This window comes from Psychrobacillus sp. FSL K6-4615, from assembly GCF_038008225.1.
Lineage (GTDB): Bacteria > Bacillota > Bacilli > Bacillales_A > Planococcaceae > Psychrobacillus > Psychrobacillus psychrotolerans.
In genome coordinates this window covers 115,343-346,028 of the sequence record NZ_JBBOYQ010000001.1, presented here as the reverse complement: position 1 = coordinate 346,028, position 230,686 = coordinate 115,343, and the positions used below count along the sequence as shown (strand labels likewise).

Below are 230,686 nucleotides of genomic sequence, written 5' to 3'. Positions count from 1 at the left end.
CATATAAGACGCCATTACTTCACTTGCACCATTCGGTCCACCAGAAGTCATCACATAGATTAGATCAAAGTATTTTAACGATCCAACTATTGCTAATACGACAGTTACACTTACGACTTCCTTGATCAAAGGCAACTTAATTTTCGTAGCAATTTGGAATGCAGAAGCACCATCGATTCTTGCAGCTTCGATTAATGACTCTGGAATATTCTTTAATGCAGCATAGTAAATCAAAATATAAAAGCCCGCATATTGCCACAAAATTGGAATGAAAATTGCAAATAAAACTAAGGATGGATCTGCTAACCAAGCAGGAGGATTTTCCACTCCTATTTGTTTCAGAAATACATTTAAAATACCATTCGACGGGTTATACACTTTAATCCATAGCTGTGCAATCGCAACGGATGACAGTAACATCGGTATTAAGTATATCTTTCTCAGTAGATCTGACCCTTTTATCTTGGATGCTAATATAAAGGATATTACCAAATAAATACCTAAGCTCAGTGTCGAGAATATAGCCAGTAAAAACGAATGATAGGCACTACTCCAAAACTTCATATCCTGAAGCCCATTTATATAATTCTCTAATCCAATGAATGTTTTATCTCCTATTCCATCCCACTCCATTAAGCCATAATAGCCTGATAGAATTAGTGGTATGAATACTAATACTAGAACTAGTAACAGCGCAGGTGAAATATATAAGGCTATTAGTAGTTTGTTAGACATTACCTTGTTCATAACATTCAACACCTTCCTTACCAGGTAGAGAAGGGCTATCCAACTGAGCAGGATAACCCTCTGTTTTTCATTACATTTCTTCTATTTAAGCCCAATTTCATAAAGAAGCTAATACAGTAAAATTCGAACAAAGTTGATTTTCGCTCCAGGCGGATGCTTTCCGCGGGCACGTATTAAATCACTGAAGTATTCATGTTTAATCTAAAAAAAGCATTTATTAAATTGATTAATGTTACTCCTATTTTGAAAGAGCTTCCTCATGCGCTTTTGCAAATTCTTCTGGAGTCATTTCTTTTCCAAAAAGAGCCTGAATTGAATCTAAGTGCACTTGTGCTACATCTGGACTCATTTGAACGTCAGCAAATAATGTAATATTACTTGCTTCATTTAATTCATTTAAAATATCAATATACATTTCTGGAAGATCTAATGAATCAGCATCCACTTTAGTAGCAGGTATTACGCCGGCTTGAGTAACCGCTTTTTCCCCCCACTGTTTCACAAAGTATGCAGCAAAATCTTTCGCTTCTTCTTTTACTTTAGAATTCTCTGCTACGAATAGTCCAACTCCAGGACCTCCAACAAAGCTATTCATATCGCCGTTTCCATCAACCGTTGGGAATTTTAAGTATTCTACAGAATCTCTAAATTCCTGTGGTACAGTTTCATTTGTTGTGTAGTTCGGTAAATCCCAAGTTGCGATTAAATACATCGGCACTTGCTCACTCATGAACATACTCTTTGCTTCTTCATCTGCTAATCCATTAAATCCGTTTACAAAAGCACCCATATCAACAAGGTCTTGAACCTTTTGCGCCGCCTCTACTAATGCAGGATCTTCAAATGTTCCTGAACGATCGATTGCTTTATTTAGAACATCCGCGCCACCCAAACGGTCTGCTAAATACATATACCAAAGTGATCCCGTCCAAGCATCTTTGTTTCCTAAAGCGATCGGATCAATTCCATCTTCTTTAAAAGCTTTTACAACACTTTCTAATTCCTCAAAAGTCTTTGGTGCTTCTAAACCTTGTTCATCAAACATTGCTTTATTATAGTAAAGTGTCACAATGTTAAGCTCTAATGGTAACCCGTATGTCTTACCATCTAGTGCATAAGCTTCTGCAGTTCCTGATACAAAGCTATCACTAAGTTCTTCTTCAATAACATCGTCTAATGGAGCGAACATGTTACCACCAACATAAGGCTCTAAAAACCCTGCTGCCCAAGTCATACCTACATCTGGAAGTTCTTTAGATGTTGATAAAACTCTTAGTTTGTCTTTATATTGTTCATTACTCAACACTTCCAAATCTACTTTAACTCCATCATGTTCTTTTTCGTAATCAGCAATAATTTCATTTACAACATCATAATGCTGTTTGGAGCTTCCTTCTGGCCATAAATGCATAAACTTAATTTCTTTGTCACCGCTTGAACTTGATGACGAGTCACCTGAATCTGAACACCCTGCCAACAAATAAAATACAGAAGCAAATAGTAGAATTTTAATCATTTTGTTGATTTTCATTCTTATTTCCCCCACCCCAATTATTTTACAACAATATTCTGAATATTGTATGCGTTTTCATTGTAGCAAACAAAACTAAGTTAGTCTAGTGGATGAACAAAGTTTTTTTATTCATGTTTTATATGTTAGAATGATGAAAAAGAGAGAAAGAGCTGAAGAAGGATGAAAATGAGTACCCATCAAACATGGAATCACCATGTTGTAAAAAAAGGCAATAAATCATTAGTTCTCGATAAAATAAAATACAACTCCCCTATCTCCCGAGCTTCAGTCGCAAGCCAAGTAGGATTAAACAAAGGAACTGTCTCCTCTTTAGTAAATGATCTACTAGAGGAACATCTCATCTATGAATCTGGACCGGGTGAATCTAGTGGTGGAAGAAGACCAGTTATGTTACTGTTCAATGAAAAAGCTGGCTACTCCATTGGAATAGATCTAGGCGTAAACTATTTACTCGGAGTACTAACGGACCTTAACGGAAATATTCACACTGAGAAGCAAATAACATTTAAAAATTTAAATTATGAAGAGATTGAGATTAAGTTATTTGAGACAATAGAATATCTTCTGAAGTCCACTCCTGAATCTCCACATGGTGTAATAGGAATTGGTGTTGGAGTACCCGGTATCGTCGATAAGGATGATAATATTCTGTTAGCACCGAACCTAAACTGGAGAAATATAAACCTAAAAGAAGTTCTGGAAGAAAGGTATAATCTTCCAATCATTATAGAAAACGAAGCTAATGCTGGTGCATATGGTGAAAAAAACTTTGGTGCAGGAAAAGATTTTGAAAATGTTATTTACGTGAGTGCAGGTATTGGCATTGGTGTTGGATTGATACTTAATGACTCTCTTTATAAAGGTTCTAATGGATTTTCTGGAGAACTAGGTCATATGACGATACAAGCAGGAGGCGCTAAATGTCGTTGTGGAAACGAAGGTTGTTGGGAGTTATATGCGTCAGAGCAAGCGCTTGTTAGGCAGGCTGAAAAGCTAGATATCCCTTCTGATATGCAAGATTTAGAAGGTCTTGTGACACTCGCAGAGAGTGGAAATGATGAAATCATTGCATTATTTGAACAAACTGGAGACTATTTAGGCATCGGGATTAATAACATCATAAATATATTTAATCCGCAACAAGTTATTATCGGTAACAGATTAGCTTACTCTGAAAAATGGTTAAAGGATTCGTTAAACAAAAGAATTTCAAATCAAGCTCTTTGGTTCCAACAAAATGATCTTCAAATCGATTTTTCCGAATTATCAACAAGATCTACAGCATTAGGTGTTGCTGCTTTTTCCATCGAAAACTTTTTGTCCGTCAGTATACAGCAAGATACTGCAATGGAATAGAATATACGAAATTATCTAAAAATTATAACTTGCCATTTTATTTAATCTAGTGTTATATGTATTAACATATTGAAAAAAATTCTATTTTAGGAATTATTAGGAGCATTAATAATACTGTGAAATCTATTATTTAACTTGTATTGTTAGCAACTACATAACTTAAAATGGGCAAAAACTAGATGCAAAGGATGATGACAATTGACGATTATACGAAATCCAATATTACCTGGCTTTAACCCCGATCCGAGTATTTGCAGAGTTGGGGAAGACTATTATATTGCCGTTTCCACTTTTGAATGGTTCCCCGGTGTTGGTATTTATCATTCAAAGGATTTAAAAAACTGGAGGTTAGTTTCTCGCCCACTTAATCGTATTAGTCAATTGAACATGATGGGAAATCCTAACTCAGGTGGGGTTTGGGCACCTGCCTTGTCCTACAGTGAAGGACAGTTTTGGTTAATATTCACCGATGTAAAGGTTACTGAGGGGCAGTGGAAGGATTGCCATAATTACCTAGTCACTTGCGATACCATTGATGGGGAATGGTCAGAGCCTATCTATTTAAACAGCTCTGGTTTTGACCCATCCTTGTATCATGATGAATCGGGTAAGAAGTATTTAGTGAATATGATGTGGGATCCTCGTCTCCACCATCATAATTTTTATGGTATTGCACTTCAGGAATATGATGTGGAACAGCAGAAACTAGTTGGGGACTCTACTATTATCTTTAAAGGTACAGATATTAAATTAGTGGAAGCTCCCCATCTATATAAAATAAATGACTATTACTATTTGCTAACTGCTGAAGGTGGCACAAAATACGACCACGCTGCTACTATTGCACGCTCCAGAAACTTAGAGGGCCCTTACGAGGTACATCCGGATAATCCGTTAATCACGTCTTTTCCCTATCCGAGAAACCCTTTACAAAAGGCAGGTCATGCTTCTATCGTCCAAACACATACAAATGAATGGTTTTTAGTTCATTTAACTGGTCGTCCACTACCTAAAGACAACCAAGCGTTATTGGATCCACGAGGATATTGTCCACTTGGACGAGAGACTGCTATCCAAAGAGTCGAATGGGAAAATGACTGGCCATATGTTGTAAACGGGAATGGCCCATCACTTGAAATCGAAGGACCTTCTATGGAGGAAGTTGTTTGGGAAAAGGATTTTGAAGAGAAGGATGATTTTAATGAAGAACGATTAAACAATCATTTCCAATCATTGCGTATACCTCTTGGTGAACAGATTGTTTCGCTAAAAGACAAGCCTGGTCATTTACGACTATATGGGAAAGAATCGCTTACTTCTAAGTTTACTCAAGCATTTATAGCAAGACGGTGGCAGCATTTCAACTTTACTGCAGAAACAAAAGTAGCTTTTAATCCAAATACCTTTCAGCAATCTGCTGGCCTGGTCAACTATTATAATACCGAAAACTGGACGGCACTTCAGATTTCCTGGCATGAGGAAAAAGGAAAAATTCTTGAGTTAAGCACATGTGATAACTTCACCTTTGACCAACCACTTAAAGGCAGTGAAATCGTAATTCCAGCTGAGCAGGAATATGTTTATCTTAGAGTAGATGTCCAAACATCTATTTATGAATATTCCTATTCATTTGATGGTGAAAATTGGACACTAATTCCTATTAAACTCGCATCACATAAATTATCAGATGATTATATTCAGGGCGGTGGTTTCTTCACGGGGGCATTCGTCGGCATGCAATGTCAGGATACTTCTGGTCAAAGTATCCCTGCTGATTTTGATTACTTTATATATAAAGAATCAGAATAACTTTATTCATATCGTAAAAATTGTATTTTCCCCGTATTTCAAACCATATTAAGTAGGCATCAAAAAACGTTGAGAGGGGTTTTCTTATGAGAAATGGTACTCATCTAGGGGCTAATAAAAGAGGTTCTATGGCGAGACGACCTGCAACTAGTAAGAAAGAAGAGATTTCTCTAGAGTTGGCTGAACTTGGTTATTTAACACCAAAGCAAGGTTCAATGTCTCCAAATCGACGTGATATGAGTGAGAGGGATAGATCTTACTAATTGAAGGATGCCAAAAAGGGACACAACGTTTAGTTGTGTCCCTTTTTCCACTAAATATACTTTAATTTATTTTAAAATGACTTACTTCATTTTGTAATATTTCTGCTAAGTTTGCTAATGATTGTGCACTAGAAGAAATCTCTTGGTTTGCAGCCAGTTGTTCTTCTGTTGCAGCGCTCGTATCATTTGCACCGTCAGCAGTTTGTTGTGCTAGAAGTTGTATTTCTTTTGAAGCTACTGTCACTGCTTCAGACACAGTTTGTATTTCTTTTATCGCAGTTGAGACAGATTCAATCTTAGATCCCACTACTCCAACTGCAGTTTCAATTTCTACAAATACTTGACGAGATTGATTGGATGCATTTAGTCCTTCTTTTACTTTTTCTCCACCTATATCAATCGATTTAACTGCTTTTCCCGCTGCCAATTGTATAACACCAACCATTGATTCAATTTCCGAGGCTGAATTTTTAGATTGCTCCGCAAGTTTTCTCACTTCCTCAGCAACTACTGCAAAGCCCTTACCGTATTCCCCAGCTCTAGCTGCTTCAATCGCTGCATTTAGCGCAAGTAAATTAGTTTGCTCTGAAATTTCGGTGATTAATGCGGTAACTTTCTGTATTTCATTCGAGTGCTGTTCCATTTCTTTAATAATATCAGATGACTCTTTAATAGTTGCATCAATGGTATTCATTTGATCAGATACTTTGGATACTACCTCTGATCCATCTGCAACCAATTCTATAACTGTATTTGCAGCATGTTCCATTTCATCATTACTCACAGAAATTCGGTCAACAATGTGACTCATATCTGACAGTGAATCATTGTTTTTATCTACGATGCTTAGTTGTTGTTCGCTACCCATCATTTGTTGTTCAGCAGCTGTTGCTACCATTTGAGAAGATGCTAGGCTCTCTTCTGAGCTTGCTGAAAGTTGCTCAGCACTCGATGCAAGTTCTACGGATGAATCTCTCATTCGTGCAACCATTCCTTTTAGGTCTTCTAACATCTTGTTGAACGTACTAGCTAAGATACCAATTTCATCATTATTTTTAATGATGACGTGATCAATTTGTAAGTTTCCTTCTGAAATTTCTTTCATCGAAGCTGTCATTTTACTAACCGGTTTAGCTATACCTTGACTTATGACAGAGGAAATAATAATTCCTACCACAATTGCTACTACTATTAGAGCTAGTATCAAAGTAAGTGTTAGTTTTGCTAACTCTTCAAGTTCTATGGTTGTTTTTTCTACTGATTCCATCATATATTCTTTCATGTCTGCAATAGCAGCCATTAACTCTTCTACTACACTTTTACTATCAAGCTTTGCAATCTCTGCGTCATCGCTAGGTATTGCATCTCTAGTAATAGCTTTGTTTAATGAGGCATAATGATTCTCTAATTCTATTATTCTGTCTAGCAGGACTTGGCCATCCGACGCTAATTCCATGTCATTAATTCTACTAGCAGTTTCTTGGAATCCTTTGTCGAATTGATCCGTTAAACCTTCTACTTTAGTATCACCCAAAGCTAAAGCTAGACTTACCGTTGTCATATCCTTTTGAAAACCAGTAAGTTCATCGAGTAATAGTATTGGTTCCACTCGATCCTCTATTAATGATTTATATTCCCCACTTATCCGATTTACTGAGTATAAGCTTATTAACCCCACAACAATTAATAGAATAAGAACAGATCCAAATCCTGTCCACATTTTCTTTTTGATAGATACTTTCACCTAGTTTATTCCCCTTCCAAAATAAATAAAAAGACACACTAAAATAACTTTATTACTTCTAAGGAACTAGGTCAATAGAAATTTTATTGTTTTTAGAAATAAAGTACTAATATATGAGTCATAATAACTTATTAACTCTTATATATATTTGAGCAATATATCACTTTTCTTTTCAAACAATAAATAATTGAATACAAAAAAAGACACCTATTCTGATGATGCCCGTTTTTTCAAATTTTCAATTAGAGAATTACTTTTTCATTTTGACTTACCCACTGTTGCAGAGGTTCTTGAAAGCGTGATATCATCCACCCCAATATTTTTCCGATAAAATAAGCGGCAACTATGGTACCGATACCAATTGCTCCAAAGGACTGTATAAAAACTAGACCCATTAGAGCTGCGACAAAAACATTTACTAAATCACCCGTAATCTTTGCTTTACTAAACTTGATTTTAAACTGTTCGCTAATAACATACGTTAACGCATCGTAGGGCATTAGAGGGAGTTTTGCGGTGAAATATCCGATTAATCCTGCTGATACGACAAATAAACTAATAATCAAATATACACAACGCAATACTATAGATTCAGGTGTAGGCAGTAGTTGTACGAGGAATAATGTAGCATCCATAAAGAAACCAAATACAACCGAAATAATTAATTGAAGCATTAAATCTTTTATATCCATACGTTTGCTTAAAATGATTTGAACAAGTATAAATAATATATTTGCAAGGACTGTGGTAATACCGATTGATAAGCCTGACGTTAAGACAAGTGCATATGCCAGAGAAGAAACAGGTGATACACCAAGTCCTGCTTGAATCGATAAACTAACACCAAGTGTCAAAAAAAATAAGCCACCTATATATAAAGTAAGGCGCTTCATCGTAACATTCTTATGATTCATAAGTAATTTCGCTTCCTTTTTTAATCTCCTATCCATCATATCATCCAATTCAAGATACTAAAAATATATATATATGATAAACTATTCATATTAAAATACATATAATGAGGTGTACGGATGGATATTCGACAATTACATTACTTTAGAGAAATCGTAAAGCATTCCAGTATTTCTAAAGCTGCAGAAGCCCTACATATAGCACAGCCACCACTCAGTCAACTTTTAAAGAAACTAGAAAATGAACTTAGCACAACTTTAATCCATCGATATCGAAAAAAATGGGAACTGACTGAAACAGGAGAAATATTGTATCAATATGCGGAGCAAACACTAATGCAAAGACAGGATGTTGAGCGACGAATTCAAGAAGTAGAGCAAGGAAAAGCCGGAACGATCCGTATCGGTGTTTCTTCCGCATGCTCGAATATGATGATTGATTACATAAGAACATTTAGAACACAATCTCCTAACGTTAAAATTAGTATTGTTAACGGTAACTCCGATGAATTATTAAAACGACTCGAACAAAGAGAAATAGACTTGGCATTTCTTTTACGTCTGAGCACCAGTGAACAATATGAGATAAAAATATTAAAAAAACAACCTTATGTTGTAATTGTCCCAACTAACTGGTCGACATCATTTTTAGATTCACATATAACTTTTAATCAGATAGCTAAATTACCTTTTATCATGTTGGGTGCAATAGAAGGACATTCTTTTCATGGAGAAATACATAGAGCGTTTGAAGAACATCATGTAGAACCAAATATTATAATTGAGTGTAAAGATATTGCTATGGTAGCCTCACTTGTTAGTAAAGGTTTAGGAGTATCGATTATTCCAAATATGGATTATGCATCTACCTTTCTAGAAAATCTCACCCTTTTCGAATTGAAACAGTTTAACCATAGTGTGGAACCTATCATCTTAAAACTAAAAAATGCACCTACCTCAAAAGTGGCCGCTCAATTTTGGGATATAGTAGATTAAAAAAACATTGGTAAAGAAAAATAGACCCGGAAATACTTTTCCGAGCCTACTTTTTTATACAAGCTAACTATTAAGATCAGCATAAATTTTATAATTTATTTTGATCCAATTTCCTTTGACGAATTTTTCCATCCATATAATTCATTTTCTTTAATGTACTTATAGCAACTTGTAGGCAAGAGGTATTTTGCTTCTCCCCCAATTGCAAATTCATCACGAATATAAGTAGAGCTAATTTCCATGGCAATACCCTTATCGATTAAGTGGAAAGTGCTCCCATCGTCGTTATTTCGCAGCAAAGGAGAACCACTTATCGCTTTCAGCATATCAATACCATCTCTAGCCATGACAATAAATTTATTTTCACTCACTAGTTTATCTGCACTTCCCCACTTACCATCTCCGATATCCACTAATAAGTCTGCTCCCATAATGAAATATAAATCATCCTCTGGGTATACTGTCTTTAAGTGCTTCATTGTGTCATAGGTGGAGATTTTCCAGGCATCTTGCTTCATTTCAAAATTATCTAAAGTGAATTTTTCATCCGATTTAATCGCCATTTCTAGCATATTCCAGCGATGTTCGTCTTCTGTATTCATCGTTTTATCTTTTCTTTTGTTGGAGCAAGGTAAAAAGATGACCTTATCTAACTTGCAACGATTTGCTATTGTACTTGCTGTAAAAAGATGGACATTGGTAATGGGATCAAAAGACGAACCATAAATTCCTATCTTAGCCATTAGATTACCTCCACATATTCAATAGTAGTTAAACTGTCTTAACATAATTTTATTTAGCGTGCCTCTACTTTTTCTTTCACCTGTTGAATATTAACCATTTTGTTATCCCAACATTTTTGACTTAAGTCAACGGGGTATTCTTCGGGATTCATAAGTCTTTTATATTCATCCCATAGGAACAACAAGTTTTCTTTCACATCTTGTTGGATTTCTAATATTCCTGGTAATTCGTATACCTGTTTACCATCCACAAATATGTCATGATGAAGTTCTTTAGCCTCGTAATTTGTTACGAACTTACTGATATACGTATGAACCGGATGGAACATTTTCAACTTTTCTTGTTGTTCTGGTTTTTCATCATCCATTGCGATGTAATCACCTTCTGACTTATTACTCGTCAGGTTAATAATACGGTAGACTTTTTTAAGTCCAGGTGTAGTAACCTTCTCTGGGTTTCCAGAAATCTTAATGGTATCTACCATATTTCCATGATCATCTTCAATAGATACCAATTTGTAAACTGCTCCTAATGCCGCTTGGTCATAAGCAGTAATTAGCTTAGTGCCGATTCCCCAAGCATCAATTTTAGCTCCTTGATGTTTTAATTGAGAAATAGTATATTCATCCAAATCATTAGATGCAACAATTTTCGTCTGTTTGAAACCGGCTTTGTCTAGCATCTTTCTCGCTTCTTTGGATAGATAAGCTAAATCACCACTGTCCAAGCGAATGGCTTTGAAGTTAATCTTATCGCCTAGCTCTTTTGCTACTTTGATAGCAGTAGGAACGCCAGACTTTAAAGTGTCATACGTATCTACTAAGAAAGTACAATCTTTATGTCTTTTCGCATACTTATGAAATGCGGTATACTCGTCACGATACGCTTGAACCATAGAATGGGCGTGCGTACCAGATACAGGTATACCAAATAATTTCCCAGCTCGCACATTACTAGTTGCTTCAAATCCTCCGATAAAAGCTGCTCTTGTTCCCCAAATAGCTGCATCCATTTCTTGTGCGCGCCTCGTACCAAATTCCATAGCGGTTTGATCACCAATTACTTGTTTCATTCTAGAAGCTTTTGTCGCTATTAACGTTTGATAATTGACGATATTCAGTATAGCCGTCTCTATCAATTGTCCTTCCGCTAAAGGAGCTTCAATACGTAACATAGGTTCGTTATGGAAGACCAATTCTCCTTCTTTCATCGAACGAATTGTTCCAGTGAATCTCAGCGTTTGAAGATATGCTAAAAAGTCTTCTTCGTAACCTAGTTCGTTTTGAAGATATTCTATATCACTCTTTGTGAATTGAAAGTTAGAAATATATTCAACAATTCTTTCTAACCCGGCATACACTGCATACCCATTACCGAATGGTAACTTTCGAAAATATACTTCAAAAACAGCTTTACGGTTGTGTATATTATCTTCCCAGTATGTTTCTGCCATATTGATTTGGTAAAGATCTGTGTGTAACGCAAAACCATCGTCTTTGTAATTTGTTTTCATGCGTACCCCTCCGTCTCATTTTAATACCCACTTACTAATTTATAGATGGTTTTATCGGACTTCTGCACCTATGCTGTTTTGGAAATGACCTAGAGCCCATTCATGACCTAGTTGGTTGAAGCTCGCGACAGCATCCTTATAAACGACTACTTTAAAGCCCTTGTTATACGCGTCCACTGCTGTATGAAGTACGCAAATATCGGTACATACACCGACTAAGTGAACTTCTGTAATTTGTCTTTCTCTTAGCTTTAACTCTAAGTCTGTACCGGCAAACGCCGAATACCTAGTTTTGTTCATCCAATAGACTTGTTCACTATTCTTATTATTTTCATATACATCTTTGAGTTTTCCAAACAAGTCTCTTCCTTCGGTTCCCTCTATATTGTGAGGGGGAAATAGCTTAGATTCAGGGTGGTACTGGTCATCCTTTTGATGAGTATCAATCGCAAAAACGACCAAGTCGCCAGCAGCTATAAATTCTTCCGTTACATTTAAAATGGCTCCCTCGATATCCTGTCCTGGTTTACCACATGTTAATGCTCCATTGTCCGCCACAAAATCTACCGTGTAATCAATATTCAACAATGCTTTGTTCATCATTCATCCGCTCCTTTATATTAAATAAATCATCAATTGTTAAATTGTTAATTAATACATAGAAAAAAATTAATAATTTGCATTATAGATAGAAACAAAAGGCTCGTAATCGGTAAATCTATATAATTGTGCTTTGTTTTTAGACCATCTATTAGATTTTTTTAACTCCCCTTCATCCATTACTTTTTCAATGAATGGCAAGGATGGTGCTTTTCTAAAAAACTGTGAATCAAGTTTAATCCAGGAATCATCCAATACGGTTAATAGTACGCCTTGTAATTCTGACAATACGAATTCTTTCGGTAAAAAGTTTTTTGCTAATGTAGTAAGAGCCATATCTTTCTTTATAATCCAAATGGCATCTGAAATTATTTGTTGGTGGTCGAAAGCGAGCTCTAACTGACTGATTTCTTCTAAGTTGAATAGCTGTACATCCGAAGCATCATCAGCTGCTTTGCGTTTGACTAACTGGTTTTCTGGCACAATCGCATAATGGGCGTTGGAGATAATCCAAGCACGTTTGTCACGTCCAGGTTTATCGTAAGTGCCAAAGTGTTTCATCTTGAGATTGGTTACCCCTGTCTCCTCTTCAAGTTCTCTCGAAGCTGCTTCAAATGCTGTTTCATCTGGCTGAACAAAACCACCTGGCAATGCCCATTTACTACCTTCTACATTTGGCTCGCCCTCTGCATCCTTCGCTGCTCGTTGTATCAACATCAACTTCAATTCTTTTACAGGTGGTTTATGCTTTTCTACCTCAGTTGAAATGATCGTAAATACGGCAATATCACTTGTATATCCGTCGGGCGTTTTATATTTATTTGCATCGTAATTCTCTAACATTTCTTCTTCCGACTTATATTTCCCCATCATAGTACCTGCCTTTCTATTATAGTACTCGCTCTTTATTTTAATTAACAGTTTGTTATTTGTTAATTGTATTTTATGCTATAACATTTATTTTTGCAAGGCATATGTCATGAAAAAGACAAAATAAAAAGAAATTTCCTTTTGTGTGACGGAGTATTTATTGACCACCATTTTAAATTGGTCTATTTAACACCCACATCTTCAAGGAAATTTCAGATGGGACTTAATATTAAGCTTCTAATTTATGATGGAAAGGACACTTTCCTTGAATGGGTTCAATATCATCCCCAATAAAGGATTGCTTCCATTCATTATGTGTTGGATCTCCGAAGTGGCCGATATCTGGATGCTTAGGAAGTTGGTCCCAAACCTCTACTCGTTTACGAACCTTTTCACGCGACATAATACCACCCTTTTCAGTTCCTTCTAGTCCTTCGAAGATTTTGCGAGGCTGAAATCCAAGAACCATTGCATTCCCTAAGTGACGTGTCTTTCTCTTCTTATATGCAGGAGCATTTCCAAACACGAAGATTGGCTCTCCATTGAATCGAAAATCCCATAAATGATGATCAGGGTCGCGTGGACTGTCTTCTGGCCATTCAACTTCATCCATTTCATGTAAGTATTGAAGGATATCCCAAAATTGCTTACGATAATCCTCGATAGAACCCTCTTGCTCAAAAGGCTCTACAAATACAAAGAGACCATGTCTTTTGTAATTTGGTAATTTAAACAGATCTAGAAAGCCTTCCACTGCAGAAGGTAGATTACTCCAGTCTTCTTGGCTAATATATGCATAACGAAGCTCGCCTTTCAATTCTCCACTCATTCCAAAAAAACAAGGAAACGTCTTATCCGTTACTGTGTTGTGGAAAGTTTCATATTCCTTATACAGCCAATTTGGTAAGTCGGTTCTAGTATGAAAATCTTCTTTTGTCAATAATGCCTGTTCCTTTGTAATCATACAATCGCCTCCACAATCATTATTCATACATCTCTTAGTCTTGTCTTTACCCAATCTTAAATTCCCTAAAACAATGATATTAAAATTCAAATAAACTTCACTGAAAAAGGTTATACAATGAAAAATATAGGGAATAGAAAAGAAGAATGAATTAAAAAAAGTGGAGGATTCCTTATGGTAAAAATAATTCAAGATCAATCTCAAATACATTGTCAAAGTGAATATGAAACACTAAAAAAAGTCGTCTTATGCGAACCTCAATATATGGAAATTAAAGAAGTAATTAATGATGTTCAGAAACAATATGTAAATGATAATATTGACCGTTCACTTGCTATTTCACAACATCAACAATTTGAAAAAGCCTTAGAGAATGCCGGTGTGGAAGTAATTAAATTAACACCAAGCAAAGACCATCCCGAACAAGTTTTCACAAGAGATATAGGCTTTACCTTGGGCAATCATTTGTTTATTTCCGAAATGGCAAATCCGATTCGTCAGGGTGAAGAGAAAGTGTTAGCTGATTGGATGAATGAACATGACATTTTTTACAAAAAGCTTTCTGAACACTCCATAGAAGGTGGCGATGTTATTGTCGATGGCCATCGAGTGTTTATCGGGATTAGCCACCGTACATCTATGGACGCTATTAAAGTTTTACAAAAAGAGCTAACAGATTTCGATATTCTACCTATTGTTTTTAACCCAAAATACTTGCACCTTGACTGTGTATTCAATATTCTTTCTGCAAAAGATGCATTGATTTTTCCTGATGCGCTCGACAAAAATATGGTGGAGCTGTTATCGAGTATGTATAATTTAATCGAAGTGAGCGAAAGTGAGCAGTTCTCAATGGGAACCAATGTATTATCTATTGGTCAAAATCGGGTAATCAGTTTACCAATTAATCATGATGTTAATCTTCAAATGAGGCAGCATGGCTATCAAGTGATAGAGGTCGATTTCTCTGAAATCATAAAATCAGGTGGTTCCTTCCGCTGTTGCTCTATGCCAATAGAACGACGCTAATACAGTTACACACAAAAGACCCATTCCTCTAGGAATGGGTCTTTTTAAAGTGCCTTATTTAGAAAGGATTTGTTGCTAATAAGCTAGCTGTTTTCACATAAATTCTCGGATCTAATTTTAATTGTGACACAATGAATTCAGCTATATCTTCTGGTTGCATAAATTGGTCGATTTTATCTTTATCCACTAAGGAAGAATTGGTAGCCAGCTCTGTTACGACTGTACTCGGAGTTAATGCAGTCACGCGTATATTATTACGGCGAACTTCTTGAGCTAATGATTCTGTCAGCCCAATAACCCCAAATTTAGATGCACTATATGCACTTGAACCAGGCGCACCATTTAAGCCATTTGTTGAAGAGATGTTAATAATATCTCCTCCATTTTTTTCAATCAGTTGTGGAAGTACTGTATGTGTTACATAATAAGTACCCATTAAGTTAACATCAATAATCTTTTTCCACTCTACAGGATCTGTGTCTACTAGTTTCTCAAAGCCACCAATTCCTGCATTATTTATTAATATATCGGCAGTTCCTAATTCACTAGTTAGTTTTTCTATTGCTTGTTTCACTTCTTCTAATGAAGAAACGTCTGCTGGCGCATAAGCTACTTTAACATTTAAGGTACCAATTTCTTCAGCTACACTCTTTAATGCTTCCTCTGTTCTTGCAAGTAATCCAACGTTTACTCCTTCTTTTGCTAAAGCAATAGCTATCGCTTCGCCAATACCTCTTCCTGCTCCCGTTACAAATGCCACTTTTCCTTTTAATGATTGTCCCATTTTTAGCAACTCCTTTTTCATGATAATCTACTCTAATCATAGTCCTGTAAAATGAAAAACTCCATTTAAACACCTTCACTATGTGAAATCCATCATGATATACAGAGGAAAGAAGCCGAGAGAAGTGTTTAATCACTTTTCACGGCTCTTTTTCATCCTCACTAGGTAACTATAACACCTATCATTCGGACCCTAAATATGGTGCACATTACCAATTTGAATTACGAGAAATGATCCTTATTTGTAATTTAGGGAGTACATTAAGTGATTATCACTTTTCTCGACTCTTTTAATCTTCTACTGGTAACCAACCTTTTACATTTACTAGTCTATCCCATAATGGATCAGGGATAACTAACTCTTCTTGCGCTTGTCTCGAAAGAGTTTTACGTATTTGATCTTCCTGGCCAGCTTGAACTTTATCCATCCACTTTGGTTCCATTAATAGTTCTCGACCCAATGCAATGAAAGGCACTCCCGTTTCTAACGCTTCGACTACCTCATCTGGTGTATGCAATGAACCTACTCCAACTACCGGAGTCCGATCCCCTATTTTTTCATGTATCTTAATAATTCTTGACTCTGTTTTATCTTCTTCACGGAAGGAACCATTCCAGAAATGATTCACAGACACATGTAGATAATCTAAGCCCTGATCAGCTAGCTTATCTACGAATTGAAGAGTATCCTCCAATTGAATCCCAGGGTTACTGCCCTCTTCTGGAGAAATTCGGTAACCAACAATAAATGGTGTTTTTGCATGTTCCCTTACTGCTTGTTTAACAGAATCTACGATTGCCATGGGAAACTTCATACGATTCTCAAGGGAACCTCCCCATTGATCTTCTCTTCTATTTGAATGCGGCGAGAAGAACTGCTGTAACAGGTAAGTGTTAGCTCCGTGGATTTCTACTCCATCAAAGCCTGCATCTATTGCTCTTCTTGTAGCATCTCCAAAAGCCTGGATTGTCTGCTTAATTTCATCCTCTGTCATCTCTCGCGGAACTATTGCACCTTCACGTTCCGCAGCAACAGCACTTGCTGAAACGGGTTGCTGATCTGGTAATAACTGGGCCGGCGACTGTCTGCCCCCATGATAAATTTGAATAATAGCTTTTGTTCCATTCGATTGAATGCTCTGAGCTAGTTTTTTCAATCCTGGAAGGAATTTATCATCATCTATGCTAAATTGTCCTGGAAATCCTTTACCACCCTTGATCACATATGCACAAGCAGTGATAAATGTACCGACACCACCAGAGCGTTCCTTATAATAGGCTAACTCTCTTTCCGATACTTCCCCACTTTCTTCCGAGGAATAGTGAGTCATTGGAGCGACCATAATTCGATTTTTTACTTTTACACCTGATGAAAACGTAAACTCTTGAAAAATCTTTTCGTATTTTTGTTTCATTTTATTAACCCCTTTACTAGTCTTCCAAAGAAGGACAATGTATCTTCTTTGTTAATACTACAGAAGTTAACGTTAATGTTCCAACAATCTGCCACATACTATCTAAAATGGTATGTTATAGGGAGGGTGATAAATCAAAGCTAAAAAAGACTACAACCACATACCACGGAAGTAGACTCTCACTCTAGGTAATGCACTTTTACTTGGATTATTTAAACGCTGGTTTGTTCTACTTTTACATGAAGTTAATACCTTTCTAAATAACAACTAAATGACCAAATAGACTAATTAATGTTAAGCTAACAATCCCAACAGATATCGCTGCAATAAGCCCGATATAGAATGGTTTCAATCCCATCCCTTTGAATGATTTAAAACTAGTTGATAACCCTACTCCCGCCATTGCTATTCCAAGCATATAAGTAGTACCAAAAGAACTTCCATAACTATAAAAGGCTTTCCAAGATGCCAAATCCAAGAAACCTAAAGCTAATCCGTTGTTTGCCAAGGTCATGTCACCAATTGTTCTTATGAATGCAAGTAGCAAAAACCCGATTACAAACATTGGTACAAGTTTATACCACTTCGGAATTCTTTCTCCTACTGTATCCTGTCTATCATCCATGCCTTTAAAAAATAAAGAGGAAATGAGTGGTATTACCACTATTATGAACAAATTTCTCGTCAGCTTTGTCACCATTGCCACATCCACAGCTTTTTCAATGTCATACATCTGATTGTATATAAGCGCAGCCCCTGTCACTTGTGCCGTATCATGAATAGATGTTCCTAAAAAAAGCCCTGCTTTGATTGGGTCATCACCAAAGAAAGTATTGGCAAGTAAAGGGTAGAACAGCATACTAACTAGACCAAAGATAGTAATATTTGCGATAGCATATGAAATCTCATTGTCTTTAGCCTTAATTACGGGAGAAATTGCCATAATAGCTGTCACACCACAAATACCAGTACCCCCTGCAATTAATGTCCCTAGTCGCTTGGACTGCTTCATTTTACTGGTAAAATATAAAGTTACTATAATACCTGAGGAGATGCAGGCGATAATTAACGGAATACCCCACGCTCCAAGTTTAAGTGCTTCTATTAAACTTAACCTTAGTCCCAACAAGATAATCCCTAGTCTTAATGCATATTTAACAGCCAAGGCGATTCCAGGAAGGAAAAATGGATGTATACTAACTACATTCCTAATGAAAATACCAAGTATAATAGCAACAAAAATACCAGACACAGGACTTGAACTGCCTTCAGGTAAAATTTGAAGTTTCACTATTAAAACCCCAATAAGATTAGCAAAATAAACCCCTGCAATCATCACAACAAAACAGAGAACAATGCCAGGAAAATTAATACTAAAGAAATTACGATTAGGGGTAACTGCAATTTTGTCCATGTAGTTTTTCATCTTTTTCCCCATAAGCGTGCTCCTCACTATTTAAATTTATCTATAAATATTAAACATTCATAACCTCCCATACTTTCAACAAATAAAGTAATTAATAGAGATTATGAATGTTTAGTTAGATTACATCTGAGATGTAATTATATATTTATTGATCTTTCCAAGAATGATAATCTAAATGCTTATATTTCTCCAAGTAACGGGTAGGCATTTCTAATGCATCTTTTCTAAATGGTGGCGCAAGCATAGTTCCATCAACATGAATATCAATGATAGCTGGCTTTTTCGCTTTCAAAGCTTCCTCAATAGCTGGACCAATATCCTCTGCCTTCTTCACTGTAAAACCTAGCGCTCCCATCGATCGAGCTACATCTGCAAAATCGGGTGCTTCTATATTTGATCCTATAAAGCGATTATTATAATAATCCACTTGATTCTTTTTCTCTGCAGCCCATGATTCATTATTGAATACACAAGCAATTACAGGTAGACTCTGTTCAACCGCAGTGCTAATTTCATGTAAACTCATCCCCCAAGCTCCATCACCTACGATTGCACATGTTGGTGAATTTGGTTCCGCAATTTGTGCACCCATTGCAGCGGGATAAGCAAATCCACAATTTCCAAAGGTCAATGCCGCAATATGCCGTCTACTTTGGTTAAAGTGTAAATAAGCATTGGCTGTAGAAGAAACGTTTCCTATATCTGTTGAAATAATAGTGTTATCAGGTAATGCTTTTCTTACCTCCAGCAATGCCCGTCTCGGATTAATACGGTTTCCTTCAACCATCGCTAAGTCAACAAGCTCTTTTTCCCATTCCTCTTTAAGGTTGTTTATTTCAACTAAACGAGAGGATACCACTTCTCTTTCGTCACTATTTAATTGTTTAAGAATTTCTTCACTTGAACTTTTTGCGTCCCCAATGATACCTACCTCAACCGGATGTGTCCTAGCAATATTCCTTGGGTTAATATCAATTTGAATTATAGCTGCATTTTTCGGAAAGTATTCAATGTCATAAGCTGGTAATGTACCAAATACGGATAATCTAGTTCCAATTGCAAGCAATACGTCTGCTTTCTTTAGAGAATTCATAGCAGCTTTTGAACCCATATATCCAATGGGTCCAACCGCTAATGGGTGATCAGCCGGAAATGCATCATTATGCATATATGAAACAGCGACCGGTGCAGTTAAATATTCTGCAATTTTTCCTACAACATCTATTCCATTCGCATCAACTACTCCACGCCCTGAGATAATTACCGGATTTTCTGCATTTTTCAAAAGCTCTACAGCCTTTTTAATGGAAGCTGGATCACCGCTACCTCGAGCGTCTACCCGATATTGATGGGGAGATAAAATCTGCTCCTCAAGTTCACCATAAAAGTAATCCCTTGGGATATCATACAAAACTGGTCCTCTTTCTGCATATGCTATACGGAAAGCTGTTCTTAACGTTTCTGCCACTCGGTTTCGATGTGTAACACGAACAGTTTCCTTTGTTATAGATTTAAAGACTGAAACCTGATCACATTCCTGGAAACCATCCCAACCAATGGTAGGAGTACCAGCAGATGGTGAAATGATGACCATTGGAGTGTGTGCTTGGTTTGCAGCTGCAACCGAGGTTACCATATTAGTAATACCAGGACCATTTTGACCAATTACAACTCCAGCTACACCAGTAACACGCGTATATGCATCCGCCATATGTGCGGAACTTTGTTCATGTCGAACTGGAACAAAATTAATGCCGGCCGTTGGGAGTAAATCGAGCATATCCATGAATGCTGATCCAAGTATTCCATAAATATCTTTTACACCTTCCGCAACTAATGTTTCTACAATGGCCTCACTTGGTGTCATCTTCACTTTTTTATTTACCATTTCCTTCATTATTTCTTTTGTGTTTGTCATTGTTTTTCCTCCTATATAATAAGTTTTATAAACTTTATTGCAAAAATGAATAATTAGTAGAGTGACATTTTCATCACGACGTCCGTACCAGATTTAAGATAAACTACCGCTTATTTATTAAAACAACTTACGAGGTTATCAATTCATTATTTCCTGCTTTCTTTAATTTCTGCATTAACATGTGAAGTATGTCTTCTATGTCTTTATGACTTGGCACAATTTTATTCGTTAAAATACCATTGCCACTTAGTGCATCTTCAACTAAAACATTTATATTATCTTTCAGATCTTCAACATTGATGTATTTCACTCCTGCTTGCCAAATTCCAAAATGGTCATTCATTCTATCGATACATTTGACAGTAGATACTGCCATTTTTTTAGCGTCCTTATCTTTTTCTACTCCTAAAGCAATACCAATATCGACATATCTATCAATAGTTACATCTATTCCATAATCCAAAACAAAAGGAAGTATCAATGAAACACTTAAGCCATGAGGAATATTAAATCTTGCCCCTAGTGCCCTGCCTATAGCATGAGCAAGATTCGTTGAAGCGTTTGAAAATGCAATACCTGCATATGAACTTGCTAGCAACATTTCTTCTCTTGCATCTAGATCTTCTCCTTGGATATATGCGCGTGGTAACGACTTTCCAATCATTTTTATAGCTGTCAGAGCAAAATTGTCTGTTATTGGAGTAGCTTTTGTAGATATATAAGCTTCAATCGCATGGGTTAATGCATCCATACCTGTGTATGCAGTAAAATGTGGTGGTAAGCTCTCTGTCAATACTGGGTCCAAAATTGCAATGTCTGGAATAAGATCCTTATGTCCAGGATTCATTTTTTGATGTGTTTCTACATTTGTTATAACCATAACTTTGGTAGCCTCCGAACCCGTACCCGCCGTGGTGGGTATTGCTATCAATGGGAGCCTATTTAACTTTAGAGTCCCTGCAATTTCTTCCCACTTTACGGTTGGATTAGCCCCAAATAAGGATGTTGCCTTTCCAATGTCAATTGCACTCCCACCCCCAATTGCCACAACACAATCGGACTGTTCCTGATTTAGCTTTAATAACGCATCGTTAACATGATTAGTTGTAGGTTCTCCTTGATATTCAGAGAAAAAAGTTACATTTATATTCTTAGACCCTACGATTTCCTTGATTTTTTTATCATAATTTAGTTGAGAAATTAGGAATGCATCAATAATAACAAATAGGTTAGTCACTTCCATTTGCTGTGCAATTTCACCTAACTTGCTTAAACTATCTCTCCCAATCTCTATCTGTCTCGGAAAATATGTTGAAGTCATAATTTATCCTCCTTGTATATAATTCTTACTCACACACCTATTCAAGGAAACCAACTAACCATAAGCTGATCATTGGAATATAAGTAATCAAGCCTAATAAAACCAACATCGTTATAAGTAATGGAACTATCCCTTTTACCACTTGTTCAATTTCCAACTTTGCTATTCCAGCCGCTACAAACAAGTTGACACCTACTGGTGGAGTAATGAATCCTATCGCAAGATTGAAAACCATAATTAAACCGAAATGTATTGGATCTACTCCTAATTCGACAGCTATTGGTAATAGGATTGGTGTTAATATAACAATGGCTGCTAACGCTTCCATTACAAGACCGACAAGAAGTAAAAGTATATTCAGTAACAACAGTATGATGATTTTATTTTCACTTATCGTCAAGACAAAATGTGCAACTGTTTCAGCGACACCTTCCAATGTAATCAATCGACCAAAAATGCTGGCCATTACTATCAACAAGATAATAATAGAAGAAGTAACTCCCGCATCCGCTAAGTTTTCGTACATTTTCTTAAAGGTTAAATCCTTATAGACAAAGAATCCTATTATCAAACCATATGCTGCAGCAACCGCAGCGGCTTCTGTCGGAGTCATAAACCCGCCATATATACCACCTAAAATAATTACTGGTACTAGAAGAGCTAGTTTTGCATCCCAAGCTGCTTTCAGTGTTGAGTTCAAATTAAAGCTTGTTTTATCTCCTTGCCAACCATTCTTTTTAGAGACGATATAAGTAACAAGCATCAATGCCAGACCTGTCAGTATCCCTGGCAGAATGCCCGACATGAATAGCTTTGAAATTGATTGTTGCCCAACTATACCGTATATAACCAGAGGGTTACTCGGCGGTATAATCACACCAAGAGATCCAGCAGTCGCAACTACCGCTGTTGCAAACCCAGCATTATAGCCTTGATTGATCATAGCGGGTATTAGCAATGTTCCAATTGCCGCAACAGTTGCTGGTCCCGATCCGCTGATTGCAGCAAAAAACATACAAGTTACTATAGCAACTAGCGCTAAACCACCTGGTAGAAATCCCAATAATTCATCAGATAGTCGTAAGAGTCTTTTGATAATATTTCCACCGCCCATAATTATGCCCGCTGCTATAAAAAACGGAACTGCCATAATAGGAAAGTTATCAATACTTGTAAAAGCTGTTTGTGGCAGGAAGTCAATAGGAATGGCATCAGTTGCAAGAACAGTTGCCAACGTACTAATTCCTAACGTAAAAGCAATTGGCATCCCTATCATGATGAACAAAATGAAATACCCAAAGAGAACTACAGCAATTGCTGTCTTTGCAGATAACGCCATGGGTAAAATAATAACGATTGCCATCAAGATACCCAAAACTCCATCTTTTATCTCAAGTCTTTTTAAATCCAAGTTAAAATTCTGAATTAATCTTATAATTACTAGTGAAAACCCTATAGGCACTACACTATACGGAATAGCCATTTGTAATCCCAGGGCTGGTGATGTTTGCCCTGTTGACAACTGAAATGAAATTAACTCAAAACCATAACGAATCATAATGTAACTAAAATAAAGCATGAAAATTGTATTTGCCAAATTTATTGACTTTTGAATACTCACTGGGAATCTTTTGACAAGCGCATTTACCTGGATGGATTCTCTTTTCTTTATAGCTAAACTTGCTCCAAGAAAGGAAACTGCAATAAAAATATATCGGGAAATTTCTTCAGTCCAGGTAGTAATATTTGCAATTTCCACAAATGGCAATAGGTATCTGTTAATTACCTGAAAGTTTATAAGTATTATAAAAATGATAAACCCTGCGACAATCAACATTTCTTCAAATCTTTGATCGATAAATCTAACAACTTTTTTTATCCCATTGGTATTACTTAGAGGATTAGGGATATTACCTTGCATTTCAGATATAGATTCTTGTTTCAAAATCATTCACCCCCTGGTTTCATAATTTTTCACTTGAAAATGTCTTCTTTCCTTTTACCAAGTGTTTCAAGAATAACATCAACATATTCCGGTTCTGCTAGTCCTTTCTTCACAAAGTTATCCCATACAGGTTCCGTTGCCTTTTTCCATTCTTTCATTTCTTCTGTATTAGGTTCAAAAACCTCTATCCCATAATCTAAAAATTGTTGCTTTGCTTCTGCCTCTCTCTCATTTGCTCGTCTTCTTTGCCACTCCATGGCCTCTGCTCCAGAATCCATAATTATCTGCCTATTTTCTACTGAAAGAGCTTCAAATATTTCTCTGTTCATAACTAATACATCTGAACTGTAGTTGTAATTTACCTCAGTTGCATACTTCAAAACTTCCTGATGTTTTGTATCCCACAACAAGGAGTAACTATTTCCCTCTCCATCAACCGTCCCTTGTTGTAAACCCGTGAATACTTCTGACCAGGCCATTGGTGTTGGATTTGCACCATATGAATTAAAATCTGCCTGTTCAATCTTAGAGTTCGTCGTTCTAATTTTAAGACCTTTCAGATCTGAAGGTTTTTCTATAGGCTTAATATTATTTACTATTTGACGAAATCCATAGTCTGGAAAAAATACAATAACAAAACCCGATTCTAGCATTTCTTTCCGGATAATATCACCCGGCTCTCCATCAAGTGCTTTATAAACTTCCTCCTTGTTTTCGAATATATATGGAAGATCCCAAGCGGTAAAATAATTAGTGAAACTAGTCATATTTGGTGTAGATGAACTCGCAAAATCGATGCTTCCTCTCTGTGCACTTTCTATTACTTCTCTGTCATCCCCTATTAATCCATCATGATATGTTTCTATCACCATTTTCCCATCTGATTTTTCTTTAACAAGTTCCGCAAATTTATCTATTCCTTGTGAGACTGGGTGATTCCCAGCTTTTGACTGTGCGGCACGAAAAGTTATAACTTCATTTCCAAGTGATCCTGAACTTTTCCCCATAGCATAGTTACCTCCAACAATCATCCCGAATAAAGTCAAGATAACTAAACTTGCGATAATCAATGACTTAGAATTCTTCATATTCTCCTCCCTCCTCGAAATGATAACGCTTACATTTTATTGTTTTAAAATTAACTACTCTCTCTTTTGTTTTTAATCCTAAAAACATACATATCTGATCGATAAAGTCCTTTATAATACTCAACTGGATTTCCAGATTCATCATATATTATCCTCTCAACACTTAAAACACTGGTGTTTGGAGGTACATTTAACAATTGAGCTATTCGATCGTCCACAATTTCAGTGCTGATAGATTGTTCTGCTTCAACTAATTTAATACCTAGTTCATTCTCTAGTAACTCAAAAATGGTTGCATGGTCCAAATCATATTCAGCTAAACTTAATCCAAGGTCAACGGAGTAGAAATGACGTTCAATTGCAACTGGTTTTTGATCTACATAACGCAGTCGTTCAATTGTATACATATCACTCTCAAATATTTCAATTAAGGAATCCTTTTCAGTAATTATGCCAGATGATAAAAGTTTACTTCCTGGTTCCATCCCTTCGTTTTTAACCCTTTCCGTAAAACTATTTAATGTAGAAAGCCACTCATTAATAGGGGCTTTTTCCTTAATGAAAGTTCCCTTCCCGTGTACTTTTTTTAATACTCCATTATTGACTAACCTTAATACCGCCTCCCTAATAGTAGTTCTACTAACCGAATACTGATCCATTAATTCCCGCTCACTCGGAATTTTTTCTGTATATACTCCTTCCTTTATTTTTTCTTCAAGTACTAAACTTATTTGAATATGAAGTGGAATATGTAATTCGTTGTTTATCATAAATTTCACCCTTCTATCTCAACATGACGTCCCTACCAGTTTAATTAAAAAAATAAATTCCTAACGTCTGTATTTAATAATTAATTTAATTAAAACAAAATATTCTGAATATGTCAAATAGTTTTTCATATTAACCTTTGAATATTTTAAACTTTCTTTTTTTATTAACCCATAATATATATATTCTTCTTTGTAATAAATATGATTTTTCTAACTTTTTTTTTGGAATTAATTTTGCCACATGAAACCCCTATGCTGCACACTATGTAAAATAGTATACGTCATAGGGGTTTGTTTATTGCTCAACTCTAATTTTTTCTATTTCTTTCACCCAAGTGGTAATGTTTTGATGTATACGTTCATACTCTTGATCATTCCAGCATGTCCATACACATTAAGAGAGAATTCTTTTACTATATTCAGAGAGTATTGTACAAATCTGTTGCTAAATTATTCTCAAATTTATAGAGCCGACGTATTTTTGTAGTCAGATCATATACATATTTACACAAAAAAACTCCTGACCGCAAATTAAATTCCGGTCAAGAGTTCTTTTATAGAATAACTAGTTGTCATTTATGCTTTAACTAGTAATCCGCCTTCTTTTAAATATTTTTGAATGCCTTCAGCAGCACGATAAGAAAGTGCACCCAGTGTTCCAGTTGGATTAAAGCAACTATTATGTGGGAATGCAGATGCACCTAAAACAAACACGTTTTCAGCTTCCCACATTTGTAGGTAAGTATTTAGCGCTGATTTCTCAGGGTCTGTCCCCATAATTACTCCACCTGTATTATGAGTATTTGAATCTTTATTTACGTTAAATGGACCTTGCTCTTCATTTGTGTCAATAATATCTGCACCAATTTCTTCTGCAAATTTACGCGTAATCTTAGACATGTATTTCCCCAACGCGCGGTCATTGTCTGTATATTCATATGTCATGCGTAATAATGGATATCCAAATTCGTCTTTAAATTCTGGGTCAAGGTCTAGATAATTTTCTTTATGTGGTAAAGAAGCACCTTGCGTTTTAACTGGGAAGTTTGAATTCGCATATTTAATAGATTTCTCTTTGAACTCAGCACCCCAGTTTGGCGTTCCTGCAGGTACACGGTTTACTGCAATCGGACGGTCACCATATTGTGTTGAACGAATACCAGCACCATGTATGAAATCTACTTCCGCATGGTCAAAGTTATCCCCCATGTATTCAGCAATCTCAATACCTAATGCTCCAGCGCCACCATATAGGTTAAACTCTTTGTCCTCGAAGAATAGCTGAGAACCTCCAGCTGTTACCTGATAACAGTAGTTTTTACCGATTGTCCCTTTACCTGTTTTTGGATCATAAGGGGTACCAATACCAGAGTTTAGAAGTAAACGTGAATTATTGAATACATAACTCGCAACTACAACTACATCTGCAGGTTGCTCAAATTTTTCTCCAGTTAGCATATCTACGTAAATAACCCCGTTTGCTTTACCACCACTTTTAGTTAATTCCACTACATTAGAATGTGTACGAAGATCTAGCTTACCTGTTTGTTTTGCAACCGGAATTACCGTTACTGCTGGGTCACCTTTCGCTCCATATTCACAACCAAAGTTTTCACAATACGCACAGTATTGACATGCTCCACGAGAGATGCCGTCAGGGTTTGTATATGCTTCAGAAAGGTTAGCTGCAGGAATAACGAAAGGTTTGTATCCAAAGCTTGTTGCCGCTTTTTCGAATTCTTTCATTAATGGTGTTTTCACTAAAGGAGGCGTTGGATATGGATTCGTACGTTTCCCCCAAAGTTCTACTGTTTCCCCTGAAATACCAGCCATTTTTTCGAATGTATCATAGTATGGTTCCATCTCATCATAGGTTATACCCCAGTCTTCAAGACCTTCCATCCAAGCAGGGATTTTTTCGATTCCGTAACGCTCAATTGTTTTTGTACGTATTTCGAAGTCATAAGGTAAGAAACGATAAGTTTGTCCATTCCAGTGACTACCTGCACCACCTACTCCGTCACCTACTATGAATGTACCGTAGTGACGCATTGGTAAAGCCTTACCGGATAATGTATTTCTATAAGTAATAGTTTCCTTCGAAAGATCTTGCATTAATTCTTGACGATGTTGATAACGAAGCTCATCATGTCCCATTGTATAGTCAGCTGTTGTCCGGTCTTTACCTCGTTCTAACCCAACAACACTTATGCCTGCTTTTGTTAGTTCAGCTGAAACGATTCCACCAGCCCAACCCATTCCTACTACTACAACAGGTACTTTAGGTAATTTTGTAACCATTTATATGTCAGTCCTCTCTATTATTAATGTCCCATATGAGAATTTAAACTTTGTGGTTCCAGTTGGATAAATTTCTCATCTTGTATTTCAGCTGCATATTGCATACGAGATCCTGGATACTTACGCATACTCCAACCTAACATTTCATTGTTACCACCATACATTGGGTCTGCATATACACCTTCAATAGTTAATGTGCGTAGTAAATTGAAAAATTGAGAAGAAGAAATTTTTCCATATAATTCAACTTTTCCTTCACTAAAAGAAAGTAGAACTTCATCTTGTTTAGCAGCTTCTAACTCTTTAAAATCAACTTCATATTGTTCGTTACTATACTTGTCTAAACTAACTAAACCAGCTAGAAACAAATCTTTTCTAAGTATTTTCGTTTGTGGACCTTGGTTTTCTTCTGCTTTATAAAATGCACCTAAACGGTAGTCTTTAACGTTAGAACCCCATGGACCAGCCAACTGATGATCAATATAAATAGCTGCATTAAGTTCTTTTGCACCAGGGCCATTTGCATCTTCTGGGAAAATACGTTCCACTGCCGCTTGAGTAACTTGATATTGGTTTGGTGTGAAGAACATTAAAGCTACATTCGGGTTAGCCTTAGGTGTTGCCGCGTGATTTTGAGTTTTAGTAGTGGTCGCTGATTTGTCATCTTTTATTAGAAGACTTCCTAAAGCTCCCCCTAAAACAACTCCCCCTACTGTCAAACCAGAATTTTTGATAAACGTCCGTCTAGACGATCGTTTGTCTAAAACAGTGTTATTCTTTTCTTGTTCTGACATAATAAAACCTCCTATAAATTTAATAGTTTTCTATTTAATCGCTTAATAAATATTCTTCATTTTTTCTTTTAATGCACAATAGAGCTCCAATTGTAAACAATCGTATGCAGAACTGAAAAAGCAAGCAATGAAGCTATAAAAATAGTGTGTTTTCTTCCTGTCCAACAAAGAACAATGATAGCTAAACCAAACCCAGAACCTAATAGGGCAAACCAAGGGAATGGACTATTATAAAAAAAGAGTAAAAGTGCAAAATCAGCTACGATGAAAAGGGCCAGTAGCACTTGATTGAGCATCCTCAGTTCTTCTAAATTGTATTGCGTCATACTTATTCTCCTTTTTATGCAATAGTAAAAACACGTTTCAAAAGATGATTTTATTTTGTATACAAAATATATGTTTTTGTATACAAAAATAACATTATCTATTCTACTATATTCTTTTGTTGTTTGTACACCTTAAAAATTTTAGGAAATAATCATGAACAAGAACTTTTCACTCAGTTTGATATAACTTATTAAGTTAGTGAAAAGAGGATAAGTTTTCTTTATGACAAGACAATATTAGACCTTAGAAGATGGTACTTCCCAAGTATGAACTGTAGCTTTTACATGATAGTGCGACTATTTTTAACAAATCTTAGAATGAAATTAGATATATTTATAGTGAAGTTTAGAAAAGGGGCAAAGGTTATAAACGAGGACTATGTAGAAAAGTATTCCAAATAAAAAAACACCCAAAAAAGGTGCAATGGAGGACTATAATGATTTAGGCTGTTCGCGGTGAGTTTTTGGCACTAATTCATACGCTAACTAGATAAATTAGTGCTCTGTATATGAGGTAAATTTTAACATCTTACTTCAGATAGGTTTGAATGCAATTTAATAATCACTTTTGGTGACTAAACAATAAATAATTTAAAACTGTCCATTCCTTCCGATAAGCTCCAGAGTAAAATTCATGTCTTTATATAAATTTTCTGCTATGAGTTCTCCTGCAAGTTGTTCATCCTTGCTCTTAATGGCTTTGTAAATTTCTTCATGCTCATCTATTATATTTGGACGACTATATATATCAAGCCTTAGACTAAACAAATAGAAAATTGTCTGAGCTTGTGCTAATCTTTCAATCATTATTGGATTTTGACATTCATTTATAATTAAATCATGAAAACGTTGGTTTGCATTATATGTATTTTTGGACTGTCCTTCCATAAGCGAATTACGAGATACCTGTATGGTATTCTCAAGTTCTTTAACCTTCTCCGCTGTCATATTTTTCGCTGCTCTTTTCGCTGCAAAGCTTTCTAGTACTATGCGCATCTCATATATGTATATCAAATCCTGTGCTGTCGGATTATAAATATGCTTGTTCTTAATTAACCCCTCTTGCTCTAACCTTTTAATTGCTTCACGAATTGGTGTACGACTAACACCAATCTCATCTGCAAGACGCTCCTCTACTAACTTCATTCCGCCTTTGTAAGTTCCATCAAGCATAGATTCCCTAATGTATTCATAAGCCAATTTTTGTGCGTTCATCTTGTTTGAAACCATATCTTAACCCCCCGGAATTATTTTAAGTAAATACTTCCTTATTATACTTTACAAAGTATTATTTTAAAGAATAAAACATCCTCTTTAAAGGTAGAGGTTTATTTAAAATACACATAAAAATGGAGCTAGGATATGTTCTCCCAACCCATTTTATTTTGGTATTCTTTTTTTACTAAATTACCTGTTGGTCTCATCAAGCAATTAATGTTATGTGCTTTTCTTATATTTTATAAAAGGAAACAGAACTATCAAGAAAACAAGCAAAAACAGAGATACAATGATTTTGTTTCCTTTATCTGGCTCCCCAAACAAATAAACTAGTATGTTTGCAAATGACGGCATACCAAGCCATTCTAAAATTGGAACCACAAGAAACATGCCAATTAAAAAATATAAAGTAAAAAATTTTTTACTCATATAGTTTTGCCGCTCCCTCATACCGTTAGATGAATTCCTCATATATTCAAGTACTTCGACATTCTTCCAGTAATACCTGCTTATTGAACTGACTCGTGATTTTAGTTCAATAAAAAAAGCTTTACTCCTTCTTGAAGTAAAGCACGTTAGAAGAAAATTAGAAGTAATGCTCCTACGATGAAACAATAATATGTAAAATAAACCAGCTTCCCATTTTTCATAATTCCCATAAACCACTTCATCGCAAAATAGGTCATTAATAGTGTTGCTATAAAAGCAGCTAAATACGGAATTGCTAAGTCTGCTTTATTCGGTTCATTCAGAAAATCAGAAAGACCTAGTATGACTCCTCCGAGGCTAACGGGAATATACAACATAAATGAAAATCGAAGTGCCGTATCTTGTTTCATTCCAACAGCAACTGCGGAAATAATAGTTGCACCTGAACGACTAATCCCAGGCGTTAATGCGACAGCCTGCCCTAACCCCACAATAAAAGCATCCTTAATTGTAATATCACTTTCGTCTTTTTTACCTTTCAGATTGCGAATTACCCACAAGGCAATCCCTGTTACGAAAAGCATCACCGCAATCGTTGTCATGCTAACACTTTCTGCTATATAGTCACTTAACAATATTCCGAGAACACCCGCTGGAATAGAGCCAATGATGATAAAGAAAACAAAATGAAAGTCACTCTTATAACGACGATTTTTCGTTTTTAAATAAAGAAATGAATTTACTGCAAGCCTTGCGATATCTTTTCTATAAATATAAAGTATCGCAAATAGTGAAGCTGTGTTTGTTAATATAGCAAATGTAAATCCTTGTTCACCTAGCCCCAAGATTTCACTAGCAATCATTACGTGTCCACTAGATGACACTGGAATTGGTTCTGTAAAGCCTTGCACTAGCCCAATAATAATCATTTTTATTATTAAGATAACATCTAATTCTCCCATTTTACCTCCCAATGAATTCTCGTTTTAAGGAACAATGATTTTTACGGACCAAAACTATATTGATCCTCATCAATCTCTTTTAACCTTATCGTCGCTATTTTTTCTTTTAGGTTGAACAAGCCAAATTACGAATAGAAAAAACAATGCAAAGCACACTCTAAATAACGTATTTAGAACTCTGACGTCATATAAATCTGTTAATAAAATAAAACTTAAAGCATATCCAATTATAAAAACAAGGAACAAGCGAAATTTCATTTCTGCACCCCCATTAAATCACCAGTTGCAATAGTGATGCTTTTTTGATTGTTGATTCAAGGGTAATCTCCATATAAATAAGAGGACGATACTACAACTAAAAAAGATACAACCTAGTAAATCATCTCTTCCACATTAAACACTACCATACTTCTTACATTTTACTATTTCCAGTTGATAATTAGACTTTTTTTAGTCATTTCTTTAAGAAAATAGGAAACTTGGCGTATCTCCCCCCCACGGTTCGAACGTTTCTAAGTTTGAATTAAAAAGGATATATGAACTAATAAGAGCAAGAGGGATATCCCCTCTTACTCTTATTTGTACTAAAATAACGGCGTGTTAACCTTATTGCAAGGTTAACACGTAACGTATATATTTATTTAAACATGGTATTACTGACACTTGAAATCAAGGTGAGTCTGATAAGAGGAAATCAACTAACATAAAAAAAGAAACACTTAGAAAAAGCAACCTCTCAAAACAAACATTTTTCATCACTCTTCCAAACTTTACGGTAGATTGTGATTGTTTTCCTCCCCTGTTTACTTTAACCTGATACTGTAAAAAGATATTCATAAAAAAATTGTTAATTCGCTTCTAATTATCTATATTTATAGTAGATAAGTCACCTAAACTAATGACACGGGAGAAGTAATGCAATATATTTTTATTATGTGTTACAACAACTATTGTTTTTCCATTATTATTTAAGTGCTTCAAATACTCCCATATTATTCTTTCGTTTTCAGAATCTAAGCTGGCGGTGGGTTCATCTGCAAGTATCAAATCACTTTCTTGTAAGATAAGTCTTATCATTGCTATTCGTTGTTGCTCCCCACCACTCAATTGGTAAACAATTTTATCTTTCAAATAATATAAACCAAATTCTTTGAGAAGTGTACTAATTTTTTCTATTTTTGTCTTTTTATTAATTTTTTTATACGCAAGTGCTAAATTCAAATTCCAATTTACTGTTTCATCATCAACCAACCCATAGTTTTGAAATAAATAACCAATTCTCTCTCTCCTTAACATCATGGCTGATTTGGAATGGATAGAAGGATTCTTTTGACCATATAAAAATAAATCACCTTTATTTTTTGTAGTAATTAACCCCATGATGTTTAGCAACGTTGTTTTGCCCTTACCACTTTCGCCAGTAATTGCTACCATTTCTCCTTCTTCAATAACTACATTGATATTTGAGAGAATTTCTTCTTTTCCATATTGTTTGGTTACATTTATAAGTTCTAATACAGCCATATTTATCTATCCACCTTTAACAATCTTGTTAATATTTTTTTTAATAATTATCTTATATAACAACAACAACATAATAAAATCTATAATTAACATTAATATATAGAACATAGTATTGAACTCTATGAATAGATTAACAAAAATAGCACTAAGTAATACAATATAAACAATAATATGAGATTTGAATGTTTTGAACAAATCATATCCATATATAGTTTGGATTGCGTATCTTTTGCTATTCGATGTTACATCCACATAATTAGAAATATAAATTACAAATATCAATGTGAATAAAAAGAGTAGTGTAAAAACTAATGTATTATACATTAAAAATTCAGCACTATAAATAACGGTCATAAAAGGTGTTAAAAGAGTTCCAACATTAACAATTTTAGTTAAGTTAAACTCCCCCAATATTTTGGAAAATTCATTTCTCTCCTCTAGATGAAAAATAATGCCACCATTATTTAACTGATCAAAATAATATAAACTCCCAAAATCACCTTGATCTAATATTACAATCGTATCTTTAAGCCTAATGCTTGAGCCCTCTTCATTAATATTTTTACCTAGTAATTCAAATTCTTGTTTATCATTGATATAGATAATACTAAGATTATCTATCTTGGTTGATTCAGAGTTAGTTAATCCATAATAATCATTATAAATTAATAGGTCATTATACAATTCTGTGTATATTTTTTTTATTTCAAGTTCTCGTGGTTTATATTTAACTGGTACCAGAATGGTGGGATTTCCCGTATTAAAATCTGTAATTTCTTTTCCTTTTTCATTATTGATTACCATAAAATCTCTTAAATATCTCTCATTGACAACAATATAGTTATTTTCAATATCAGCATATATATCCTCTTTTTTTAACCCCCTACGTTCTAGACCAAATACTGATAATGACTGTATAACGCGTGAAACATCGTGAACATATACCTGATTACTCTCATTAAAATAGTCGTAAACTTTCTTTACAGAATCCCCGTATTCTTCTAATAACTTTGGGTTATTATTGGCTTTTGTATATTCATCAGCGTTATATCCATTTGATGTAAAGTAGTTTTCTAATTTTTTGTACTCTTCTAAGTTATTTAACTTATCGGTATAACCTTTATAGTTTGAAATTAGTAGAGACGTCGAAACCGTTATTGTCAAAATTAAAAGTATTTTTATGGTATATAAACCGTAGTTTAACCTCTTAGAATATACTTTGTTTTTAATCATTAAATTGATATCGATAAATTTCAAACTAATTTGAGTAAATAACAACATAATAATATTTGTTAAAATAACAATAATAAGAAACACTAACAATAGATAAAAGTATCGTGGCACAACATGATCAAGGTTCAGATAGTATATATAATGCATACTTAGTGTAATAGCTAGAATGATACTTTCCATATATATAAAGTCTTTCATTGAAGCACCAATCATTTTTAATTCGGAATAACCTAGTACTTTTTTTACAGTGTTTATTTTTATTCTTGTAAATGAATAGATAAATAAAATCAATTGAGAGATTATTAGGAGAATAAAAAAGTTAATAGCATTATATTTTATAATTTGAGAATATTCAATCGCATCATTATAACTTTCGATCGCAATACCCAAATCATCTGTAATGTTAGCCAATGTATCAAGTGGTATATTAGAGTAAAAAATTCCGCTACCGTCCACAAAATCTTCTTTTGTTAATTGATGATATTTAAATGATTTATTTGAAGCAATTGACTTAGGTTTATTTATACTTTCCACCTGGCTATGATAAATGTCATAAGTGAAATGATTATGTTCAGATATAGGTGTTTTAATTAACTGTAAATCACATTCTTTATCTACTAAGCAAGTATCCCTAATTTGATTATATAAATTATTTAAATTAGTTCCTGAAGGATCTACGGTTTTGTAAGGGTTTAGTGAAGAATCTCCTAAACTATTCAATTCATATATCTGGTAAACCGATTGATTAAACATGTATGATAATAGCAAAAGTTGCCCTATTAAAAATATTAATAATAACTTTTTCATGATACCTCCTGCACAATATTATGTATAAGTTAAATAACTAGCATTGCATAAAAACTACTGGAAAACCAATTATTAGAGAGTTTTTCACCATTTAACCTATAATAGAATTAAAAATTTATTGTTAATTTTTATGCGTGTTAGATATGCTTATGGAATAAATAAGGAAAAAGGGCAGGAGCTTTTTTAATTTTTTGTTTCTAAAACTATTTTAAGGTCTTGATTGATAATCATAGCTCGCTGTTTCATTGCACCAAAAAGATCTTGGTTCTGATACATAGTCAGAATCATTGAAGAATCCACCATTAGTTTTAACATTTCCGCATACTGTTACAATAGCTTTAACCTTCCATTTTTGACTATTTGAAGTGTTAGTATCGTAAATAGAAGAGTATACATAAGTTCCTGTTTGACCACCATCAAAATATAAATCAGTACCGGGTACTGCCGCTGCTTGAACAATTCCAGCAGATAATGCGAACGTTAAAACTGCAAAAAATGCTAAAAAAGGTTTTTTCATTTTTTTCATTTTAGTTTCCTCCTAGTATCCTTGCCCTTCTTCCGTATTTATTCCATAACACGAAAGTTGTATTCCAAGTATTCTTTTGTAAATGTTCTATGACTTCTTAAGCAATGCCAAGTGCTATTTAATTCTTGTGCAACTCTAATAAACGACAAAAACACATTCCTTCTTTTCAATTAGTTATTTTGGGAATTAGTGTTTTCCACCTATTAACTCATCTTCTAATATTCTAATGTTCATTTTAGAAGGGTTAGAATTTGTTATGTCCGTACTAAAGTTATAAGAGAGATTAATAAAAACCCCAAATACTAAAAGAAATTTAGTTATAATTTTCGAATATTTCTTCATTGTTTCCTCCTAAATATATGTCTTTAGTAGTAATATAAGTTATTATATAATTATAAGATATAGGATGTTATGCAAAATTGTGACAAATGAGGTGAATAAATTGGAGGATTTAGGTAGAAAAGTGTCATTTTTTAGAAAGGAAAAAGGTCTTTCTATTAGTAAATTAGCAGAGAATTTATGTGATGAATCTACTATATACAGGCTAGAACGTGGAAAACAACTCCCGAGACTAGAAATATTAAATGATATATGTTTGAAACTAGAGATTCCATTTAAAGCTCTGTTTCCCTTAAACGAAGAAGTTGAAAATTTAAAGAAACTTTGTAGGGAGTTGACATATATAGAAGACTATTTAGCATTAGAACTAGCAATAGAAAAGTGCGAAGAAGTTTTAGTGGAACTACACTCCCCTTATTTTAAAAGAGAGTTTGGAAAGTATATCCAATGGCATAGAGCTATACTACTTCATAAGAAAGAAAATAAAAATCTAGAAGCTTTGGAAATTCTAAATAATCTTGTAACCCTTAAAAATTGTGGTTCTGAACTTGATTTTTCCATAATGAATTCTACAGCTTTAATATATCTCTCCATGAAGGACATAGATTCTGCACATAAAATATACAAAGTAATTTACCCAAAAATTAAAAGGCAAAAAACTGTAGAGGATCTGACGCTTAATCCTAGAGTCGGTTATAACTACGCATATTCAATGTATCAATTAAATGAATATGAGGACGCATTAAAAATAGCATTAGATGTTCTTTTTTACTTAGAAACACATCATCTAATGTATACACTAGGTGAGGTTTATCACATGATAGGTATACTTTCAAAAAAAAATGGATATTTAAAAGAAGCTGAAGAGGGCTTTAAGAATGCAATTTTATTATTTTCCTTCACTAAAGATAAAATTAATTTTGCAAGAGCTGAAAAAGATTTAACGAGTCTTCACAAAAGTATGTCTCTACTTAGTTAAAGGATAACGCCTAATACTATATATAAAAAAACCAGCTCCTAATACAAATCAAAATTTGTATAGAAACTGGCGCTTATAGTTATTATTTACTTGAATTATAAGCCTCTAAGAATTCTTTCACTTTCGCTGGATCTGCAACTACTTCATTTCCAGTATCCACAAGTGGACTTACAGTAGAAACTGCTTTGTTTTTATTTCCTTGATAATAATTTAAAATTTCATCTTGGTTAATCGAATACAGAATAGCTTTTCTTAGATCTTCGCTATCTGATACTGCACGGTTTTTGGTATTGAACAATAGATAAGACACAGCGTTACTGTCACTTTTTTGAAGTGTTAACTTGCTATCCCCTTCTACTAAGTCATATTTTGTTTCTGGCACTCCGTTGAATATGTGAATTTCTCCATTACGTAATGCTGAAAGTGTGCTATCTGGATCTTGTATAAAACGTACAGTTACATTAGAGATTTTAGCTTCATTTTCCGTTCCTGTCATATATGCAGGGTTTTTCAAGAATATAGCTTCATAATCATTTTTGTGTGACAAAATATAAGGTCCGCTTGCATATAACGTATTGTTATATTTGGCACCTTCTGTAACGGTGTTTTGGTCCCCATAAGGGATATCTTTGTTAACATCGAATGATTCTACATCGTATGTGTTAATGCTTTCTACTTGTTTCTTAGACACGATACCTGCAGATTGGTGAGCTAAATAATTTAGTACTTGTGGGAATGGATTTACTGTTGTAATTTTCACTACCTGATATTTACCAGCTGCATTATCAGCAGCATTTTTGTCTTCTACTAATTCTGATATTTTGGCATCTAGGTCCTCTTCAAGTGCTTCTTTTACAGTAACTTCGCTACCAGACTGGTTTACATCAAGCTCTGCCAGATCCGTTACTACTTCTATTTCTTCCATACTTTCATGTAAGCTGTATGTGCGGTGATCTGGTACAGATTTTTCATCTTTAGCTCGGTTTAATGAGAATACTACATCGTCTGCTCCAACACGTTCCCCAGTATCCACTGCTTTTTCATCTGTAACTGCAGCAAAGTTGATATCATCACGAAGAAGGAAATAATAAGATTGGTTTCCTTCCGCAATGACATGGTTAAGTGATAAAGAACCTTCTGAGACTACTTTATCGTCATCTGTTAAATTTACAAGTCTTACATACATATTTGTATTTAACGTATTTATAGAACCGTCATTTCCTTTAATCGGGTCTAAAGATGTTAGTGCTCCGATTGGTTGTTGCATTATTAATGGTTGTGTCGCTCTTTTCGAAGTATCTACAAAGTCGATAGATTCCCATGCAATTGCACGTGATTTCGCAAGTCTTACTGTATCTGCATTTACAATTTCTTTGTTTACACCTTGTGCTTTGAACGAATTATATAAAGGGGCAATATATGCTTTATCAAGCACAAGACGTTGTTCTAATTGCTTATAAGTCTTCGTAAATTCTTCTTCCGTTTCTGTACTTGCTTGCTCTATTAACTTATCTACTTCTTCATCAGACATAATACTGTTATCACCATCTGATTTGAATAGTGAACGTACCGCATAATCAGGATTTCCAGTAACTGTTGTCCAGCTAGATAGTGCTAAGTCATAGTTTCCTGCATCTTTTTGTGCTGTAAAGCTACCGTAATCTGGTTGGATATTCAACTTCACATCAAAACCATTTTTAATCAGTTGGTCACGTACGATATTCATGTCCGCTTCCCCAGTACTCATACCTAACAGTTCAATAGCTACTGCACTATCATCTGTTTTTACATCTTTGTTATCATTTCCTTTATCCGCAACGTCGGACTTCGTATTTACACATCCTGCTAATATCACTACCAGAGTGATCAGGATTGCCAATAAACTTTTTTTCATATTCATTTCCTCCTAAATAATTGTTTAATCCATTCTTGGATCAAAAGCATCTCTTAACCCATCTCCTAAGAAATTGAAAGATAATACAAGACCTATAATTGCTAGCCCCGGTATAATCGCTAGATAGGAATGCGATTCAAGATAAGTACTACCTATTTTTAAAATATTTCCCCACTCCGGAATATGTGGTTCAACCCCTAGTCCAAGAAAACTTAAACTACTCGTTGCAATTACAGCTCCTCCAATTGTTAAAGTGGCTTTTACAATCATCGGAGCGAGTGAGTTAGGTACAATCTGTTTAAAAATAATCGAGAAGTCAGAAGCACCTAAAGCTCGTGCAGAATCGACATACTCATAGTTCGATACCATGAGTACGTTTGCTCTCATCGTTCGCGCATAGCTTGGAATTGCACCAACACTAAGTGCTAATATCAGGTTCATCGTGTTAGCTCCGAACGCAGCTATAATAGCAATCGCAAGCAAAATTCCAGGAATTGCATACAGGATATCAAGCAATCGCATAATAATATTATCCGCACGTTTTGTATAATATCCTGCTATTGCTCCAAGAACCCCCCCTATTATTAGAGGAATAATTGTAGAAGCAAACCCTACTAGTAGAGATATTCTTGCTCCAAAGATAATTCTAGAAAATAGATCCCTTCCAAAATCGTCTGTTCCAAAGGGATGCTCTAGGCTAGGTTGTTGAAGCAAGCTTCCATAATCATTTTCCACCGCCATATCATAATCGAATGTATACTTGCTACAAACTGATAGAGAAAGCATAAGTATGATGAAGAACATTCCTAATATCGCAGTGGAATTGCGAGTGATTTTACCCCAAATCGTGTTCCACTTTATAATTCTTGAACGATCGTGGCTCCGTATCTTTACTATTAAACTTATACCAAGTAACAGGTTAAACAAATTACCAGTTACAGATGAAGCAATCAATACAATAGCAATGACCAAAAACCAAGATGGTGCAGATTCATCCTGTACATATTTTGATACAAGAACTAAAGTTACTACTTGAAAAACCAGTATTCCCACCAGAATTCCCATTGCGGGTAAAAAAGTATCTGTCACATACGGCTTAAACATATTTAAAGCAGAGATTGCAATTACGAAAAGCTGTGTAAATAACATGTATACAGCAAATGTGTAATCTGGTGTTTTTTTGTTTTTTATCAAGTTAAAAGCAAATGATGCCGTAAAAACATTTGCACTCAATATACTTAAGAGTTGAATATATCCTAGCTTTCTTGTAATTGGCTGTATGGCACCAAATTTCAAAAGATCTTTTTTAATTTTCCATGTTAGGAAAAATTGATACAAAGTGAATAATGCATAAACTAAAAATATCGTAAAAACAAGAGACTTTATCGTTCCTTCTTTATAGTTAAAACTATTTATAAGGAAAACTAGGCTGACTACAATAGAAAGAACCAATGCAAAGTTTGCTTGCGTATACTCTCGAGACAATTTCAAAGCATGTTTTTTAAACGAGTTCACCCTCTACACCTACTTCTATATTACAGTTGCTTCATCTTAGATCGAATGCGAGGGTCAAAAAACGCATACAAAATATCGATGAGCACGTTTACTAATGAAATTGTTATAGCAATATATATGACCCCACCCATGATGGCAGGAATGTCGGGGATAAACTGTTTATCTACTATATAACTACCTATACCGCTAATATTGAATACTTTCTCTGTAACAGCTGCTCCCCCGAGCATATCTCCAAACAACAATCCAATTACTGTAATAATGGGAATCATTGCGTTACCAATAGCATGCTTCCATAGAACTTGACGTTCGTTTAGCCCCTTAGCCTTTGCCGTAATAATATAATCCTCATTTATTATTTCTAGCATAGAGGAGCGAGTCATTCTTGCAACAGAAGCTGTAAGCCCTGTGCCTAAAACTATTACTGGCATAATAATCGACAACATATTCTGAGGGTTATAAGTGGCAGGTAACCACTGCAGTTTAATAGAGAAATTTAATATAAATATTAAGCCCTGCCAAAAATTCGGAATAGATAATCCAATTAATGCGATAAACATAAAGGAATAATCTAGAAATGTATTTTGTCTAGTAGCTGATATGATTCCAACTGGAATGGCAATAATAATAGCCATTACTAGTGAGAAAATCGCAATTGTTAAAGTAATCGGGAACTTACTAGCAATACTAGCTGCTACGTCTTCATTTCCAGTAAAGGAAGCACCTAAGTCAAATGTGAAAATCCCTTTAACGGCATTCCATAATTGCATCAAGTAAGGCAGATCCAGACCATACGTATGATTAAAAGAAGCAATTTGCTCTTTCGTTGCAGATTCACCTAAAAGATTTGCAGCAGGATCAAAAGGCGACAAATATAAAATAGTAAATACTAGCACTGAGACACCTGCAATGACAAAAACACTCATAATAAGGCGTTCGAAGATAAATTTGATAAAGAAATTACTAAACAACAACAGCAATATATACATCAGTACTCCAGGTATAAAAGAAACAATTAAAAAGAGCGGATTTTTTAATAAACGTTGAAAATAGGAGATATAATTTAGCTTTGTTAAACCCTGACGTTCATACTCGTCATTTATTTTTTCTGCGAGTATTTTCGAGTAGCGTTCCTCTGTTAGCCTATCTACTTCCCGATTCATTTGCTGTTCATCCACTTTTTCCTGAAAGAAAGCATGTTTTCGAACGTATTGTTCCTTGAAATCACTTAATAACTTTTCTTTAAGCCCTACTGTTTGTAATGACTCATTTATTATTTTATGAATAGTAAAATATGTATCACTTTTTCTTTTAGATTGGTAAAAGAAAAAAATAATAAGATGTAAGGGTAATCCTAATACTAACAACAAATATTTGTAGGACAGTCGTTTCATCATTTTCTCAAAAACATATGAAAGATGATCAGAAAAACCAAAATTGAGCGATGGTTCTTTGTGTAATTCCATCGACTATTTACCTCCTTTCTGATATTGTATAATTCCTAGTGGTATTGTAAAGTATAGATAGGAAATTTTATTTAGTCAATGATATTTGTTTAATATTATATATAGGAATAGGTAGGTGTTTTACGTTGGAGACGGTTCTAAAGGTTAAAGATTTACATATCTCGTTTCTGACCAGCGACAAAGAATTTGAAGCTGTGCGAGGTGTCAGTTTTGAAGTGAAAAAAGGAGAAACTATTGGGATTGTTGGAGAATCAGGTAGCGGCAAGAGTGTTACCGCTCGTTCAATTATGAGATTACTCCCTTCCCCTCCTTCATTGTTAAAAAACGGCGAGATTGAATTTCTCGGAGAAAATCTTATAAATAAGTCAGAAAAAGAGATGGAAAGTATCCGAGGGCAAGATATTAGTATGATCTTCCAAGACCCTATGAGCTCCCTTAATCCTACTATTCGAATTGGCAAACAAATAACTGAAAGTTTGATCAAACACCAAAAGTTATCCAAAAAGGAAGCAAAAAAACAAGCGCTTGACCTACTCAAGTTAGTAGGAATTAAAAATAGCGAAGAACGCTTCAATCAGTATCCGCATGAGTTTTCTGGTGGAATGCGTCAAAGAGTCATGATTGCAATAGCATTGGCTTGTCGTCCTACTCTTCTGATTGCAGATGAACCTACAACTGCACTTGATGTTACCATTCAAGCGCAAATATTAAACCTCATGAAAGACATGCAAGCACGTTTTGGAACATCTATTATTTTAATCACCCATGATTTAGGTGTAGTGGCCGGAATGTGTGACCGAGTAGCAGTCATGAAGGATGGAGAAATTGTCGAAACTGGGACAACGGAAGAAATCTTTGAAAATCCTCAACATGACTATACAAAAAAACTACTTAACGCTCTTCCAAGATTAGATCAGAAAAAAAAAGCTAAACGTCCTTCTCTCCATTCCATTGGGACAGAAGACGGAAAACCTCTACTAGATGTACGTTCCCTTAAAATGAATTTCGATGTTGGAAAAGGCAATGTACTAAAAGCAGTTGACGATATTAGCTTTTTCATAAAACCTGGAGAAACATTAGGGTTAGTCGGAGAATCTGGTTCAGGTAAGTCTACAACTGGTAGAGCAATACTTCGACTTCATGAACCAACAGACGGAGATGTATTATATCAAGGTTTAGCGATAAATAGACTTAGTAAAGATGAAATGAAAACAATGCGTCGACATATGCAAATGATCTTTCAAGATCCCTACTCTTCATTAAATCCACGCTTTAAAGTATTGGATATAATCGGGCAAGCATTAGATATACACCGTTTAAGTAAAAACAACGAGGAAAGAAAACAGCGCGTGGAAGAATTACTCCTAATGGTGGGACTAAAACCTGAACACGCCATGCGGTACCCACATGAGTTTTCTGGTGGGCAACGCCAAAGAATCGGAATCGCTCGGGCACTTGCTGTTGAGCCTGACTTTATCGTTTGCGATGAACCCTTATCCGCTTTAGATGTCTCTATACAATCTCAGATTGTCGACTTGCTAGAGGATCTCCAACATCGTCTAGGGCTTACCTATTTGTTTATTGCGCATGACTTATCAATGGTCAAGCATATTAGTGATAGAGTGGCAGTTATGTACGCTGGGAAAATTGTAGAACTTGCAGAAAGCGAGGAGCTCTATTCTAAACCTCAGCACCCTTATACAAAATCATTACTAGCCGCAATTCCAATTCCCGATCCTAAAGTAGAGGCCAAGAAAAAACGGTCTCTAATGGAAGACAACTTAGAAATAGATAAATACCAATTGAGTCAATCCGAGTTAATAGAGGTATCCCCGGAGCATTGGGTAGCTATTCCTAAACAACATGCTCTAATCTAGCAACGCATATTAACGCATGCAAAAAGCCACCTAAATAGGTGGCTTTTTGCATTAGATATTTTTTTTAGTTTCTGTTTCTTTTTCTTCTATTCTAAATTCTTCTGCAACATCGTCTACTATATCTTTAGTTGAGTTTTTGAATTCTTTTAACGTCTCTCCAACTGCTCTACCCAATTGAGGTAACTTTTTCGGACCGAAAACGATTAAAGCAATGATTAATATAATGATTAAACCCGGTATTCCGATATTTGGCATTATAATCTCTCCTATACTTTTTCTATATAATTTTCACGTGGTTTTTGCAATAGTTGTTTATCTGACAAAAAATATTGGTTGTTTTGTATCAATTACACATTATACTCCTACGTTTAAATTTGTAAATACCTAGGTACTCAAAATGAATTGTGTGAGCTTGAAATGTCTCCTTAATACAAAATCTACTTTTTTCACTTCGCTAACTTTCTTGAGCTTTGTTTATGCAACTAGTTCTTTAGCTTTTTTCACCTTCAAAACACTAGTTACTTTATACCAATAACAAAGGCGTTTTTACTATAAATTTGCAATATTTTTGCGAATTTAATGTTTTTTCAGAATAAAACTATATTTTATAATCCGAAATAAATATGTAGTATTGAAGAAATAAAAGGAGTAGACTGGTAAACGGTTGTTTTGTTATGTATAAAAATTACATTTTCATAGTTTTGTGAACTATGTTAAAGGAGAATAAAAGTGACGCAATATAACTTAGAAGAATTAAAACTGTTGAATCAAGTAATTTTTGCTTTATTTATAGTAGCAGATTTAGCACTTGGTCTCTTTTACTATAATAATGAGTTCCCTTGGTTCGCGTTAATAGGTTCAAGTATTGGACTAGCTATTATTGTTCTTTGCTGGACTGGAAAAAAATATATATACTTTATCTCATTTTTATTGGTTTATACTATCCTATTCTCATTAGTTTATAACTGGCATGCATTTTTTCATTAATTAGATTATTTTTTTATTTCATTGTTTACTTGAATAAACAATTTAAGCTACTTTTCTACTAATTTACGTTGGAGGTTATATTATGTCAGAACAGGAAAAAAAGGCTCCATACTTAGATAAACGTTCATCTAGACGTACATTTATCAAAAATTCCGGATTAACAGTTGGTGGAGTTGTATTAGGTGGAGCACTCGGTTCTTTACTAGGTAAAGACTCAACATCTAAAACTCACGAAACTAGCGTTCACTCAACATCTGCTGCGGTGAATTACAACCAAGCACTAATGTATTTTGACAAAGCACAATTCGATACGATAGATGCGGCAACAGAACAAATTTTCCCTAAAACAGAAGTAGGACCCGGTGCGAAAGAATTACTTGTTGCATATTATATCGATCATCAACTTGCAGGAAGCTTCGGCCTTAACTCAAGAGAATATATGACTGGTCCTTTCTTCCCTGCAGAAGCAGTTCCACAACAAGGGTACCAAACCCATTTAAATCGTCAGCAAGTTTTTAACCTTGGAATTACAGCTTTAAATACAGAGGCTGCGAAGAAATTCGATGAGAAACCTAAATTTGCTGATTTAACAGAAGAACAACAAATCGAGATCTTAAAAGATTTCGAAGCTGATAAAGTTAAATTAAGCGGAGCTGTTAGTTCATCCTTTTTCTTTACTTTGCTTAGAAAAGTAACGATTGAAGGAGTATATGCTGATCCAATGTATGGCGGTAATAAAGATATGGCAGGTTGGAAAATGAAAAATTTCCCTGGACATCAAACGAATTATATGAACGTATTAGAAAAAGATGAATTCGTGAAAATCGCTCCTATGAGCTTAAACTCGCAGCATCAACATTAATATCTACCAATAGAAAGGGTGAAAAACTTTGGCAACTAAATTACCAAAAACAGATATAGTTTTAGTAGGGGTAGGTTGGGTAGGCGGTATTATTGCAGCTGAACTGACAAAAAAAGGATATAAAGTGGTAGGTATTGAACGTGGTAAAGAACGTTCTACTGAAGATTATTTTATGGCTCACGACGAATTACGATACGCAGATCGTAAAGAAATGATGCAGGATCTTTCAAAAGAAACACTTACATTCCGTCATAATACGACACAACGAGCATTACCTTATCGTGAATGGGGTAGCTTCTTAATTGGAGAGGGAACAGGTGGTTCAGGAGAGCATTGGAATGGACAAACTTTCCGCTTCTTACCATACGATTTCGAGATCTATTCAGAAACTGTTAAACGTTACGGAAAAGGTAAAATCCCTAAAGGGATGATGCTTCAAGACTGGGGTATAACTTACAAAGAGTTAGAACCTTACTTTGATAAATTCGATGCTATGACTGGTATTGGCGGCGAACCGAATCCATTGCCTGGTTCTCCACAAGTTAAATATCCTAACCCACCAATGTTGGAAACACCTGTTACAGCATTATTCAAAAGTGCAACTAAAGATCTTGGATATCATCCATACCATATGCCATCTAACAATTTAACACAACCATATACAAATCCAGATGGTATTGCTCGTAGTGCTTGCCAATATTGTGGTTTCTGTGAACGTTTTGGTTGTGAATATGGAGCGAAAGCATCACCAGTAGTTACAGTATTACCTGTAGCTAAGGAAACAGGGAACTTCGAAGTTCGGCCTCATTGTGTAGTACGTAAAGTTCTACACACGAACGGAAAAGCTACAGGTGTACTTTATGTAGACACACGTACTGGTGAAGAGTTTATTCAAGAGGCAGATGTAGTTGTAGTTTCAGCCTATCAAATGAATAATATTAAACTTCTATTAAATTCTCAACTTGGCCGCCCATATGATCCAGTTACTGGTACAGGAGTTATTGGTAGAAACTATGCATATCAAACATATCTGGGGACTGCTGTAGGTTTCTTCGATAAAGATTTTAATATGTATGCTGGAGCAGGTGCTCTAGGAGCTCAAATTGATGACTTCAATGGAGACTTCTTTGATCACACTGACTTAGATTTCTTACATGGTGCTACAATTCATATTACACAACTAGGGGATCGCCCTATTGCGAATAATCACGTACCACCAAACGTTCCAAGTTGGGGCAAAGAGTTTAAAGACGCTTCTGTCCAAAACGCAAACCGAGCTCTTATCATTAAAGCACAAGGAGCTTCCCTTCCTTGGCAAGATAATTACATCGATCAAGATCCAACGTATAAAGATGCATTCGGTGACCCATTACTTAGAATGACGTTCAATTGGAAAGACCAAGACCGTCAACTAATGAAATTTATGGGCGAAAAATGTGCTGAGATCATGAAGCAAATGGGTGCAAAAGAAGTTAAAATGACTGGTGATGAAATCGGCGATTACGATATTCGTAACTATCAGTCTACTCATAATACTGGTGGAGTAATTATGGGTGCTGACCCAGAAACAAGTGCTTTAAACAGTTACTTACAAATGTGGGATTGTGAAAACGTATTCGTACCAGGTGCAAGTGCCTTTGCACAAAACTCAGGATACAACCCAACGAACACTGTTGGCGCATTAGCATATCGTGCTGCTGAAGGTATTGAAAAATACTTAAAAACTGGCGGATCTTTAGTTTAAAAACGAGACGCTTCTAAATGAACAAATAATATTTGCTTAACTATAACGATAATTTCTACTCATAGAATTAGCCAACAACTTAAAAACTGCTACCTTCTTTCCATCAAAGAAGGTAGCCGTTTTTTAATATATGGATTCATCCTCAAACTTCCAACTACTCTTTTGGTTTCTAAGAAACTTACACAGTCTTTATAAATACTTCTAATATCTTTGTGTAAATTTCAGGCTGTTCATCATGAACCAAATGCCCTGCAAACGGTACAATTGCAATACGTACATTTGAATTTATCTCAGGATAAATGGATGCACCGATAGTTTCATTCCGCTTTTTCTCCCCTACGATGAATAGTACTGGGAATTCAAATTTTGTTACTGCCTTTACATCTTCAAATGGATACCAGTTTTCGTTTTTTCCAAAATGAATGAACTGTCGCCAATCAGATTCATGTAGGTGATCAAAGTAATTAGCGAATTCTTTGTTTTGTAATAAATTATTTTGCCCACTAACATCTTCCTTATGAATTTCCAACCAGTTGTCCGGCTTTACTGGTGTAACTCCTGAAATAGCTAACGTAATAACCCTTTCTGGAAACATGTGTGCAAATTTAATCGCTACAAGTGCACCCAACGAACACCCTACGAGATGAACAGCAGAAACTTTTAAATAATCCAGCGTTTCCAATAAATCCTTTGCAGAATCCTCAAAGAAATTTTGTATATTTTCTGTTTTAGATCCACCATGACCTCTCAAGTCTGGAGAAATCACTTGGTAATTATGGCTAAAATACTCTCTTTGAAACTCAAAATCTAATAATCCAGTTTGCAAACCTGTATGTACAAAAACGATAGGTTTCCCATTACCCATAACATTTGTATGCAATATCAATCTATCTCACCTTTTAAATGTTCCTGTTTATTTAGAAACCTAATAATCCTTGCCTTCTCTTTTATTTCTAATAGATGGAGTCCGGTATCACTTGTCGCAAACCCAAATTCACTTTCATTAGGCTGCTTTAAAAATGCTTTGATGAATTGAGAGATAAACCCACCATGAGAGACAATTGCCACCCGATTATATCCCTGATAATCTTGCATGATTTTGTGAAAAATTCTTTCTGCACGAAAGCGAAACTCTAATTCTGATTCACCCTGTTCAATAGGAATATGTAATGGTCTTCCTGCTAGAGGTAGTGGATACTTCACCCGAGCTACCTCCTTAGAAAGTCCCGCTAGCACACCATTATTAAATTCCATTAAATCAGTTTCAATGAGCAAGTTGCAGCCGACGAATTTTTGTAGTATTTCGGCAGTGCCCATTGCTCTTAATAAAGGACTTGCTAAGATAATATCAGGTGGTAGATGTTCTGCTACGTATGCCCCCATTGTATTTGCTTGCAGCTCCCCTAATTTAGTCAAGGTGAAGTCTGCTCTTCCTTCATGCACTCCCAGTAAATCTGCCTCCGATTGTCCATGTCGTATAATAAGTAACTCCACCTGCACATCTCCCTTTTAACGCATTACATATTCCGCTAATACACTTTGTACCTTATATATATTTAGGGTTTTATTGAATTTCTTTTGTATAGGAACTGAGCTTCCGGATAACCAAATTTTTAGTTCCGCGTCCAGATCAAAGGTGCCAGCAGTTTCAATTGAAAAATGCACGATACTTCTATATGGAATAGAATGATACTCTACCTTTTTTCCACTCATACCTTGTTTATCAATAAGCAATAACCGCTTGTTTGTAAAAACGATTAAATCCCGGATAAGTTTATACGCATGTTCTACCTTTTCAGAAGAGGCTAGTAAATCCTTTAACTCACTTTCAACCTGGCTATTTTCTATCTCCGACACATTCCCCATTAGCCCATCTAAAAATCCCATCTCTATTCCCCCTAATACATTTTAGTAACTATTCCATAGTTGTATCCCAATCTCCTGCTAGGATATGAAAAAAGCCTACTCCTAATTACAATATATTGATATCGCATAGTAACATTTTTATTATCTGAATATTTTTTTATTTAATTTTCGCAAATATTATCTAGAAACCAAGATAAAAATAGGATACACTGAGTACGATTTGTTTTGTATTATTACTCTTTAATAATTAGTATAAATTAAATTTACTAAACAAATAGTATAAGTCAAAGGAGAAATAAAGTGACGCAATATAATTTGGAAGAATTAAAAATTTTGAATCAAGTATTATTGGCATTATTTATAGTAGCTGATTTTGCTCTAGCTCTTTTCTTCTATAATAGTGCATTCCCATGGTTTGCTTTAATAGGCTCGGGTCTTGGTCTAGCCATTATCGTTCTTTGTTGGACAGGAAAACAGCATTTGTACTTTATAAGCTCTTTAATTGTATTTACTGTACTGTTTTCTATCGTCTATAACTGGCATTCCATTATCCATTAGTTTTTTTTGCATAAATATTTACCTAGTTAAAATTCTCAACTACTTATAATAGGAGGTTATATTATGACTGAACAGAAAAAAAATACACCTGTTTTAGACAAACGTTCATCGAGACGTACTTTCATCAAAAACTCAGGTTTAACAGTTGGTGGAGTCGTTTTAGGAGGAGCCCTAGGGAGTCTTCTCGTAAAGGATGGAAAGACTACAACGAATGAAACAAATGTGCACTCAAGTACTGCTCCTTCTAATCCAAATGTTGCTTTAATGTACTTTACACCCGAACAATATCGTATAACGGAAGCTGCTTCTGAGAGAATTTTCCCGAAAGATGAAAACGGTCCTGGTGCAAAAGAATTACTTGTTGCCTACTATATTGACCATCAACTTTCAGGTGCTTGGGGCATGGGATCAAAAGAATATACATCTGGACCATTCTTCCCTGGAGAAGATACCCAAGGTTATCAAGGCCGCCAAAATCGTCAACAAATCTTTGAAATTGGTTTAAAAGGAATCCAAGATCAAAGCTTAAAAACATATGATAAATCTTTCATAGAACTTTCGGAAGATGAACAAGACGCAGTATTAACCGAGTTCGCTGATGGAAATGTGGAGCTTAAAGGTGTATCCTCTGCTCATTTCTTTGGTGTCCTAAGAACAGCAACAATTGAAGGCGCTTACGCTGATCCTCTATATGGTGGTAATGCAAATATGGAAGGCTGGAAGATGAAGAATTTCCCAGGACATCAGATGAGCTTCCTGGATATTATTGAAAAAGAATTTACGAAGATTGAACCGATGGCGTTAAATTCTCAGCACAAACATTAATAGAATCATAGCTATATAGAAATTGACGATTGAGGAGGAAATAATAATGGTAACAAAATTACCTAAAGTAGATGTTGTCACAATAGGTGTTGGTTGGTCCGCTGGTATCATCGCGGCTGAGCTGACAAAACAAGGTAAAAAGGTTGTTGGATTAGAGCGCGGTAAAGAGAGAAAAACAGAAGATTATTTTATGGCCCATGATGAGCTTAGATATGCAGTTCGACATGAAATGATGCAAGATCTTTCAAAAGAAACAATTACTTTTCGTAATAACGACAAAATGCGCTCTCTTCCTATGAGATCTTATGGTTCATTTTTACTCGGTGTTGGTGTTGGTGGTTCTGGTGCCCACTGGAACGGTCAAAACTTCCGTTTCCTTCCATATGATTTTGAACTGCGTAGTAAAACAATTGAAAAATATGGTTTAGATAAAATACCTGCTGATATGACTATCCAAGACTGGGGTATTACATATGATGAGATTGAACCTTATTATGATCAATACGAAAAAATGGCAGGTATTTCTGGCGAAGACAATCCACTAGGTGGAAGACGCTCTAACCCATTCCCTACTCCGGCGATGAAAAAAACAGAGGCAATGCGCTTATTTGATGAGGCTACAAAAAAAATGGGTTATCATCCGTATGTGCAACCTTCTGCCAATCTATCTGAAAATTATACAAACCCAGATGGAATTTCTCGAGTAGCTTGCCAATATTGTGGATTTTGTGAGCGTTTTGGCTGTGAATATGGTGCAAAAGCAGAGCCTGGTGTAACTGTATTGCCAGTTGCAAAAGCTACTGGGAACTTTGAAGTTCGTCCACATTCTGAAGTACGTCGTATTTTATACTCAAACGGAAAAGCTACCGGAGTTCTTTACACAGATTTAACTACTGGGGAAGAATTTGAACAATCAGCTGATGTTGTCGTATTATCAGGATATGTATTTACAAACGTTCGTCTTCTATTACTTTCTGGAATTGGAAGACCTTATGACCCAACTACTGGTACTGGCGTTATTGGGAAAAACTATGCCTACCAAATTCGTAAAGGTAGAGCAACTGGATTCTTCGATGATCATAAATTCAACAACTTTGCTGGTGCCGGCGGTTTAGGTATGATTATTGATGATTTTAACGGAGATAACTTTGATCACACTGATTTAGATTTTATTCACGGTGGGATGATTATCCTTGGTCAAACAGGACAAAGACCTATCGCTAACAACCAAGTTCCATCTGGCACAAAATCTTGGGGTAAAGATTTTAAAGATGCTTCCCTAAAATATACAAATGCTTCCTTAACGGTAAGTGGTGAGGGTGCTTCGATGGCTTATAAGCAACATTTCCTAGACTTAGACCCTACTTATAATGATGCATTTGGAGATCCATTAGTTCGAATCACTTTTGATTTCGAAGAACAAGACCGTCAATTGACGAAGTACTTGGCTGAAAAGTGTGAAGGAATTCTGAAAGAAATGGGTGCGAATCATGTGGATGTTAGTGGAGATCTTGGGCCTTACAATGTAGCTGAATATCAATCCACTCATAATACTGGTGGTGTAATTATGGGTGCAGATCCTGAGACATCTGCAGTCAACAACTACTCACAAATGTGGGATGTTGAAAATCTATTTGTTGTAGGGGCTTCTTCATTCCCGCAAAATGCTGGATACAACCCAACTGGTACTGTAGGTGCATTATCTTACCGTGCGGCTGAAGGTATTCTTAAGTATATGGAAAAAGGCGGATCGTTAATTTAGTAGTAATTTCATAGAATTAGTCAACAACAAAAAGCTACTCACTTCTTTCTATTAAAGAAGTGAGTAGCTTTTCTCTTACTAACCCCCAATCTTAGGAGGGTATTTAAAAAATCACGGAGAAACTATTTCGTTTCTCCGTGATTTAGTTCATGCAAGCCTATTTACTGTTATTCAGTCACATTATCCACTACTACATCCGTTTCAATCTGGTTTGCTCTATTATTTTTTGCTTTAATAAAGAACATGATTGTCAAAATAATTGTTAATACTATTCCAATATAGAAGGATAGTTCCAAGTCTAACCTAAATCCAATCTTTGCGTTTAAGATATAGACAAATACCATATAAGTGATAAACAGTGCCGGGATTAGCGACACAATGTAGTTCTTTCCTTTAATGAACAAATACATTGTCGCAATCCATAAGGCGATTGCCGCTGTTGCTTGGTTTGCCCAAGAGAAATATCTCCACAAGATGTTGAAATCAATTTGCGTTAACATCGCCGATATAGCAAACAATGGAACAGCAATCATCAAACGTTTCGCCACTTTTTTCTGATCAATTTTCAAATAATCTGCAATGATTGAACGTGCAGCACGGAACGCTGTGTCACCTGATGTAATTGGTAGTACAACAGCACCCAGTACCGCAATTGTTCCACCAATAGCTCCTAATAAAGTCATGGATACTTCATTAACTACTGCAGAAGGTGTCCCTGTTGCGATAAATTCACTTAATGTTTGCCCGTCTAGCATACTCATTGCTGCTGCAGCCCAGATCATCGCTATGACTGCTTCCGTAATCATCATGCCATAGAATACATAACGACCTTGTGATTCTTTTTCGACAGTTCTCGAAATAATTGGTGATTGTGTCGCATGAAAGCCAGAAAGTGCACCACATGTAATCGTAAAGAATAGAATCGGGAAAATTGGTACATTATCTGGGTGCATGTTTGTTAACGACAATTCTGGAATTGTATAATCAGAGACTAGTAAAGCAACTCCAACCCCCACGGTACCAATCAGTAGTACTGCGCCAAAGTATGGGTACAGTCTCCCGATAATTTTATCAATTGGAAGAATTGTAGATAAGAAATAATAAATAAAAATAACTAAAATTAATATCCATAACGCTACTTTACCATCCATTAATAACGCTAATAAAGAGGCAGGTGTCGTTACAAATACTGTCCCGACTAATAAAAGAAGCAGTAATGCGAAAACGTTTACAATATGTTTCGAAACGTTACCTAAGAACTTTCCAGCTAACTCTGGAATATGTGCACCTTTGTTGCGAATGGAGATCATACCCGTTAAATAGTCGTGTACAGCCCCTGCAAAGATGGCTCCTAAAACAATCCATAAGAAAGCGACTGGTCCGAATAACGCACCCATAATTGGTCCAAAGATTGGACCAGTTCCTGCTATATTTAGCAGCTGGATGAGCGCATTTTTTTGTTTATTCATCGGTACGAAGTCAACGCCGTCTGCATTTGCATATGCAGGTGTTTTTCGAGCATCTGTAGGATCAAAAATCTTTTCAATGAATTTCCCATAAGTAAAATACGCGACAATTAATAGCGCAATTGCACAAAAAAATGTAATCATTTGAGCCCTCCTATTTCCTTCTATTTCTGAATTTAGTTTTTCTTGCGATAAGGTATATTTAGTTTATGGCAAATTTTCAAAAATAGGAGTATTTCGGTTCAACATGCAAGTTTAAGAGTTTAACATGCAAATAGTGGGAGATAACATGTTATTACAGTTCTAAACGCTGGCGTAATTCTTTAACGTAATTTCTACTGACAGAAAGCTTCTGTTCTAATCCTTCCAACTCTAGCTGATACGCACCATTAAACCATGGTGTTAAGCGGCTGACGTATTTCAAATTAACGAGATATCCCTTATGAATTCGAAAAAATGAAAATGGTACTAAACGACTTTCAAGCTCTTTCAAAGTTGTCCGCACATCATATCCATCGGTTTGCGTAATAATTTTCGTTACTTTGTCATCTCGATAGATATACAAAATATTCTGCGGTAGAATATAATCGATTTCACCGCCAGTTTCTATCGCCAATTTCCCAAGCTTCTCCATACTGTCAGCCGTTGGTGCGGGATATAACGTCTTTTCTATTCGCTCTATCGTTTGCTCTAGTAGTCTTTCATCGTACGGTTTCAATAAATAATCGACGGCATTAATCCGAAAGGCCTCTGCCGCAAATTGTGGATAAGCCGTTGCAAAAATGATGAGTGGCACTTTTTTAAACCCCGACAAGGTTTTAGCTACTTCTATTCCATTCATTTTAGGCATCTCGACATCTAGAAAAACAACATCCGGATGGATCTGTAATGCCTTTAAAATTGCAGCCTCTCCACTCTCTGCCTCCCCTACCACTTGAACTCTTGGAAACTTACCTAGTAAATACGTTAATTCCTCTCGTGCATAGCGTTCATCATCTACAACCAATATAGTAATAGATCCCATCAGGCATCCCCCCCCAATTTAGGAATTCTAAAGGAAATAGCTGTTCCTTCATTCTCTTTACTTACAATCTTTAAACCCGCCTGGTCTCCAAACGTCATTAGTAGTCTACTATTAATATTGAATAATCCTACTCCAGTTCCTGATTCGGACTCGAGCGGCATTGTGCCCAGAACAGCAAGTCGTTCAGGTAATATTCCTTTCCCATTATCTTTCACCATAATCTCAATTTCTGCATCAAAGTCACGTACCGTCATCTTAACCACACTATTATTTTCCATATCCTTAATGCCGTGGTGAATAGCATTTTCAACAATGGGCTGTAATGTGAAAGGAGGAATCTTTTCATTTAGCAAATGTTCATCCACGTCATATAAAATGGTCAGTCGATCTATAAATCTAGCTTCAGTTATTTCCAAATAAGCTTTAACATGCAATAGCTCTTGCTCAAGTGTTATTTGAGACGCAGTTGTCCCTGTGACATTTTGTCGCAAAAAATAGGATAATGACGTCAGTAGTTTCCTTGCCCGATCAGGATCTGTACGAATCAACGACACAATAATATTCATAGAATTAAATAAAAAGTGGGGATTGATTTGCGCCTGTAACGCTTTGATTTCAGCCTCTTTTGCCAACTGATAAGCATGATCAGTTTCAGCAATTTCTAGCTGGTTACTTAATAGGGAGCTCAATCCGACAATTAGTTCAATATTATCTTCAGTTATGACTTTTTCAGATGGATAGTATAGTTTCAGTGTGCCAATGGTTTCTCCACGCTGTATAAGTGGGACAATGACTGCTGCTCCTAATTGACAGCCTGGATAATTGCAGTGAATGGTGCCATCATTGACAACAACTACCTCTCCATGTTGTATGACGTTTCTGGTTTCATCTGTCCGAATCGGACTACCCCCCTTATGATGATCACTGGCAATTCCAACATGCGCAAGAATGTCCGTTTGGTTGGTCATAGCAACAGCACTTGGTTGTAATTCACGGAATAGAATATTACAAACGGCTTGTGCAGTGACAGTGTTCATGCCGGTGCGTAGGTAGCTTAGTGTTTGATTTGCAATACGCAGCATTTTCTGTGCTTGCAATGCCAATACTTTCTCTTGTTGGCTGATCACATTATAGACAATCAGTATAAATAGTGCAGTTCCTACACCATTAGCTAAAATCATCGGTATACCAATGATCTTAACCAATGTAAGTGATTGCTCAAATGGTTTTGATATCAATAAAATCATAGACATTTGCATCGCTTCAGTAAATGCCCCTATAGCAAAGACAGTAAGCGGTTTAAGTGCCCTTTCTTTTCGATAAAAAATTCCTGCAACAGCTCCCGCTATGATAGTTGATAGACCACAAGACACAGCTGTAAATCCACCTAATGTCATACGATGAATACCTGCAATCAGTCCCGCACCAATCCCCACACGGTAGCCGCCTAACAGACCTGCAACGACCACACCGATAACACGTGAATTTGCAATAGCTTCCTCTGAACTCAAAACTGTTGCGACACTATTAAAATGCAGTGAATTCGTATCGAGTGCAACTCCAAAATACGTTCCCACAATACCAAAAAAGCCAAAAAATAAGATCGCCGCAATCTCCTGCTTGCGATTCAATTTATCACGATACACTAAGTTTTTAAAAAACTGAAAACGAGTCAAAATAAAGGCAACAGCAACTATCATGCCAACCCTCTCAAGCATTATAGCAAGCAAGTCCAACAACAGAATCCCACCTTACAAAACAAACAGATTATTTAAATTATACTGTATAAACAAGACGATACATATCTTATTTCGGAAGAAGTGCACCAGACTCTTACAGTTTGGAATTATCAAATTGGCTAAATCCATTTCATAATTTCATATTTTGGCTGACCTTTTTGTGTTTGTCTCTTTAAAGGTGTTGCGTTTGCTCGGGATAGCCCTCGGCCTAGAAATTTATTCACATGCAAATACTTTGCTTTTTTTAAAGAAAAATAGACACCTCTATTTGGGTAGGGTATCTATTTTTTATAGTAGGTATATCAACGAAGTGGAAAATTACTTTAGAGGGATTTCCACTATGGCAGTTGTTTTTAAATCGGATGATGATTCAATAGAAATATTTCCGTTGTAACCAGTTACAACTTCCTTCACAATAAACAAGCCCTGCCCCCTTATTTTTCCTTGTTCTTCTTTTTTGGTAGAATGCCCTTGTTTAAAGATTAGTTCTTTATCGCAAATTTCAGTTCCTGTATTAGTGACTATAAATACATAATGAGTATTATTGGATGAACACTCTATGAGTATGCTACGTTCTCCCTCAGGTAGCTCCATTGTTGCATCCATCGCATTATCGATTAAATTAGACAAAATAATAATTAAATCAGTTGTTTTTATACAGTCAAAGGAAACAGGAGAAATGACAATATCCATTTTAATACGATTATTTTGAGCAGCAATTTTCTTCGTTTGCAACAAAATGGAAAGCCCAGGATGAGCTATATCTATTTTTATAGATTCTATTGCTTCTACTTCCTTAAAAAGAGAGGAAGCATATTGTAATGCCTTATCCGACTGCCCTATTTTTAAGAGTCCATGCAAAACTAAAATATGATTTGAAAAATCATGTTGTAACGAAGAAACAGAGGTTATTAGCGTTTTCATCTCTGTTTGATATGTATCCTCTGTATACCCAACTTCCTTAGCAACCTCTCTTCTGTACCATCTTTGCATAAACAAAAAGGAGACAATCACGATAAAAACAAAGAGTCCGTTGAATATTAAGGCTAGTATATTCCTTTCTAGTGCAGCACCTTTAATCTGGTTAATGGTATCTGCACTAGTATCGATACCTAAATACCCCAGTATCTTTCCTTCTTCGTTCTTAATAGGGGCACCAACAGATAAATAATCTCCATAACCTGGATCCTTCAGCACACTGGTTATATAAGTTTGTCCTTCATAAGCTTTTTTAACTTGCTCTTTTGGTACCGTACATGCATAACCAATCGGATAATCATCTAAGCTCTCAATCTCACCAGAATGACCTAATATCATTGTTTTAGAAACCTTAGGATTATCGACCTCTAATGTGTAAACATATAAGGAGCCCAACTTTTCTCGAGCATCACTTAAATAGATTTGAATTTCTCGAAAGTGTTCATTTTTCTCTGGCTTATCCAAAAATTTCTGATACGTTTCTACATCTATTGAGGAAGCTATGGATTTGGCAGCCTCTAAACTTTGGTTTGCAACTGATTCTTCGATTGTATGTTTCATCCTCACATATGAGGTATACACATTTAAAGCAGAAAAAAAGAGTAATAATACAACAGACAAGAAGAAAATTACTTTTACTTTATGACTTTTCATATATTTAGTACTTCCTTAGTTTATTTCTATTAAAAACAAGATTATTCGACAAATATATTGTAAATAATGTAATTATACTATAAATCACCAACAATAACCTTGAATGTACACATATCCCATTTTTGCATTACCACTTTTAGAGTGTATACTACATTTGTATTGTTTTTTTAAGCACCATTTCAAGGAGGAATTATGATGCACAACATGGAAAACATTTTAGAAACTAGAGATTATATTAGGAGTAAGACAGATCATCGTCCTGTAATCGGAATGATCCTTGGCTCAGGCTTAGGTTCGCTTGCCGATGAAATTAAGAACCCCACCAAAATTCCATATAGCGAAATCCCCCATTTTGCGAAATCTGAAGCAATTGGACATGCGAACGAACTAGTTATCGGAGAATTAAACGGAAAAATAGTTGCTGCTATGAAAGGACGCTTTCACTACTATGAAGGCTACACGTTAGATGAAGTAACCTTCCCAGTACGTGTTATGAAAGCACTTGGTATAGAAAAAGTAATTATTACCAATGCATGTGGTGCAGTAAATACTAGCTTTAACCCAGGTGACTTAATGTTAATTACAGACCACATTAACTTAGTAGGGGCCAATCCTTTAATGGGACCAAACAATGACGAATTAGGCACCCGTTTCCCGGATTTATCAGAAGTATATAACAAAGAGCTACGTAGTATTGCAGCTAAAGTAGCAAATGATCAAAATATTCATTTGCAAGAAGGTGTATATGCTTGGTGGAGTGGACCAACTTATGAAACTCCTGCAGAAATTCGTATGTTCCGTACTCTAGGAGCTGACGCAGCTGGTATGTCTACCGTTCCAGAAGCAATTGTAGCTACTCACAGCAGTATGAAAGTACTTGGTATTTCTTGCATTACGAATATGGCAAGTGGAATATTAGATCAGCCACTAAATCATGAGGAAGTAATTGACGTTGCTGGAAAAGTAAGAGTTAAATTCGTTGGATTAGTTAAAGGAATTTTGGAAGAGCTTTAAGTTAGAAAGATTAAACTCAATTTAATACAAAAAGAGTGGTCTCGAAGGACCACTCTTTTTGTGCTGTCATAGCTGCTCGGAGGGGAAGAAAGGAAGTTTCAAATCCTACGGCACCTGTTATCCGAGATTTTATAGATTTTTTATCGCTAAATATTGAGCGTTAGAATATAAGAGCGTTGATGGTTAACCTTTTAGCTTTAAGGGTTGAGCTTTAAGCTTTATAGCTTTCGTGAATACTATAGTTGGGAGCAGGGATTTACCCAGACCCTGCAAACGGGGAAGCTTTCTTCTTTTTCGCTATAACAGCAAATTCTAAGTTTACTTATTGTTTAATAGTGATTAGTGTGCGAGCATTAATTTCACTTAGCGCTACATCTACGTCATCTTCAAAGGATTCAATATCTAAAGCCATCTTAGTGGTGATTTCTTTTATGTGGATCGGGTCAATTAGTTTTGTTTCCTCAGATTCCCAAAACAACTTTTTGTAGCCTTCCACCGCTGTTAAATCTGTTTTACCATCTTTAGAAATCATATTATTTAACTGTGTGTCTAATCGATCTTGGGCAAGTTCATTATTCACTTCTACTTTTTCCTGAGACTGAGCATAATCGTTATTCATCTTACGAAGGAGATTTTTTTCAATTTCAATAAAGTTTTTACGCTCAATTGCATCAGCCACCGTCATTTTGACTCCGGAAACCTCTACTAAAGTTGTAGCGTTAGATTCTACAATGGATTTTTTGATTTGTTTTCTGCGATCCATCAAATCTTTTATGGATTGTATACTTTCTTTCGCTTCCTTTTCAAACTCCTCAACAGTCTTAAATCCACGAATATTCTCTTTCGGTTTTTTAGAGGCTGCGAAAGTTGTCTCATTAATCTTTTTTAAAATACGCGCATCCAATGTTTTTAACTCACGTAAAGCTTTTGTTATAGAAATCTCCATCGGCATTTCTCTCCTCAGTTGTCAATTATGGTAATTATTAGTCTACTGGAGATTACTAGGGTATTCAAGTAATTACCTTGTTACAACCATATCATTTGTAAATGTCTATATTCGTAATTTGATAATAACCCGAACTATTGATTACTACCGTGTATACTTTATTCCGATTGTAATACGTGTATTCATCAGCCGCATTTATAAAATCAAATTCCTCGTTAGTAGAAACTAGTGCATAATCATCATACATCTCTACACCAGTAACAGTATTATTAGTGAAGTCAAAGGTCATCCTCTACATAATCTGTAAAATCATAAATAGCCTTCCAAGTCTATTGGAAGGCTAAATTATAATATTTTAATTTTTATATAATCATTCAGAAAGAAGACGTTTTTCCTTCATTACATAAACCCGACTCAAAATAAGCGCTCCGATTGTCTGAATAACGGTTTTCACGATAATTTGCCCTACAATAGCGGCTGGCACGGCTTCCCATGGAAGAATATTTGCTCCCAGAGGACTCAAGCCTATTATGACAAAAATGACTGAATCCAGGAATCCACCAACAATCCCACTATAAAATACACGCCAAGCCATTGGTAGTTTCAATCTTGTATATATCTCTGTATCTGCTGTTTCAGCAACAACAAATGAAATTGCCGATGCAAATACAATTAATAATGTATCTCCCAACATAAATGACACTAATGCTGATAATGCTAAAGCTATGAAAATGAATAAGTACGTCTTTGCTCTACCATATTTGTTTTGTACAAGATCTCTAAAAATGAAGGTAGCACCCACGAACAATGTTCCCATAGGGACGATAAACATCCCGAACTGTAAAGGTGCAAAAGCTGCTGTTACGACATTAGCAATCACAATCGATACTAAATAAAATAAAATTCTCATAATGTTACTCCTTCAATAGATTTAGAAGTTAAATAATCTTCTAATCCTTTATTTCTCAGCTTACATGCTGGGCATTCCCCACAGCCTTCTGCTATTACACCGTTATAACAAGTCAACGTTTTCTCTCGAACGAATTCGAGCGCTCCAAGCTGATCTGCAAGTTCCCATGTTTGCGCCTTGTTCAACCACATGAGTGGAGTATCGATCACAAAAGTAGTATCCATAGAAAGATTTAATGTGACGTTTAGGGACTTCACGAAAATATCACGACAATCCGGATAGCCACTAAAATCAGTTTCACACACGCCAGTTACGATATGCTTTGCACCTACCTGGCTCGCTAAGACCCCAGCAAAAGATAAAAAGAGCAGATTTCGACCAGGTACAAAAGTCGACGGCAATCCCCCATCTTCCCCGTCCTCTACCTTTATGTCATCTCGTGTCAAAGCATTCGGTGCCAACTGATTTAAAAGCGACATATCCAGAATGTGATGCTTTACACCAAGCTCCTTAGCTATTTCCTTTGCACATTCGATTTCAAGACTATGCCTTTGTCCATAATCAAAAGTCACTGCCTCAATCTCTTTAAAACGTTCTTTTGCCCAAAACAGACAGGTCGTGCTATCCTGTCCTCCACTAAACACAATAATTGCCTTTTCCTGCTTCACCCGTTTAAACTCCCTTATATCACAAAACAGCACCATAAGGAAGAATGCTGTCATCTTCTGAATTTTTTAGATTGTCTATCTCTAGCGCCTAGCCCCTAGTTTAAGGATTTTAGCACTTCTGCCTTACATATGATTATTCCATTAACGATTATCAATTTTCTCTGGATATAAATCATGGTTCATCAAACGAAAATCTGCTATTTCTACATATTTCGTTCCAGGTCTTCCATAATTACACCAAGGATCAATAGAAATACCTCCACGTGGAGTGAATTTACCCCATACTTCGATATATCTTGGATCTAGCAATTCGATTAAATCGTTCATGATGATGTTCACACAGTCCTCATGGAAATCCCCGTGATTCCTGAAACTAAATAAATATAATTTTAACGATTTACTTTCTACAATTTTTTTATCCGGTATATACGAGATGTACATCGTTGCAAAATCCGGCTGATTGGTAATTGGGCACAAACTTGTGAATTCTGGGCAGTTAAACTTCACAAAATAATCCCGAGTAGAATGTAAATTATCTACCGACTCCAATACCTCAGGTGCATAATCAAATGAATATTTTGTACCTTGGTTCCCTAACAGTGTTAAATCCTTCAAACCTTCATCATGAGTTCTTCCAGACATAATAAAAAAACCTCCTATAAAAAATGTTTCCCAACACTTCAAAAGAGGCTTCACAGACCAATCTATACAAACAAAAGGATAAAAACAAAAAAGCCACGTCCAAATTATATGGACATGGCGAATAGTCATGTATCCATAGTTTTTTATAGAGGGTATAAGCTATGAACCTCTCCCGGTCAAGTACGGGTATGCAATCATAATATAGAATATTGACCAAGACGTCAAATAGGCATTCTAGTCAAATGAATTTCCAAATCTCCATTTAAGAGATTCAAAACTTTTTTATAATATCATGCATAAATTTGAACTAGATTGCCTATATTGATAATAGAATACGAGATTAAAGGAGGAATAGAGATGAAACATCCATTAAGCTTACCCGAACAATTACCCGAAACAACAGAAGAGCTATTAAAGCTTATATTACAAACTATCTTAGCCTAGGAGAGATTTAGATTATCAAAGAGACTCAGAAACATAGAAAAGTAGATACCTCTACTATGTGGAGTATCTACTTTTTGTTATACGTACTCCCTACCCCGGCTTATCCAATAAGTTCCTCATTGCCTTCACTGTATATCTCTCCGTACTATATCTACTTAACATTTTCTCCAATCAGCTTTAAATACCACCCCATTCATTTCATAAATGTTCCCCCTCTATTAATACCCATATAGAAACCACAGTTAGATATATAACAATCAGTAAATTCCAATCATTTAAAGTTTCTTGCTGATCATTACTTTAAAATCAGCTATGATATAGGTATAAACTGAAATTAGGGTGATACATAATGAAAAAATTAGTCCATGTAGTTGGGGCAGTTATTGAAAATGAGAAAAGCGAAATATTTTGTGCGTTAAGAAGTCCCATTATGTCACTTCCCGATCTTTGGGAGTTCCCGGGTGGTAAAATTGAAGCTGAAGAAACACCCGAGCAGGCTTTACAACGAGAAATTACAGAGGAATTTAATTGTACAATTGTGGTTGGTCAAAAAGTAGAAGATACGACTTATGAATATGAAAAATTTATCGTCAGACTCGAAACTTATAAAGCGAAATTATTAAATGGTACTCCAATTGCAACGGAGCATGCCGACACAAGATGGGTTACTCGGGAAAATTTACATACACTGAACTTTGCTGCTGCTGATATTCCAGCAGTTGAAAAAATAGCGAATGAAAGTATGTAATTTGGAAAATTTGAATGAAAAGAAGTGGTCAAGTTGGATCAACTAATTCGCAAAATGAAAAATTCCTTACATAAAGGCTTTATTGATAAAAGTAATCCCGTTTCAGGACAGTTTAAGCCTAAGCTGCTATCAAATAAAGCACATGAAAATGTTTTATCCACACTTCTTCAAGAGATGAAAACGTGCCAAACCTTCACTTTTTCCGTAGCTTTTATTACTGAGGGTGGTTTAGCAACTTTAAAAACTATGCTATTAGACTTGCAGCTAAAAGGGATCAAAGGCCGCATTATGACATCTACTTTTTTAAATTTCAATCAACCTAAAATGTTTAAAGAATTATTAAAACTAGACAATGTCGAAGTCCGTCTGACTGGCGTGAAAGGCTTCCACTCTAAAGGTTATATATTCGAACATAAAGACTATTATTCTTTAATAGTAGGAAGCTCAAATCTAACGGATAGCGCTTTAAAAGCTAACTATGAATGGAATATCTATTTAACTTCTTTGGAAGATGGAGAAATCATCCACCACTTTAAAAATCAGTTTGAAGAAGCATGGAATGAAGCCATCCCTCTAACTGTAGATTGGATTAACAGCTACAATCTGAATTATGAACAACAGCCCTTCGTTAATCAGGCAACCTCCAACGTATTTGAAGTGAACGCAGAATATCTCACAAACCAATTGGCCGATAGTCTTGCTATTCAACCAAATAAAATGCAAAATGATGCGCTGAAACAATTAAAAACTCTTCGTGAAACCGGTGCTAAAAAAGGATTAATTATCTCAGCGACTGGGACAGGAAAAACATATCTATCTGCTTTTGATGTTCGTCACTTTGCCCCTAAAAAGATGCTCTTCGTTGTTCATAGAGAACAAATTTTAAAGAAGGCACTTCAAGACTACCGAAAAATATTAGGGGGTCATGAAGATGATTTCGGAATACTTTCAGGTAATTCAAAAGATACAAGCGCAAAATACTTATTTGCAACAGTTCAAACACTCTCTTCAGAACGGCATTTACAGCAGTTCGAAAAAGATGAATTCGACTATATACTAATAGACGAAGTACATCGTGCGGGTGCAGATTCCTACCTGAATATTATTAATTATTTTGAGCCTAATTTCTTACTTGGAATGACAGCGACTCCTGAACGTACGGACAGCTTTAACATCTTTGAGCTCTTTGATTACAATATAGCTTATGAAATTCGGCTACAGGCCGCTCTTGAAGAGGAAATGCTTTGTCCATTTCATTACTTTGGTGTGATAGATTATGAGAGGAATGGAGAAATAATTGATGACACATCTACCTTGCAACAACTTGTATCGCAAGAGCGTGTTCATCATATTCTCGAAAAAGTTAACTACTATGGCTATTCAGGAAAGCGGGTACGAGGATTAATTTTCTGTAGCTCTAAGCAAGAATCACATGCCCTTTCAGAAGTGTTAAATGCCCAAGGCTTAAAAACTATTGCCCTTACAGGTGATAATTCACAACCTGAAAGAGAAGATGCAATTCGTAAATTAGAACAATACCAACTAGATTATATTTTAACCGTAGATATCTTTAATGAGGGTATTGATATTCCGTTTTTAAACCAAATCATCATGCTACGCCAAACACAGTCAAGTATAATTTTTATTCAACAACTGGGACGTGGACTACGCAAGCATAATGAAAAAGAGTATGTAACTATTATTGATTTCATCGGCAACTATAAAAATAACTATTTAATCCCTATTGCTCTTTCAGGTGACCAATCCATGAATAAGGATAATGTCCGCCGTAGAACGGTTAATACTGACTATATCCAAGGTGTTTCAACAATAAACTTTGAAGAGATTGCTAAGAAACGCATTTTTGATGCAATCGATAATAAAAAGTTAAAATTGTACAATATGGAGTTTCTCACTACTCCGTACAAAGAGTTAAAAATTCGATTGGGAAGAATACCTCTCCTGATTGATTTCATTAAAAATAATTCGATTGATCCTGAAGTAATCTTTGTAAAAAAGAAAAACTACTTTGACTTTTTAGTAAGTATGAATGAACCTGTTGCAAATATAAATGATTATGAACAAGCGATAATAACCATGTTTTCTCAAGAGCTTATAAACGGCAAAAGAATTCACGAAGTATTACTAGTACAAAATCTAATTTACAATAGTGAATTAGCTCAAACCGATTATATAAAACTACTAAGTGATTATGGAACTTATAGTAATAAAGAAACCATTTATTCTGTAGAAAATTTATTATCTTTAAAATTTTTCGTTACAACTGCTCAGAAAAATTATGGGTCAGAACCAATTGTAATTTTAGATAACGGAAAATATAAGCTAAATAGTAAGCTACAGAAAAGTTTAGAAAACGAGGAGTTCAGGAAATTATTACAGGATATAATTATATGTAGTTTTGAAAAAAATAAAAAATATAATAAACAGACGCCTTTAACAATATATGAGAAGTATTCAAGAAAAGACGTATGTAGACTTTTAAATTGGAGTAGTAATGAAGAAGGTACCTTAAACGGTGGAAGAGTGAAAATGAACACCTGTCCTATCTTTGTAAACTATCATAAGACTGACGAAGATAATTTAGAAGTAAAATATATGGATGAGTTCTTATCAACAGACATTTTCAAATGGTGTTCAACAAAAAACAGAAAAGTTACAGCTAAAGATATTGCTCCTATTGTAAACTCTTCTGCAGCAGATATAACTGTTCATTTGTTTGTAAAAAAACATAATGGTGAGGGAAAAGATTTCTATTACCTTGGTGAAGTTACTGTAGATTCAAATAGCGCAGAAAACGATACACTAATAGACCAAGGTAAAATCTACAATGTAGCTACTATGAACATGATTCTTGAACAACCAGTACAATACGATATTTATCATTATTTAGTGGAAGAATAATAAGAATGTAAAAGAGTATCTTCAATGAAGTTTTTACTGTAAAAATACTTTTTTCATTAAGTAAGAAAAGTTTTAGGCGTAATTCGTAATATTTCCCGGGAAATCGACAATTTCCATGTAAATAAACAGCATAAGAAAGCAATTCAAGAGAAGAATAATTTTAAGGGAATGAAAACTTTCCTTATACAGTTAATGTAGAGCATATAAAATCTCTAACATCTCTTCTACGAATTGTATTTTCCCTGCACGTTACTGGATCATCATATAAACTTTATGTATTTTTCTCCATGCCGCTCCATGTAAAATGAATGAATGAATAACAAAAAACGCCCAATGGGCGTTTTTTATCTAACATTGTTCAAGTAAGAAGATTGCACAACTTTTTAGTCTAACGATTATTTTTATTACCTGTTAAATTCTTTGCAGCATTTTTAGTTGCATCAACAGTGTTCATTGCAACATTTTCTGTAGCCTCTAAAGCATTATGCGCTGTTTCAAATGCAGATCCTGCTGTGTTTTTGATGCTCTTTGCGACACTTTTGTTATTTCTTTGATCTTGATTATTTTCTTGATTAGTCATAATTTCACCTCCTAAACACAGGGTTAGGATGTGTATTATTTGGTAAATTATTCGGACTACATCTCACTTAGAAACCAAAGTACACCATTTCTATATACCTTCTCGAACCAGTTCTTGCTGATTTTTAATCGTTTAATTGGTCTAATAACCCAATTAAACCATTGATAATTAGTCGCTAGTGTCTTTTGGGATAATGTTTGATAATGTATTGTTGTTTAATATTCCGAATGTCTACACCATACTTTTTTCTAGATGAACTAACACTCAACCTCTGAATGCCATTAACGGCTTGTGTTCCATCTGACAACATAATCCATTCCACGGTGAGAGAGATACTTCAACACCTCTTGAAAGCCAATTCCATCCAATTCTAACGCTTCTTCATCGACTTTAGCTTCATTACCCATTGTTTATCACCATGAACTTTGTCAATCTCGTTTAGTTTGTAAGCCATTCCATATCTTAACTATCCTTGCCATGTAGAATGTCATCTCGCCTATTTATCTATATTTTCACAAACACAGTACTAAAACAGAATTCCTCGATGTACTACCTTCATGAGCTATGAATTTCATACAATCTTTTTTTAGTTGTCCAATGCATAAATTTCTCAAAAAAAGCACTCGTTGTCATTAGTAGACAATTAAGTGCTTTAATCAATGTTTTACTTCCTGTGTAGTTTAGTCGTAACTTAAGATTTCCATAAATAAAATCTATATAGAGTCTTTAAAAACATCTAGATTGTTTTCGTTTAATACCGCTTTTATTTTATTACCTTCAAAAACAACCATATATTCATTTGGTAAAGCAAGAACTTGTATGATCTCTGGTTTAATTTTTAGTAGTTGATAAGCATATAGAGCATACAACTCTGTAGTATTATCCTCCTCTACAGGACCTATATACCAACCTGAATCTCCTTTTTCAACATTTCCATTTCTTTGCAAATATATTTTCTCAAGTTCTAGTACACCTTTACAAAGTATGATTTTATCACTAAATTTTATTGATAAACCATCGACATTTATCTTTCTCAAAAAATGACCTTGTTCTAGTTGTACCCACAATGCTAAAGTTAAATCTTCTGTTATATCTTCAAATGGATTTCTAGAGTAATCAGGAGAGGTCAATATAAAATTCCCGGTTTCTCTCTCATGTAAATAATAGACGGACCAACCAACTTGTATAGAAAATCCATGAATTAAATTATTGCGGTCTACCTGTTCTAATATGACAAACAAACTTTCTATTTGAGGTTCTAATTCTTTTTCGGCAGTTACTATAATGTTTTTGCCCATAATAGTCTTTTCAAATTCCTTCATTTCTTCAACCTCTCTTCTATAGCTGCTTTTAGGATTTCCCTAGCTCGTTTCTCTTTTTCTAGCATTTCTATTCTAACATTAACAGGTACCTCTCCCATCTTAGAATGTCCTTTCCAATCAGCCCAGCTATGAGCCCTCTTAGACGCATTCGAAGATTTTCCAAGACCAACAAAATTATCTTTTAGATTTAGAGTTTCTATTTGTTGTTCTCTAGTTAACCTATTAAATCCATCCATTTCAGTTATTTCTTTCATTGAAACAATATGGTCTGCTTCAAACTTATCAACTTCATACCCGTACACTGGGTCTACTTTAGGACCATCTGGATTAACCATTTTTCTTATATCATTACTTGGTGTCTTTTTCCTCAAATTTTTATATTCGTCTTTTGTAATACCGTTATCTGCTCCCTTAACCCCACTCTCCACCCTAGCCATAGAAATCAGCTGATCCTTCAATTCGCTCCCATTCACTACGTTATAAGGAACTTGGCCTGCGCTCGCAAACTGTGTACGGGGTCCGTAGGGTAATAGATTAGCTAATGAGTCCGAGGCATTGTTGGCAGCCCCGACTACTTTTGGAGCAACTGCCTTTGTGACCGTGACCCCCGATTTGGTAAGTGCACCGACACCTTTTGTTCCAACTACTGAAGTGGCAACCGTGCCTAATGCATAGGTTACCCAGTGAGCACGGGAATTGGCATCTCCGTTGACCATATCACGTTCGTAGGAAGTAGTAATGGCCGACTTTATCGTGTTATATGTCTCTATCGGATTAGTAACTGCCTCTAACGTAGCATCCAGTGTGGCTTTCGGGTCCTGGACTATATCTACAATTCCAGTAACAAAATCTTTCCCTACATCAAATAAACCACTTAAAATTCCGTCTACTACTTCTAAACCAGTATCTACAAAAGACTTTTCTTCCTCTTCTTCACGTAGGCACATTTCTCCTTCAATCGTTGGCGTGGAAATGGTTAATGGGGGACTACATGCCACCAGTTCCGCCCATCGATCTGTTTGGAAGTGAATATCTGTTAGATTACTTGTGAACATCTCTTCCATGTTACGGATCCACGTATCCATTGCCTGCATATCTTGCTCGAAAGGTAGTAAGGCTGCTGTCTGCGTTGCATCAAATTCTTGAAGCCTGCTTACTGTATCGTCTCGTTTTCTTTTTGCATCTAGAACGCCTTCTTGTACACCACTATCATCCAGATGCGGGAGGGCTACTATATCACTGACCTGGTCCATAATACTGTTTGACTCATTCGTTAGATTTTCAGTCAGTTGTGCGATTGTAGTAAGTCCCTGCTCTACCTCCCCTTCTAGAAATTGCTCCACAATATGACCAGACGTATCTGGTTCTAATGCATATAATGCATTTTCCATTTGTTGAAGCACTTGCTTATAACCCGCAGCAGAAACAAGGAATTGTTGGAGTAATGGCAGATGGCATTCCGCATAGAAAGCACGAATGGCACTGCCTCCTTGTCCTTTTAGTTCGTCTTCCATCGCTACTAATCCTTCTACAGCACGACGAATTGCCTCTACTTCACTTTCAAGCCTGTCCAACATTACAATATTTCGTCTTAAACCATCTTGAAATAAATCTACGTCTAGTATTTTCATAGACACACCTTGGATTCTTTTTTCCTATTGAAAGAATGTAAGAGGCAACTGTTGACTCTAAAAAAAGATATCTTCCTTTCCTGAAACATTAAACTCCCCCTCTACCCTATTAGTTATAATATTCCATTTTTTAGTTGGATGGTAAAGGAAGAGTTTAATAATACTGGGAAAATGATTCATAGGGATGGTAAACACCACAGTCATAATGCAACTAAGGGTTTAATCAAATTTCTAAAAGTGTTTATAAATACCTATAAAGAAATTTTAAGCTTTAAAAAGCTTACCGTTGTTTTTTTAATGAGTAACCTAGTAAAAAGCGTTGGTAAATTGCCAAAAATTCTTGAGAACAAGTCCAACTTGCTTTAGGGTGTTCCATTTACTTTGTGAAGTGCTATTTTAATAGAGATGACTTCTACACAATAAGCACTAATGTATTTAAATTCACCAATGAAATGAAAGGCACCAGTTCTAATACAATACAGAATTGTTTTAGTAACTGGTGCCCTACACTCGTAATGGTGGAATTATTGCATTGGATAGCTTTGGTTGATGAAATGATTTGGATAGTATTGCTGATTATCTGTTGTAGTTTTGTTGCAGTTTTTTGGTGGACCAATATAGGTAGACGGCATAACTGGAGCTATCGCTTTTTTCCACTCGTTTTCGTTCATACAATAGGTATGCGCCATAATATTCGATGGTGTCAATTTTAAGATATCGGAACCTAGAATTACTTCAGGCGTGGAAGCATTAAAAATAGCTAATATATGCGTTCGATCTTCAGTAGCCATTTGGTAATGCCACCAACCTTGTGGGATATTTGCCACTTGACCTGGTGTAATCGTGTAGTGTTTATATTGCTTAGTAAATGGATTGAGTATAGAAACAACGATTTCTCCTGAAATACAGTATACTAACTCTGCTGCATTCGGATGGTAATGTGGCTCTATGTTATTGTTGGCACTAAGAAAAATATCGAGCAAAGATATATTATCCAGTGTATTTAATTGTTGAACACCTAAAATATTCATAAAGTTATAACTATCTTTTTTAAAGAAGGGGCTTTTATTTACATCGAAAGCGAACTGTGTGGACGGTGCTGTGTAATCAATAGAAGAATCCATAACTTGACCTGCCTTTTTAGCATTTGTAATGTGTTTACAAAGCACATTCCTTCCATGATATGTAATTAGCCTATTTATTGTGCAATAGGCAGACAGCACAGATTGGATAGAATAATGTACTTTCTTGTATTTTAAAGACAGGTACTATGCATTTATTCAATCATTTCCAAACGCTTCGGTAAATTCATTAACATATTCACTCATTTGCTTATATTGAGTCCAGTGCAGATAATGATGCCCTTCTAAAGGAACAAGTTTATGTAATGGCGAATTTCCTATTTCCGATTGATAAAAGGTTATATTCGATTTGCCTTCCTCATTCTCTTCTTTTTCGTTTGTCGTGAAAATCATCACAGGCATATCTGGAGGAAACGACAAATTACGTGTTTTTCCAATGTTATTATTTATTTCATTTGCTTCATTTACTATATTTTTGTTATACCCCCTCTGAGCAGAAAGGATTTTGGTCATTTTTAAATTTTTTTCTGAATAAATACCTTCGTCTGCCAAAGGGAGGTAGTCCTCTGAACTTAAATATAATGCCAATCTCGCAATTCCCGTAGGGGCTATGTAACTCATATATTTTGGCATTGTAGGAACAGATTCATCAAAATACTCTATGGCATTAGGTAATGTGGGATCGATTCCTATAATAGCTTTAATTTCCTCTGGATATTTACTTGAATAATACATACTATAAATTCCAGAAATAGAATGGGGCATCAATATATATGGCCCTTCTATATTCGATTTTATTAAAGCCGTTCGTAGTTCCTCAACTAAATTCTCTACCGTTCGATCCTCATCCGTTAGGTCGCTCCAGCCATAACCGAAAGGCTCTACCACAACAACTTTATTACTTTTTGACAGCTCGTTAATTAAAGGTTCAAAATCCAACACTGGCGCTGTCGTACCTAAACCACTCAACAAAATAATTGTATTTGGCCCCTCACCTTTTGTATACACATGCATATTCTTTCCATCCACTTCAACTAATTCACCTAATGCTGGATACTTCTTTTGTTCATATGCAACCATAACCTGATGGTAAGCAATCCAGACAAGGAATAGTGCAGCTAACGCTAAAATTAAGTTTCTAATTATTACCCGAAATTTAAACCTCTTTTTTTTCACTTTCTCCACTGCTTTCTGATATAAAGTTGTACTCGATAATGGAATGTCAAAATCTTTCTATCTTTATATTACGATAAATAACTTTTTTAGTTTCAATAACGCTTTTTACATAAAAAAACGAGGGATTTCCCCTCGCTTACACTTTATAAAATTAAGAACGTAGAGCTTTGTCTATTTTCCTAATTGTCTCTTTTTACCTAATTTTCTTTCCGAGCTTTTACAATCATAAAGTGAGCATTTTTCATAAGATTTTTATACTTCTCTGGTTTTTTCTCTTCAAAAGCTTTTGTAGGTTGTGGTTCGATTAACTTTTCCAATGTAAAATATGCTGCCGTTACATTTACTATTTCATTTAGTGGACGACGATAAAACGGAACCTCTATCAGCTTTCCTTCTCTCTTCCATTGATCGATAATAAGCTCTTTGGAAAAATAGTCACCATTCACGGACAATTTTATATCCATAAATGGGTGGTGTACGGAATAAAGTAATTTCCCATTAGGTTTCAATATTCTTTGGAATTCGCTAAAAGTTTTGCTCCAATCCTTTATATAATGAAGAACTAAAGAGCTTATAATCACATCGAATGTTTCATCTTCAAAAGGTAGTTTTTCTCCTAAATCCAAACATAATACCTTTGCGTTTTCTCCGACTCTTCTTTTAGTAGCCTCTACCATTTTTGGACTAATATCAGTCGCTGTAACTTCAGCACCAAAATTCACTAATTGCTCTGTATACCAACCTGCTGCACAACCAGCGTCCAAAATCTGCTTGTTTTTTAAATCAGTTGGCAATAACTTCATCATTGCTGGTCGTTCATATTCTGTATTAAATAGACTTCCTTTATCTACATTATGCTCGTAATCATTGGCAAGTTGGTTATAAGTTTCTATCACCCTGTTATTCATGTCCCACCTCAAAGGTTAGTATTATATATCCTCCTGTATTCAACAAATAATTTCGAATACCTCCTTGTAACAAACCACAATATTTAACCCCTGCATTAAGAAAAAAAACACAGGGTTAGGGATACTTTATCAAAAATACCTATAAATCGTCTGAATATTCTTTTAAGGATATTGTATATTCTGCATTCTTTAGTTACTATTAATTTATAAAAATTATTAGAAGAGGTATATATTGGGAGTTATAACAATACACTTTTTATTTAATCTGACCTTATTAACGATTCTATTTTTTGCTTTCTTTCTATTAAGTAAGAGAGTCGGTAGTATCCATATACACAAACGAACAGGCTTATTATACTTTGTTCTTTCATTAATACTTTGTTCTCTATTTTCTTATCCCATACAAAGTGAGTATGTTCTAGATTTGAGGATAATTCCTTTTTTATTGGGTGGTCTTTATTTGAGGCTCAGTCCTATACTAGGATTTTTGGTTATTTTCTTTCGTGCATTCCATGGAATAGACCTTGGATTCTTTATAGCAATTGCATTTTATAGCGTGTTTAGTTTCTTTATATGGCGTATTTCTCCTTGGTTTTTAAAACTCACTTCTACTACACGAATACTGTTTTCCACCGGTATTACTTTACTATTAAGTGTAGGTATCCTACTCACCATAGCATTAAACACAGTATCTGCTGACCAATTGCTAGACATAATCATTGCTTATGTAGTAGTCCCACCACTTGGAGTTGCCCTGCTTTCTTCTCTCATTGAAATAAGAGAAAAAAATCAGCAGTTGCAGCAACAGTTAATAATTGAAGAAAAGTTGGCTGCAGTCGAACAAATGGGTGCTGCAATATCTCACGAAATACGAAATCCATTAACTACAGCAATTGGATTTATCGATCTCCTCGATCAAGTTTATCTTGATAATAATAGAAGAACAAAATATCTCTCCATTATAAAAAATGAGTTAGATTCTGCAGAAGGTATCATACAAGATTACTTAACCTTTTCTAAACCAGTTGTTGAATCAGTAGAGGAACTGGATATTCAAGAAGAACTAACGCATATTTTAAAATTACTACACCCTCTTGCTAATTATCATTCAGTGAAGGTTTCAACTGACTTTTCTACCTATGGAACAATCCAAGGAGACAAGTCGAAATTCCACCAATGTTTTATAAATATTATGAGAAATTCGATTGAATCTATGTCTTATGGCGGTGCATTATTGATCAAAACGGTGGCTACTCAGAACAAGATAATTATTTCTATACAAGATACAGGAACAGGGTTGAGTAAAGAACAAATTCAACGTATAGGAGAACCACATTATTCTACGAAGGGACCCCAGGGAACTGGTCTCAGCATGATGGTTGCTTACAGTATATTACGTGCTATGAGAGCGAGAATTGAAGTTCAAAGTGAGATTGGCAAAGGCACCACTTTTCAATTTCATTTTAAGATTAACAAAACTTAGATGAAGTGAAGATATAGATGAATCCTTTTAGGAATAAATAGTATTGGAGGAATAATACCTTGGAGTTAACAGTATACTTCTTTTTCAACTTATCCTTGTTAATCGTATTACTACTTTCAGGTTTTTTATGTGGAGAGAAGCTGAGAAGGTATTGGTCTTATCAAGCTATTTGCAACATCTATTTAATAATTAGTTTAGTAATCTGTTTTATTTTTACTTATGAAATTGAAGGTATTGAGGTTGTTTTTGATTTACGGAAAGTTCCGTTCATTATCGGTGGTTTGTATATGGGAATAGGACCTTTTTTGGCTACATTCATTGTATTCGTAAGAGGTCTTTTGGGAATTGATTATGGATTTTGGATGACTGTCCTTTATTATGGAGGACTAGCCATTCTTTTTTGGCGAATTGCCTCCTGGTTTTTAAAACGCTCTCCCATGCAGCGAATTCTTTTTACTGGATGCGTAACTTTTCTGTTCAGTTTTGCCCAAACTTTTACGATGGGAATTTGGCACTTACCTCACAGTAGTGCTGAAGTTTTGTTTGCTTACTTAGTCATCCAACCATTAGGAGCCGTAATTATTTCTTATATTATGGAAGAAATTATTATGACTATTCAATTGCGCCAACGCACTATAAAATCCAAAAGGATAGAGGCTGTTGAACGAATGGGTGCAGCTATTAGTCATGAAATTCGTAACCCATTGACAGCAGCAATTGGTTTTGTTCAACTTTTGCAAAGTAATGCTATTTCAAAAGAGAACCATACCCACTACATCTCCATTATTAAAAACGAACTGAAATCTGCTGAAAGAGTCATTCAAGATTATTTGAATTTCTCTAATCCTGAAATTAAATCGATGGAACCCCTACTTCTTCAGGAAGAGCTAGAACAAGTAGTTCAATTGCTACAACCATTGGCAAAGCGAAATTCGGTTAAAATAGTTTCTATTTTTTCACCGGGAGAGGGGATTGAAGGAGACAAACAAAAATTTCATCAATGCTTTGTAAATATTATGAAAAATGCAATAGAATCAATGCCTGAGGGAGGAATATTAACGGTTGAAACGGAGCGTACAACAACTGTAAGCATTCTCATTAAAGATACTGGTTCAGGTATGACACTTGAACAAATGACCCGTCTAGGTGAACCTTATTATTCAACCAAAGGAAGCAAGGGAACAGGTCTCGGTATTATGGTAGTGTATAGTATCGTACGTGCTATGAATGGTACAATTCATGTAGAAAGTGAAATTGGAAAAGGAACGACATTTAAAATTACATTTCCTTCCTTATTATCTAATTCGTTAGAAACAAAGAAAACTGAGAAAGAACTTGTTATGAGTTGATAAGTGCTAAGAAATTATACTAAAAATAGACTTGTCTCATTTTCAATCACAAGTCTATTTTTATTGGGTCTTAACTATTTTCATCTCATTTAGATTATTTGCTTTTCTGTTCCTTCTTTTTACAAGGATTAATCCGATTTGCAAACAAATATTTAACGCCGAGAACTATTTTCTTTTTTGATCCTTGAAATTTTATAAATTTGATTGCTTACAGGCATCGCTTTAAAACGATTATAAAACATAGGAAGAACGAGTCCCACATAATCATCTAAAAACTTGTTTTCCATTCTTTCTTCTATGAGAACTCTATACTTCACCAAAGCGCTTACGATCAGTTTTTCATTTGGTTTCGACATATTAATCGTCTCTATATGTTGAATCGACCGAGTCTTGGACTGCAAAATCTTTTCTACTTTTTTTTCATAATCTTTCGTATTTTTTACTTCTACCAACATATTTACTACCGTTATTACTTCAATCATTTGAAATCCTCCATGCGTGAATAGCTGTTACTCTTTACTAATGACAGCAATTATATCATTTGTAAAACATATAGAGAATACTTCATAACTTTAGCAAACACTTAACTAATTTATAACTGAAGTCTTCACTAGTAATGAGCTTTAATACGGCCCCTTCGATTTCGTCCCATTCTAATCCACCTTATCTATGAATCCCATAAAGCATTCCATGTCTGTTACTTGTTTTTAACAGCATATATATTATTTCCTTTTATCGCTTCCAGGTAGTCAACTTCCAACTTCCGATAGAGGATTATAAATAATTAGATAGGTAAATCATAATTGGAAATCTCCGTTCTTCCTCAAAAAGTTCATCTTATAGTCACTTCTCGAATGCTCATTTTATTCGCGAAGCCTCGAAGAAAGTGAAGTGCAATTTTTTCTGATACAATGGTTAATACCTCATTACACTTATGACAAAAATGAGTAGCAAACTTGATACCAACAATAATATATACAATGAGGTGAAATAGATGAATTACATTTATAACCAGCTTTTAGAATTTAATATGGATATAACCTGGGCCGGTTATCTTTCACTAATTATTATGGTGCTATTTATACTGTTTGTCTGTATAATCGCTAATTTTATCAGTAAAAAAGTAGTTATCAGGGTCATCACTAAAATCGTACAAAACACAAAATTCCGATGGGATGATATGCTTTTGGAACGAAAGGTTTTTCATAAGCTATCGCATATTGTTCCAGCGATTATTATTTATTTCTTTGCTTTCGCGTTCCCTGAATCCTTTCAAAATTTGATCCAAAAAGTTTCCATAGCATATTTAATAATTATGGGGTTAGTAATTATCAATAGTGCTTTAAATGCAATGAATGATATTTATCAAACCTATGAAGTATCAAGGACCAAGCCTATTAAAGGGTATATTCAAGTTGTTAAAATTATTATCATAACGCTTGGGATCATTATGGTGATAGCTAACCTGATTGGAAAGAGCCCACTTCTTCTTCTGAGTGGTATTGGTGCTCTATCCGCCGTATTCATGTTGGTTTTTAGAGATTCATTATTAGGTCTCGTTGCTGGAATTCAGTTGTCCACTAATGATATGGTCCAGGTTGGTGACTGGATTGAAATGCCGAAATACGGGGCAGATGGAGACATTATTGATATCTCCCTAAATACTGTAAAGGTACAAAACTTTGATAAAACGATTACGATGATTCCAAGCTATGCGCTAATATCCGATTCTTTTATAAATTGGCGAGGGATGCAAACCTCTGGAGGACGACGGATTAAGCGTTCATTATTTATTGATAAGAACAGTATTTCATTTTGTACGGAAGAGATGATTAATAACTTTAAAAATATCCACTATCTTTCAGACTATGTGACCCTTAGGGAAAGTGAAATTGCTGAGTACAATACAAGAAATAAAATTAATCACAGTAATCGAGTGAATGGAAGAGCTCTTACGAATATTGGTGTGTTTAGAGCATATATAAGCAACTATCTTCGACATCATCCTGGAATCAATCAGGATATGACCTTAATGGTTAGACAGTTAGCTCCAACCGAGAACGGATTACCGCTAGAAATATATGCATTTACTAACGACACACAGTGGGCTGTCTATGAAACGGTTCAAGCAGATATATTCGATCACCTTTTTGCCGTAGCCGCGGAATTTGGAATACAATTATTCCAGAACCCAACCGGGAATGATTTTAAAAAAATTGTTGATGTATGAGTTAATTAAGTTTATCAATTGAAAAAGGTATGGAAACTTTTACGTTTCTATACCTTTTTTGTTCTCCTGAAGTTTGGTAAAAGACCTTGGAATCCCAGTAAATGTTATATTCTTGATTACCAACGGAGTTTACTTTTTAATGAAGAGAAAAAATGAAGCGAGAAAGGAAGATTCAAATGAAATTTTTAACACCAATTTCCACCACTGCCCTTACCATAATTTTACTTAGTGCCTGTTCCACTAGCGATGATGTAAATAAAATGACGAATAATAGCAAAGAACAGATTTCGGAAGTACCGTCGGACAAAAACCTTCCACAGAAAGATGAAACCAATCAAACTGAACAAACTATGACACAAGCAGAAGTATTAGATGCAGTAAAAACTGACTTGAAAACTGATCTATCTAAAATGCTGCCAAGTGAACTACCATTAGAAGAAGGAAAATATTTAACCGCAATGACGAAATCAGATACAAATAATTATGAAGTTTTTTTTTATGAAAGCGATGAGCCCATTGCTGTTAATCATGAAATGTTAGCAGATAATGATCAAATTATTGCTCGTCTTAAAGCACAAAAATATGAGAGCATACAGGAAGCAAATGAACAAGTAGGATTTGAAAACTTTAGTGAGTTTGGAGGACAACCAATTGATCTTGGGTTTGGCATTACCGGCTATCAGGATGCTGGCGCTGGCTCCATGTGGACAAGTTGGAATGAAGGCCGTTGGGCAATCTCTGCACACACACATACTTCAGAAGGTGAAAAAGGAGAAAAACTTGCAAAAGAAGCCACTGAGTTTTTAGAAACTCATACATTACCTATTCCGAAACCGAACGGATTTGCTCATATTGACGTGTATCAATCAGATAATCGCATTATTTGGCAAAAGGAAAGTACAGTTTATATGATAGACGAAGTAAAGGATCCAATAATTGCTTTGGAGATTGCAACTCATATTGAAGAAAAAGAGTAAAGGAGTAAAAGGTAGCAGGCTCTATTCCAATTCAGAACTGTTATAGAACCTGGTACTCCTTTTACTTAACTATCGATAAGAACTGTCTCGTTCTTTCCTCTTTTGGTTTCAGGAAGATTTCTTCTGATGTTCCTTGTTCCACTATTACTCCTTTATCCATAAAAATAACTCGATCTGCGACGTCTTTTGCAAAGCTCATTTCATGTGTCACGATAATCATTGTCATTCCTTCTCGTGCTAAATCTTTAATTACCTGTAGAACTTCTTTTACAAGCTCAGGATCTAGTGCAGAAGTAGGCTCATCATAGAGCATTACCATAGGATTTAAGGCTAATGACCTTGCAATTGCTACCCTTTGCTGCTGTCCACCTGACAATTGAGCTGGGTAGTAATCACATCTATCTCCAAGACCGACTTTTGTAAGAAGTGCCTTCGCTAATATTCTAGCTTCTTCTACTTTGGTTCCATGTATTATGATTGGCCCTTCCATCACATTTTCAATGGCCGTTTTATGGGGAAATAGATTGAACGATTGAAATACAAACCCGGTTCTCTTCCTTAGTTCTCTTATTTCTTTTTTTCGTTTACTATTTGCTTTGCCACCTGTAACTACTTGGAATTCACCAATACGAATAATACCCTCCGTTGGCTCTTCTAAGAAATTTAGACAGCGTAATAGGGTTGATTTCCCTGAACCGCTCGGTCCCATAATTACAACCACTTCACTTTTAGCAATTGTTAAATCTATTCCTTTTAGTACCTCATTCGTTCCGAAGCTTTTTCTCAAATTATTAACTTGAATGATACTCATGAACATCTCCTATCATTCGTATTTAAAATGCTGCACGTACTTAGCGAACCAAGTATTTTGATGTACGAACTTCTAGTTTATCTAAAATGGTTGTGAAGAAAGTTATTAATATCCAATAAATAGCCGCAGCTAGTAAATAGATCGTGAGTGGTTCAAATGTTTTTGCGATGATTAAACTCGACATTTGTAGTAGTTCAGTTACCGTTATAACGGAGACTAGAGAGGTATCTTTGATGAGCACAATAAATGTGTTAGATAAGGTAGGAATAGCTATTCGAAGGCTTTGCGGAAGAATAATTCTCCTTAATGCTTGCGAATACGTCATTCCCATTGATAATGATGCTTCCATTTGACCATTGTCCACAGCAAGAATTGCTGCCCTAAAGGACTCTGAAAGGTAAGCACCAGCATTTAAGCTTAATGCCACTACTCCTGAAGATATTGGGTCTAGCGAAATACCAATCTGCGGCAACCCATAGTAAATGACAAAAATTTGAACAAGTAGAGGAGTTCCACGAATAATCGAAACATATGCTGTGGCAATTCCGTTTAATATTCTTACTTTTAGGATTCTTACAATTGCAGCAAAAAATCCAAGAACGAGTGCTATTATGATGGATATCGCTGCCAGTAAAATAGTCATTAAAGTTGCCTTAAGCAAAGATGGCAATGAATCAATAATTATCGTAACATCCATACATCAACCTCCTTTCCGACGAATTACAAGGTTGATAATCACTTAGAGTAAAATGTCTTCTTTAAAATCTATTTGAATTCCAAGATTGTTTAGCTCCTCCATAAATGGTTGGAACCTTTCTCTAACGATTAAGCTCTCTATTGGTACAACACCTGTCTCTATGATTTTTTTACAAGCAATCCATTTCGCCATGATCGCTGCAGGGATTGCCGTAGTTTTAGCCATAGAGGTAATCTTTCGTTCATGATCGTATAAGTCGACCATTTCCCATGTAAGTTTAGTTGGTTTTCCATCCTTAACTCCACTAACTTCCACTCGGAGCACTGTCACATCTTCATGAGAGGCACCTAGCATTTTAGGTGCCAAGATTCGCTCTGCAAATGCCCGTGGCGTGATTGTAACTCCTGCTACTGTAATAGGAATATTATCAAGAAATCCTAGTTCTCCTAATACATTCATCTTGTCCCAGTGCCCAGGGTATCTAACTGTTTTTTCATATAGGTTTTTCACTTTATCCTTAAGAATATAAGCAGTGCTATGCGCATCCGTAATAACAGCTTCACAGTCACCTACGGGTTGAGGGAATGTCATCTTTTCTAATCCTGATAAAGGAGATAGTTCTACAAGTTGTCCGTTTTCCACTGCAATAGCCGGTTTTGTATAAAGGCCTAGGACACTCTCTAATCGAAAAACAACCTGGTACCATAATGGGGGAACTGGATGTCTCGGAATCCCTCCACAAATCATAAGCGCTTCCTCTGCTTCCTCTAGCATCTCAATTCCTTGAGCTGCCAAAAAGTTCGTAATTCCAGGAGCTACTCCACAGCCTGGAACGATAATTACCCCTGCATCCATTGCTGCCTCATGTAATTCTATTTTTTCATTGAACATAGATCCTACTAAATCTACTAAATGACATTTCGATTCTATTGCTGCTTTTATAGCTACAAGACTCAAAGAATGAGGAAGACATGCAACTGCCACATCTGCATCCTTTAAAACCTCAGCTATGTCTTCTTTTGTTTCTAATGAAGCAACTTTTCCCACAACTTTATGACTATTTGAGATTTCTAAGCATTTATCTATACTCTCTTGCCTAACATCAACAGCAGTAATTAGATCTATATCAGTAAAATTGGCAAGTTCACTTACGACCGTTGTCCCGATCATCCCTGTTCCTAAAACTACGATATGCAAGGTTTTCTTTCCTCCTTATCATGTTTGTACTTTTGTTATTTATTGTTCAACAGGATCTGAACCAAACCACTTTTTATATATTTCCTTATACGTCCCATCCTCTTTCATCTCACTTAGAGCCTCATTCACCTTCTCAACAAAATCTTCATTACCTTTATTGACTGCCATCCCAACTTCGTCCACTTTGAGAATATCGCTCGCAACTTTGATCGGCAGATTATTTTCTTTAATGTTATAGCTCACTAGCAGTTGGTCATTAATAATGACATCTAATCTTTCATTTTTAAGATCCTCTAAATAATCGCTAAACGCTTTATATAGCTTGACGTCTGCACCTTCTACACTATTTGCAATTTCTTCAAACGTAGTTCCCCCACCTACACCAACTTTTTTACCTTTAATATCTTCTAGTTTACTAATATCGTTTGTTTCTTCACGGGTGATTAACACCGAGCCTGTTATAACATATGGATCAGTAAAATCTACACTTTTTTTCCTTTCCTCTGTTACAGTCATCTGCCCAATGATAATATCGAACTTATCTGCCTTTAGACCACCTATTAAGCCTTCCCATTTTGAAGTTACAAAGTTAGCTTTCACGCCTAATCTTTTCGCAATTTCATTTGAAATGTCTACATCAAAACCTGTTAGTTCGCCATCGTCATCTAAATAGTTAAATGGTGGATACGTACCCTCAAATGCCACATTCAGCACTTCGTCTTTTTCCATTCGATCTAGTACCTTTCCTCCCCCAAACCCACACCCCGCAACAATACTCATGACTATTAAAGTAATGATGCTCAAAATTAGTTTCTTCTTCAATGCTTGTCCCCCTTTATAATGTAAAACATTGTGAAATCGTCCAAATTCATTTTGGAAAACCAACTCCCTTTCAAACAATGTATTCTTTAGGACTGGCTTTTATAATCAGATAATCTAATAAATCAACATCGCTCAAAAAACAAAATCCCGTAGGAACAAGTATTACTCGTTCCTACGGGATTTTATGTGTTTGAATTGTATTTAGAAAAATAGTTTAGAGTCTTACTCGAATGTGGTTGACTCCCAATACAGATAAACAGCCATAGACTCCTGTCGTCCATGACTGTTTTACTTTTATATGTGTAAATTTATTAGTCTATTACTAACTAAATAGATTAATAATATAACCAATGATAATACCTACTACACCGAAATCAGAATCACCAAACGTTGTGCCTTCAAATCCTAGCGAACCAAGGACTGGTAATAACATTGCTGGTAGGAAACTGATTAAGATCCCTTGTACAAAAGCACCAATTATAGCACCTCTACGTCCACCTACTGCATTACCGAATACTCCAGCGGCTGCTCCACAGAAAAAGTGAGGAACAAGTCCTGGTACGATTACTGCCAATCCAGCGAGTGGAAGTAAAAACATACTTAGTAATCCAGCTACGAAACTTGATAAGAACCCAATAATAACTGCATTAGGTGCAAATGGGAACACGATTGGTACATCTAGTGCAGGTTTTGCATTTGGAACAATTTTGTCTGCAATCCCTTTAAATGCGGGAACAATTTCAGCGATCAACATACGAACACCAGCTAAGATGATGAACACCCCAGCAGCAAAAGTAATGGCCTGAAGTAATGAGAATACTAAGAAGTTTGTACCATCACTAAGGTTTTCCTCTATGTAAGTCGGCCCAACAAATAATGAAACTACAAGGAACATAATAGTCATTGTTAACGCTAATGCTACGGATGAATCACGTAAGAAACCAAGTGATTTTGGCACTTTAACCTCTTCTGTTGACTTCGTTTTATCTCCTGTCAGTTTAGCAACTTTAGCAGCAACGAAATAACCGAAAGAACCAAAATGTCCTACAGCAATATCATCTGAGCCCGTAATTTCTCTTACCGTAGGTTGTAGCATTGCAGGTAGTAGAACCATCAATCCACCTAAAATTAGAGACCCAAGAATTACAAGAGGAACACTCCCCATCCCTGATGTGGAAAGCACAGCAGCAAGTAAACAAGCCATGAACATAGTGTGATGTCCTGTTAAAAAGATATATTTGAACTTTGTGTATCGTGCTAAGACGATATTCACTATCATACCTATTAACATAATCATAGCGGTCTCCGTACCAAAAGCATTTTGGGATAACGCCACAATTGCTTCATTGTTTGGAATAACGCCTTCAATATTAAATGCTTTTTCGAACATTTCTCCGAAGATAGTAAGAGAACCCGTTAATACTGTCGCACCTGCATTAAGAATAATGAAGCCCATAATCGTTTTTAATGTACCGGAAACAACATCGGTAATGGCTTTCTTCTGCAAAAGTAAGCCAAACAAAGCGAACAACCCTACCAATATAGCTGGAGTACCTAGAATATCCTTCATGATAAAATCAAACATACTATTTTTCCCCCACGATATGAGTAGTTAACGCTTTCTGAATTTCATCTGCACTGACCATATTGACAATACTAATCGTTTTTTTGTTGCCATCTTGCAATTGCTCCATAATTTCAGGAGTACCAATATAGTAATCAGCTACTTCTGTCTTTGCACTAGCCAAATCCATATTCTTGCATTCACCGTCTATATTCAATACTTTTAGTGCCTTATTTACATTCATCGACAATATAAAACTCGTACCTAAACCGTTTCCACATACTGCTAAAATTTTCATTTTTACTTCCTCCTATTAATAGTTAGTTTCGATTGTATTTTTCATTTTTGTAAGCTTATAGTTCAGAAAACTCTACAACTAAGTTTAGAATATCTTCTTTTTTCTCAGCCTTCTTTAAAAGTTCTAATTTTTCGGGATCACTCAACAAGGTAGTTAATTGAGCTAATGCTTTTAAATGTGTTTGGTTATCAATAGCAGCTAAACAAATGAATATTTCTACTTTGTTTTGCTCTTCCCCTAACAAGTAAGTAGGTTCTGATAATTTCAACAAGCTCATGCCTAATTTCTTCACACCGAATTCTGGGCGTGCATGCGGTATCGCCACTTGTTCACCGATAATAATATACGGTCCCATTGTCACTACGTTCTCAATCATGACATCTACATACTGGTTTGTAATGGAATCATTTAATAACAGAGGTTCCGCTACGGCCTTGATTGCATCTTTCCAATCGCTTATTTCATCTATAAATTGGATATTCTCTTCGATTAATAAATCCTTTAACACTGGTTGTTTCCTCCCTATATTCAAGTAATCATTTTTAAACAAAGCCTGTTGTAATGCGATTTTTAGCAGCTCAGGTTGTTTAATATCCGCGTACTGACGAATAATCTTTATTAATTCATCTGAGGTTGGATTATGGTATGACTGTTGGAGCGTGAGTCCTTCTACTGTTTGTATTAGTTCCTTCTTTTCCATTTCACTCATAATTGGTCTAATGATAAATAATGGCTTTTTTGTTTCAAGTACCACAGTAGAAAATACAAGATCGTACTCCGTATCTGCAAGATGTTGAAAATCATAGGATGAAAACGATGAAGTCCATTTAAACTGTGGAAAAAGTGACTTTAATTGATTTTCCAACATTAAACTTGAACTAATACCATTTGGACAAACGATTAAAGCTCTAAACAACTTTAGCGAGCTGTCACTATCCTTTTTAAGCAATCCACCAAAATGAAGGGTTAGAAATCCTACCTCATCTTCTGGTACCTTAATGTTTAACATTTGCTCAATTGGCTTGAGTACTTCTTTTACGACGATAAACAAGTCTCGATGCTCTTCCTTAATATCATTAAGTAATACATTTGTAATTGGTATTTTAAAGAGCATCCGGTAGTAGGCAGGCTTAAAATGTAAATACAATGTTTCCATTGCTTTGTTTCTATCTAATAATTGGATACATGCATAACGTTCAAAATTAACAATAATTTGTTCTGTAATCGCAAATAGTGCATCCGTTCTAACAGGGCTAACCTCCCCTTGGCATATGCCAAGCAGTTGAATTGTCAAAAAGGCAACTTCTTCCCGATTAGTTGTATATCCCAAGCGTTGCTGTATCAATGTAGATACTAGAAAAGCTTGTTGATTTTCCAAAAAACTCACTGTATCTGGATAGATTTGCACCCGTTTATGTTGTTGTTGACGAATATGAACCATTTGAAGTAAGTAGATAAATTCATCCAATCTATCTTCCGTGAATGCAAATGAATACTGCTGTTCAAAATCCTTCAATACTTGCTGGTAGTTATCGTACTGATTCTGTAATTGTTGCTGCTGAAATATAAATGTGAACTTTTCATGAGCATATGATTTAATCTTCAATGTAGAAATTGCTTTGAGCATTAAGTTTCGCTTATCTTCTTCTGTCCCTTTTAAATGGTATCCATGTACACGCGAATAGCGGACTTCTACACGGAAATCGGCACAAAAATTATTAACTCGCTTCACATCTGAACTGACGGTATTTTTACTAACGCCAAACAAGTGTTGAAAGTGAAAATTGGAGAGAGGCTCATGTCGGATAAAGGTATATAACAAGAATATGATTACACGCTCTTCTTGCTCAAAAGAAAATTGATTTGCTACAAAGCCTGCTCCATTTTCCTTCCAGTAATCGATTACTTCTTGCCCTATTATGATTCGGTCACCCGAAATGTTAATGGGCGTTACCCCTACTTTATATAAGAAGCTATTAACTTTTTCTACATCATATTGAAACTGATGTTCAGTTAGGTTTATCTTGTCCATAAAAGAGTTTAGTTGCGTCGGTTGCAATTTCATCAATTGATAAAAAGTATTCAGACTTCGTTTTTCCAACATCCCTAGCTCCCCCTTAATATAAATTATAACGGAAATCGCTTTCACTTCAGATGACATTTGGTCACAAAAGTTACTTTCAATTCCTTACCTCATTGGTATGTACATTTTAGCTCAATTAAACTCATTATCATAAATGCGGGCCTGAAGGTTCAAAAAAAGACAAAACCCCAATGTTAAAAAAGATATATATATTTAATCCTAAATATTTTGCCCACTACTATTGCCTTATCATATAGAGAACATAAAGATTCACTAAAGGTAAATCCCTAAGCGTATAATCATTATTCTTTTGAAGATAGAAATAAAAAGAAAAATCTCCTCAGAATATCTACTCTGAGGAGATTTGTTTCGTTTCTAGTTATTTTTTTAAGTCTTCAATAGATGTGATGTCCATATATGCTGGTACAACTAATCCAATTTTCACACCTGTCATGCTTGTACCAAGATCTTCGAATTTGCCATCGAATTTCTCAGCATACGTAGCATGTGTTAATGGTAACCAACCTGCAAGCGATGCATCTGCACTACCGTCTGCAACAGCAGTCCACATTGGACCAGCTTCCACTTGAAGCATTGTTACGTCATAGCCCAAACTTGTTAATACGATGCTCATAACGTTCGTGCTGGCAATTTCACTATCCCATGCAACATATGCAAGTTTAATCTTGTCACCATCCACTTTTTCAATACCTTCTGTCCATTCTGCAACTTTCTCAGGATTTGTATCAATCCATGTTTGTGCAGCTACTTCAGGTTTTTCACCGTCTTTGATAGCAATCATTACTTCACCCATTTCATCCTCCGTCCAGTTGAAATTAGAAAGGACTTGGTGAGCTTCTGGCATATCTTCTTGTAATCCAGTACGACCAATTGTGTGAATTTCTTCTTCTCCACCATATGAACCTTTTGGATCTTCAAGGTATTTTAAATCATATTCAGCAAATTTCCAGTGAGGAGTCCAACCAGTTACCACAATTGGCTCTTCCGCATCATATGCTTTTTTTAGAGAGGCTGTCATTGCAGCACTTGAACCACTTACAAGGTCCCACTCATCTAGTTCATAGTCTGTAATAGCTCGTTCTGTTGCTTCCATAATTCCAGCTCCAGGATCGATACCCGTAATTTTGTAGTTAAGGGACTCTCCTACTGCGGAGTCTTTAGATGTTGAATCATTTTTCTCATCTGCATCACCACATGCTGCTAACCCAAGTGAAAGTAATGCAATTGCACCAATACCTGTTATTTTTTTTGCTAATGTCATAATGAATGTCCCCCTAATTTTTTCTTTCTATTTCCAGCGTATTGCGTGACTCTATCTAAAATAATCGCTACGATTACAATGGATAATCCCGTTTCTACACCAACTCCTGTTTTCAATTGCGTAACAGAGCGGTATACCTCTTCCCCTAAGCCTGGCGCACCTACCATTGATGCGATTACTACCATCGATAGTGCTAACATAATACTTTGGTTTACCCCTGCCATAATTGTAGGTTTCGCTAGAGGAATTTGGATTTTAAATAAACGCTGCCATGTTGTTGAACCAAATGCTTCTGTTGCCTCTATTAAATCTTTTGGAACTTGCTGAATGCCTAACATCGTTAAACGTATTGTAGGAGGCATTGCGAAAATTACCGATGCTACAACTCCCGGAACTACCCCAATGTTGAAAAAGAAAATCGCTGGTATTAAATATACGAATGCAGGCATTGTTTGCATTAAATCTAATATTGGATTTACTACCTTTCGCACACCTGCTTTTTGTGAACCAAGAATCCCCACAGGAATACCGATTACTAATGCAAAAATAACGGAAGTAAGTACTAGCGTTAACATTTGAAGCATAGGGAACCAATATCCTAAGTAATCAATGAATAAGAGTCCAATCAATGAAAAGAAGGCAATCTTTCTTGTAGATATAATTCCAGCTATCAAAGCAAAGATAAAAGCTAGTAATATAGAAGGAACTAAATCCAATATATCTACTGAACCTTCTACTACCCCTTCTAATACATCGGCAAATCCGTCCAGACCAGTCCCGAATGTATCTACTAACCAGTCAACACCAGTATCAATCCAATCAGCAAAAGGTAAACGAGGTAATAATTTATCCATCTTACTTCACCTCCGTAATAGTTTGCTCTTCGGAATCCACTGTTCCATCTTTGTTTATAAAATCATTATCCCCAGATAATGCACCTATAAGAGCACCACGAATGATAATCCCTTGCAGCTTTTGTTCCTCATTGATAACAGCAACAGGAATGCTCGCGGTTGACACTACATCAAATAGTTCCGTTAGCACTGTATCAGGTGAAATCATCGGAAGGTCAGAAATAAGGACATCATTCAAAGACTTCTCCGATTCAATAGCTTCTAGAGTATCTTGCGCAGTTACAGCACCTAGTAAGCGATTCGCATTATCCACTACATATATAGAAGAAATTCCTAGTTGTTTCATCAGTCGAAGTGCTACACGCGGACCACGATCAACTTTTACTGTGTCGGCTTTTTTCATGATGTGACCAGCAGTTAGTACTTTAGACAAATCGACGTCTTCCACAAACCTTTCGACATATTCATTGGATGGACTCATCAAGATTTCTTCAGGTGATCCAATCTGAACTATTTCTCCGTCTTTCATCAGTGCTATACGATCACCGATACGAAGTGCTTCATCTAAATCATGTGTAATGAAAATAATTGTTTTTTGCATATCGTGATGAAGCTGAAGCAACTCATTTTGCATATCTTTCCGTATCAGTGGATCTAATGCACTAAACGCTTCATCCATAAGCAAAATGTCGGGGTTATTTGCCAGTGCTCTAGCAAGTCCGACACGCTGTTGCATACCCCCACTTAGTTGTTTCGGGTATTGGTCTTCATATCCCGCCAAACCAACAAGTCTTAATGACTCTGTTGCTTTTTCGTTCCGTTCTTTTTTAGATATCCCTTGGATTTCTAGACCATATTCTGTATTTTCAACAATTGTTTTATGTGGGAAGAGCGCAAAGTTTTGGAAAACCATACCAATTTTCTTCCGTCTTACATTACGAAGCTGCTCTTTATTCATCTGTACAATATCTTTACCGTCCAGTAATATTTGCCCCATCGTAGGATCTATTAATCTATTAAGTAGTCTTACTAATGTTGATTTACCACTTCCGGATAGACCCATTATGACGAAAATTTCACCTTCATTTACATCAAAGGATACTTGTTTTACCCCCATAGTTGCCCCCGTGGCTTTTAATATTTCACTTTTTGTTTTGCCATCTTTCAGCATCTGTATAGCACGGCCACTACTTTTACCAAATATCTTAGTAGCGTCTTTTACCACTATTTTTTTATTTATGTATTCCTCAGTCATATCTTCACTCCTTACCGTCCGAAAAATCCGAACCCAATTCATTATAGTGGTTTTTTCGTATAATTTCAACAGTATTAACTATATTAATTGTTTGTACAGTTAAAACTGTACGTAAAATATTTAAAAAAATTGCTTTTTGGGTAAGGATATAATACATTTAAATTTAGTTAGCAGATGATTTGAATGAAGCTAATTTCAGTGGAGGGAACGTATATGGAGGACCATGAAAAAATAGATAAAGCACGGGAAAGAATTATAGAAGCAATTGCCCAAAATATACATTTATACGGCTTGGTGCCTTCTGCAGGTAGACAATTCGGCACAATGTTTTTTCAAAATGAACCTTTAACATTAGATGATATGACAGAAAAATTAGGCATGAGTAAAACAAGTATGAGTACTTCTGTCCGGGCACTGTCTGAACTAAAATTAGTTGAGCGTGCATGGAAAAAAGGAGTTCGAAAAGATTTATATAAAGTAACCGATGATTGGCATCAAAGCTTCATCGATTTATTTTCTATTAAATGGCAGAGATCGGTTACACTTCATTCAGCAGCTATTAAAAAGTCACTAGCAGAGTATGAGGAGTTATTGCAAAATCCAACACTTAGTGATGAATTGCGTGAAGTGGTTGAAATAGATATTAGTAAGCTTAAGTATATGAAAGATTACTACAACTGGCTTGAACGCCTCATAGATGCATTTGAGGACCAACGAATTTTCGATTTGGTTCCTAAGTTCGAGAGAGACTCTAAAAATTAGAGATTTCAAGATAACCCCCAAATAATCAGCACTTTTCATAGTGCCAATTATTTGGGGTTTTTGTAACTCTACCCAAGACATCTCCAATTATTTTACCCTTAGCTCGCTTAAAAAAATCCAATTACTGGAATAATATTATCTTATATAAATTGTTTCAAGTGCTTTAAACCCTTATTTTATAAGCAACTGGCAGTTTTTTTAATTTTTTGTTTTGAACTTTATCCTATCTAAAAATGAAGTTGCTTTTGTTTAATTTAAAACATTGCTGGGTATTTTATTAAACATGCACGATATTAATATCTAATTTTTTAGGAGGAGATTAATAATGGCAAACAAAAAATATATTGGATCTTTTAGAACAGAACAGGAAGTAATCGATAAGATTAACGAGTTAAAACTTGAAGGCTATGTGGAAGAAGATATATATGTAGTGTCTAACGATAAAGAGTCGCTCTCTATTGTTCGCGGTCAGACGGATGTAGATCTATCTACAGTAGAAGGTAACTGGCTAGATAAGTTTATGGCTTTTATGAGTGGAGATGAACCAGTTCGAGCAGCGTTTCTAAATATGGGTTTCACTGATGAAGAGTCCGATCGGTATTATAATGAAATTAAAAGCGGTAGCATCCTTCTCTATGTAGATAAAGAGTACGGAACTATTTATGATGAGAACGATAAAGATCTAGGCACTACGCAAACAGGTACAAATTTCTCTACAACAGACAACTTCATTGATGGTCATACACAAGAAGAACGGATGCGCCTTCATGAGGAAAGACTTTCCATTGATAAGGAACAACAACTAGCTGGTGAAGTAAACGTTGAGAAACACGTTGTAGAAACGCAAGAAAGAGTTGAAGTTCCAGTAGAGCACGAAGAAGTTTATATTGAAAGACGTGCAGTAGTTGATGAAAACGCCACTGGAGAAATTGTAGATGATGGTGAAAAAATACATATTCCAGTTATGGAAGAGAGAGTAGAAGTAACCAAACGTCCTGTCGTAAGTGAAGAAATTGTTGTAGGCAAGAGAAAAGTAACGGACACCGAGTTTGTAAACGAGACAGTTCGTCGCGAAGAAGCAGATATCCATCGTACAGATGATATCGAAGCTAAGGCTCTAGATAATGATCCATTGGAAGAAAACCGTTTGTACAATGATCCTTTGAATAAACGTGATAGATTATAACCACAAAATTCCACTAGAACTAATACCCCCAACCAATATTAATGGTTGGGGGTATTAGTTTACCTATTTATACTTCAACTATTATTTATTCATCCTGGAAAGAAAGTCACCAAGCAAATCATCCAAGCTTTCCATCTCGGTACTTTCCTCTGAATCTTCTTCAGTTATGGCATGCTCTTGTTTTGCTTGCTCCCAGTCAAAGTTCATTAAATCATCTTCGATTTCATCATCGGGTAATTCTGGGGGATTATTCTCTCGTTCCGTCAAAATGCTAGTATTAGTACTAATATCTAATTCACCTTCTACTTCTTCAGTAAGCTCAGCTTGTAAGTATAAGGCTTGGTCAATATCTAAGGCATTACTGTTAAGGGAAGCAAGAATAGACATTGCACGAACTGGATCAGACAACAAATGATAGACAATATTTCCTAGCATAGCTTCGGAATGTGCATGCTTGAGCCAGTTACGCTGTTCCTTACTTAACTGCTTAGGCATCGGGATAGTTATAGTTTCTCTATCCTTAGATAAGGAGGTACTTACTCCCTCCAAAACAAACTCTGCTATTTTACTTGAAAAGTTTCTTCTCTCCGTCTCTTTTAACTTTTGCATTTGCTTTAAAATGTGATCAGGAGTGTCAGAAGGCAGACGAAAAGTAATTGCTTGTCCCCTTTGAATACCAGAGTTCCTCGCTTTTTCCATGAAATCACCTTATTTTTCTACTTTTTGTTTCACTACTTCATTACTTTTTATATCTTTCTTATTCTTTCTCACAAAATCAGAGATTAATTTATGATAGGCATTTGCCATCATCCAAATGCTCTCTTTTTCATCTTCAAAGAATTCGATGTTATATCCATTTAGATTGTTGTTTAGTGTTTTGATATACTCTTTTAATACAATTGCTCCACCACCAACAAAGTAGCATATCTCTGTTTGCGAATTTTTTTGCCAAACATTACGTAAGTGACGATATTCTTTTTTCGCCAAGTCTAGCAGAATTCGGTCAGTAATATCATGAACGCTTGTACGGCTACCATTCACCATAATATGATTTCGATCATTTTTTCTAGTGATAATATCTACCACATCTCTACGGCTATCCAGTTCTACACCATGTTTTAATCTAATCTCTTCTCGAATAGACTCTAGAGCTTCAGAAACACCTAAATTGAACCCCTGCGCTTTATCATCATCTACATTACGATTTTTAATAACTGCTACATCCGTTGATAGTCCACCAATATCTTGAATCAGGATACTTTTGTCTACCAAATCTCTATTAATAATGTTTAGATCATTATCCATTATTAAGTTTATATATGCAGCAAATCCTTCAGGATAGATTTTAACTTCTTCAAACTTAATATTCACTTTTAATCCTTGATATTTAGGTGTCACTAAAAATTCCACTTGATGAACAGATCCTAAAAGTTGTGAACGATAACCTACATCCTTACCTTCTTTTACTTCACGTAAAGGTAAACCTGTACCCAATGTGTAGTTAGCATCTATTATATTATTATTCTTTTTGAATAGTTCTGAGTTTTCTTCTCTCACTGCATCTAAAGCTAAAGTAGCAAATAACATTACTAATGTTTGATCTTCTTCTGATTTGTTGCTACCAGGGTCTAATTCAGTTGCATTATCACTTTTTGTTGCTAAACTACCCACTCGGTAAATTATATTATTATCATTTAGGGCAGGGGAGTGAACTCTAATATGAATTCCTTCAATTGGATCCTTATCATTCAATTCCTCTATCCCTATAACAGGTCTGTCTTCTGTGGATACGGCTATTACGTTAGGAATATTGAGTTCATAATCTAACTTACCAAATAAAGCTTTAACTGAGTCATTTCCTACATCGATTGCACAAATTCTTGAAGTATTCATCAAATCATCCCTTCATCTATATGTTCTACCAATTTAAGGTTATCTTATAGAGTAAACACGGTCAATCCAACAAAAGATGTATTCAAATTGTAAACATTTAATCTCTCTTTGTATACAACTCTACTCATTACGTATACTTGTATACACAATTGCACACATATTGTTAAATCAACATGTACACCTCTTTGTGTACATGTTTACCATTATGTATACAATTTGTTTTCTTTTTGTATACTTGTATACATTTATGAATACATCACTAAAATTCAATTTGGGGGGGGATTTTCAATACTTTCTTTGGTACTTTTACTACAATAAAGTAATAAAAGAAAGAATAACTTTTAGCCTATTTGTAGTTCACTATTTAGAATTTAAATTATCCTATTCCGTTAATTAAGCACTTATCGGCCATTTAAGGCGTTTAATCTATTTAATAAACTTTCCTATTAGGAATCAAAAACAAGGTGCTAAAAACGATTATATAGAGCGCCATTTTCTGAATAAGAGCAAATATAAAAACCAAGTAAAGCTTTTATGCTTCACTTGGACTATTCTTTAAAAACTCCCTATTCAATCATTAAAATCTCTTTAATATCCTGTTCTGTCATTGCAGACAAAGTATCCTCCCCTGAGTGAATGACCTCATCAATGAGGCCTTGTTTTTTATGTTGTAACTGAGTAATTTTTTCCTCTATCGTACCCTTAGCTATTAAACGTATGACATGAACTTCGTTTTCTTGACCCATTCGATGAGCACGATCAGCGGCCTGCTGCTCCACTGCTGGATTCCACCAGAGGTCATACAGAATAACTGTATCAGCTCCAGTTAAATTTAACCCAGTGCCTCCTGCTTTTAACGAAATGAGAAATAGATTCCCTTCTCCGTTGTTAAAGCGATCACATAATTCTATTCGTTCTTCAGATGGGGTTTGTCCATCTAAATAGAAGTAAGGAGTCCCCTCTCGTATAAGTCTCCCTCTAATAATTCCTAGCAACTGTGTAAACTGCGAAAAAATGAGCACTCTTCTCCCCGATATTCTGCACTCTTCTAGAAGCTCCATCAATTGTTCAAATTTAGCTGAACTTCCCTTGTAACCATCTACAAATAGAGCTGGATGACAACAAAGCTGTCGAAGTCTTGTTAAACCCGCTAATATTCTAATGCGATTCCTTTGAAGATCCCCTTTTTTTAAATGCTTCAGTGCATCCTGTTTAAGTTCAGCCAAATAAGCGGCATATAATGTCTTTTGTTCGACTTGTAATTCAGAGTAGAGCATTGTTTCTGTTTTCTTTGGTAATTCCTTCAATACATCTTGTTTCATCCGACGCAAAATAAATGGTCGGACCCGTTTTGCAATATTTTCACGACTTAATTCACTAAAGGCTCTTCTTCCAGGTAATAGTTCGGGAAATACAACATGGAATATAGACCAGAGCTCGTCTAATGTATTCTCGATTGGTGTTCCTGTTAGGGCAAATCGGAAATCTGCTTTGATCATTTTTACTGCTTTCGCTGTTTTGGTTACCGGATTTTTGAAGGCTTGGGCCTCATCTAAGAACAATGTATGAAAAAATCGTTCCCGGTACAGATCTGTATCCGATCGTAGCGTTGGATAAGAAGTAATTATTACATCAGTATGTAAAGTATGTCTCCACAAATCACTTCTTTTTGTCTTATTACCATCTATCACCTGCACCTGGATATGTGGAGTAAACTTTTTTAGCTCGTTCCTCCAATTGTATAAGAGCGATGCAGGGCACACGATTAACACCGGTAAATTTCTCGCACGAATATCTGGAAGAACAGATTCAATAAAGGCAATACTTTGAAGGGTTTTTCCAAGTCCCATATCATCGGCGAGTATACCACCAAATTTGTATTTTGCCAGTAGCTGAAACCAACGAAAACCTACTTTTTGATAGTCTCTAAGTATCGTTTCCAGAGGTATAACGCCATCCAATTCTGAGTTTTCAGGGTCATGTAAGTTTTTCATGAGCTTTGCAAATTTCTCACCAGGTTCTAATAGATCACTTTGATCTAAAGCATCAATCATTTGCATCCCTTTTATTAACGGTATATGGATTTCATCGTCAAATGAATCCGTCGTGATTCCCATATCAATAATAAAGCTTGATAATGCTTGATATTCAGGGGTTTCAAGTGAAACTAAGTTACCTCCTGGAATACGGTAAAATTTCCGTTTTTCTTCGATGGAGGTCATCAATCGCTGAATTTCCTTCTCTGAAATATCTTTTAAATCGAATTTAAACTCTAACCAATCTGTTCGCTCTTTTACTTCTACTTTAATCCTCGGACCAATATATCCTCTTTGTACACGCAATTTAACTGCTGTCGAGGCATATATTTGGACCCACTTTTCCATACCAGATAGCACATGATATAAAAAGTGATACTCTGCCTCTTCATCAAACAAGTAGAATCCCCCCGAGGTTTGAGAAAATCCACTTTCCATTAGCACATCGATAATCTTTTGTTCTTTATCCAACTGCCTTCTAATACCCGGATAATGCATAACATCTGACTCTATCTCCTCACAAGGATTTATAACCAGGTGTCCATAATGAAATTCAAGTCCTGCAAGTATTCGATGCTTGACTCGGTCTAAAAACAGTTTTACCCGGAGTGGAGTTTCTCCCATTCTTTTAGAAATAGATTCTGCAATATGTACATACCCCAGCTTCATAAGCCCTGGTATGGTTTTCTCCATAAAATAATCGATTTGAATCTCTGATATGACTAATTCATGTTTTCCAGACTGATCAAGCATCTCTTTTAGTTCGGCAAGTCTTATACATTCTTCTGGAAGAAGCTTATACAAAATCCCTTGTGAGAATGCATATCCATAGCCTTTCAACACAACAATTTGATCAAGTCCCTCCACATTCAGTTGGTAATTGGTCCTCTTCGTTTCATCAAAAGCAAAACGGAGTGGAAGATCTCTTCCAAACTTCACTCCACTATATTTTCTTTCCCCGTGAACGAATCGAACTAATGGCGCTTCTGTTAACAACGGGACTAACTGATCCCAATCGGATGCTGAGATGAGTAAGGTATCTGCTTGGAGGGATTGCTCATGCTGCCCTTTTAATAACAGCTGAAGCACGGCATCTGATTCTTTTGGAAAACTATATATCTCGGGAGCATAGTATTGTTCTGAGGCATATTCAAATGGCTCTTGTCTCTCCAAATTATGAAGAAAATCTTTCATGTTAGAAATACTATATAAACTATTTGTACCTACCTTTACCTGAATGCCAATTCCGTTATCCCAGCCATCAACTAGTGGTAATAGATGACATATAAATTCAATATGTAATGTTTGTCTTTTATCAAAATGTAGCTGTTTTGCTGTAGGGTGCACAGATCTGTTTTCAAACAAATCAAGCATTCTTGATGCCAGACGCTCTTCTGTTTCCTTTTCCTCTACTACAAAGAGCACTGCTGCAATATGCTGACAATATGTTTTAACAAATCCTATAGGCGGACAAGTACAAGTACCTCCAACCTTCCCCTCAACATCTGCTACTACCATAACTTCCACATCATCGACTGCATGCACAGTCGCATTTATGATAGAATCATCTGGTTGAAAAGAATGCACATGTACTTTTCCAGCTTGATAATAAGATTTACCCTTTTTAAAAGCGGTAACCCCACATAATTGCTTTATCTTTGCTTCATTCATCGAAAAATTCATTGTGTATCCTTTCTCGATCTTCCCTAAATTATTTCTGTTGATCGGATAGTTGTTGGCTTTTTACTTTATATTAACATATCTCTCCTGCCTACTCTGAAAATCGACTAGTAAAGTGCTATATAAAAAAACCTTCTAGATTTGAGCTCTAGAAGGTTCAATATTATTCACTTTCATAGTATTAAGAAGGTATTTTTATCGCTTCAATAAAATGTATTTGATGACCATCTTTTTCGTAAATAGAGAATTTATAGCCATTATACTCAACCTGTTTATCCATTAACAGGTCCATATTTTGCGTGTAATACCAACCACCAAATGTATCAACATCTGGATTTTCTAACTCAATTTTCAAAAGTTTCGCTACATCGTCTAGTAGTACTTTTGAGTGTATTAGATAATGATCATCTTTTAGTTTGCGAATGTCCGCTATTTCATCTTCATCAAATTCATCACGAATCTCTCCAACTATTTCTTCAAGAATATCTTCTACTGTGACAAGACCAGAAGTACCACCATACTCATCTAAAAGAATAGCAATATGAGTACGCTCTTTCTGCATTTTCAATAATAGGGAATTTATCGGTATAGTATCCATTGTATTTATGACAGGGTTTGTAAACCTTTCCATCGTAAACGTCTCCGCAGTAACCCGATTACTCATTCCCTGCGTCAAAAAGTCTTTAATATTTATAAAGCCGATTATATTATCATGGTCTCCATCATAAACAGGATAACGGGTGTAGCGCTCTTCGGAAATTAATGTAAGTACTTCATGAAATGTTGCATTCTTTTCAAAACCAATAATTTCAGTACGTGGCACCATAATCTCGCGAGCAATTCGATCATCAAATTCAAAGACATTATTCACATATTTCAATTCATTTTGGTTTATCTCTCCATTTTTAAAGCTCTCTGCTAACAATAATCGCAGTTCCTCTTCGGTATGAGATAATTCATGTTCAGAAGCTGGCTTCATACCAAATAGACCTACTAAAATACGGGCGGAACCATTTAAGAACCAAATAAACGGGTATAAAATTCTATAGAAAATCATAATGGGCTTGGCAAAAAGAAGGGATACAGCTTCCGCCTTTTGAATTGCAACCGTTTTGGGAGCTAACTCCCCAACTACTACGTGTAAAAATGTTGCAATGGCAAACGCACCACCGATTGTAAAGTAATGAATATATTCAGTACTAATACCGATACCATTAAACAAAGGATGTAGGATGAATTCAAATGTCGATTCACCCACCATCCCAATACCAAGTGCTGTAACAGTAATTCCTAACTGACAGGCCGATAAGTATTCATCTAGATGTGTGGTAACATGTTTTGCTGCAAGCGATCCTTTACGGCCCTCAGCCACAAGCTGATCTATTCTCGAATGCCTTACCTTAACGATTGCAAACTCTGTTGCAACAAAAAATCCTGTTAATGCTAATAAAATAATGAATATAGTTAAGTTTAATACGGTCAATAAGTTGTCTTACTATAGTAGTAAGACTTCACCTCCTAAGTGATAAGTAAAAGTAAAGATTGCATTAGCGCAACGCTTTCTGATGAGACTTTTTGTTTTATATTGTGTTGAGTAGCTTTTTCCTCTGAATTAATCTGTTCTATTAAATGAGTAACTTCTTTTTCTAAATATTGCATTTGTAAACGTAACTCCTGAATATCAACCTCTTCAACTTGAACCTCTTCAAATTGTTTTTTGATAGCTTCCAAAGACATTCCAGCAGCTTTTTTCTCCTCAATTATTCGTAGTTTCTCGATCATTTCTATAGAGTAATAACGATAATTAGAAGCGGAACGTTCAGCTTGTAGTAAGCCAAGCGTTGTATAATAATCTATTGTCCGTCTAGTTATACCTGTTTTTTCTGCTAATTCACCAATTCTTAGTTTTTCGATCCCAATTAGATCACTCCAAACCATCACGTTATAGTTTAAGTATAATAGTAGTTAAGTATATAAGCAATTATTTAGTGTAGAAAATTACACAACCTATGTGTTCTTAAAAGAAAATATATATTTCTACCCTTTAAACTTTGAAGAGAAATGTCTTTGTTTATGACAGGCTCTAATGGGTAAATTAATAGCAATACTAAAAAATATGGAGGTCTTTTAAAATGGCAGATAAAAAATTTGTGGGATCATTTCTAACAGAACAGGAAGTATTAGACAAAATCAATGAACTAAAATTAGAAGGATATGTGGATGACGATATTTATGTCGTAACAGATGACAAGGAATCACTTTCAATCGTGCGAGGACAAACAGCTGTAGAGTTAGAATCTGTAGAAGGTAACTGGTTAGATAAATTCAAAGCATTTTTGATGGGTGATGAGCCAGTTCGTGCAGCCTTTAGTCAAATGGGATTTACTGATGAAGAGTCTGAACGTTATTATAGTGAAGTGAAAAATGGAGGAATTCTCCTGTATGTAGACAAGAACTATGGTACTGTTTATGATAACTATATTAAAAATCAATCGGACTCTTCTTATGATGGAGATGAATTAGAAGGTCCTGGAGAACCCATCCGTGCAAAAGATGTAGAGAACCGTTTAAACCAATACCCGCTAAGTGACCGAGGAGAACGTTAATTTTTATATCGCGTTAGAAACTATCTGTTCTATCCCTAAACTTTACATACTCGTTTAGGGATTTTTTGTATAGTATACGAACAAAATCTTCTTGTATCATATGCTCGTTTTTATATCTGTTTAATGATAAAATTAGTAGTAATAAATGCAGTATTACAAAGGGGATTCGTATGAATATTAATGTAAATTATTCGGGGGATTATTCACAATTGGTTACACCTGAAGTGAAGAATCGACTAAATGCAATACATGAAGGAATACATACAAAATCAGCTGCTGGAGCTGACTTTTTAGGATGGGTTGATTGGCCAGGCAATATGAGTAATGAATTTCTTCAAGATATTCAAAATACAGCTGAACAAGTTCGTTCTACGTCGGATGTCCTTGTCGTTATCGGAATTGGCGGATCTTATCTAGGTTCTAAAGCGGTAATTGAAGCACTTTCGACACCATTTGAAACAAAAGAAGGTCTGGAAGTAATTTTTGCCGGTCACATGGTCAGTGGAGAGTATCTGAAACAATTGATGTCGTACTTAGATGGAAAAGAAGTGTCTTTAAATGTAATATCCAAGTCTGGTAAAACGACCGAACCAGCATTAGCATTCCGTTTTTTACAGCAATACATGGAAAAACGCTACGGTGAACAGGCAACATCTCGTATTATCGTCACTACAGATGAAGAAAAAGGTGCCCTTTTATCACTTGCAATTGAAAAGGGATATAAACGTTATGTCGTGCCAAATGATATTGGAGGTAGATATTCGGTATTTACGGCAGTTGGCTTACTTCCAATTGCGGCCGCAGGATATGATATTGCAAAACTAATGGGCGGTGCTACAAAAGCACAAGAGGAATTCAATCTTGTTGATCCAACAACAAACAGTGCTATTCAGTATGCTATTATTCGTAAGCATTTGTATGATGCTGGTTATCCGGTCGAAATTATGGCAACCTTTGATGAAAAACTTCGCTATATTCAAGAATGGTGGAAGCAACTGTTTGGGGAAAGTGAAGGTAAAGAAGGTAAAGGTATCTTCCCTGCTTCCGTTGTCTATTCAACAGACCTGCACTCATTAGGCCAATACATTCAAGATGGAAAACGCATGTTATTTGAAACGTTTTTGACAGTTGAAAAAGCTAATGATGATTTAACTGTATTCGAGGCAGAAAATGATGGCGATGAACTAAACTATTTAAGTGGATTAACGCTTCATGAATTCAACCATGCTTGCCACGAAGCAACTGCTAGCGCTCACTTAGATGGCGGTGTACCACAAGTTTCCTTAACCATTGAGCAAATTGACGAGGAACATATCGGACATTTGTTGTATTTCTATATGATTTCATGTGCTTATAGCGCATACTTACTAGATATTAATCCCTTTGACCAACCTGGTGTGGAAGACTATAAGAATAATATCTTTAAAATTCTAAAAAAACCAGGTTACTAAGATACGAGAGTTAGACACCCTCTGAGGGAGCTTTGAATGGTTAATCTATATTCCAGCAAGGCATTAAGAGGCGATTAGTGGGTTATGTTACTAATCGCCTCTTCATTTTTCTTTTATTTGGATAACTACCTTACAACGAAAACGTCTTGCCCGCATTGGACAAGACGTTTCTTTATAATTGATAAATTCTTGCTTCATAAGGAGACAGTTGTAATATAGTTGCCTCTGCATGAACTCCTACTTCTAGGTTAGCTAACAGTAGATTCTCATGCTTGTACGTAATACCTTCTACAGCTGTCACTGTTACTGCTTCATCCGATAAGTTAGATAGGACTATTACCTTTTGCTGCCCCATTGTACGAGTGTAAGCATACAACGTTGGATGACTTTCTAACACTAAATCGTATATACCGTAAGTGAAAATACTTTCTTTTTTGCGTAATTGTATCATTTGTTTGTAGAAGTTTAAAATTGACTTAGGATCTTGCTCTTGAGCCTCTACATTAATTACTTTATAGTTTGGATTTAGACCAAGCCATGGTGTTCCACTGGAGAACCCTGCAGATTCGTCCGAGGACCACTGCATTGGTGTTCTTGAATTATCACGACTTGTAGCTCGAATAATTCCCATCACTTGTTCATGTGATTCACCTTGACCAGTTCGGTAGTTGTATAAATTCTTGGTTGCAACGTCATTATAATCTGTGATAGAAGAGAAATCGACATTGGTCATTCCCAACTCCTGACCTTGATAAATAAATGGAGTCCCTTGCATAAAAAAGTACATTGCCGCTAATGCTGTTGCACTTTCTCTCCAAAATTCTGTGTCGCTCCCCCAAGTGGAAACAGATCGCGCCTTATCATGATTTTCTATGAATAGAGCGTTCCAGCCGCTTCCCTCTAAAGCCTTTTGCCACCTAGTTAATACCTGTTTAAGACCCGGGATATCTAACTTAGTTGTTTCAGCATCCCATAGACTTAAATGTTCGAATTGGAAAATCATATTAAACTTTCCTTCTGATTCGTCTACCCATTCGGATATCTCATCAATTCCTACACCATTTGCTTCACCGACTGTCATAATATCGTATTTAGCGAAAGTTTCCTTCTTCAACTCATCCAAGAACGGCATAATTCCCGGCACATTCATATACTTTTCCCATGCTGGAACATATGGAATATCTGATACAGGGGCCATATCACTAAATGTTATGTCTTTTTTAATATGACTGATTGCATCTACACGGAAGCCGTCAATACCCTTATCTAACCACCAGTTGACCATTGAATACAAGGCATTGCGAACGTCACTGTTTTCCCAGTTCAAGTCTGGTTGCTTCTTGGAAAACAAATGCAAATAATATTGTTGGGTCTCTTCATCAAGCTCCCAAGCAGGTCCATTGAATATACTAGCCCAATTGTTTGGTTCTTTTCCCTCTACACCGTCGCGCCAAATATACCAGTCTCTTTTTTCACTCCATTTTGAAGAACGGGATTCGATAAACCAAGGGTGTTCATCACTCGTATGATTGATCACTAAATCCATGATTAATTTCATGCCACGTCTATGAACTTCCTCTAACAAGGCATCAAAGTCTTCCATTGTTCCAAATTCAGCCATGATTGCTTGATAATCGCTTATATCATAACCATTATCATCATTGGGTGATTGATACATTGGACAAATCCAAATAACATCAATTCCTAAATCTTGTAGATAATCGAGCCTAGACATTATTCCCTGTAAGTCCCCTACTCCATCACCATTTGAATCTTGAAAGCTACGTGGATATATCTGATACGCCACAGCTTCTTTCCACCAATTTTCTTTCATAATCTACCTCTTTTATTTTAATTGGTCTAGCCAATATTTTTACATGATTCTCGTTCAATCAAATTTGTTTCTACTAGATGGTGCACGACAGGGGCTTCTGTATTCTGAACTTTTTCCAATAAAAATTTTGTTGCTTCAAAACCAAGATCAAATATTGAAATATCGAGTGAAGTTAATGGAGGACTCACATAAGCAGACAAGGCATGGTTATTAAAGCTAACTATAGAAATATCCGCTGGAACTTGTATGGATAATTCTTCTAAATAACGAACAATTTCATATGCAACTAGGTCATCATGTGCCACAATAGCCGTAGGTGGTGCTGCTAACTGCATTAACTCATGAATACTTTTATTTCCTTTTTTTTTAAAAGCCTGATCCTGTATAAAATAATCATCTGAGTTGGGTAAATCAGCATCGATTAACGCCTGTCGATATCCCTCTAGACGGTCGGTGGATACGACAAAGTTAAGATTTCCTCCGATAAATGCAATTTGACGATGCCCGCGTTGATACAAATAATCTACCATATCGTGAGCAATTTTTTTATTGTCATTATCTACATATGTAATTTCAGCATCAAATTGATAAGGACGTCCCACCATCGTGAATGGGAATCTCGTTTCCTTTAAATAATTCATTGTTCGATCATTTACACGGGAATAGAGAAGGATAATTCCATCCACTTTTCTTCCTTGTACCATCGAGACAACTTCCTCGAATATTTCATCCTCCGTGCCACCAGTGGACAGATAGATTCCATACATACTGGCATGAGCTCTAGAGCAAATCCCTCGAATAACTTCAGGAAAGAAAGGATTTTGAAACGCAAGCGTAGTCGAATGGGCCATAATCACTCCAATAGTTTTTGTACTTTTAGAAGCTAGGTTTCTCGCTTGAAAGTTAGGGTGATATTCTAGTCTTTCCATCACTTCTCTAACTCTTCGTTTCGTTTGTTCGCTGATTCGTGGATTGTCTGCAATTACACGGGAAACTGTAGATGGAGACACATTTGCCTCTCTTGCTACATCGATAATTGTAACAGTCATATGGAACTCCCTCCTTTCCTAAATTATTTTATAGCACCATCAGATACACCTTTTATAATTTCGCGTTGTGCAAAGAAATATGCAATGATTACTGGAATAATTGCTAATGTCAGTCCTGCTAAAGCAAGATGCCATTGTTTTGTATATTCTCCAAAGAAAAAGAACATTTTAAGCGGAATTGTTTCTTTCCCTTCCTGGTTAATAACCAATGAAGGAAGTAAGTAGTCATTCCAAATCCAAATGGTATTTAGAATTCCAACTGTTACTGTTATCGGTTTTAACAACGGTAGTATTATATGCCAAAAAACTTGGAATTTATTTGCACCATCTATTGTAGCTGCTTCGTCCAATGATCGAGGAATAGAATTTAGGGCTCCGTGATAAAGGAATATCGATAAACTTGCACCAAAACCTATATACATGAATATTAAACCAGCACGATTCAGCATTTCAAACTTCCCGAAAATCGTTACAAGTGGAATCATAACTGATTGGAACGGGATTAGCATAGCTGCTACGAATACGAAAAAGATTATCGTACTAAATCTACTTTTTGCACGTGAAAGAGCATATGCTGCCATTGCAGAAAAGACAATGATAAGTGCAACACTAACTACTGTGATTAATAGGGAATTCCCAAATGTTCTAAGAAAGTCTAATTCATTAAATGCTTGCACGTAGTTATCAAATGTAGCTGAACTAGGTGGTTTTAGCGTATCTTCAAAAATTTCACGTTTCGTTTTTAACGAGTTTACGATCATTAGATAAAACGGAGCTAACCAGATAAGGGCTAAGAAAATCCCTAATACTTCAAGGGGAATTAAATACTTTTTACGCATTACATTTCCACCTCACGTTTCTTGCTAATATACACTTGCAATAAAGCAATTGCTGCCACAATCAAGAAAAATATAACTGCTTTCGATTGTGCGTAGGCCATTTCATAGCGCCCAAAAGCTGTATTAAAAATTTCCATCGCAACCATTTGCGTTGAGTTATATGGACCGCCACCTGTTAACGACAAGTTTTGATCGTATAGCTTGAATGTATTGGAAAGTGTTAAAAACATACTAACTGTAAAAGCCGGAGCTACTAATGGGAATACAACTAGACGGAAACGTTGGAAAGGACTTGCTCCATCTATTTCAGCTGCCTCTAGCAGTTCATTTGAAATGCCTTCTAAGTAAGCAATATATATAACCATGATATACCCTGACATTTGCCAGCTCATTAAAATAACTAACGCCCAAAAACCAGTGGTAGATGTTGATAACCACCCTTGTAAACTTTCTATTCCTAACAGGGAACCGAATCCATCAAATGCCTTAGTAAATATAAACTGCCAGATAAATCCTAAGATTAATCCGCCGATTAAGTTTGGCATAAAGAAAATCGTTCTCAATAATTTATTAGATTTTAAATTGGCAGTCACAAGCAGCGCCAATGACAACCCAATCGCGTTAATAAGGAATATAGATACGACCGAAAACTTAACCGTGAACCATAGAGAATCTAGAAAACGTTCATCCTGGAACAAAGCAATATAGTTATCAAACCCGACAAAATTGTTTGTCTGAATTCCATTCCAATCAGTGAAAGAATAATATACCCCTAAAAATAATGGAGCAACTACTACTATCGTTAATGCTACTAAAACCGGCAATAAAAACAACCAATACGCTAAGTCTTTTGTGCGCATGCGCTCACCTCCAAAGTTACAACGATGCTCTTCCTCTAAAAAAGTTGAAAGAAGCACCATTTTTTATCCTTTTGACAAAACAAAGTAGCACAAGTGCTACTTTGTTTAAACCAATTATTTATTATTTACGTGAAGATTCCCACGATGCTTTAGTTGCTTCTATAACTTCTTCCCAGCTTGCTTCGTCGCTAAGGTACTTCTGAATTTGTACGCCCAACTCATCTTGACCCCATCCAGTTGGATAACCCATGAATGTCCAACCAATTGTTTTTCCTTGCTCCGCATATTCATACACAGCTTTTGAAAGCGGATCAGAGATTTTAGATGAATCGTACCCTTCATATGCAGGTATAAATTTAAAGTCATTTAATACTGTTTCTTTTCCAGCATCAGACGTGTATAACCAGTCTATGAATTTTTTTGATTCTTCCACTACTGCTTCGTCTGCATTGCTATTTACGCCCCAGTACATTGGAATTCCTACTGGAATACTATCTCCTTCATATCCTTCAACAGGAATAGGAAGAAGTCCGATATCGTTTGCTGCGAAGTCTTCATCAATTCCTGCTATTGATCCATATACCCAGTTACCTTGCTGAATCATAGCTACTTTTTGTAGAGAGAATAATTCCTCAACTTGTTTAGAGTAATCTAAACTAACAGTTGGTTGTGCAGAGTAATCGTTTTGAAGGTCAAGAATTTTTTTGAATGCGTCGCCATATTTATAATCGATTGTTTTCGATTCATATGCTGTTAACACATTATTATCAAATTCTGGTGCAATGAAAGTGTTAGATAAATGTAAACCAGTTACCCAAGTTTCTTTCCCTGGTAATGCAAAAACAGATTCTAAGCCTAGGTCTGCTTTTTGGCTATCAAGCTCTTTTACTGCAGCTTCTAAAGAAGCAAAGTCTATGATAGAAGCAGGGTCAATACCCGCTTTTTCAAATACATTTTTGTTATAAATAAAGCCATATCCCTCTTGGTTAAATGGTAGTCCTAAAACCTTCCCATCCACAGAAACTCCATCTAAAGAACCCTTTTGAGCTGCGTCTGCTGCTGCAGTGCCTGATAGATCAGCTAATTTGTCTGACCAATCTGATACGTCCTGGGGTCCTCCGATATTATAAATAGCTGGTTCGTTTCCTGAGGCAAATTTCGAACGAAGAGCAGCACCGTAGTCCTCTCCACCACCGACAGTAGTAATATTAATGTCGACTCCTTCATTTTCTTTTTCATATGCTTCTGCTACCGCTTCAAATTGATCTTTAAATTCCACTTTAAATTGGAAAATGTCTATTTTTACATCTTTACTAGAATCACCACTTGAAGAATTTTCCCCATCCGAACTACATCCTGCTAATACCCCTGCAATACCTAATGAAGCTGCTAGAAAACCTGCACGCCATTTATTCTTCATACTTTCTCCCACCCTTTTTTGTATTTGCGAAAACGTTTGCACAAAAGATTAAAAATAATAACAAAGCTTGCGAAAGCGTTTGCACAAGTTGTCTAAACAATCCTACCATATTCATAATAAGATGACAATAGTGATTTAAATATGAATTCTGTCTTTTATTTCACATGAATATTGTCACCCTATTATCTAGGCGGTATTGTTTGAATACTTATTACTTCTACTAGTTTAGAAAGCTCTTCTATTGATAGAACATTTTTTTCATGTTTACAAAGTTGACCAGAAAAAGTTGAGTACGACTATGACAGATTCAGCCACTCAAAAAGGGTCTGGCCCAAATTGGACAAGACCTTTTTTGAATTTAAATTATACAAAAATGTTTGTATATCTTTAGATTACTTGTTTGAATCTATTACAAGCATAGCTGCTCCCAACATTCCCGCTTCATTGCCGAAAGTTGCTCTTTTCACTTGAACTGGCTTCAGTTTTAAAGGTTCTACTTTTGCTAGAAGTTCTTCCCACCAGAAATCAGCAGAGTCAGATACTCCGCCCCCTATAACAACACAGTCCATATCTAGCACGGCTTGAAGACTAGAGATAACGATGGCAAAGTCAGATAGGAAGCGATCACGAACTGCTATTGCACCCGCATGACCATTCGCAGCTAAACGGAATACATCATGAGGTTTCGCCAATTCGTTCGTTTCTGCATTGATCACATTCTGCTCCTGGATAAGTCTCTTAATAGCTGTTCCGGATACATACTCTTCACTACAGCCAGGTCTTCCACATCCACATACTATACCGTTTGGATATAAGATTAAGTGACCAACCTCACCACCGCCGCCATTTATCCCGTTCATCACTTTACCGTTAAGTACAATGCCCCCACCCAACTTTGTTCCCACTGTTAGGCAAACGACCTGTTTGTACTCTGCTGCTGCACCCAGTCTCGCTTCAGCTAGCGCAGCACAATTGGCATCATTGTTGACCTCTACAGGAAGTCCTGTTGCTGCTTCTAGTAATGCTTTGACAGGGGTGCCTTGCCAGCCTGGCATTTCTGTTTCAAATGTAATGACACCAGTTTCTGCATCTACCATCCCTCTTGTTCCAATGCCTATACCCGATATATCAGGCACATCGCTCATTATCGCAAGAATTTGCTCTTCTAGATAGGGATATAGCGGCAATATAGTTGGTATCGTCTTATCTATCAGAACTTCACCCTGTTCGTTGACAACACCCATCCGGATTTTCGTTCCACCAATATCTACTCCCAGAACCTTCTTCAATTCCCTATCCCCTTTTCAAATGCGACCACAAATGCTTCATATGGACGGATTTCTACTATTTTTTCAGTTGTTTGAACCGTATTATAGTTTGATATTATAAGTCTATGTGATTTTGATGGCAGGTCACAAGTTTCCCACTCTAGCCGCTCCATTTGATCGGAGAAATTTGCTACTATGAGCCATTCTTCATCCGCCGACATCCGTTTATAAACAAATAAGTTAGGATGATTAGCAAGTGCTAGCTGGAAGCTTCCATCTGTTATAATATTATGCTGTTTTCTAAGTTGGATTAGCTTTTGATACGTATAAAAAATAGAATTGGAATCATTTATAGCTTGTTCCACGTTTATTTCCTCCGTATTAGGATTCATTTGAATCCAAGGAATACCTGTAGTGAAACCACCATCTGATGTCCATTGCATAGGTGTTCTTGCATTGTCTCGACCTTTAGCATAAATACCCCTCATAATGTCTTTATGTGAAGTCCCCTGCTCTATTTTTTCTTTATACATATTCAACGTCTCAATATCTCGGTAATCCCCCAGGCTCTGGAATTCTACATTCGTCATTCCAAGCTCTTCCCCTTGGTAAATATAAGGGGTGCCTTGTAGCATATGCAGACAGATGGCTAACATTTTAGCAGATAGCTCTCGGTATTCTCCATCGTTACCAAAACGGGATACTACCCGTGGTTGATCATGGTTGTTCCAATATAAGCTATTCCAACCCACATTATGAAGTCCATGTTGCCATTTTTCGAAATTTCTCTTCAGATCAATTAGCTTCAATGGCTGTACATCCCACTTTCCACTAGGCCCACTATCTAAGTCCATATGTTCAAATGTAAATACCATATTCACTTCGTTATTGTCGGGGTTCGTGTAAAGACGGGCATCATCGGTTGTCGCCCCAGGCATTTCTCCTACTGTAACTACGTCATATTTACTCAACACTTTGTCATTCATCTCTTTCAAGTGTGAGTGAATTTTAGGGCCATTCATAAAATAAGGGCTTCCATCTCCATATAACTTATTTGGTTGTACTTCACCATCCGGTAAGTTCATATCCTTCGAGATAAAGTTAATGACATCCATTCGGAAGCCACCAATCCCTTTTTCCAACCAATAAGTCATTAGCTGGTACACGTCCTCTCTTAGAGGCTCATGCTCCCAATTTAAATCTGGTTGTTTCTTGGAGAACAGATGTAAATAATATGAATTGGTAAGTTCATCTTTTTCCCAAGCAGACCCTGAAAATACAGACTCCCAGTTATTAGGGGGACGTCCATCCTTCCCGTCTCTCCAAATATAGTAGTCTCGATACTTAGAATCTTTTGAGGCTCTCGACTCCACAAACCATTCGTGCTCATCTGAACTATGATTAACAACTAAATCCATCACAATACGAATACCACGTTTTTTTGCTTCCTCTATAAGCTTTTCCATATCTTCCATTGTTCCAAACTCCTGCATTATGGTGCGATAGTTTCTAATATCGTAGCCATTGTCATCATTTGGAGAATCATAGACAGGACTTAACCAAAGAACATCAATCCCTAATTTTTGAATATAGTCTAGCTTGGAAATAATCCCTTGGATATCTCCAACACCATCCCCATTTGAATCCATAAAACTTCTTGGATATATTTGATATACAACACTTTTTTTCCACCAAGAATCCACTTTTTGCCCCATTTTTTTCACCATCCCAAATGTAACTTAATAGAGTTATTCTAATCTTCTAGCATCTATTATGCAAGCGCTTGCACTAATAATTTCTTAAAGTACACCTACTCTAATACTGATTCCTCAAAGTAAATAGGGAAGTCAATATATGTATCTCCACCCCCGGAAGAATTTCCATTTTCATTTCTTTCAGGATATGTCGACTTATCTGAGCTATCATATGTATTCCAACCAAAATAATACGATGGAATTATTGGAGAATCATTAAATGATTGGAGTACTGGTATCCACTCCTGAGATAGTTTTATACTTCCATAAAGATTCTCTGACAACCTAATCGTTTGCTCAAGCTGCACAGCTGGTTTGTAGTGCTCTTCATAGTCACTAACCTGAGCCCCTCTTTCATGAACTAAATAGAGTTTCATATAGGACACCTTATCCTGAGGTGGATAGTTCCAAACCACTCGAAAAGTTGTAGGATCCTTACTATCTATCTTCCAAACTCGTACATCATCATTTGTTGAAACGAAAACCTCATTCCATTTGCGATTATTCCACTTCCATAAACTAAATCCATACATTTCATCCTCTGCTTTAAAGGGGACAAATACATGACGATCATCTAAAAAAACTGTATCCTGAATTTCACTGTTAGAAAGTATCGAAAAGCTATTTGTAATCTCTTCCACTAGCTGTTCATCGGCTGGAAACGAATTTGGTCCAGAAGTGAAATACCAAAAACTTGTGACAAGGAAAGTTATACCGATTAATATGAAGGTCATTAAAAAAGGCTTTTTCACTGGTTCTCCCCCTCTAACAAGGAAAGGTCAGTTTGAAAATAAAATTGCTTCTCCTGTGTAGTTATTAATATCCCCTTTCCGTTTTTCTCTAGATAAATACTAGTACGAAGCCCACTTCCCCATTTTGGAAAAGTATTTGCTAGCATATAAGGAAAGCGTTCGGCAGTTTCATCTGAATCTGCACCCAAGAGTGTCTCGTTATACCAACTTAGGCTGGAGTAATCTTGTTGTTTAGCAGTAAGTATTGAGGCTATTAAATTCCCTTTAGAAAGTGAGCTTTCGTTTGCTGTTGGATGGGTATTAATAATATAGGCATCCTCCACATTAGATATATATGTACTAATATTATATGCTGGATAAAGCAGATGATTTATGAGGTACCCAATAAAAAGGAATATCAACAATATATAATTAGCTACAAAGCCTAACCAAGCAAATGGTCTGTATTTTCGCCAGGTAGGTTCATCTTTTCTTAAAAACCAGTATAATACCCACACTCCCAGAGGAAGGATAGGAATCTGTATACCTCGGTCAAACACTTGCAAATGAAAAGAAAACGTAAAGAAGCCTATGAGAATAACTACAATTAATTTCCATAGGATAGGTTTATCCGATTGTGACTTATAAAGACGAGAGGCAATTATGGAAATTACTACCCATCCTACAATAAGCATTACATTCTCAATAATTGAACCATTCAACCAAATAATTACTCCCTCGTTTCTTAAACTATATATCCTTTAATTCAACAAAGCTTCCAATATTTCCTTCTAAGAGTTATCTACTAATATTTTGCATGATACCTCTATAATAGTTTGAACTTTATATTTTTCAGTCTTCTATGGAGTACATTAAAATCATCTCTATTAAAACACTGCAACCAAATATAATAGCCAACTTACCTTTTGCTGCTGCAAATAATGCAGTTATAGCAAGTACAAATACGATTATTTGAAGTAGTAATGAACAGGAATAGTTACTGGGAAAGTAGCTTTTGGAGCGATAGTTTAGCCACTAAATAAGCTTTCCATTAATAAAAACGCACTCCCTATCAAAACACCTCCAACCATTTTAAAATAGTTGAAGGTGCTTATTATTTTATATGCATTGTGAATGAATTATGCCCTAGATCCCTATTGCTCTTTTTAGTTTGTCTTTAATAGTTGGAATATCTTGTGCATTAATAGTCAATCGAATGAATTTCTCGTCCATTTCAAAAGCCTCTGCAAGTAGTCCCCCAAAACCTCTTGCTCTTCGGTCAACCTGCATTAAAATTTCAGCTGATTGTGCGGACTGAGACAAAAATAGGATTTCTAGTTCATCAAGTTTCGCTTTATAGGAGCTGCTAACCGGCACAAATTCAAATTCTTGTACAAACGGATATCGACTACCTAATTTATGAGAGGCTTTCTCACATTCAACTTTTCTTATTTTAAATCCTAGCTGTTCAATTGCCTCTAAAATATTAGCCGCTATTCTCGTTGGTCGTACGTTAATATAATCTTTATCTGTAGGATCTATACTATTTTTGATATCTAACCCTGTGCTAATCCATATACGCGTGCTTCCATAAGTGACTGGCGCATCTTCAGGAAGTGTTAGTGAAAAGGGAATTGCTTTCTTTTCATTTGCCCCAATTGTAAAAGGTTCAGTGACTTTATATTTTTGAAAAGCTGCTACGTCCGTGTATTTTCGATCATTCGATTCACGAATGTATGTTGTATTTACCGTTAAGTAGATCGCATCAATCTGTTGTTCTAAGTTTCCGCCAACCACTTCTACTACACCTTGCATAATTTCACCAGCAGTAAACTCTGACTTTTCTAGTTTAGTATCTACCTTAGCTCCACCAACCCCAACACTTGCCAATACTTTATTGAAAAATGACATATACATTTCTCCTTTGATTTTAATAACATTTTTACGCTTTTACATCGCAATAGGTTTCACTTTTTTAGAAAAATACTCTGCTTCTTACTCGTCAGCTGTCCACCAACATTCAAGGCTAGTATAAGCGCATAAGCTTTTCTTATTAGCGATAAGGAATATGCGATAGTTTAATAGGAACAGTTGGGTATCCTACATTTTTCAAATAATAATTAATACTTCTTGCCGTAAATTCATTTGTTCCCGAAGGTCCTATAATGATTTGATTGACTGGCAGTCTATTGTCGTTTTGAAGTACTTTGTTATGTGTTTCTAACTCAATATATGGAAGAATAATATTATCGCGCGCGCGGAATTTCAGCTCATGCTGATATGACATGCTCCTAGAGTTGGTCACAATAATCCGCCATTCCTTTTCTTCTGAAAAAGTAGCATGTTTAAAAAGTGGTAGAAAGTATCCAATCGTTCTTGCTACTTCCTTAGGAGAGAACTGTGGCTTTACTTCACTTAGCTCTAAACTAATGAGTGAAACGTTTATAATCCTACGAATAATTCTCTCTTGCAACTTATGATCGTATATCACCTTCCGTGGAAAGAAGTTTTCTTCACTTAGATGAAAAGAAACATCAAATAACGATGAAAAGTCAAAACCAATAGAAATCCCATGCTGACTTCGACTATATCCTCTCCATTGACTTAATAGGTCTCCACTCTCACAAAAGGACACGACAAAAATATCTGTGTCTTGTTCCTCTAAAATCGTAAAAACCTCTTCCAAATATGCTCTTCTGGGATTTTCTAGAGGTAACTCTTGAATAAGCTTTTGGACGATACTTTCGCATACCTCTAACCCATGACTATATTCTTTGGAATCATTCATAAATTTAATATGCGAGGCCCAAAAGGTTTTATCGCTAATAATTCCTTGCGCCCCTTCTAAATTTGTATAGTGATATAACGCCTTAATATTTTTTGTGAAGTATTTTTTAAATTCTTTACTTATTAAAGGAATAAGAGCCTTCATATCAATATTTAAAAGGTTTTTCTCTACCTCAGATTTAGACATCCCATAGCACCTCCTATACTTTTATAGTATTACTTCCCTCTTTTTATGTCCAAAAGCTATTGATTTTTAAGACAAAAAACCAGAGCTAGAAAGAAATTATCCTTCCGCTCTGGCTTGATACCACCTAACAAGATCATGGGGGGTCATCGGTTTTGCAAAATAAAATCCTTGAAAAATTGGGTTTTTACTTGTGTCCTTTAAGAAATCCACCTGCTCTTTTGTTTCTACTCCTTCTATGACAACATTTAAGTCTAATGATTCTCCTAAAGCAATAATAGCGGTAATTATAGATGAATCTTTAGAGGACTTCGGTACATCATCTATAAAAGACTTATCAATTTTCAAGGTTGATATTGGCATTTCTTTTAAATAAGATAGCGACGATACCCCAGTACCAAAGTCATCCAATGCAACAGAGAAACCTTCTTCTCTAAATTTACTTACCGCCCTCATAGCTTCTTCCACATTTTTCACAAAACTATTCTCAGTTATTTCTAATTCTATTTGCGACGGCTCCAACCCATATTCGCTTAACTTTTCTGTGAATACTCCTAATAACAAAGGGGAAGTTATATAATCGCCTGGAATATTAATAGCTACTTGTTTGAATGAAATATCCTCCAATTTCCAATATGCTATTTGTTTACAAACCCCATCTATTATCCAGTCAGTCACTTTAACCATACGGTCATATTCCTCTAAAATTGGAACAAAAACAGCAGGTGATAGATTACCGTATTTAGGATGATTCCATCTTAATAATGTCTCGAGCCCATCAATACACTGCGAGTACGAACTAAATTTCGGTTGATAAACAAGATATAACTCGTTTTCTTTCATAGCTCGATTTACATCTTCAGCTATTTCAAGATTAAATGTATACCTATGAATACTAGAATCATAGTAAATAATATCATGATCATACATAATAGAAGGATAGTTTAAAACGGCAAGTACATTTCTATAGATATCAGTGTCCTTCTCACCGTAATCGGCTTGAGATATAGCACATACTCCAAACAGCATTACTTCTCTATCTTGTACACGAATAGGCTCACGAAGTGACTCTGCTAGCTTCTTCAACACCTCTTTTAACTGCTTTGCACTATCCACATCCCTAGTTAGCAAAGCAATACGATTCCCTCCTATCCGATAAAGCTCTGTTTTGGAAGGTGATATAGATTTGAACATATGTACTAGTTCTCGAATCACTTCATCACCGAAAGCATAATTGAACTCTCTGTTTATATGCTCTAAATCATGTATATGCCAAATAGCTAAAACTTTAGGTGACTGAATTTTCTTTTCAAACAACCGTCGATTAGGTAATTGTGTTAATGCATCGTAGTAATTCCCACGATACTCAATATACCGGTCTAACAAACTTGAAAGTAATAATACTCCCAAAAGTATAGCCATTCCTAAACCTACAATAACTGCTAATCCATACATTTCGGTCATATGAGAAGCCTCATGATTCAATTCATACCCCTTGGGAATATAAAAGTTCATAGCTGCCATACCGGTGTAATGCATACTAGAAATAGCCAACCCCATGATTAAAGAGATTAAAATCAGAAGTATATTTTTCGACTGATAGGTATGAACCGTCGCAAGAATGTAAACTGCTATAATAGAAACAAAAATTGAAATACAAATAGAAACTAAAAAAAGTAGAGGGTCATAAGTGTAAATAACGTCCATTTCCATCGAATACATTCCTATATAATGCATGGAGGAAATTCCTATCCCCATCGCTATCCCCGCGAATACATACGACCAATAGTTTCGTCTTGGAAGGTCTGCCAAATAGAAAGCTATAAATGAAGCTAACATAGCAGGAATAATTGATATAAGCGTAATAGTTTTGTTGTAGCTCATATTTACTGGCAATGAAAATGCACCCATTCCTATAAAATGCATAGACCATATACCAAACCCTAAGCATAGCGAGGCAAGCAGTAACCAGAAGCTTTTATGAAAAAAACTATTTTCTTTTGCTCTTCTTTTCAAGGAAATTGCCGTGTAAGATGCTACAATCGCTATAATAATTGAAAATACCACTATTGTCATAGAGTATTCACCGCTAATTTCCAAATATGCATCTTTTGAAGGACTATTATTATTAAAATTAAATATATTCTCCACCTCACTATACCAATTAGACTATAACATACTTAATTCAAAGTAATAAATAAGTAAAAATTAAAAGTACTATTAATTTTATAGTAACACTATATAGTGAGGATAAAATTTCAGGAAAAGAATATTTGTTACTAAAAAAAAACACAGAAACTAATTATAGTTTCTGTGTCTCTTTTTGTTCGTCCATGCTCTCGCTGATTAAGCTTGCTAATACATGAACCCTTAGTATGATTCCTTTAATCATTAGCTCTTCATCCGTAACGACGATGGGGTATTTTGAATCTAATACATACGGAATAATATCTTGTACATATTCATCCGCCTTTACTGTTTTCACTTCTGTAGACATTACTTCTTGTAAGGTCTTTTTCTCTTTGAGACCATTAATCGCTTGGTCAATAGTAACTATTCCTTGTAGCTGGCGCTTACGATCCGTAACGAATGCACTAGAAATACCATTTTCTCTCATTACTTGAATAGCGACATTCAGCCCATCTTTTAAGGAAACTAACCCATATGGCTTAGACATAATATGTTCCGCCTGCAAAATTTTAGAACGATCAATATCTCGGATAAACTCTGAAATGTAATTGCTTGCCGGTTTTTCAAGAATTTCTTCTGGAGTACCGATTTGTTCAACTTTGCCATCCTTCATCACCGCTACACGGTCACCAATTTTAAAAGCTTCGTTAACATCATGTGTGATGAAAATAATAGTCTTTTGTAGTTTATTTTGTATATCTAGTAATTCTAATTGCATTTCACGTCGGATCAACGGATCAAGCGCACTAAATGGTTCATCCATAAGTAAAATGTCCGGATCATTCGCAAGTGCTCTGGCAATTCCTACACGCTGGCGCATCCCTCCAGATAATTCATCCGGAAATTGGTTTTCGTATCCTTTTAGCCCTACTGTTTCTAAATGTTTCCCGGCAATCTCCCGACGCTCTGCTTTAGACATCCCTCGTATTTCTAGGCCATATTCAATATTTTCTAGTACCGTTCTATGGCTGAATAAACCAAAATGTTGAAACACCATTGCAATTTTTTTCTGACGGAAATACTTTAGCTGATTTTTGTTATATCCAACTACATTTTCGCCATCGACGTAAATTGCCCCAGAGGTAGGCTTGTTCAATAAATTTAAGCAACGAATGAGCGTAGATTTTCCACTACCAGATAGTCCCATAATGACAAATGTCTCGCCTTCCATAATTTCCATAGATGCATTATATACACCTACCGTATGGCCCGTTTTCGCAAGAATTTCATCTTTTGGAACACCTTTTTCAACCATTGAAATGACCTTTTTAGGTCTTGGTCCAAATATTTTAGATACATTTTCTACCTTAAGTTTAACTGTCATGCTACATCCCTCCTATGTTTCTGAAGGCGATTTGCAATTCCTCCGGTAATTCGGTCAATTATTATTGCTAAGAATACAATACTAATCCCCGCTTCAAAACCAAGTGAAATATCAATACGATTTATCGCATACAGTACGCGCTCTCCAAGTCCTTGAGCACCTACCATCGATCCAACAACTGCCATTGATAGCGCCATCATTGTTGTTTGGTTAACACCCGCCATAATAGTTGGCAATGCTTGAGGTAATTGTACTTTCATAAGCATTTGAGAAGTGGAAGAACCAAATGATTGTGCTGATTCTACTACTTCCTTATCTACATTACGAATTCCTAGCTCAGTCAGTCGGATAACTGGGGGCAGTGCATAAATAATAGTAGCAATAACGGCTGGAACATTCCCTAATGGGAAGAAAAATATTACAGGTATTAAATAAACAAAGCTTGGCATAGTTTGCATGGCATCTAAAACTGGTCTCATAATAGTAGACAATGATTTACTAAATGCCGTCGCAACACCTAGTGGAATCCCGATTAATAAAGACAATATAACAGAGATTAATACTATTGAAATAGTAGTCATTGTTTCTGGCCATAAATCGAATGTACCTATCAGAAATATAAAGAAACCAAAAAGAAGTCCACCATACAAATTAGTAAAATACCATCCTAGTAAAAAAATAATAATAATAAAAATCCACCAAGGGATTGCAAGAAGACCCGCTTCTAGACCCTTGATCATGGAAGAAGAAATAACAAAAATAAAATCAAAGAATGCATCAAAATTCATCGCCAAAAAATCAATGAAATTTTCTACTACATCCCCTATTGGTATTCGTACATCTGGAAACTCTGTCATAGACTATGGACTGTTTCAAAGAACAGTCGCATTCACCTCATTTTTTATAGGATAGATTACTTTTTATGATGAATTATTAGTTCAAAGCTGCTTTTACTTTTTCTGCAACTTCTTCAGACACCCACGTCGTCCAAATATCTTCATGCTCTTTCATCCACCACTGTGCGGCTTCATCTGGTTCCACTTCATTTTCGTTCATATAATCTAACGCTTCTTCTGTTAAAGCATTACTAGTTTCATATTTACTCAGGAATTCCGTAACATCCTTTGCCTGTGTTGGTAAATCTTTATGAACAGCAATTACAACATCATTTGGTGGGAATTCAGTTCCTTTGGATTCTTCCCAAGTTGCTGCGTCATATGGAACATCTTCAAGTAATGTTAAGTCATAACTAGCTGTTACCCATGTTGGTGACCAGTAATACCCTACCCAAGGTTCACCTTTTTTATATGCTCCCGCTAGATCTGCAACGATTGCAGAGTCTGATCCTGGTGCTAAATAGTTGAATTTTGCATCTAGACCATATGTTTCAAGTTTCGACTCCAAGTGTTCACTTACCGCCCAACTAGATGGCGCTCCAATTATTCTTCCTTTAGTGCTATCTTCAGGATCTTGGAAAAGCTCTGGATACTTCTCTAGGTCTTGTACAGTTTTCAAGTCAGGTGCAACCGCTTCAATCCCTTTTTCCGCATCTCCTTCTATAACATAGGTTGGAACATATAGTCCTTGCGAATTATCATTGAAATTAGTTGCTAGTTTCACAATACTTCCACTTTCAATTGCTTTTTCATAAACTTCTTTTGTATTATCCGTCCATATTTCCATATAGACATTTATGTCACCTTTTTCTAATGATTGCAAAGTAGCTGCCGTGGTCCCGCTTGTAACCTCAGTGTCATAGCCGTAACCTTCTTCCACAATCAATTGAGCTATACTATTATGTACACGGATACTATCCCATCCTGCATCTGCAAATTTAATCACTTCAATACTGTCTGTGCTCGTTTCACTACTACATGCACCAAGTACTAAAAGTGCACACAAAGAAGTAAACAACATCATTTTTCTCATAATTTATCCCCGTTTCTCTATTTATTAAATTAGACACTTAGTCCTACCCTCCTATTACATACCCTATTTTCTAAAGTTTAATCGTGCTATTTTTTTATGTACCCAAAATTATCAAAAATTTGATGCTCTTTTCTAAGAGTTTTCATGTTAGTAGAGTTTAAAGCGAGAGGGAAATAGATGGAGGTAAACAGAGGTATATTAACAGAAGATAGCTAGTTTGACTTATTTGATTAAATACAAAATTTAAGGAGGAATTTTTGGCGGATTACTATAATCTAAGAGTTACCTCTTTGAAGAGCATGCCTACGATCATTGTTTCCTTGATGAGAAATCACAAAAAAAGATTTACTAATTTTTTTCATTGCGATGTCGAATAGCTTCCCTAATTTAGTTCTCAGATCTCCAGGGAAGCATTTGACACCGGTCTACAAGCGACTTCATTAGAACTTGAACTAAACTTATTTCAGTTTTGTCACTTCTACTAACTCGTTAATCGGTAATTGTAATGCTCGGTTACCAAGATTCTGTTTTATTTGTTCATTGTATAAGTATTCTTCAGGTGTAAATGAGTCTTCACGGCCTTTTTTCAAAAGTTCATAAAAAATAGGAGGTAAGAAGTTCTCCTTTAATACCACCTCTACTGCTTCTCCGGTTTCACGTGTAAAAGTATACGCATAGGATGTTGGACGATATGGATCGTATTGAGCTTTTGGATAAGTTGTATCGACTATATATGTACCTCTTGATTGAGCACGGGTAACAAATTCGAAAACATCGCGAAAACCAGGACCTCCATGACCAGATAGGATGGAAATATCTTTACGATTTGGAACGTCCTCACCATATAAAGCTTCAAAAGCGGCTTGAATAACTCGGAAGCCTACACCTATCGCCATATAAGCAAGTGTCCCATGATATTTGTAAATGTCCTCAAAGCTAATTTCTATTAAATCATTACGATCATAGATCTTGATTGTTTGCATGCGTTTTATCCCCTAATTTTTTTTTGAGCTTTACCCTTTTTCTGAGCCTGCGCGCCTTATGAGAAAAACAAATTCTCCAGAAACTATATCGAGGCAATATCTATAGCTTTCCTTCCACCAGCCACGGTAAAAAGCCTCTTAAAAATCGTTCCGTTGCAGGCATGAAATAGGAACCGTAGTGGAAATCCGGATCCAGTGTTGTATTTAACCAAGTACCCTTTGTGCTTACTTTATCTATATAAAGAACTGCCCCACCGTCATCTGTTGAAACGAGCACTTCACAGTTATCTGGCGGCCAATACACGCCGTGTTGGTGCCATGTTGCATCAGAAAGAGTTAAGTAATTTTTAAATAAATCATGCTCAGGAGCAGATAATACTAGACCACTTTTCGGATCTTTATCTAGCCACCACCAAAAGTTCGTAGGACGGAATTCCCATTTGTGACTAGGTAACCAATCAAATCCCTGTGAACCTAACGTAACGACTGTTCCCCCACCATTTGCAAACGCATAAATCTTCTCTACATTTTTCTTAAGTAATCCCAAATGTGTTTGAGAAGGAACAAGCAATACATCGACCCCTTCTAAAGAAGCAGTTTCTAATTCGCGTATGGGAATAAGTCGATTAATGTACTTGGCAAACTCAGATGTTTTATATGTACGATGATGGTGTGAGCTACCACCATAAACAACTGCTATTTTTTTCATCATGTAGTCACCTCTTCTTGTAGCATCGCAATCTCTTCATGTACCCATTTTACTAACTGTGGACCAATTCGGTCGGTTGTTTTGTTGATCTCAGGCTTCATATAACCAAACAAGTCTGAACCCGCATGGACTAAAATGGTTCCTTTTGTGCTCACACGGTCAATATACGTTATTGGAGTATCCCCTGGTAAAGTTAAGAGAACTTCGGCGCCCTCTGGAGTAGGATGATGCCCTCGTGCAAAAAATCCAGAAACCCCTTTGTTATAGGTCATATCGTCGTCCAATACACCTTCAAATATTGGATGCTGTTTATGAATCGACACCTCATAGTCTTTATGACTATTAATCTCTTTTGGCACAAATAACTGACCACCAGGCAACCAATCTGTTACTAAGTTACCTGAAAATACGAGTATTTTTCTCGCATTCACAAAATCTAGAATGATTTGACGTTGTTCATATAAAAAGTCTTGATCGGCAAATCCACTTATAACTAAACAGTTATAAGCTGTTAAATCGATGTTGGATAGGTTATAAATATCGACATTCGTAAAATTTTCTCTTGTTTTATTTTTACCACGTTGTGCAAAAATTGCTCCTGGATTTAGTTCTATAAAGTTAGCTTTCATTATTGATCTCCTTTATGATTTTCTAATACGAGCAATGCCTCTATGAGTGATTTTGTATAAGGATGTTGCGGATTTTGAATAATATCATTTGTTTTACCTTCCTCTACAATTTCACCTTGTTGTAACACGATTAATCGATCGCAAAACCCTTTTGTCAAAGCAATATCATGTGTAACAAATAAGTAAGAGACTTGATTGTATTCATTCATTTTTTTCATTAATTCCAGTAGTTCTAAACGTAGTGAAGTATCTAACATGGACGTTGGTTCATCTGCAATAATAAGCTTCGGTTCACATACGAAAGCACGCGCAAGACCAACCCGTTGTCGCTCTCCTCCAGATAATTCATGTGGATAACGATTTATATATTTATCAGGATCTAATGACACACTATTTAACGCATATCGTACCTTTTCTAAACGTTTTTCTTTGTTTCCTTTATCAATTCCCTGAATCACAAGTGGCTCTGCTACAAGCTGACCAATTTTCATACGTGATGAGAGGGCTTCGTATGGATCTTGAAACACCACTTGAATATACTTAGCAAGGGAACGACGTTTTTTTCCAGTAAGAGATAAAACTTCTTGGCCTTCGAAAAAAACCTTTCCTCCGTTCGACGTCTCGAGACCAGCAATTATACGACCAATCGTACTCTTCCCTGCGCCACTGGCCCCGATTAGCCCGATAATTTCACCGTGTTTTAATGAAAATGAAACAGATTTCAGCACATTTACTTGTACCTCTTTTGTGCGACCAAATGTTTTTTGTAATTCCTTTACCTCTACTAAAGATGTCATGAAATCAGCACCGTCTCTCTCCCTTTTTTCGGTTTCAATAACGGGATTGAATCGACTAAACGTCTCGTATATGGATGACTTGAGTTTTCAGCGACTTCAATCGACTCACCTCTATCTACGATATGACCATATTTCATAATAATTATCTGATCCGTAACCGATAGTACAGCTGGTAAATCATGCGATATAAAAATCATTGAAATATTTAACTCACGTTGCAATTTTCGTAGTAACTGAACAATTTCAACTTGAACAATTACATCAAGTCCGGTTGTCGGCTCATCAGCTATAATAAGTTTCGGTCGATTTATTAAGGCCATCGCAATAATTACGCGCTGACGCATACCACCAGATAATTCATGAGAGAAAGAAAATCTCCATTTAGTATCGAGTCCGACTTGTGTCATTACTTCTATTACACGTTGGTCCATACTAGATTCGTCTAATTTTTTATGTACTTTGATTGCTTCTTTTAACTGTTTTTCAATAGTAATAACAGGATTAAGCGCATTCATCGCAGCTTGTGCAATATATCCAATGTCCCGCCCGCGAAGTTGACGTATTTGCTCATCATCCAATGTTTCTAGTGATTGTCCTTCAAAATAAATTGAGCCTTTGCTTCTTCCCGGTAACTTCAGCTGTTGGATAATACTCGCAGCTACTGTTGATTTACCGCTTCCTGACTCTCCCACAATTCCTAGCACATCCCCTCGTTGTATTTCGAAAGAAACATTAGATACTACTTCTTGATAACAGCCCTTTTTAGGGTATTCCACAGTCAAATTTTGAACAGACAGCATAATATCTCGCTCAACTAGCGTTAAATCCTCTACTTTCTCCTGTTGTTGACGTTTCGGTGTGACCGCGTATGAACTTAGTCTTGGATTCACTTTTTCTTCTAAAAAATAGCCCATTAAAGAAAAGGCTAAGACCACTAGGACAATACAAATACCAGGAGGAATAATCCACCAAACCCATGCTTCTGTTAAAAATGCACTTCGACTATTGGCGTAATATAATATACTTCCCCAGCTCTTAACTAATGGATTTCCCATCCCTAAAAAACTAAGAGAAGATTCCAATAAGATGGCTGTATTTACAGCTCCAACAAATTGTGGGATGAATAGGGGAAAAACGCTCGGAAAAATATGTTTATTGAAAATATACCAATGGTTTGCTCCCATCGTCCTAGCTGCTAGCACTGGTCCTGTTGTTTTAATGGATAAAGTTTGTGCGCGAATTTGCCTTGCCTTTCCAGCCCACATAACTAAAGTAATAACAAATACTTGTGTAAATATTCCTGGTCCCATATATACGGCAATAACAATCATCAGAGGTAGAAATGGCAGTGTTAATACGACATCAATAACACGCATCACAATTACCTCAAACCAACCTCCGATATAACCCGCTAGAATACCAACACTACCTCCAATGAGTGTGGCAAATAGAGCTGTCAAGATTCCAATCGTTAATGAAGTTCGTGCCCCCTCCGCAAGCTCTGCTAAAATATCCTGTCCCATATCATTCGTTCCAAGAAAGTGGTCACTATTAGGAGCCAGAAAGGAAGGGCCAGATTGCTTATATGCGTCATATGGGATGATAAAAGGTCCAAGTACAGCAAAGAGTACAACAGCAATAAATAAAATGAATCCTACAGTACCGATGACTTTTGTTGATTTACGCATGATTCATATCCGCTCCCTTTGTCTTTTTAAGCGTACGTGCACGAGGATCAATAAGTGGATACGTTAAATCAGCAAATAAGTTTGCTCCAATCACACCAAGTGTAATAATTAAAAATATGCCTTGCATCATTGGAAAGTCTCTTGCAATAACACTTTCATATAACAATCGACCAATTCCTGGATAAGAAAAGACAGATTCCACTACCACTGCTCCACCCACTAAAGTGCCTAATGTCATCGTAAAATGCGTATAAATGGGTAGCAAAGCATTGCGTAAGGCATGATTAAAAATTAACCCTTTTTTATGTACACCTTTTGCCTCTGCCATCGTGATATAATCTTGCCCAAGAGATTCAAGCATTGAAGAACGTGTTAGCAAATAGTTCGATCCTACTGTTGCTAATGTGATCGTAGTAAGCGGCAGGATCGCATGCACTGCAACGTCCTTTATATACCCCCAAGTTGTTCCATCTTGCATCATTGAAAAAGCCCCGTATGTAGGAAACCAACCTAATTGGACCGCTAAAACAGCTAAAAATAATAGTCCTACCCAAAAACCTGGAACAGCTTGTAAGGTCAGCATTCCTATTAATAGTGAGACATCACGACCTTTCCCACGATTCCAAGCAGAATAAGCGCCCAATATAACGCCAATTACAGCACTTAATAACATAGCTGGCCCCACTAATAACAATGTCCATGGCAATCTATCGCCTATTATTGTCATCACAGGCTCTGCATATTTAATTGACACCCCAAAATCAAATGTCACAATCCCTTGTAAATATACAATATACTGTTCCCATAAAGACCCATCGAGACCTATCGATTCAAGAGCCTGCTGCTTTTGTACTTCTGTTAGTTCATTTATCGTATCGCCGAAAAAATATAACAGCGGATCACCTGGGGCTAATCGGGGCAAAGCGAAATTAATCGTCAATGCTACGAGGAACACCAGTCCATATTGAATTAGCTTTTTTCCAATTGACGATAGAGTCCTATTCATTTCTTACAACTCTCCTTATTCCACAAATTTTGGAGCTGTTGCCGAAACAGCTTGACGCGTTTCTTCTGGTAAGAATGAATATTTGTGCACAATCCCGTAACCTAAAGACTCTACATATTGGTCATACACCGTAGCGTTATAAGCGAAAACTTCCTCCGGATAATAAAGGGCAATTGCAGTAGGTTGGTTATTGTATAACTCCTGCATATCAAATGAAATTGCTTTACGATCTTCAATTGTGGATGCCGCCATCCAATCTTCAATCAATGTATCCATAGCAGGATAGGCTATATCTTTCGTCCATAGATATGATGCACGATGAGACATAATGAATTGATCTGGATCTGCTACACCATGCGGACCTATTAAACTAACATACGTATCAAAATTATCCTCTGAATTGGCAGCTGCATAAGTCGTAGCATCCATTGCTTCTACTTCAAACTGTAACCCTATCTCTTTTAATTGCTCCTTCAGCATTTCTGCTACACGCACATAAACAGGTTCACTTGCAGAAACAATTATATTCATCCGTAACGTTTCACCTGCTGGTGTTTCACGAAAACCATCATTATTTGTATCTTTGTAGCCAAGTGAGTCTAGAATTTCTGTTGCTTTCGCTATATCATATGGTGTCGATAAATCTGGATTGGTCCACGGAGAATCCGGGTGAGGATATCCAGTAAACCCAGCACGTCCTTGACCTAATAACACAGTATCAACAATGCTTTGACGATCTATCGCTAGAGATACCGCTCGGCGTACCTCTTCTGTATTAAATGGCTTTCGTTCATAATTTAAACCGAATTGGACAATAGATAATGGAGATACTTTTGCTAACTTCATCGCATCAGTATTTTTAAATGAATCTTGTAATTCAGCTGGTACTGTACGCGTAGATGCATCAATCTCACCTGCACGTAATGCGTTAAACATAGCTGTTGCATCCTTTATAATCGGCATATTTATGGAAGCAACTGTTGGTTCACCCATGAAGTATTCATTATTCGCTTTAAATTTGTAATACTGGTCTGCTTCATATTCTTTTAAAACAAAAGGACCTGTTCCTACAGCTAACTTATTATATTGACGTGGATTTTCAACATCTTTCCAAATGTGCTCTGGTAAAATCGGCAAATCAGCAAAGGTAATACTCGCTAGTGATGGACAAGCATAGGCGCACTCAAAACGAACCGTTTTTCCATCCTCTTCAACTTTAATTTCATCAATTTTCGGTACTTCGCTAACATGATGTGTATGGCGGTTGGCTGAACCATCGCGGAAGTATTCATATGTAAATTTGACATCTTCTGCTGTAAAATCTTCCCCGTCATGCCACTTTATACCATCACGTACCTTTACAATCCAAGTTGTATCATCAAGTTGCTCTGCAGACTCTGCTAACCATGGAATTGGTTCATCTACATATGGCGATGGTGAAAATAATTTGTCATATACTAAATCAGTTAACCAGTCGACGTTTCCGGTATATATATTTAATGGACCAACATCTGATGGAATCCCTACTTTTAACTCTGCTACTTGTTCCGTTACTGCTCCTTCACCTTCTAAATTTGTTTCATCAGCTTGTCCTTTAGCTTCATTTGATGAACAACCTGCTACTAAAAACATTAATAGTATAAGCGGTAAGCCCCATAATTTTTTAATCCCTTTATACACTATGCTTTCTCCTTTTTATTAAATAATTGATTTTTTATTCCTGCCTTCGTACTTTAACACCAACGATAATGATTCTCAATATCATTTATAATTCACATATTGACTTTTCACCTAGCTCCATGGAAGTAAGCGCTATCAATAAAATAAATAAATACTATTATTCATTTTATTAATAGTTGCAAACTAGATTTCAAAATATAGAAAAACCCAAGCTATAAGAAGCTTGGGTTAGTTCATTCTATTGGCACTCGACAAAGGCTTTCCATAGTGTATAAATTGATTTTTGACGTATTTGCAGAAATTTAACTCTCTTTGGGTTAGCATTTTTTGTGGATTAGATACAATTGCATTTTGACGTTTAATACAAAGTCCATGAATCGACTTCGCCATAATCTTGTTCTGACCTAAAAGAGGCTCTATTATTTTTAAGGGCAAAAAAGAAATACCCATACCAGACAAGACAGCTTGTTTTATAATTTCAAAATTCGTCATCTGCATATATTGGACTTGTGCATTCTTTTGATCGATTTTATCTTTGATTAGTTGTTGCAAATACAAGTTTTCTGGTAGTAAGAGTGTTTGGTTTTTTAAATCTCGTGCGTAAATCACTTTTCTTCCTGCCAGCGGATGACTGCAATGCATTATTAAAAATAATTCCTCTTCAAATAATAAGTCCACTTTATATGCTTGTTGAAATTCTGAGTCATTCTCATAGATTGGCATAATTGCAAAACTTGTTTTCTCAAGAAGTAACTTTTCCTTAAGGCTTTCATAACAATTGCTTTTAATGGAGAATGATTGCTGTTCAAATTCATCTATATGGAGAGGTAAAATAGTCGCAAAATATTTTTCAGCTATGTAATGACTTATGTGTACGGAAAGTGGAGAATTTACTTGGTGCAATTCTTGTTCCATTTGCTTATCTAGTAATAATATTTTCCTAGCATATTGTAAAAAAACTTCCCCTTGCTCTGTTAATTCAATTTGTCTATTTTTACGTTGAATTAATATGGTCTTATATTTTTCTTCTAGCTGTTGAATTTGATGACTAATTGTTGGTTGAGAACAAAACATTCTACGAGCCGTCTCTGTAAATGAACGACATTCAGCTAGAACGATAAACATTTGCATTTTATCTAGCATGCAACTGACTCCCTTTTATATGAATATCACTACTGATAATGATAATCGTTTTCATTATAGTTTATCATTTGCACTTACTGATGTCGATCATCATTTCAAGTAAACAAAAAGAGTGGCCCTGTATGAGGACCACTACTTAAGTATTAGAGAATTCTATTTTGAGGTTCTCTATTTTCTAACACTGCTTCTATATCTTTTGCATTCATTTGCATCATCGCTTGGCGAGTGCGGATACTGGCACTACCGATATGGGGAGACACCGTTACATTAGACAATGTTAGTAAAGGATGATCCACCGGTACAGGCTCTTGCTCAAATACATCTAGTCCTGCAGCCCATATCTTTTTCGACGCCAGTGCTTCATAAAGAGCTTGTTCATCTACTATGCCACCTCGTGCGACATTAATAATTGCTGCAGTTTCTTTCATCATATTAAGTTCACGCTCCCCTATAAGTCCCTTTGTTTCAGGTGTAAGTGGAGTTAATAGAATGACAAAATCAGATTGCTTAAGTAATTCGTCTAATTCCGCGTAAGTAAAGCCGTACGTTTCTTCTGCATCTAGTTTTCTAGAACGATTATGATATAACACATTCATATCAAAGCCTTTCGCGCGTCTAGCAACCGCTTCCCCTATACGTCCCATTCCTACAATACCGAGCGTTGCACCGAAAACGTCCATTCCTGTATATTGCATTGGTGACCAGGAATCCCAGTTACCCGAACGAATTTCTTGTTCTACTTCTGTTATTCTTCGAGCAGTTGCTAATAGTAAAGCAAATGCTAAGTCTGCCGTTGTCTCTGTTAATACTCCCGGAGTATTTGTTACGACAATACTACGGTCTTTTGCCGCCTCTATGTCTATATTGTTATAGCCAACTGCAAAATTACTAATTACTTTTAAATTTGGAAGGCTTTCAATTAGTGTACGATCGATATTATCGGATAACATCGTCCATAGAGCGTGCGCGTCTTTAGCATTTGTTAATATTTCTTCATTTGTCATTCCAATAGTTTCGCTATGCCACATTTGTACATCAAACTTTTTTCTTAAAGGCTCAATGATTTCTTCGGGTAGTTTACGAGTTATGTATATTTTCTTCAAAACTTTATCCTCCCTCGAGTTATGTATTTTTGTGTTTCTCTGGTGCTTTCGGGTGATTCTTTGTTCTATTGCGGTGATTCTCTTTTACATTCGGGTGATTATTCTCAACATTGCGGTGTTTCTCCAAATATCCATTATGATTCACCCAGCCCACAAACAATCGGGTTAGATAAAGCATGGACGAAAGTAGGAAATTTTGCAAACATATTTACAACTTCAAATAGCTACGTTATACTTTGGGCATATTAAAAACTACATACCGTTTTGCGCACTAGGGGTGCCCACTTTGGCTGAGATGCGAGCATTTTGCTCCGATCCCTTAAAACTCGATCAGGATAATACCTGCGTGAGGAAGTGCGGTGACTTCCCTAATATTTTTGTATTGGATAAGTGGCTGCATCTTCACGGATGTGGTCTTTTTTTATGAAAAAATACAGGGAGGTTTTTTAAATGGAGTGTGGATTGAGCCCAATTATCGGATTTCGTTTTTCGTTACATCCGATGACAAATGATTTTATCAAAGTGATTAAAGGTGCTTTGAAGGAGACGGATGCGACGAATGTGTGGATGCACACAGATGATGTGTCGACGGTTATTCGTGGCAAACAAGTACATGTATTTAATGTGGCAAAAGCAATTACATTGCATGCTGCTAAAACAGGAGAACATATTGCACTGTCCGGTACTTTTTCCGCTGGTTGCCCCGGTGATTCTGCAGGAGATGTCTATCTAGACAAAGGCGATATAATTGCCAACACAGATATAACAAAACAATATGTATCTTCTCAATTTGCTCTATACCCGATGAATAACCCGAGTTATATGGACATTATTTATCGTGAAGTGGATCGTGCTAAAGCACAAGGTGTGTTTAATGATTCCATGCATTATGCAAGTGGTATTCATGGAGATATTCATGATGTGTTTGCGTTTTATGAAGAAGCATTCATGAATGCCCGCTCAGATGAGCATAAGCATTTGGTTATGACCGTTTCTATGAGTATTAACAGCCCCTCTCATGGAGGTCGTTAACATGCTGAAATCATGGAAGCTAAAAGAAATCGTGTTAATGTCTTTACTTGCCGTTGTATTTGGCATTGTGTATTTATTGTTCTTGCATGTCGGTAATATTTGGGCTGGATTTATAGGTCCGATTGCATATGAATGGATTTTTGGCATTTGGTTTATCGTGTCTATTATTAGTATGTATATTATTCGAAAGCCAGGTGCTGCAGTTATTTCAGAAACAATCGCCGCTGCCATTGAGGTGTTGTTAGGAAATGCCGTTGGACCCCGACTAATTCTATCAGGTGTTATTCAGGGCTTAGGGGCAGAAGCAGTATTTGCTGCAACTAGATACAAACGCTTTGATATTTGGATTCTAATCCTAGCGGGTGTGGGATCTTCGGTATTTAGTTTTGCCTACGGGTATTTGTTAGGTGGCTTTACGGTATTCAGTACTGGTTATGTTGCGCTGATGCTTGGCATTCGCATATTGAGTGGAGCTCTCCTTGCTGGTGTTGGAGGTAAAGCGGTTGCCGATGGCTTACTAGCAACAGGCTCTCTTCGAGGATACGCTATTTCACGACCGAAAAAAGGTGATGCTCGTGCATGACGTCATTTCGTTTGAGAAGGTCAGCTTTCGATATCCAGATGAGGAAAAATGGACTTTGAATGACTTTTCATTTGCAGTACAAAAAGGTTCCAGGGTTGTATTAACTGGTCCTAGCGGCTGTGGAAAAACGACACTACTTTACTTGTGCAATCGATTATATCCCGATAATTGCGATGGTATTTTAACGGGCAATATTGAGCTATTTGGGAAGGATAGTCGGACATTCATTGCCGGGGAAATAAATCATCGAATTGCTACCGTTTTTCAGGATCCAGATGCGCAATTTTGTATGCAAACAGTGGAAGAGGAGCTTGCTTTTACGCTAGAAAATTTGCAGGTGAAACGTGAAGAGATGGAGAATCGAATAAAAGAGGTACTTGCTCTCACAAATTTAACTGACTTTCGATATTCTATTATTCAACAGCTTTCAGGTGGGCAGAAGCAACAAATCGCTACTGCGTGTGCACTTATTATGGAGCCAGAGATTTTGTTGTTAGACGAACCAATCGCTCATTTGGACCCTTATACCGCTAAACGATATATAGAATGGTTGGATCAGCTACAGCAAAATCGGCAAATGACAATTGTTGCAATTGAACATCGCTTGGACTTATGGGGAGATTTTTTTGACAGGATCATTCCTTTGAGCGAAAGCGATGAACCATCCATACTTCCAAAAAGAATGACTTCTATAAAACCAAAGATTTCCATTCAAGCAACAGAAATAGAGACAAAAACTTTTTTGAAGCCCGCCTCATTTTCTTTACAACGAGGAGAAATTACCATTCTTGCTGGACCTAACGGTAGTGGTAAATCGACTTTATTAAAGGCCTTATGTCATTTGATTCCTAGAAATGGATTAGTAGAACCGACTTTTTTAGGCTATGTTCCGCAATCACCTGAGTTTTTGTTTCTTACTAAGACTGTTCAAGATGAAGTGGCATATGGCGGTGGATATGGTGTGGATAACATGTTGCAGCGATTAAAACTAATGGACATTGCTGCTTCACATCCTTTTTCTATTAGTCATGGTCAAAAACGAAGGGTAGCCATTGCCGCAATGCTTTGTGATGGGAGAGAAGTAATTTTAATGGATGAACCTACCTCAGGTCAGGATGCTGCCGCATTGTCAGAGTTATACCAACTAATAGATGAGCGTGCTCATGATGGCACTACATTTTTAATCGTTACGCACGATATGGAGTTCGCCTATTGTCTAGCAGATTCTATTATATTGATGGAGGATGGTAGTTTAACTGGGAAGTTTCCTGCGTTAGCCGTTTGGGAGAACGAAAAGTTATTACTGGAGCATCATTTACTCCCACCGAAAGGACTGATGCAATGTGAGAAGTCTTTTGCATAGAATGAATCCTTCTGTGAAGTTTGTTTTAATCACTGTGTGCATGTTCACGATGGCTTTTTTCTTTGATCCAGTGACCCCCCTTCTATTTTGGGCTGGTGTACTTTTAATGCAAATATTGTTCAGTCAAACTGATTGGAAGAAGTGGCTATTCTTTATGATTCCATTTTTTATAATGGCTTTTGGTTATTTTTGGACGACACTTGTATTTTCTAAGGAAACGGTCGGTCCTATCATTTGGTCAATCGGGTCTGTTCATGTGACAGAACTCCAGCTACACCATGCACTTTCTTTGAGCTTCCGTGTTTTAGCTTTTTCGAGTTTGTCTCTATTGTTTGCTTTAACAACTAATCCCGTTACGTTCATATTAAGTTTAATGCAACAATTAAAACTATCCCCTAAAATAGCTTATGGCATTTTAGTAGGCTTTCAGTTTTTACCTGTTATAAAAGACGAATTTATACAAATTCAGCAGGCACAACGGTTGAGAGGAATTGTTCAGAAAAAAAATGCCTTACAGCGTTTGTTGGATACTCGCCTAGTCCTTATTCCCTTGCTTGCGGGTGCTGTCCGTAAAGCCGAGCGATCAGCATTTGCCATGGAAGCAAGGGGCTTTACAGGAGAACGGAGAGGTGGTTTCTTTCATGAGGTCTTAGTTGATAAAGTAGATGCTTTTTTAGGAGTACTATTTTTATTTGTATTAGTTTTAAGCTGTACGAACTCCTTCTGGCTTGGTTAAAATAGAAGTAGAATTTCTTAAAACAGTTGGGAGTGTTGTTGGATGCCATCAGTAATATTGCTACGAGGGATCAATCTCGGTGCTAAAAATAAGGTAGATATGAAATCCTTAAAATCTCTTTTTGAAGAGATGAGTTATGAAAATGTACAAACCTATATTCAGACTGGAAACGTAATAGTGGAACAGTCTGTTATTGATGGCCCCTCTTTAGAGGTTGCTCTTCTAGAAGCTTATGGATTTGAAATACCTGTAACAATCCGTTCAAAAGAAGAGTTGGAAGAGATTCAGCATCATCCTATCTTTTACAAAGACCAAGTGTATGTGATGTTTTTAACACAGGAAATTTCGAAGGAGCAACAAGAAATGCTTGTAGGTTTAATAGATGATGAATTTGTTGTTTTGAAAAACCGAAACGTGATTATTAGTCTTTCTAAAACCTATCATCAAACAAAGTTTACGAATGCTTTTTTTGAGCGTAAACTCGGGATTCCCTCCACAGCTCGCAATAAAAATACGGTTAACAAAATAATAGCAAAAATGTCATAAGTATTCTTTATGTATAATGATGAATTTTATAAATTATTCTTATAACCATCTTTCCCATACAATGAAAGTATAAGGAGGGATTAACGATGTCATTTGTATTTCAATCAATCGATCACGTTCAATTAGCAGCTCCAAAGGATTCTGAATCTATCGCAAGAAAATTTTACGGGGAAATTTTAGGTTTTACGGAAGTAGAAAAACCAGCACTTCTAAAAAAACGAGGTGGCGTTTGGTTTGCTTTCAGCTCTTATCAAATCCATATCGGTATTGAAGAGCCATTTGCACCAGCTAAAAAAGCCCACCCTGCTTTTCAAGTAGAAAATTTAGATGCTTTAAAGGTACATTTAACTGAATATGATGTGGATTTTATAGTCGATGTAGACTTACCCGCAGCCAATCGGATATATATACACGATCCATTTGGTAATCGTATCGAAATATTAGAGTGGATTTCCTGATTTAATATAATAATAGCCCATATTTCTTAATGAAGTATGGGCTATTTGTAATTCATTTATAAAGTCAAATAAACATCTTTATAAAAAAGCTCAGAATAAGTTTATTGTTGCGAAATAAGGGGATTTTATCTATATATTATTAAGGAGGAATTTCTCATGACAAATACACCAGAAACTTTAGATGCACTAAAATCAATTATCAAAAGTGCCAAGGTCGCGATGCTTGTAACACACAGTCCGGAAAACCGCTTAGTAGCACGTCCGATGCAATTACAAGAGGTAGAATTTGACGGTGATTTATGGTTTTTAACACGTACGGATACCGATAAATATGAAGAAATCAAAACAAATGATGACGTCAACGTTATCATTTCGGAAAAATCGTATGCGTCGATTAGTGGAACAGCTGAAATTGTCGATGACCTTAATAAGAAAAAAGAGTTTTGGAATAAAGCCTATGAAGTGATGTTTGATATGGATTATACCGACCCTCGACTGATACTGATTAAAGTAAAATCTGAAACAGCCGAATATTGGGAGACAGGATCAATGATCAAGTCTGCATATAATTTCATGAAAAAAGTAGTAGGCAAAGAAGAGCCTGTTGAACCTGGTAAGAGTACAAATGAAACTTTAAAACTTTAAATTTTCTAGGCCGCTATGTTAACGGTCTATCTCACGATTTATAGCAATTGCTTTATTGAACGTATGTAATAGTTCAATAAAGCAATTTTTTGTTATCCGTATTTTAACCCATTAATAGTTTCCAATATTATATTAAAGATCATCAAATCCATTATCAATAGCATTTACTTTTACATATTGACGGGATTTTTGTTCAAAGAAATCTGTTTTTGTTCCATCAATATTATCTGCATAGGCACGTATCCATTTCATTGGGTTTTCTACATATTCAGGATATATTTCCTCCAAACCGATTAAACGTAACATTTTGTTAGCACGGTATTTAATATACCCATGCATTTCTTCTAATTCAATTCCCTCGATATCAGCCAATACATACTCCGACCATTCTATTTCTAACTCTACAGATTCTTTAAATTGTTCGTATACCCATTCAATTAGCTCTTCGTTATTCAGTTCAGGGTTTTCAGAAAGAGTCGCTCTAAACAGTTCCGATATAAATCGTCCGTGCTCTAGCTCGTCTCGGTTTATATAGCTAATCATTGTAGAAGTCCCAACCATCTTGTTATAGCGAGCAAGATTATAGAAATAGGCAAAGCCTGAATAGAAAAACAGTCCTTCTAATAAGGTAGTGTATGTTAACGTTTTTAATATATTTTCTGTCGTCGGGTTTTCTACAAAGTCATTATAATACTTCGCGATGTTTTTATTTCGCTTGAGTAAAATTTCATCTGTTCTCCCAAATTCAAATGCCTTATTTTGCTGATCAAGCGATACGATAGAAGATAATACATACGAATAACTTTCATTATGCACCGCTTCTTGCTGTGCAATTACCGCCATGATTGATTGGACTGACGGGTCAGTTGCGTAAAGCGATAATAACAGTGCTGTACGTGTTTGAGGTGCATCCAATGTCGCAAGCAAGCCAATAATTTTCAAATAGGCATCCTGCTCCGACTGACTAAGGCTTGCAAACTGCTTTATATCATTGGACATATTGATCTCATCTGCCTGCCAGTAATTACCTAGCAAGCGCTTGTACATCTTATGCCAGTGTGGATACGCAATATCGTTCCAATTTAATATTCCACTTGACTGGCCGTTGAAAATTCCTGTCGATTTGTTCGGATTTCTAGGTTCTAATGTTTTTGCCTTCTGCATGTTCCAAAACTCCTTCTAACCATTTACTTACCAGCCTCTCCTGGCTACCTCTCGGTGATTGCTCAATTTTCAAACCCGGATAATCACTGTTATAGAAACGAGCTAATTTGTTTACAGCATTACAAAACAAATCATCTCCACCAAACTGTGTGTCCCCAGTCCCAAAGATATAGACATTGTTAGGCTTGTCACCAACTTCTCTTGCAAAGTCCTTCATTTCCTCGGGGGTGCTTCCCTTATCCCAAGTAAAAGTTCCGAGAAAAATAAGGTTATATTCAAACAAATTTGGTACTGCTCCATAGCCAATACTATACATATCTATTTCATAGTTGCCGGCTTCCAATTGCTTCTTCAATAGATCCGCTACTTCCTCGGTATTACCGCTATAGCTTAAATAGCAAATGATCGCTTTCATTAGCTTGAACAAGAGTCACAATCTACTAATTCAACTGAAGTGGAACGCACATAATAAGTTGTTTTCAACCCGCTATTCCATGCATCTAGATGTAAATCTAATAATTCTTTTGCTTTGATTGTGTTTTGCACATATAGGTTTAATGAAACTCCTTGGTCGATATGACGCCCGCGTGCAGCGTTTTGTTTAAGCGTCCAATGCTGATCGATGAAATACGCTGATTTGTAATACCATGTAGTCTCAGAATTCAAATCTGGTACAGTGACCGGAATTTTATAATCCTTCTTCTCTTCCGAGTATGACTTCTGGAATATAGGATCTATGCTTGCAGTACTTCCAGCTATGATCGATGTTGAAGAGTTCGGAGCAACTGCCATTAAATATCCGTTCCGTATCCCACTTTCCCCTACAATATCCCGTAATTCATTCCAATCTTTACTATCGTATTGACGATTTTCAAAATAGACGCCGGTTTGCCAATCTGACCCTTCAAATAATGGATATGCCCCTTTTTCCTTCGCAAGCTCCGCAGAAGCTTTAATCGTTAAGTATGCAATTTTTTCGTATAGTGTATCCGCAAGCTCTACTGCTTCATCCGATTCCCAACGAATACTCTTTAGTGCAAGTAAATGATGCCATCCAAATGTCCCAAGCCCAATCCCTCTGTACCTAGAATTTGTACGTTCCGCCTGAGGAACTGGAATCATATTAAGATCAATCACATTGTCGAGCATCCGAACCTGAATTTTTATAAGCTTTTCTAATACATCTGCCGGAACTGCATTCCCTAAGTTTATAGACGACAGATTACATACGACAAAATCCCCTGGTTTACGACGAGTGACAATGATATCGTCTTCAATTTGAATCGACTCAAATGTAGTTGCACTTTGGTTTTGGAAAATTTCCGTACAAAGATTACTACTATAAATCATCCCTGCATGCTTGTTAGGGTTGCTGCGATTGACTTCATCGCGGTAAAACATAAACGGTACTCCTGTCTCTAGCTGAGAACGCATAATTCGCTTCATCAAGTCGATAGCGGGAACAGTTTCACGAGACAAGCGATGATCGCTAACGCATTCCTCGTACTTTTGGCGGAATGATCCATCGCCACGTTTTTCATCATAATAATCTTCTAGCGAGTAGCCTTTAAGCTGACGAACTTCATGCGGGTCAAATAAATGCCATTCCTCTCTAGCATCGACTTTTTCCATGAATAAATCGGGCAAACATACACCAGTAAAAATATCGTGCGCTCGTAGTCTTTCATCACCGTTATTTAAACGTAAATCTAAAAATGTAAATATATCTTTATGCCAAACATCTAAATACACAGCTACTGCCCCTTGGCGTTGCCCAAGCTGATCAACACTTACTGCTGTATTATTAAGTTGTTTAATCCAAGGAAGCACACCACTAGAAGCACCAACAAAACCTCTAATAGAAGATCCACGGCTACGCACTTTGCCCATATACACACCAATACCCCCACCGAATTTGGATAGGGTTGCAACGTCCGTATTGCTATCGTAGATTCCTTGAAGGCTATCGTCTACCGTATCGATAAAGCAGCTAGAGAGCTGTCCATGAGGCTTACCTGCATTAGATAGTGTTGGTGTTGCTACTGTCATATATAGGTTGCTCATCGCCCAATAGGATTCTTTTACTTTCTCTAAACGATTTTCTTGCTCATCCTTCATCAGTGTCATTGCAATAATAAGCCAACGTTCCTGAGGCAGTTCGACTATTGTTTTATCAAAGTCCTTCGCTACATATCGATCTAATAGTGTTTTTAGACCGATATAAGTAAATAAGTAGTCTCTTTCCTGTACGAGGATTTCAGATAGCTGCTCTAGTTCTTGTAGTGAGTATGCTTGTTTAAGACGTTTATCGTAAATACCTTTATCACTTAACAGTTGAACATTACTAGCAAACTTTGTGTACACTGCATCCACAGTTGTGTTTCTTCTCTCAGCTACTTGTTCATACACCTGCGCTAAATGAACTCTTGCTGCTACAAAGGTCCAGTACGTTTCTTGTTCATCTAGAAAACTTAATGCTTCTAGTGACATTGACTTCGACCAAGCAGCTATTGTACCTTCCGGGTGTTTTTGCATCCATCTTTCATGTGTTTTTATAAGAGGAGTAATTTTTTCCTCCCCAAATTCTTTTGTTAGATTATGTAGGACTTCTTGTTTCGTTGTGTTTGAGATGATTGTCATTTAAATTCCTCCTATTTTTTAACGAATACAGTTATGTGGCACTTCCCTCCAAACCACAAAACAAAAAAAGCGATGACACAGCCATCTTCGGCTGAGACATCGCTCAAGATTAAAAGTGTAGGATACAACAAGACATATCAATCATTCGAGATAGAGGCCTTCGCTCCCACCTCTCAACCCCCGAAGAAAGTGTTGCTTACCGATGAAAAGGCAGGTCTACTGGCTCGTGTTTCATCCTTCTGTTGTCCTTCCCACGATCACTCGCAGTGGCTATTCAACAGTCGTCCACACTTACAGTTGCGGGGACAGCTTCGGCATTTTACCGAATTCCCTTTTAAACCATAAAGGTACCTTTTCATCGTTAACATACTATATATTGTGTTTAGTTCATTTATATAATCTAACATATTGTGTTTAACTGAGCAACTCCTAATTCAAGCTGTCAATTTTCTAGGAGAACTAATACATCAAGTGATTCAGCTACTTTTAGCTAAAATCACTTGATATTATTTTTGCAAACATTACTTTCGACCATTCAATCCACCCTCACTCTTTAGGGTGAAGAAATACCAGGATTTTACCATCCTGCGCTTCATTCGAATAGAGTTCAGCTTCATCATCTGGAACTCCAATTTCCATAAGAGCATGTTTTAATCCTCCAGAACCAGAGTTGGCTCCTACTACTGCTCCGCCAATTGTTGTAATAATTGGACCTGCAGCCAACATAGCACCAAACCCTGGGATTAATATAGTGGATAAACCTGCTATCACCCCTGCTATTCCAATTGCTCCTCCAGTTACAGCTCCAACAATTGCTCCATCCTTTGTGGAGGGTTTTAATTCCTGTGTGATTTCAGATGTTTCATTTATATTTTTAGCAATAACTGAAATTTCTTCGGTTGTATAGCCCTTCGCTTTTAAATCTTCCACAACTTCAGCCGCTTGTTGTTCATTTTCGTATACGCCAACAATATGATTCTTCATTAAAAATTACCTCCTGATTGCTTTTCCTATGTATTCTTTACCCGTTCTTTAGTTCTTCTAGACACCTTCAAACTTCAATCTTTATATAATTTAAGTGAGCCTGTTCACAATCTTTCATTTCAACATAAATATCCAGTAGTAGGACAATCATTATCCAATATTCGTGCTTTTCTTATTTCACTAAGTAGTCCATATCAAATCCACTCAAAAAAAGCACTGCCAGAGGCAATGCTTTTTCCCTATTGTTTTGTCCCACTCACGAACTACTTAATAAAATTCGCCAACTTATTTAAAGAAATACGATAACTGCAAGAACCACTGCTAAAATAATGCGATAAATTGCGAACGGCATTAATTTAACGCGTGAGATTAATTTCAAGAAGAACTTAATAGAAATAAGTGCAAAAACAAATGCACTAATAAATCCTACTATATAAAAACTCAAGTGGTTCATATCAATATCTTCCCAGTTTTTCAATACAGATATCAAACTTGCTCCAGCCATAATCGGAACAGCCATGATGAATGTGAAGTCTGCTGCTGTTTTATGATTCATCCCGAATAATACACCACCAGAAATGGTAGCACCTGAACGTGAGAACCCCGGCCATAACGAAAGACATTGTACTAAACCTACTTTGAAAGCTTGTGCATATGTAATTTGATCTAGACTTACGATAGAAGGATTTTTCGGTCCAAATTTATCAGCAATAATCATTAAAATAGAACCTGCTATAAGACTAAATATTACGGTTTCTACACCAAATAAATTCTTATCGATAAAATCTTCTAATAGAACTCCCAATACTCCCGCTGGAATAATCCCAACAATAACATGAAGCAAGTTGAACTGTTTACTCGATTCTTCTGTATCAATTTTATACAAGCCGACTAAACTGAATAATCGCTTCCACATCACTACTACTACCGCTAAAATAGAACCCAATTGAACAACAATTTTAAATGTATTAGCAGAATATTTCCCTAAAAAATCTTCCGTCTTCAACCACATATCATCGACAATAATCATATGTCCCGTAGACGATACAGGTGCAAACTCTGTCATTCCTTCTACAAATCCAAGTATAAGTGCTTTTAATAACTCTAAAATTTCCATAAAATCTCCTTAATCTCGTTTTTTAAAGTACCAAATCAGAAATGCAATACCACAAATAGCTATAATGGTATATACAATATTGGAGTAAATATCCATATATCCAACAATTTCATCCCAGTTATCTCCAACCGCCGCTCCTACCGAGACTAATACTGTATTCCATATTAACGTTCCAAGTGTCGTAAATAGAAGAAATAATCCAAACTTCATATTCGACATCCCTGCAGGAATTGAAATAAGGCTTCTCACCAGTGGTATTAATCTTCCGAAAAAGACTGCCCAGACTCCATATTTATCAAACCATGCGTCGGCTTTATGAATATCCTTAATCGTTAATCGTAGGAACTTACCATACTTCCCAATAACTTTCTCCAACCGCTCCACATCTAAAAGTAACCCGATACCATACAAGATAGTCGCACCAATGACTGAACCTGCCGTGGAAGCAATAATAATACCAAGCTTCGTCATGCTAGTCATCGTTGTCATATATCCTCCCAAGGTTAAAATCACTTCAGAAGGAATTGGCGGGAAAATATTTTCTGCTAAAATTAATAAAAATACTCCTAGATAACCAAACTGATTCATCCAGTCTGTAATCCATGCTTCCATTATACTTCCACATCCTCTAACTTAATGTTTATTGACCATAGCTCTGATTGACTACCTAACCTTATAGGTGGTCCCCAAAAACCAAATCCAGAAGATACAATTGCATGTAAACTTCCCTTTTGCCTATACCCATAATCTAATTCAAAAATCCTTCTTGTAAATAAATGATTGGGCCACATTTGCCCAAGATGTGTATGACCGGACACATGAAAATCTACTTTTTCGTTCTCAGGTATTAATAAATTAGACGGTGTATGGTCCATTACAAACCATGGTAAATCCTTTTCTTCCGGAGCTAACTCAGATAATTGCTTTCTGTTTTTGTTCGTTATGTCTTCACGACCCGTCAAATAGAACGAATCTGCTACTAAAATAGTTTCATCTAATAACATGTGAACGTTGGATGCTTCCATCTCTTCTACTAATAGAGGAATTTTCTTTCCATAATATTCATGGTTTCCAAGTACCCCATATATACCATACGTAGATTGTAGCTGTTTCATAACTTCGGACATACCTTTTTCCACAAACCAAATTGGATCATCATCGACTAAATCTCCTGCTAACAACACTAAATCTGGCTTCTGAGCATTTGCTTTTTTCACAAAGCGAGTTAAATGTGCCTTATTGGATAATAAACCAAGGTGGAAATCAGATGCAACTACTACTTTAATAGAATCTGGTTTAGAGCCCTTTTTCGGCATTACGATAGAAAGCTCACGAACTACCGGTGTGTATGCGTTATACGTGCCAAATATTAAAACAAAGGTGAAAATCCCACAAACTAACCACCCTATTAAATTTAGATGTGTTGGGAAAATCCACAAAAGTATGGTCGCAATTGGGAAAAGAATAATCCCATACTGCATAACAATAAACCAGTAGGACCCTATTATACTAAAGAGTCGCAGCTTATGACTGATTCTCCCAATGAAAAATCCAAAAGCAAGTATTCCCCAGACAAAACTAAATAACCAAGTATTTATAGGAAGATAAAGATCTAACCACTTGGCAACTCCCCAGCCAAAGTAAAATACGATTGCAGAATATAATAGGATTACTACTGCTGCTCCAGCGATTCTTTTCATGTATCATTTCTCCAATGTATGTATTTTTCACTTAACAAAGTATCGGATAACGAGTAGATTCCTGACTACTTTTTCATAAGTATAGCAGAAAATGTCTTAGTACCCCTAAGGCTCAAGACCGATAAGAAAATCAATTCTAAGCCCGTTTGGATTCATTTCTAATATTGGTAATCTTGTAATACAAACGAGAGGAGGAACAAATATATGAAAAAAAGATTTGGTTTATTAACACTAGGAATTATTGCAGGGATTGTAGCATTAGCTAACTTAGGTTCGCTCTTAGCTCTTGGGGTCTCCGCAGCAATCGTTTTTGCAGGGGTACATTTTTACTTAAAGAGTGATTCAACCTTCTTGAAAATCTTTTGGGCAAGCGTAGGAATCCTTGGTTTAATCAGTGCCGTTGTAAACGTGCCAGGATTCTTCTGTATCTTAGCAATTCTAGCGGTTTGGTATGTAGTGAAAAAATGGAACAACGAAGAAGTAAATTTTTCATCTTCAATCGTTAAAACAGATGACCCATTTGTAAACTTTGAAAAACAATGGAACGAGCTTTCAAAATAAGGAGGAAATGAAAATGACATCACTATTAAACAGACTAAAATACTCAATAGAAGCAGACTTACACAAGCTTTTTGACAAAAAAGAAGAAAAAAATCCGATTGCAATGCTTAACCAATATATTAGGGAAGCAGAGAAACAAACAGAACAAACTGGTAAATGGTTAGAGCGTCAAGGAAACTTAAAGCAAGAACTTGAAAAAGAATTAGTGGAAACGATGCAGATGGTTGAAAAACGTAAAAACCAAGTAGATCTAGCAACTGCAAGTGGTGAGGAAGACTTAGCTGCTTTCGCCTTAGCTGAAGTAACAGCTTACGAAGAACGTGCCATTGTACTGCAGAACAGTATTCACCAAACAACGGAAGAGCTTTTCGGTTTAGAACGTAAATACGAAGAGATGAAACATAAAATTAAAGACATGAAAGTTCGCCAATTACAATTGATGGGAAAAGAAAATGTAACTCGTGCACACCATCAAATGGATCGAATTCTACAACCTGAACAAAAAGAAAAGAATTTCGGTACTTTCGAAGACATGGAACAGTACATCGAACGTCTTGGCCAAAAGATTGAAAAAGAGCATGAAGTCACTTCGATGGAACAGCGTTTACAAATGTTAGAAAAAAATGCACAAACTAAAGAAGAAATTGTGTAAACTATAAGAAAGGCGCAAGACGCCGCTTTGCTGCGAAAAGCACTGGAAGACTTGAAGTAAAGGCGCCCTTTGCCTTTTCAGCAAGTCTGAAGTGATCGAGCAGTTGGCGTCTGGAGCTAGACAAATAGAAAAGCGTAGAACATATTTAAGAGGAGGAGGCACTCGCCTTCTCCTTTATCCAGGTTCAACTAGCCATTAGCGGAACCCGCTGATGGAATTTTCACCTAATGCGAAGAAGGAGGAATACTCATTATGAAAGAAAACCAAACGAACAAGTTAGCTTTTATACTCATTTGTTTTGTTTTCCTTATGTTCATAGAGGCTACAATTTTCGGGAATGGCAGTATTGTATTAGTTCTTCTTGGCATCGGGATGATGTATTTTAGCTTGCGAAAACGTACCCGCTTTTTATTTTGGACTGGATTTATTCTTTTGATTATAGCGATTTTTTCTATGTGGAGTTTGCGACTTCTACTTCTTGCTATAATGGGGTACATCCTGTATAAACTCTGGAAAAATGAACCTATTCAACATATGGTCCGTCCATTTGACACAGTATACAAAGAAACTCCAAATAGTATTATACAGAATAAGTTATTCTCTTCTCAAACAACTCCCTTTAATGCTTACGAGTGGCAAGATGTCCATGTGCAAAGCTTTTATGGAGAACAAGTGATTGATGTAACACAAACAGTATTGCCAAAAGGCCTATCTTTTGTTTCCGTTCGCCAGTCCCTTGGAAAGGTGACCATCTATGTACCATACGAAATTCCAGTAAGACTACATTTTGCAACGATAATCGGAGAGGCGGACATCTTTGGTCGTGGCGTTCAACGTCTATGGAACCAATCTATTCTAGTGAAAGATGGTTATTTAGACGACGTTCTGTATGCTTCAGAGCTAGTCATTACTGTATCCACATGGATTGGGGATATTGAGGTGATCCGCAAATGAAAATTATTTTGGGGCAAGGTTTCTCTATTTTTTTCACCTTATTATCACTTGCAGCACTTTTGCTTTATGCACTATGGGGTTGGCCCAATGAAAATGCTTGGTGGTCCTTATTAGAATTAAAGTACGCAGAGGTCCCTTTTGGTGCTTGGATTATTATCATTCTTGCTATTATAAGTTTTAGTTTTTCACTGAATACACTACTAAAGGTTCGGGATCAGGAAAAGAAGATCGATATTAGCCTTCGCCCTTTGCTAGCGGCCGAGGCATTTGAACCAACAAAGAGGAAATATACGTACTCTAAACGATTACATGTTACTACAACACAGTTAGAGCAACTTATCATAACTCAGCGTAAGACATTACAACGCATTACGAATGAAAAAGCAGAGGACCAAGATAGAGTTATTCAAGAGAGAATCGTGCAAGAAAGACAGCGACTGGCTAGAGAACTACATGATTCCGTATCTCAACAATTGTTCGCTGCGTCTATGCTTTTGTCTGCTATGGTAGAAATAGAAGAATCACAACATGAAAAAGCCCCAAAAACATTGTTACAAACAGAAAAAATAGTTCAACAAGCACAATTAGAAATGCGAGCATTATTACTACATCTCCGTCCAGCAGCCCTTCATGATAAAACGTTAAAAGAAGGTTTGGAAGAACTACTTATAGAATTACAAGAAAAAGTATTTTTCACGATTCGTTATCGCTTAGAAGATGTTCCTTTGTCAAAAGGAGCAGAGGATCATCTTTTCCGAATTGCACAGGAAACGTTATCCAATACACTGCGACACGCAAACGCAACTGAAGTCGATATATTATTCGTGGAACGAGATAATCTTGCTATTTTCCGAGTTCAAGATAATGGAGTAGGATTTGAACAGGTCGATTCCAAAAACGGCTCTTACGGGTTGCAAAGTGTACAAGAGAGAGCTGTGGAAATTGGTGCAACAAGTAAAATTGTTTCTGTTCCTTCTCAAGGTACAATTGTAGAAGTGAAGCTACCGATTGAGAAGATAGATATTGAAACAATCCAGTTGGAGAAAGGAGAGCAAAAAAATGATTCGAATCTTATTAGCGGATGACCATGAAATGGTACGTATTGGTGTTTCCGCTTACTTACAAGCACAGCCTGATATGGAAGTAGTCGCTGAAGCGGTAAATGGAAAAGAAGCTGTGGATATGGCTCTAGTGCACAAGCCCGATATTATTTTGATGGATATGGTTATGCCGATTATGAATGGTGCAGAAGCTACACGGGAAATTGTTCAACAATGGCCAGAAGCGAAAGTAATGATAGTCACCAGCTTTATAGATGATGACAAAGTGTATCCAGCACTCGAAGCTGGAGCTATCAGTTATTTGTTAAAAACGTCAAAAGCCTCTCATATTGCAGATTCTATACGTAAAACCTTGAATGGAGATGCTGTATTAGAACCTGAAGTAACCAATAAAATGATGAAGCGTATGCGTCAAGGATCGGATCATGCTCTCCATGAGGATTTAACAGACCGAGAACATGAAGTACTTTTACTAATGGCAGAAGGCAAAACAAATCAAGATATAGCAGACACTCTTTTTATAGCATTAAAAACAGCAAAAACGCATGTCAGCAATATATTATCAAAACTCGAGGTAAGTGATCGTACACAAGCAGTTATTTATGCATTTGAACATAAAATGGTTCCAACAAAAAAATAACTAATTCATTATCGCCATCATATGCTATAAAAGGAAAACTTCCTGTTAAACCGGGACAAAAAGATAGCATAAAGGATGTTAGTGCACATGAACCCACTAGACCCTAATGAACAGCAGGAGAATGAGAGTGAGCAACAGGCTAATCTAGCTGCAAAAGTAGGATTTCTAGGTACTGTTGTTGTAACGATTGGGTACATTATTGAAACCATAGGCGAAGGCATTGCCCTTTCGGAGCTAGCTCAAGAAGAAAAGAATGTAGAACAAAAAAAGCAAGCAAATCAACAGCAGTTATCAGATATACAAAGTAAACTGGATTATTTGATAAAGGAAATAGATACAATGAAAAAAAAGGATGACCATTTTAGAAGATGGTGATCCTTTTTTATTTGGCTCATTAAAATTATTTAGTTATTTTTGGGGTGTATAAAACAAATGCTATCCTTAGTAAAACTGCTCGACTTTAAAAAAACCATATGTAAAACTAGATTTTTAAAATATAGTAAACAAATTTCAGCATCTGACCATTCATTTCAAACTCTTCACTACTAGTTTCTATTCTTTCAAATCCATTTTTCTCTAAAACTCTTTGGGATGCTATGTTATTAGTTGTTGTTTTGGCTTTAATCTGTTTTATGCCCTTCCCAGTTACTGTTTCTATTAATAATTTCAATGCTGTATTGGCAATTCCCTTTCCAGTGTGTGCCTGCCCCACCCTATAACCGAGGTAACCGATTTTATCCGATTTCTCTATATCCACTAAATTAATTCTTCCTAGAATTAAGCCTTCCCTATCTTTTATTAAATAGAAATAGGAATCATCATTAACTTGTTCTTCAAGTAAAGTTTTATGGATTTTTTTAAAATTCTCTGAGTTATAGAACTCATCTCCACGCGTAGGTACCATTTCCTCAAAAAAAGTTCTGTTTTCAAGTTCAAAATTAAACAAATTTTCTTCGTCTGCAACATGTAATTTTTCAATAAATATATTCATTTGAACATACCGCCATCCCATTTTTCTATTTAAAGTCCCCGAAACCAATCTTCGACATCTTCATTTGTATGAAGGTAATGCACTTTCGACCCGTAGACTTCAAATTTCTGCATGAATGCTGGTTTCATTTGTTCTTCAAAGTACGTGTTCCACTGGAACATCTTCCGGAATATAGTAAAGGTCGGTTTGTAGTTACCCTTTTCTATTTTTAGGATCTGACGAATGTATCTTCTAATAATGCGCCATGTTCTTTTATTCACAGGGATGTCTAAGAAAACAATTTGATCTGCTACGAGTAACGCCTCATCTGTCCAGTCGATGTGAACGCCCTCTATTACCCATTTTTCTTGTTTAACGGCATTGATAAATAGCTGGTTTCTAACATCTATTTCATTTCGGATGTCACCAGTTGGCTGATGGTTCCATACGAAATTATCCGTTTCAAAGTGAGGTAGGTGAAGTTGTGCTGCAACTTTACGAGCAAGGGTAGTTTTGCCGCTTCCCACTGAGCCTACAATATAAATTTTCATCGTCATTCACTAGTTGCACGGTTCAATGCGTGGATAATCCCAGCATGTACGCCTTCATGCCAAACCAAGAATTGCACTAGTGCCTCGACTGTCTTCATTTCATGGAGCTTCCCTATAGACATCGACTCTATTAAAATATTGGCTAGCTGATCGTCTAGCACATCTTTTATTCGCTCCGCTTGTTCCTTTAAAGCACTGACTAATTCATCTGAAGTTGGCGGTTCCACAATCCAATCACTTGGTTTTGTTCCCGGAACAAACAGTGTTACCCACTCCGGATGTACAATTTCATAGGTTGGAATTGCTCTTTGCGTTAGTATCTCAGCATTCACGTAAATATGTCCTACATTCCACCGAATAGTATTATTGAATCCTGTTGGTTGTATATCCCATGAAGCTTCATTTACTTGGCTAATTCTTCCTAATGTATAAACCCGAGCAAAATTTAATTGATTCAACGTTTCCATGTTTTCATCCCCTACTTGTTATATGTTTGTAAAAATGGTATTTTCATTGAAAAGGAGGAATGTGTCATCGATATACCACGCAAATTTCCAAAGTCGATTCCAATCTACAGGCGAATTCTACAACGTTTACCTATCTATCACCCTACTTATATAGAAGTAGAGAAACGTATTAAAGCAATAGAAGCAGGATTTCACGGAGAATGCTATGTGGATAACTTTCTCAAACAGGTTTCCTTCCCTAAAAGCTATGCCATACTTAAAGACCTCCACATTAAAATATATTCCAACAGTTATCTCCAAATGGATACGCTTATTCTCACAAAGAAATATATTAAAAACATCCGAGGGAAAATTGCCTTTCAAAAATTCCTGATCAACTTATAAGAGAGTTTGACGGCGAAGTCACTCCCTTTAATGCCCCGAACAGCAAATAACACGTCAAACAAAAAAGTTCCAGGTACTCCTAAAGGAATTAAAAATAGATCTTCCTATAAAAAAAATCATTGTTCTTGCCTACAGTAAAACACATGTAGTACTTCCTCCAAAATATACCACAATTGTTATGGGCTGCGACATCTCCATCTATATGGATGATTATAATCAGTTGCCCGATGTCCTATCAACCACCAAATTCAATCAGTTATCCAAGCAACTTGCTGCTAAATCCTTTGAATATATCCCTCCTTCAATAGCACAAACATATCCAGTGAAACTTGCTGATGTGAAAACCGGTTTGATATGCCCTATTTGTAAAAGGAAAGTGAGTGGTCAGTTAAAGTGCCCCACTTGCAAAGTGGGTAAACTCCTTCTCCAGCAACAGGCCGTTGAAGATTGGTTTTACCTAATGAAAGGCTCTATTACAAACCGTGAATGTGTCTACTTCCTTGAATTGAAGGACAAGCATGCTGGAAACTATTTATTAAATAAGCTTCCCCTCCAACCAGTGAATAATCATAAACTCAGACATTACGTGATGTCTCACGACCGCTAATTTTGGCGGTCTTTTTTGTGGGATTTTTTTACTATTCCAACTAAACAGCTCAAAATTACAACTAAGACCATTTCCGAAACACAAAAAAGAGAAACCCCACTGGGATTTCTCTTTTTTTTATACTATTACTGCAATTTTCACCGTTACTTTGAACAGATCTCCGTCTACTTCCATTTGCAAGCTGCCTCCATGTAAATCCACGATGGATTGTGCGATTGCAAGGCCAAGTCCGGAACCTTCTGTATGACGAGATGTGTCTGCTCGTTTGAATCGCTCGGTTAATTCGTTCACATCGTTGCCTAGCTCATACTTCGCTATATTTTTGATGACGAACACGGCTTCTCCGTCAATTTGGTCCAAATTGATATATACACGAGTATTAGGTAGAGCATACTTCAGCGTATTAATAATGAGGTTATCCAGGACTCTCCACCACTTTTGTCCATCGACATAGGACATGATTGGTTTTGTGCCAATAACTACACGATAATCTAGACCCGACTGATCAATGTCTTCCTGATGTTCAGCTATTGCTTGCTGCAAGAGCTGCGTTAAGTCTACTTTTCGTTTATCTAATTCGATATTGCCGGTTGTCATTTTAGATACTTCAAACAAATCTTCAATTAGTGTTTTCAAACGCATCGACTTTTTATCCAATATTGCAATATAGGATGCTCGCTCTTCATCTGTAATGCTTGGATTTTTTAACAAATCGGTATACGTAATGATAGATGTTAGCGGTGTACGAAGATCATGGCTAACATTTGTAATGAGCTCCGTTTTCAAGCGTTCACTTTTTGCTTGCTCCGAATGGGATGATTTTATACGGCTACGAAGTCCATTTAAGTTAGCGGCGTGCTCAGCAATCGGTGACTTCCCTCTTACTTCAATCTCATTGCCAATTACGCCTCTTGCCATTTCTTCGGTTTTCATAATAATTCGGTTCAAGTATGACATTCTAGCCAATAAGAACACCAGTATTGGAATACCTATAAATATAGTTGCCGGTATCCAAAGTAGTAATACTGCAGGTTGCCAGAAAACCATCATTGTTCCAAATCCCCAGAGGAATATAACCGTGAGCATGATCAACGTTTGCATCCCAATAGTGCGTTTTAAGAATAATCCTTCTAAAGATTTAAACCAACTGTACAAGAGGCTTTTACTCCAATCTATATCTTCAAAACTTCCTTTAATCCACTGCCATTGATAGAACGCTAAAGCTGTTAAGAACACTGCAAGGAGTAATGTAAAGATTGGAATATCGAATCCACCATAATGTAAAATACTCATTCTCAATTCATTCGTAGCAATAAATACAATAAATATGCTGGCAAAAAATAATACCCACTGAACATCTATTGGCAGTCTATGATATTTACGTTTTCCTTCTTCATGCTGAAAATGAACCTTGTCTTTCTTCCATAATACAATAAATGCAATAGTGGCTAGGACACCTAGAATGAGGATCCCATAAAAGAATCTTTCTTCTTTTTTAAAATACTGATAGTTATCGGCCCGATCCCCATTTATAATACTAGCCTCTGGTATAGCAATAGTTCCTTCGAATTTTGGAAAACTATAGCCAACTAAATTTTGCAGATACGAGGAGTTTTCTGTATTTTCATTTATCACATTCCCCTTTAAATACGTCGACTTACTTGAATAATCTTTTTTATAAGCAAGCTTTGTATCTAAATCGCCGTTATTAAATTTTTCACCCGTCTCTGTATTTTTTAAACTATATATAAATTCGTCATTATAATTTAGAAATTCATTTTTACTTGCCTCTAAAGCTTGAAAGTACTCATCCACTAGCTTTTCCTTTTCCATTCTCACTTTACCAGCTACATATTCATTATTCTCAAAGTTTTTTGTAATGTCTTCCATTTTTTTGTTTCGCTCTGCAATTGATGCTTCGTCTGTTCTTGCTTCATATTGAGCGGTGATAGAGTCAAGTTGCTCTTGCAAACTACCAAACTGATAGCGATGTTCATCTATTTCCTCCGCTGTTACAGTAATATTCTTCTTCATTTCTTCTTTTTCTGGAACAGCTAAAATAAGCGAAACAATGGACGACTCAAAATTGCTCACTTCTATTTTAAACCCATCACTATCAAAATAGTTTTTCCCTATATAATTACCACTTTCTCTAGTTAAAGTAAAAAATGCTAAAACCATTATCACCGCTAACAAAGAAAGTATTATATCCTTTATAATTGGTTTCTTCACCCCACTATTCCCCCTTTCATGTTTTGAATAATTTCTACAAAGCTTTCTCTAATTTCTACTATAGGCACAAGGTTGGTTATACAATAAAACAAACAAAGTATCCCGCAGACAATTGCCACTACAGATAAAAGTAAACTCATTTTACTTGTCGATCTTATAGCCAACGCCCCACACCACCTTTAAATATCTAGGATTTTTAGGATCTGCTTCTATCTTTTCTCGAATTTTCCGGATATGAACAGCTACTATATTTTCAGCGTTATATGCTGGTTCATTCCAAACGCGTTCATATATTTCATTGATCGAAAAAACACGTCCTGCATTAACCATTAGTAGCTCTGTAATCTTAAATTCAATTGGTGTTAGTTTAACGGACTCTCCTTCTACTGAGAGGTCCTTCGCTTCTTTGTTTAGTGTTAGTCCATCTAGTTCAATAACTTGCTGCTGCCCCTGATAATTTCCTAACTTGGTATATCTTCTAAGCTGAGACTTTACACGTGCTACCAATTCCATCGGATGAAAAGGTTTCGTTACATAGTCATCTGCTCCAACCGATAACCCATGAATTTTGTCTGAGTCCTCAGCTTTTGCACTTAGCATAATAATAGGAATATTTTTTTGTTCTCTAATTTTAAAAGTCGCTGAAATTCCATCCATTTTAGGCATCATAATATCTAATACAATGACATGAACCTCGTTTTCTTCTATTAACTGCAATGCTTCTAATCCATCTGCAGCTTTTAAAACGTGGTAGCCTTCATTTTTCAAATAAATTTCGATACCATCTCGAATGTCCTTGTCATCGTCGGTTACTAATACTGTGAACTGTGTCATTCGTTTACCTCCTTGGTCTGCACGATATGATTTATGTATCCCTCATCACTCTTATGTTACTTATTGTACCCTTCATTCCTTAACATTCCAGTAGGGAAAATATGAAGAAATTCTTAAGAAAATAAGTCAGGAAGTTCATATGTAACTTTTCATCCGCAGAACTGTCTAATAAGGTAGAGGAGTGATTAATTTGAAAAGAATAATTTTTGGTTTATGTACCTTTTCCCTCATATTAATCTTAGCAAGCTGCGGAACGAACAATACAGATACTACTACTGGAAATGAATCTAAACCAAAGGAGGAAAAAACTATTACAACTAAACTAGAAGTTAAAGAAGATGGGAATGCTACTTTTACGATTAAAAATGAAACAAATGAAGAAGCAACTTTAACGTATAGTAGTGGCCAAGAAATAGAATATCAGCTTTTAGACAACGAAAAAAATATTGTATTTACTTATTCTGCCGACAAAGTATTTGTCCTTATGATGTCCGAAAATGTGATACAACCAAACGAAGAAGTCGTTATCCAACTTGAGTTAAAAACAGAATTGGCGGAAGTTCCTGCTGGCTCATACACCCTTATCGCTTGGTCAGCTGCAAAGGAACTAAGTGATAAGAAACAAGAGATAGCCTATGAATGGGCTGGGAAATAATTTAATAACACGAAAATGTTCTTAAATGAGGGAAGAACAGTCTCTAGTTGAACTTGAGCATAAAGTGATCTCGGTGCAATTTGCTCCAACAACCTAAAAAGTGCTTATCTAACCATAGTCCGCAATACATTTTACATGTACACTAGTTAGAAGTAGAAAAATATTTTTTAAGGTGGACTATCAATGACAAATCACGAAGAAACAACAACTTTACCTCCAAAAACATGTTCCATTGAACGATTAGTGACAATGGAATCAGATGTTGCTTTAGTATTACAAGGTAAAAAAACTGCTACACGACGTAATGGTCGCTACGCAGATGTAGGCGAGATTATGGAGCTTCAAGGACAATCATTCGTTGTAGACCGTGTATATATTCAAACACTTGGTGACTTGATGGATGAACATGCAAACCAAGAAGGCTTTGAATCAGTGGAAGATTATAAACAGTCCATCTTGTCTTATCACCCTGGCATGCCTTGGTTACCTCATATGACTGTATGGGTTCATGAATTTAGCCCAGTAAAAGCGTAATAACTACTTCTCTGTGATTAACACGGGGAAGTTTTTTTGTGGAAAATTTTGTTCTCATCTTATGAAACTTTTTATCCAAAAGATGGTCTAATTTGTAAACAGGAGGTGTACAACATGAGAAAGAACAAAACAATCAATTGGATTTTATTACTTGTAATCCCCCTTTTTATATTGGCTAGTTGTGGATCCGGTCTAAGTGAATCTACAACTGGAAGTGATGCCGTAGAAGATACTGTATCCACACGAATTGATATAACAACAAATGGAGAAGGATCATTTACGCTAAAGAATGAGACTTCAGAAGAAGCAGTTTTGGAAATGTCCAGTGGTCAACAAATCGAATTCCAACTATTAAATAATGAGAAGGAAATCATTTACACATATTCAGCAAATAAATTATTCATGCAAGAAATACAAGAAAAGAAACTTCAGCCTAATGAGGAATGGACGATTCCACTTAATCTGAAAGAAGAACTTGTGGGAATTCCCCCAGGTCCTTACACATTGACCGTTTGGTCCACCGCCAAAGGGTTAAATGACCAAAAAGAAAAAGTTGCGTATGAGTTATTGACTTCACCGGGAAAACTTGTCGTTCAAACACAGGAAATAAAATTTACCGGACTAGTGGATCCACACTCTATTGAAGTAAAAAACCTAGCTGGTGAAACAGAAGTAATGCAATTATCTGAGGTGGCGATGCCTCAGTTTGAAAACGTAGAAGAAGGCACACATTTAATCATTGAATATGTAGAAGAAAATGGGCAAAAAACTGTTCAGACCACGTACCCTGCAGAATAACAATCTAAATAACCACATAAAAATGCATCGCATTTTTGCGGTGCATTTTGTATACATTATTAACTTTTGAAGGTTAAACCTTCTCTTCTTAAACTTTCTTTAAGTGTTGGCAAAGAAGCGGGACCTATACCATGGAACTTTAAAATTTCTTTCTCACTGAATTCAGAGAGCCTCTGCAAGGAAGTAACTTCGTTATTCATCAACGCTCTTCTTGCTGGTGCAGAGAGCAGCGATAGAAAACCGCTATTAGGTTTGCTTCCTTGCTCACACATTGGACAAGTCGGACAGTCACTACTTTTATAATACTTATGCCCTTTGTTGCAGGTCCTTAACTCTTTTTCAGAAGTTGCCATTTTAACACCCCCTAGATTCTCTAATACCTAATATTAACTACTATTATGACACAAATGCTTTAAAAAAATAAAAACCTCCTAACATATCTATAAAAGATTAGTTAGAAGGTTTATATTCTATAATTTAAATTTACTTACAAGTTCTTAAGATTTATAGACATTCCTGCTTTTTCGATATAGTTATTCCTCGTTCATGCCGATGCAACGTTCACACTCGTAAAGGGATGATTCTACTTGCTCATTAATAACACATCCACATTCACGACAATGCTTTGTATTTACTTCTTGAGTAGTTAATTTCATGCAAATCACCTCCTTGAATGGATTGTTTTTTTAGCTAATCTTTTCGTAGCCTGGCAATGTTAAGAACTCGATAAATTCATCTTCTCTTACTAATGATAGGAATAACTCTGCCGCTTCTGTGTAGCGACCATTTCCGTATATGTCATTTCCAAAAGTTGCTTTCAGTTTCCCTAATTCTTCTGTTAAAACTTGTTCTACTAAAGTGATGGAAATTTTTCGTCCATCCTCTATCTTTCCTTCTGGATGCCTAATCCATTGCCATACTTGTGTACGAGAAATTTCTGCTGTTGCAGCATCTTCCATTAAGTTATTAATCGGAGCTGCTCCATTTCCACGTAGCCAAGACGCTATATATTGAACCCCTACACTGCAGTTCATACGAAGGCCTTCTTCGGTTATAGTTCCCTTTGGTACTTCGAGTAAATTAGCCGCTGTTACCTGGACGTCTTCTCGTTTTCGATGAATTTGGTTTGGCGTAGGCATATGTTCTTGAAACTGCTCCCAAGCGACAGGCACTAACCCTGGGTGGGCCACCCATGTTCCATCATGTCCATCCGTTGCTTCTCTCCGTTTATCTTCGCTTACTTTTGCGAAAGCTGCTGCGTTTGCTGTTTCGTCCCCTTTTATGGGAATTTGTGCAGCCATTCCACCAATGGCTGATGCATTTCGTCGATGGCAGGTTTGGATACATAACTGCGAATAAGCACGCATAAATGGTGACGTCATCGTCACTTGACCTCTGTCGGGCAAGATGACCTGGGACTGGTTGCGAAGTCGTTTAATATAACTAAAAATATAATCCCAACGTCCACAGTTTAGACCTGCTGAATGCTCACGAAGCTCATATAAAATTTCATCCATTTCGAAGGCAGCCATGATTGTTTCGATTAAAACAGTTGCCTTAATCGTCCCGTTAGGAACTTCTAATTGTTGCTGTGCATAGACGAAAATATCATTCCATAATCGTGCTTCCAAATGACTTTCTAACTTCGGTAAGTAAAAGTAAGGACCAGTTCCCTGAGCAATCGCTTCCTTTGCATTGTGGAAAAAATAAAGTCCAAAGTCGAAGAAGCTACCAGAGATTGACTCACCATCTATCCGTATATTTTTCTCCAAAAGATGGAATCCTCTAGGTCTTACAATGAGGACTGCTGGTTGTTCTTTCAAGCTATATACTTTACCCGTTTCAGGCTGTGTATAAGAGATTGTTTTGCGAACAGCATCACGCATATTGAGCTGACCATCAATCATATTTTCCCAAGTGGGCGAAGTCGCGTCTTCAAAACAAGCCATAAATGTCTTTGCCCCTGAATTTAATGCATTGATGACCATTTTACGATTAACCGGGCCAGTTATTTCGACGCGGCGATCCTGTAAGTCCTCTGGGAGGGGAGCTATTGTCCAGTCTCCTTCTCGAATTGTTTTGGTTTCCGATAAAAAGTCCAATGTTGCCCCGTTATCTAATTTCTCTTGACGAAACTGACGTGCTTGTAGCAATTCTTTTCTTCTCTTATCAAAGAGATGATGGAGGGAAGCTACGAAATCTAATGCTTCTAGCGTTAAAATTTCGTCAATGCCTTCAACCTCTTTCCCTAAAATTTCAATCCTTTTAGTCGTTAGTTGTTCCATTTATCATTAACCTCCCATCCCCATGTTTGGTTTAAGCAAACTGTGCTACTTCTGTAGAGCCTTTCATCGCTGTAGTAGAGGAAGTTCCACCTGACACGATTTGTGAGATCTCATCGAAGTATCCGGTCCCAACTTCACGTTGATGTTTCGTAGCTGTATATCCTTTTGTTTCATTTGCAAATTCTGCTTGTTGGAGTTTAGAGTATGCTGCCATACCATTTGTTTTATAATCATGCGCTAGTTCAAACATGCTGTGGTTCAACGCATGGAACCCTGCTAGTGTTACGAATTGGAATTTGTAACCCATCTTCCCTAGCTCTACTTGATATTTTGCAATTGTTTCCTGATCCAAGTTTGCTTCCCAGTTGAAGGAAGGTGAACAATTGTACGCTAGCAATTTACCTGGGAATTTTGCATGTATAGCGTCAGCGAATTGTTTAGCTTCCTCTAAACTAGGATGAGAAGTTTCACACCATATAAGATCCGCGTATGGCGCGTATGCTAAACCACGTGCGATTGCCTGGTCAATTCCTGGTTTTGTTTTGAAGAACCCTTCAGGTGTTCTTTCACCAGTTATGAAATCTGCGTCACGTGGGTCAATGTCACTCGTTACCATATCTGCCGCATCTGCATCCGTACGTGCAATTAATACAGTTGGAACCCCCATTACATCTGCTGCTAGTCGAGCTGATACTAAATTACGAATGGCATTTTGAGTAGGTAGAAGAACCTTCCCACCAAGATGTCCACATTTCTTTTCAGAAGCAAGTTGATCTTCTAAATGGACACCCGCTGCTCCAGCTTCAATCATACCTTTCATCAGTTCGAAAACATTTAATGGTCCGCCAAACCCAGCTTCTGCATCTGCAATAATAGGTGCAAACCAGTCAAACTGATCTTCTCTACCTTCCGCTTGGTCAATTTGATCTGCACGTTGTAACGCTTGGTTAATACGTTTTACTACTGCCGGCACACTGTTTGCAGGGTATAAGCTTTGATCTGGATACATTTGACCTGAAAGGTTTGCATCTGCTGCTACCTGCCAGCCACTTAAGTAAATTGCTTGAAGTCCAGCTTTTACCTGTTGCACTGCCTGATTACCAGTTAAAGCTCCAAGGGCATTGATGAAGTCTTCTTGATGAAGCGACTTCCATAAACGTTCTGAACCTTTTCGCGCTAATGTTTGTTCAATAATGACCGAGCCACGTAATTTCACTACATCTTCTGCAGAATATGGACGTTCAATACCGTTCCAACGGTTTTCTTCTTTCCATTGTTGTTGAAGCTCTTCTACCTGTTGTTGTCTTTTTGACATGTACATACACCCCTTAATATTTTGTAGAGGAACACTGTTTAAAAATACGACTTTTTTACTGTATCATAACAGTTCCTTTTCTTGTAATCTAATATATAACAGAAAGTTGTTTTTTGTATAGATATTTGGATGAAATATTGTTTTTTTAGGACGAACGAAGAATTAGTGAGATGAACACAGAATATAAAAAAACGAGGTGTATTAGTGGATTTTAAAATAGAGCAACTAAAACAGTATAGTTTAATAATGGAGGAATGGGTGCCCAAAGAGGCCTCTATCGCTATAGCGGCTAGAGATCAGTATATATACTACCAAGCAGGAGGGCATGATCTTCATCTAAAAGCAGGACAGAAAATCCATCCTAATAGTGTAGCTGATCTAGTACTGACGAAAGGATGTAGAATAGAAGCTGTTTTAGAAGATGCATTATTTCAAGTTCCCTATTACGGAATTGGTTATCCAATTGAGATTAATGGGGAAAAAGCGGCATTGGTTGTTATACTCCCCCCTCATCATGCAGTTCCCATTACTTCTCCTTATAAGTTTTTAACGGGGAAGCAGGAAGACGAATGGAAACCAATCTCTATTGAAAAAGTGTCTCATATTGAAAGTCTTCAAAAAAAGACATGGTTCTACGCCAATAAAGAGCCTTATAAAACTAGTATCCCTTTGAAGGAATTACAACTCCGGTTACCAGATAACTTTTTACGTATTCACCGCTCTTATATTGTTAATATTTCATTTATCGACCGAATCGTCCGCGATTTTTCTTCTAATTTGTTAATACAGTTACAGGACGGAACCGAATTACCGGTAAGTCAGTCTTATATGACAGATGTTCGAGCAGTGTTAGGGTTTTAAACTAGAATAATAATTAAAGGCTGTTCCGATTTCTCGAAACAGCCCTCCTTATTTACAGTCTTAGTTAAACAGACACTTTACCTACGCCTTCAGATTGTCCCCTAGCCGATTTACTCCCTAGTGTTAAAATAGCGATACTCCCAAGCAATAAACCAATCCCCATCCAAGAGGTTGTACTAAGAATTTCCCCTACCACAACTACCCCAAGTAAAGCAGCTGTCGTCGGTTCTGCCAGAGACAAAGTTAACGCAGAGGAGGCGGGTATTTTACGAAGACCCCAGCCGTATAATACATATGCAATACTAGTTGTTGCTATTCCCAAGTAAAAAATGATTCCTATGTTTCCTGCATCATTCAACCAACTCACGTCAAATAGGAAATAAGAAGGCGTCAACAGTAAAGCACTTAGTGAAAAAGTCATTGCAACGACCGACATTGCCTCTTCTTTTTGCAACATAGATTTACTTGTCATTGTATACAATGCAAAGATAATACCCGCGATTAAGGAATACAGAACCCCAAATGGATTTATACTCACTTCACCTTTTGTAACAAATAATAACATACAACCTATAATAGCTAAGCCAGTCGAGAATCCCCACACTTTTGTAGGGCGCATCTTTAAAAATATCCATTCTATTAAACCTGAAAATACTGGTGCACTTCCAATGGCAACCACACTTGCTACAGCTACACCTGTTAAACGTACAGAAGAAAAGAATAAGAGCTGAAACAAAGAGATACATATAGCGGCGTATAGTGTTTGCTTCCAGGGCCATGAACGGAATTTAATTTTTTTTAATAAAACCATAATGATCAGCAGGAATAATCCACCTGTTGCTGATCGTCCAGCACTAATGATAAAAGGATGCGCACTGTCTGGTAAAAATGTTTGTGCAGTGCCTGTTGTCCCCCATAAAATAGCACCAAGTAGAACAAATATGTATGGTAATACGGTCAAGTTTTCTCCCTACCTTTCCACATTTTCTAACTTCCAATATAGCACATATTGAGTTACCGCCAATCGTATCTTATACTAATAAGGATAGGAGGCATTTTACATGTATATGACAGTAGAAGAAACTGCGAATTATTTATCAATGCCTATTGATCAAGTAAAACGATATATTTCAGAGAAAAAAATTCGTGCTATTTTTGATGGGGAAGAGTATTACGTGAATAGTTCTCAATTTGAAACGCACTTACTGCAAATTGAGGATTTGAAGCGACAAATCGATGAATGGCGAAATACTCCGATTCCGGATGATATTGATGTAAAAGACGAAGATTAATACAAAGGAAAAGGACGTTCTCCGAATGAGGAGAATGTCCTTTTTTATTAATAGGTCCTGTAAACAATACCGTTGATTTTCGCTTCAGGCGGACGCTTTCCGCGGGCGAGGCCGAGCCTCCTCGGTCGCTAAGCTCCCTGCGGGGTCTCGACTGTCTCGCTTTTCCCGCTGGAGTCGCCGCCCTCCACTTCAATCAAGTAAGCAAATAAAATATACTAGTACCCTAAACTAAAAATTATATCGTAATAAAGAATCCAGCTCTTTTTCCGATTATTTCTGCATAATCTTCTACCATCACACTTGCTGTTGGGTACATACCTGCTCCTGGACCGACTAATGTTAATGTTCCAATATAGTTTGTATCTAGTGCAACTGCGTTGTTTACACCTTCTATTGAGTATAATGGATGATCTGGCCCTACTAGTTGTGGACCAACTGATGCGTATAGTTCACCGTTTTCGTCTTGCTCTATTTCTGCTACATGGCGATAACGTAGTCCTTGTTCTTTGGCTTTGCGGACATCCTCTAATGAGATTTCATCAATACCAACTACACGAACATCGTTCCAATTGGGCTGTTTTTTAAACGCTAGTGCGCTTAGTATCATCAGTTTTCGGAAAGCATCTTGCCCGGACACATCGTTAAATGGATCTGCTTCTGCATAACCAAGGTCCTGCGCCTCTTTTAATGAGTCATCAAATGGACATTCATCCTGACGCATTTGTGTCAAAATGTAGTTCGACGTACCATTTAAGATCCCTTGGATTCTTTTCACTGAGTTAACTTGTAATAGATTTTTTAATGTCTTAATAACTGGAACTCCGCCGGCTGTTGTTGCTTCATAGCCTATAAATACTCCACGAGACTTTGCACGCTCATGTAATGGAATACTATATTTGGAGAACATTACTTTATTTGCTGTTATTACATGACATCCTTTATCAATCGCTCTACATAAGTAGTTATATGCCGGTTCCTCATTTACAATTGCCTCGAATACCACTTGGAGTCCAGGTATATTAATAATATCCTCAAAGTTATCAGTTACTAACACACCAGGTGTAGCCATTCTTTCTTTTCCAACATTGTTTACGAGGATCGCACTAATTTCTAGTTCTAATCCTAAAGACTTTTTCAGATCTTCTCTTTTTTCATTTACAATGTTGTAAATCCCTTGCCCGACTGTTCCGAAACCTAGGATTGCTGCTTTTATCGTCGCCATGCTATCTCCTCCAACTGAATTTGCACAATTGAGTTCCAATTTGCTTCAATTTGTAAAATCTAATCGCATTCATATACGAAGAACTATTTTACATATTGTAGCCCATTTTTACTCAATTATCAATAAAATTCTATCTAGAGAGGACATTTGTTTTTCCCACAAGTACTTTATCAAGGGCAGACTGTAAATCCTCAACCGCCTCTAGTCCAACAGACAAGCGAATTAAGTCTTCTGTAACGCCCGATTTCACCAAGTCTTCAGGAGTTAACTGCTGATGTGTTGTAGATGCAGGGTGGATTATTAGCGATTTAGCATCCCCGACATTAGCTACATGCGACCAAATCTCAATATTATCGATAATATTACGACCTGCCTCTTTACCACCTTTCACTCCAAAAGTTAGGATGGAACCAAAACCATTCTGTAAGTACTTTTTAGCAAGCTCATGGGAGGGATGACTTTCTAAACCTAAGTAGTTAACCCAAGTTACTTCTTCGTTACTTTCTAAGTACTCCGCAATTTTTTGAGCATTTTCATTATGCTTTGGTACGCGTAAATGAAGTGTTTCTAGTCCTTGTAAAAAGGAAAAAGCTGCTTCAGGACTTAAAGTTGGACCAAAATCACGAAGCAATTGAACGCGTAATTTCACTGCAAATGCCACGTTTGGAACGTCAATTCCATATCTTAGACCATGATAGGTCACATCCGGTTGTGTGAATCCTGGAAATTTCTCGGAGTCCCAATTGAAGTTTCCTCCATCTACTACAACTCCACCAATCGTAGTACCATGACCACCAATCCACTTAGTCGCTGAATGAATTACGACATGAGCACCGTACTTAATAGGGTTCGATCCATATGGAGTAGCAAATGTGCTATCTACAAGTAAAGGCACTCCTACTTCGTTAGCAATGGCTGCTACGTTTTCTATATCTAATACATTTAAGCTTGGGTTTCCTATAATTTCTCCAAAAAATGCTTTCGTTTTATCTGTCACAGCAGCTCGGAAATTTTCTGGATCCGTAGAATCTACAAATTTCACCGTTATACCATATCGCGGCAATGTATGAGCAAATAGATTAAACGTACCACCGTATAAATTCTCAGCAGCAATAATTTCGTCTCCTGCTCCTGCAATGTTTAATATAGAAAATGCGATAGCTGCCATTCCTGAAGAAAATGCAACTGCTGCCGTTCCCCCTTCTAATAATGCAATTCGTTGTTCAAATACATCCACAGTTGGATTCGTAATACGTGAATAGATATTACCTGTTTCTGCAAGAGCAAATAGGTTTTGTGCATGTTCTGTATCTCTAAATACAAAGGATGTTGTCTTATGAATGGGTACTGCTCGTGACCCAGTCACTGGATCTGGTTGTTGGCCACCGTGTAAAAGTAGTGTTTCTTTTTGTAGATTGGTCATTTGAATTCCTCCTAAAATGTAGTTAGATGGACGCTTATGGAGGCGAGGGAGGATTAGAACAAACAAAAAACCCTCTTCAATTAAGAAGAGGGTGCAAATTCGCATGTTCCTCCTCTTATCTTCCAAATTCAATTTAGAATTTGTAGGATTTAGCACCTTTCCAAGTTGAGAACTTGTTGGTTGCCGGGCATCGTAGGGCCTATTCCCTCCGCCACTCTTGATAAGAGTATTAGATTTAGTTTTCCATCTTGTTACACAGTATAGATTTCTACCAATCTATTTGTCAATACTTTTTTGAATAATTAAAAAACATATACTTTAAAATTCTGAAACTTCTCATCTTTTCATTCGTTTAATATATTGAAGTTAATGGGGGTGAAAAAAATGCTCATTCCGATGATTTGTATCCTTGTGATCAGTTATCTTGTTGGGTCCATTCATGGTTCTAAAATAGCTCAGTATCTGAGTGGGGTAAATATTAAAAAAGAGGGTTTAAAAAATTCTGGCGCCTCAAATGCAGCTGTTGTTCTTGGTGCAAAATATGGCATTTTAGTTGCCATAATTGATATTTTAAAGGGAGTTATAGTCGTAATTGGGACGGGTTTTTGGGTTTCACAGTACGCACATTTTTCGATAGTGGAACAGGACATCCTGCTATATAGTGCAGGTGCTGCTGTAATACTTGGACATAACTTCCCTCTTTACACTAAATTTAAAGGTGGTAAAGGTACTGCATCCCTTATTGGTGTACTACTTGCTCTTAGCTGGCCGCTTGGTTTAATCGGACTTATATTATTAATCGGAACTACATTATTAACGGACTATTTATTAATTGGTGTGTTTGTTTTTTACTTTGTTTTTATCGGTGCATCCATTTGGTTTGCAGAAGGAGTAGGGCCAATGGCTATTGCCGGATTTCTATTTTTGATGGCTGTTGTACTACATCTCGAGAATTTCCGTCGTTTAATGCGAAAGGAAGAGATGAGAATCTCCACTTTCTTAAGTAAGAAGAAACCATCTGTATGAAATGAGTGAATATCATGAAGAAGAAAATGAGGTGGATCGTGCTTATCCCATTAGTAGTGATTGTTTCTAGTGGAATTGGGATATGGGTTCTCACGAGTAATTGGCTTGAGAGTGGTCAAAATCCTAAAGCAGATGGCACCAATCAATATGCTATTGTGCTTGGTGCCAAAGTGAAAAAAGGGAATATCCCTTCTTTTGCTTTACAATATCGATTGGACGCTGCTCTTGCGTATGCCCAAAAATATACCCATGTAAAATTAGTACTTTCAGGTGGACGAGGTCCCGATGAAGATATCGAAGAGGCCGTGGTGATGAGAGATTTTCTATTGGAAAATGGCATAGCCGAAGATCGACTCATCTTAGAAGACAAAGCCACCTCAACATATGAAAATCTACTGTTTTCACAAGAATTACTACCCAGTAATATCGACTCCGTTACCCTTATAACAAGCGACTACCATTTACAACGATCCAAAGTACTAGCAAGTAAAATAGGATGGAAATCAGATGTCGTGGCTGCTAAAACTCCCAAAGTGGTTGAATTCAAGGTTCGTACGCGAGAACGTGTCGCGTTGTTAAAGGCATATATTTTGGGGAATTGATTGTTACAAATAGAAGGGTATTAAGTAATTATCGTGTTATCTTCTTGATACCCATCTTTTTACTATTCCATAAAATTCATATTAGCTATGATACCCTTCTTCACCGTAAGGTTGTAGTTTTTCTAACCATTTCTCCAATAACCTTTCTAATTCTTTTTTGCCTACCCTACTTTCAGTTTCCTCTTTTTTAATAATCTCCATATGCTCTATGTCAAAATTATCTTTGCCGAACTGAGTCCAGTCCTTTTGCAGATTTTTATTTGAATGGAGTCCGTTTTCTAATGTAAATTTAACCCCATTCAACGTTTTAAAATTAGGTGTAGAAGCTACATACTTTTTACCGTTTCGTTTGTTTGTGATGACGTAAATTCCGCCCTCGATTTTAATTTCTTTATATTCTTGTTTTAATTCTTTTTTGCGATCCATTTATATTCCATCCTTCTATTTAGTTTTTCACCCAATACGCACTACCATCGTCTTGTCTGTCCAAAAATCCATACTCTATTAAGTAACGTCTTAATGTTACGAAATCCTCATAAACATTCTTTAGTACATGATTTATTTCTTTCTCTGTGTAAGTTTTTCCTTTTTCAAATCTTTGGATCAGAACTCTTAAGGTTGCTAGTTTTTGCTTTTCTTTCCTCGGAAATTTCATAAGAGGTCCATCTATTCCGTCTGGGAAGAATTTACTTTCGATATCTTTTTGTTCTTCTTGCGTGATGTTATACCGATCGTCCACCATCGTTGCAGTCTTATGAAGCGGTAAAAATGTCGGTGCATGATTGTCTTTTGCCTTTAACAATTCCATCATCGCTAAAAACACTTTTGCTTGTCGCTCCTTTTCCTTTAATACGAAACGATGATTTCGAATCGTAGAAGAGCTTCCAATTCCTAACTCTGTTTGTATTTCTGCATCACTTCTACCCTCATAAAAGAGGCGTAATAGGCTATTTTGATGTTCGGTTAAGCCAGTAAATTTTTTGTTAAGCCCTATTAGATATTGAAAAACAGAGTCATGCTCCATTTCAATATGATGCTTCATGAATTTTTCTGCTTCATATAACATATTATTCTTTGGATAAATGAATCCCTTTTCAACTTTAAAACCGCACATAATACATATATACATTTCGTCTTCTTCAGCATACCCTGACTTTAACTGTTCTGAAGAGGCACTCCAAAGTAATTCTGACACTTCCATATACAAACACAACCAATCTTTGTTTATTAATTTACAAACATTATATAATAACGTTTGTAAATCATCAATATGTAAAAATGCGGTTGCAATTTATCTGAAAATAATAAACAATATGAATAAGGAGTTTCGTAAAGCGAAACGATAGAGAGGGGAATTCCATTGGTTACATTTAACGATTATGAATATAAACGTCCAAATTTAGAACAAGACAAATCTACATTTAGAGAGTTATTAACAAAATTTAAAGAAGCTTCTTCTGTAGCAGAACAGAATGAAGCAATTGAGAATATCAATGCATTTCGCAATGATTATTCTACACAAGCAAACTTAGTTTATATTCGTGCATCTATCGATACTAATGATGAGTTCTATCAAAAAGAGCGTGATTATTTTGATGAAACGAATCCTGAAATTGAAGAGATGATTACTGAATACTACAAAGCGTTGGTCGAATCACCTTTTCGAGATGAACTGGAGGATAAATGGGGCAATCAACTATTCGATTTGGCAGATTATCAGATTAAGGCATTCTCACCGGAAATTATCTCTCTTATGCAAAAAGAAAATAAACTTGCATCCGACTACTCGAAGCTAGTTGCTTCCGCACAAGTAGAATTTAACGGGGAAACATTAACACTTGCACAGTTGGGACCATATGCTGAATCTACCGATCGTGATACTCGTAAAAAAGCAAAAGAGACTAGTAGTGGATTTTTCCATAAAAATGAAGCGAAATTTGATGACCTTTATGATCAACTAGTAAAAGTACGCCATGAAATAGCAACAACTCTCGGGTACAATAACTTTGTAGAGCTCGGCTATATTCGTATGAACCGTATCGACTACAATGCAGAGATGGTAAAAAAATTCCGTGATCAGGTCCGTGATTTTATCGTTCCTGTTGCAACTAGACTTTATGAGCGACAAGCAAAACGCATAGGCGTAGACAGTCTGAAGTATTATGATGAGCCTTTTAACTTCTTAAGTGGGAACGCAACACCACAAGGTTCTCCGGAGTGGATAGTGGAAAATGGGAAGAAAATGTATGAGGAGCTTTCTCCTGAAACTGCTGAATTCTTCCAGTTTATGATTGATCGTGATTTGATGGATTTAGTTGCAAAAAAAGGGAAAGAAGCTGGAGGTTATTGTACATTCATCGATAACTATGAATCTCCATATATTTTCTCTAATTTCAATGGAACATCAGGAGATATTGATGTATTAACGCATGAAGCAGGTCATGCTTTCCAAGTATATACAAGTCGTAACATAGGTATCCCGGAGTATGTTTGGCCGACTTTTGAGTCCTGTGAGATCCATTCGATGAGTATGGAATTCTTTACATGGCCTTGGATGGAATTATTCTTTAAAGAGCAAACCGACAAATATAAGTTTTCTCACTTAAGCAGTGGACTTCTGTTTTTACCTTACGGAGTTGCAGTGGATGAATTCCAGCATGCGGTATATGAAAATCCGGAGATGTCTCCCGCTGAGCGTAAGGCTGCTTGGAAGAAGATCGAGGAAATTTATTTACCTCATCTTGATTATGATGGAAATAGTTATTACGAAGCTGGTGGATTCTGGCAACGTCAAGCACATATTTATGCTAGTCCATTCTATTATATCGACTATACACTAGCTCAAATCTGTGCATTCCAATTTTGGAAACGCTCAAGAGAAGATCATGAAGCTGCTTGGAAGGATTATTTACATCTTTGCCAGCTTGGAGGATCGAAATCATTTACTAAATTAGTAGCAGAAGCGAATTTAATCTCTCCATTTGAGGATGGTTGTGTAGAATCAGTCATTGGTTCAATTGAGGAGTATTTAAATAGTGTGGATGACTCTGCATTATAGGTATTGAAAGGAGTTGGAGAATATGAATCCAGCTGGTTTTTGGATAAGATTTGGTGCTAGTTTATTCGATGGCATTATCATGGGGGCGCCGCTAGCCATTATTAGTTATCTTATATTTGGGGAAAGTGATACATGGTTTACTACTATTGGGTCGTATATATATTTCATATTGCTACCTGTCGTTTGGACTGGATACACTGTAGGTAAGAGAATTCTTGGGATTCGTATTGTGAACTTAGATGAGACTGATGTTAGTTTTTGGACAATGATTAAACGACAATTAATCGCTGGTCTTATTTACGCGTTAACATTTGGCATTGCTGGTATTGTTAGTGCCTTTATGGTTGGGATTCGTGAAGATAAACGAGCAATTCATGATTTTATAGCAGGAACTTACGTAACTTTCTATCCACCTTGGAAAGAATAGTATTTAGAACAAGCATTCATTAGGATGCTTGTTCTTCTTTGATTTCCTTAAATTTCTATAGCTTTCTTACTCAATGAGTTTCTGATATATAAGCAGAAACTCATTTTTTTATCTCTTACATTACTTTTAGTAATCAAATATATTGCGTTTAGTTAATAACTATATTATAGTAAGTTACGTTAAGTAACTTAAATGGAGGATTTTTTTATTATGAAGAAGCAACAACTTGCAACACTTATTTTACGTGTCATGTTTGGACTTATGTTCTTAATACATGGCATAGCAAAATTCCAAGGTGGTATTTCAAATACCGTTGGATATTTTGAGTTCCTTGGTTTACCAGGATCTCTAGCATACGCAATTGCGATTATTGAATTAGTCGGTGGAGCATTACTGGTAGTTGGACTTGGAACACGAGTAATTAGCGGGCTATTTGCGGTAATAATGCTAGGAGCAATTTTCTCAGCGAAATTATCATTCGGATTATTAGGCGATGGTGTATCCGCTGGATACGAATTAGAACTAGTCTACTTGGCTATCGGTATTTACTTTGTCTTAGTTAATCCAATTAACTTATCACTTGATGAAAAACTGGCACAAAAAAATAAGTAAAGATTTGGGGTATAAACATGAGCTTTATGAAAAAAATATTCGGATTAAATTCAAATGAAGAGCAAACAGGAGGAAATGACATGATGAAAATTGGTATCGTTTTAGGAAGTACACGTGAAGGACGCGTTAGTCCTCAAGTTGGAGCATGGGTAAAAGAGTTAGCCGACAAGCGTGGAGACGCAGAATATGAAATTATTGACATTGCAGATTTCAAATTACCTCTATTAGGTGAAGCAGGCGGCGACGCATCAGGTGCAGCAGCTTGGTCAGCAGCCATTGCAAAACAAGACGGATTTGTATTCATCGTTCAAGAATACAATCACTCAATCACAGGAGCACTTAAAAATGCTTTAGATTATTTACGTGAAGAGTGGAACAACAAAGCAGCAGGAATCGTATCTTACGGTTCAGTAGGTGGGGCTCGAGCAACCGAGCATTTACGTGGTATTTTAAGTGAATTACTAGTAGCGCATGTACGTGTACATCCAGCACTATCTTTGTTTACAGACTTTGAAAATGGTACAGACTTCAAACCAGCAGCAGTACAAGCTGATTCAGTAAACCAAATGCTAGATCAAGTTATCCCTTGGACAACTGCCTTAAAAACTGTACGCAAGTAATTAAGCAACGCTTTACAAGAAGTTTAATTTTTGATTAAAAAGACTCATCCTCTCGATGAGTCTTTTTTGTACAACTTTTTAATCTTCCTTATTTCTCCACTTATTCTTTTATTCTTCAAATATAGGAAATACCATATATACCAAGTTCACTAATTCCTCGCTATCGCGTTCAATGTTTGAACTAAATGAATGTTCATGTCATCAACGGACTCTTTAAAATTACTTCGATGCCATTCAATAATTAAACCAATTATTGCATTTGTCATAAAAGAATATACAAATTTTTTAGATTCATCATACTCCCCTATTTTACTATCTTCTATAAAATTCGAACGGATTGCATCAAAAAACATGTAGTAGTATGTTGTAGACACATTGTCTGATAAAATAATACGGTAAAAGTCTTCGTACTTTTTGACATGGTGAAAAATACGAACTGTTTTTGGATCTAGATTTTTGTAAACTGAAGACTTTAATTGAAGTGCAGAAATGTATTTATATGGTTCTTTATAAGATTCTTGCAAATCTAAAATGACCTCTTCAAAAAATTCCTTAAAAACATCTCCAACCTCCTCATAGTGGAAGTAGAAAGTCCCCCTATTTACACCGGCTTGTCTACAAAGCTCGGACACATTAATATCAGTCAGACTTTTGTTTCTTAATATATGAGTTAATGCTTGATAGATAGCTTTTTTTGTCTTCACGACTCTTAAATCTTTTGTTTTCAATAATATCTCTCCTTATCAAACACTTATTGCAATATGTGTTTGATATTGCACAACTATTGCGATAACTGTTGATTGAATACGTTTTCATTTTAAACTATACTGTTATTGTACAACTGTATAATAACATATGAGGAGGAAATAATTATGAGATTACAAGACAAAGTAGCTATCGTTACAGGCGCGGCTTCTGGGATGGGGAAATCTATCGCTGAGGCATATGCAAAACAAGGCGCAAAAGTCGTTGTTTCCGACTACAATTTAGAAGGTGCAGAAACTGTGGCAGCAGCCATTAAAGCAGCTGGCGGAGAAGCAATCGCTAACCGTACAAACGTAGCAGTACTTGCTGATTTAGAAAACTTATTCGCTGAAACAAAAGCAGCATTTGGTAAATTAGATATTTTAGTAAATAACGCTGGGATCATGGATGGAATGGAGCCTGTTGGTGAAATTACTGATGAAAAATGGGATCAGTTATTCGCAGTAAATACTACTGGCGTTATGCGTGCAATGCGTATAGCAACTAACATTTTCTTAGAACAAGGACACGGAGTATTCGTTAACAACATTTCTGCAGGTGGATTACGTGGTGCTCGCGCAGGTGCAGCATACACAGCATCTAAACATGCAGTGTCTGGTTTAACTAAAAATACAGCTTATATGTACGCTAACTCAGGGATTCGTTGTAACGGAATCGCTCCAGGTGGCGTCATGACTAATATTCAAAATTCTATGACTAGCCTTTCTGAATTCGGTATGGGTCGTCAGCAAACAGGTAGCGGTACTATGCCACGTGTCGGTCAACCAGAAGAAATTGCACAACTTGCAGTATTCTTAGGTTCTGATGAGTCAAGCTTCGTTAATGGGCAAATTATTGCCGCTGATGCTGGTTGGACTGCTTACTAATAAATAAAGCTCAACTTCCACAAGACAATACCAATCAGAAATACAACCAGTTGCCCTATTCACTATGGCAGCTGGTTCTTTTTTTTATTTAGATTCGCATACAATGTGGAGGAAGTTTTATCTTCCGTAACGAATTTAATAAGAAAGGGGAGTGTTTGTTTTATGTGGAGCAAAATTATTGGGGTTTTAATTGCAATTATGGGTATTATTTATATTTTTTTTATTCCAAGTGACCCTGTATCGACAAAGATTATTTTTAAACTTATTCCGATGCTACTTATTATATTGTTTGCTTCTCTACAATCTGGAGGAGAAACTAAAAAGTACAAGACACTTATTTTAATCGGACTCACTGTATGTATGTTTGCTGACGGATTAATCTATTGGTTTATAGTCGGACTTATAACCTTTTTGATCGGACATATTTGGTATATCTTCGCATTTAGAAACATCAAACAAACATCCATTCCGAAATGGGCAATCGCATTGCTATTAATATACGGGTTATCAATGGTAATTTGGTTAGCTGGAACACTTTGGTCTCAAGGAGATACAGTGTTAGCGCTTGCAGTTATTATTTATATTACAGTTATTCTGACGATGGGTTGGAACGCTTTCCAAACTGCAAACAAATTTGTTATTATTGGGGCTATTTTATTTATCTTTTCGGATTCAACCCTTGCTATTAATAAATTCATAATAGATATTCCTTTCTCAGATGCACTTATAATGATTTCTTATTACGGAGCTCAATTTATGTTTGCTCTTAGCATTCATTATTCCGCAACTCGAAAGAATCTGTTAAAATAAGAACTAGCTTTACAAATCGAAAGGAGATTTAATCTCATGAAAGAGACTTTAATAGAGCGACTAGTGCGCTATGCAAAAATAGATACACAATCCGATGCTTCAAGTACAACATGTCCAACCACTGAAGGTCAATGGGACTTACTCCATGAGCTGAAAAAAGAATTGACTACAGTTGGTTTAGAGGAAATTACATTAGACGAAAACGGTTATCTTTTCGCCACTTTACCCGCTAATACTGATAAAGAAATGCCAACAATCGGTTTCTTAGCTCACGTAGATACAGCTACAGATTACACGGGAAAAAATGTAAATCCACAGCGAATCGATAGCTATGACGGACAAGATATTACTCTCAATGAGCATACTGTCATGACTGTTCAAGACTTCCCTGAATTAAAAAATTATGTTGGTCACACACTATTAACTACAGATGGTACTACGCTTCTTGGTGCCGATGATAAAGCAGGAATTGCCATCATTATGACGGCAATGGAATATTTTATCCAACATCCAGAAGTAAAACACGGGAAAATTCGAGTGGCATTCACACCAGATGAAGAAATCGGGCGTGGTCCTCATAAATTTGATGTGGAAAAATTCGGAGCAAACTTTGCCTATACAATGGATGGTGGTCCATTAGGAGAATTACAATATGAAAGCTTTAATGCAGCTAGTGCCAAGGTTATTACAAATGGGAAAAGTGTGCACCCAGGCTCTGCAAAAGACAAAATGGTGAACTCCATTACAATGGCTACAAAATTTCAATCTCACATGCCAACAGATGCAGTACCTGAAAAAACCGATGGATACGAGGGTTTTATACATCTGATGAATATTAATGGCGATACAGAAAAAACAGAGCTTAGCTATATTATTCGTGACCATGACCGTGAGAAATTTGAAGCGAAAAAACAATTATTCCTAGATACTGCTGAAAAGATTAAAGCAGAATACGGAGCAACTGCTATCTCTGTAGAGTTAAACGATCAATACTACAATATGGGTGAAAAAATCACACCTGTTATTGAAATTTTAAATGTAGCAAAAGATGTGATGATTGCTTTAGATATAGAACCACTTATTATTCCAGTACGTGGAGGAACAGATGGCTCACAGCTTTCCTATATGGGAATGCCTACACCTAATGTATTTACAGGTGGGGAAAACTACCACGGAAAATACGAGTTCATCTCTGTAAATGATATGGCAAAATCAACAGAAGTTGTAAAGGGTATTATCCAGTCGTTTGAACAGCAGGCTTAAGCAGGTGCTAATATGCGCGAAATATTACTAGGTATTTTAGCCTCCCTATTTTTTGCAGTAACCTTTATACTTAATCGTTCTATGGAAATATCTGGGGGGAGTTGGATTTGGAGCTCCTCCCTTCGATATTTCTTCATGCTGCCTTTTTTATTCATCATTGTCTACTATCGAAAAGGTTTATTTGAAACCTATAAAGAAATAAAATCTGCACCTGCCGCTTGGTTTCTATGGAGCTTTGTAGGATTTGTATTATTTTATGCACCGCTCACTTTTGCAGCAGCTTATGGACCTGGCTGGTTAATATCTGGAATGTGGCAATTCACGATTGTTGCTGGAGTTTTACTTGCGCCATTATTTTTGATAAAAATGGAAAACAGAATCATTAAACAAAAAATCCCGGTCGTCTCATTATTTATTTCCCTACTTATTTTAGTAGGAATTATTCTTATACAAATTCCAAATACAGATACAGTTAATTTGCAAATGATTTTTTTAGGGATTTTACCTGTACTTATAGCTGCATTCGCTTATCCCTTAGGGAATCGTAAAATGATGGAACATTTGAATGGACGCTTGGATACATTTCAACGCGTTTTAGGCATGACTGTTGCGTCTATGCCTGCCTGGATTTTAATGGGTATTTATGCGATTTTTACCGTAGGTTTACCATCTTCTGGCCAAGTGTTTCAATCATTTATTGTAGCTGTGAGTTCTGGAGTGATCGCTACTATTCTATTTTTCATGGCAACAGATCGAGTTCGAAATCACCAAGGGAAACTAGCTGCTGTAGAAGCGACACAGTCAACCGAAATCATTTTCGTCATTATTGGTGAAATGTTTTTACTACATGTGCCTTTACCAGCACCAATTGCACTTATAGGACTTGGAATTATTATTTTAGGTATGTTCTTACATAGTTACTATACAAAATTATTAAATACGAGAGCTTTAAAAGGACAAACTAAAATATAATTTTTAAGATTAAGTGGATTCGGGTGCTGTGTTAGACCCGCATTATCTCACTTTTGTTCTTAAAAAGAGGATTGACAGCTTTAGCAGCCGTCAATCCTCTTTTAATTATGCAATTACACGTTTGCACCAGTTAATCCATCATTTTCATGATTGCTTGTAGAAACGCGTTTAAAATTGAAAGCAAAGACTACAAAAGTTAATATTAGGCTTACGATTAAACAAATTAGAAGGAACCACATATTCATAATCATGAAACCTGTATCTCCTAAAGAAATAATCGATTTAAACCCTGCATTAGAGTATGTTAACGGTAGATATTTACTTAATGCTTGTAAATTTTCTGGTAACATCGGAATTGGTAAATTCGATCCTGTAGTAGATAGTTGCAAAACAATAAAAGCAAGTGCTACAAAGCGACCAATATTCCCTCCCAATGTTACTAGGAAAAATACGATGGACATAAATGTTAAACTAACAAAAATAGTGAACAATATAAACAAAGGAATACTATCCACTTGTAGTTTAATAAATACTAACGTAAATAGTGACACGATTAATGCTTGTGCTATTGCAAACAAAGAAAGCTGCATCAATTTACTAGCATACCAACTAATCACAGATCCTGGAGTAGTAACTGGTCGTTTAAATTCAACTACAAAAGATAATAATAAGATACCTACAAACAATGCTAAAGACATAATATAAGGAGCTGTAGAATCACGATAGAATTTATAATTATTAACCTTTTCTCCAGTTAAAGTTACGGGATTTGCAAACATCGCTATGTTAGCATCACTCACTTGAATACCACTAACCTCACTAGCACCACCAGCTAATCCAGTAGAAAGCTCTTGGCTACCAGACTTAAGTTGTGTTGCACCATCATTTAGTGAAGTAACTCCTAAAGTCATTGTTTCCCAACCAACAGCCACTGTTTGGTTTCCAGAACTTATTTGAGTTAGTCCATCTTTAAGTCCAGAAACGGCATTACCAACTTTCGTCCAAGAAGCAGAAACTGTTGCATTACCATTCGCAACTTGGGTAGCACCACTTTTTAAACGATCAATACCAGCTGTAGCTGTTGTTTGACCACTTACTAATTGGTTAAGTCCTGCATCTAGCTGTTTAGAACCTGCTGTCAGTTGCGAAGCACCTGCAACTAAAGCATCTGCTCCTGTTTTTAAAGGTTGAACTTGTTGACTAAATTGCGTTAAACCTTTAGATACCGCATCACTCGTACCAACAAGAGTCATAAATTCAATATCTTGTGCAAGTTCAGGATGCTTCCCTAAATATGCCTTTAATCCCTCTGTTAATCCTTGCGACCCTCCTGTAAGCGTTTTCGTAGCTTCTGTCACTTTTCCTAAACCACTTGCTAATTGCTGACTTCCTGGTTGTAACTGTTTTTCTAATCCGGTAGTTAAACTAGCGCTACCTGCTTTAGCCGATTTCAGTCCATTTAGTACTTGTTCGGAACCAGCCTTAAGACTATTAATACCTTGTACCACTTCTTTAGAACCTGCCGCTAGCTTCTTAATATCACCTTCTCCGTTTTTTACGGAACTAAGAAGTTGACCTGCGCCACTTTCCGCTGTTGCAGCACCAGTTGCTAACTTTTGAATATCACCAGACTTATCATTTAAAGATTGTAGTAACTGGCTTGTTCCATCACTCAATGTTGTAGTTCCTTCAAAAAGCTTATTGGATCCATCTGCACCAGAAGCGAAGCCATTTGAAATATCTCCAAGTCTAGAAAATAATGTTTGAGTATAGGTTGCTGTTATTTTATTGCCTAGTTGTTCTCTTAGTTTTTCTGTAGCACTTTTTGTTACTTGAGAAGCCATGAAATTTAGGCCTTCATTTTGAATATAACGTAATTCTGGCACTACTGGATTTGCATCAAGTACAGAGGATGCTTTTTGAGAGAAGTCCTCAGGAATCTCTACTACCATATAGTACTTCTGACTCTTTAACCCCTTGTTTGCTTCTTCTTGTGAGACAAATTCCCAACCTAAGGCAGGATTTTGTTGTAATTCTTCTACTAAGTCCTGTCCAATATTAATGGCTGATCCCCCGGAGTTTGCACCTAAGTCTTTGTTCACAAATGCCACAGGTAGATTATCTAGATTATCGTAAGGACTCCATGTTGCTGAAAGTAAGATTGCTACATAAACAATTGGTACTAGTAATACTCCTAATACAGAAAACAACACCCCTTTCTTCTCTGTAAGCCTAGCTAACTCCAGACCTAGCATTTTGAACGCTCCCATACTCTATCCCCTTTACCCTTTTTTAGAATAAAATGAATGACCATTCATTTTCCTTCTACATCTATTATATTTTAAATATTTGGAAATTTCATTATTTTTCTAGAATAGTAATTTGAACTATGAAATATACGACAAAAAACGACTTAATTACTACATTAAGTCGTTAAATAAGATATATTTCCCTATATCCTTCCATTACTTACTAACTTTTAAGTACTGGCTCATAAAGTGTGGACACTCCCGAAGAAATTGCAGCCTTACTTACTGCTGAAGCCACAACCTGAACAACCCTTTCATCCAAAGCTCTTGGAATTATATAGTCATCTTTAAGCTCATTGTCATTTACTAATGAAGCAATTGCCTCAACGGCAGCCAACTTCATATCCTCATTAATATCGGTGGCTCTAACATCTAAAGCGCCTCTGAAAATTCCAGGAAAAGCCAATACATTATTTACTTGGTTTGGATAATCTGATCGGCCTGTTGCTACTACTCTAACTCCCCACTCCTTTGCAATCTCATATGAAATTTCAGGATTAGGATTAGCTAGTGCAAAAATAATGGAATCCGTGTTCATCGAGAGAACTAAGTCTTTTGTCAGTAAATTAGCTACAGAAACACCGATAAATATATCTGATGATTCCATCGCATCTTTTAAAGAACCTGTTAAACCAAGTGGGTTTGTTAAACTTGCAATCGATTGTTTAATAGGATTCATCCCTTGTTCTCGGCCTTCATAAATAATCCCCGTTGAATCACACATAATGATATTAGTATATCCCAACTGGAGAAGTACTTTTAAAATTGCCATGCCAGCAGCGCCAGCTCCATTAATCACAACTTTAACATTATTACTTGTTTTGTTTACTAGTCTCATCGCATTTTGAAGTCCCGCACCTACTACAATTGCAGTACCGTGTTGGTCATCATGGAAAACAGGAATATCTAATTCCATGCGAAGTCTATCTTCAATTTCAAAACAACGTGGAGCCGAAATATCCTCTAAATTTATAGCACCAAAAGTTGGACTTAACGCCTTAACAATTTGGACTATTTCATCCACGTTTTTTGTGTCCAAACAAATCGGGAAGGCATCTACACCAGCAAACCTTTTTAGTAAAATTGCTTTTCCTTCCATAACAGGCAAGGCAGCTCCTGGTCCAATGTCACCGAGTCCTAATACTGCAGTACCATCTGTCACTACTGCAACCAAGTTTCCTTTAGCAGTATAGTCATAAATAGTGGATGGATTGTTGTGGATTTCAATACACGGTTCTGCAACACCTGGTGAGTAGGCTAAACTTAAATCCTCCATGCTGTTCATGGGAACCTTAAAGACAACTTCCATCTTTCCCTTACTTTCACGATGCAATCGTAATGCTCTTGTTCTTAAATCCATCGACACATCCACCATCCTTTAGTATTTTCCCAATTGATAAGGATTATTAAGTTTTATCTAAATAATCTTTATATTCTGAGAATTATAGATAGTATTAAAGTGGATGTCAACAGTTAATGATTAGTGAAGTTCTTCACAAATAACTTCCTATGTTTATATTTTACTGGAAAATAAAGTTAAATTATTTTGGAGGTCGAATTAATTCTTTTGCTCCAATAAAAAAATCGGTAACCTATTAAAGGCTACCGACGTATTTATGCACTATCTCAACTTTGAGGGGGTTAAGGTGTGCCTATCACCAGCTACAATTTGGAGAAAAGTCGCTGTTTTTAAACTTCTCAACTAGGAGAAACTTTCTATATGGTAATGATAATCATTTTCAATTAAAAAGTCAACTGTTTCTATAAAAAAATGTATACTACATATATGACAAACTTATCGAGTGACCAAATCCAACAATTAAATAACTATAGTGTATTTATCCAACCTAACGGAACAATATTATTCAAAGGGAATGATATCGCTAATGCACTCCCTATTATTAAGCTAATCTCTTCTTCACCTAATGAACCCATTGCAGCTTCTTTCTTTATGAGAAGGGTCGGAATGTTCATCTCCATGCAGTTTTATATGATGACTATGTATGATGAAATTTGGGATGGACCTATAGAACAGCTCCAGTTTTTTAGTACAACAGAATATGGGAATAAAACAATCAGTACATTTATCCCTCCAGAATATTTTCGAGACGTACAAGAAAATCGCAAATTGGATGTTCAACTTATATGGGAACAACAATGTTTTTCTATAATCAAACAACTCCGCTCAAAATGTAGTATATCTCCATTAGTTCTTTGGGAAAATGTGTTTGGTTACTTACTATGGCATTACTATACCTTTTTTGAAAATCCCGCGTTGGAAGAGAAAGCCAGAAATGATTGGTATCTGTTAAAGGATTCTTCCATTTGGGAGTCATTTAGTACGAAAGAATATTTCCGACTTTATTTGAAAGATCAACAACCCGCAGAACTATTAAATACAACAGTTAGAACCACTTGCTGCTTTTCAAAGGATATACCGGGATTGCAAAAATGTGGCTTTTGTCCACAATCAAAATAAAATTATTAGATTACTCATGCATGATTGCACACTCTTTGGACATACCTAAGTAGAGTTCAATAAAAAAGGAGTGAGGAAGATTGGGAAACAATATAGATGAGCGTGTCGATGCTAAGCTTGATAGTATTGGTCAAGAAGAAAAAGAACAAATTCTACAAAATTTTTCTAACTTTAAATCGTATTTATCTGGAAAAGTTGCAGCCGGTGAAAAAATGGGACTTAGTGATGAAACATTAGCTAAAGCTACTGAAAAAGTTGCTGGTTATTTAGCCAACCACGAAGAACCACGCAACCGAGAAGAACATGTTCTTCAACAATTGTGGAAAAGTGGAGACAAAGAGCAGCAACAAGCCCTTAGTCATATGCTTTTAAACATGGTTAAAAATGGCTGATATTCGTAAGGAAGCAACTGGAAGGATCCTTGACAATCCCGATGGAGTACGTACCACTAAGGAAAGCCTATTTGATATGCACGAAGACATGCAAACTGTAGATGCCCTTCCTGTCGAGGACATAAATATTGAATTTCTAGATGAAAAAGACCACAACCACACAAAAAATCGTTCACTTAGTTCAGAACGATACCCCAAATAAGAAAAACACTTGCTCCACTATCCCACTAGGAGCAAGTGCTTTTTTTATACAATGACTTTACACAGAAGCTTATATTAGTTTTGCCGCTACCAGTCTTGTCCGAATAATAATGCCTATTAGTGCAGCAACAACTGCTTTTGCAAGGTCGGGAAGGATAAATGGTAGCATTCCCCCTTTAAACGCTGCATCCCAAGGAAGTTCAGCTACTATTTTCAACCAAATAGAACCAAGTATTAGTATGATAAATACGGCTATGATATTTGCGATAATTGCTTGCATCCTCGAATACTTAAAAGTATCCAAATACCACCCGACAAATAGCGCAGCAGGTATTATTGCTAACAGGTATCCACCTGTCGGTCCAAGTACAATACCAAATCCACCTTTCATCCCAGCAAATACTGGAATTCCAATTACCCCCATTAATACATATACCGTTACTGCAAGAGTTCCATACTTAGCTCCTAATATAGTTGCTGTTAGCATTACCGCAATTGTCATTAATGTAAATGGTACAGGTGGAACATTAATCATGATTTGTGCAGCAACTGCTATGATAGCTGCAAACAATGCGGCTACAATCATCATTTTTAAACGTTCATTTCTCATAAAAGTTTCCCCCTTAATAAATGAGTTAACTTAATTTAAGTTAGAGGTTAACTCATTTATATTTTAATAAGAAATAGAACTTCCGTCAATACAATTATTTAAGAAGTACGTTAACGCTCAAAAAAGCCGCAATCCAGAGGATTGTGGCTTAGTTATTATTACCATCTGCTAGCGGTGGAATCTATTGTTTCTAATCTCACCAATCCTTTTTGCATAGGTGGTGGACATGCTTTATTGTACTGCATTATTTTATCGTTTACCTTTGTTACCCTAAATTGTAGTCCTTCTTTTTCACCATTTAAATAATTTTTCGCAATATCATGCAGTTCGTTCCTTATCTCATGCTGAAGCTTTAACCAGTGTGGTTTATATCCAGCATCCTTCGCAATTTTTTGGAAGTGTTGAAAGATATCACCGGTTAAGTATTCCTCCGATATTGGCTTCCCCGCGCCCTTTAAGTTGTCCATGCCACCTGTCTTCGAATACTCTTTAAGAATATCCCCTATCAAGTCATTACTTGGCTTATTGAAGCTATCATTATCCATAATGCACCTCTTCCCTGAATGATTGATTTCATCTTGGAATGCCATTAATAATATTCTATGCAAGAGCGATCATCTACTGCCCCCAATGCTAGCTATACGTGAGGTATTACATTAGAGGTAGCATGTGGCGCCTTTTGTAATAATAATTGTAAAAACTGTTCCTGATTGTCTGGAGAAATTATTATACTCCCCATTAACGAGTTTTTATAATGAATTTCCAGTGCATCCTTGGAAGAAAGAATACGATAGCCCACTAATATATTCGATGATTTATTTACCTTCGTCATATCCTTATACTTTATTTTACTTCGAAAAGGACCTCCTTTGACATATAAATAGTCATCGTAAAATATGTAATGAATGTCAAAAGAAATCCATATGAGAAAACCGGTACATACTAAAAATAAAGCAATCATAATCCAAATAGCCAAATAATCAGGTGAATTTGTATAGAACAATTCGTATGCTACTGGCCACATTATCGCTAACGCAATAATAACTAGCGCAACCGACATCATCATCTTAAACGTCCTATCCATTTTCGAACGGAATTTCATCCAATTCTACCTCCTACACTGACTTTGTAGCAGCATCCTTTATCCCCACTCGGTTAGCATAGATATTTTTTAAAATAACCTTTATCACTGCATAGGTAGGAATAGCTAATATAATTCCCCATAACCCTGCGATATTCCCCGCTGCCAAAATAACTGTAATGACCGTCAATGGATGAATATCTAAGGATTTCCCCATAACATTCGGTGTGATGAAATTACTTTCAATCTGTTGTGCCACTAACATAATAATTGCTACATAAATTGCCAACTTTGGTTCTTGAGTAAGGGCAATGATTATCGCTGGTATCACCGAAATATAGGGCCCTAAAAACGGGATAACATTCATCATCATTCCAAATATTGCTAGTAATAAGGCATATTCTAATCCAATAGCAAAATAGCCAATCAGCAACATCAATCCAACTAAAAAACTGACAAATAATTGACCTTGAATATATGAGCGCAATGTATCATCAATATCTGCTAAAGTCTTACGAATCCAGGTCTTTTTCTCCCCTTTAGCAAAACTAGAAACGAAGGGTGCAAACTTTTCATGGTCTTTTAACATATAGACAAGGAAAAACGGCACAAGTACAAGTACAAAGATACCTTGGAACACACCTTGAATGAATTTGAAAAGCAACGAACCAGCTGAAACAGCTATATCGTTAATCTTCCCTGTTGCATCATCCACTGTATCTTGTAGTGTCTCTGGTAAAAGATCTTTTTGAGATAGCGCATATTTTGTAAACTGCTCCACGTCTTCTACTATTTCTGGAGTGTTTTTAACTAATTTGTTCACCTGCTCCGTGAGTGGCGGACCGATTAGTGCATAAAAAAGCCAGCCTATTAAGCCAATAACAGCAAATACCGATAGAATACTTGCCCATCTCGGGAATTTAACTGATTCTAACCATTTTAATAATGGACGTGACAGATAAAAAAGAACACCACCTAAAAGTAATGGTAAGAATATTGTTTGTCCAATGATCAAAAGCGGTGAAAAAATACTTTTGACTTCCATGAACATGCGTATAATAACTAGCGTCAGTAGTATTGCTACTCCTGTTTGAAACCACAGTTTCTTTGTCATGTGATGCTCACTTCCTCTATTATTAATAAGTACTATGTTTTACGTTTTTTCCTAATTGAAAGTTTCAATTATTAATACATATCGTACCATTATTTAAGATACACTTTTACAATTATTATCGGAAGGATGATTTAACATGGAATACTACAAACAGCTAAGACAATATGTAGGACATCAACCTCTAATATTACCTGGCTCTAATGTACTTATATTGAACGATAAAGGTGAGATATTACTGCAAGAACGTGAACCAGGTATTTACGGTCTACCTGGAGGTCTAATGGAACTCGGTGAAAGTTTTGAGGATACAGCCAGACGTGAAGTACTGGAAGAAACTGCTCTACTTGTAGGGAAACTACAACTCTGTAATGTATATTCTGGCCCAGACTATTATATTGAAAACCCGAACGGCGATAAATTTTACTCCGTTTCTGCAGTTTTCAAAACATCAGAATATAGCGGAGAAGTTTTAGCAGATGAAGTTGAATCCATTAGTCTTCAGTTTTATCCTCCTACACAATTGCCTAATGGAATTATGGAGAGTTATCGAAAGTTTATTGAGGATGCTTTACTTTAGTACTTATAGGGAAGTTCCGGTAGTTCCTTGTGTCAAAGTAATAAGCTACAATTTGGATTTTACTTGCGCTCATGTATAGTTTACTAGCTTCTGTTTGTAGAATACTAACGGTCTTAGGGATGTTACTTTTAAGTCTATATTTACTTTCGCATTACTACCTTTTACGTGCAAATGGGATAATTTTTTCGAATGATAGTGGAATGCAATAAAAGAGGCTTCCCATTGGAAAGCCTCTTCTTTATTTGTTGGCAATATGCACTTTTAGTAATTTACCTTTGACTGTTGTATTTCTCATATTTTTCAATACAAGCGAGCCTTTACCGTTTAAAATTTCTACATAGGATACTGTGTCTTGAATCGTAATAATTCCAATATCATCTGCAGTAATTCCTTCAATTTTTGCAATGGTTCCAACAAAATCGACGGCACGGATTTTCTTTTTCTTACCACCATTGAAGTATAGTTTAGTAATATTGGCGTTTAGTTGCTCACCCTTAGATTTTTTAGCCTCGGGTTGCTCCTGCATTTTCACATCAAATGCAGCACGACTTTTTACTATCTCTTCTTTAGTAGGTTCTGATGCTGTGGAAATTTCGAAGCCGATAAATGATTCGATTCCTCTTACAAACTTATCTTCAAAAGGAGTTGCTAACATTATCGATTTACCACTTCGCCCTGCGCGGCCTGTTCTACCAGTACGATGTACATAGCTTTCTTCCTCTAATGGAACATCATAATGAATTACATGAGTAATATCATCAATATCAATCCCACGAGCGGCCACATCCGTAGCAATTAGATAACGGAATTCCCCTTTTCGGAAATCATCCATTACCTCGAAGCGATCCTCTTGCATCATCCCACCATGTATTTTGTCAGCGGTATATCCTTTTTCATCTAACACATCTACTAGTTGTTCTACGCGTTCTTTTGTACGACAGAAGATAATACAACTGTCTGGGTTCTCCACAATTGTTAGCTTCTCTAGTAATGAAAGCTTTAACTCCTCAACTACAACATACTTCACATGTTCAATGTCTGGAGCATTTTCTTCCGATGCATCAATTTCAATGGATACTGCTTGTTTCATATACTTTGTACTTAATTTTTTTATTTGGTCAGAAAGAGTTGCTGAAAATAGCATTGTTGTACGAGCTTTTGGAAGTAATTTAATAATAGATTCTACTTGTTCTAAAAAGCCCATATTCAGCATTTCATCTGCTTCATCAATAACTAGATATTCCATCTTAGATACATCTAACGTTCCTTTTTCGATATGGTCTAGTACTCTACCTGGAGTACCTACAATTACATGCGTTTTTTGCTTTAAAGCTAACTTTTGTCTAGCAAAAGGTGACTTTCCGTAAAGAGCTAACCCTTTTATACGTTTATAACGGCCAATATTGGTAATATCCTCTTGAACCTGAACAGCAAGCTCTCTTGTAGGTGTTAGCACTAATGCTTGAGGTTTGTTTTCCTCCCAGTCTACAAGCTCACATAATGGTGTAGCAAAAGAAGCTGTTTTTCCACTGCCCGTTTTAGATTTCACTAAGACGTCCTGTTTTTCCAAAACTACTGGTATTACCTTCTGTTGCACTTCTGTTGGCTCTGTGTAGCCTAATTGTTCAATGGCACGTAAAATTTTCTCATCTAACTTAAACTCTTTAAAATGCACTATGCATAATCTCCTCTTACAAACTTATTTTAGTTACAACTATATCCGAATCTTCTAATGCTTTTAGGGCATGCTTTTCCAATGGTTTCATATGCAAGATGGTCCCAGTCGTTACAGTATGCTCCACACCTTCTACCGTAAACTGTACTTTCCCTTTTCTAACAACAATCAATACATTTGCATCAGCATGATGTTCTTTTACTTCTTCCCCAGCACGCAATTGAATATTCATGATATCAAAATCTTCTTCTTTAAGAACGGTCGTAATTTGCTTCTCTTTTTCGTCCAATACATAAGGTGTTCCGATTAAATTCATCTGACGTTCCTCCCATTCATATTGGTTCCAAACAAATCTGTTAACCCTATCATATACTTAGTTTCTCCAATATATCAAAAATATTCGACGTCATTCCCTCGTATTCGAGTTTTAATAATCTCTTTTACAGATTTTCAACCCTAATCTATGGTATAATTAAACTATCGCTAATGCGGAATAAAACTAGAAAAGAGGCATACACATGAGTTTTCAACGACAACCTAAGGAAGTTTCCCCCTTTGTGGCAGCTAGGAAAATTGATGAGAAGATCTCTTTCACTCGTAATGATCACGAAGTTCAAGGTACTATTTTTAAAATTCTAGAGCAATCAGTAATTGTCGAAATCTCTACTGAAGATGCCAAAAAGATTAATGTACCTTCTAATCTTACAGTAGTATCTCATAAAAACTACACGATAGTATAATTGTGAATTTCCTCGAGAAAAACTTGTCCATATTTTTCTCGTTTGTTTTCACCGATTCCGTGAATTTCTAATAACTGTTCTTCGGTTTGCGGGCGCTCTGCACACATATGCTGCAGAGTCTTATCAGAAAAAATAACAAATGGTGGTACACCAGCTTCGTCCGCAATTTTTTTCCGAAGTATTCTTAGTCTTTCGAACAATGGATCACTCTTCGCAATTTGTTTCGTCACCGTTACACCTTTACGTTCCACTCTTTTATTCCCCAACAATACTTCTTTTCCGGCATCAGATACATAAATGGTTGGCAAACTACCGTGCTTCACTGAAAGAAACCCTTCTGCAATCATAAACTCCATTAGTCCAGAAACTTCCTTTAATGATTTACCCTTTAATATTCCATAAGTTGATAACTTCGTAAAACCAAAATCGATTACTTTTTTGTTCTCAGAACCAGTCAATACTTGAGCAGTCATCGTCTTCCCAAATCTTTGCCCCATTCTAACCACACATGAAAGAACCATTTGAACCTCTTTTGTTACATCTTGTACTTCTCTTGAATCTGTGCAATTTCCACATCTGCCACATTTAGGAGCATCTGACTCTCCAAAATAAGTAACTATAAATTGTTGCAAACAGTTTTCTGTGTGACAGTAATCCACCATTCCCTGCAGTTTTTCTAGTTCCTGAGGAATTCGATCACGGTCCATTGCTTGATCTATTAAGAATCGTTGCGTTTGAACATCTTGTGATGCATACAAAACTACACATTCACTTGGTAAGCCATCTCGCCCTGCTCTTCCAGCTTCCTGATAATAGCTTTCCATATTCTTTGGCAACTGATAATGAATTACGTAGCGTACATTGGATTTATCAATACCCATACCAAATGCATTGGTTGCAACCATTACTTGCGCTTCATCTGTTAAGAAACGTTCTTGTTCACTGTTTCGAAAACTCTCTGGCAGCCCGGCATGATACTTTGCCGTCTCAATTCCCGCCTTATTTAATAGATCATATAACAAATCCACTGTTTTTCTAGTTGCAGCATAGATAATGCCTACTTCGCTGGCATTTTTTTTAATAAATTCTTTCAAAAACTTATTTTTATCCTGTCCAAGTACGACCGAAAAAGCTAAATTTGATCGTGCAAATCCCGTAATAACTGTATTATCTTCTTGAATTTGTAACAATCGGCAAATATCATCTCGTACGGCTGGCGTTGCGGTAGCTGTTAGGGCAAGTACTGTTGGCTGCTCTGTAAATACTTCCTTTAATCGATGAATAGCCCGGTAACTTGGACGGAAATCATGACCCCATTGAGAAATACAATGTGCTTCATCCACTGCTATTAAAGGAACTTTAACTTTTTTTAATTGGTTTAAAAAGTTGGGAGATTCTAAACGCTCTGGAGCTATATAAAGTAACCGATATTGGCCATTTTGTACTTCCTCCATTGTTTGTCTCACTTCTTCTGCAGTTAATGTACTGTTTATGAAGGTTGCAGGGATCCCAGCCTGAATTAAAGTATCCACCTGGTCTTTCATAAGGGAGATTAGAGGAGAGATGACAATCGTAGTGCCTTCTAGCATAAGTGCGGGGATTTGGTAACATAGAGACTTCCCTCCCCCTGTAGGCATTACACAAAGGCTAGAGTTCTCATCTAGTACATAGTTAATAACTGTTTCTTGTCCCTCACGAAAGGAATCATATCCAAAGTAAGTTTGTAATAATTGCCGCGCTTTATCTAACACTTAGGTCACTCCAATCATTTTTGAGAAAGTAAAGCCTCTATTTTTTCTTATTAGTTTTATTTACTATGTTATTAGTTGGTTTTGGATCCACTTTATCTACGTCTGTTCCTAGCAGGAAATAACCAATTACGGAAGATAAAACAGCTGCTCCTACAATAATAAGTATTTTGTTTATAATGGTTACTTCCGAATATTCTTCTTGGTTTAAAATAATAGTTGCGAGCACCGCCACAACAATCATAATTGGTGGGATTAATTTTGACTTTTTCATTGCAAACTTCCTTCCTCTGCGCATGTATAGTATATTGTACCATAAGACTATCAAGGGTTTTTACCAAGACGTATGAGATAATATATAAAAAACATATAAGGATGAATAAAATGACACAAAATGAATTCGATATTAAAGTAACTGAAACACTTGCTCAAGAATTACAAAAAGGTGTTCCGATATTGATGAAAGACGGTTTCCTGGAACCAGAGTCTCTTGAAGAAGGATCTATACTAAAAATTCAAAATGCTGCTGGCCAGTTTATCGGAAAAGGCTATGTTGGAAAACAAAACAAAGGACTTGGCTGGATACTAACAAAAAATGAAAACGAGAAAATTGATCAGTCATTTTTCCAAAAAAAAATAGCTACGGCGATTAAACACCGTGACGACTATTATCATAATACCGATACAACAGCCTTTCGTGTATTTAATGGGGAAGGAGACGGTATCGGTGGTTTAATCATTGACTATTTTGATGGATACTATTTAGTCAGCTGGTATAGCGAGGGAATTTATTCCTTTAAAGAAATCATTTTAGAAGCCCTAGAAGCTTCCACTCCCTATAAAGGTATTTATGAAAAGAAACGTTTTGATACGAAAGGACAGTATGTGGAAGACGATGATTTTGTTAAAGGTGAACGCGGAGAGTTCCCTCTTCTTGTAAAAGAAAATGGGCAAAACTTTGCTATTTACTTAAATGATGGGGCAATGGTTGGAGTGTTTTTAGATCAACGTGATGTTCGTAAAACAATTCGAGATAATTATTCAAAAGGGAAAACGGTATTAAACACCTTTTCGTATACTGGAGCTTTCTCTGTATTTGCTGCAGCTGGTGGTGCTACGAAGACAACAAGTGTAGATCTTGCTAAAAGAAGCTTAAGTAAGACGACGGAACAATTTGAAGTAAATGGAATCGATGTAGCACAACAAGATATTATTGTGATGGATGTATTTGATTACTTCAAGTATGCGAAACGTAAAGAATTATCCTTTGATATGGTTATTCTCGATCCACCTAGTTTTGCTCGTTCTAAAAAGTATACGTTTAGTTCTGCCAAGGATTATACTAAACTGCTTATAGATGCCATTAATATTACAGAAAAAAATGGTGTCATTGTCGCTTCTACTAATAATGCCACGTTTGGGATGAAGAAGTTCAAAACATTTGTAGAGAAAGCTTTTAAAGAAAGCAACCGAAAATATACAGTTGAGGAAGAGTTCTCTCTTCCAACCGATTTTAGAACCTCTCCACTTTTTAAAGAAGGTAATTACTTAAAAGTTCTATTTATACGAGCAAAGTAAGGTAGAACATCGGAAAGAAAAGCGTTAAGTGTTCTTTATTTCCTATCGAGTACTGTGAACAGAAATTTCACCATGAATTTTAGAGAGGTTGGTCGTGACGAACGTCACAACCAACCTCTCTTTTTTAGTAATCTAATGGCGTTGATACGCTTTAAATTATACTTTTCACTACTTTGGACATGGTGGATCCATCTGTTTTTCCTGTAAGTATTGGTTTAGCGATTTTCATGGCATCTCCCATGTTCATTCCTTTTACGACTCCAGCTTCCGTTAAAAGTGTTACTATTTCTTCTTCACTTAATTGGGTAGGCAAGAAGCTTGCTAGTAATTTTAGTTTTGCATTTTCTTTTTCTATTAAATCTTCACGATTAGCTGCTTTTGCACCATCTAATGCTTGGTTTGTTTGTTTTACTTCTCTATTTACAATAGCAATTTCTTCTTCGGGCGAAAGGGCAGAACCTTTTTCTTTTTCTGCACTATCTAACGCAGACTTGAGAATAGTTAATACTCCCTTTGCTAGCACATCTTTTTCTTTCATCGCGCGTTTTATTTGGTCGAATACAATTGTTTTCAGCATTCTTTTATTCCTCCCTTTATCTTTTGATATATAACTTAAACCTCTCAAAAAGAACTCTACTTTTATGGAAGAAAAGCTCCAAATAACCGAAGTAAACTTCAGAATATTAGAGCCTTTTAATAACGTTATATTAGACTAAGAACCAACTCTCGAAGCTACTTATTAAGCTTCGTCTGGTGTGAATGATCTGGATGCTAGCTCAGAATCCAACATAAACATAGCATTGGAATCATTTTCAATGCGTTTAATTTTATTAATCAGTGTATCAAATGAAGCCTCTTCCTCCACTTGCTCATCAATGAACCATTTTAAGAATGCCATCGTTGCATGTTCACGCTCATCTAATGCAATATCAGAAAGATGATAAATACGACGCGTCACTTCTTTTTCATGTTTTAAGGAAGTCTCAAAAACATCTAAAGTCGAAGTAAATTCATTACCCGGTTTGTCAAAACCATCAATTGTAGCTCGGTATCCCAAATCACTTAAAAAGTTATAAAATTTCATGGCATGGAAACGTTCTTCTTCTGCCTGAACTAAAAAGAAATTAGCAAATCCATCGTATGCTTCAGCCGTACAATATGCAGCTGCTGCAAGGTATGTATGTGCAGAATAAAACTCAAAGTTCATTTGATCGTTTAATGCTTCATGTAATTTTTTTGATAACATAGTAAAACTCCTCTCATAGTAGAAATATTTCATTTCATCTTTTAGTATACAGCTTTATACATTTTAAATACGACCTTACACCTCTGCTTGTACTTCCTCAACAGTTTGCTCTACTTCCGATCGAGTCATTTTTTCTTTCCCGCTCTTCAGTGCTTTTAGTGTTTTGTGTGCAAGTGCAAGAGGTAGTTTGCAGAATAACAATATACTTTTACTGTCGATACTCTTGATATACTCATCAGCTTGAGCTAAATTACTTTCCGCATACTCGAACATATCCGCTCTTGTCCAACCTTCTGGGAAGAATTGTACACCTCGTTCGCTATCTTCATCTTTGTTTCGCAATATATTCACTGCTTGGAGTCCTCGTCCATATGCAATTGCTAAATCACGGTCTGTGTCAATGTCTGCGCTCCACTTCCATAAATCCGAAAGCATCACTCCCACAAGACCAGCTACGTAGTAGGTATACTCATCGAGGTCTTCTTTCGTCTTCACTTGCCAGTTCTTACCTACCCATTTAGCCATTCCTTCTGCCATCTCACTCGTTGAATCTTTTACTTTTTCTACTAAATCATCCGGGCAAATTTCTAGCCAGTCGCCAAGTCTTAACGATACAGGTGGAAGAATTTCCTGAAATGGTTCAACTAGCTGTTCATATAGCTTCTTATCAAACCCATTTTTAAGCATCTTGCTAGTAGCAAGTAACAGTTCTTGTTTCTCTTGTGCACCTAATGACTCATGATCTTCAATCTCATCTATCGCACGCATACATAAATAAGCAGAGGCAACCGCCTTTTTCAGTTTAGATTCTAAAAAAGTAATTGGAATATAAAAAGTTCTACTTGTTTTCTTTAGCATGTCCATCGCTTCTTTTTGTAACTTTGCTACATCATGCACGACTAGTCCTCCGTTTCAATGATTCACGTTAAATCCTATATACTCTATTGTATAGGATTTTTACTAAAAGATAAAATGACTCCCATTTTGATGATTACAATGCTAAAAGCCACAGTAGCTTTATTCAGCTGTTTCTTTAAAAACTGGCTTTTGTTTCTTCCAAAACAATGAAATTACAAAGCTAATCGCTAGTATGACCATTGCTAATACATATGGATAATCAATATGCACGTCAAACAGTATACCTGCAATACTTGGACCAATAATATTACCTATACTCGTAAACGTAGAGTTTAGTCCTCCAACAAAGCCTTGATCATTACCAGCAATTTTGGATAGATAAGTTGTCAGCGCTGGTCTCATTAAGTCGAACAGCAAGAAAATCACAAAAGTTACGAGCAATATAGACCAGTAGGCAGAAACCTTTATCATGGCAAAAATGAAAATCGTTGATACACCTATACAAATTTGAATCAACCGAATTTCTCCTATTTTCCCTACAATACGATCGAAAGTTAGCACTTGGAATATAATTCCTAGAACGCCACTTACCGTAATGATTAACGCAATATCCTTTGGTGTAAATCCGTATTTGTGATCTACAAAAAGCGAATACACTGTTTCAAATGCCGCTAAGCCAAAGCTAGATACTAAAATGATAATCATCGGTATCAAATAAATTGGTTCCAATACTTTACGAAAACGTGGTTTAACTGGTTCTCCTTCGCTTTCTATATGAGCTCTTTCAGGCTCCTTCAAAATAATAAGTGAAAATACTCCACCTAAAATTCCAAGACCTGCAGCAACAAAAAAGGGAAGTCTCGTTCCATGTTCCGCTAAGAATCCGCCGATTCCTGGCCCGATGATAAATCCAGCACTGATTGCTGCAGCCACATAGCCCATCGCTTTTGGTCTTTCCCTTAAGGTAGTAACATCGGCAACAAAAGCCGTTACAGCTGGCATGATGAATGCCGCACTAATTCCTCCCAATATTCTAGACATATACAATACCTTCACGTCTTGTCCAAGACCGAAGAGCATTTCCGATGCCCCAAATATGAACATACCAATGACAATCATCTTTTTACGACCAATCGAATCTACCCATCTACCTGCAATTGGAGAGACTAACAACTGTGCAAATGCAAAAGCCGCAACTAAATAGCCCATCGTAGAGCCTTCTAAGCTCATCTCACGCATTAATGTTGGCATCACTGGAATAATTAATCCTATACCTAAAAATACAATAAACAAATTTACTAAAACTAGATAAATTACTTTATTTAAACCACTTTTTTGCGAACCCATCTTTAAAACTCCTTATAATTCTTACTCAGCATATAAATAAAAATAAACCCTATAGTAACTATAGGGTCAAGTAGTTTGAATAGGTATTTTGAGTTCTACTAAAAATTCATCTTCCTTGGAAGCCGAATAATTTATCGGCATCCACACGTCATATACAATGGGATCTATTACTACTTGGTGTTTCTCTATATAGTCGATTAACTTTTGGTAGCATTCCACATATTCATTGTCTTCCAAAACAAATGAAATGCTAAGGTATTCTCCAGCAGGTAACACACTAATTTCCACATCTTCATATTTTTCTTCAAAATCCTTATCCGTTACGATATATGCAAAAAAATAATCATAGTTAATATCATTTAAGAATTCATATTTTTGGAAGGAAAACGCTCCACCATACAATGTATCAAATATGCTACCTTCGTCTTCTAACACTTTACTAATACGACCAAACTCCCTATTTGGAATATCATCGACCTTCATATTATAGGTTTTAATCTTCACTATTTTTTGTGCCGGTAAGTTCTTTTTGCTAACCGTCATCATATTTGGTTCCAGCACGAAAGATTGTATTTGCTCTTTTTTGCGCTGTAATACCCGCTTCGTATTATGGAGCCTTTGAAATTGTTCCTCAATTCTTTTCTCTTGGTTTTCTAAATATATAACTAGTTCTTCAGGCTTTAACTTTAAAACTGATTTAACCTCTTCTAGCGATAATCCAAGGTACTTTAATGATTTAATAATGTCTAAATAATATAATTGCGTATTTTGATAATACCTATAATTATTGCTCGTATTTATCTCGAAAGGTTTAAACAAATTAATCTGATCATAGTATCGTAAAGTTTGAACCGATATATTGCTTAGCTTTGCTACTTCCCCTATCGTTAAGTAATGAACTTTCAAAATCATTTCCTCCGTTTATTAAGCTCTAATAAAAGCTATCCTATTTAATCTAGGATAGCTTTCATTTATATACTATTCAATTCCTTGAATCGTTACCTCTTTTACTGGCAAGAAAAGTTCTCCTGTATTTAAGAAAGTTACTTGTACTTTATCTCCTTCTTGCATATAAACGGCAAGGGGAGCTACTTCGGAAGATACGATATAACTTTGTTTGTCATCTAATAGGAACGATACTTGCGTAAAGTCGCCTACACGTTCTTTAAATACACGTACAACCGTACCAGTTATCGATTTCTCTTCTGCATCGGAGCTACCATCTACCGAACTTCCACCACGTTGAATAGCTGTTTTATATAGTTTTAGCGCTTCATTTGGCGTATTTCCGTAAACAGATATCTCAGGATTTGCTGCTGATACTATAAAGTAATTTTGCAAAAACCCATTAGAGTCTAACACTGGTGTTAACCAACTAGCTTCTCCGTAAAAGTTGTACAATACGGGCATCTCGCCAGACCATTTTTTCTCAATGAATTTCTTTTCGATAATTTGTAATGCCCCTTGAGAATCCATATATGAGTCTTCTAGATTTCCTGTATAAAACGTAGCCTCGCCTGTTCTACCATCGGTTAATGAGTAACCAAGCATCGAGTCTACTCCCTCTTTTGGACTGGTAAAGTCTGTGAAGTAATACATTTGTCCGTCTTCTCCGAAGATTGGACTAACATTTGCTTCTGTTCCTTCATCTGATGGTAATCTCACATCTTTTTTACCAAATAGACTATTGATAAATCCATGTATATAGTTACCAAAATAACTATTTTGTAGACTCACCGTTTCAGGTGATACAGCGCCGTCTATAAATGCCGGGACATCTGCAATTTTATAGGAATCCGTCTGTCCTGTAGCAGGATCTACCGCAACGATACCTTTTACCTCAAATCCATTTCGTGCTGAGATGAAGCTACCGTAAGATCTGATGTAATATGGTTTTCCTTCCTCGTCAATTTCTAACTGAGGTGCACCGTAGAAAATTTTAGTTGGATGTTTCATACGCATATGTCTTTCCAAATTTTTATGGAAGTAAGAAGACGGTGTATAGCTCATTTCTGCTTCTACAAATTTTGGATTATCCGATGAATCTGTTGCACTCATTGTAAAATAACCCGGTGTTACGTCTCCATTCCACCATTTGAATAGTCCAGAAAATTCTACTGGAGCAATATATACGTACTCATCTTTTACCTTTTGAATTTGTAAATTACCTAATTCATAATAGCTTGTATTTGGTACTTGACCAAAAGCTTTTTTCATTTTATTGCGTGCAAATTTTGGTGGTACACTAGCAGGTGTCTTCGTTTCATCAAATGCTTCAATTTCCACCTCTTGTTTCATTTCTGCTACTTTAAATTTTTCATCAGCATTCCAAAAAGGCGCCGTCAGCATGAAAATTGCGATTACTAAGCTTCCTAAAAACAGAATACCTTTTGCTTTTTGCTCTTTTCCTTTAGCTAACAACATTCCTGCTAATGTTGTAATAACTAGTAACGGCCATAACGCTGTCCAATTACGATCTAAGTTCGTTACATAATATATAATCGCTAGTACGATAAAAGTTAATATAGACAGACCAATAATGGAAGTTACCATATCTTTTCTTTTAGCTGTTAACGGAACAACTAATAATGCGGTAATTATAGCTGCAACTGCCGAAATAATAAATACACTGGTCATTTTCTCAATCCCTCTCTTTTTTGTTCATAGTTATTTTACGGACGAGATGGGAAATGGTTTCAAAAAAGACGCAAGAGTATAGCAACCAACTTGCACTACCTCGCTAAGTATTTGCTATAACTGGACAATTTATTTCCTTTTCTTTAACACCCTTTTTCAACGATATAAGTACTAATGACAAAGAAACCATTAATATCCCACTTAGCACGATAAAACAATAAACGATGAGGTCTGAGGACACCATTTCAGTAAATAGTGCTAATAAGAGAATTCTGATTAAAAGACCTAATGTACGAAACAAACTATCTACTCTCCCTATTATATTGTTGGGAATATGGTCCATTAAGAAAGAGTTTCTAGCAACCCTTGTGCTACTATTTCCTATTGCCAAAAATAACATAAGCGATAGGTATACTGGTAAATCCACGAAGACTATTAAGGATATGGCTATCGTATATACCAATATCCCAAAAATGATCGTCTTTTCATTTCCAAACTTACTGGATAATGTCGGTACGAAAACACCAGCAATTACTGCTCCTATTGCGTAGATCATTCCTTCAATTCCATAAACACTCGCATCTGCCTCAAGTACATCCACTAAATAGACAGGAAATAAGTAATTTGTAAGCATCACTCCGATAAAAGGCATGAAAGAAAACAATAAAAATATAAATACAGCAGGACGAGCCAACATATACCTAATTCCTTCACTTACCTGTGATTTAACAACCTCCGTTTTTATAGTTGGTAATCTCACATACGGTAACTTCAAATAAAAGAAAATAGCAGCACCATAAGATACCGTGTTTAGTAACAGAATATAATGCAGTTCCCATTTCATCAACAAGATACTAGCTAAACCACCCGCAATCATACTAGATAGTTGTCCTTGGACTTCCATCGTTCCATTTAAAGATTTATAATGATCCTTCGTAAATATCTCTTGATTTAGAGCAAACATCGTCGGATAAAAAATAGTGTAATACAAACTACCAATCATATAGATAATCGTATAATGCCAAATTTCATATGGTAAGCCCATAAAGCCTAGCAGAGAAAATATAAACAGTAGAACAAAACATACGATTTCACTAAAAATTAGTAATTTCTTTCGAGATACTTTATCCACTAGATTCCCTATAAATGGTGTGAGGATAAAACTCAATATCGTCATACCAATTGTTATAAATCCAAAAACCTTATTACCATCATCACTTGATACAAGCATCCATGGTATCGCAATCATCGTTATTCCTGAACCAATAGAAGAAGCAATATTAGCTGATATAATGAGTCGAAAGCGGGAGTCTTTATATAAGTTTTTCATTTTGAACCACCCCTTAACTTATTCTTATTATTTCACTATAATTGAAAATTCTGCTATTTGGTTCAGTCATTGGTCTTGAGTCTTTCTCATACATTTGACGGAAGCAACTGATAGATTGTAAATAGCTTTTCGTGAATTGATCATATTGTATACAGAAAAAACCACTCAGTGAGATTAATCACTAAGTGGTTTGGATTTAAATATATGTCCCTTTTTCTTCATAGTTTACATACCATTTGTTTTCTTTTTGAAAAATAGCTGTACCAATCCAACCATCCGCAATAACCTGCTGCTGTTTCTCAATCGCATCCATAGGAATTTCTAATAACCTTTCTCCACTGGCACGATTCACATGAATTTTTTTATAAAATACGTATCGCAGCATGCCTCCGTATTTCTTTTTTAAGGCGCCTATTACCATTCCTTGGCTAAGTTTGTCTTTTAAGCTAGGAATATTAAATGGTGCAACTGTTGCACAGACATGTGTATAAGTTGAAGCGTCTAGGATTTCCATAATGATAACGCCAAGTTTCTTTTGCATACCAAATCCTCGATAGTCTGGGTGAACATTCGTAATTTCCTGATAAACGACCTTCCCCAGTTTCTCCGAGGACAGACCAATATCAATACCTAGATGATCATCATCCATTGGTGGTAACGCCAAAGCTCTAAATGCAATTAACTTATTGTCTACAAATGCTCCAATCATTAAGTTATGTGCTATGGAGTACTCATATTCTTCTTTTGTTAGTGGAGAGAGGAAATTATCATTTTCCATCGTTTGTAAAACGATATGCTGTAAACGCAAAATACTATCCATATGATCGGGCTTTAACTTACGAACAATATATTCTTTCTCTCCAAGTTTACCTTTCCATTCCTTCATGCGAACACTTCCTCTTACATTGTTACTTTTGTGGAGAACTCAGTTAACTCCTTTAGTATTTCTTCATCTATATCAATTCCTAGTCCAGGGCGTTCATTTAACTGTATAAATGGAACATCATAGTGTAAGTTCCCAACATCCTTAGAGAATTTTAAAGGACCAGTTAGTTCTACACTAGTAAATACTTTTTTAGAAAATGCAACGTGGAATCCTGCTGAAGATCCAATAGAAGATTCAACCATGGAACCGATTTGGCAATCGATACCTGCCATTTCCGCCATATGAGCTAATTTCATCGCTGGGTAAATCCCACCGCACTTCATCAGTTTAATATTCACTTTATGCGCAGCCTGTTTTTCGATTAGCTCACGCATATCACGAAGGTTTCGTAAGCCTTCGTCCATCATCAGAGGAGTACTCGTTTTAGCCTTCACTTCTACCATTCCATTGAAGTCATCCGCTACTACCGGTTGCTCTAACCAATCTAGTCCTTCCTTTTCTAACTTTTGCATTGCCATAATGGTAGTAGCACTATTTTTCCAACCCTGATTTACATCTACACGAATGGCAACCTCTTCTCCAACTTTAGCCCGTACTGCCTGAATACGTTTTACATCAACCTGTACGTCTGTCCCGACCTTCATTTTAAAAGAGGAATACCCTTCTTTTATCCTTCTCTCAGCTTCTTCTGCCATATCATCTGGTTTTCCAATACTTAAAACATGTGTGACAGGAAACTTTTCGTGGTAACGCCCCCCTAGTAATTGGTAAACAGGAACACCAAGTTTTTTTCCTACTAAATCGTAGCAAGCAATGTCTATCGCTGCTTTTGCTGCAGGAGCCAGATAAACGGCCTTGTCCATTTTTTCATGTAAACGTTCAAACTCCATAGGATTTTCTCCAATAATAGCTGGTGCTAATGTAGATTTCAGTAATGCATATGTACTTTCCCAAGTTTCCCCTGTCACATGCTCATCTGCAACTGCTTCTCCGTATCCTACTAATCCTGTATCTGTCGTTAGCTTAACAATAATAGATGGCATATCATCGTAGGTATGATAACTTATTATAAATGGATCTATTAAAGGTAATCTAATTGCGTAAATATCTATTTCTTTTATTTTCATTATAAATTCCTACTTTCTTTACATCATGAATGTAATTCGATATAGTTGTCGTTAAATAGTCGTTAAAAACCTAAAAAAGAGGTGACCCAATGATTACACGCATTGCTGTACTAGGATCGGCCAATTTCATCAAACGTTTAAGAAGTTTTGAACATGAACTTCCATCCATTAGAATGGATTATTATACATATAATATACCTTCTGATGCAAAGGATATAGTATCAATTATAAAACCTTGTGATGCCGTATTTTTTTCAGGATCATTTCCATTTTACTGCGCGCAAGAGTCTGTTTTAAAACTACCAATTCCATCTTTTTATTTGAAACAAGATGAAAGCGTTATCACTACTACTCTACTATCACTTAGCTTTACTCATCCAACTGCCATACATAAATTATCAATTGATATAATCGATCCAGCAAGTGCAATGAGTGTTTTAGAGGATATTGGGCAGTTCAATGAAACACCCTTTTTGATGAAAATTGATACCTCCTTTGACTTAGAGGAAATAGTAGCATTCCACACAAACTTGCAGATAAATGGATCCTCCTTATTAGCCATAACTAGTATTCACGCAGTTTATCAAAGATTAAGGGACAACGGTTTGTCTGTCGTTCGAATGATTGATCCAAAAAGCTCTATCATTAAGGGATTAGAGGATACAAAATCACTTGCCCTTCTATTCAAAAGTCAGTCAGCCAAAATAGCCATTGGTTATATTCAAACAAGTAAAAGTCAGGCCATTTCAGAAGACAAAGTAAAACAGATTGCAGCAGCCATTCAAGCTAACACCGTAAAAGAAGCAGACAATTTATATAGCTTATTTTCAACTCAAGGTAATGTGGAAGAAGCTTTAAACAATAATTCCATGATTAATTCCTGGTTGAGTTCATCTTCTTCACCCATTAAAATCGCTTTCGGCTATGGAAAAACAGTTATAGAAGCTACTCAAAATGCAAAGGACGCCCTATCTTATACTACTGATAATACAGCTTACTTATTAACGGATTCCAAGGAATTACTCGGACCGTTTCCGAACAGCAATAGACAGGTAGAACTGAAAAATAGTGATCCACTACTTGTGCAAATAGCGAAACAAACAACATTAAGCCCAGCAAACTTGTCCAAAGTAGTAAAATTTAGTCGTCTAAGAAAGTCCACCGAGTTTACTGCATATGATCTAGAAGTCTATTTACAAGTTAGTAGAAGAACCACTGAACGTATCTTAAAAAAACTTACAGACCATGGGTATGCACAGATCATAGGGGAAGAGATGACCTATCAACAAGGCCGACCACGCGCTATATACGAGCTAAACTTTCCAACCTACAGCTAGAAACTCGACATCTGCATCGCAATATCAATCAATATCTTGTAATAGAATTTCTATGAAAAACCAGGAAAAAGATTCCCGGTCCTTTAAGAACAAAATTATTATTTCCGAAGTGCTTTGGACAGACAGATTTATTTCTATATGATTACCAGGTTACTTTTCTTGAAGCTAATCATGACTATCATCATGACCGACATTTCTTTTCGGTAATTTTATAGCGTTTGCCTTCCATCAAAAAAGGGAGTTCTAATAAGAACTCCCTTTTTCTATTCAATGCTTGCACATTTTCGAATTATGCTTCTGCAGTTTCTTTACTCAATATCTCTAACTTCTCAGCCTCTGATATTTTTTGAATCGTAAAGCCAGTCATGGCATAGATAATAGAAATAATTGGTACGATAAAGTTTAAAACGGCAAATGCTGCATACTCCGCTACCCCAACACCTAATGTCGCTAAGATAAACACTCCACACGTATTCCAAGGAACAAAGACCGAAGTAAGTGTACCTCCATCTTCTAAAGCCCGTGATAGGTTTTTAGAATGTAATCCCATTTTTGTGTATGACTTCGAAAACATACGAGCTGGCACAACGATAGAAATGTATTGCTCTGAGCAAGTTGCATTCGTCGCGAAACATGCAACAATTGTAGATGCGATAAGCGATCCTGCTGATTTAGCAAATTTTAAGATTTGACTCATAATGGATTGAAGCATTCCTGAGTATTCCAGTATCCCACCGAAAGTCATCGCAACAATCGTCATGGAAACTGTATACATCATCGAATCTAAGCCACCACGGTTAAACAATTCGTCTACCATCGCATTCCCAGTATCGATTACATACCCACTCTGCAATGCTCCAACTGCATCTGCAACATTGCCGCCTTGGATAAGTATTTGAGATAAAAAGCCCAATAAAATCCCAACAAGCAATGCTGGTATAGCTGGTACTTTAAGCGCAACTAATACTATTACCGCAAGTGGAACTAGTAATAACCATGGCGAAATGACGAAGCTTTGATCTAACATAGATATTGTTTGGTTAATACCTTCTTGGTCGATATTACTAGATTTATATCTATTTCCAAGGAAAGCATATACACCAAGAGCTATTAAAATTCCTGGTATTGTCGTATAAAACATATGTTTAATATGTACAAAAAGATCTGTGCCCGTTAATCCCGCAGCAAGGTTTGTTGTATCAGATAATGGCGACATCTTGTCCCCAAAGTATGCTCCTGAAATTACAGCTCCAGCAATCATTCCAGCCGGAATTCCCATACTAAGACCAATTCCCATTCCTGCAACACCAATAGTTCCCATAGTAGACCATGAACTACCGATGGCTAGAGAAACAATGGCGCAAATTACACATATTGTCACTAAGAAGAAAGCAGGAGTAATAATTTTCAAACCATAAAAAATCATTGTAGCGACTACTCCTCCACCAATCCAAGCACCAATGATCAGTCCTACCAAAATAATAATAACTACTGCTGGTAATGCTAATTTAATACCTTTGTACATCATTTCCTCAATATCAGACCATTTATATCCATGCTTCCATGCAACAATTGCTGCAACTGTGGTTCCAACGATTAATGGAATATGGGGCCCCTGATCTAATTTAATAATTGTTATAATCATAGTCAGTATCATAATAACTAATGGTGTAAGAGCCCAAAGTAAAGACATCTCTTTTTTACTTACTACTTTCTTTTCTGGCAAAATATTTCCCCCTTACAACTTTGAGACAATTCTAAATTGACGTTTAATAGTCGTTAATAGAGTAATATTAAATCGAAACGAAACACTAGTCAATATTATTTTGCACTATTTGAAAGCGTTTTCTCTATTACTTTTGCACCTATTATTAATGCATCTTTGTTAAAGGTCATATTGGGGTGATGTAATCCTGGTGTCAAATCCGCACCAATACCAATCATTGCGGCTTTTACTTCTGGATGTCTAATAGTATAAAAGTGGAAATCATCGCTTCCTGAAGTAATTACTTCTTCTGCTAAATTTTCCATACCTATAACTTCCATTATCGCTTGTTTTGAAATTGCTGCGGCCTCCTTCGATACTTCAGCACCTGGTGTAATATCTTGAAATTCCCACTCGATCTTTATATCAAATAATTGTTGAATTGTATTCAAATCTTTATCTATCTGATCTTTTAGTTGAAACAAAACACTATTACTCGCTGCTCTCACATCGATAGAAAACGTAGCATTTCCCGGAATGATATTCGCATTTTCTCCGCCTGCTTGAATTTTTGTTAGCTTCGCAGAATATGATTCGAATGGGGAAAAGTAAATGTTTTTCAATGCTTGATGAATGGCCATTACTACATCAATGGCATTATTGCCTTGATGAGGTCTAGCGCCATGTGCATCTATTCCTTTTATCTTACCTTCTACAAATAATGCCGCACCATGGTGTATAGCTGGTGAAACTTTTCCAAAAGGAAGTTCCTCAATTGGTCGTAAATGCACACCAAATAGATGTGTTACATCCGTCAAGGCCCCACGGTCAATCATCGAATTTGCTCCATTACCTTTCTCTTCTGCCGGTTGAAAGATGAAGCGGATTCGTTTATTCAACTTTTTATCCTTTAGTAACAATAATGCTCCCAACACCATAGACATATTGGCATCATGTCCACAGGAATGATTGGCACGTAACTCTCCATCCACTTCTTGCCAGAGAGCATCAATATCAGCTCGAACCGCAATTACTTCTGACCCTTCCCCGATTTCCGCTAGCAATCCAGTTACATCATCAAATCTACGATAGGAAATACCCAAACTATCCAGAATTTCAGCAAGTTTATTCGTCGTTTCGTATTCCTTCCAGCTCACTTCTGGATATTGATGAAAGTGGTTAAACCACTGTAAAATTTGAGATTCTACTTGCACTTCAACTACACTCCTTTTCACCTTATAATTTATCCTATGATTTCACAAACTCGTCCTATTTGTCCATCTGTTAAGCGAACTTTTATGCCATGCGGATGAAAGGAAGAATTCGTCAATAAATCTTTTACGATCCCTTTCGTTTTCTCTCCTGATCGTTGATCTTTTTTTAATACGATATACACTTCTATGCCAGGTTTAACGTCTTTTCTATTCTGTCCATTCATTTGAATTCACCTCTTTTTTTATCGTACCACTTTCATGATCTAGTTTCAGTATTTTGAAAATTAAAGTGTGACATTGAAGGTGTAAATCCTAATCTAATTCTTTCCTTAACCAGTTATTTTAACGTAGCAATATAGAGGGTCATGACTGGTTGTCATGACCCTCTAATTTTATTTATATTTCTATGATTTAATAACTGTATCTGAAATCTCTTCCCTTATTGGAGATTTCATGAGCTAAGCGGATTGAGGACACCGCTAAATCTGCATATGTTATTTCTTTTTTGGGGTTAAAATGATTTTTTTCTGCCTTTACTAATCCAAGTGAGTTTGCCAAAATCACATAACCAATATTTGCCTCCGTAACTTTTTTGCCATCAGTAAATTCGTTTTTAAAAATATTTTTTTGTATAGCTGCTTGCTCAAGACCTAGTGCTCGAATATACCATACGGCTAGCTCTTCTTTAGTAACAGGATTATTTACATCAAAGGTCTTTTGATCTGTTTTTAAAATACCCGCTTCTACTGCACGCTCAACAGCTTGATAGGAAGCATGTTTGGAGTTAATGTTTGTAAAAGATTGCTTCATACTCTCTGACTCTCTAATGTTTGTCTCATAAATATACGTTAAAGAATTCATCATGATCTTGATTGCTTCCCCTTTAGACACAGCTGCATCCCCGTTAAAGGTTTTTGGATCATTCACCGTCAATACCTTTGCCTTAATTAAATAGTTCAGCTCTTCTGCTGCTGTTGCATGAGAAACCTCAGGTGTCACTTCAATATTGTATTGATTAATCCATTTCCCAGAATTGGCATCTAACACATTAAAGGCAGTTTCATTGAATAACGGAGAGTATATTAAATCATAATGACTATTTTCTTTCTTGTGATTTCCCTTCATATAACTCATTTTTAGACTTAATGCTTTACTCAACGTATTCTCCACTTCTTTTAAAGAAATAACTTTATCCAATGTCGGCCATTCTTCAATTTGTGGCCTGCTTACACTTAGATTTTCCAAAGAGCCGTCCTTATAAATACTTACACTAATTTGATCCCCACTAACCATTACCCCATTTACTATACGAGGGAAGTTTAAGTAGTAATTCCCCCTTGCGTCATCGACATAACTGTCCTCTAAAGGCATAGCATATTCATGAAGATAAGATGGCACTAATTCCTTTAAGTACTTGACCGCTTGAGCAATCGCCTCTTCTTTAGAAATAGGAGCAACTTCCTCCTTAGTACCGTTCAGTTCAATCATCATACTATTTTGTACATTATGATACTGAAGCAACTCCCCAGTTTTCTTATCAAATTCTAATGAGGATCCACTTCCTCCATTAGCGTAGTTATACATATATTGAATACTTATTACTTCTTGCCCATAACTATTTTTTACTTCTTCTACTGATTGAATACTCAACTTGACCTTGTCAGACTTTACTTGTAATAACTTTTCTGCTGCTTTCTTTGCCTCTTCCTTCGTCATTCCATTTTTCCTGACTGGCAATGCCGAGTTAGTAACCCTTTCATATTCCTTTTTAGTTGGTTGTTCCACTAAAAATTCTTTACCGTTAAACCATTCACCCGTAACAGCACTAACACTCAGAACATCAGGCACATAAACCAGCTTCACATCATTTTTCCCAGTTTCATAGTTGGTGTTAACTTGATATTGTAGCCTCGCGGTAAGATTTTCTTTAATTTTTTCGAATGCGTCCTTTTGATCTTTCACCTTTTTTACATCGTCAAAAGTAGGAGATTTAGTTATTGCTGAATTATAAAAATTGACAATGTCTCCGTTTCCAAGAACTGTTACAGTTATAAGTTGATCAGCAATCGCAACATCATCCTTCATACGATTGAAAGAAAAAGAATAACTAATAGGACTAGTTAATATTTGTTTTGAGTAATAAAAGTAATCATTATTTTCTTCATTTAATTTGTAATTCCCAGCTTTAAGAAACTTCTTAACGAAGTCAGTTGCCACTTTTTTAGCTTCTTCTTTAGAAACCTTGGCTGGAAACAAAGAGTCTGGAGTTCTAATCGGCTCATAGCTGAAGGATTCTACCTCTAAATCTTCTCCATAAAACGATATATTCCCATAAGTATCCTTCCCATTCTGCAACTTATTGAAAGACATCTGATAATTTGTTTCCTCCCTCTCCGGATAATCATATGAACTCATATGAAAATCACTTGCATTCACAAAGTCAAAAAACCCTGGAAAAGCAGAGCGAAACTTTTTAAGTAAGTCTTCCTTAGTAACAACCTTTTCTGTTGAATTCACCTGTGCTACCACATTTACTGGTTGTCCTCCTACAGTAACTGTACTCGCTGCACTAACAGCAGATGAAAACATCCCAATCGATAAAGCAGATGCAGTTAATATAATCCCTATCTTCTTCAATTTAAATAGTCCCCCTTTTTAGGTAATAATTATATTGTAAAGCAAATTTTGGTAATTATAAATAGAATATTTATATTTTTATAAAGATTCTTTCAATTAACTAATTCGACAGGAGTGCTAAATAACCTTTATCTGTAAAACAATTATTAGTTGGTAAAAATTTTGACAACAATAGGCTAATTCTTTTTAAAAACATACGAAACTCTTCTACAGTCTCTGTTTTTGGAAATTGACTTAGGTACATGCTATACTAATGAAGGATTTAAACGAAAAAGGAGTGTTTTAAATGACAAAAAAAGGTTATATCTTAATGGATTCTGGTGAAAAAATTGAATTTGATCTATTCCCAAATGAGGCACCAAACACAGTTGCAAACTTTGAAGAGTTAGCAAACAGCGAATTCTATAACGGAGTAGTATTCCACCGTGTAATTCCTGGTTTCGTAAGTCAAGGTGGAGACCCAACTGGTACAGGTATGGGCGGTAGCGGCAAAAACATTAAATGTGAAACAGCTGGAAACCCACACAAACACCAAGCAGGAAGCCTTTCAATGGCACATGCTGGTAAAGACACTGGTTCTAGCCAATTCTTTATCGTACACGCACCTCAACCACATTTAGATGGTGTTCATACTGTTTTCGGTCAAGTTACAAGTGGACTTGAAGTAGCAAAGGCTATGAAAAATGGCGCTAAAATGGAAAAAGTAGAAGTTTTCGACGCTGAATAAGAAAACTGAAAGACGCCGCTTTGCAGCGCAAAGCATACTCTTTCTTGAAACAAGCAAAAAGCAGCTCCCCAATAATTGGGGAGCTGCTTTTTCTTATAATAAAAATGATATGCCGAATATAAGTAGAAGAGGCATGAGTAAAACAATCCAACTTATAGGATGAGCAAAATTTAAAGTCCAACCTACACCAAATCGCTTTTCTACCATAATACTTGGATCGTTTTTGTTCATGTAAAACATCCCGCCCTTCCAATATCGGTCCTCGTCAACAGCTATCTTGTTTTCTATGGCTGGACTGTTTTCTTCTACTTTTAATCGAGATCCACTTTGTCCTACTTTAATTGCATAAATGCCAACAACTGCAAATGTTAGTATTAAGAAAGTTAGAGGGAGAGCCCACATGATAAGAGATGAGGATATCTCGGGATGAATCGTCTGCAAGTGAAAATATCCCATCATAAGCGTTATTCCAATAGTGATAAAGAGCGCTAACAAACTCGTATATTTTCGAAATGCTAGTTGCTGCACAAGTGAAGCTTTTTTATTGGCTGGATTAAGGCGAGCTCCCGAAAATTTCATACCTTCACTCATCATAAGGAACATACCTTGCATCACAAGTAAAATAAGTGGCAGTGCAACTACACTGAAATATGTTTTTTCGCTGAACGCGTCTGCTTCTCCTGTAGGTCCCCAGTGAGTAGGAATCATCTCTGGCATTTGGTCATATTTCATAAATGTATATATGATTAAACCTATAGTAACAAACATAGGAATGATAAAGAGTACACGGGGTATTAGTTTGAGCTTTTCCTGAAACTTTACATCTACTACTCTCACTTCACTTTTCCCTATTAACCACCCTTGTGTTTCTTTTAGTCTTTTCATTCGAAGATGCATCATAAAATAATAGCCAATGCTCACAAACAACGTTGTAAACTGAACTCCTATACTCACTAAAGCTAACGTTTCTTCTGCCGGATTTTGAGTTAAAGCCCACCAGAGATAGACCCCAAAAATAATCATTCCGAACGTTAGTACAACCGTCGTATACGTATTTTTTAATTTTATCACCACTGAATCTTTCGTATGACTATCTGGTATATACACGCCAAATGCTTCTGTTGGCTTTAGAAATTTCGGCATAAATGCTTGTAAAATAGTTATAAATAATAGGATGAATCCAAAGAGTGCAATAATCATTCTTTCCCCTCCTCAATATTCTGTACGAGCTTGCGTACCATCTCTACTAGTTCTTCTTCTGAGAGCTTTCGAACTAATCCCTCTGTAATAATTGGTCGTAGCTGAGCTTCAAGTTTTTGCTTTTCTTCCTCTGTTGCCTCCGGAATACCACTTGGTCGAATAATTACACCTGATTTTGCCACTATTTGTATAAACTCTTTTTCCTCTAGATAGTGATATGTCTTATTTACTGTATGCATATTCATCCCAAGATCACTCGCAAACGCTCTTACAGACGGTAGCGAGTCACCTGGCTTCAACTCGCCTCGTACTATGCCTTCCATAAGTTGGTGTGCCAGCTGCAAATAGATGGGGACATCAGAATTAGATTCTATTTCAATAAACATGAAGTCGCCCTCCCTTATTTTGTTCTATTTATAGCATAACACATTTGTTCTATATATAGTAGAGCAAACAACAATAAAAAAAATCCTACTTATACATCTAAGTAGGATTAATATTTAGTTCAAAAGATATTGTTTTCCTATTTCATAATAGATCTGCATTTCCTGAGAAGGAACCATTCCTCCGCCAGTTGCCCAAACTATATGAGTAGTTTTTTTCAAGGGTACTCCTTGTGTTGTTAAATGAATTGGTCCTGTCATGCCCGCAAGTGCAGACGGTTCTAATAGAATATTTTCTGTGTCAGCCAATAAAGCTAAAAGCTCATAAAGTGTTTTATCTTTAATCGTGAAGCTTCCACTTATGAGCTGCTCCAGCGTTTTTCCTACAAACCCTGATGGTCGACCTACAGCCAGTCCATCTGCAACTGTTTTGTTATCAAGGCCGATATCAGCTACTGAAATATTTTCATGTAATCCGGTCATTAAACCAAGTAGCATGCAAGGGGAGTTCGTAGGCTCTGCAAAAAAGCATTGCACATAGTCCCCGAATATTAGTTTTAGTCCAAACGCCACTCCTCCCGGCCCACCACCAACTCCACAAGGCAAATATACGAAAAGTGGATGTTCGGCGTCGACAATGATTTGCATTTGTTCTAGTTGAGTTTTCAACCTACTTGCTGCAACAGCATATCCGACAAATAAATCGATGGAATTTTCGTCATCGATAAAAAAGCACTTTGAATCTTTCTCCGCCTGTTTCCTACCTTCCATCACCGCAATACTATAGTCAAAGTCATACTCTACAACCGTTACACCTTTTGAACGAAGCATATCCTTTTTCCATTGTTTCGCATCACTAGACATATGCACAGTTACTCGAAATCCTAATTTGGCACTAATTATTCCTATGCTTAGTCCAAGATTTCCAGTAGAACCTACTGCAATCGAGTAATTTGAGAAAAACTTTCTAAATCTATTGGTTGAGAGAATAGCATAATCATCTGTTTCTTCCAATAAACCTTCTCGCATCGCAAGTTGCTCTGCAATTTTAAGCACCTCATAAATACCACCACGGGCCTTTATAGATCCTGAAATTGGTAAGGCATTATCACATTTTAACAGCAATTCTCCATCAAACTCTGTATGAAAGAATTTTTTTATGGAAGATTCCATTGTAGGAATTTTCACAAGTGGAGACTCAATAATCCCCTTTGCTTTTGCTGTTTCTGGAAAAGCAATACATAAATAAGATGCAAAGCGATCTAAACGATCGCTTGCATCTTGAATCATTTCAGCAGTAACAGAAACATTTTTTAATGCCTCTTCTGAATCTATTTTATTTGGATTAAACCATATTATTTCTTCTTTCCTTTGCATCTTGGAGATTAAGGGAAATTTCATTTCTAATTGCTGGTTATTCATCGTTGTAAACCCTTTCTATTCTAAGCTCAACACATGCGTAGTATCCGGAGATCGCTCGTCAAATTTAAACCCGTTAGCACGGTAAAATGAATCTGCCTTTGCGGACTCTGTTTTAGTTGTTATTTCCTTAAAGTGACCTTTGGCATTTTCAGAAACCACTTTCAACAGTTCGCTTCCTATACCCTTTCGACGATGCTCAGGTAATGTATAAAATCGATATAGTCTTGCGGAGTTGTCAGCTTCACTAGCAGTATTTTTAAACAATCCACCTAGTGCTACCAGTTCATCTTCATCCCACGCTCCATAAATTGCCTCTCCTTGTTCGCTGAAGCGATGTGTCCCGTCTTCATATTCGGAAGCTAATCTGGATACAAAACGATACCCTTCCTTTTCACTTTCTTGAATTAGTTTGGATACGTTGACTGCGTTCAAATCTGAAATATTTTTCACTTCGATTGACATATACGTTCCTCCATTCTATTTTTGAAAAATGAACTCTTTGTTACTTTCTATATAGGAAGGCAAATCCCCTCTATATGTTTAATATATTACCATCATCCATGCTTTATACTGTCCTGCTTAGTAGACGTCATTTATAACCGGGGTTTATTTTGCTGAGCCTGTTGAAGCAAGTAAAATCAATGTATCGTTTGCTTATGGCAAAACTTATGAGGAACATTAACGTCCCTATATTAAATTAACCAGAGGAGTGAGACGATGGGATTTTGGTATTTCTTAATACTATTCGTAGGAATATTTTTTGTAATTAAGGGGCTACTTGAAAACAAAAAATTCATTTTAATAGTTGTTGGACTATTATGTATTGCGTTATCAATATTTATGTTTTCTCCAGGAAGTGCTGAAATCATTTCAGAAATATTCCATTTAAATTAGAGGTCGGTAGTTTGAAGTCGTGCTCGTGGAAAGGATTTTCATATCTATTAAATAAGCCCATGCTAGTAATTAGCATGGGCTTTCGTTTACTATTTTATAGCAGCTAATCTAGCTTCTACTTCTTCTTCAGATAATTTATGTTCTACGATGTAACGATTGCGTGGATGCTCGCGGCATTCGTCCGAACAGCTGCGCAGATACTTATGTTCGTTTTCTTCTGAGCAAAGAATTTTGTCATTACAATCAGGATTTGCGCAGTTTACATAACGCTCACATGGCTCCCCTGTGAAATGGTCTTTACCAACCACGACATGCTCTACCTGGTTTACCGGGACAGCGATACGCTCATCGAATACGTACATTTGTCCATCCCAAAGTTGTCCACGTACTTCTGGATCCTTGGCGTAAGTTGCAATTCCACCATGTAGTTGACCAACACCCTCAAAGCCTTCTCTTACTAACCATCCTGAGAATTTTTCACAGCGTATTCCGCCAGTACAATACGTAAGTACTTTTTTACCTTCGAACATTTCTTTGTTTTCAATCATCCAGTCTGGTAGGTCCCGGAAGTTGCGAATTTCTGGACGAATCGCACCACGGAAATGTCCTAGATCGAATTCATAATCATTACGAGCATCAATGACAACTGTATCCTCTGCCTGCATTTGTTCGAAAAACTCTTTTGGAGAAAGGTATTGTCCTGTTATTTCATTTGGATTAATATCGTCCGCTAATCCTAAATGCACAATCTCTTTTTTAGGACGTACATGCATTTTTTTAAAGGCATGTCCTTCTGCTTCATCTATTTTATACACCATGTCAGCAAATCGTTGGTCTGCCTTCATCATATTCATGTATGCCTCAGTTTGTTCAAACGTACCTGAACAAGTTCCGTTTATACCTTCGTCTGATACTAAAATACGCCCTTTTAACCCGATTTCCTTACATGCTGCAAGATGTTCTTGCGCAAATATTACTGGATCTTCAATCGGGACATATTTATAGTAAAGTAATACTCTGTATGCATTTGTGTCCATTTTTTACTCCACCTTTTCTAATTTTGTCCACCGTATAATATACCAAAAAAAACAGCAAATGTTAAATAGATTGTTTTCTTTTTATAATCAAAAAACGAACAAGCAAGCATATGAATGCCTCTTGTTCGTTTATATATTCTTGTCTATTTTGTTTTATTGGCAATTTCTATCGCACGATTGGTACCTTCTGCAGCTGCATCTAGCGCTTCCTGAGCATCCATTCCTTGGTATAGATTTTCAAGAGCCGTTACAATCTGTTGACGTGATTCAGGAAATACCGATATTAGAGCACCTTGTGTAGCAATAGAAGGCTCAGTGCTTTGCAATTGATCTACAGTAACTTTTAACTGTGGTGTAACCTCCCATGCATCTTTGACGTTTTGTTCTTCATATGCAGATGGGTTAATGGCGAAGTACCCTGTTTCTAAGTGCCATCTTGCTTGAATCTCTGGCGTAGTTAAGTATTTCATAAATTCCCAAGCTGCTTCTTGTTCTGCTTCTGCAATTCCTTTAGACATCCATAGGGATGCACCACCAATAACAACACCATTACGTTTTACTTCGTCAGCGTACGGAATATATGCTGCTCCTACTTCAAAAGGAGCGTTATCAATAATACCTTTTACCCCTGCAGAGGAATCCATATACATTGCAACTTTTCCAGATTGGAATGCTGCTCGAATATCATCCCAATTTGTTCCAAAGTTCCCGAAAGTTCCTGCTTTGTTCATCGTGTCTAAAAAATTGAAGGCATTTAGTCCTTCTGGTCCATTGAAAGTAGCTTCTGTTGCATCACCAGCACGACCATTTTCTTCATTTACATATAGACCACCTTGCGTAGCAACTAACTCTTCAAAAAACCATCCATATGTCAGCATGGAGAAACCTTTCATATCATCTGTTTTCAATTTTGCAGCTGCATCAATAACCTCCGAAAATGTTTCTGGGGCTTTTTCTGGATCCAGACCAGCCGCTTTAAATGCATCTTTGTTATAAAGCATTACGGGTGTTGACGAGTTAAATGGCATAGAGTATAACTGATCATCTACCGTGTAGTAATTTAATATATTTTCTTCCAGCTGAGAAAGGTCATATTTGTCTTTATCGATAAAATTCTGGATTGGCTCTACAAAGCCACTATCAATCATATATTTTGTTCCTACTTCAAATACCTGCGTTATGGCTGGAGCATCTTTTGTACCTCCAACACTACGAAGCTTCGTTAATGATTCTTCATATGACCCTTGGAATTCTGCCTGCACTTCATATTTATCCTGAGATGCATTAAAATCTGCAACAATAGCATCTAAAGAAGTCTGACCTGCTCCAGACATTGCATGCCAAAAGGAAATAACTGTTTTGCCTTCTTCAGTGGTAACTACTTCTTTTTCTGTTTCTCCCTCATTACCATCTTTTTCAGACGAACTACTATCACTGTTGGTACATGCTACTAAAGCAAAAAGACTAAGTAATAATAAAGCTAAAAATCCAAATTTAGATGATTTCCTCATAATTAACGTACACCTCTTTTTTAGTTTTGAACAACCTTTATTTTAGAGCTCCTTGCGTTAACCCTTTTTGTAATTGCTTTTGACCTAAAAATAATAATAGTAGTGTTGGTATGATTACTACAATTACGCCTGCCATAACCACCCCCCATTCTGTTGCTACTTCTTGCGATTGAAGTTGCTTCAAACCGATTTGGACGGTACGAACCGAGTTATTGGTTGTCACTAAAAGTGGCCATAAATACATATTCCATGTTGTCAAAAACCCATAAGCCCCTAATGTAACAAGACTTGTTTTTGAAACAGGTAATACTACTCGAAAGAAAAATCCAAACTTACTCAATCCTGCTATTTGCGAAGCCTCATGAAGTTCTTTTGGAATAGTCTTAAAGTGTTGTCTCAGTAAAAATGTCCCAAATGCTAAAGCAAAAAACGGCAATGTCATTCCTTGATAAGTATTAATCCAATCTAGTTTTTGGATGGTGAAAAAGTTTGGAATCATCGTCGCTTCCCACGGAATCATCATCGTGGATATAAATAAGAAAAAGATAAAATCTCTACCCTTAAACGTGATAAATACAAATGCATATGCAGCCAAGCTACAAACAACTAACTGACCAAGCATTACTCCCAGTGAAACAACAAAACTATTGATCAGGTAATTTAATAAAGGAAGCCGATCAAACACCTTTACATAATTATCAAGACTAAAGGTAGACGGTAGTAACTTTCCAGATAAAATCTCTCCACCCGTCATGAAACTTATCATAAATGCGTAAATGATGGGAAAAAACATAATAATTGATGTAACAATCAATAAGAAATAAAGAACTAGCTTTTTCCATACCCTCATTGGTAATGCACCTTCTTTTCCCCAAGCTTAAATTGTAAAATTGTTACGATTAAAATACATATAAACAAGAACACCGCCTGGGCACTCGCTGTTCCGAATTGATAATTGATGAACGCTTCTCTATAAATGGAATATACGATTAAATTGGTAGATTGAGAGGGTCCACCTTTCGTTAAAATATCAATTTGTCCAAAAGTTTGAAAAGCATTTATAAGTGAAATGGTAATGATGAAAAACAAAGTTGGAGAGAGCATAGGGATTGTAATCCTCTTTAATCGATACCAATAACTAGCACCATCAATACGTGCACTCTCGTATAAATACTCATCAATGTTTTGTAAACCACCAAGTATTATCAAAAAGGAAAACCCTGTATTTAGCCAAATAGTCGAGAGGGACACTGAAAATAATGCCCATGTTGGATCTAATAGCCATTCAATTTGTGGGAGATTAAAGATATTCAAAAATTTATTGAACATCCCAACACTTGGGTGAAATAAAAATAACCAAACGACTGAGGAGGCTGCTACAGATACCCCCATTGTGGAAGCATAGATCGTTCTGAAAAACCCGATACCTCTCAGTTTTTCATTTGCGAGTAACGCTAAAATGAGGGCAATAATGATTCCTGTTGGAACTGTATACAAAACAAATAAGAACGTTGCTTTAATACTGTTGAGAAATGCATCCGATTCTAGTAAATAAGTATAGTTTTCTAGACCCACAAAAATCGCAGCTTCACCTGCTTGATCTGTTAAAAAGAAGCTTAAGTAAATAGTTCGAAACATCGGATAAAAAACAAATACTGTAAATAGTATAATGGAGGGCAATAAATACAATAGGGCGGTCCTCACATTAGATGACCGTTGCCAATAGCTTATTTTTCTTCGTTTGGTTACCGTCGTCATACAAATACCTCTTTACCAAATACATGATTTTCGACGTCTGATGGAGTTTTAATAATTTTCTTTGTCTCACTATCAAAAAAGCAGAAGGATTCATAATTCATCATTAAAGGAATATTATCGCCTATTTCAATTTGCCATTGTCCACTCCACTTAACTTGCCAGGATTCCCCATTTAATAAAAAGGTGAAAATTGTTTCATTACCTAAAATTTCTACATTGGAAACTTCCACTATGAATTTGTCTTTTTCCACTGTCTCTTTGGTTGCTGCTTTAATATGCTCAGGTCGTATCCCTACAATTATTTGTTCAGTTAAATAATGCACATCTGCTATTGGTATTGGAATCACAATAGAATCGCTTAATCGAATTGTACTCATTATTTTATCGCCAACACCAGTTGCTAGATTCATAGGAGGTGAACCTATAAATGTAGCGACAAAAGGGTTAGCCGGATTATTATAAATGTCGATAGGCTTGCCTATTTGCTGGATGGATCCCTCATGGAGAATCATTATTCGATCACCCATAGTCATTGCTTCGATTTGGTCATGTGTCACATAAATCATCGTAATTCCTAAACGTCTTTGGATTTGCCTTATTTCAGAACGCATATGTGCCCGTAGCTTTGCATCTAAATTAGATAGGGGTTCATCCATTAAACAAATAGGTGCTTCTGTTACAATTGCTCGAGCTAATGCGACTCTTTGACGCTGACCACCCGATAACTCTCTAGGTTTCCGCTTTAAGTAATCCGTCAACCCAAGCATTTCTGCTACTTCACTTGTTCGTTTAGCTCGCTCTTTTTTATCAATTTTTTTCACATGTAAACCAAATTGAATGTTGTCTTCAACCGATAGGTGAGGATATAATGCATAGTTTTGAAACACCATGGATAAATCTCGTTTGCTTGGTGGCAAGTCATTCACTTCTATGTCACCAATTTTCAAGGTCCCACCCGTTATATCTTCTAATCCCGCAATCATTCGAAGCATTGTACTTTTTCCGCATCCTGAAGGACCGACGAGAACAAAAAATTCCCCCGGTTCAATAGTTACGTTAATATTGGATATAACGTTAGATTGCTTATCATACGATTTGGAGATATCAATCAATTCAACCCTCTTCATAGCATTCCATCCTCTCTACCTTTATCAAGTAAAATTATAGTGACGACCTAGCTAAAATAGATGTTAATTATTCCAATAAACTCATTCTACTAGACAAAACTTTATAATGTAAAGTAATTGTCAGTTTTTACTGAATATTTACACTTTTAACTAAATCTTATTAAAACTTTACTAGAAAGGAGTCTCTCATGCGCTTATTATTTACTATACTAGTAAGTTTATGTTTAATAGCAGGCTGTGATAACTCGGAAAACAGTATACAACCAATTTCCAACGACAAGTTATTAATCATAGCGCACCGCGGGGCTTCTGCTTTTGCACCGGAGCATACGATGACTGCTTATGAGATAGCCCACCAAGCGGATGTAGACTATATTGAAATAGATTTACAAATGACAAAGGATGGAGTGTTAGTTGCTATGCACGACGAAAAGGTTGATCGTACAACGGATGGACTTGGCTTTGTAAAGGAGTATACGTTGGAAGAAATGAAGCAGTTAAATGCAGGGAAATGGTTTAATGAAGCATATCCAGATTTGGCTAACAAAGAGTTTGAAGAAGAGAAAGTCCCCACCTTAGAAGAGATTTTTGTTCAGTTCGGGGATGATGTAAATTATTATATTGAGTTAAAGTCACCACGTATTTATAAGGGAATGGAAGAGAAGCTTTTCAGTTTATTAAAAAAGTATGATTTATTAGGAGAGGACCACTCCTTGCCAAAAGTTATTGTGGAGTCGTTCAATGAGGATACTTTAACAAAGTTTCATACACTAGAGCCGACGCTTCCTCTTGTTCAACTGTTTAGTTTCAAAGAGAAAGCTGCGTTATCTCATTTAGATTATGAACGTTTGCAAACTTATGCTAGTGGAATTGGGGTTAATTTAAAATCGGTCGATCAAGAATTTATTCACGAAGCCCAATTAAATGGAATGCAGGTGCATCTATATTCTATTAAAACTGAAAATGAAATGAAGAATGCGATCCATCTTGATGCGAACGGGGTATTTGTTGATAATCCCATCTTAAGTGAGCTCCAGTAGAAAGTTAACTTCCTGCTTGAAGCGCATGCTCACATAATTTATGGAAGCTTGCTTCAAATTTTTCATTGTCTTCTTTTTGACGTTTCTTAGGACCCTTTAAGCGCCCCCCTGCCTGTCTAATTTTCTTAGATATATGGCGACTGTCTAACAGTTGGTCAATGTTCTCAGGAGTATACCAGCGTCCGTTTTGATCGATTGCAAAACCTTGCTTAGCCAATACCATTGCCGCTAGGCCATAGTCTTGGGTAACGACTATGTCCCCTTTTTTCACTCTATTTACTAGAACAAAGTCTACTGCATCTGCTCCTTTAGATACCATTATTGTATCTGCACCTTCTCGTTGCATATAATGCGCAGTATCACATAGTAAAGTAACGTTCATTTTAAACTTTTTCGACACAAAAATCGTTAAATCTACTACTGGACATCCGTCAGCATCAACTAAAACATTTACCATTTTACGCACCTCATTTTCACTTGCTTATCCTTACATTATATTATATCCAATCTAGTAAAGTATAATCTGTCGGAATTGCCTTTAAACCTTCCTACTTATCCTTCTCTTTGAAAAAAAAACGCCCAAATTTCTGGACGTTTACTTTTCATATGCTCCTAAAATTTCTACTGCTTTTTCTGTTACCGACGCATCTACCGCCTTATCAAAATCTACATCCCCACTAATAGCTCCGTTTTCTTTGTATGCATTATATTGTTTTAATACATCATCTAAAAACATTGTACCGTCTGGGTTTAATCCAGTTACAAATACTTTTTCCCAAAGCGAAGTATCTTTTAGAGATGTATGCTTTGTCATGATGTCTATAATTTCAGCTTTGTTCTCCCCTTTAATAAAGGCATCATTGTAATCACGAACCCCTTTTAAATAGGCAGCCATGAACCGCAGGGAAACCTCCTGTTCATCATTCATGAACTGTGGTGAACCTAATACCATAGCAATTTGAGACTCAGGTGCATAGTCAGTCGCATCTCCAAACCGTTGATGAAACCCATTTTCAACACCTTGCGCTATTAATGGCTCAATTTGTAATGCTGCATCAATCGATCCATTTTCAATTGCACCTAACATACTTCCGAAATCTGCAAGTAATACAAGCTCTACATCCTCAGTTGTTAATCCAGCATGCTTTAGCATTTCCAAATAGATATATTCATCAATCGAGTTTTTAGAGGATATTGCAATTTTTTTCCCCTTAAAATCTTCATAACTTTTTATTTCATCTACCATTTGATTTCCAATTACAAATGAAAAATAAGATTTTCCTGGAACATTATGCCCTTTGTCTGCAATAATTTTCACGTCAATTCCTTGTGCAATAGCATTAAAGAATGACGCAGTCGATACTCCTCCTGCGATATCTACATCTCCAGAAGCAAGGGCCGGCAACATTTCATCACTATTCGAGAACACCGCAAACTCTACATCTATATTGTAATCCTCAAAGTACCCTTTTTCTTTTGCGATATAAAACCCAGCTCCAGAGGCAGATCCATCCTCAGCGATAACAACCTTAACCTTTTCCTCTAGTGGTGCAAGATCTCCTGAAGGATTTTCTTTACTCACCTCATCATCTACTTTGGATGAACTGTCCTTATCTTTAGAACTACATGCACTTAGTAAAAGTACAAAAGATACTACAATTAAAAAGCCCCACTTTTTCACATATTTCCTCCTTACTTTCTCGACTTTTGAACTTCCTGCTGTAGATGATTCCAGATCGCTATAAACTGCTCCGCCATTTCCAGATTGGCACGAACTTGCTCCATCGTACGTGGTCTTGGCAGAGGTACTTTTATCTCTTCTACTATCTCTCCCGGTTGAGCACTCATCAATACAATACGGTCACTTAATAACAAAGCCTCATCTATACTATGCGTAATAAAAATCACTGTTTTTTTCGTCTCAGACCAAATAGATAGCAACTCTTCTTGCAAGATGAACTTGTTCTGTTCATCCAGCGCTGCAAATGGTTCATCCATTAGCAATATCTCCGGATCATTTGCAAAAGCTCGTGCAATACTTATCCGTTGTTTCATGCCTCCTGAAAGTTCTTTTGGGTATAGCTTTGAGAACTTTGTAAGACCAACTTTTTTTAAATAATAATTAGTTTGCTTTCGAACAAACTCTTTAGGCAGATGACGCATATTCAGCCCGAATGCTACATTTTCTTCTACAGTCAACCAAGGAATAACTCCCTTTTCTTGAAATACCATTGATTGCAATGGCCGGAAGTCTGTATCTGATTCTATTGAAAATGTACCCGAACTTGGTTGTTCCAGGTCAGCAAGTATTCGTAGTAAAGTTGTTTTTCCACATCCACTTGGACCAACTATACAGACAAACTCTCCTTCTTCTACGTTTAACGTAATATTTTGTATAGCTGTCACACTATTATTTTTTTTATAAAATACTTTCGTGAGATTATCAATAGAAATTTTTACTGGTTGGTCCATCTAATCACCTCCAAGGGATAATTTTTCTTTGTAATCCGCGTAATAAAAGAGAAAACATAAATCCAAAGAAAGAAATGAGGATCAATCCGACGAACATTTCTTTTAACATAAACGCTTTATAGGAAGTCCAGATTAAATAACCGATACCTGATGTTGCCCCCATCATCTCAGCCGCGACAATCGTCAGTAACGCAATCGCCTGCCCCATTTGAATTCCTTCTAACATAACTGGAAGGGCGCCCGGGAAAGCAATTCTAAGAAAGAAATCAGTGGGGCTTGCACCATAATTTTTGGCTACGTCTAAGTGAACTTTTTCTATATTCAATACGCCAGCGACAGTATTAATAACCACTGGGAAAAATACACTTCCTGCAATAGTAACAACTTTTGAAAAATCTCCAATACCAAAAAGGATAATGATGATCGGTAGTAAAGCCAAAGTCGGGATAGGCATAAATGCCATGACAATCGGTGAGATAAAATGACGGATCGGGGCGTACAATCCCATTAGTAGCCCAATAATTATTCCTGGTATTACACCTAATAAAAATCCAGCGGCTATTCTATACAAAGAGACAGAAATATGTGTCCATAACAACCCACTTGTCATCAATTCAAAAAATGTAGAAACAATGGCAGATGGGGGTGGAAAAAATCGTATATCAAGTACACCTGTTCTTGAACAAATTTCCCAAAGTAAAAGAATGAAAATAGGAGAAATAATGGTTAATAATTGTTTTCCTCTCTCTTTTACTTGTCGCTTCTTCCATTCTTGTTGTTCCATTTCATAGGGATTGTATAATTTACCCTCTTTTTCCTCGTGCATTTTTCACCACCTCTTGTAAAAATAATATGATGAAAGGGGAATTTGTGTGAAAGACATACGGTATACTAGATAGTATCTATCAGAATTTTCTAGTTTGACAGAAAAGACGTAGGATGATAAATTGGTAAATATTTGGGGGAGGTAATTTATTTGTCGTCGAAGGAGTTAACTTCTAATAGGGAAATGCCATATTTCGTTATTAGTGTTATTTTCAGTTTGTTATTATACATACTTGCTATCGTGTCATTATTTGGTATTGCTATTTTATTAATTCTTTTCGTATTTTTACTTTATGCTAATGTAGTTATGCTCGGCTCTATTCGAGGAAATGGGATACGTATTAGTGAAAAGCAATTCCCAGATGTATACGCGCGTGTCGTGTCTTTGTCTGAAAAAATGAACATAAAAAAAGTTCCTGATGTGTTCGTTATTCATTCAGAAGGAGCATTTAATGCATTTGCTACAAGATTTCTAGGAAGAAATATGGTAGTTATTTATTCGGAAGTTTTTGAGTTAGCTAGAGAACGAGGTGAAGCAGAGCTCGATTTTATCATTGCCCACGAACTTTCTCATGTAAAGAGAAGACATGTGTGGAAGAACATTTTAATCATGCCTGCACAATTTATACCATTTCTCTCGCAAGCGTATAGTAGATCATGTGAATATACCTGTGATCGTGAAGCTGCCTATTATATACAAAATGGAATGGCTGCTAAACAAGCACTTACCATTCTTGGCGTTGGAAAAAAGTTATATTCAGAGGTAAACGAAGACGCATATTTGGAACAAATCCATACAGAATCGAATATTGCCGTATGGTTAAGCGAAGTATTATCCAGTCATCCACTTTTACCTAAACGAATTCAAGCTGTCGGGAACTTTATGAGAATAGAAGGTACACCAAATTACTATTCTAACTCCAGCAAAATTGCTCTTGGAGTGGGTGCACTCATTGGAATTTTCTTTGTTTGTTATATTGCGGTCATAGCTTTATTTGCAGCTGGTACACTTACTTATGCTAGTTTGTTTTCTGGGAGTATTTTCAATGAACTATCTCCTGAAGAAGATTATTTAAGTGATGAGTATTCATTGACCTTAACTCCTCTAATGGAAGCTGTTTCAGATGGGGATGAAGAAAAAGTTAATAGTCTACTATCTAGTGGAATTGATATAGAAGAGATGGACTCAGAGCGAACAACTGCTCTTCATTATGCAATATACGCAGGAAATATTGCGATAGCAGAAAAGTTATTAGAGGCTGGGGCTAATCCAAATACCTCAGATAATTACTCTAATACGTTAACCGCTGCATTGGAATACCAAAACTATGAAATGGCTGCTCTCCTATATGAGTATGGAGCAGATCCAAAGATAGTTGACCCACAAGGTTTATCCGCCTTAAACATGCTTGAGGTGTATAGCGAGGAAGAATTTTTAGATATTATAAGATAAGTATTGAGATAAAGCATAAGATGTCCTGTTTCTATTGCTTTCGAAGGACTTTAGACTTTCTATTATTATCGTTTGAATTTTAGTGATATTGGTTGTGACGTCCGTCATAACCAATATCACTTTTTTGTTATTCTTATGTTGTTTGTCAGTCAGTCGCCTGCCTACATCTCTTAGACAACTAATGAAAGGTACTTTTTATTGAGCTAGACTACTATTATCTTCTATCCAAAATAACACAATTTTATTCCGTTCTATTTATAATTAATCAATTTCTACTCATTTATTAGTTGCTGCTAATTAATTCATTATAAACAGTCAGGGAAATCATATCCGGATTTCACAAAAGAATCTATTATGAAATTGGTTTATTTAATAACAAATTTTGTACTGCTATAACCTGCTTTTTGTTTCTCCACTTCTAGAATGGCTGGGATGGCTGCTTTTAGCTCTGCTACATGGGAGATAACGCCAATCATACGTCCAGATTTTTGCAGATCAACTAATGTATCGATTGCTTTGTTGAGAGACTCCTCATCAAGAGATCCGAATCCTTCATCGATAAACATGGTCTCGATACGAATATTACCTTGGAAGCTTTGAATAACATCGGCCATTCCAAGTGCTAGACATAAGGAAGCATTAAACTTTTCGCCACCTGACAATGTTTTTACGTCTCGTTTCTGACCTGTATAAGCATCATATACATCCAACCCGAGTCCACTTTGTTTCCCATGCGTTTCCTGTCTATCACTTCGCAGCAATTGGAACTGACCATTCGACATATGCTTTAATCGTTCGTTCGCTGCCTGAACAATTTGCTCCAAGTATTCTATTTGTACATATCGCTCAAATGATATTTTCTTTTGGTTATGCCCCCTCAATATGTCATAGAGATCCATAATTCGATGTACTTGTTCCTCTAATAGAGTAATTCTCTCACTAGTAGAAGCAATCTTATCTTCTATTTCTTTTCCTGCCTTTACGTACTCTTTTGTACTATTACATATCGTTAAAGCCTGCTCGTACATTTCCTTTAACTGATTCAATTCATCCTCAAGAGGCTTTAGTTCAACTTTTGTTTTGTTTTCCAGTTGTCCTTTTCTTTCTCTTACTTGCTCCGTAAATGTATGGAGCCTTTGCTTATATTCTTCACATTGATATTTTAGGGCTGAGCGCTCTGTTTCGGTTAGTTTAGCAGCCAAATACTCTTCTAAAGTTTCAAACGTTGCTTTGCTCAAGGATTCTCTAAATTGAGTTAAAGCTTTTTCGCGTTTTACTCCCGCCTCTTGTAATGATTTAGAGGTATGCTCTAGTGCTAAGCGGGCTGTGGTACACGCATCATGGGAAGACTGCATCCTATTTTGTACATTTTCCCATGCAAGGGCTAATTGTTCTTTTTGCTTTGTTGCAAAAGTAATTTCTGTTTGTAGATTTTGTAAAGTCGGTATATGACCAGGTATTGTGGAAAGCTTCGACTCATATACCGCTCTTGCTTGCTTCACTTGGCTTGACTGCTCTCTGTAAAATGCTTCCATCTCTAAGTTACTCTGTTCTAGATTTTCAACTTTGGCTATGGACTCTTTATAAGGTTGTTTTAAAGAAAATAGCAGTTCTTTTTTTAAGCGAAGTTGCTGTACCTCTCTTTGCAAATCGAGCAGATTGGTTTCTACTTGCTCGACCAATACTGCCTCTACTTCATGTTCCTTCAACTGAACGAGCACTTTTTGTATTTGAGCTTCTGCTGTTTCTTTTTTCGCTTTAAAGGTCAATAAAGTCGATTCTTCCTTATTTAACGCAGCCTTCGCCATTCGAAGCTCACCTTCATCAACAAAACTTTCACCTATATCAATATGCAATGTGGAATGCTCTTTGCTACCACATACTGGACATGGCTCGCCCTCTACTAGTTTAGATGCAATTAAACTTGCCTGATTCCCTAACCACTGTTGTTCAATATCCTCATACGTTTCTTTGCATTGTTCAAATTTGTCCTGTTGCTTGGCTTCCGCTGAGATCAGTATATGCAGTTCCTGGTCAACGACTTTATATTCTTGCAGTTTGTTATGCTGCGCTTGGAGCAAAGTAAGCTGTTGCACCTTACTGTCTAAAGGTTCTAGTAGTTCTTCTAACTTCTCTATTTCTAACTTCTGTTCTTTTAACAAGTTCTTATGTTTTTGGAGATTAGCAGCTATTGTCGAAAGCTTTTGTTCAGCCTCTAAACTACCTTTTTCAAGTAATAACAACTCTTCCCTCTTAATCTCCAACTCTTCAAATATAGGTAATAGACTGTTTAAGTAGATAACCATTTCCACACTTTTTTCGCGTGCTTCTTTATTATTCGATTCGGTTGTAAAGATAATTTCTGTTTGTTTCAAATTATCCTCTGCAATCATATTTTCTTTCTGCGCTTTCTCCAATAAAGTCCGCTTTCCTCTAACCTCTAGCTCAAGCTCATTGAAATAAGCTTCAATTGGCTCTATAATACTTGCACGCTCCGCAGAATCTAACTGTTGCTGCTTTTCTAAGAACTCATTTTCACGCTCTTTTAATGCCTTAAGTTGTTGTTCCTTTACTTCCAACTCGATAAAGCGATCATTGATAGCTTTGGTTTCATGGTAGACTTTCTGTTTGTTCATATGAAGGTCATATGCTTCTTCATATTTACGTTCGTCTTGTATAATTTTCTCTTTGTAAAAGGTAGTCTCTTCTTTTAATGCCTCTACTAATTGAAAGGTGTTAAAATTAGCTTCATTTATTAATGTAAAAAGGTTAGATTCACGTAGTGGAAAGGAAGCAATAATTTTTTCTGTAAAATTATCCTGTGTCAATTGTTCTTTTCTAAGTTCTGCCTCTGCAATTATCTTTTTCTCTTTGAGTTTTTCATGAATCATTTTGTAGGGCTCTGTTTTAAAAATCTTTCGTAAAATAGCTTCTTTGTTTTCTGTAGTAGAGGTCAATAGCTTTCGAAACTCTCCCTGTGGGAGCATGACAATTTGACTGAACTGATCTAAAGTCAACCCAATGATTTCTTCTACCTTTTTGTTGATCTCCGATACAATCTGTCGTTCGACAACAGGTACTTCTCCAGTAGCTTGTATCTCAAAAAATTCATATCGTTCACCCGTTGCACCTTTATTGCCTTTTTTCACGTGACCTAATTGTCGCAATATGCGGTAACGTCTATTATGTATCTCGAAGACTAACTCAACAGAAGTATGTGTATCATCTGTTGCGAAATCACTACGCATCGTTTTCGTATCGCGACGATCCTCCCCGCTTCCTGAACCGTAAAGCGCAAAACAAATCCCATCAAATATAGTTGTTTTCCCTGCTCCTGTTGCTCCGGAAATAACAAATAGCCGATTTCCTTTTAGTTCAGTAAAGTCAATTGTTTCTGTGAATTTATAAGGACCAAACGCACTCATTTTCAGTTGAATCGGTTTCAATTGGATTTTCCCCCTTCCCGTTCTTCTCGTGCTAATACAGTTAATACTTCTTTAAATATTTCCCCGGTCTCTACCGATGCTTCTTTACCACTTACTTCGGAGTAAAACGAACGGAACAGTGTATATTCATCCTTTTTCGTCCGCCCAACTTCTGGTTCTTCTGACAAACTAATTAATTGAAACGCTTTTCTTTCGACGTGCATGGCATTAGGATAAACGGTCCGGATTTGTTCCATCGGAGATAAAACTGGCGTATCATCTAGTAATTTCACGAACACATAATCTTCACTAACAGGTTGCTTTAATATATCCTGCAAAAAACCCTCAACCGTTCTCATATCTCGAGTTGGTGCAAGTAATCTTTTTTCTACAGTCGTTTTACCTTCTGCATCCATCTCCACGATGAAAAAGCCCTTTTTATGGTGCTCCTCCGAAATAGAATATTTTAGTGGTGAACCTGAATAGCGGATTGTTTCGTTTAAAACATAGTGGGCTTGATGTAAATGCCCTAGAGCCGTGTAATGAAACGGTTGGAATAGACTTGCATTTACATATTCTGCTCCACCTATAGCTAAAGGACGTTCGGAATCACTTGTATTTTCCTGTTCTTGACCATGTGGAGTAACAAAGGCATGTCCTACAAATACATGCCTTTTTGTTTTTTCCATCTTCTCTTCTATTAATTCTATTATTTTTTTCATAGCTTGGTTATGTGTAATTATTGTCTCATCTTCCATTAGATATCGGACTTGGGAAGGATCCGCGTATGGCACAAGGTGGAAATGCACCTCTCCATAAGTATCGTTTAAAACTATAGATTGCATGTTCTGACTTAATTGTCCCACAATATGTAAACCCGTTTCTTTCATAAGCTGGCTACCAAAGTTTAGTCGACTAGGGCTATCATGGTTTCCTGCAATAGTTAATAATGGGGTATTGCGTTTCAACACAATCTCTGCAAACAATTCATCCAATAAGTGTACCGCTTCCGTTGGTGGTACTGCTCGATCGTACAAGTCTCCTGCAATAATTACTGCATCTGGCTTTTCTATATCAATTGCTTGGAGAAATTGTTCTAATACAAATCGTTGATCCTCTGTCATATATATCCCTTGAACCAATTTACCCAGATGCCAGTCTGCTGTGTGAAAAAATTTCAATTTAATTCACTCCTTCTATTAATATTCGTTTATTTGATAATTCTAAAGTAATAGGAAATTATGGATATTGAAAAATTTTTGATGCACCTCGTTTACCTCCATGTTATGATGAAAAAAGGGAGGAGGATTTATCATGTCAGCAGAAACTTATCAACTCGCGGCCATTATAATTTATATGCTCGCAATGCTCGCAATTGGGTGGTACTCTTACAGAAAAACTACCAATTTAACGGATTATATGCTCGGCGGACGCTCACTAGGTCCCGCTGTTACAGCACTTAGTGCTGGGGCTGCAGATATGTCTGGTTGGTTACTTATGGGTTTACCAGGCGCAATTTATTTATCAGGAATGGGTGAAGCTTGGATTGCCATCGGTCTTACAATTGGTGCATATTTAAACTGGCTATACGTAGCACCGAGACTTCGTGTATACACAGAAGTATCAAGCAATTCTATTACAATTCCTAGTTATTTAGAAAGCCGTTTAAAGCAATCATCTCGATTATTACGTGTTGCATCCGGTTTAATCATTTTACTATTTTTCACGTTTTATGTATCCTCTGGAATGGTAGCGGGAGGAGTTTTCTTTGAAAGCTCATTCGGTTTAGACTATCATACAGGACTTTTAGTCGTATCAGCAGTAGTTGTAGCTTATACATTATTTGGAGGGTTCCTTGCTGTTAGTTATACAGATTTCCTTCAAGGATTACTTATGTTCCTGGCTTTAATATGTGTACCAATCTTTGGTGTATTTATGACTGGTGGAATTGGTGAAACAGTGGAGTCTATTAAAGCTGTAAACCCTACGCACTTAAGTCTTATCGCTGGAACAACAGCTGCAGGTATCATTTCCTCTATAGCTTGGGGCCTTGGTTACTTTGGACAGCCACATATTATCGTTCGCTTTATGGCTATTAGTTCTGTTAAAGAAACTAAACAAGCTCGCAGAATTGGTATCGGTTGGATGATCCTAAGTCTTGTAGGTGCAATTGCTACTGCACTTGTTGGAGTTGCATACTACCAACAAAATCCAGAGTTATCCCTATCAAGTCCAGAGGCAATATTCATCGCACTAGGACAAGTTGTTTTCCATCCGTTTATCGCTGGTTTAGTATTAGCAGCAGTTTTAGCAGCTATTATGAGTACAATCTCATCTCAATTAATCGTTACTTCTTCAGCTTTAATAGAGGATTTATACAAAGCCATTATTAAAACTGATGCATCCGACAGAACATATGTAAACTATGGTCGTATCGCTGTATTAGTAGTTTCCGTCGCTGCTGCCATCCTTGCTTGGGAACAAAATGAAACAATCTTAGGTCTTGTTGCATTTGCGTGGGCAGGCTTCGGTGCAGCATTTGGTCCGGTTATCTTGCTAACACTTTACTGGAGAAAAATTACTTCCACTGGTGCATTAGCAAGTATGATTGTCGGGGCTGTCGTTGTAGTATTCTGGGGTACAAATGATACACTTTCAGGAGCACTATATGAAATCGTCCCTGGTTTTGTTCTTGCATTGATCGTGGCAGTTGTAGTCAGCTTAATGACATACAAACCGAATGCTGAAATCGAAAAAGAATTCGATGAAACATTACGTTTGTTGAAGGAAAGTAAAGAAAAATAACATTAAAAATCCAGTAATAACACGAATTTGTAAAAATTTCTTACACAAATTATTTCTATGAATACGTTTTGTTATTCAAAGGTTATTTAATAACTGGGTAAGGATAATTATATGTTTATGCAAGCAGCATCTCTTCATGGAGGTGCTGCTTTTGCTCTTATTATAAAGGACTATTCACTCTTTTAAGTTGGTATAACCTAATGTCCTATATGACACTTGTCATACTTATGACTTGACGTTTATGCCTACTACTAATTTGTGATTTTCCTTATTATTAAGGTAATAGTTCTTACTAGGAGGAATAAAATGAGCAGAGAAAAAACACTCGCATTACGTAAAAACGTAAAACCCTTTGAAAACTCAGAGTTAAATAAGAGTATTATTCAACTAATCAACACTATCCCACCATTTTTCATCTTATGGTTTTTAGCTTATATAAGTTTAGATGTGTCCGTTTGGCTAACCGTTGCTTTGTCTGTTATCGCAGCAGGATTTGTCGTTCGAGTATTCATCATCTTTCATGATTGTACACATGGTTCTTTCTTTAAAAATAAAAAAGCCAATGATATTACTGGAACAATCACCGGAATCATTACGCTTTTTGCCTATGAAAAATGGAAACGCGAACATAATATCCATCATGCTACTAGTGGAAACCTAGACAAACGCGGTGTCGGCGATATTTGGATGATGACCGTTGATGAATATATAGAAGCAACACCAATGAAAAGACTTTCCTATCGTTTATATAGAAACCCGATCGTAATGTTCGGTTTAGGACCAGCGCTACTTTTCTTAGTAAGCAATCGTATAAACCGTAAAGGTGCCCGCGGAAAAGAACGCAACAATACGTATTTAATCAATATATCTGTAGTTGCTATTTATGCATTAATGATTTGGTTAATTGGATGGCAAGCATTTGCGATTATCCAAGGAACAATACTTTTCGTAGCTGGTTCATTAGGAATTTGGTTATTTTATGTTCAGCATCAATTTGAAGATTCTTATTTTGAAGATGAGTCAGAATGGGATTATGTAAAAGCAGCTATAGAAGGAAGCTCTTATTACAAGTTGCCACGTGTTTTACAATGGGTAACTGGAAATATCGGATTCCATCATGTGCATCATCTAAGTCCACGTGTTCCTAACTATAACTTAGAAAAAGCGCATGACTCTACACCACCTTTACACCAAGCTACTACGATTAACTTACGTAAGAGTTTGGAGTCTATCCACTTCCGACTATTCGATGAGGATAATAAAAGTTTTGTTAACTTTAAAGAGATAAAACATTTATTAAATAATACTAAGCAAAATACGAAGTTGAACTCAAAAAACTCAACATTTGAAAGTAAGTAAAATTCTGCAAAAACCATTCCCAGAATTACCTAGGAATGGTTTTTGCATTATAATGAATATAACTATACATAGGTAAGAAGGTGAAATACATGTCCAAATGGTATCAAATATTCCCCAAATATCCTTGGCTAAGTATTTATGCTTGGATTGTTTTTTGCATTTTTCCATTCTTTTTTATATTTAGATCTACAACTCCTTTAGAGATTGTTATTGGTTTAGCACTAACCTTACTATTTTTCATTGCCTATCGTTCATCCTTTTCTACTAAAGGTTGGTTACTATATCTCTCCGTTGCACTACAAATTTCCATCAGTGTTTGGATGACCTACCTATACGGTTATATATACTTCTCTATTTTCTTGTCCTTTTTAATCGGGAATATAAAGAGAAGATTTAGCTTCTTTGTTATATATAGTATTCATCTAGTTGCTACAATTGCGGCTGTTATTATCGGATTTTTTACCCAAACTGAGTTATTTCTATCCCATATGCCGTTTCTTATCATTTGTTTGATAGGTGTTATTTTGTTGCCCTTCAATACATATACTCGAAACCAACGAGAAGCATTAGAGGACCAACTAGAAGAAGCACAAATAAAGATTTCCCAGTATATTATTATTGAAGAAAGAGAAAGAATCGCGAGAGATTTGCATGATACGCTTGGACAAAAGCTCTCGCTGATCGGACTTAAAAGTGATTTAGCGGGCCGATTGATCGAAAAAAATCCACAAGCCGCTAAAATAGAAATATTGGATATCAACCAAACCGCGCGTTCTGTCTTAAAAGAGGTTCGAGAATTGGTTACAAATATGCGCGGAACTAAACTTGAAGATGAACTTTTCCGGATCAACCAAATACTAAAAGCTGCACAGATAGAGTGTACGGTAACTGGTACACCTAAATTAGTAAATACTCCATTGCTTGTAGAAAATGTACTTAGTATGTGTTTAAAAGAAGCAGTAAATAATGTAGTGAAACATAGTAGCGCATCTACTTGCTCTATTTCTATCAAACAATCAGCAAAAGAAACTCTACTAAAAGTGTATGATAACGGCCAAGGTATGGGAGAGAAGGTAAATTGGTCTAAGGGGCATGGCCTACGTGGCATGAGAGAAAGACTTGAATTTGTAAATGGAACCTTAGATATTCATTCGAAAAATGGAACTACACTGAATATACGGGTACCCAATGTTATACAGCAACCCAGTCAGGAGGAATAGACATGATACGAATTGTCATTGCAGAAGATCAACGAATGGTGCTAGGAGCTCTTGGTTCACTACTCGATTTGGAAGAGGATATGGAAGTTGTAGGTAAGGCCAATAATGGTGAAGAAGTATTAAAACTGATTGAACAATTGCAACCAGATGTTTGTATTATGGATATTGAGATGCCTATTAAAACTGGACTGGATGCTGCAGAAGAACTAAAAGAAAATGATTGTAAGGTAATCATTTTGACCACCTTTGCAAGGGCTGGATATTTTGAGCGTGCACGTAAAGCAGGCGTAAATGGGTACCTATTAAAGGATAGTCCAAGTGAAGAGCTAGCAAATTCTATTCGTGTAATTATGGATGGTCGTCGAATATACGCTCCTGAGCTTGTGGATATGGCTTACGAAGAAGAAAATCCTCTTACAGAACGTGAAAGTCAGGTTCTCGAGTTAATAGCAAATGGAAAAAACACAAAAGAAATTGCCGGAGAACTATTTATCACTACGGGCACTGTCCGCAATTATATCTCCGTTATTTTAGATAAACTAGACGTTGGAAATCGAATTGAGGCCATTTCTAGATTTAAAGAAAAAGGATGGTTTAAATAGTAATCGTAAAAGCTTAAAGCACTCTGCTTTAAGCTTTTTTTGTTATGGACTAAACTTTTTGAGAACTCGCAGGGTATATATAGTGAAGGGAGGGAAAAAGCGTACATGAATAATGACATCTTAGAAGACATTAGAAACGGTAGCCGTGATACTTTAAACAGTTTTACGATATGTATGAAAACTATGCGATTAGTACAGCAAAAGCAATAACAAGAAATGACGAACACGCAAAGGATGCAGTGCAAGAAGCTTTTATACGAGTTTATCGTAATATATCTTCCTACAACTCCACTCTTCCGTTCGATGCATGGTTTTATCGTATTTTAGTTAATGAATGTTATCGTATTTTATCAAAAGAAAAGAAAAATACTCCAATCGACACTTCTACAATGGAAAATAAGGAACAGCTGAGGGAGCATTCAAAAGAGAATTTGTCCGACTTGTATAGCATGATTCAAAATATGGCTGACATATATCGCATTCCTATTTTACTC

216 protein-coding genes, 1 pseudogene and 4 riboswitches (2 of these 221 cut by a window edge) are annotated in these 230,686 nt (G+C 36.3%); of the genes and pseudogenes, 67 read left to right on the top strand and 150 right to left on the bottom strand.

The window, feature by feature from the left end; translation table 11 throughout:
• Window positions 1-747, bottom strand: partial view of a carbohydrate ABC transporter permease gene (locus MKX53_RS01685; RefSeq protein ID WP_093536244.1) — the 5' portion only. The gene continues 132 nt to the left of window position 1, outside the view; only the first 747 of its 879 coding nucleotides appear in the window; it begins with the start codon at window positions 745-747; the stop codon falls past the left edge of the window.
• A 238-nt stretch (window positions 748-985) separates the two neighbouring features.
• On the bottom strand, window positions 986-2,278 hold the full coding sequence (locus MKX53_RS01680; protein ID WP_093536246.1) for an extracellular solute-binding protein: 1,293 nt from the start codon (window positions 2,276-2,278) through the stop codon (window positions 986-988).
• Window positions 2,279-2,446: 168 nt separating this feature from the next.
• Between MKX53_RS01680 and MKX53_RS01675 the strand changes: the two genes are divergently transcribed.
• The 3 genes from MKX53_RS01675 to MKX53_RS01665 all read left to right on the top strand — a co-directional run bounded on the left by MKX53_RS01675 (window position 2,447) and on the right by MKX53_RS01665 (window position 5,709).
• Window positions 2,447-3,637: an ROK family protein gene (locus MKX53_RS01675; protein WP_340908603.1), complete on the top strand. Its 1,191-nt coding sequence runs from the start codon at window positions 2,447-2,449 to the stop codon at window positions 3,635-3,637.
• Between the two features lie 198 nt (window positions 3,638-3,835).
• Complete coding sequence (locus MKX53_RS01670) at window positions 3,836-5,446, top strand: glycoside hydrolase family 43 protein (RefSeq protein WP_340908601.1); 1,611 nt, start codon at window positions 3,836-3,838, stop codon at window positions 5,444-5,446.
• Window positions 5,447-5,532: 86 nt separating this feature from the next.
• On the top strand, window positions 5,533-5,709 hold the full coding sequence (locus MKX53_RS01665) for a hypothetical protein (protein ID WP_175496217.1): 177 nt from the start codon (window positions 5,533-5,535) through the stop codon (window positions 5,707-5,709).
• A gap of 61 nt (window positions 5,710-5,770) precedes the next feature.
• On the opposite strand, the gene MKX53_RS01660 is transcribed toward MKX53_RS01665, so the two are convergent.
• Together MKX53_RS01660 and MKX53_RS01655 are read right to left on the bottom strand one after the other, a co-directional pair.
• The gene (locus MKX53_RS01660) at window positions 5,771-7,453 is read right to left on the bottom strand and encodes a methyl-accepting chemotaxis protein (protein ID WP_340908598.1); all 1,683 of its coding nucleotides are present in this window, start codon (window positions 7,451-7,453) and stop codon (window positions 5,771-5,773) included.
• A 242-nt stretch (window positions 7,454-7,695) separates the two neighbouring features.
• On the bottom strand, window positions 7,696-8,367 hold the full coding sequence (locus MKX53_RS01655; RefSeq protein WP_340908596.1) for a YczE/YyaS/YitT family protein: 672 nt from the start codon (window positions 8,365-8,367) through the stop codon (window positions 7,696-7,698).
• Between the two features lie 117 nt (window positions 8,368-8,484).
• Here MKX53_RS01655 and MKX53_RS01650 point away from each other — a divergent pair, with 117 nt between their 5' ends.
• Window positions 8,485-9,360, top strand: a complete 876-nt coding sequence (locus MKX53_RS01650) for a LysR family transcriptional regulator (protein WP_340908595.1) — start codon at window positions 8,485-8,487, stop codon at window positions 9,358-9,360.
• 95 nt (window positions 9,361-9,455) lie between these two features.
• Here MKX53_RS01650 and nadD read toward each other — a convergent pair whose 3' ends face one another.
• From nadD to MKX53_RS01625, 5 genes are all read right to left on the bottom strand, one after another.
• The gene (gene nadD / locus MKX53_RS01645) at window positions 9,456-10,103 is read right to left on the bottom strand and encodes a nicotinate (nicotinamide) nucleotide adenylyltransferase (protein WP_340761273.1); all 648 of its coding nucleotides are present in this window, start codon (window positions 10,101-10,103) and stop codon (window positions 9,456-9,458) included.
• A gap of 53 nt (window positions 10,104-10,156) precedes the next feature.
• Window positions 10,157-11,617, bottom strand: a complete 1,461-nt coding sequence (locus tag MKX53_RS01640) for a nicotinate phosphoribosyltransferase (protein ID WP_340908594.1) — start codon at window positions 11,615-11,617, stop codon at window positions 10,157-10,159.
• A gap of 51 nt (window positions 11,618-11,668) precedes the next feature.
• Entirely contained in the window at window positions 11,669-12,217 is a 549-nt protein-coding gene (locus tag MKX53_RS01635; protein WP_340913208.1) for a cysteine hydrolase family protein, read from the bottom strand.
• Window positions 12,218-12,286: 69 nt separating this feature from the next.
• Window positions 12,287-13,087, bottom strand: a complete 801-nt coding sequence (locus MKX53_RS01630; protein ID WP_340908592.1) for an NUDIX hydrolase — start codon at window positions 13,085-13,087, stop codon at window positions 12,287-12,289.
• A 229-nt stretch (window positions 13,088-13,316) separates the two neighbouring features.
• The gene (locus MKX53_RS01625) at window positions 13,317-14,051 is read right to left on the bottom strand and encodes a YqcI/YcgG family protein (protein WP_093536260.1); all 735 of its coding nucleotides are present in this window, start codon (window positions 14,049-14,051) and stop codon (window positions 13,317-13,319) included.
• A gap of 174 nt (window positions 14,052-14,225) precedes the next feature.
• On the opposite strand from MKX53_RS01625, the gene MKX53_RS01620 reads away from it, so the two are divergent.
• On the top strand, window positions 14,226-15,080 hold the full coding sequence (locus MKX53_RS01620; protein ID WP_340908591.1) for a dimethylarginine dimethylaminohydrolase family protein: 855 nt from the start codon (window positions 14,226-14,228) through the stop codon (window positions 15,078-15,080).
• A 58-nt stretch (window positions 15,081-15,138) separates the two neighbouring features.
• Here MKX53_RS01620 and MKX53_RS01615 read toward each other — a convergent pair whose 3' ends face one another.
• The 18 genes from MKX53_RS01615 to MKX53_RS01530 all read right to left on the bottom strand — a co-directional run bounded on the left by MKX53_RS01615 (window position 15,139) and on the right by MKX53_RS01530 (window position 36,208).
• Complete coding sequence (locus MKX53_RS01615) at window positions 15,139-15,864, bottom strand: 3-ketoacyl-ACP reductase (protein WP_340829173.1); 726 nt, start codon at window positions 15,862-15,864, stop codon at window positions 15,139-15,141.
• 289 nt (window positions 15,865-16,153) lie between these two features.
• Window positions 16,154-17,278 carry an NADH-dependent flavin oxidoreductase gene (locus MKX53_RS01610; protein ID WP_093536266.1) on the bottom strand — a complete coding sequence of 375 codons (1,125 nt, stop codon included), beginning with the start codon at window positions 17,276-17,278 and terminating at the stop codon, window positions 16,154-16,156.
• Window positions 17,279-17,534: 256 nt separating this feature from the next.
• On the bottom strand, window positions 17,535-18,716 hold the full coding sequence (locus MKX53_RS01605) for a YeiH family protein (protein ID WP_340908588.1): 1,182 nt from the start codon (window positions 18,714-18,716) through the stop codon (window positions 17,535-17,537).
• Window positions 18,717-18,849: 133 nt separating this feature from the next.
• Window positions 18,850-20,622, bottom strand: a complete 1,773-nt coding sequence (gene xsc, locus MKX53_RS01600; RefSeq protein ID WP_340908587.1) for a sulfoacetaldehyde acetyltransferase — start codon at window positions 20,620-20,622, stop codon at window positions 18,850-18,852.
• Between the two features lie 127 nt (window positions 20,623-20,749).
• Window positions 20,750-21,943 carry an iron-containing alcohol dehydrogenase gene (locus tag MKX53_RS01595; RefSeq protein WP_340908586.1) on the bottom strand — a complete coding sequence of 398 codons (1,194 nt, stop codon included), beginning with the start codon at window positions 21,941-21,943 and terminating at the stop codon, window positions 20,750-20,752.
• A 37-nt stretch (window positions 21,944-21,980) separates the two neighbouring features.
• Window positions 21,981-23,888, bottom strand: coding sequence for a TRAP transporter large permease (locus MKX53_RS01590; RefSeq protein WP_340908584.1), 1,908 nt, complete (start codon window positions 23,886-23,888; stop codon window positions 21,981-21,983).
• A gap of 29 nt (window positions 23,889-23,917) precedes the next feature.
• A complete protein-coding gene (locus MKX53_RS01585; RefSeq protein WP_340908582.1) occupies window positions 23,918-24,976 on the bottom strand; it encodes a TRAP transporter substrate-binding protein in 1,059 nt (352 codons plus the stop codon).
• A gap of 50 nt (window positions 24,977-25,026) precedes the next feature.
• Complete coding sequence (locus MKX53_RS01580; RefSeq protein ID WP_340908579.1) at window positions 25,027-25,746, bottom strand: GntR family transcriptional regulator; 720 nt, start codon at window positions 25,744-25,746, stop codon at window positions 25,027-25,029.
• A 576-nt stretch (window positions 25,747-26,322) separates the two neighbouring features.
• Complete coding sequence (locus MKX53_RS01575; protein ID WP_093536268.1) at window positions 26,323-28,047, bottom strand: GMC family oxidoreductase; 1,725 nt, start codon at window positions 28,045-28,047, stop codon at window positions 26,323-26,325.
• A gap of 23 nt (window positions 28,048-28,070) precedes the next feature.
• Window positions 28,071-28,841, bottom strand: coding sequence for a gluconate 2-dehydrogenase subunit 3 family protein (locus tag MKX53_RS01570; protein WP_340908577.1), 771 nt, complete (start codon window positions 28,839-28,841; stop codon window positions 28,071-28,073).
• Window positions 28,842-28,909: 68 nt separating this feature from the next.
• Window positions 28,910-29,167, bottom strand: a complete 258-nt coding sequence (locus MKX53_RS01565) for a hypothetical protein (protein WP_340908576.1) — start codon at window positions 29,165-29,167, stop codon at window positions 28,910-28,912.
• 591 nt (window positions 29,168-29,758) lie between these two features.
• Window positions 29,759-30,397 carry a GntR family transcriptional regulator gene (locus MKX53_RS01560; protein ID WP_340908573.1) on the bottom strand — a complete coding sequence of 213 codons (639 nt, stop codon included), beginning with the start codon at window positions 30,395-30,397 and terminating at the stop codon, window positions 29,759-29,761.
• A gap of 563 nt (window positions 30,398-30,960) precedes the next feature.
• Window positions 30,961-31,776, bottom strand: coding sequence for an undecaprenyl-diphosphate phosphatase (locus MKX53_RS01555; protein ID WP_340768016.1), 816 nt, complete (start codon window positions 31,774-31,776; stop codon window positions 30,961-30,963).
• 69 nt (window positions 31,777-31,845) lie between these two features.
• On the bottom strand, window positions 31,846-32,034 hold the full coding sequence (locus MKX53_RS01550; protein ID WP_340908570.1) for a hypothetical protein: 189 nt from the start codon (window positions 32,032-32,034) through the stop codon (window positions 31,846-31,848).
• 600 nt (window positions 32,035-32,634) lie between these two features.
• Window positions 32,635-33,300, bottom strand: a complete 666-nt coding sequence (locus tag MKX53_RS01545) for a putative bacteriocin export ABC transporter (RefSeq protein ID WP_340908567.1) — start codon at window positions 33,298-33,300, stop codon at window positions 32,635-32,637.
• 6 nt (window positions 33,301-33,306) lie between these two features.
• Window positions 33,307-35,340: a hypothetical protein gene (locus tag MKX53_RS01540; protein ID WP_340908566.1), complete on the bottom strand. Its 2,034-nt coding sequence runs from the start codon at window positions 35,338-35,340 to the stop codon at window positions 33,307-33,309.
• Between the two features lie 208 nt (window positions 35,341-35,548).
• The gene (locus tag MKX53_RS01535; RefSeq protein ID WP_340908564.1) at window positions 35,549-35,866 is read right to left on the bottom strand and encodes a hypothetical protein; all 318 of its coding nucleotides are present in this window, start codon (window positions 35,864-35,866) and stop codon (window positions 35,549-35,551) included.
• Between the two features lie 186 nt (window positions 35,867-36,052).
• Window positions 36,053-36,208 carry a hypothetical protein gene (locus tag MKX53_RS01530; protein WP_340908563.1) on the bottom strand — a complete coding sequence of 52 codons (156 nt, stop codon included), beginning with the start codon at window positions 36,206-36,208 and terminating at the stop codon, window positions 36,053-36,055.
• A gap of 100 nt (window positions 36,209-36,308) precedes the next feature.
• Between MKX53_RS01530 and MKX53_RS01525 the strand changes: the two genes are divergently transcribed.
• The gene (locus MKX53_RS01525) at window positions 36,309-37,184 is read left to right on the top strand and encodes a helix-turn-helix domain-containing protein (protein WP_340908561.1); all 876 of its coding nucleotides are present in this window, start codon (window positions 36,309-36,311) and stop codon (window positions 37,182-37,184) included.
• Window positions 37,185-37,266: 82 nt separating this feature from the next.
• On the opposite strand, the gene MKX53_RS01520 is transcribed toward MKX53_RS01525, so the two are convergent.
• From MKX53_RS01520 to MKX53_RS01510, 3 genes are read right to left on the bottom strand one after another with little or no spacing between them, the layout of a single operon-like run.
• Window positions 37,267-39,078, bottom strand: a complete 1,812-nt coding sequence (locus MKX53_RS01520; protein ID WP_340908559.1) for an ABC transporter substrate-binding protein — start codon at window positions 39,076-39,078, stop codon at window positions 37,267-37,269.
• 24 nt (window positions 39,079-39,102) lie between these two features.
• Window positions 39,103-40,593, bottom strand: coding sequence for an ABC transporter permease (locus tag MKX53_RS01515; RefSeq protein ID WP_340908556.1), 1,491 nt, complete (start codon window positions 40,591-40,593; stop codon window positions 39,103-39,105).
• A 20-nt stretch (window positions 40,594-40,613) separates the two neighbouring features.
• On the bottom strand, window positions 40,614-42,059 hold the full coding sequence (locus MKX53_RS01510; protein WP_340908554.1) for an ABC transporter permease: 1,446 nt from the start codon (window positions 42,057-42,059) through the stop codon (window positions 40,614-40,616).
• 125 nt (window positions 42,060-42,184) lie between these two features.
• Here MKX53_RS01510 and MKX53_RS01505 point away from each other — a divergent pair, with 125 nt between their 5' ends.
• On the top strand, window positions 42,185-43,936 hold the full coding sequence (locus MKX53_RS01505; protein WP_340908552.1) for an ABC transporter ATP-binding protein: 1,752 nt from the start codon (window positions 42,185-42,187) through the stop codon (window positions 43,934-43,936).
• Window positions 43,937-43,987: 51 nt separating this feature from the next.
• On the opposite strand, the gene tatA is transcribed toward MKX53_RS01505, so the two are convergent.
• Window positions 43,988-44,194, bottom strand: coding sequence for a twin-arginine translocase TatA/TatE family subunit (gene tatA / locus MKX53_RS01500; RefSeq protein ID WP_340913205.1), 207 nt, complete (start codon window positions 44,192-44,194; stop codon window positions 43,988-43,990).
• A gap of 471 nt (window positions 44,195-44,665) precedes the next feature.
• On the opposite strand from tatA, the gene MKX53_RS01495 reads away from it, so the two are divergent.
• The 3 genes from MKX53_RS01495 to MKX53_RS01485 all read left to right on the top strand — a co-directional run bounded on the left by MKX53_RS01495 (window position 44,666) and on the right by MKX53_RS01485 (window position 47,529).
• On the top strand, window positions 44,666-44,923 hold the full coding sequence (locus MKX53_RS01495) for a hypothetical protein (RefSeq protein ID WP_340908550.1): 258 nt from the start codon (window positions 44,666-44,668) through the stop codon (window positions 44,921-44,923).
• An 82-nt stretch (window positions 44,924-45,005) separates the two neighbouring features.
• Window positions 45,006-45,785: a gluconate 2-dehydrogenase subunit 3 family protein gene (locus tag MKX53_RS01490; protein ID WP_340908549.1), complete on the top strand. Its 780-nt coding sequence runs from the start codon at window positions 45,006-45,008 to the stop codon at window positions 45,783-45,785.
• A gap of 28 nt (window positions 45,786-45,813) precedes the next feature.
• Entirely contained in the window at window positions 45,814-47,529 is a 1,716-nt protein-coding gene (locus MKX53_RS01485; protein ID WP_093536292.1) for a GMC family oxidoreductase, read from the top strand.
• A gap of 178 nt (window positions 47,530-47,707) precedes the next feature.
• Here the strand turns inward: MKX53_RS01485 and MKX53_RS01480 are convergent, their stop codons facing one another.
• The 3 genes from MKX53_RS01480 to MKX53_RS01470 are packed head-to-tail and all read right to left on the bottom strand — an operon-like array spanning window position 47,708 to window position 49,416.
• Window positions 47,708-48,415, bottom strand: a complete 708-nt coding sequence (locus MKX53_RS01480; protein ID WP_340908548.1) for an alpha/beta fold hydrolase — start codon at window positions 48,413-48,415, stop codon at window positions 47,708-47,710.
• Window positions 48,412-49,023, bottom strand: coding sequence for a histidine phosphatase family protein (locus tag MKX53_RS01475; protein ID WP_340908546.1), 612 nt, complete (start codon window positions 49,021-49,023; stop codon window positions 48,412-48,414). The genes MKX53_RS01480 and MKX53_RS01475 overlap by 4 nt, the downstream gene beginning before the upstream one ends.
• A 15-nt stretch (window positions 49,024-49,038) precedes the next feature.
• A complete protein-coding gene (locus MKX53_RS01470) occupies window positions 49,039-49,416 on the bottom strand; it encodes a PH domain-containing protein (protein WP_093536298.1) in 378 nt (125 codons plus the stop codon).
• Between the two features lie 279 nt (window positions 49,417-49,695).
• Between MKX53_RS01470 and MKX53_RS01465 the strand changes: the two genes are divergently transcribed.
• From MKX53_RS01465 to MKX53_RS01455, 3 genes are all read left to right on the top strand, one after another.
• Window positions 49,696-49,953, top strand: a complete 258-nt coding sequence (locus MKX53_RS01465; protein WP_340908545.1) for a hypothetical protein — start codon at window positions 49,696-49,698, stop codon at window positions 49,951-49,953.
• Between the two features lie 63 nt (window positions 49,954-50,016).
• The gene (locus tag MKX53_RS01460; RefSeq protein ID WP_340908543.1) at window positions 50,017-50,778 is read left to right on the top strand and encodes a gluconate 2-dehydrogenase subunit 3 family protein; all 762 of its coding nucleotides are present in this window, start codon (window positions 50,017-50,019) and stop codon (window positions 50,776-50,778) included.
• Window positions 50,779-50,824: 46 nt separating this feature from the next.
• Entirely contained in the window at window positions 50,825-52,540 is a 1,716-nt protein-coding gene (locus tag MKX53_RS01455) for a GMC family oxidoreductase (RefSeq protein ID WP_093536304.1), read from the top strand.
• Window positions 52,541-52,707: 167 nt separating this feature from the next.
• Here the strand turns inward: MKX53_RS01455 and MKX53_RS01450 are convergent, their stop codons facing one another.
• The 4 genes from MKX53_RS01450 to MKX53_RS01435 form a co-directional block, all read right to left on the bottom strand.
• Window positions 52,708-54,150 (bottom strand): carbon starvation CstA family protein, encoded by a 1,443-nt coding sequence (locus MKX53_RS01450; protein WP_340908541.1) that lies wholly within the window; start codon window positions 54,148-54,150, stop codon window positions 52,708-52,710.
• Window positions 54,151-54,301: 151 nt separating this feature from the next.
• Window positions 54,302-55,030 carry a LytR/AlgR family response regulator transcription factor gene (locus MKX53_RS01445; RefSeq protein WP_340908539.1) on the bottom strand — a complete coding sequence of 243 codons (729 nt, stop codon included), beginning with the start codon at window positions 55,028-55,030 and terminating at the stop codon, window positions 54,302-54,304.
• Window positions 55,030-56,730, bottom strand: a complete 1,701-nt coding sequence (locus tag MKX53_RS01440) for a sensor histidine kinase (protein ID WP_340908538.1) — start codon at window positions 56,728-56,730, stop codon at window positions 55,030-55,032. Before MKX53_RS01440 ends, MKX53_RS01445 begins: the two co-directional genes overlap by 1 nt.
• 357 nt (window positions 56,731-57,087) lie before the next feature.
• A complete protein-coding gene (locus tag MKX53_RS01435; RefSeq protein WP_340908537.1) occupies window positions 57,088-58,401 on the bottom strand; it encodes a GHKL domain-containing protein in 1,314 nt (437 codons plus the stop codon).
• Window positions 58,402-58,596: 195 nt separating this feature from the next.
• On the opposite strand from MKX53_RS01435, the gene MKX53_RS01430 reads away from it, so the two are divergent.
• Entirely contained in the window at window positions 58,597-59,415 is an 819-nt protein-coding gene (locus MKX53_RS01430; RefSeq protein WP_340913204.1) for a purine-nucleoside phosphorylase, read from the top strand.
• A gap of 322 nt (window positions 59,416-59,737) precedes the next feature.
• Here the strand turns inward: MKX53_RS01430 and MKX53_RS01425 are convergent, their stop codons facing one another.
• The 5 genes from MKX53_RS01425 to queF all read right to left on the bottom strand — a co-directional run bounded on the left by MKX53_RS01425 (window position 59,738) and on the right by queF (window position 62,581).
• Window positions 59,738-60,361, bottom strand: a complete 624-nt coding sequence (locus tag MKX53_RS01425) for a hypothetical protein (protein WP_340908536.1) — start codon at window positions 60,359-60,361, stop codon at window positions 59,738-59,740.
• A 91-nt stretch (window positions 60,362-60,452) separates the two neighbouring features.
• Window positions 60,453-60,650 carry a TcaA NTF2-like domain-containing protein gene (locus tag MKX53_RS01420; protein WP_340908534.1) on the bottom strand — a complete coding sequence of 66 codons (198 nt, stop codon included), beginning with the start codon at window positions 60,648-60,650 and terminating at the stop codon, window positions 60,453-60,455.
• 81 nt (window positions 60,651-60,731) lie between these two features.
• Window positions 60,732-61,271, bottom strand: a complete 540-nt coding sequence (locus MKX53_RS01415) for a VUT family protein (protein WP_093536322.1) — start codon at window positions 61,269-61,271, stop codon at window positions 60,732-60,734.
• Window positions 61,268-61,939, bottom strand: coding sequence for a 7-cyano-7-deazaguanine synthase QueC (gene queC / locus MKX53_RS01410; protein ID WP_340908532.1), 672 nt, complete (start codon window positions 61,937-61,939; stop codon window positions 61,268-61,270). Before queC ends, MKX53_RS01415 begins: the two co-directional genes overlap by 4 nt.
• Before the next feature lie 141 nt (window positions 61,940-62,080).
• Window positions 62,081-62,581, bottom strand: a complete 501-nt coding sequence (gene queF / locus MKX53_RS01405) for a preQ(1) synthase (protein WP_340908528.1) — start codon at window positions 62,579-62,581, stop codon at window positions 62,081-62,083.
• A 129-nt stretch (window positions 62,582-62,710) separates the two neighbouring features.
• Window positions 62,711-62,757, bottom strand: a riboswitch (PreQ1 riboswitch).
• A gap of 617 nt (window positions 62,758-63,374) precedes the next feature.
• Between queF and MKX53_RS01400 the strand changes: the two genes are divergently transcribed.
• Entirely contained in the window at window positions 63,375-63,773 is a 399-nt protein-coding gene (locus MKX53_RS01400; protein ID WP_340908524.1) for a (deoxy)nucleoside triphosphate pyrophosphohydrolase, read from the top strand.
• Between the two features lie 33 nt (window positions 63,774-63,806).
• Window positions 63,807-66,695: a DEAD/DEAH box helicase gene (locus tag MKX53_RS01395; RefSeq protein ID WP_340908521.1), complete on the top strand. Its 2,889-nt coding sequence runs from the start codon at window positions 63,807-63,809 to the stop codon at window positions 66,693-66,695.
• A 388-nt stretch (window positions 66,696-67,083) separates the two neighbouring features.
• On the opposite strand, the gene MKX53_RS01390 is transcribed toward MKX53_RS01395, so the two are convergent.
• The 7 genes from MKX53_RS01390 to MKX53_RS01360 all read right to left on the bottom strand — a co-directional run bounded on the left by MKX53_RS01390 (window position 67,084) and on the right by MKX53_RS01360 (window position 73,394).
• On the bottom strand, window positions 67,084-67,275 hold the full coding sequence (locus MKX53_RS01390; RefSeq protein ID WP_340908519.1) for a hypothetical protein: 192 nt from the start codon (window positions 67,273-67,275) through the stop codon (window positions 67,084-67,086).
• Between the two features lie 281 nt (window positions 67,276-67,556).
• Window positions 67,557-67,682, bottom strand: a complete 126-nt coding sequence (locus MKX53_RS01385; RefSeq protein ID WP_340767990.1) for a hypothetical protein — start codon at window positions 67,680-67,682, stop codon at window positions 67,557-67,559.
• 306 nt (window positions 67,683-67,988) lie between these two features.
• Window positions 67,989-68,597 carry an immunity protein Imm33 domain-containing protein gene (locus MKX53_RS01380; RefSeq protein WP_340908517.1) on the bottom strand — a complete coding sequence of 203 codons (609 nt, stop codon included), beginning with the start codon at window positions 68,595-68,597 and terminating at the stop codon, window positions 67,989-67,991.
• A complete protein-coding gene (locus MKX53_RS01375) occupies window positions 68,594-70,228 on the bottom strand; it encodes a ribonuclease YeeF family protein (RefSeq protein WP_340908514.1) in 1,635 nt (544 codons plus the stop codon). The genes MKX53_RS01380 and MKX53_RS01375 overlap by 4 nt, the downstream gene beginning before the upstream one ends.
• A 524-nt stretch (window positions 70,229-70,752) precedes the next feature.
• Complete coding sequence (locus tag MKX53_RS01370; RefSeq protein WP_093536742.1) at window positions 70,753-71,352, bottom strand: cupin domain-containing protein; 600 nt, start codon at window positions 71,350-71,352, stop codon at window positions 70,753-70,755.
• Between the two features lie 156 nt (window positions 71,353-71,508).
• Window positions 71,509-72,486, bottom strand: a complete 978-nt coding sequence (locus MKX53_RS01365; RefSeq protein ID WP_340908513.1) for an alpha/beta fold hydrolase — start codon at window positions 72,484-72,486, stop codon at window positions 71,509-71,511.
• A 197-nt stretch (window positions 72,487-72,683) separates the two neighbouring features.
• On the bottom strand, window positions 72,684-73,394 hold the full coding sequence (locus MKX53_RS01360; RefSeq protein WP_093536342.1) for a class I SAM-dependent methyltransferase: 711 nt from the start codon (window positions 73,392-73,394) through the stop codon (window positions 72,684-72,686).
• Window positions 73,395-73,854: 460 nt separating this feature from the next.
• Between MKX53_RS01360 and MKX53_RS01355 the strand changes: the two genes are divergently transcribed.
• Window positions 73,855-74,877, top strand: a complete 1,023-nt coding sequence (locus MKX53_RS01355) for an ATP-binding protein (protein WP_340908511.1) — start codon at window positions 73,855-73,857, stop codon at window positions 74,875-74,877.
• A 59-nt stretch (window positions 74,878-74,936) separates the two neighbouring features.
• Window positions 74,937-76,226, top strand: coding sequence for a HAMP domain-containing sensor histidine kinase (locus MKX53_RS01350; RefSeq protein ID WP_340908507.1), 1,290 nt, complete (start codon window positions 74,937-74,939; stop codon window positions 76,224-76,226).
• 152 nt (window positions 76,227-76,378) lie between these two features.
• Here the strand turns inward: MKX53_RS01350 and MKX53_RS01345 are convergent, their stop codons facing one another.
• A complete protein-coding gene (locus MKX53_RS01345) occupies window positions 76,379-76,708 on the bottom strand; it encodes a hypothetical protein (protein ID WP_340908504.1) in 330 nt (109 codons plus the stop codon).
• A gap of 512 nt (window positions 76,709-77,220) precedes the next feature.
• On the opposite strand from MKX53_RS01345, the gene MKX53_RS01340 reads away from it, so the two are divergent.
• A complete protein-coding gene (locus MKX53_RS01340; RefSeq protein ID WP_340767965.1) occupies window positions 77,221-78,456 on the top strand; it encodes a mechanosensitive ion channel family protein in 1,236 nt (411 codons plus the stop codon).
• A gap of 176 nt (window positions 78,457-78,632) precedes the next feature.
• Complete coding sequence (locus tag MKX53_RS01335) at window positions 78,633-79,433, top strand: hypothetical protein (protein WP_340908502.1); 801 nt, start codon at window positions 78,633-78,635, stop codon at window positions 79,431-79,433.
• Window positions 79,434-79,494: 61 nt separating this feature from the next.
• On the opposite strand, the gene MKX53_RS01330 is transcribed toward MKX53_RS01335, so the two are convergent.
• The 10 genes from MKX53_RS01330 to MKX53_RS01285 form a co-directional block, all read right to left on the bottom strand.
• Complete coding sequence (locus tag MKX53_RS01330; RefSeq protein WP_340761217.1) at window positions 79,495-80,244, bottom strand: amino acid ABC transporter ATP-binding protein; 750 nt, start codon at window positions 80,242-80,244, stop codon at window positions 79,495-79,497.
• Window positions 80,245-80,284: 40 nt separating this feature from the next.
• Window positions 80,285-80,941 (bottom strand): amino acid ABC transporter permease, encoded by a 657-nt coding sequence (locus MKX53_RS01325; protein ID WP_093536386.1) that lies wholly within the window; start codon window positions 80,939-80,941, stop codon window positions 80,285-80,287.
• Window positions 80,942-80,983: 42 nt separating this feature from the next.
• On the bottom strand, window positions 80,984-82,138 hold the full coding sequence (locus MKX53_RS01320) for a saccharopine dehydrogenase family protein (RefSeq protein ID WP_340767962.1): 1,155 nt from the start codon (window positions 82,136-82,138) through the stop codon (window positions 80,984-80,986).
• Window positions 82,139-82,177: 39 nt separating this feature from the next.
• Window positions 82,178-82,960 (bottom strand): transporter substrate-binding domain-containing protein, encoded by a 783-nt coding sequence (locus tag MKX53_RS01315; protein ID WP_340908499.1) that lies wholly within the window; start codon window positions 82,958-82,960, stop codon window positions 82,178-82,180.
• Between the two features lie 322 nt (window positions 82,961-83,282).
• Complete coding sequence (locus MKX53_RS01310) at window positions 83,283-84,545, bottom strand: PTS ascorbate transporter subunit IIC (protein ID WP_340761214.1); 1,263 nt, start codon at window positions 84,543-84,545, stop codon at window positions 83,283-83,285.
• Window position 84,546: 1 nt separating this feature from the next.
• Window positions 84,547-84,822 (bottom strand): PTS sugar transporter subunit IIB, encoded by a 276-nt coding sequence (locus MKX53_RS01305; RefSeq protein WP_340761213.1) that lies wholly within the window; start codon window positions 84,820-84,822, stop codon window positions 84,547-84,549.
• A gap of 55 nt (window positions 84,823-84,877) precedes the next feature.
• Entirely contained in the window at window positions 84,878-86,926 is a 2,049-nt protein-coding gene (locus MKX53_RS01300; RefSeq protein WP_340908496.1) for a BglG family transcription antiterminator, read from the bottom strand.
• 358 nt (window positions 86,927-87,284) lie between these two features.
• Entirely contained in the window at window positions 87,285-88,187 is a 903-nt protein-coding gene (locus MKX53_RS01295) for a glycine betaine ABC transporter substrate-binding protein (RefSeq protein WP_340908494.1), read from the bottom strand.
• Window positions 88,184-89,041, bottom strand: coding sequence for an ABC transporter permease (locus MKX53_RS01290; RefSeq protein WP_340767957.1), 858 nt, complete (start codon window positions 89,039-89,041; stop codon window positions 88,184-88,186). The genes MKX53_RS01295 and MKX53_RS01290 overlap by 4 nt, the downstream gene beginning before the upstream one ends.
• 1 nt (window position 89,042) lies before the next feature.
• Complete coding sequence (locus tag MKX53_RS01285) at window positions 89,043-90,296, bottom strand: quaternary amine ABC transporter ATP-binding protein (protein ID WP_340908492.1); 1,254 nt, start codon at window positions 90,294-90,296, stop codon at window positions 89,043-89,045.
• 213 nt (window positions 90,297-90,509) lie between these two features.
• Here MKX53_RS01285 and MKX53_RS01280 point away from each other — a divergent pair, with 213 nt between their 5' ends.
• Together MKX53_RS01280 and MKX53_RS01275 are read left to right on the top strand one after the other, a co-directional pair.
• Entirely contained in the window at window positions 90,510-91,058 is a 549-nt protein-coding gene (locus tag MKX53_RS01280) for a GbsR/MarR family transcriptional regulator (RefSeq protein WP_093536404.1), read from the top strand.
• Between the two features lie 325 nt (window positions 91,059-91,383).
• Window positions 91,384-92,244, top strand: a complete 861-nt coding sequence (locus MKX53_RS01275; RefSeq protein WP_340908490.1) for a YsnF/AvaK domain-containing protein — start codon at window positions 91,384-91,386, stop codon at window positions 92,242-92,244.
• 81 nt (window positions 92,245-92,325) lie between these two features.
• Here MKX53_RS01275 and MKX53_RS01270 read toward each other — a convergent pair whose 3' ends face one another.
• The 5 genes from MKX53_RS01270 to MKX53_RS01250 form a co-directional block, all read right to left on the bottom strand.
• Window positions 92,326-92,943: a hypothetical protein gene (locus tag MKX53_RS01270; protein ID WP_340908484.1), complete on the bottom strand. Its 618-nt coding sequence runs from the start codon at window positions 92,941-92,943 to the stop codon at window positions 92,326-92,328.
• Between the two features lie 9 nt (window positions 92,944-92,952).
• Window positions 92,953-94,137, bottom strand: a complete 1,185-nt coding sequence (locus tag MKX53_RS01265; RefSeq protein ID WP_093536410.1) for a ParM/StbA family protein — start codon at window positions 94,135-94,137, stop codon at window positions 92,953-92,955.
• A gap of 566 nt (window positions 94,138-94,703) precedes the next feature.
• Window positions 94,704-97,856 (bottom strand): DEAD/DEAH box helicase, encoded by a 3,153-nt coding sequence (locus MKX53_RS01260; RefSeq protein ID WP_340908483.1) that lies wholly within the window; start codon window positions 97,854-97,856, stop codon window positions 94,704-94,706.
• Between the two features lie 178 nt (window positions 97,857-98,034).
• A complete protein-coding gene (locus MKX53_RS01255) occupies window positions 98,035-99,336 on the bottom strand; it encodes a hemolysin family protein (RefSeq protein WP_340908481.1) in 1,302 nt (433 codons plus the stop codon).
• A gap of 35 nt (window positions 99,337-99,371) precedes the next feature.
• Entirely contained in the window at window positions 99,372-99,791 is a 420-nt protein-coding gene (locus MKX53_RS01250) for a MerR family transcriptional regulator (protein ID WP_340908480.1), read from the bottom strand.
• Window positions 99,792-99,985: 194 nt separating this feature from the next.
• Here MKX53_RS01250 and MKX53_RS01245 point away from each other — a divergent pair, with 194 nt between their 5' ends.
• Window positions 99,986-100,459 carry a general stress protein gene (locus MKX53_RS01245; RefSeq protein ID WP_340908478.1) on the top strand — a complete coding sequence of 158 codons (474 nt, stop codon included), beginning with the start codon at window positions 99,986-99,988 and terminating at the stop codon, window positions 100,457-100,459.
• Window positions 100,460-100,629: 170 nt separating this feature from the next.
• Window positions 100,630-101,910: a glucose-6-phosphate isomerase gene (locus MKX53_RS01240; RefSeq protein ID WP_340908475.1), complete on the top strand. Its 1,281-nt coding sequence runs from the start codon at window positions 100,630-100,632 to the stop codon at window positions 101,908-101,910.
• A gap of 172 nt (window positions 101,911-102,082) precedes the next feature.
• Here the strand turns inward: MKX53_RS01240 and MKX53_RS01235 are convergent, their stop codons facing one another.
• The 24 genes from MKX53_RS01235 to MKX53_RS01120 all read right to left on the bottom strand — a co-directional run bounded on the left by MKX53_RS01235 (window position 102,083) and on the right by MKX53_RS01120 (window position 129,817).
• On the bottom strand, window positions 102,083-103,744 hold the full coding sequence (locus MKX53_RS01235) for a glycoside hydrolase family 13 protein (protein ID WP_340908472.1): 1,662 nt from the start codon (window positions 103,742-103,744) through the stop codon (window positions 102,083-102,085).
• A gap of 26 nt (window positions 103,745-103,770) precedes the next feature.
• Window positions 103,771-104,793, bottom strand: coding sequence for a LacI family DNA-binding transcriptional regulator (locus MKX53_RS01230; RefSeq protein WP_340908469.1), 1,023 nt, complete (start codon window positions 104,791-104,793; stop codon window positions 103,771-103,773).
• A gap of 23 nt (window positions 104,794-104,816) precedes the next feature.
• The gene (locus MKX53_RS01225; RefSeq protein ID WP_093536444.1) at window positions 104,817-105,632 is read right to left on the bottom strand and encodes a carbohydrate ABC transporter permease; all 816 of its coding nucleotides are present in this window, start codon (window positions 105,630-105,632) and stop codon (window positions 104,817-104,819) included.
• Complete coding sequence (locus MKX53_RS01220; RefSeq protein WP_340908467.1) at window positions 105,632-106,492, bottom strand: carbohydrate ABC transporter permease; 861 nt, start codon at window positions 106,490-106,492, stop codon at window positions 105,632-105,634. The genes MKX53_RS01225 and MKX53_RS01220 overlap by 1 nt, the downstream gene beginning before the upstream one ends.
• 121 nt (window positions 106,493-106,613) lie before the next feature.
• Window positions 106,614-107,912 (bottom strand): ABC transporter substrate-binding protein, encoded by a 1,299-nt coding sequence (locus MKX53_RS01215; RefSeq protein WP_340908465.1) that lies wholly within the window; start codon window positions 107,910-107,912, stop codon window positions 106,614-106,616.
• 392 nt (window positions 107,913-108,304) lie between these two features.
• Complete coding sequence (locus MKX53_RS01210; RefSeq protein ID WP_340908463.1) at window positions 108,305-109,201, bottom strand: ROK family protein; 897 nt, start codon at window positions 109,199-109,201, stop codon at window positions 108,305-108,307.
• Entirely contained in the window at window positions 109,198-110,895 is a 1,698-nt protein-coding gene (locus tag MKX53_RS01205; protein ID WP_340908461.1) for a glycoside hydrolase family 13 protein, read from the bottom strand. Before MKX53_RS01205 ends, MKX53_RS01210 begins: the two co-directional genes overlap by 4 nt.
• Window positions 110,896-110,990: 95 nt before the next feature.
• Window positions 110,991-111,686 (bottom strand): hypothetical protein, encoded by a 696-nt coding sequence (locus MKX53_RS01200; RefSeq protein WP_340908457.1) that lies wholly within the window; start codon window positions 111,684-111,686, stop codon window positions 110,991-110,993.
• A complete protein-coding gene (locus MKX53_RS01195) occupies window positions 111,683-112,387 on the bottom strand; it encodes a hypothetical protein (RefSeq protein ID WP_340908453.1) in 705 nt (234 codons plus the stop codon). Before MKX53_RS01195 ends, MKX53_RS01200 begins: the two co-directional genes overlap by 4 nt.
• A gap of 424 nt (window positions 112,388-112,811) precedes the next feature.
• A complete protein-coding gene (locus MKX53_RS01190; RefSeq protein ID WP_340908451.1) occupies window positions 112,812-113,576 on the bottom strand; it encodes a sporulation protein in 765 nt (254 codons plus the stop codon).
• 142 nt (window positions 113,577-113,718) lie between these two features.
• Window positions 113,719-114,639, bottom strand: a complete 921-nt coding sequence (locus MKX53_RS01185) for a DUF2971 domain-containing protein (RefSeq protein WP_093536460.1) — start codon at window positions 114,637-114,639, stop codon at window positions 113,719-113,721.
• Between the two features lie 96 nt (window positions 114,640-114,735).
• Window positions 114,736-116,712 carry a bifunctional diguanylate cyclase/phosphodiesterase gene (locus tag MKX53_RS01180; RefSeq protein ID WP_340908450.1) on the bottom strand — a complete coding sequence of 659 codons (1,977 nt, stop codon included), beginning with the start codon at window positions 116,710-116,712 and terminating at the stop codon, window positions 114,736-114,738.
• 226 nt (window positions 116,713-116,938) lie between these two features.
• Window positions 116,939-118,150, bottom strand: a complete 1,212-nt coding sequence (locus tag MKX53_RS01175; RefSeq protein WP_340761187.1) for a quaternary amine ABC transporter ATP-binding protein — start codon at window positions 118,148-118,150, stop codon at window positions 116,939-116,941.
• On the bottom strand, window positions 118,147-119,007 hold the full coding sequence (locus tag MKX53_RS01170) for an ABC transporter permease (protein WP_093536466.1): 861 nt from the start codon (window positions 119,005-119,007) through the stop codon (window positions 118,147-118,149). The genes MKX53_RS01175 and MKX53_RS01170 overlap by 4 nt, the downstream gene beginning before the upstream one ends.
• 76 nt (window positions 119,008-119,083) lie before the next feature.
• Window positions 119,084-120,079 (bottom strand): ABC transporter substrate-binding protein, encoded by a 996-nt coding sequence (locus MKX53_RS01165; RefSeq protein ID WP_093536468.1) that lies wholly within the window; start codon window positions 120,077-120,079, stop codon window positions 119,084-119,086.
• Window positions 120,080-120,537: 458 nt separating this feature from the next.
• Window positions 120,538-121,062: a hypothetical protein gene (locus MKX53_RS01160; protein WP_340908443.1), complete on the bottom strand. Its 525-nt coding sequence runs from the start codon at window positions 121,060-121,062 to the stop codon at window positions 120,538-120,540.
• 100 nt (window positions 121,063-121,162) lie between these two features.
• On the bottom strand, window positions 121,163-121,771 hold the full coding sequence (locus MKX53_RS01155) for a hypothetical protein (RefSeq protein WP_340913202.1): 609 nt from the start codon (window positions 121,769-121,771) through the stop codon (window positions 121,163-121,165).
• On the bottom strand, window positions 121,771-122,400 hold the full coding sequence (locus MKX53_RS01150) for a phosphate starvation-inducible protein PhoH (protein WP_340908441.1): 630 nt from the start codon (window positions 122,398-122,400) through the stop codon (window positions 121,771-121,773). Before MKX53_RS01150 ends, MKX53_RS01155 begins: the two co-directional genes overlap by 1 nt.
• Window positions 122,400-123,197 (bottom strand): ABC transporter ATP-binding protein, encoded by a 798-nt coding sequence (locus tag MKX53_RS01145; protein WP_340908439.1) that lies wholly within the window; start codon window positions 123,195-123,197, stop codon window positions 122,400-122,402. Before MKX53_RS01145 ends, MKX53_RS01150 begins: the two co-directional genes overlap by 1 nt.
• On the bottom strand, window positions 123,194-124,885 hold the full coding sequence (locus MKX53_RS01140; protein ID WP_340908437.1) for a dipeptide/oligopeptide/nickel ABC transporter permease/ATP-binding protein: 1,692 nt from the start codon (window positions 124,883-124,885) through the stop codon (window positions 123,194-123,196). The genes MKX53_RS01145 and MKX53_RS01140 overlap by 4 nt, the downstream gene beginning before the upstream one ends.
• Window positions 124,878-125,891: an ABC transporter permease gene (locus tag MKX53_RS01135; protein ID WP_340761180.1), complete on the bottom strand. Its 1,014-nt coding sequence runs from the start codon at window positions 125,889-125,891 to the stop codon at window positions 124,878-124,880. Before MKX53_RS01135 ends, MKX53_RS01140 begins: the two co-directional genes overlap by 8 nt.
• Before the next feature lie 15 nt (window positions 125,892-125,906).
• Entirely contained in the window at window positions 125,907-127,571 is a 1,665-nt protein-coding gene (locus MKX53_RS01130; RefSeq protein ID WP_340908435.1) for an ABC transporter substrate-binding protein, read from the bottom strand.
• 228 nt (window positions 127,572-127,799) lie between these two features.
• The gene (locus tag MKX53_RS01125; RefSeq protein WP_340908434.1) at window positions 127,800-128,714 is read right to left on the bottom strand and encodes a LysR family transcriptional regulator; all 915 of its coding nucleotides are present in this window, start codon (window positions 128,712-128,714) and stop codon (window positions 127,800-127,802) included.
• 143 nt (window positions 128,715-128,857) lie between these two features.
• A complete protein-coding gene (locus MKX53_RS01120; protein WP_340908433.1) occupies window positions 128,858-129,817 on the bottom strand; it encodes a 2-hydroxyacid dehydrogenase in 960 nt (319 codons plus the stop codon).
• A 263-nt stretch (window positions 129,818-130,080) separates the two neighbouring features.
• Window positions 130,081-130,187, top strand: a riboswitch (TPP riboswitch).
• Window positions 130,188-130,267: 80 nt separating this feature from the next.
• On the opposite strand from MKX53_RS01120, the gene MKX53_RS01115 reads away from it, so the two are divergent.
• The 7 genes from MKX53_RS01115 to MKX53_RS01085 all read left to right on the top strand — a co-directional run bounded on the left by MKX53_RS01115 (window position 130,268) and on the right by MKX53_RS01085 (window position 135,180).
• The gene (locus tag MKX53_RS01115) at window positions 130,268-130,849 is read left to right on the top strand and encodes a YkoF family thiamine/hydroxymethylpyrimidine-binding protein (RefSeq protein WP_340908430.1); all 582 of its coding nucleotides are present in this window, start codon (window positions 130,268-130,270) and stop codon (window positions 130,847-130,849) included.
• Window position 130,850: 1 nt separating this feature from the next.
• Complete coding sequence (locus tag MKX53_RS01110; RefSeq protein WP_093536484.1) at window positions 130,851-131,432, top strand: ECF transporter S component; 582 nt, start codon at window positions 130,851-130,853, stop codon at window positions 131,430-131,432.
• The gene (locus MKX53_RS01105) at window positions 131,419-132,795 is read left to right on the top strand and encodes an ABC transporter ATP-binding protein (RefSeq protein ID WP_340908428.1); all 1,377 of its coding nucleotides are present in this window, start codon (window positions 131,419-131,421) and stop codon (window positions 132,793-132,795) included. The genes MKX53_RS01110 and MKX53_RS01105 overlap by 14 nt, the downstream gene beginning before the upstream one ends.
• A gap of 1 nt (window position 132,796) precedes the next feature.
• The gene (locus MKX53_RS01100; protein ID WP_340913200.1) at window positions 132,797-133,531 is read left to right on the top strand and encodes an energy-coupling factor transporter transmembrane component T family protein; all 735 of its coding nucleotides are present in this window, start codon (window positions 132,797-132,799) and stop codon (window positions 133,529-133,531) included.
• 42 nt (window positions 133,532-133,573) lie between these two features.
• On the top strand, window positions 133,574-134,077 hold the full coding sequence (locus MKX53_RS01095; RefSeq protein ID WP_340908427.1) for a DUF1697 domain-containing protein: 504 nt from the start codon (window positions 133,574-133,576) through the stop codon (window positions 134,075-134,077).
• A gap of 86 nt (window positions 134,078-134,163) precedes the next feature.
• On the top strand, window positions 134,164-134,535 hold the full coding sequence (locus tag MKX53_RS01090; protein WP_340908425.1) for a VOC family protein: 372 nt from the start codon (window positions 134,164-134,166) through the stop codon (window positions 134,533-134,535).
• Between the two features lie 156 nt (window positions 134,536-134,691).
• The gene (locus MKX53_RS01085) at window positions 134,692-135,180 is read left to right on the top strand and encodes a pyridoxamine 5'-phosphate oxidase family protein (RefSeq protein ID WP_093536494.1); all 489 of its coding nucleotides are present in this window, start codon (window positions 134,692-134,694) and stop codon (window positions 135,178-135,180) included.
• A 132-nt stretch (window positions 135,181-135,312) separates the two neighbouring features.
• On the opposite strand, the gene MKX53_RS01080 is transcribed toward MKX53_RS01085, so the two are convergent.
• The 7 genes from MKX53_RS01080 to MKX53_RS01050 form a co-directional block, all read right to left on the bottom strand.
• Window positions 135,313-136,344, bottom strand: coding sequence for a ribonucleotide-diphosphate reductase subunit beta (locus MKX53_RS01080; RefSeq protein WP_093536496.1), 1,032 nt, complete (start codon window positions 136,342-136,344; stop codon window positions 135,313-135,315).
• Window positions 136,316-136,759: a flavodoxin gene (locus tag MKX53_RS01075; RefSeq protein ID WP_340913196.1), complete on the bottom strand. Its 444-nt coding sequence runs from the start codon at window positions 136,757-136,759 to the stop codon at window positions 136,316-136,318. Before MKX53_RS01075 ends, MKX53_RS01080 begins: the two co-directional genes overlap by 29 nt.
• On the bottom strand, window positions 136,759-138,984 hold the full coding sequence (locus MKX53_RS01070; RefSeq protein WP_340908422.1) for a ribonucleoside-diphosphate reductase subunit alpha: 2,226 nt from the start codon (window positions 138,982-138,984) through the stop codon (window positions 136,759-136,761). Before MKX53_RS01070 ends, MKX53_RS01075 begins: the two co-directional genes overlap by 1 nt.
• Window positions 138,985-139,176: 192 nt before the next feature.
• A riboswitch (cobalamin riboswitch) is annotated at window positions 139,177-139,354 on the bottom strand.
• A 176-nt stretch (window positions 139,355-139,530) separates the two neighbouring features.
• The gene (locus MKX53_RS01065) at window positions 139,531-139,968 is read right to left on the bottom strand and encodes a general stress protein (protein ID WP_340908420.1); all 438 of its coding nucleotides are present in this window, start codon (window positions 139,966-139,968) and stop codon (window positions 139,531-139,533) included.
• A gap of 289 nt (window positions 139,969-140,257) precedes the next feature.
• Window positions 140,258-141,085 (bottom strand): undecaprenyl-diphosphate phosphatase, encoded by an 828-nt coding sequence (locus MKX53_RS01060; RefSeq protein WP_093536505.1) that lies wholly within the window; start codon window positions 141,083-141,085, stop codon window positions 140,258-140,260.
• A gap of 9 nt (window positions 141,086-141,094) precedes the next feature.
• The gene (locus MKX53_RS01055) at window positions 141,095-141,697 is read right to left on the bottom strand and encodes a DedA family protein (RefSeq protein WP_340908419.1); all 603 of its coding nucleotides are present in this window, start codon (window positions 141,695-141,697) and stop codon (window positions 141,095-141,097) included.
• Window positions 141,697-142,785 carry a metallophosphoesterase gene (locus MKX53_RS01050; protein WP_340908418.1) on the bottom strand — a complete coding sequence of 363 codons (1,089 nt, stop codon included), beginning with the start codon at window positions 142,783-142,785 and terminating at the stop codon, window positions 141,697-141,699. Before MKX53_RS01050 ends, MKX53_RS01055 begins: the two co-directional genes overlap by 1 nt.
• A 204-nt stretch (window positions 142,786-142,989) precedes the next feature.
• Between MKX53_RS01050 and MKX53_RS01045 the strand changes: the two genes are divergently transcribed.
• From MKX53_RS01045 to MKX53_RS01020, 6 genes are all read left to right on the top strand, one after another.
• A complete protein-coding gene (locus MKX53_RS01045) occupies window positions 142,990-143,346 on the top strand; it encodes a lmo0954 family membrane protein (RefSeq protein ID WP_340908415.1) in 357 nt (118 codons plus the stop codon).
• A gap of 13 nt (window positions 143,347-143,359) precedes the next feature.
• Window positions 143,360-143,998, top strand: coding sequence for a PspA/IM30 family protein (locus MKX53_RS01040; RefSeq protein WP_340761169.1), 639 nt, complete (start codon window positions 143,360-143,362; stop codon window positions 143,996-143,998).
• A 252-nt stretch (window positions 143,999-144,250) separates the two neighbouring features.
• Window positions 144,251-144,952, top strand: a complete 702-nt coding sequence (gene liaF, locus MKX53_RS01035) for a cell wall-active antibiotics response protein LiaF (protein ID WP_340908413.1) — start codon at window positions 144,251-144,253, stop codon at window positions 144,950-144,952.
• Window positions 144,949-146,037 (top strand): sensor histidine kinase, encoded by a 1,089-nt coding sequence (locus tag MKX53_RS01030; protein WP_093536517.1) that lies wholly within the window; start codon window positions 144,949-144,951, stop codon window positions 146,035-146,037. Before liaF ends, MKX53_RS01030 begins: the two co-directional genes overlap by 4 nt.
• Window positions 146,012-146,653 (top strand): response regulator transcription factor, encoded by a 642-nt coding sequence (locus MKX53_RS01025; protein ID WP_340761167.1) that lies wholly within the window; start codon window positions 146,012-146,014, stop codon window positions 146,651-146,653. Before MKX53_RS01030 ends, MKX53_RS01025 begins: the two co-directional genes overlap by 26 nt.
• A gap of 87 nt (window positions 146,654-146,740) precedes the next feature.
• Window positions 146,741-147,028, top strand: coding sequence for a hypothetical protein (locus tag MKX53_RS01020; protein WP_340908411.1), 288 nt, complete (start codon window positions 146,741-146,743; stop codon window positions 147,026-147,028).
• Window positions 147,029-147,134: 106 nt separating this feature from the next.
• Here MKX53_RS01020 and MKX53_RS01015 read toward each other — a convergent pair whose 3' ends face one another.
• From MKX53_RS01015 to MKX53_RS00995, 5 genes are all read right to left on the bottom strand, one after another.
• Window positions 147,135-147,644: a GNAT family N-acetyltransferase gene (locus MKX53_RS01015; RefSeq protein WP_340908409.1), complete on the bottom strand. Its 510-nt coding sequence runs from the start codon at window positions 147,642-147,644 to the stop codon at window positions 147,135-147,137.
• 29 nt (window positions 147,645-147,673) lie between these two features.
• A complete protein-coding gene (locus MKX53_RS01010; RefSeq protein WP_340908408.1) occupies window positions 147,674-148,174 on the bottom strand; it encodes a DNA topology modulation protein FlaR in 501 nt (166 codons plus the stop codon).
• 2 nt (window positions 148,175-148,176) lie between these two features.
• A complete protein-coding gene (locus tag MKX53_RS01005; RefSeq protein WP_340908407.1) occupies window positions 148,177-148,641 on the bottom strand; it encodes a DinB family protein in 465 nt (154 codons plus the stop codon).
• 1,108 nt (window positions 148,642-149,749) lie between these two features.
• Window positions 149,750-151,864, bottom strand: a complete 2,115-nt coding sequence (locus MKX53_RS01000; protein ID WP_340908405.1) for a sensor histidine kinase — start codon at window positions 151,862-151,864, stop codon at window positions 149,750-149,752.
• 141 nt (window positions 151,865-152,005) lie between these two features.
• Entirely contained in the window at window positions 152,006-152,698 is a 693-nt protein-coding gene (locus MKX53_RS00995) for a response regulator transcription factor (RefSeq protein WP_093536530.1), read from the bottom strand.
• A 190-nt stretch (window positions 152,699-152,888) separates the two neighbouring features.
• Between MKX53_RS00995 and MKX53_RS00990 the strand changes: the two genes are divergently transcribed.
• The 3 genes from MKX53_RS00990 (at window position 152,889) to MKX53_RS00980 (ending at window position 154,685) form a co-directional block, all read left to right on the top strand.
• The gene (locus tag MKX53_RS00990) at window positions 152,889-153,353 is read left to right on the top strand and encodes a BsuPI-related putative proteinase inhibitor (protein ID WP_340908403.1); all 465 of its coding nucleotides are present in this window, start codon (window positions 152,889-152,891) and stop codon (window positions 153,351-153,353) included.
• Between the two features lie 183 nt (window positions 153,354-153,536).
• The gene (locus tag MKX53_RS00985) at window positions 153,537-153,887 is read left to right on the top strand and encodes an ASCH domain-containing protein (protein WP_093536534.1); all 351 of its coding nucleotides are present in this window, start codon (window positions 153,537-153,539) and stop codon (window positions 153,885-153,887) included.
• A 114-nt stretch (window positions 153,888-154,001) separates the two neighbouring features.
• On the top strand, window positions 154,002-154,685 hold the full coding sequence (locus tag MKX53_RS00980; RefSeq protein WP_340908401.1) for a BsuPI-related putative proteinase inhibitor: 684 nt from the start codon (window positions 154,002-154,004) through the stop codon (window positions 154,683-154,685).
• A 59-nt stretch (window positions 154,686-154,744) separates the two neighbouring features.
• Here the strand turns inward: MKX53_RS00980 and MKX53_RS00975 are convergent, their stop codons facing one another.
• The 4 genes from MKX53_RS00975 to aceA all read right to left on the bottom strand — a co-directional run bounded on the left by MKX53_RS00975 (window position 154,745) and on the right by aceA (window position 158,285).
• Complete coding sequence (locus tag MKX53_RS00975) at window positions 154,745-155,038, bottom strand: RNA polymerase alpha subunit C-terminal domain-containing protein (protein ID WP_093536538.1); 294 nt, start codon at window positions 155,036-155,038, stop codon at window positions 154,745-154,747.
• Window positions 155,039-155,218: 180 nt separating this feature from the next.
• Entirely contained in the window at window positions 155,219-155,341 is a 123-nt protein-coding gene (locus tag MKX53_RS00970; RefSeq protein WP_139219905.1) for a protein YhfH, read from the bottom strand.
• Window positions 155,342-155,371: 30 nt separating this feature from the next.
• Entirely contained in the window at window positions 155,372-156,970 is a 1,599-nt protein-coding gene (gene aceB / locus MKX53_RS00965; RefSeq protein ID WP_340908398.1) for a malate synthase A, read from the bottom strand.
• Window positions 156,971-157,001: 31 nt separating this feature from the next.
• A complete protein-coding gene (aceA, locus tag MKX53_RS00960; RefSeq protein WP_340908396.1) occupies window positions 157,002-158,285 on the bottom strand; it encodes an isocitrate lyase in 1,284 nt (427 codons plus the stop codon).
• Window positions 158,286-158,489: 204 nt separating this feature from the next.
• Between aceA and MKX53_RS00955 the strand changes: the two genes are divergently transcribed.
• The gene (locus MKX53_RS00955; protein ID WP_340908395.1) at window positions 158,490-159,146 is read left to right on the top strand and encodes a LytTR family DNA-binding domain-containing protein; all 657 of its coding nucleotides are present in this window, start codon (window positions 158,490-158,492) and stop codon (window positions 159,144-159,146) included.
• Window positions 159,147-159,210: 64 nt separating this feature from the next.
• Here the strand turns inward: MKX53_RS00955 and MKX53_RS00950 are convergent, their stop codons facing one another.
• Complete coding sequence (locus MKX53_RS00950) at window positions 159,211-160,107, bottom strand: DMT family transporter (protein ID WP_093536544.1); 897 nt, start codon at window positions 160,105-160,107, stop codon at window positions 159,211-159,213.
• A gap of 100 nt (window positions 160,108-160,207) precedes the next feature.
• Here MKX53_RS00950 and MKX53_RS00945 point away from each other — a divergent pair, with 100 nt between their 5' ends.
• A complete protein-coding gene (locus MKX53_RS00945) occupies window positions 160,208-160,438 on the top strand; it encodes an excisionase family DNA-binding protein (protein ID WP_340908392.1) in 231 nt (76 codons plus the stop codon).
• A 235-nt stretch (window positions 160,439-160,673) separates the two neighbouring features.
• On the opposite strand, the gene MKX53_RS00940 is transcribed toward MKX53_RS00945, so the two are convergent.
• Window positions 160,674-161,660: a homoserine dehydrogenase gene (locus MKX53_RS00940; protein ID WP_093536548.1), complete on the bottom strand. Its 987-nt coding sequence runs from the start codon at window positions 161,658-161,660 to the stop codon at window positions 160,674-160,676.
• Between the two features lie 130 nt (window positions 161,661-161,790).
• Complete coding sequence (locus MKX53_RS00935) at window positions 161,791-163,083, bottom strand: O-acetylhomoserine aminocarboxypropyltransferase/cysteine synthase family protein (RefSeq protein WP_340761154.1); 1,293 nt, start codon at window positions 163,081-163,083, stop codon at window positions 161,791-161,793.
• A gap of 112 nt (window positions 163,084-163,195) precedes the next feature.
• Window positions 163,196-163,310: riboswitch (SAM riboswitch) on the bottom strand.
• Between the two features lie 157 nt (window positions 163,311-163,467).
• Here MKX53_RS00935 and MKX53_RS00930 point away from each other — a divergent pair.
• Together MKX53_RS00930 and MKX53_RS00925 are read left to right on the top strand one after the other, a co-directional pair.
• The gene (locus MKX53_RS00930) at window positions 163,468-164,109 is read left to right on the top strand and encodes a glycerol-3-phosphate acyltransferase (RefSeq protein WP_340908389.1); all 642 of its coding nucleotides are present in this window, start codon (window positions 163,468-163,470) and stop codon (window positions 164,107-164,109) included.
• A 14-nt stretch (window positions 164,110-164,123) separates the two neighbouring features.
• Window positions 164,124-164,711 carry a YdcF family protein gene (locus tag MKX53_RS00925; RefSeq protein ID WP_340908387.1) on the top strand — a complete coding sequence of 196 codons (588 nt, stop codon included), beginning with the start codon at window positions 164,124-164,126 and terminating at the stop codon, window positions 164,709-164,711.
• Window positions 164,712-164,792: 81 nt separating this feature from the next.
• On the opposite strand, the gene MKX53_RS00920 is transcribed toward MKX53_RS00925, so the two are convergent.
• The gene (locus tag MKX53_RS00920) at window positions 164,793-165,137 is read right to left on the bottom strand and encodes a GIY-YIG nuclease family protein (RefSeq protein ID WP_340767934.1); all 345 of its coding nucleotides are present in this window, start codon (window positions 165,135-165,137) and stop codon (window positions 164,793-164,795) included.
• A 19-nt stretch (window positions 165,138-165,156) separates the two neighbouring features.
• On the bottom strand, window positions 165,157-165,912 hold the full coding sequence (locus MKX53_RS00915) for a DUF2087 domain-containing protein (RefSeq protein ID WP_340908384.1): 756 nt from the start codon (window positions 165,910-165,912) through the stop codon (window positions 165,157-165,159).
• 159 nt (window positions 165,913-166,071) lie between these two features.
• On the opposite strand from MKX53_RS00915, the gene MKX53_RS00910 reads away from it, so the two are divergent.
• The 4 genes from MKX53_RS00910 to MKX53_RS00895 all read left to right on the top strand — a co-directional run bounded on the left by MKX53_RS00910 (window position 166,072) and on the right by MKX53_RS00895 (window position 169,428).
• Window positions 166,072-167,769 carry a M3 family oligoendopeptidase gene (locus MKX53_RS00910; protein ID WP_340908382.1) on the top strand — a complete coding sequence of 566 codons (1,698 nt, stop codon included), beginning with the start codon at window positions 166,072-166,074 and terminating at the stop codon, window positions 167,767-167,769.
• A 13-nt stretch (window positions 167,770-167,782) separates the two neighbouring features.
• A complete protein-coding gene (locus MKX53_RS00905; RefSeq protein ID WP_445678256.1) occupies window positions 167,783-168,196 on the top strand; it encodes an RDD family protein in 414 nt (137 codons plus the stop codon).
• Between the two features lie 210 nt (window positions 168,197-168,406).
• Window positions 168,407-168,808 carry a DoxX family protein gene (locus tag MKX53_RS00900; protein WP_340908377.1) on the top strand — a complete coding sequence of 134 codons (402 nt, stop codon included), beginning with the start codon at window positions 168,407-168,409 and terminating at the stop codon, window positions 168,806-168,808.
• Between the two features lie 17 nt (window positions 168,809-168,825).
• Entirely contained in the window at window positions 168,826-169,428 is a 603-nt protein-coding gene (locus MKX53_RS00895) for an NADPH-dependent FMN reductase (protein ID WP_093536562.1), read from the top strand.
• A 149-nt stretch (window positions 169,429-169,577) separates the two neighbouring features.
• Here the strand turns inward: MKX53_RS00895 and MKX53_RS00890 are convergent, their stop codons facing one another.
• Entirely contained in the window at window positions 169,578-170,156 is a 579-nt protein-coding gene (locus tag MKX53_RS00890; RefSeq protein WP_340908374.1) for a TetR/AcrR family transcriptional regulator, read from the bottom strand.
• A gap of 144 nt (window positions 170,157-170,300) precedes the next feature.
• Here MKX53_RS00890 and MKX53_RS00885 point away from each other — a divergent pair, with 144 nt between their 5' ends.
• The 4 genes from MKX53_RS00885 to MKX53_RS00870 all read left to right on the top strand — a co-directional run bounded on the left by MKX53_RS00885 (window position 170,301) and on the right by MKX53_RS00870 (window position 174,104).
• Window positions 170,301-171,059, top strand: a complete 759-nt coding sequence (locus MKX53_RS00885) for an SDR family oxidoreductase (RefSeq protein ID WP_093536566.1) — start codon at window positions 170,301-170,303, stop codon at window positions 171,057-171,059.
• A gap of 162 nt (window positions 171,060-171,221) precedes the next feature.
• A complete protein-coding gene (locus MKX53_RS00880; RefSeq protein WP_340908372.1) occupies window positions 171,222-171,869 on the top strand; it encodes a lysoplasmalogenase in 648 nt (215 codons plus the stop codon).
• Between the two features lie 36 nt (window positions 171,870-171,905).
• On the top strand, window positions 171,906-173,132 hold the full coding sequence (gene pepT, locus MKX53_RS00875; RefSeq protein ID WP_340908370.1) for a peptidase T: 1,227 nt from the start codon (window positions 171,906-171,908) through the stop codon (window positions 173,130-173,132).
• A 12-nt stretch (window positions 173,133-173,144) separates the two neighbouring features.
• Window positions 173,145-174,104 (top strand): DMT family transporter, encoded by a 960-nt coding sequence (locus MKX53_RS00870; protein WP_340908367.1) that lies wholly within the window; start codon window positions 173,145-173,147, stop codon window positions 174,102-174,104.
• Window positions 174,105-174,217: 113 nt separating this feature from the next.
• Here MKX53_RS00870 and MKX53_RS00865 read toward each other — a convergent pair whose 3' ends face one another.
• Together MKX53_RS00865 and MKX53_RS00860 are read right to left on the bottom strand one after the other, a co-directional pair.
• A complete protein-coding gene (locus MKX53_RS00865; protein WP_340908365.1) occupies window positions 174,218-176,374 on the bottom strand; it encodes a YhgE/Pip domain-containing protein in 2,157 nt (718 codons plus the stop codon).
• Between the two features lie 202 nt (window positions 176,375-176,576).
• The gene (locus tag MKX53_RS00860; protein WP_340908362.1) at window positions 176,577-177,773 is read right to left on the bottom strand and encodes an NAD(P)-dependent malic enzyme; all 1,197 of its coding nucleotides are present in this window, start codon (window positions 177,771-177,773) and stop codon (window positions 176,577-176,579) included.
• Window positions 177,774-178,199: 426 nt separating this feature from the next.
• Between MKX53_RS00860 and MKX53_RS00855 the strand changes: the two genes are divergently transcribed.
• The 3 genes from MKX53_RS00855 (at window position 178,200) to MKX53_RS00845 (ending at window position 179,486) form a co-directional block, all read left to right on the top strand.
• On the top strand, window positions 178,200-178,892 hold the full coding sequence (locus tag MKX53_RS00855) for a hypothetical protein (protein WP_245762662.1): 693 nt from the start codon (window positions 178,200-178,202) through the stop codon (window positions 178,890-178,892).
• A gap of 80 nt (window positions 178,893-178,972) precedes the next feature.
• Window positions 178,973-179,284 carry a DUF3243 domain-containing protein gene (locus tag MKX53_RS00850; protein ID WP_093536580.1) on the top strand — a complete coding sequence of 104 codons (312 nt, stop codon included), beginning with the start codon at window positions 178,973-178,975 and terminating at the stop codon, window positions 179,282-179,284.
• Window positions 179,277-179,486, top strand: a complete 210-nt coding sequence (locus MKX53_RS00845) for a hypothetical protein (RefSeq protein ID WP_093536582.1) — start codon at window positions 179,277-179,279, stop codon at window positions 179,484-179,486. The genes MKX53_RS00850 and MKX53_RS00845 overlap by 8 nt, the downstream gene beginning before the upstream one ends.
• A gap of 69 nt (window positions 179,487-179,555) precedes the next feature.
• On the opposite strand, the gene MKX53_RS00840 is transcribed toward MKX53_RS00845, so the two are convergent.
• From MKX53_RS00840 to MKX53_RS00825, 4 genes are all read right to left on the bottom strand, one after another.
• A complete protein-coding gene (locus tag MKX53_RS00840; protein ID WP_093536584.1) occupies window positions 179,556-180,095 on the bottom strand; it encodes a biotin transporter BioY in 540 nt (179 codons plus the stop codon).
• Between the two features lie 158 nt (window positions 180,096-180,253).
• Window positions 180,254-180,640: a DnaJ family domain-containing protein gene (locus tag MKX53_RS00835; RefSeq protein WP_340908358.1), complete on the bottom strand. Its 387-nt coding sequence runs from the start codon at window positions 180,638-180,640 to the stop codon at window positions 180,254-180,256.
• Window positions 180,641-180,732: 92 nt separating this feature from the next.
• Window positions 180,733-181,197: a PH domain-containing protein gene (locus tag MKX53_RS00830; protein WP_340761140.1), complete on the bottom strand. Its 465-nt coding sequence runs from the start codon at window positions 181,195-181,197 to the stop codon at window positions 180,733-180,735.
• A 13-nt stretch (window positions 181,198-181,210) separates the two neighbouring features.
• Window positions 181,211-182,290 (bottom strand): AI-2E family transporter, encoded by a 1,080-nt coding sequence (locus MKX53_RS00825; protein ID WP_093536590.1) that lies wholly within the window; start codon window positions 182,288-182,290, stop codon window positions 181,211-181,213.
• Between the two features lie 136 nt (window positions 182,291-182,426).
• Between MKX53_RS00825 and MKX53_RS00820 the strand changes: the two genes are divergently transcribed.
• Window positions 182,427-182,867, top strand: a complete 441-nt coding sequence (locus tag MKX53_RS00820; RefSeq protein WP_340767919.1) for an NUDIX hydrolase — start codon at window positions 182,427-182,429, stop codon at window positions 182,865-182,867.
• Between the two features lie 238 nt (window positions 182,868-183,105).
• On the opposite strand, the gene MKX53_RS00815 is transcribed toward MKX53_RS00820, so the two are convergent.
• Both MKX53_RS00815 and MKX53_RS00810 read right to left on the bottom strand, forming a co-directional pair.
• The gene (locus tag MKX53_RS00815; RefSeq protein ID WP_093536594.1) at window positions 183,106-184,545 is read right to left on the bottom strand and encodes a DEAD/DEAH box helicase; all 1,440 of its coding nucleotides are present in this window, start codon (window positions 184,543-184,545) and stop codon (window positions 183,106-183,108) included.
• 13 nt (window positions 184,546-184,558) lie between these two features.
• Window positions 184,559-184,858: a cupin domain-containing protein gene (locus MKX53_RS00810; RefSeq protein WP_093536596.1), complete on the bottom strand. Its 300-nt coding sequence runs from the start codon at window positions 184,856-184,858 to the stop codon at window positions 184,559-184,561.
• 202 nt (window positions 184,859-185,060) lie between these two features.
• Here MKX53_RS00810 and MKX53_RS00805 point away from each other — a divergent pair, with 202 nt between their 5' ends.
• Window positions 185,061-185,282 carry a DUF2187 family protein gene (locus tag MKX53_RS00805; RefSeq protein ID WP_093536598.1) on the top strand — a complete coding sequence of 74 codons (222 nt, stop codon included), beginning with the start codon at window positions 185,061-185,063 and terminating at the stop codon, window positions 185,280-185,282.
• Here the strand turns inward: MKX53_RS00805 and recQ are convergent.
• Window positions 185,267-187,033 carry a DNA helicase RecQ gene (gene recQ / locus MKX53_RS00800; protein WP_340908355.1) on the bottom strand — a complete coding sequence of 589 codons (1,767 nt, stop codon included), beginning with the start codon at window positions 187,031-187,033 and terminating at the stop codon, window positions 185,267-185,269. The two genes, MKX53_RS00805 and recQ, sit on opposite strands and share 16 nt — an antisense overlap.
• 37 nt (window positions 187,034-187,070) lie before the next feature.
• Window positions 187,071-187,304 carry a hypothetical protein gene (locus tag MKX53_RS00795; RefSeq protein ID WP_340908353.1) on the bottom strand — a complete coding sequence of 78 codons (234 nt, stop codon included), beginning with the start codon at window positions 187,302-187,304 and terminating at the stop codon, window positions 187,071-187,073.
• A 110-nt stretch (window positions 187,305-187,414) separates the two neighbouring features.
• Here MKX53_RS00795 and MKX53_RS00790 point away from each other — a divergent pair, with 110 nt between their 5' ends.
• Window positions 187,415-188,608 carry a class I SAM-dependent rRNA methyltransferase gene (locus MKX53_RS00790; RefSeq protein ID WP_340908351.1) on the top strand — a complete coding sequence of 398 codons (1,194 nt, stop codon included), beginning with the start codon at window positions 187,415-187,417 and terminating at the stop codon, window positions 188,606-188,608.
• A 151-nt stretch (window positions 188,609-188,759) separates the two neighbouring features.
• Here MKX53_RS00790 and MKX53_RS00785 read toward each other — a convergent pair whose 3' ends face one another.
• The 9 genes from MKX53_RS00785 to MKX53_RS00745 form a co-directional block, all read right to left on the bottom strand.
• Entirely contained in the window at window positions 188,760-189,185 is a 426-nt protein-coding gene (locus MKX53_RS00785; RefSeq protein ID WP_093536606.1) for a GatB/YqeY domain-containing protein, read from the bottom strand.
• A gap of 162 nt (window positions 189,186-189,347) precedes the next feature.
• Entirely contained in the window at window positions 189,348-189,854 is a 507-nt protein-coding gene (locus MKX53_RS00780; RefSeq protein ID WP_093536608.1) for a ferritin, read from the bottom strand.
• Window positions 189,855-189,929: 75 nt separating this feature from the next.
• Window positions 189,930-190,751, bottom strand: coding sequence for a squalene/phytoene synthase family protein (locus MKX53_RS00775; RefSeq protein ID WP_093536610.1), 822 nt, complete (start codon window positions 190,749-190,751; stop codon window positions 189,930-189,932).
• A gap of 120 nt (window positions 190,752-190,871) precedes the next feature.
• Window positions 190,872-192,059 carry an MFS transporter gene (locus tag MKX53_RS00770; RefSeq protein WP_340761128.1) on the bottom strand — a complete coding sequence of 396 codons (1,188 nt, stop codon included), beginning with the start codon at window positions 192,057-192,059 and terminating at the stop codon, window positions 190,872-190,874.
• 66 nt (window positions 192,060-192,125) lie between these two features.
• On the bottom strand, window positions 192,126-192,965 hold the full coding sequence (locus MKX53_RS00765; protein WP_175496229.1) for a MerR family transcriptional regulator: 840 nt from the start codon (window positions 192,963-192,965) through the stop codon (window positions 192,126-192,128).
• Window positions 192,966-193,037: 72 nt separating this feature from the next.
• Window positions 193,038-194,696 (bottom strand): hypothetical protein, encoded by a 1,659-nt coding sequence (locus MKX53_RS00760; protein WP_340767913.1) that lies wholly within the window; start codon window positions 194,694-194,696, stop codon window positions 193,038-193,040.
• A gap of 103 nt (window positions 194,697-194,799) precedes the next feature.
• On the bottom strand, window positions 194,800-196,026 hold the full coding sequence (locus MKX53_RS00755; RefSeq protein WP_340908349.1) for an MFS transporter: 1,227 nt from the start codon (window positions 196,024-196,026) through the stop codon (window positions 194,800-194,802).
• 196 nt (window positions 196,027-196,222) lie between these two features.
• Entirely contained in the window at window positions 196,223-196,912 is a 690-nt protein-coding gene (locus tag MKX53_RS00750; RefSeq protein ID WP_340908347.1) for a GNAT family N-acetyltransferase, read from the bottom strand.
• A gap of 14 nt (window positions 196,913-196,926) precedes the next feature.
• Window positions 196,927-198,039, bottom strand: a complete 1,113-nt coding sequence (locus MKX53_RS00745; RefSeq protein WP_340908345.1) for a mandelate racemase/muconate lactonizing enzyme family protein — start codon at window positions 198,037-198,039, stop codon at window positions 196,927-196,929.
• Between the two features lie 89 nt (window positions 198,040-198,128).
• On the opposite strand from MKX53_RS00745, the gene MKX53_RS00740 reads away from it, so the two are divergent.
• Window positions 198,129-199,376, top strand: a complete 1,248-nt coding sequence (locus tag MKX53_RS00740; RefSeq protein ID WP_340908342.1) for a hypothetical protein — start codon at window positions 198,129-198,131, stop codon at window positions 199,374-199,376.
• 289 nt (window positions 199,377-199,665) lie between these two features.
• Here MKX53_RS00740 and nhaC read toward each other — a convergent pair whose 3' ends face one another.
• The 4 genes from nhaC to MKX53_RS00720 all read right to left on the bottom strand — a co-directional run bounded on the left by nhaC (window position 199,666) and on the right by MKX53_RS00720 (window position 204,932).
• Entirely contained in the window at window positions 199,666-201,069 is a 1,404-nt protein-coding gene (nhaC, locus tag MKX53_RS00735) for a Na+/H+ antiporter NhaC (RefSeq protein ID WP_340913193.1), read from the bottom strand.
• Between the two features lie 128 nt (window positions 201,070-201,197).
• Complete coding sequence (locus MKX53_RS00730) at window positions 201,198-202,295, bottom strand: amidohydrolase (RefSeq protein ID WP_093536626.1); 1,098 nt, start codon at window positions 202,293-202,295, stop codon at window positions 201,198-201,200.
• A 29-nt stretch (window positions 202,296-202,324) separates the two neighbouring features.
• Complete coding sequence (locus MKX53_RS00725; RefSeq protein ID WP_093536628.1) at window positions 202,325-202,519, bottom strand: YwbE family protein; 195 nt, start codon at window positions 202,517-202,519, stop codon at window positions 202,325-202,327.
• 187 nt (window positions 202,520-202,706) lie between these two features.
• On the bottom strand, window positions 202,707-204,932 hold the full coding sequence (locus MKX53_RS00720; RefSeq protein ID WP_340908341.1) for an S-layer homology domain-containing protein: 2,226 nt from the start codon (window positions 204,930-204,932) through the stop codon (window positions 202,707-202,709).
• A 286-nt stretch (window positions 204,933-205,218) separates the two neighbouring features.
• On the opposite strand from MKX53_RS00720, the gene MKX53_RS00715 reads away from it, so the two are divergent.
• Entirely contained in the window at window positions 205,219-205,659 is a 441-nt protein-coding gene (locus MKX53_RS00715) for a peptidylprolyl isomerase (protein ID WP_093536632.1), read from the top strand.
• 93 nt (window positions 205,660-205,752) lie between these two features.
• Here the strand turns inward: MKX53_RS00715 and MKX53_RS00710 are convergent, their stop codons facing one another.
• From MKX53_RS00710 to MKX53_RS00670, 9 genes are all read right to left on the bottom strand, one after another.
• Window positions 205,753-206,859, bottom strand: a complete 1,107-nt coding sequence (locus MKX53_RS00710) for a DUF1648 domain-containing protein (RefSeq protein WP_340908338.1) — start codon at window positions 206,857-206,859, stop codon at window positions 205,753-205,755.
• On the bottom strand, window positions 206,856-207,245 hold the full coding sequence (locus MKX53_RS00705) for a GntR family transcriptional regulator (RefSeq protein WP_340908337.1): 390 nt from the start codon (window positions 207,243-207,245) through the stop codon (window positions 206,856-206,858). Before MKX53_RS00705 ends, MKX53_RS00710 begins: the two co-directional genes overlap by 4 nt.
• A gap of 114 nt (window positions 207,246-207,359) precedes the next feature.
• Complete coding sequence (locus MKX53_RS00700) at window positions 207,360-208,664, bottom strand: D-serine ammonia-lyase (RefSeq protein ID WP_340908334.1); 1,305 nt, start codon at window positions 208,662-208,664, stop codon at window positions 207,360-207,362.
• Window positions 208,665-208,679: 15 nt separating this feature from the next.
• Window positions 208,680-209,126 carry a GNAT family N-acetyltransferase gene (locus MKX53_RS00695; protein ID WP_093536640.1) on the bottom strand — a complete coding sequence of 149 codons (447 nt, stop codon included), beginning with the start codon at window positions 209,124-209,126 and terminating at the stop codon, window positions 208,680-208,682.
• 521 nt (window positions 209,127-209,647) lie between these two features.
• Complete coding sequence (gene trhO / locus MKX53_RS00690) at window positions 209,648-210,595, bottom strand: oxygen-dependent tRNA uridine(34) hydroxylase TrhO (protein WP_340908332.1); 948 nt, start codon at window positions 210,593-210,595, stop codon at window positions 209,648-209,650.
• Between the two features lie 143 nt (window positions 210,596-210,738).
• Window positions 210,739-212,106, bottom strand: a complete 1,368-nt coding sequence (locus MKX53_RS00685; RefSeq protein ID WP_340908329.1) for an ABC transporter substrate-binding protein — start codon at window positions 212,104-212,106, stop codon at window positions 210,739-210,741.
• A gap of 37 nt (window positions 212,107-212,143) precedes the next feature.
• The gene (locus tag MKX53_RS00680) at window positions 212,144-212,956 is read right to left on the bottom strand and encodes a carbohydrate ABC transporter permease (RefSeq protein WP_340908327.1); all 813 of its coding nucleotides are present in this window, start codon (window positions 212,954-212,956) and stop codon (window positions 212,144-212,146) included.
• Window positions 212,953-213,864: a carbohydrate ABC transporter permease gene (locus tag MKX53_RS00675; RefSeq protein WP_093536650.1), complete on the bottom strand. Its 912-nt coding sequence runs from the start codon at window positions 213,862-213,864 to the stop codon at window positions 212,953-212,955. The genes MKX53_RS00680 and MKX53_RS00675 overlap by 4 nt, the downstream gene beginning before the upstream one ends.
• A complete protein-coding gene (locus MKX53_RS00670) occupies window positions 213,861-214,991 on the bottom strand; it encodes an ABC transporter ATP-binding protein (protein WP_340908324.1) in 1,131 nt (376 codons plus the stop codon). The genes MKX53_RS00675 and MKX53_RS00670 overlap by 4 nt, the downstream gene beginning before the upstream one ends.
• A gap of 188 nt (window positions 214,992-215,179) precedes the next feature.
• Here MKX53_RS00670 and MKX53_RS00665 point away from each other — a divergent pair, with 188 nt between their 5' ends.
• Window positions 215,180-216,031 (top strand): glycerophosphodiester phosphodiesterase family protein, encoded by an 852-nt coding sequence (locus MKX53_RS00665; protein WP_340908321.1) that lies wholly within the window; start codon window positions 215,180-215,182, stop codon window positions 216,029-216,031.
• Window positions 216,032-216,035: 4 nt separating this feature from the next.
• Here MKX53_RS00665 and MKX53_RS00660 read toward each other — a convergent pair whose 3' ends face one another.
• From MKX53_RS00660 to MKX53_RS00645, 4 genes are all read right to left on the bottom strand, one after another.
• Entirely contained in the window at window positions 216,036-216,488 is a 453-nt protein-coding gene (locus MKX53_RS00660; protein WP_093536656.1) for a YaiI/YqxD family protein, read from the bottom strand.
• Between the two features lie 138 nt (window positions 216,489-216,626).
• On the bottom strand, window positions 216,627-217,712 hold the full coding sequence (locus MKX53_RS00655) for an ABC transporter substrate-binding protein (protein WP_340908319.1): 1,086 nt from the start codon (window positions 217,710-217,712) through the stop codon (window positions 216,627-216,629).
• 11 nt (window positions 217,713-217,723) lie between these two features.
• A complete protein-coding gene (locus MKX53_RS00650) occupies window positions 217,724-218,503 on the bottom strand; it encodes an ABC transporter ATP-binding protein (RefSeq protein ID WP_093536660.1) in 780 nt (259 codons plus the stop codon).
• Window positions 218,504-218,507: 4 nt separating this feature from the next.
• On the bottom strand, window positions 218,508-219,329 hold the full coding sequence (locus tag MKX53_RS00645; protein WP_093536662.1) for an ABC transporter permease: 822 nt from the start codon (window positions 219,327-219,329) through the stop codon (window positions 218,508-218,510).
• A 150-nt stretch (window positions 219,330-219,479) separates the two neighbouring features.
• On the opposite strand from MKX53_RS00645, the gene MKX53_RS00640 reads away from it, so the two are divergent.
• Window positions 219,480-220,781 carry a M48 family metallopeptidase gene (locus MKX53_RS00640; RefSeq protein ID WP_340761112.1) on the top strand — a complete coding sequence of 434 codons (1,302 nt, stop codon included), beginning with the start codon at window positions 219,480-219,482 and terminating at the stop codon, window positions 220,779-220,781.
• 365 nt (window positions 220,782-221,146) lie between these two features.
• Here MKX53_RS00640 and MKX53_RS00635 read toward each other — a convergent pair whose 3' ends face one another.
• Complete coding sequence (locus MKX53_RS00635; protein ID WP_340908317.1) at window positions 221,147-224,227, bottom strand: SMC family ATPase; 3,081 nt, start codon at window positions 224,225-224,227, stop codon at window positions 221,147-221,149.
• Window positions 224,224-225,387: an exonuclease SbcCD subunit D gene (locus MKX53_RS00630; protein WP_340908315.1), complete on the bottom strand. Its 1,164-nt coding sequence runs from the start codon at window positions 225,385-225,387 to the stop codon at window positions 224,224-224,226. Before MKX53_RS00630 ends, MKX53_RS00635 begins: the two co-directional genes overlap by 4 nt.
• Window positions 225,388-225,520: 133 nt before the next feature.
• Between MKX53_RS00630 and putP the strand changes: the two genes are divergently transcribed.
• From putP to MKX53_RS00605, 5 genes and pseudogenes are all read left to right on the top strand, one after another.
• A complete protein-coding gene (putP, locus tag MKX53_RS00625) occupies window positions 225,521-227,011 on the top strand; it encodes a sodium/proline symporter PutP (protein ID WP_340908313.1) in 1,491 nt (496 codons plus the stop codon).
• A gap of 306 nt (window positions 227,012-227,317) precedes the next feature.
• Entirely contained in the window at window positions 227,318-228,370 is a 1,053-nt protein-coding gene (locus MKX53_RS00620; protein ID WP_093536670.1) for a fatty acid desaturase, read from the top strand.
• Window positions 228,371-228,459: 89 nt separating this feature from the next.
• Complete coding sequence (locus MKX53_RS00615; protein ID WP_340908312.1) at window positions 228,460-229,590, top strand: ATP-binding protein; 1,131 nt, start codon at window positions 228,460-228,462, stop codon at window positions 229,588-229,590.
• A 2-nt stretch (window positions 229,591-229,592) separates the two neighbouring features.
• A complete protein-coding gene (locus MKX53_RS00610; RefSeq protein ID WP_093536674.1) occupies window positions 229,593-230,192 on the top strand; it encodes a response regulator transcription factor in 600 nt (199 codons plus the stop codon).
• Between the two features lie 164 nt (window positions 230,193-230,356).
• A pseudogene (locus tag MKX53_RS00605) lies at window positions 230,357-230,686 on the top strand (RNA polymerase sigma factor); its annotated part runs 138 nt beyond the window's last position; the annotation flags it as partial.

Coding starts and splice junctions, on each gene's coding strand:
- MKX53_RS00975 (WP_093536538.1), bottom strand. CDS start 155,038: ATGGCAACTTCTGAAAAAGAGTTAAGGACCTGCAACAAAGGGCATAAG.
- MKX53_RS01285 (WP_340908492.1), bottom strand. CDS start 90,296: ATGACTGAGGAATACATAAATAAAAAAATAGTGGTAAAAGACGCTACT.
- MKX53_RS00945 (WP_340908392.1), top strand. CDS start 160,208: ATGTATATGACAGTAGAAGAAACTGCGAATTATTTATCAATGCCTATT.
- MKX53_RS01160 (WP_340908443.1), bottom strand. CDS start 121,062: ATGCAAACAATCAAGATCTATGATCGTAATGATTTAATAGAAATTAGC.
- MKX53_RS00930 (WP_340908389.1), top strand. CDS start 163,468: ATGCTCATTCCGATGATTTGTATCCTTGTGATCAGTTATCTTGTTGGG.
- MKX53_RS01230 (WP_340908469.1), bottom strand. CDS start 104,793: ATGACTGTTACAATTATCGATGTAGCAAGAGAGGCAAATGTGTCTCCA.
- MKX53_RS00810 (WP_093536596.1), bottom strand. CDS start 184,858: ATGAATTTAATCGGAACACCTTATGTATTGGACGAAAAAGAGAAGCAA.
- MKX53_RS01050 (WP_340908418.1), bottom strand. CDS start 142,785: ATGAAAAGAATCGCTGGAGCAGCAGTAGTAATCCTATTATATTCTGCA.
- MKX53_RS01135 (WP_340761180.1), bottom strand. CDS start 125,891: ATGAATAGGACTCTATCGTCAATTGGAAAAAAGCTAATTCAATATGGA.
- MKX53_RS00840 (WP_093536584.1), bottom strand. CDS start 180,095: ATGAGAAATGAACGTTTAAAAATGATGATTGTAGCCGCATTGTTTGCA.
- MKX53_RS01390 (WP_340908519.1), bottom strand. CDS start 67,275: ATGACTAATCAAGAAAATAATCAAGATCAAAGAAATAACAAAAGTGTC.
- MKX53_RS00895 (WP_093536562.1), top strand. CDS start 168,826: ATGAGCTTTATGAAAAAAATATTCGGATTAAATTCAAATGAAGAGCAA.
- MKX53_RS00980 (WP_340908401.1), top strand. CDS start 154,002: ATGAGAAAGAACAAAACAATCAATTGGATTTTATTACTTGTAATCCCC.
- nadD (WP_340761273.1), bottom strand. CDS start 10,103: ATGGCTAAGATAGGAATTTATGGTTCGTCTTTTGATCCCATTACCAAT.
- MKX53_RS00805 (WP_093536598.1), top strand. CDS start 185,061: ATGAGTTTTCAACGACAACCTAAGGAAGTTTCCCCCTTTGTGGCAGCT.
- MKX53_RS01630 (WP_340908592.1), bottom strand. CDS start 13,087: ATGGGGAAATATAAGTCGGAAGAAGAAATGTTAGAGAATTACGATGCA.
- MKX53_RS01095 (WP_340908427.1), top strand. CDS start 133,574: ATGCCATCAGTAATATTGCTACGAGGGATCAATCTCGGTGCTAAAAAT.
- MKX53_RS00680 (WP_340908327.1), bottom strand. CDS start 212,956: ATGAGGGTATGGAAAAAGCTAGTTCTTTATTTCTTATTGATTGTTACA.
- MKX53_RS00970 (WP_139219905.1), bottom strand. CDS start 155,341: ATGAAATTAACTACTCAAGAAGTAAATACAAAGCATTGTCGTGAATGT.
- MKX53_RS01030 (WP_093536517.1), top strand. CDS start 144,949: ATGAAAATTATTTTGGGGCAAGGTTTCTCTATTTTTTTCACCTTATTA.
- MKX53_RS01445 (WP_340908539.1), bottom strand. CDS start 55,030: ATGGGATCTATTACTATATTGGTTGTAGATGATGAACGCTATGCACGA.
- putP (WP_340908313.1), top strand. CDS start 225,521: ATGTCAGCAGAAACTTATCAACTCGCGGCCATTATAATTTATATGCTC.
- MKX53_RS00740 (WP_340908342.1), top strand. CDS start 198,129: ATGATTACACGCATTGCTGTACTAGGATCGGCCAATTTCATCAAACGT.
- MKX53_RS01615 (WP_340829173.1), bottom strand. CDS start 15,864: ATGGGACAATCATTAAAAGGAAAAGTGGCATTTGTAACGGGAGCAGGA.
- MKX53_RS01040 (WP_340761169.1), top strand. CDS start 143,360: ATGACATCACTATTAAACAGACTAAAATACTCAATAGAAGCAGACTTA.
- MKX53_RS01675 (WP_340908603.1), top strand. CDS start 2,447: ATGAGTACCCATCAAACATGGAATCACCATGTTGTAAAAAAAGGCAAT.
- MKX53_RS01260 (WP_340908483.1), bottom strand. CDS start 97,856: ATGAATTTTTCGATGAATGAAGCAAAGATAAAGCAATTATGTGGGGTT.
- MKX53_RS01305 (WP_340761213.1), bottom strand. CDS start 84,822: ATGAAAATTTTAGCAGTATGTGGAAACGGTTTAGGTACGAGTTTTATA.
- MKX53_RS01090 (WP_340908425.1), top strand. CDS start 134,164: ATGTCATTTGTATTTCAATCAATCGATCACGTTCAATTAGCAGCTCCA.
- MKX53_RS00760 (WP_340767913.1), bottom strand. CDS start 194,696: ATGACCAGTGTATTTATTATTTCGGCAGTTGCAGCTATAATTACCGCA.
- MKX53_RS01570 (WP_340908577.1), bottom strand. CDS start 28,841: ATGTCAGAACAAGAAAAGAATAACACTGTTTTAGACAAACGATCGTCT.
- MKX53_RS01655 (WP_340908596.1), bottom strand. CDS start 8,367: ATGAATCATAAGAATGTTACGATGAAGCGCCTTACTTTATATATAGGT.
- MKX53_RS01115 (WP_340908430.1), top strand. CDS start 130,268: ATGGAGTGTGGATTGAGCCCAATTATCGGATTTCGTTTTTCGTTACAT.
- MKX53_RS01240 (WP_340908475.1), top strand. CDS start 100,630: ATGAATATTAATGTAAATTATTCGGGGGATTATTCACAATTGGTTACA.
- MKX53_RS00660 (WP_093536656.1), bottom strand. CDS start 216,488: ATGGTAAATGTTTTAGTTGATGCTGACGGATGTCCAGTAGTAGATTTA.
- MKX53_RS01605 (WP_340908588.1), bottom strand. CDS start 18,716: ATGGGGAAAAAGATGAAAAACTACATGGACAAAATTGCAGTTACCCCT.
- MKX53_RS01265 (WP_093536410.1), bottom strand. CDS start 94,137: ATGAATACTTCAAGAATTTGTGCAATCGATGTAGGAAATGACTCAGTT.
- MKX53_RS00700 (WP_340908334.1), bottom strand. CDS start 208,664: ATGAATAACCAGCAATTAGAAATGAAATTTCCCTTAATCTCCAAGATG.
- xsc (WP_340908587.1), bottom strand. CDS start 20,622: ATGACAAACACAAAAGAAATAATGAAGGAAATGGTAAATAAAAAAGTG.
- MKX53_RS00795 (WP_340908353.1), bottom strand. CDS start 187,304: ATGAAAAAGTCAAAATTAATCCCACCAATTATGATTGTTGTGGCGGTG.
- MKX53_RS00870 (WP_340908367.1), top strand. CDS start 173,145: ATGCGCGAAATATTACTAGGTATTTTAGCCTCCCTATTTTTTGCAGTA.
- MKX53_RS01290 (WP_340767957.1), bottom strand. CDS start 89,041: ATGGATAAATTATTACCTCGTTTACCTTTTGCTGATTGGATTGATACT.
- MKX53_RS00620 (WP_093536670.1), top strand. CDS start 227,318: ATGAGCAGAGAAAAAACACTCGCATTACGTAAAAACGTAAAACCCTTT.
- MKX53_RS00705 (WP_340908337.1), bottom strand. CDS start 207,245: ATGTTTATTGAAATAGAATCTAATTCTGATGTCCCCATCTATTTGCAG.
- MKX53_RS01625 (WP_093536260.1), bottom strand. CDS start 14,051: ATGATTACAAAGGAACAGGCATTATTGACAAAAGAAGATTTTCATACT.
- MKX53_RS01205 (WP_340908461.1), bottom strand. CDS start 110,895: ATGGGGCAAAAAGTGGATTCTTGGTGGAAAAAAAGTGTTGTATATCAA.
- MKX53_RS00780 (WP_093536608.1), bottom strand. CDS start 189,854: ATGTTATCAAAAAAATTACATGAAGCATTAAACGATCAAATGAACTTT.
- MKX53_RS01435 (WP_340908537.1), bottom strand. CDS start 58,401: ATGAAAAGTCATAAAGTAAAAGTAATTTTCTTCTTGTCTGTTGTATTA.
- MKX53_RS01510 (WP_340908554.1), bottom strand. CDS start 42,059: ATGGAATTACACAAAGAACCATCGCTCAATTTTGGTTTTTCTGATCAT.
- MKX53_RS01295 (WP_340908494.1), bottom strand. CDS start 88,187: ATGACATTAGCAAAAAAAATAACAGGTATTGGTGCAATTGCATTACTT.
- MKX53_RS00925 (WP_340908387.1), top strand. CDS start 164,124: ATGAAGAAGAAAATGAGGTGGATCGTGCTTATCCCATTAGTAGTGATT.
- liaF (WP_340908413.1), top strand. CDS start 144,251: ATGAAAGAAAACCAAACGAACAAGTTAGCTTTTATACTCATTTGTTTT.
- MKX53_RS01340 (WP_340767965.1), top strand. CDS start 77,221: ATGAATTACATTTATAACCAGCTTTTAGAATTTAATATGGATATAACC.
- MKX53_RS01080 (WP_093536496.1), bottom strand. CDS start 136,344: ATGCAGAAGGCAAAAACATTAGAACCTAGAAATCCGAACAAATCGACA.
- MKX53_RS00865 (WP_340908365.1), bottom strand. CDS start 176,374: ATGGGAGCGTTCAAAATGCTAGGTCTGGAGTTAGCTAGGCTTACAGAG.
- nhaC (WP_340913193.1), bottom strand. CDS start 201,069: ATGTCTTTACTTTGGGCTCTTACACCATTAGTTATTATGATACTGACT.
- MKX53_RS01185 (WP_093536460.1), bottom strand. CDS start 114,639: ATGTCTAAATCTGAGGTAGAGAAAAACCTTTTAAATATTGATATGAAG.
- MKX53_RS00985 (WP_093536534.1), top strand. CDS start 153,537: ATGACAAATCACGAAGAAACAACAACTTTACCTCCAAAAACATGTTCC.
- MKX53_RS01420 (WP_340908534.1), bottom strand. CDS start 60,650: ATGACCTTTGACTTCACTAATAATACTGTTACTGGTGTAGAGATGTAT.
- MKX53_RS00650 (WP_093536660.1), bottom strand. CDS start 218,503: ATGGACCAACCAGTAAAAATTTCTATTGATAATCTCACGAAAGTATTT.
- MKX53_RS00790 (WP_340908351.1), top strand. CDS start 187,415: ATGACACAAAATGAATTCGATATTAAAGTAACTGAAACACTTGCTCAA.
- MKX53_RS01540 (WP_340908566.1), bottom strand. CDS start 35,340: ATGAAAAAGTTATTATTAATATTTTTAATAGGGCAACTTTTGCTATTA.
- MKX53_RS00610 (WP_093536674.1), top strand. CDS start 229,593: ATGATACGAATTGTCATTGCAGAAGATCAACGAATGGTGCTAGGAGCT.
- MKX53_RS01100 (WP_340913200.1), top strand. CDS start 132,797: ATGAATCCTTCTGTGAAGTTTGTTTTAATCACTGTGTGCATGTTCACG.
- MKX53_RS00835 (WP_340908358.1), bottom strand. CDS start 180,640: ATGGATAATGATAGCTTCAATAAGCCAAGTAATGACTTGATAGGGGAT.
- MKX53_RS01650 (WP_340908595.1), top strand. CDS start 8,485: ATGGATATTCGACAATTACATTACTTTAGAGAAATCGTAAAGCATTCC.
- MKX53_RS01425 (WP_340908536.1), bottom strand. CDS start 60,361: ATGGAGATTTCTATAACAAAAGCTTTACGTGAGTTAAAAACATTGGAT.
- MKX53_RS01335 (WP_340908502.1), top strand. CDS start 78,633: ATGAAATTTTTAACACCAATTTCCACCACTGCCCTTACCATAATTTTA.
- MKX53_RS01490 (WP_340908549.1), top strand. CDS start 45,006: ATGTCAGAACAGGAAAAAAAGGCTCCATACTTAGATAAACGTTCATCT.
- aceA (WP_340908396.1), bottom strand. CDS start 158,285: ATGTCAAAAAGACAACAACAGGTAGAAGAGCTTCAACAACAATGGAAA.
- MKX53_RS01150 (WP_340908441.1), bottom strand. CDS start 122,400: ATGAAAGCTAACTTTATAGAACTAAATCCAGGAGCAATTTTTGCACAA.
- MKX53_RS01020 (WP_340908411.1), top strand. CDS start 146,741: ATGAACCCACTAGACCCTAATGAACAGCAGGAGAATGAGAGTGAGCAA.
- MKX53_RS01055 (WP_340908419.1), bottom strand. CDS start 141,697: ATGGAAGCATGGATTACAGACTGGATGAATCAGTTTGGTTATCTAGGA.
- MKX53_RS01640 (WP_340908594.1), bottom strand. CDS start 11,617: ATGAAAACAAATTACAAAGACGATGGTTTTGCGTTACACACAGATCTT.
- MKX53_RS01380 (WP_340908517.1), bottom strand. CDS start 68,597: ATGAAGGAATTTGAAAAGACTATTATGGGCAAAAACATTATAGTAACT.
- MKX53_RS01575 (WP_093536268.1), bottom strand. CDS start 28,047: ATGGTTACAAAATTACCTAAAGTACCTGTTGTAGTAGTAGGAATGGGT.
- MKX53_RS01175 (WP_340761187.1), bottom strand. CDS start 118,150: ATGACAGTTAAACTTAAGGTAGAAAATGTATCTAAAATATTTGGACCA.
- MKX53_RS01010 (WP_340908408.1), bottom strand. CDS start 148,174: ATGAAAATTTATATTGTAGGCTCAGTGGGAAGCGGCAAAACTACCCTT.
- MKX53_RS01235 (WP_340908472.1), bottom strand. CDS start 103,744: ATGAAAGAAAATTGGTGGAAAGAAGCTGTGGCGTATCAGATATATCCA.
- MKX53_RS00785 (WP_093536606.1), bottom strand. CDS start 189,185: ATGCTGAAAACAATTGTATTCGACCAAATAAAACGCGCGATGAAAGAA.
- MKX53_RS00670 (WP_340908324.1), bottom strand. CDS start 214,991: ATGAAGAGGGTTGAATTGATTGATATCTCCAAATCGTATGATAAGCAA.
- MKX53_RS00715 (WP_093536632.1), top strand. CDS start 205,219: ATGACAAAAAAAGGTTATATCTTAATGGATTCTGGTGAAAAAATTGAA.
- MKX53_RS00915 (WP_340908384.1), bottom strand. CDS start 165,912: ATGGAAGTGTCAGAATTACTTTGGAGTGCCTCTTCAGAACAGTTAAAG.
- MKX53_RS01635 (WP_340913208.1), bottom strand. CDS start 12,217: ATGAACAAAGCATTGTTGAATATTGATTACACGGTAGATTTTGTGGCG.
- MKX53_RS01360 (WP_093536342.1), bottom strand. CDS start 73,394: ATGAATAACAGGGTGATAGAAACTTATAACCAACTTGCCAATGATTAC.
- MKX53_RS01065 (WP_340908420.1), bottom strand. CDS start 139,968: ATGAAGAATCATATTGTTGGCGTATACGAAAATGAACAACAAGCGGCT.
- MKX53_RS01220 (WP_340908467.1), bottom strand. CDS start 106,492: ATGCGCACAAAAGACTTAGCGTATTGGTTGTTTTTATTGCCGGTTTTA.
- MKX53_RS01385 (WP_340767990.1), bottom strand. CDS start 67,682: ATGGGTAATGAAGCTAAAGTCGATGAAGAAGCGTTAGAATTGGATGGA.
- MKX53_RS01075 (WP_340913196.1), bottom strand. CDS start 136,759: ATGAAAGCGATCATTTGCTATTTAAGCTATAGCGGTAATACCGAGGAA.
- MKX53_RS01430 (WP_340913204.1), top strand. CDS start 58,597: ATGCACAACATGGAAAACATTTTAGAAACTAGAGATTATATTAGGAGT.
- MKX53_RS00920 (WP_340767934.1), bottom strand. CDS start 165,137: ATGGATCGCAAAAAAGAATTAAAACAAGAATATAAAGAAATTAAAATC.
- MKX53_RS01400 (WP_340908524.1), top strand. CDS start 63,375: ATGAAAAAATTAGTCCATGTAGTTGGGGCAGTTATTGAAAATGAGAAA.
- MKX53_RS01045 (WP_340908415.1), top strand. CDS start 142,990: ATGAAAAAAAGATTTGGTTTATTAACACTAGGAATTATTGCAGGGATT.
- MKX53_RS01275 (WP_340908490.1), top strand. CDS start 91,384: ATGGCAAACAAAAAATATATTGGATCTTTTAGAACAGAACAGGAAGTA.
- MKX53_RS01665 (WP_175496217.1), top strand. CDS start 5,533: ATGAGAAATGGTACTCATCTAGGGGCTAATAAAAGAGGTTCTATGGCG.
- MKX53_RS01250 (WP_340908480.1), bottom strand. CDS start 99,791: ATGGTTTGGAGTGATCTAATTGGGATCGAAAAACTAAGAATTGGTGAA.
- MKX53_RS01470 (WP_093536298.1), bottom strand. CDS start 49,416: ATGGGATTTTTAGATGGGCTAATGGGGAATGTGTCGGAGATAGAAAAT.
- MKX53_RS01310 (WP_340761214.1), bottom strand. CDS start 84,545: ATGTTTGATTTTATCATGAAGGATATTCTAGGTACTCCAGCTATATTG.
- MKX53_RS00710 (WP_340908338.1), bottom strand. CDS start 206,859: ATGATTATTGCACTCTTTGGATTCATCCTATTATTTATAACTATTTTA.
- MKX53_RS01535 (WP_340908564.1), bottom strand. CDS start 35,866: ATGAAAAAAATGAAAAAACCTTTTTTAGCATTTTTTGCAGTTTTAACG.
- MKX53_RS01300 (WP_340908496.1), bottom strand. CDS start 86,926: ATGTTGGAAAAACGAAGTCTGAATACTTTTTATCAATTGATGAAATTG.
- MKX53_RS01455 (WP_093536304.1), top strand. CDS start 50,825: ATGGTAACAAAATTACCTAAAGTAGATGTTGTCACAATAGGTGTTGGT.
- aceB (WP_340908398.1), bottom strand. CDS start 156,970: ATGGAACAACTAACGACTAAAAGGATTGAAATTTTAGGGAAAGAGGTT.
- MKX53_RS01110 (WP_093536484.1), top strand. CDS start 130,851: ATGCTGAAATCATGGAAGCTAAAAGAAATCGTGTTAATGTCTTTACTT.
- MKX53_RS01580 (WP_340908579.1), bottom strand. CDS start 25,746: ATGATAAACAACGAATTACATATTCCACTTCATATTCAAATAAGTTTA.
- MKX53_RS01565 (WP_340908576.1), bottom strand. CDS start 29,167: ATGACGCAATACAATTTAGAAGAACTGAGGATGCTCAATCAAGTGCTA.
- MKX53_RS01460 (WP_340908543.1), top strand. CDS start 50,017: ATGACTGAACAGAAAAAAAATACACCTGTTTTAGACAAACGTTCATCG.
- MKX53_RS00665 (WP_340908321.1), top strand. CDS start 215,180: ATGCGCTTATTATTTACTATACTAGTAAGTTTATGTTTAATAGCAGGC.
- pepT (WP_340908370.1), top strand. CDS start 171,906: ATGAAAGAGACTTTAATAGAGCGACTAGTGCGCTATGCAAAAATAGAT.
- MKX53_RS00755 (WP_340908349.1), bottom strand. CDS start 196,026: ATGAAAAACTTATATAAAGACTCCCGCTTTCGACTCATTATATCAGCT.
- MKX53_RS00675 (WP_093536650.1), bottom strand. CDS start 213,864: ATGACGACGGTAACCAAACGAAGAAAAATAAGCTATTGGCAACGGTCA.
- MKX53_RS01555 (WP_340768016.1), bottom strand. CDS start 31,776: ATGGGAGAATTAGATGTTATCTTAATAATAAAAATGATTATTATTGGG.
- MKX53_RS01015 (WP_340908409.1), bottom strand. CDS start 147,644: ATGAATATATTTATTGAAAAATTACATGTTGCAGACGAAGAAAATTTG.
- MKX53_RS01610 (WP_093536266.1), bottom strand. CDS start 17,278: ATGAAACAAAAATACGAAAAGATTTTTCAAGAGTTTACGTTTTCATCA.
- MKX53_RS01375 (WP_340908514.1), bottom strand. CDS start 70,228: ATGAAAATACTAGACGTAGATTTATTTCAAGATGGTTTAAGACGAAAT.
- MKX53_RS01190 (WP_340908451.1), bottom strand. CDS start 113,576: ATGTCATTTTTCAATAAAGTATTGGCAAGTGTTGGGGTTGGTGGAGCT.
- MKX53_RS01105 (WP_340908428.1), top strand. CDS start 131,419: ATGCTCGTGCATGACGTCATTTCGTTTGAGAAGGTCAGCTTTCGATAT.
- MKX53_RS00645 (WP_093536662.1), bottom strand. CDS start 219,329: ATGCACGAGGAAAAAGAGGGTAAATTATACAATCCCTATGAAATGGAA.
- MKX53_RS01145 (WP_340908439.1), bottom strand. CDS start 123,197: ATGACATCTTTAGTAGAGGTAAAGGAATTACAAAAAACATTTGGTCGC.
- MKX53_RS00885 (WP_093536566.1), top strand. CDS start 170,301: ATGAGATTACAAGACAAAGTAGCTATCGTTACAGGCGCGGCTTCTGGG.
- MKX53_RS00880 (WP_340908372.1), top strand. CDS start 171,222: ATGTGGAGCAAAATTATTGGGGTTTTAATTGCAATTATGGGTATTATT.
- trhO (WP_340908332.1), bottom strand. CDS start 210,595: ATGGACACAAATGCATACAGAGTATTACTTTACTATAAATATGTCCCG.
- MKX53_RS00940 (WP_093536548.1), bottom strand. CDS start 161,660: ATGGCGACGATAAAAGCAGCAATCCTAGGTTTCGGAACAGTCGGGCAA.
- MKX53_RS01245 (WP_340908478.1), top strand. CDS start 99,986: ATGGCAGATAAAAAATTTGTGGGATCATTTCTAACAGAACAGGAAGTA.
- MKX53_RS01225 (WP_093536444.1), bottom strand. CDS start 105,632: ATGCGTAAAAAGTATTTAATTCCCCTTGAAGTATTAGGGATTTTCTTA.
- MKX53_RS01545 (WP_340908567.1), bottom strand. CDS start 33,300: ATGGCTGTATTAGAACTTATAAATGTAACCAAACAATATGGAAAAGAA.
- MKX53_RS01140 (WP_340908437.1), bottom strand. CDS start 124,885: ATGCGTAAATCAACAAAAGTCATCGGTACTGTAGGATTCATTTTATTT.
- MKX53_RS00750 (WP_340908347.1), bottom strand. CDS start 196,912: ATGAAGGAATGGAAAGGTAAACTTGGAGAGAAAGAATATATTGTTCGT.
- MKX53_RS01215 (WP_340908465.1), bottom strand. CDS start 107,912: ATGAAGAATAAATGGCGTGCAGGTTTTCTAGCAGCTTCATTAGGTATT.
- queF (WP_340908528.1), bottom strand. CDS start 62,581: ATGTCTGGAAGAACTCATGATGAAGGTTTGAAGGATTTAACACTGTTA.
- MKX53_RS01060 (WP_093536505.1), bottom strand. CDS start 141,085: ATGGAAATTTTAGAGTTATTAAAAGCACTTATACTTGGATTTGTAGAA.
- MKX53_RS01345 (WP_340908504.1), bottom strand. CDS start 76,708: ATGATTGAAGTAATAACGGTAGTAAATATGTTGGTAGAAGTAAAAAAT.
- MKX53_RS01085 (WP_093536494.1), top strand. CDS start 134,692: ATGACAAATACACCAGAAACTTTAGATGCACTAAAATCAATTATCAAA.
- MKX53_RS00770 (WP_340761128.1), bottom strand. CDS start 192,059: ATGGGTTCGCAAAAAAGTGGTTTAAATAAAGTAATTTATCTAGTTTTA.
- MKX53_RS01025 (WP_340761167.1), top strand. CDS start 146,012: ATGATTCGAATCTTATTAGCGGATGACCATGAAATGGTACGTATTGGT.
- MKX53_RS01170 (WP_093536466.1), bottom strand. CDS start 119,007: ATGACAGAGTTTCCAGATGTACGAATACCAATAGGGGATGTAGTAGAA.
- MKX53_RS00685 (WP_340908329.1), bottom strand. CDS start 212,106: ATGAGGAAATCATCTAAATTTGGATTTTTAGCTTTATTATTACTTAGT.
- MKX53_RS00820 (WP_340767919.1), top strand. CDS start 182,427: ATGGAATACTACAAACAGCTAAGACAATATGTAGGACATCAACCTCTA.
- MKX53_RS00830 (WP_340761140.1), bottom strand. CDS start 181,197: ATGAAATTCCGTTCGAAAATGGATAGGACGTTTAAGATGATGATGTCG.
- MKX53_RS01370 (WP_093536742.1), bottom strand. CDS start 71,352: ATGGATTCTTCTATTGATTACACAGCACCGTCCACACAGTTCGCTTTC.
- MKX53_RS00855 (WP_245762662.1), top strand. CDS start 178,200: ATGACAAACTTATCGAGTGACCAAATCCAACAATTAAATAACTATAGT.
- MKX53_RS00860 (WP_340908362.1), bottom strand. CDS start 177,773: ATGGATTTAAGAACAAGAGCATTACGATTGCATCGTGAAAGTAAGGGA.
- MKX53_RS01005 (WP_340908407.1), bottom strand. CDS start 148,641: ATGGAAACGTTGAATCAATTAAATTTTGCTCGGGTTTATACATTAGGA.
- MKX53_RS01330 (WP_340761217.1), bottom strand. CDS start 80,244: ATGAGTATCATTCAAGTTAATAATTTGAGAAAAAGCTTCGGAACGAAT.
- MKX53_RS01450 (WP_340908541.1), bottom strand. CDS start 54,150: ATGATTACATTTTTTTGTGCAATTGCGCTATTAATTGTCGCGTATTTT.
- MKX53_RS01165 (WP_093536468.1), bottom strand. CDS start 120,079: ATGAGAAAAATGATGTTGTTTACTTCTTTGTGTGCACTTTTAGTACTT.
- MKX53_RS01585 (WP_340908582.1), bottom strand. CDS start 24,976: ATGAAGAATTCTAAGTCATTGATTATCGCAAGTTTAGTTATCTTGACT.
- MKX53_RS01520 (WP_340908559.1), bottom strand. CDS start 39,078: ATGAAAAAAAGTTTATTGGCAATCCTGATCACTCTGGTAGTGATATTA.
- MKX53_RS01155 (WP_340913202.1), bottom strand. CDS start 121,771: ATGAAAAAAATAGCAGTTGTTTATGGTGGTAGCTCACACCATCATCGT.
- MKX53_RS00745 (WP_340908345.1), bottom strand. CDS start 198,039: ATGAAAATAAAAGAAATAGATATTTACGCAATTAGATTACCTTTAATA.
- MKX53_RS01560 (WP_340908573.1), bottom strand. CDS start 30,397: ATGGTTTCAAACAAGATGAACGCACAAAAATTGGCTTATGAATACATT.
- MKX53_RS00615 (WP_340908312.1), top strand. CDS start 228,460: ATGTCCAAATGGTATCAAATATTCCCCAAATATCCTTGGCTAAGTATT.
- MKX53_RS00845 (WP_093536582.1), top strand. CDS start 179,277: ATGGCTGATATTCGTAAGGAAGCAACTGGAAGGATCCTTGACAATCCC.
- MKX53_RS01180 (WP_340908450.1), bottom strand. CDS start 116,712: ATGACAATAGTGGTATTTTCAATTATTATAGCGATTGTAGCATCTTAC.
- MKX53_RS00695 (WP_093536640.1), bottom strand. CDS start 209,126: ATGTCAATCGAAGTGAAAAATATTTCAGATTTGAACGCAGTCAACGTA.
- MKX53_RS01680 (WP_093536246.1), bottom strand. CDS start 2,278: ATGAAAATCAACAAAATGATTAAAATTCTACTATTTGCTTCTGTATTT.
- MKX53_RS01270 (WP_340908484.1), bottom strand. CDS start 92,943: ATGGAAAAAGCGAGGAACTCTGGTATTCAAAGGGGACAAGCAATTACT.
- MKX53_RS00935 (WP_340761154.1), bottom strand. CDS start 163,083: ATGACCAATCTACAAAAAGAAACACTACTTTTACACGGTGGCCAACAA.
- MKX53_RS01595 (WP_340908586.1), bottom strand. CDS start 21,943: ATGACTTCAACATATTTTCCGAGACAGATAGAGATTGGGAGAGATAGT.
- MKX53_RS00995 (WP_093536530.1), bottom strand. CDS start 152,698: ATGACACAGTTCACAGTATTAGTAACCGACGATGACAAGGACATTCGA.
- MKX53_RS01280 (WP_093536404.1), top strand. CDS start 90,510: ATGGAGGACCATGAAAAAATAGATAAAGCACGGGAAAGAATTATAGAA.
- MKX53_RS01530 (WP_340908563.1), bottom strand. CDS start 36,208: ATGAAGAAATATTCGAAAATTATAACTAAATTTCTTTTAGTATTTGGG.
- MKX53_RS00900 (WP_340908377.1), top strand. CDS start 168,407: ATGAAGAAGCAACAACTTGCAACACTTATTTTACGTGTCATGTTTGGA.
- MKX53_RS01440 (WP_340908538.1), bottom strand. CDS start 56,730: ATGATAGTTGCTGTTGCCTTTATTTTGACTCGTTTTCAGTTTTTTAAA.
- MKX53_RS01325 (WP_093536386.1), bottom strand. CDS start 80,941: ATGGATGTTACGATAATTATTGATTCATTGCCATCTTTGCTTAAGGCA.
- MKX53_RS00725 (WP_093536628.1), bottom strand. CDS start 202,519: ATGAATGGACAGAATAGAAAAGACGTTAAACCTGGCATAGAAGTGTAT.
- MKX53_RS01415 (WP_093536322.1), bottom strand. CDS start 61,271: ATGAGAATTTTATTTTATTTAGTATCGATTGTGATTGCTAATGTCGTA.
- MKX53_RS01620 (WP_340908591.1), top strand. CDS start 14,226: ATGGTAAAAATAATTCAAGATCAATCTCAAATACATTGTCAAAGTGAA.
- MKX53_RS00825 (WP_093536590.1), bottom strand. CDS start 182,290: ATGACAAAGAAACTGTGGTTTCAAACAGGAGTAGCAATACTACTGACG.
- MKX53_RS01125 (WP_340908434.1), bottom strand. CDS start 128,714: ATGCTAGATAAAATGCAAATGTTTATCGTTCTAGCTGAATGTCGTTCA.
- MKX53_RS01550 (WP_340908570.1), bottom strand. CDS start 32,034: ATGAAATTTCGCTTGTTCCTTGTTTTTATAATTGGATATGCTTTAAGT.
- MKX53_RS01070 (WP_340908422.1), bottom strand. CDS start 138,984: ATGACAATCATCTCAAACACAACGAAACAAGAAGTCCTACATAATCTA.